Consider the following 181,210-nt stretch of genomic DNA (forward strand, 5'->3'; position numbering starts at 1 on the left):
AGACAAATTAAACTCCCCGGTGACAGGCCTGGACAAGGCTTGATCGGTCTCGCCGCCCACCCGTAGAGACCGGAACGGGAGCGAACCGAAGCGCAGGAAAAATTTATTCTATAGATTAAATAAACAAAGCAAGGCTTGTCCTTTTAATTGAATGCCAGTGGCTTACGAGTACCGCTGACAATCGGTGACCCCTTGCCCATGACCTTGCTGGATGCCCAAAATCTTTCTCTTGCCTTCGGCTCGACACAGGCTCTGGCTGGAGCGTCTCTGACCGTCGATCGCGGCGAGGTCGTCGCGCTGATGGGAGCGAACGGCGCGGGCAAGTCGACGCTGGTTAAAATCCTGTCGGGCATTCATCGCGCCGATTCAGGCCGTATTCTATGGAGTGGCGCGGATTATCGCCCCGAAAGCCCCGCCGAGGCAACGGCGCGGGGCATCGTTACCGTGCATCAATCGACCGACGTCGTCGGGATCGCCGGCCTTTCGGTCGCGGATGCCCTGCTGCTCAACCAGTATGTTGACGGACGCCAGTCCTTCTTTCTGTCGAAACGTTCAGTGCGGCGGAAGGCGGAAGCGATCCTATCGGAAGCCGGCTTCGACTTGCCACTCGACCGCGATTTTGGCGATCTGGGCACCGCCGACCGGCAGATGGTCGCCATAGCCCGCGCCCTTTCCAATCAAGCGCAGCTGCTGATCCTGGATGAGCCGACCGCAAGCCTCTCTACGCGCGAAACGGCCCGGCTTTACGATATCGTCCGCCGACTGAAGGCCCGCGGCCTGGGCATTCTCTATATCTCGCACCGTACGGCCGATCTCGATGCGCTCGCCGATCGCGTTGATGTCCTGCGGGGCGGCCGCAATGTCGGTGCCTTCTCGCAGCCGATCGACTTCGACGCCGCCATCGAAACCATGATTGGCCGCTCTATGAAGGCGGCTCGCCCACATCGCCGTGAACAATTCGACCGGGCCATACTGGAACTTCAGGGTGTCCGGCTGCTTGCCGACAGCCCGCCGATCGATCTGAGGCTCCATGCCGGCGAGGTCGTTGCCATTACCGGCGTTCTCGGCGCCGGCAAGAGCCGGCTTCTGTCGACACTTTTCGGCCTTGAGCGCTTTGCCTCCGGCACGGCACTCCTGGACGGCATTGCATTTCAGCCCGGCTCACCCGCGGATGCAATCGCCCGCGGCGTCGTCATGGCCGCCGCTGACCGCCATCGCTCTTCTCTCATGCCATCGGACTGGCCGGGAGAGAGTATTGCGGCAACGATCAGCCTGCCGCATCTGAAACATTGGTATCCGTCGGGCTTCCTGTTTTCCGGGCGGGAAAGTCGCGAGGGAGAAAAGGCCATCCGGCGCCTCGGCATCAAGGCCCTCGGTCCTGAGGCATCCGTCTGGTCGCTTTCCGGCGGCAATCAGCAAAAGGTCGTGCTCGCCCGCTGGGAGGCGGAGCCAAGCCGGCTCATGCTTCTCGACGAGCCCTTCCAGGGGGTCGACGTCGGCGCACGCCAGGACATTATCGCGGCCATACGCGCCCACACCGACCGCGCCACCCTGATCGCAACATCCGATCCGGAAGAGGCGCTCGAAGTCGCCGATCGGGTGCTGTTGATGGAACATCATGGTCTCACAGACGTCGCTGACGCGGCCGCAGGCGACCGACAGAACAAGGAATATGCCTGATGAGTGAAGGTACCGCAGAAATCCCCGAACAGGTCAGGCCAGTAAGTAATACGGTTTCACCGCGGGAATTCGTGCGGCGAGGAGCAGTATTTATTCTCCTCCTTGCCCTTGTCATCATCTTCAGCTTCGCTCAGCCGGCCTTCATCAACATCAACAATCTGATGAGCATCCTCCAGGCGGTTTCGGTGGTCGCCATTATCGGTGCCGGCGTCACGGTGACGCTCGCCATCGGCGGCTTCGATCTTTCCGTTGGCGCGGTGGCTGCCTCCAGTGTCATGGCCGCGAGCTATGCGATGATCGTATGGGGTCTCAACGCCTATGAAACCGTGCCGCTGGTGCTTGCCTTCGGCGCGATCGTCGGGCTCGCCAATGCTCTACTGATCGTCAGGCTCAAGGTACCGGATCTTCTGGCGACGTTGGCCACCATGTTTCTCCTGACGGGGCTGCAGCTGATCCCGACGGCGGGGCGCTCGATCTCGGTCGGCTTGATCCTTCCCGACGGGACGACGGCGTCAGGCAGGGTCGACCCCGCCTTTTTAACAATCGGACGTTCTAGCCTGTTCGGCATCATTCCCTTTCCCGTCATCCTCATGCTGATCGTCGCACTCGCGCTCTATGTGCTGACCGAGCGTACGCGTCTTGGTCGCCTTCTCTACGCCACCGGCGGCAATGAAGCGGCGACACGGTTGGCCGGCGCCAATGTCGCCCACCTGAAGACCTTTGCCTATGTGCTCTCTGGTGTTCTCGCCTCTCTGGGCGGCATCATCGTCGCTGCCCGCGTCGGTCGAGGAGACGTTTCCTCAGGCGCCTCGCTGCTGATGGATTCCGTCGCAGCCTCGCTCATCGGCTTTGCCGTCCTCGGATTGCGCCGTCCGAACGTTCTCGGCACGACAATCGGCGCCGTCTTCGTCGGCGTGCTTTTGAACGGCCTGACGATGCTGAACGCACCCTATTACACGCAGGACTTTATCAAGGGCGCCGTTCTCGTCGGTGCGCTCGCACTTACCTATGGGATCAGCCGCGGCAAAGCGTGATCCCGCCATCCGTCCCAATCAACACTCAATGGATTTTCAATGATCAAATTATTCAAAATCATCGCTTCGGCCGTTGTCGCCGGCTCGCTTTTCATGACTACGGCATCGGCGGCGGGACTTAGCGGCGCGCCCGCTCCTTTCGATAAAAGAACCGTCAATATCGCCGTCATCAGCTTCCTTGGCAGCGGCGACTGGCTGCAGGCCTTCGAGGCCGGCGTCAAGCGGCAGGCGGATGCGCTTGGTGTCAACCTCACCGTATCGCAGGCCCGCAATGACAATGATACCCAGCGAAACCTCGTCGAGCAGGCGATCAATCTTGGTGTCGACGGCATCGTCATCAACAATGGCCGTCCCGAGGTCCTGAAGGATGTCGCGCAGAAGGCGCTCGACAAAGGCATCAAGGTGGTCGCCTACGACGTCAACCTCGACAATCCGCAAATTCCGCAGATCGAACAGAGCGACAAGGATATGGCCAAGCTCGTGCTCGACCAGGCCGTGAAGGATAAGGGTGATGGCTTTACCGGCGGTGCCGTCTACGTTGCCGGTTTCGCGCCGCTCGACCGCCGCTATGCGGTGTGGAAGGATTTCATTGCCAAGCACAATCTCAAGGAAAAGGCCGTATGGGGCGTGGTCAATGATACCGTTCCCGCCTCCGTCGCCGATCAGACGAAGGCGGTGCTGCGCGCCAATCCGGATATTTCGGTGATCTTCACGCCATGGGATGAATTCGCCAAAGGCGTGAAGCTCGCCATCGACGAGCTCGGCCTTTCCGGTCAGGTAAAGATCTATGGCGTCGATACCTCGACCGCCGATATCCAGCTGATGGTCGAGCCGGACAGCGCCTGGGTCGCGACCGCCGCGACGAACGCTGCCGTCGTCGGGGAAGTTTCCGTTCGCGCCGTTTCGCTCGCCATTGCCGGCCAGTCTCCGGGCCGCTCCGTTCTCCTGCAGCCGACGCTGATTACGCGTGACGATCTCATCAACAACAAGATCGGCACGATCGAAGAGTTGCAGCAGAAATTCCCGGCCTTCCTGAAAAGCGATGCCGCGACGGCTGCCTGGATCCCGGCGGCCAAGAACTAAGGCTTACCAGCCGCTTTCACAGGGGCCGCCGTCAAAGGCGGCCCTCTTTACTCTGTTTATGCATGAGAAGACCCATGGTGTCGACCGAACTGCCCAAACCCGACTTTGCCCGCAACATGACACTGATCGGCCATAGCGATATCGGCGGCCGTGGCGATGGGCTGCAATTGATGGTTCATCGCGGCTACGCCTATGTCGCCCATCCCTGGTCTCAGGGCTTCTCGATCGTTGACGTTCGCGACCCGAAAAGCCCGAAGACGGTCAACTACGTGCCGGCGCCGGCCAATAGCTGGAACATCCATCTGCAGACACATGACGACCTGTTGCTGGTCATCAATGCGCTCGATCTCTTTGCCGACGTGGAAACCTTCACGGACGAGAAGGCCTACTACACGCAGTCCGTCGGTGAGACCGTCGCCTCCAGAAAGCGTGAGCGCGCCTGGACCGCCGGCATGAGCGTGTTCGATATTTCCGTTCCCGACAGGCCGCGCAAGATCGGCCAACTGGATGTCGAAGGCGTCGGCTTTCACAGGCTATGGTATGTCGGCGGCCGCTATGCCTATGCCTCGGCGCTGCTCGACGGCTTTACCGACTATATCTTCGTCACCATCGACATGGCCGATCCAACCAGGCCCGAACTTGTCGGCCAATGGTGGCTCCCCGGCATGAACAGGGCGGCGGGAGAAACGCCTGATTGGGGCGACGGCAAGCGTTATGCCCTGCACCATGCACTCGTTCATGGCGACACCGCCTATGCCTGCTGGCGAGATGGCGGACTGACACTCCTCGATATCAAAGATCATTCCGCCCCTCGGCTCATCAAGCACCATAACTGGTGCCCGCCCTATGGCGGCGGCACGCATTCGCCGCTGCCGCTTCCCGGCCGCGATCTTCTTGTTGTGGCGGATGAAGCCGTGCTGGACAATGAGGAAGACGGCCGGAAACATACCTGGATCTTCGACATCCGCGTGCCCAAAAATCCGATCAGCATCTCGACCTTTCCGATCCCGGCCGAAATCGACTACGCGAAGAAGGGCGGTCATTTCGGCCCGCACAATCTGCATGAAAACCGGCCCGGCTCGTTCGTCTCCGAGACCTTGATCTTTGCGACATGGCAGAATGCCGGTATCCGTGCCTTCGATATTTCCGCCCCCTATCGTCCGGTCGAAACGGGCGCTCTCGTGCCCGCAGGACCGACTGTCATGACCGACCGCCGTCCCAGCCGGCCGAAAGTCATCCAGTCCGCCGACGTCTTTGTGGACGCCAGGGGTCTGATCTATGCGACGGATTACAATGCTGGACTTGAGATCATCGAATATGGCGGCTGACGCGAGAGCTTAGCTCCCGCAAAAGAGATCTGCCCGTTGGTTCGGGCAGATCCTTCAATCGTATCAGACGGCCTCGTCATGCGAGGGCTTTTCCCAAAGATTGATACCGCCTTCGACGGCATAACGATCGATCTCCGCGAGTTCCTCGGGGCTGAATGTGAGGTCGTTCAGGGCGGCCACGTTTTCCTCGACCTGACGCGCCGAGCTTGCACCGATCAAGGCCGACGTCACGCGCGGATCTCTAAGAACCCAGGCGATGGCAAGCTGGGCGAGCGACTGCCCGCGACGTTTGGCGATCTCGTTGAGCGCCCGGGCGCGATCGATGTTTTCCTCTTTCAAATGCTCCGGACGCAGGAAGTCCCCGCCCGGCCGGTTGACACGGGCATCCTGCGGAACGCCGTTGAGATACTTGTTGGTGAGCAAGCCCTGGGCGAGCGGCGTGAAGGCAATGATACCGGCTCCGACTTCATCCGTCGCGGCAAGCAAATCCTTCTCGACCCAGCGATTGAAGAGATTATAGGCCGGCTGATTGATCAGAAGCGGCACCTGTCGCTCCCTCAGAAGTGCTGCGATTTCGCGCGTCTTGTTGCCGGAATAGGACGATACGCCGACATAGAGCGCCTTGCCCTGCCGGACCGCCTGGGCAAGCGCATCGGCCGTTTCTTCCAGCGGCGTCTCCGCATCGAAGCGATGGGAATAGAAGATATCGACATAATCGACGCCGAGCCGGGTGAGGCTCTGGTCAAGGCTGGAAAGCAGCGCCTTCTTCGATCCGCCGCCTCGGCCATAGGGACCCGGCCACATCTCCCAGCCGGCCTTGGACGAGATGATGAGCTCGTCGCGATAAGCTGCCAGATCCTGTTTCAGGATATGACCGAAATTGATCTCCGCGCTTCCCGCCGGCGGGCCGTAATTGTTGGCGAGATCGAAATGCGTGATGCCGAGATCGAAAGCCTTGAAAAGGATCGACCTTTGGACATCGAGGGGCGTCGTATCGCCGAAATTGTGCCAGAGGCCGAAAGAGATGGCGGGCAATTTGAGGCCGCTTCGACCGACACGGCGAAAATGCGCCGAGTCATAGCGTTCCGGATCGGGGCGGTAGGTCATGATTTTTGTCTTTCTGTCGATCAAATTGGTGCGGGTAGCGATACGGGCACAGAATGGCAGAGAGGCATTCGATGAGAAGCCAATCCATATTTTTTATCGACGAAAGAAGAGAAGTTTTTTCCAGCACAATGAGTTTGCTAACCGAGCGCTTCGAGAACCGCGCCGATCTCGTTTCGGCATTCTCGCGAACCGCACAAAAATCTGCGATCGCCCATTCCTTTCCACCGGAACTGGGGGAGCCTCGAAGCATTCGAGCCGCATGCTTTACGCAATGCGGCTCGAACCTGCCTGCCCTTAGAGCAGCTTTTCCAATGTGATCGGCAAGTCGCGAACGCGCTTGCCCGTGGCATGGAATACGGCGTTGGCAATCGCCGGCGCCACGCCGACGATACCGACCTCGCCGACCCCCTTGCCGCCAAGTGCCGAGGCATTGAAATCCGGCACACCGACGGAGATCACCTGGATATCCGGAATGTCGGAATTCGTCGGCACGAGGTAGTCGCCGACATTGTTGTTGACGGTTCGCCCGTTGCGCTGATCGATCAGGCCCTCTTCGAGAAGCGCCTGGCCGATGCCCATGATGATGCCGCCGCGCCACTGGCTTTCGACCAGCTTCGGATTGTAGAGGCGGCCGCAATCGAAGGCGGAGACCATGCGGGAGACACGCACCGTACCGAAATCCTCGTCGACCCGCACTTCGGCGAAATGGGCGCACCAGCTGTGCATGGAATAATCGCCCATGGTCGGCCCTTGAACTTTAGCCATCGTGGTCCAGGCCTGAAGCTGCTCCTGTGCGTTCGCACCGTCAGGCAGGGTGTTGCGCCGGACTTCGATCTCCTCACGTTTCAGCGCGGACATCAGCTCGGCCAGAGTCAGCGATGGCGTCTCGCCGCGCGGTGCCACGATGCGCCCCTCGGTGAAATTCAGCGTGTTCGCGCCCGTCTCGCGGAAAGGCGAGTTGGCATCGCTGAGGGCAAGGCCGGTGAGTTCGTCGCGGGCCGCGACCGCCGCCTTGTGGACGGCACCCATGATCGATCCAGCCAGCATCGAGCCGCCAGCGATCGCCGATCCCGGCAGGCGTGAATCACCGAGATGGACGTCCACCTGATCGACCGGAATGCCGAAGACTTCCGCGGCGCTCTGGGCGAGGATGGTATAGGTCCCCTGCCCCATGTCGATGGCGCCGCTGACGACTTCGACCCGGCCGTTCCCGAGAATGCGGATCATCGCCTCGCTCGGCGCCCGGATGACCGGGAAGGTGCCGCAGCCGATGCCCCAGCCGATCAACGTCTTGCCGTCGCGCATCGAGCGCGGCGCGTGGCTGCGCCGCGACCAGCCGAAGGCTTCCGCACCTTCCGTTAGCGCCTCTCGCAGCCGGCGTGTCGACCACGGTTTGCCGGACTGATAGTCGTGATCGGCATAGTTCTTCAACCGAAGCTCAAGCGGGTCCATGCCGAGCTTGTAGGCCAGTTCCTCGACGGCGCATTCGATGCCATAGGCGCTCGGATTCTTGCCGGGACCACGCAGGGCACCGGGCGTCACGCTGTTGACCGGCACGACCCGATGCTGCGAGGAGAAGTTCTCCACCTTGTAGAGGATCGACGTTGCCGCCCCCGTCTGCTCCGGCCAGTCGGCATCGAGCGAGGTTTCGCTGGCGCCGCGATGGACGATCGCCTGTAGGATGCCATCCTCCGTCGCGCCAAGCGCGATCTTCTGTCTGGTCCCTGCGCGTCCGCCGTAACTCGTGAAATTCTGCGGGCGGGTGACCGCAAGTTTCACCGGCCGACCGAGCTTTCTGGCGGCCGCGACAGCCACTGCGCCATAGGCAAGCGGCTGCCCCTTGGAGCCGAAACCACCGCCGATAAAGGGCGAGATGATCCGGACATTCTCATAGGGCATGTCGAACCATTCCGAATACATGCGCGCCATGCCATGCGACCATTGGCTCGGCTCCCAGATGGTCAGCTGGTCGCCATCCCATTTCGCCGTCAGCCCGTGTGGCTCCATCGCGACGTGATATTCGCGCGGAGTGGAATATTCCGCTTCGATCCGTACCGGGGAAGCGGCGAGTGCAGCCTCGGCATTACCCCAGGCAACCGAGAGCGGCTCCATGAGCTTGCCCTCGCCGGCATTCGGATCGTTGAGATCGGCGACGTGCTTGCTCTCTTCATAGCTGATGCGCACCAGCCTGGCGGCTTCCGTCGCCAATTCCCTGCTTTCGGCAATGACGGCGGCAATCGACTGGCCGTTAAACTGCACCTCCCGCGGCAGCGGATAATACGGGCCGTCGGCAGGCTTGTTGCCGCCCCAATCAGCCGAAAGCTTGAGACCGAGATCGTCCTCCGGCGTCAGCACCAGCAGCACGCCCTGGATCGCGAGTGCTGCCGAAGCATCAACCTTGATAACGCGGCCAGCCGGAATCGTGCTCTGGATGAGGACGGCGTAGGCGAGGTTTTCGACCGGATATTCCAGGGCATAGGTCGCCGTACCCGTCACCTTCATCTTGCCTTCGAAGCGCGACTGACGACCGCCGACCGTGCCGTCGGAAGCATCGCCATGTTTACGGGGTTCCATCATGGTCATGCGAGACCTCCCACTTTGAAAATGGCGCGGGCAATGACGCGCGGCGCAAGTTCGATCTTGTAACGGTTGCCGCCATGATCGACGGCCCCCTCCATGGCCAACCGGCTGGCTTTTTCGACGACTTCCGAGGTGAGCGTCTTACCGATCAGCGCTTGCTCCACATTGCGTGCCCGCCAGGGCTTGGTGGCGACCCCGCCGATGGCAACGCGAATATCGCGGACCGTCCTGCCGTCGGCTTCAAGCTCGAGGCCGACTGCGGCACTTGCGGCAGCAAATTCATAGGACTGCCGATCGCGGATTTTGAGGTAGGTGGAGTTCCGGGCAGCGGCGGAGGCTGGAATAGTGACAGCGGTGATGATCTCGCCGCGCTGCAGGACGGTTTCCTTGTCCGGCGCATCGCCCGGAAGGAGGAAGAAATCATCGACGACAACTTTGCGGCTATCCGTCTCCACCACGGCATCGAATGCGACCAGAGCAACCGCCAGGTCGCCGGGATAGGAGGCGATGCAGGCCTCGCTCGTTCCAAGCACGGCGTGATTGCGGGTTACGCCGCCGATCGCCGAACAGCCGGAACCGGGATTGCGCTTGTTGCAGGCGGGAAAGGCGCCGGGATCGCGGAAATAGGAACAGCGCGTGCGCTGCAGGAGATTGCCCCCGATCGTCGCCATGTTGCGGAGCTGCGCCGACGCCGCCAGAGACAAGGATTCGGAAACGGCCGGGAAAGCTGCGCGGATATCCTTGTGATCGGCGACTTCGCTCATCCTGGCAAGCGTGCCGATCGTTGCACCATCGGCGGTAACGGTGATGCCGCTCATGCCGGAGAGATGAGTAATGTCTATGACGGTATCGGGCTCGCCGACACCGCATTTGGCAAGATCGAGCAGCGTCGTTCCGCCTGCAAGCAGCAGGGCGCCGGCCTGTTGCGCCGCCTGGGCAGCCTCCGCCGTCGATGTGGCACGCAGATAGGAGAAGTTTCGCATCATGCCACCTCCGCGGCCTGGCGCACCGCCGCAACAATGCTGTTATAGGCCCCGCACCGACAGAGATTGCCGGACATATATTCGCGGATTTCCGAATCCGAGCCGGCATGCCCTTCGCGAATGCAGGCAACCGCCGACATGATCTGGCCCGGCGTGCAATAACCGCACTGGAAGGCGTCCTGCTCGATGAAAGCCGCCTGGACCGGATGCAGATCGCCGGCTTCGCCAGTGAGCCCCTCGATCGTCGTGATCTCGCGACCTTCGGCCTGTGCAGCCAGCGTCAGACAGGATAGCACGCGCTTACCGTCAACATGGCAGGTGCAGGCGCCGCATTGCCCCTGGTCGCAGCCCTTCTTGGTACCGGTGAGGGAAAGATGCTCACGCAGCGCATCGAGCAGCGTCACACGTGGCTCGATATCGAGTTCGTGGCGCTGCCCGTTAATGTCGAGCGCGATATGGATGGTTCGTGTCATGATAAGCTCCTGCCATCGTCACGAAGATGAGACCTACGAAATCTAGTAGAAACTCTTCGTCGGTCTACCGGTTGCTGAGGGTTTCTTTCAGGAAGACGGGGCCGATGGGATTGTGCTGCCACGGTCGGCTCTCATCTGAATTGGGAAGCAGAGGACACCACGAATAAACGGAGGCGCCTCCGTTTAAATTAATGCCTGGCTTGTTTTCGTCAAGCCCCGACAGAGGGGCAAATCTTGAACCGATCGGAGGATGAGAAGAGCCTCTGCTGCTTGTCCTACGTCGCCCACCACTGCATGCCGGCGGAATCAGGGGATCGATCAGCGCCCATTCCCGGCCCATAAAATCACTTGAAACATGAAGCCCGTTTCAGTTATGCTCAAATCGAGCAATAGTAGAGCACATCATCGAAAACGCCGTTTTGTTTCAGCACCACAAGGAATCACAACCCGCTGTTATCGCTCAACTAGTTTTAAGTCGGGCTCGCAGGGACATGCTCGGCCTGTTCTGAATTCACCCAAGGAGGATTTTTCATGATCCATGAAATGCGCATCTATACTTGCTTGCCCGGCAAGCTGCCAGCGCTCCAGGAGCGCTTCGAAACGGCGACACTGGCGATCTGGAGCCGGCTCGGCATCCGCCCCCTCGGTTTCTGGACGACGATGGTCGGGCCCTCCAGTAACGACCTCATCTATTTCCTCGAATGGCAATCGCTGGAGGAGCGCCAGCGGAAATGGGCGGAATTCGTGGCTGATCCGGCTTGGAAGGAGGCTCTGGCAAGGAGCGAGACGTCAGGGCCGATCATCGCCAATATCGCCAGTTCGATCCTGCAGCCGACTAGATTCTTTCGCCCCTTTGTCTCCGTCGAGGCCGATGGCTGAAGACGAGTAGAAAATTGATCGATGAGATCTACGTCAAGATCCGCGGTGCGATCGCCAGCTGTGGAGAGGATGCGGTAGCTATCGAGAGAATCAGAAAGCCGGGACATGCCCGGCTTTCAAAATCTTTTCGGCAGGCGTGCTTGCCGCTTCCTGTTAGCCGTTCTGGTCGCTGCTATTGTCGGCAGCCGGTTCCTGTTCTTTTTCCTTCAGCACGTCCGTCAGCTTGTTGACGCCTTCAAAGCCGGCGACGGCGGCGGCGGCCTTCGTCAGGAAACCGGCATTCGGGTCGACAGCCTCAACGGCCTCGTCGGCAGCCACGGCACCTGCAACTTCTTCAATCAGCTTTCCGATACCCATTTCAAGCTCCTGATCGTTTTGTGTCAGCCGCAAATTGCGGCGATCGAGCGTTGCGAACACCTCGCAGCGGATGTTCAAAGGCCATTGCGAACGACCTCATCCCCTCCGGGTGCGAGACTGGATTTCCCCGGCTTCCGCCATTTAGGCAACCAAACTGAAAGCGGCCTTAGCCCGAGATGAAGCGAAGCTGATATCACGCAATCTCTACGGCACGCGCCTGCCCGCATTTGACACTTGCCGCCGTCAAGCCGTCACATCAGCCTAATAGGCCTGTGCTAAATCCTCCGGAATTTCGGACAATGCCAAACCGTTTGAACCTGGGAAATTTCCTGCCATGACATTCTCGCGCCGCGTCACGGCTCTTGCCGCATCCTTCCTCCCCTTCCTTTTCGCGCCGGCCTTCGCCGACTCCGACGTGCTCTGGAAGATCGTTCATGACAAGTGCGTGGTACAGACTGCACCCTGCCTTTCGGTGAATACGGCCGAGCACTACGCGATGCTGAAGGATCTGCGGGGCGTTGCGCAAGTTCTGCTGATTCCGACCGATAAGATCACTGGCATGGAGAGCGCGGCACTCCTCGATCCTGCAACGCATAACTTCTTTGCCGATGCCTGGGCCGAGCGAGCCGATGTCGATGTCCGATTGCCGCATGCGCTCCCGCGCGACGGCCTCAGCCTGGCCATCAACGCGCAGCAGGCTCGCTCGCAGAACCAGCTGCATATCCACGTCGATTGCCTGAGCGCCGATGCACGGGCAGCCCTCAAGGCCGATGCCGACCAGATCGGCACCGACTGGGCACCCCTTCCCGATACCATCGCCGGCCACAAGTTCTTGGCGGTCCGGGTTAAGGGCGAGACACTGGGCGACTTCAATCCGTTCCTGGCGCTCGCCAAGACATTGAAGGACCCGGCGAAGGAAATGGGCGATCACAATCTCGTGGTTGTCGGCGCCAATTTCGCAGACGGCCCCGGTTTCATTGTCCTCACCGATGTCGCAGTGCCCGGCATGGGCGGCGAGGACGTGCAGGATCACAGTTGCGCGATTACGCATTAAAATCAACATATTATGGCTTAGTACCGGGGCCGCATCGATCACCTCTTCGATCCGGCGGCCTCCCTTCGCGCGAGCGAAATGAGCCTGGAAACCGGATTTATGAATCCGGTTTCTAACGTCTATCGCCTTTCACATACTAATCTTTTTGATGCGGTCGGTTCAGTGTTATAGTCCGGGTTGTGAGCCTGAGCTATGCGTCATCCGTTCGTTGAGCATCCAGATCATCGAGCAGCACCGGCAATGAAGGTTCGCGATCGAAAGCCTCAGGAGGCGCCCCATGAATCTTCAAATCAATAACCAATCCTACCAAGTCGATTCGGAGGGAGATACGCCGCTCCTCTGGATCATCCGCGACGAGCTGGGCATGACCGGCACGAAATATGGCTGCGGGCTGGCACAATGCGGTGCCTGTTCCGTTCTTGTCGATGGCGAAGTGGTGCGCTCCTGCGTGACGCCGCTCGACAGCGTCGCCGGCCGCCAGATTACGACGATCGAGGCGATCGAGGCGGACCCGGTTGGAAAGCGTGTTGTCGCTGCCTGGGTCAAGCATCAGGTTCCGCAATGCGGCTACTGCCAATCGGGACAGGTCGTGGCAGCGACCGCACTTCTCAAGCAGATACCCAATCCTTCCGATGATGAGATCGCTGCGGCGATGATCAATCTCTGTCGATGCGGCACCTACAACGCGATCAAGACGGCGGTCAAAGATCTCTCTTCCAAGGAAGGAGAAACGCTATGACCGAGACCAGCCGCAATCTCGTTCTCGAAGATGAGTTTCCCACAGGATCCCCGGTCAACATCTCACGCCGGCACTTTCTCCTGACATCAGCCGGTGCCGCCGCAGGTGCATTCGTGCTTGGTTTTGGCGTTCCGGTTGGCCGCGCGCGAGCCCAGCAGGCGGCAAGCCCAATGCCTCCAGGCACTCGCGTTCCCGCCTTTCTCGAAATTCGCCCGGACAGCACCATCCGCTTCATGAGCCCCTTCGTCGAAGGCGGGCAAGGCGTCTTCACTGCGATGGCCCAGATCGTCGGCGAGGAACTCGATGCAGATCCGAAAACCTTCGTCGTCGAAAACGCGCCCACGGGCAGCGACTATCTGGTCGTGCATGGCCAGATGCGCATCACCGGCGGCAGCATGTCGGTGCGCACCAGCTATGAGACCATGCGCCGGCTCGGCGCGCTCGCCCGCAACATGATCCTGCAAGCCGCCGCCAAGCGCCTGGATACGCCCATTACCGAACTGACCACAGAGCCGGGCCGCGTGATCCATGCCGCATCGGGGCGCAGCCTTGCCTATGGCGACATAGCGAGCGAAGCATTGGATCTGCCAGTTCCTGCCCCTGAGAGCGTGGCGCTTCGGGACCCAAGCAAATTCCGCTGGATCGGCAAACCGGTCGAACGGCTGGATATGCATGACAAATCAACTGGTAAGGCAGTCTACGCCATAGATTGCAAGGTTGACGGCATGTTGCATGCCGCCGTCCAGCACGCTCCTCGCCTCGGCCTAACCATCGGCAAGATCCGCAACGAAGAGCAGCTCAAGGCAATGCCGGGTGTTCATTCCGTCCACAGCCTGCCCGGCGCTGTTGCAGTCGTCTCCGAGCGCTGGTGGAATGCCAAGCGGGCAGCCGAGGCCGCTCAGGTCGATTGGCGGGAGCCCGGCTCGGACGCCAATCCTGAGCTCCGCTATATGCCCGCCGATTTCTCAACCGCAGCTTTCAACGACAAGCTCGCCAACGAACCGGGCAATGGCAAGGAAGCGGAGAATGTCGGCGATATCGCCAAGGCTTTCGACGGCGCCAAGACAGTCGTTTCCGCCACCTACAGGAGCCAGTATCTGCATCATGCGCAGCTGGAGCCTCCATCGACCCTGGCCCGCTTCAACCCGGACGGCAGTCTCGAACTCTGGATGCCCAACCAGGCGCCCGAGCAATTCCAGGCCGACATCGCCAAGCTGACCGGCCTCGATCCATCGAAGGTGATAATCCACAGCCCCATCCTGGGCGGCTTCTTCGGACGGCATTTCCTGTATCCGTCGGCCAATCCCTATCCGCAGGCCATCCAGCTTGCAAAGGAAGTCGGGCGGCCGGTCAAGCTCATCTGGAGCCGCGAGGAAGAGTTTCTGCGCGATCCGATGCGTCCGATGGCGGCAGTGCGCTTCCGTGGCGCACTCGACGCCAGCGGCATGCCGGTGGCACTCGAGGCCATCAGCGCTTGCGAGGGTCCGACGGAAGGCGTCTACGGTCATAAGGAGGATTCACTCGATCCGACGGCCCTGGAGGGCCTCGCCGGCAAATCCTATGCAATCCCAAACTACCGCATCGCGCAGATCTACGTCAAAAACCCGACGACGCTCGCCTATTGGCGCTCTGTCGGCAATTCCATGAACGACTTCTTCTACGAGACGTTCCTGGACGAGCTGGCGGACAAGGGTGGACAGGACCCCTATGAGCTGCGCCTCAAGCTGCTGCAAAAGAACGAGCGGCTGAGCAATCTCCTCAAAGCGGCCGGCGATCTCTCCGGCGGCTGGAAGCGGGGGCCCTTCACGGCAGACGACGGTGCGCGGCGCGCGCGCGGCGTGGCGATGGCCTCTCCGTTCGGTAGCCATACGGCTGCGATCGCCGAAGTGTCGATCCGCAACGGCCAGGTCGTCGTCCATGACGTCTGGGAAGCGATCGACCCCGGCAGCATCGTCAATCCGGCAATCATCGAAGCTCAGGTCAATTCGGCGACCGCACTCGGCATGTCGCAGGTGCTGATGGAGGAGGCCGTCTACAAGAACGGCGAGCCGGTGGCGCGCAATTACGACCTCTATCCGATCCTGCCGCCGGATCGCATGGCGCGCGTTCACGTCCGCATCGTCGAAAGCGGGGCGGAAATGGGCGGAATCGGCGAGCCGGGCCTGCCAGCCATCCCGCCTGCGGTCGCCAATGCGGTGTCCACCCTGACGGGCAAGCGGATACGCAGCATGCCTCTCTCCAACTACGCCTTTGAAAGCTGAGGCGCGGCACTCGCTGCGCCAAGCACATATCCGGCTCTCGGCTCATTTCTGGTCCGAGAGCCGGCTTGGTCGGCTTCCGCCTGACAGAATACGAAATCCCGAAGCAAAGACATGAGGGCACCCTCTTGAAGAAACTTCTTCTGGTTCTTCTCCTGATTATCGTGCTTGTGGCCGGCGGCGTCGCATGGTTCGTAACCCGCACGCCGGCATCTCCCTTCGACAATGTCGCCGCGATACAGGCGCCCTCGGAGGACCTGCTGCAGCATGGCGAATATGTCGCGCGCCTCGGCGACTGCGTCGCCTGCCATAGCACGCCGAAAAGCGCTCCCTTCGCCGGCGGGCTGGAAATGGGGACGCCGCTCGGCTCCATCTTCACGACCAACATCACTCCAGACAAAGAAACCGGGATCGGCAACTATACGCTTGCCGATTTCGACCGTGCCGTGCGGCAGGGTGTTGCACGCGACGGGCATCGCCTCTATCCGGCCATGCCCTATCCTTCCTATGTGAAGATGAGCGACGACGACATTCGTGCGCTCTACGCCTATTTCATGAATAGGGTCGAGCCTGTGAAGCAGGCGGACAAACCCTCCGACATCAAATGGCCGATGAACATGCGCTGGCCTCTGGCGCTCTGGAACGCGGTCTTCACCGAAGGCGGCACCTATCAGCCGAAAACGGCCGGCGATGACCAGTGGAACCGTGGCGCCTATCTCGTGCAGGGGCCTGGTCATTGCGGCAGCTGTCATACGCCGCGCGCCATCACCATGGCGGAAAAAGCGCTGGATGAGAGCAGTCCGCTCTATCTTTCCGGCGCCCTTCTCGACGGCTGGTATGCACCGAGCCTGCGTGGCGACCCCAATACCGGACTTGGGCGCTGGAGCGAGGACGATATCTATGCCTTCCTGAAGACCGGCAGGAACGGTCATGCCGTCGTCTTCGGCTCGATGGCGGATGCCTTCAACAATTCGACACAGTTCATGAGTGATGACGATCTGAAGGCGATAAGCCATTACCTGAAATCCCTGCCTGGCGATCCCGCCCGCGACGGCACCCCCTGGCAATATGACGAAGGTACCGCCCAGAACGTATCGCTTTCCAACCGCGAGAATATCCCGGGTGCCCAGACATTCGTCGCCAAATGCAGCTTCTGCCATGGTGTCGACGGCCGCGGAAAGCAGCAATGGATTCCGCCGCTCGCCGGCTCTGCCGCTTCGCTTGCGAAGGAAAACGCTTCCCAGATCAATGTAACGCTGAACGGTTCCAGCCGCGTCGTGGCGAACGGCATTCCGGACGCCTATCGCATGCCGCCGTTCCGTCAGCAGCTTTCGGACCAGCAGATTGCCGATGTCCTGACATTCGTGCGCTCATCCTGGGGAAATCATGGCGGAGCGGTTTCGGCGAACGATGTGAAGGCATTGCGCGAGCATACGGATCCGGTAAGCAGCAGCCCGATCATATTGCAGATGCGATAGTTTCCCACCGGGAGCTGGCCGTTACCGGCAACAAAGGACCACATCGCGCAACGTCACGAAGCGTTTATACGGTCCCTGCCGGCAGCAGGGACCGTATAACATTCAGTTGAATGCGACGGTGCGTATTCTGCGGAGCGAGAGCGCGATCAACAGGCCAGCGATCGCAGCGGCAGTGCCCGCCAGGAAGACGCTGCCATAGCCGGCCCGGTCGGCCAAAAGGCCGGCAAATGGCCCGGTCAGCCCGTAGGCGAGGTCCTGAAAGGCCGAGAAGCCGCCAAGCGCCGTGCCGCGCAGATGCGGCTCCACCCGCCGGACGACCTCGCGGCCCATGGAAGGATAGATCAGCGAGCATCCGAGACCGGTCAAAAAGGCACCCGCCAGGGCGAGCATGGGATCGGTGGCACTCCAGATCAACAATTGGCCTACCGCTTCGACGGCCAGTGACCCGAGCGCGACCGGTAAGCCACCGATACGATCAGGCAGATGGCCGAAGAACACGCGCACCAGAACGAAGCCGACGCCGAAGGCGGTCAAGCCCAGCCCAGCGTAGTTCCATCCCTGGTCGAGGAAATAGAGCGTGAAGAAGGCGCCGATGGCGCCAAAGCCTATCCCCTGAAGGCACACGATCGCCCCATACAGCCAGACCCTGCTGACGATATTCCAAAATGGCGGGCGCTGCTCACCGGGATGCGGCGCAACGCTGGGAACCCTCCAGATCGCCACCAGCCCGAGGAACGGCAGGACGGCGCTGATCGCCATCGTCCCGGCAAAGCCGAACCGGCTGAACAACATCAACCCGATTGGCCCGCCCACGGCAAGCGCTCCATAGATGGCAGCGCCGACCAGCGCTAGGACCCGGCCCGAACGCGCCGGGCCGACGAAACCAATGCCCCAGGCAATGACGCCAACGGCAACCAGACTTTCTCCCAGCCCCAGAGCCAAGCGTCCCAGGAGAAGGAGCAGGAAGGATGGCCATGGCATGTGCGCCAGCAGGCCGGCGGCCAGAGCCGTCAAAGCGCCGGCGACATAGAATGCAAGCCCCTGTGCCACCGCGATCTTGGCGCCACGATGGTCCGAGAGCCCACCGGCATAGCCGCGCGTGAGGATCGTCGCCAGAAAGGCGATGCCGACGCCAAGCCCCGCCCAGACATTGCCAAGCTGCAGTTGTCCGCTCACGTAAAGCGGTACGATCGGAAACGAGATGCCGATGCAAAGATAGGAAATGAAGAGAATGGCGCTGAGCAGCATCAGCCGGCCGCGCGCCGGATCAGGTGTCGATTGAAAAGCCATGATAATCTCCAGGCTTTTCCTCGATCGGCGAAGGCATAAAAAAACGCACTCCGACCGACGAGGATCGTTGAGTGCGTTGCTTGACGTCAAACGCTTACGGCCAGCACGGCTGGCTGCATCTGCAATATGCGCTTGCTGAATCAGAGTCAATCCGAGCTCGCGAAGCCGAGCGGTCGGCCAACGAAGCTTCAGGCTTGCGAGATCGGTTCAGAGTTATTCGGCGACCGGACCGCACCACCCGGGCAGGTAATCGGCATCCTTGTGCTTGGCAAGATCGTGCGCCTTTTCCAGCGCGGCCTTGAAATTCTTCTCTAGATCTTTGCGCTTGATGCGGCGGCGCAAGAAATCAGCCCAGAGAAATTCGCTGAACGGCGTCGTGTCCTTGGCATAGCCGCCGACATGCCGCAGTTCGCCAGCCAAAGAGCGATAGGGATCGTCGATCAGATCCTTGATGCTCTTCGGGATGTCTTCATAGCCACGACGCTTCCCCTCTTCGTCGAATGGATGCATCCAGTCATGACAGTCCATGACGAACCAGAAGGATTCCCGGTCAAGTCGCGAAAGATCGGCAACCGTCGTGACGAGAACATTCTTCACCCCTTCCTCATAAAGCGCGAGCGAAAGATGGTGATGATCGATGACATAGTATTGGCCGCGCGGTCCGCGAATGGTCGGCACCATGTGATTTCCGAGGAACTCACCGGCCTTGTCGCCCGCGGCTTCTGCCTTGAGGCGCCAAGCCTTGCGCTTGGCCTTGACCTCGCGCATGCCGACGGTGATCTGGGTGGGTCTCAATTCTTCGATGGGAACTGGATGCAGGATCGGTTCGCGCAGCGTAACCATTTGAAAGCTCTCCGCAAAGGCAGGACCATCCGAGCCTAGCATAACCGGCCGATCCGGCAAGGTCGGCGCTATATGCTCATCGGCAAACTGTATCGGCTGAAGGCGAACCTGCCGTGAGACGCACAGCTCATGTTCGGAGATTCATTGCCTGTCATGCGGCTTTCTTGATCACCGTAAACTGCGAACGCCTGTAGAAGGCCAGCATTTCCCGCTCGAAACTCTCGACGGCAAGTAGGACCCACGGCTCATAATGGTCTTTGCGGGACCGCATCCTGCGTCGGCCATCCATCTCGAGCATTCCCCGCAACGCCCAATCTACCAACCCCATCCCATCACTCTCACCCTGACCAGGTCCATTCGCCGTCCGCCTTACCGGCCTCGATAGCGTTCGGCGGCATGGCGAACGCTAAATAGGTAAACGCTGATCGAAGGAAAGGTGAAGAAACGTTGTGTTAAGGTTTGTAACATCCGTTTGCTTGGAACTGTCGCATTGCGGAGACACCCTGGCGATAGGGGTCACCTGAACATAAGACGCGTGACGTAGCGATCGATCGCCCGCGAATTCGCGCCGATCCAGCGCCAGATCATGGCCATGGCGAATATAGTCAAAAGCCACCCGAGCATGACATCCGACGGGAAATGGGCACCGAAGATCACGCGGTTGAATGCCACGAACAGCGAGCATGGCACCATGATCGCCGCGGCAATCCATCTGCGCCGTGCAGGCACGAGAATCAACAGGGACAACGCCGCCGCAGCCGCGGCGGCTTCACCGGAAGGAAAGGAACAATTCCGGCTGCATGCCCCAGAAAACTGCCATACCGGCGTAAAGTCGGCCTTGCCCCCGAATTCGATCAGGTCACGGGGGCGTACACGTCCGATTGCGACCTTCAGTGTCTGCACGATCAATAGCGGCCCGGCGGCAAAACTCAGAAGCACGAACAATGGCTTGTGGGGAGGGCAGAACCGCAGTCGCCGCGGCAGGAAGACATGCAGAACCACGGTGACAGCCATGGCGCCGACAATATAGGGCTGGCTTTGGCGAGCGATGTCCCTCACCGCTTTCAGCCAGGGATTCTCCGCCAGCCAGAAAGCATGCCCATGGGCAAACAAGCGCGCGACCGCCAGATCGAGCTTCGGAAAAACCACAAAGACGAAGCTGGTCCAGACGATCAGCATGCCGATAACTGCCAATTCGCTATCCGCAGTTGCCTGCAGCTGACGCGGCCGCATTTGACCGGAGCCGGCGCTCCATGAATTCGATGCAAATTTCCACATGCCATGTCTCCAGAGGCGGAACGGCGCCAAGCTGAAGCCCGATTGTCAAGAAATGGCGAAGATCGCATGAAGGCTCTGTTCAGAATCGGCCATCGGACGATCGGAAAACTGTTTGGAAATTGCGGAAGCGGGCTTAGTCCGCAATAGTAAGGTTCGGGCGACAAAGTCGAACGGAAAAACGGAAGAAGCACAGGGCGCTAGGGGTGGATAACAGTCTCGTTCTTATTGTCGAGGATGAACCAGCGATCGCGCAGATACTCGAGGGCTATCTGACGCGGGACGGCTTTCGCACGGTTCGCGCAGGCGACGGCGAAACCGCGTTGCAGCACCATGCGCTTTTGAAGCCGGATCTGGTGCTGCTGGACGTTCGTTTGCCAAAACTGGACGGCTTCGGCGTGCTCGGCCGCCTGCGCCAGGCCGGCTCGACGCCAGTCATCATGGTCACGGCCGTTGCTGACGACATAGACCGCCTGAGCGGGTTGCGCCTCGGTGCCGACGACTACATCGTCAAGCCGTTCAACCCGCAGGAAGTCGTCGCCCGCGTCAGAGCGGTCTTGCGCCGGACGCAGGGCGAGCGAGCAGAAGCCATCAAGCGCTTCGGCGCGCTGGAGGTCGACTTCGGCAGCTATACGGTCTTCATCAATAAGGATGAGCGCCGTATTGCATTGCCGCTGACGCTCAGCGAATTCCGCATCCTCGCCTATATGATCCGCCATCCGACCCAGGCTTTCGCGCGTGCCGATATTCTCGATGCCTGCCTGCCGGAAAGCGATGCTCTGGTGCGGACCGTCGACACGCACATTTCCAATCTCAGGCGCAAACTGGAGGAAATGGGGCAGATCGGCTTCTTTCCTGCCGTGCGCGGCATCGGCTATCGCTTTTCGGACCCGAGATGAAGAAACCGAGATTTCCCAGCGCGCCGCTTGCCACGCTTACGGCCGTCGTCATCACGATCATGCTGCTGCTCAGCGTCGGCCTGACCTATCTGGGGGTCAACTGGTACGCGACCTATCTGGAGCAGGGTATCAGCGATGCCCTGCCGCCGCGAGCCGCAACAGCCTACAAGATGCTGAGCGAAAACAAGATCCCCGATGGGGATTCGCTCAAGCTGCTTGTCGAACATCTTAATTCGCTGACGGAGCCGACGGATCTCAAGGTGCAGCTTTCCGTGCTCGTCTTCGGCCTCATGTCAGCGCTCCTCTGCGCCGTGATCGGCGTCTTCCTGGCGCGTCGGCTCACACATCCGCTCGAAGAGCTCACCTCTGCCGCCGAGGGCCTTAAATCAGGCGACTTCTCCGTCCGCGTCCCCGCCTCCTATCGAAGCGCCCGCGAAGTCGCGAGCCTTGTCGAAACCTTCAACGCTCTTGCGACCAGCCTGGAGACGATGGAGGAACGATTGCGTTTCAACAACATGGCGGTTGCACACGAGCTGCGCACGCCGTTGACCATCCTGCAAGGATCATTGCAAAGCATGCTCGACGGCGTATTTCCAATGGACCGGAAAATCATTTCCGATCTCCTCCTGCAGGTCGAAGGCCTGGGGCGGGTTGTCGAAGACCTGCGCACCCTGTCGCTCGCCATCGGCCAGAAGCTGGTGATCGAGCGCCAGCGCATCGACACATCGCGATTGGTCGAGACTGTCATCGCCGCGGCAAAGCCCATGCTGGAAGCCAGCAGGATGCAGGTGGAAACGGAGCTGAAACCCGCCTGGATTTCAGCCGACTCTCCCCGTATCCGCCAGGCTGTATTGGCGCTTTTCGAAAATGCATGCCGCTACGCTGCAGAGGGCGGCTCGCTGCGATGCGAAACCGAACAGGTCGCGGACGATAGCGTCATCATCCGCGTTCTCGATCGCGGCCCGGGATTTCCGCTGGATATGGATGCCGTCGCGGTTAACCCGTTCTGGCGTGGCGACCCCTCGCGTTCGCGCGTGACAGGCGGCACCGGACTGGGGCTATCCGTGGTGCAGGCAATCGCGCTTGCGCATGGGGGGCACCTGGAATTCGCAAACCGGCCGGAAGGCGGCGCGATGGTGTCAATCCATTTGACGGACAGCATGCCAGGAGAAACACATGGTTTCGATGAGCAGGAAACAGCCTCCCACCAAAGCGGGCTTTGTTGAGCAAAACCATCGCGGCAGAGCGAACCCTGAAAATCTCCCCGGATCGGCGCAATCGTCTGCGGTAGCGATCTAGCGCAACAGACCTCAGGCCGGATCTTCCCGGTGCAGATCGTGGATAGCGACGGCGTCGTCGGTAAACGGCGGCAACAGCCAGTCGGTGTGACGCAGCGTCCGCTTCGTATCCTCGAGGCCCATATCCCAGTGCTCTCGCATCGAGGTGCCAGAGAACTCGTAATCCTTGGCGTGACCTTCGTAGTTCTTGTGCTGATAGATCAGGTGCACAATGTTGACGACACCGGCATCGGAATAATCGGCGATCAGTTCTTCCTCTTCCGCGGTCAGCTGATCCCTGGGGACACGCTTCAGCGCACCCAGAAGCTTCATCTTCAGTCCATGGATGCGCTTGAAATTATCGGTGTTCTGCCGCGTGCGGCTCGAATACATGATGTCTTTATGGCGTGAAAGGACATCTGGCATGCTGCGCGGCAGGACGCCGCGCGCGCTGAACAGATCGACCTGGAAGACGAGCGAACTGCGGTCTTCTTCCTGATCGAGCAGATATTGCAATGGCGTGTTGGAGACGATGCCGCCGTCCCAGTAATATTCGCCCTCGATGCGGATGGACGGGAGTGCCGGCGGCAGCGCGCCACTTGCCATGATGTGCTCGGGGCCGATGCGCATATTGTCGGTGTCGAAATAGACAAAGTTGCCGGTGCGGACATTCACCGCACCGACGCTGAAGCGCTTCTTGCCATCGTTCAGCACGTCGAAATCGATCAGCATTTCCAGCGTCTTCTTGAGCTCTGCCGAGTCATAGAAGCTGGTGGCACCTTCCGCACCCGGCAGCTCCAGCCAGGGATTGGGAAAGCGCGGCTTGAAGAAGCCGGGCTGGCCCATGGTCATCGTCATCCACGAGCTGGTGCGGTTGCGGATATCGCGAAAGAAATCACCTTCGGGCGTATAGGCCCAGATCTTGCGGCCGGAGATGATCTGCCAGAATTGCTCCAGACGCTGCAGCCGCCGACCAGGCTCGTTGCCGGCGATGATCGCGGCATTGACCGCGCCGATCGAGACGCCGGAAAGCCAGGTCGGCTCGCATCCCGCTTCGGCAAGCGCTTCGTAAACGCCAGCCTGATAGGCGCCGAGCGCGCCGCCCCCCTGGAAAACCAGGGCGACGCGATCATATTGAGCGGCAATTTCCGGGATAGTCGGGGCTGCGGCCTTGGTGTTTCGTTCAAGCACGATCCGTCTCCAGCATGAAATAGCAATGAGGTTTGGTTATCTGCGCTCTGCGAGATAGTCGTGAACGACTTCGCCGAGGCCGAGCGTCAGATCGGCGGTGAAATGAACTGCGGAAACCACTTCCAGCACAGGCAGCCGTGCGACGTCGGCCATGACATGCGGCCGAAGATCGAGGGCAGCCGGCGAAGTCCAGGCTTCCTTGATGGCGATATCGGTCAAGTAGTAGCGCACAAGCTCGCAGATGCGCGGGGTGGCATCGACATGCGGCACGATCTTGATCAGGAAGTTAGGTTCCGAGAGAGCGGACAGAAGCGGTCCCTGGTCGATCGGCTTGTGCTTGTAACCCATCGTTCCCGTGGCGCAAAGGACGCTGCCATAATGCAGCGTGCCGACGATGACCTCGCCCTCGTTGACGATCTTCGGGCTGGCAAGCTTCTTCGGAAAACCCCAGATCTCGCGGCCGCCGGTGATCGGCGCATCGTCATCCAGATACATGGAGTGGACATAGCCGCCCTTTTGTCCACGATAGGTCACCGGGATCACCTGTCCGGTCTCGGTATAATCGCCGAAGCCGGTGGAATCGGGCATGCGGATGAATTCGTATTTCACCAGCGGCTCGTCGATTTCGAGCGGCGCGGGCACGACGGCCTCAAGCGCCTCGCGCGAGGTGCGGTAGGTGATGATGATATATTCGCGATCGAAGAACCGATAGGGCCCCGGAGGATAGGAGGGATTGGTCAGCGGCATCGCATAGGCATGCTTGAGAATGTCTTCGACCTTCATCGTATCTTCCGTCGTTGGAGGAAATCGCCGGCACCGGAGCGAAAACTTGCACGGTTGCATGACAGTGAAGTGTCAGGGGACGAAAGCCCGCGGCTCACTGCAAATTGCACTGTTATCAAAGCGACATATCGGGCTGGCAGTGTGCGTTCACGTTGAGCATTTCCCTTACCCAACCATGTCACAAAGATTGCAGGAGTAGCATCATGGGTTCGTTGACTTCGAAGAATGCGCTGGTCACCGGTTCGACGAGCGGTATCGGGCTTGCGATCGCCCGTGCCTTTGCCGCTGAAGGTGCGAATGTGACGATCAACGGCCTTGGCGATGCCGATGCAATCGAAAAGGAACGTGCCGCAATCGAAGCCGATTTCGGTGTGAAGTGCCGCTATTCAGGCGCCAATATGATGAATGGCGAAGAAGTGACATCCATGGTGCGCGAAGCCGAGGAAGCCTTCGGCAGCCTCGATATTCTCGTCAACAATGCCGGCATCCAGTTCGTTGCCCCGATCGAGGAATTTCCCGACGACAAGTGGGAAGCGATCATCCGCATCAACCTGCTTGCAGCCTTCTATGCCATCAAGGCTGCCATCCCCGGCATGAAGGCACGCAAATGGGGCCGCATCATCAACACGTCCTCGGCGCATGCCCTTGTCGCCTCGCCTTTCAAGTCTGCCTATGTTTCGGCCAAGCACGGCATTACCGGTCTCACCAAGACGATCGCACTGGAAGCCGCCCAGAACGGCGTGACCGTCAACTCCATCGCGCCCGGCTATGTCTGGACGCCGCTCGTCGAGAAGCAGATCCCCGAGACGATGAAGGCGCGCAACATGACGGAAGAGCAGGTCAAGCATGATGTGCTGCTCGCCGCCCAGCCGACGAAGGAATTCGTGACCGTCGATGAAGTCGCAGCCATCGCCGTCTTCCTCTGCGGCGATGCCGCCAAGCAGATTACCGGCACGACGCTTTCCGTCGACGGCGGCTGGACCGCTGAGTGATGCGAACCATAGCCGGTACGTGCTTGAGCAGCGTGCCGGCTTTCTGCGGCCCCTAGAGCCGGATGTCGTCCGAAAACTGTCAACACTTTTCGGCATCACGCTCTAAGCTGCAGCATCAACATGAAAACAGAGCAGGAGGCGCACAATGACCGATGAAACCCAGGACCCACTCAGCCGCATCAAGGATGAGATCGTCGACAGCTTTGACGAAGAGCTGGAGATGCAGCTCGAAGAGGACCGGCTGGACGAGTTGGTCGCAGAGGGCCTTATCGGCGAAGGCGAAGCGGCGCTCGATCGCCGCGTCTATTTCCGCGAACTCTTTCGCCTTCAGCACGAGTTGGTGCGCCTGCAGGATTGGGTGCAGTACAAGAAGCTGAAGGTCGTCGTACTGTTCGAGGGCCGAGATTCCGCCGGCAAGGGCGGCGCCATCAAGCGTGTCACCCAGCGCCTCAATCCGCGCGTCTGCCGCGTGGTCGCACTGCCGGCTCCGACCGAGCGCGAGCGGCATCAATGGTATTTCCAGCGCTACGCCGCCCACCTGCCGACAGCAGGCGAAATGGTGCTGTTCGATCGCAGCTGGTATAACCGCGCCGGTGTCGAACGCGTCATGGGCTTCTGCTCGCCTGAGGAGCTGGAAGAGTTCTTCCGCTCCGTGCCGGATTTCGAGCGCATGCTGGTTCGCTCTGGCATCATTCTCCTGAAATACTGGTTCTCGATCACCGACGAGGAGCAGGAATTCCGCTTCAACATGCGCATTCAGGACCCACTGAAGCAGTGGAAGCTTTCGCCGATGGACCTCCAGAGCCGCGTGCATTGGGAAGAATATACCAAGGCCAAGGAAGAGATGTTGGAGCGCACCCATATTCCGGAAGCGCCGTGGTGGGTCGTCCATGCCGTCGACAAGAAGAAAGCTCGCCTCAACTGCATCGCCCATCTTCTGGGCCAGATCCCCTACGAAAGCGTACCGAAGCCGGAAATCGTGCTGCCGGAGCGCATGCGCAATGCAGACTATCACCGTACGCCGGTGCCGCCGGAAATGTACGTGCCGGAAATCTACTGATCAAGACCGATGAGGGGTCCGCCTCTGGCGGCCCCTCTGAAGAATTACTTGAAAACGAAATCGCTCTCATTCCACCGCCGGCAAGCCTGACCGGCTCAAGGTCAGGCTGGGCGATAGGCCCATTCGGATATGGCGCCCAAGCCCAGCCGCCGCAAGAGCTCATAAGCAACCCTCCGGTTGATGGGATCGTGCAGCCTGAGGACTTTCGAGCCAAGAAAATCCATCTCCGCATGCTCAAACGGCAGGAGATGTCGTGCCCTGCCAAGCGCGGCCCGATAGAACTCATGAAAATCCCGCCGGCAGACGTAGGTCTTATACTTCGTCATGCAGAAGGCGGCAAAGGTATCGCTGTTCCTGCGCAGAAAATCGGAGACGCCGACCGTCACCTCCGGCCAGGCCGGATTGAAGGTGTCGTCGAAGGCGATGATGCCGTGATCGGCCAGTACGCTCTTCGCCAACCGGCTGTCGGCAACGATATGGCGAAGCAAATGTCCACCATCGATGCTGAAAAAACGAACCTGCCCAACCCTATCGATGATAGCCTGCGGATCGAGCCCGGTACTATCGCCTGTTATAACGAGGTCCTCATCAACGGGAATGCCCAGTGATCTTCCGTTGTCGAGAAAGCGTTGATATTGCGCCCCATCCGCTTCTATGTCGAAAAGATCGATCGCAAGCACATTGTCGTCGGGTGCACTGATCTTGCGAAGCAAAAAATAGGACCGCCCGTAATAAACCCCGATTTCGGCAAGGCCGCCGTAAAGTTTCTCCTGTCTTTGCTTTTCGATCAACGACAGGAAGACAAGCGCATCCGGTGGGTCGATGTAGCCATCGATTTTCTGAAGATCGCGAAATACAAATTTTCGAACGCCCGATTTCAAATGTAAACCTCATTGGTTTTCTTCATGCATTTCGCCTCCGAGCTGCTCATCGGTTAGGACCGGTCGATCAAGAAACGCCCCATTTCTGCGGGACCGCGACAGCGAAGCCGGAAGCTCTCGAAAATTGGGGTGGTACGGCGTCAAGGCGAGCGCCACTCACGGATATAGCGACCTTTCTGTCGTATTCCGGATAGTCATGCGCTGGTTGGATAGTTCCGACCCATATCAGGTTCAGAGCCAAAGCAGCATCGTAGATGATGACGAATAGCGAGCTGGCGCTCTAAGTGATGTATAATGTGAGTCTAAAATTCACATCATCGGCCGAGGAGACCGTCATGACTGCGCCGCATCCGTCCAAAACGCATATCGGCAACCACCCCCTCCATCCCGAAACACAGATGCTGAATTACGGCTATGACCCTGAGCTCTCCGAGGGCGCGGTCAAGCCACCGGTTTTCCTGACCTCCACCTTCGTCTTCAAATCGGCCGAGGACGGGCGTGATTTCTTCAACTATATCTCCGGCCGCACCGAGCCGCCGGCCGGCACGGGGGTCGGCCTCGTCTATTCCCGCTTCAATCACCCGAACAGCGAAATCGTCGAGGATCGTCTTGCCGTCTATGAAAAGGCGGAAAGCGGAGCACTGTTTTCCTCCGGCATGTCGGCTATCGCGACCGCCCTTCTCACCTTTACGCGCCCGGGCGATGCGATCCTGCATTCGCAGCCGCTCTATGGCGGCACGGAAACGCTGGTCGCCAAGACATTCCTCAATCTCGGTGTCGCGGCCGTCGGCTTCGCCGACGGTGTCAACGAAGGCTCGGTGACGGCAGCTGCCGAGGAGGCCATGGCCAAAGGCCGTGTCTCGGTCATTCTCGTGGAAACGCCTGCTAACCCCACGAACAGCCTCGTCGATATCGCGATGATCCGCCGCATTGCCGATGCGATCGGCAGAAAGCAGGGACACACGCCGATCATCGCCTGCGACAATACCCTGCTCGGCCCGGTCTTCCAGCGGCCGATCGAGCATGGCGCGGATATTTCCCTCTACTCGCTGACCAAATATGTCGGCGGCCATTCCGATCTGATTGCCGGCGCCGCACTCGGCTCCAGAGCAATCATCAAACAGGTGAAGGCATTGCGTGGAGCGATCGGCACCCAGCTCGATCCGCATTCCTGCTGGATGCTCGGCCGATCGCTGGAAACGCTGCAGATCCGCATGGAGCGGGCAAACGGCAACGCACGGGCGGTTGCCGATTTCCTGCGGGACCATCCGAAGGTCGAGCAGATCCACTACCTGCCCTACATCGACCCCTCTTCAGCGACCGGCCGCACATTCGCCGCCCAGTGCACCGGCGCGGGCTCCACCTTCTCCTTCGATATCAAGGGCGGCCAGCCGGCATCATTCAAATTCTTGAATGCGCTGCAGATCTTCAAGCTCGCCGTCAGCCTCGGCGGCACGGAATCGCTGGCCTCCCATCCTGCCACAACGACGCATTCGGGCGTACCTGTGGATGTACGCCACCGCATCGGCGTGCTGGAATCGACGATTCGCCTGTCGATCGGCATAGAGCATCCAGACGACCTGATCGCCGATCTGGCATCCGCGCTCGAAGCCGCGTGACGGAGATCTTACGGATTTACGACACGGATGAACGCTGCAACGATCAGCTATGCACGGTCAGAAGGTTCGCATCCCGCGCAAGGCGCCACCGACCATCGGCCTCCTTGCGCAGAAGAGTGAGTGTGTAACCCGATTGTTTGATGGCATCGGCGTCGGGCGATGTCATCGTGATGTCGATATGGTTGCGAATGAAGGCCCAGTCGCCCAGCACCCGCAATTCGACGATCTCGCTGGAGCCCTCCATCTTTATGCCGTCCTTGCCCTTGGAGGCTGCGGCGAAGGCTTGCTTGCCAAACGGCTCTCGGCCCGGCACCATGAAGACGACATCATCGGTCATCAGCCCCAAAACAGTTGCCGTATCGCCCGCTTTGCTTGCGGCGATCCAGGTTTCCACGACTTTGCGGATTGCCTTTTCATCCTCCGTCATTCCTAAATCTCCTCCATAGGCAGCGCCGCATTGCAACAGCGGCTGCGTTTCAACTCATGAGGCGAGGACTATTGGACGGAGAAAGTCTGCACCATCTATGCCCAATCATCCGCCCTGCTTTCAATATCCGGATTAATAATGTAGCGCGCTCCGTCATGCCGGACATAGCAGACAGCGGGCCTTCCTTGCCGCAGACGAACCGGCCTAATCCGACCCATCCTTGGGCTCGGCGGCGCGCAGGGCATCGCTAAGCTCGCGCTGCCGGCGCCGGCCCGCTCCAACAAGGCAAGCGCGGAATATCCTATCGCGACCTGAGCTGGGCAATCGAGAGCATGAGGTCCGCGCTCATGCCAACTCCGGAGCCACGTGTGAGAATGGCTGACGCGGGTGAGGCGGTGCTCCCGCCATTTGCCGCATCAAAAACGGCCGAGAAGCGCTTGAGCAGCTTGTCCACCTTCCCAGCATCGTGCAGATCCTTGACGGGGAATAGTTTTTCCAACATCGCTGCCTGGCGGGTCACATCCATGTTCGACATGGATGCGGGCAGCGAATACGTCGTCTTGATCACATTGTAGAGCGCAGGATCCGACATGATATCGTAGACGGAATTGACCTGCGGCGCCTTGCGCTGGAAATAGAGGGCGAGGCGGACGCCTTCGTTGGAGTCGCCCTGTTGCGATTCCAGGGTCTGATGAAGATAGAGATCGTTGGTTGCCAGACGCGCGCCCTTGTTCTGTCCCGCCTCGATCTTGGCCGTCGTCAGATTTCCCTTGGCATCGAAGTTGAAGACGTTCACCATCGCCTTGAAGCGCTGGCCTGCCTGCGTATTCAAAAAGCCTTTGGCATCCTCGGGATCCGCGGTGAAGGCCTTCTTCAAGGTAGCCTTGTCGACTGACTTGGGATCGATATTGTTCGCAACAAGGATAAACTCCGTCAGCTTCTTGTCGGCCAGGAGATCATCGACGGTCTTGATCTTGACGATCGATTCGCTGAATTCGGTCGCCGCGTCCTTGGCATCCTTGACCGCCTTGTCCCGCATCTCGCCGGTCAGCCCGAAGGTCTTCGACTTGGAATAGGCTGAGATCAAGCTGTTGATCGAAGCCTGCGACAGCGCCGTGACAGGCGCCCGCAGATTGCCTTTGCTGTCAAAATTATATGCCTTGGCAAGCTCGACGAACCTGCTGTCTTTCAGCGAGTTGACATAGCTCTTGCTGTCATAGGGATCGCTTTCCAGGATCTTGCGCAGCTGATCTCTGGAGACCTCATTCTTGCCGATGCCAAAGGCGCGAAGCGCCATATCTTCCACAGTGGGAAGATCCTTGCTCTTTATGTCGTTGGCGGCAAAGAAGTCCGCGATCGTCTTTATCTCGCCAACCGCGGTCTTGTAGTGTTTCTCGGCATCGGTGAACAGAGCCTGTTTCGCGCCCTTGGCCTGCTTCAAATATTTGATCGAGATATCGTCGATGGCCTGCGGCGTCTGTGCCGGCTGGCCGGCCGGCAGCGTTCCGTCGGATGCAAACTGGAAATGCGCGACCATATCCGCCATTCCGGTCAATGCGGCATAGTCGGAATTCGTGAAGGCTAGGTTGAACTGGACCGGGGCGAGCTTGGGATCGAGGTTGAATGCCGTCTTGATATAGGAAAACAGCCTGTTGTCGCCAGTGATCTCGCTGAGCGACTGAACTTTCGTGATTGCCTGGCGATAATAGTCGTCATTGCTGGTGGCCGCAGCCGGTGTCAGCAGATTCGGGACCATGCTGTCATAGCGCGAGATCATGGCTTCCTTTTGCTGCGTTGTCTGGGCAGTCGCGCCGGAAAGCGTTCCATCCGCATTGAAGCCGAACTGCGACGCAATCAGCTTATATGTCGCCTGGACCGATACGGAAGAGAAGTTGCTCGCCGTGTTAACGAAGCTGTTGGGGTCGTTGACATCGCTGGTCAGAACCGACTTCAGGAAGGTTTTCGATATATTGTCGGGGCTCAAGCCATGCGCTCGCAGAATATAGTCCGTCATCCTGCTGCTGTTGACGATATCGTCGACATTCGACACCTTGTCGATCCAGGTATCGTAGAACTTACTTTCCTTCTTGGCCAAGGTGGTTTCATTGGCGAAGGATTGCTCATAGAGCCCGATCGTATCGGTCTTCTGGGAATCGCTTTGGGCGGATTGATTTTTCGACGCGCCGCCAAAATTGAAAGCGGCGGCAAATTGCCGATAGCGGCTGTCCGTCAGCTTGTTTGCAAAGCTGCTCGTGTTGCTGAGATCACTCGTCAGAACCTTTTTCATGAAGGCTTTGGCGTAGGTCATATCCTCCAGGCCGTAGGCTTTCATCGCATAGCTATATAGCTTGTAGTCGTTCAGAAATTCGTCGACATTCTTAACTTTGCCGATATGCGTATCGTAATATTGCTGATCGCTTTTGACCGTCGCCTGTTTGGCGATGCCGGCCAGCGTCGATGCCATGTCCTTTGTCGCGGACACGTAGCCGAGATACGTCGAAATCATAGATCGCCCCCACAGCGCAGTTCACTAGTATTCGCCCCGCACGAACTATCGCAACCAGACCTTGCGCGAGGCTATATCGGCAATCAAAACGTCACATAAGCCTACGGGAAAAGAGCGGCCAACCGACGCGCTTTTGACCGCTGCCGTCAGGCGCGGAGCGCCGCAGCGGGACTGGAGCGCAAGGCACTGACCGCCGGGACGACAGAGATGATCGCCGCAACGGCCGCGAAACCTCCGACAAGCCATAGATCTTCGAAGACGAAGCCAACCGGCAAATGCACCGCCGTCGAAGCCGCAAGTCTCGCAGAGATCGTCAGTGCCGCGAGATAGCCAAACGCAATGCCGAGCGCGATGCCGGCGGCAAACAGAATGAAGAGCTCACCCCAGACAAGCGTGACGATCGAGCGGACCGGCGTTCCGAGCGCCCGCAAGGCACCGATCTGCCGCCGCCTGGATCCGACATGCATGATGGTGACAAGCACGATGGCGGCAATGACGATCGCTTGCGTCCCGAGCGCGATCGCCAGAAGCAGACTGCGGGCATCGCCGAGCGTCGCGTAGAGTCTGGTCAACACCTCCGCGGGAAAGACGCCAAGGGTCGTGCCGGTGCGGTATTCCTGCCTGAGGCGATAGGCATCGGCAATCGTCTTCGGCTTGACGAGAACGGCGGGCACGCCAGGCGTCTGCGCGTCGAAATGCTCATCCAACGGCGCATCAGCGTCGATATGCCCGTGTTCGTGGCCTTCAACACGATCTTGTTCCGGATTGGCCGCGCCGTGCGCATCTGCTTCATCGCCATCATGGTCGTGATGTTCCCCGCCATGCATGCCGTGCAACTGCCAGACAGCCCGGATCGGCACCAGGATCGCGCGGTCCCAAGCGGTTCCCGTCGGCGCCATGCGGCCGGTGATCTTGTAGGCGATGGCCGTATGGGTTTCGCCGCCTGCCTCAGCCGTGCCGTGCATCGGCTTGACTTCCGCACCGGTCGACAAGGCGACATCGGAGCCGACAACCGCTTCGCCGAGGTGTGCAAACATCGCACCTTGCGAGAGGGATGGCGAAAGGGACGTGATCAGGCCTGTGGTTGTGCCGACGATCGGATGCCCGTAGGCAGAATCGCCAAAGCCGACGGGTGCGGCCAATTCGACACGTGGATCGTTGGCAAGGCGGGAAAGAACGGCGCCGTCCATCAGCGGCAGCGGCGCGGGCTGCAGAAAGACGGCGGAAAGCGCCAGCTGCGTCTCGCTGCCTGCGGCTCCGACAAGCAGATCGAATTTCTCAGCGGCGCGGGCGCTACCGAGACGGACGGCCCGCTCCTGCAGCGTCACGGTCACGCTCAGCGCGACCGACAGGGCAATCAGCACGACGACAGCCAGCGCCCCACTCCAGAAACGCCTGAGATCGGCAAGGATGAAGGTGATCATTGCGCGGCCACCTCTTGGCTGTCTTCCTCGATGCGCCCGCTTGCCAGATTGATGCGACGACCAAGACTCTCGGCGAGCGCTGTGTCATGCGTGACCACGATGAGCGTCGTCCCTTCTTCTGCCGACAATTGCAGCAGCAGCTCTGCAACCTCGTTACCTGCCTGGCGATCCAGGCTGGCGGTCGGCTCGTCGGCGACGATGACGCCCGGACGCGACAGCAGCGCGCGGGCAACGGCAACGCGCTGCATCTCGCCGCGCGACAAAGTTTCGATCTTTTGCTGCGGCCGGGAGATACCGGTCACCGCCAGCAGATAAAGCGCTCGTTCCCGTTCGCTGGCCGCAAGGCGCCGGGTCAGCTTGATCGGCAACACGACGTTCTCCAAGGCGGACAGTCCGGGAAACAGATGAAAATCCTGCATGACAAGGCCGATATTGCGGGCGCGAAAGGCGTCGCGCCGGCCGGCGGAGAGGCGCGTGATTTCCGTTCCGCTCCAGGATACGCTGCCATCCCTGATGTCTTCCAGCCCGGTAATCGCATTGACGAAGGTGCTCTTGCCCGAGCCGGACGCACCCGTGATCGCAAGCCGACCGCCCGCTGGCAGATGGAAGCGGTCGATGGAGAGAACCGGCGCGGCAAGACCGGGGAACTGCATCCTCAGGCCGGAAACATCGAGAGCGAGCATGAGGATCAAACGGTCTTGAACGAGGCGTCCCTGAGACGCAGCTGGCTGATGAAGCCGGTTTCGGGGTCGGTCCACGAACCGAACTCCAGCACGCCGCGCGCCATGATCGGCGCGTTGTACTGCACGAATGTCTGCTTGGACGAGAGATAGACGACCACGATATTATCTGGCCAGTCGGCATCGGAAGAGCAGAAGGGGCAAAGCGACATCGGGATTTCCGTGAGCACGAAGAAAGCCGCCTCCGCCTTCAAGGGCGGTGCCATGAAGCCATTGATGGCGACGTCCTTGCCGCTCGACTGCTTGACCTTGTCGGAAAATTCGAGCCCCAGCGGACCGAAACTCTTGTAGAGCTCGCCGAAGCCTAGTTTCTCCGAGGCATTGGCACGTACCGCAATGCCCATGACAGGCAAGGCTGCGGCGGCGGCCAGAAAGTCTCGACGATTGATGGTGGCGATCTGATGCTTCGACATCGCGTACCCTCATAAAAATGGAGAAAACAGGCGGTTTCGACACCGCCTGCCCTATTCACATGGCCTGTCAGGACTTACATCTTTTCGGTGCCGAGCGCGAAAGTATCGGCCAGCACGCGGTAGACATCGCTCTGTTCCATGTAACCACGGAAGCCTTCGGCACCGGGGCCTGCCGCCTGCAGCACGACGTCGTCGACGGCGTGGACACCGCTGTCCTCGTCCTTCGGAAGATTGCCCTGCACGAAGACGGCACCGGGCACATCCTTGTAGGCTTCGTTGGCGACATATTCCTTCTTCTCGTTCTGGATCGCCGGAACGAAAGGACCATCGAGCTTCGGACGGAAGGTCTCGTAGTGATCAGGGCCGTTATTGGCGGCCATGAACAGGCGACGCGAAACGTCGACGCGGTCCGGATAGCCGTCGCCATCCTTGTCCTCATAGTTCGGGAAGCCGGCCGCCGCATAGGTGCCGACCTTCTCGCGCATTTCCGTGCCCGGCTTGTTATCGTCGACCGTGCCGATGATCGAGACGCCATGCGTGTGGTCGCCGGTGACGACAACAAGCGTATCCGGGTTCTTGGCCTGGAACTCGCGGGCGACGGCAACGGCCTTGTCGAACTCGATCGTATCGACCAGAGCGCGATCCCAATCCAGCGGATGGCTCATCTTGTCGATGGAGGCACCCTCGACCATCAGGAAGAAGCCGTCCGGGTTCTTGGAAAGCTTGTCGAGCGCGACCTTGGTCATATCGACAAGGCCAGGCTGGTTCGGGAACTTGTCGACAGTGCCCTTCTTCAGAAATTCGCGGTCGAGCGTGACGTCGAGATTGCCGGTGTGGAACAGGCCGAGCAGCCTGTCCTGGTTCGAGCCGGCAGCAGCCGCCAATTCGTTCTTGTCGGTCGCAACGGCATAGCCGGCATCCTTGAAGAGCGCGATATAATCCTTGTCGTCCTTGCGCTTGGAACCGGGCACGCTTTTCGCCAGGAAATAGGCCGAGCCACCGCCGAGCAGGACATCCGGCTTGACGTCATACATCATGCCGACGATATCGGCCTTGTCGCCACGCTTGCGGGTGTGGGAAACGAGCGCTGCCGGCGTCGCATCCTCGACTTCGGCCGTGGTCACAATGCCGAGCGACTTCTTGCCGGTGCGGCGCAGGGCCTCGCCGATGGTCTCGACCTTGGGATCGTCGAGGCTCGCCGGCGTGCGGTCGGCGTAGACGCCGAGGGCGTTCACGGCCGACTTGTGGCCGGTCATATAGGCCGACATGGTGTTGGCACTGTCGGTGGCAATCGCCGAGGTCGAAGAGGTGCCGATGAAGGCAACCGGCGGGATGTCGTCCATGGCGAGGCGGCCATTGGCCTTGCCTTCGGTCATGCCCTTGGACATGAGGCGGGCGCCGGTGCGATGCGCAACCGAGAGACCATCGCCGAGCAGGAAGATGATGTTCTTGGCTTTCGGCGTCGCCGAAGTGCCATAGACATCCCAATTGACGGATTTCTTCTCGTCGCCAGCAGCAACCTCGACCTTGTACTGGCCAGGCTTTGCGAGCTTGACGCCACGCAGGATCAGGGCAGATCCGAGAACCTTGTCCTCAGCACCCTTCTCCTCGGCGACAAAATCGGCCGCCTTGCCGAAAACCGCATCGTAGCTTTCGCCGTTGACCGTGACCTTCACGTCTTCCGGCTTCACGACCTTGCTGAATTCCACCTTGAAATCGAACGGAGAGCCGGCGAGTACCGTTGCCCGGTCCAACGGATAGACTGTCGCTGCATGGGCTGCGCCGGACATTACGGTCGCAGACATCATGGCGAGAAGAAGTTTACGCATTTATACCCCCTGCGTTTGGTTGCTTCCCGCTCCCCACATATAAAAGCCAGATGACAATCATGTAAAAGAAGGTCAACTTTCTCAACCGCTAATTCCACAACAGAAACCGATAAGCAATCCTGATTGTATGCGCCGCACCTAAAATGCTGCGCATACATGCAAACGGTCCTGTCAATTCGTCGTCATCCGCAATCCAGTGCCATGCAAGCTACGCCGATCGTAGTGAGTGAAAACTTGCCATCTTTACCGAAAGAGCAAATATTACGCACGTTTCGTGAGGATTTTGAGGATTTTTCGCAATGGAAGAACAGCTCGATAAACTGGATCTACGCCTGCTGGAGGAGCTTCAGAAAGACGGCAGACTGACGAACAACGAACTGGGTGAACGCATCGCACTATCCCCTTCGCAATGCTCGCGCCGCCGCACACGGCTGGAGGCGGAGGGCTATATTCGCAGCTACCAGGCCAACCTCGACCGACAGAAGCTGGGGCTGGACATGCTCGTGGTCATTTCGGTGACGCTCGCCACTCATAATCGCGATAATGCCCGCCGGTTTTCGCAGCTCATCAACGGTCTGCCCGAGGTGCTGGAAGCCTATGCGTTAACGGGCGAAATGGACTATCACCTGAAGGTCGCCACCCGCGGGCTCACCGATCTCTCCCGTTTCGTCAACGACGTGCTGCTTCCGCATGAATCGGTCCAGCATGTGAAGACGGCGATCGTGCTCGATACCCTCAAGACCTTCGAGGGATTTCCGGTTCATTTGCCACACGGCTGATATGGCGAAGGCGCTTGGCGGTCACCGCTACGCGGCTGTGCCCTGTGGAGCGTCAAGGGCTAGTTTTGAGGGGTTGCTTTCTGCGCATACAGCCCTTCCAATCATACCAGAGACAATCTCCTTGGCGAGGATCGGCTTGCATGACCACGGATGTACAGACGCGGCATTTCGAAGAATTTGCCGAAGTCCTGCTCAGATGCAATCATCTGTATCATCCAAGCAACGATTCCATCGCCTTGCGCAATGCCGTCGAAAGCAGGCGTCAGATAGAGATATTCGACTATAGCCGCGCCGCCGATGCCTTTATGCGTGCATTCGGGATGCGGAATTCCCTGAAATGCCTGCGGGCGCTCACCAGCCTTGAGGCAACTGTTCACAAATATAGGAGAGTATGTGACCTCGGCTGCGGCTCCGGTGCTTTCAGCCTTGCCTTTGCTTATCTCGCCGGCAATCCCGAGCTTCAGCTTCACGGTCTGGACATATCCGAACATCAGCTTTCTCTCGCCCGGGAACTGATATCGGCTGCAGGACTGCCTGGGCGTTTCCAGTTCGAGCAACGAAACCTGCCGGCACCGATCGGCTATATTCCCGACCTGACGATCTCCTCCTACTGGTTCTGCGAAAATGAGCACGTTATCGCCGACGCGGAGCTTTTCAGCCTCATGGCGGGACGGGAGATGCTTGTTGTCGATTATGAAAAGATAATCGACCGCATCGCAACCTGTCTTCCAAAAGGATTCCACATCCTCGGGCGGCACAGCGGTCACGTCGAAATTCCCCCCGCCCTGGCGGATTTCGTCGCACAGGAGAGGGCAAGCATTTACGGCATTCACATCGGTCGGGCCACGGATGAGACGGGCAAATGATGTTGCCGCTCTGCCGCAAAATGCGCGCAAGCCCCTTGAAAGGCAAACAGTCGTTTCCCAGCTATTGGCCAACCCGCTGGTCCGGGCCCCTCTGGTGAGAGCCGTCGGCGCTCTTGCGATGTCGGACCGTTTCCGACACCGCGCCGACAGGGGTTTTCTCTCATGGAAACGTCTTTGCTCTTCGTCGAGTGGCTGGGAAAGCCACTCTGGATGTGGATGAGCTTCCTGGCGCTCGTCATCGCCATTCTCTCTTTCGATCTTGGCGTCCTGCATAAGGAAAACAAGGAGATCGGCGTCGGCGAGAGCATCAAGCTCTCCGTGTTCTATATCACCCTTGGCCTCGCCTTCGGCGGCTGGGTATGGTGGTATCTCGGCGCCGATTCCGGCCTTGCCTATATGACGGGCTTCGTCGTCGAAAAAACGCTGGCTCTCGACAACGTCTTCGTTATTGCCCTTATCTTCGCCTTCTTCGCCGTGCCCCGCCTCTATCAGCACCGCGTGCTCTTCTGGGGCATTCTCGGCGTCATCGTGCTGCGCGCGATCATGATCGGCGTCGGCGCGACACTGGTGGCCGAATTCTCGTGGCTGCTCTATGTTTTCGCGGCCTTCCTTATCATCACCGGCATCAAGATGCTGGTCGTGAAGGATGCCGAGCCGGATGTGTCGAAGAACCCGCTGGTGCGATTCATGCGCAGCCGCTTCAACGTCACCGAAAATCATCACGACGAACGCTTCTTCATCAAGCAGCCGCATCCGCAGACCGGTAAGATGGTCTGGTTCATCACGCCGCTTTTCATGACGCTCGTGCTGATCGAAGTGGCAGACGTGATCTTTGCCGTGGATTCGGTTCCTGCGATCTTCGCGATCACCACCGACCCCTTCATCGTCTACACGTCGAATATCTTCGCGATCCTCGGCCTGCGCGCCCTCTATTTTGCGCTCGCCGCCATGATCCACCGCTTCCAATATCTGAAGCCGGCGCTCGCCATCGTGCTCGTCTTCATCGGTTCGAAGATCTTCGTCGCCGACATGCTGGGTCTCGAAAAATTCCCCGCCGCCCTCTCGCTCGGCATCACCTTCGCCATCATTGCAAGCGGCGTCGGCTGGAGCCTGCTGAAGACGCGCGACAAGGCCGAAAGCGCCTGATGCATGGGGTGCCCCTACTCCGGGGCACGTCCCTCCCCGCTTCGAACAGATCTCCGACAAGGTACAGACATGATCTCCAATCTCCTCGCAGCCCTTTTTGCAACTTTCGCCCTCGGTCCTCTGCAAGCCGAGATCGAGCGGCACGCCGTTGCCGCCGGTCAGCCGGCCGAGACCCTCAGGCAATCGCAAGCATGTCTTTCGTCCGAAGTCCCTGCCCTGGCGCGGCGCGCCTCCGAAGACACCTTCTGGACAGTTTCCACCGTCATCGGCCTCTCGACCGGCTGGAGCAGCCCTGCCGATCTGCTCGACAAAAGCAATCCGGACTGTGCGCCCGTCATCAAGCTCATCCAAGGAAAGGGGGAAGCTGCCGATGAAGCCTGAGGCTACACCTACATCAGCCACATCCGGTGACGTCGGATGACGCAACAGACGGCTGGCACCACGCGGCATGACGATACCGCATCGGCTCGGCTGCGCGACCTGGCCAGGCTCGCCCATGAGCAAGGCGGTATTTCGGTGGGTGAAGTGCTCTGCTGCCTCCGGCACACGAGCACGGCCTTCACCATTCTCTTTCTCGCCCTGCCCGCCCTGATCCCGATACCGGGACCGTTCGGCGTCGTATTCGGCAGTGCGCTTGCCCTGGTGGCGGCGCAGATTGCAATCGGTCGCCGGACCATATGGCTGCCGGCCTTCCTCGGCCGGCGCAGGCTTTCGCCATCAATCGTGGAACTCACCGTGCGTTACAGCGCGCCGATCCTCGCCAGGATCGAGACGGCCGTTCGTCCTGGACGGCTGGCCCTTTTTACGGGCGCAACCATGCAATGGCTGCTCTCGTTCCCGATCTTCCTGCTGGCGATCGCCATTGCCTTGCCGATCCCGCTCGGCAACTATCTGCCGGTCGTTGCCCTCGTGGCGATCGCGGTCGCCCTGATGGCACGGGATGGCCTGATGATCCTGGCAGCGCTGTTCGTCTCCGCTCTGGCTTTTGTCGCCACGGCCGGCCTTATTCGGATGGCCGTCACAGGTCTGAACGCAATCGGATCGTAGACGCGCCTTCCCAATATTTCGGGTCTTGCCAATGGCGGCGGGCCTGCCATTTATGCCAGCGACATATTAATCAGCCATAAGGCCTCGGCCGTAAAATCAAATCCGCCGGAGGATTTCAGCGCATGCCATCAAAGCCCCCGTCATTCGTCCGTATGATCGCTCTCGGCAGTTCCCTCGCCATTGCCCTTGGCGCGCAGACTGCGATCGCGCAGGAGATGGCAGTTGTTTCTCGGTGGCCCGACACGCCGACCTCGCGTCTGGAAGCGCTGGCAATCCTGCAGACACTGAATGCCGATCTCCTCAGCAATGCCAGCGCCACGCTGACGCTCGATCGCTGGTGCGCTGCGCATAAGCTTGCCCCGGAAGGCTCGAAAATCGTTGCACAGCGCGTGCGCGGCCAGGATAAGCCTGCCGGTGCTGAAATCCGGAAACTGTTGGCGGTCGGAGCTGACGAGCCTGTCGCCTATCGCCGCGTGCGCCTCGCATGCGGCGATCGCGTGCTGTCGGAGGCGGATAACTGGTATGTGCCGGCAAAGCTTACGGCAGATATGAACAAGGCCCTTGAAACGAGCGACGTCGCCTTCGGTCGGGCCGTTCAGGCCCTTAATTTCTCCCGCACGAATCTGTCGGCAAAGTTGCTTTGGCCGCCTCTCCCGCAAGGTTGGGACACCGGTGTCGATCTCCCGCCATCCGCCGGCGCGCCTCTCGCCCTACCTCCGTTTCTTCTCGAACATCACGCCGTATTGAAGCTGCCGGACGGCACGCCGTTCAGTGCGCTGATCGAAAGCTATACCAGCCGCGTGCTGGACTTTCCTGCCCCGCATTTGCCCGCGCAATAGGCACGGTCCGCGACTTAACAGCCTCACCGGAATTCAAAGCTCCGCCGCACGTCGATTATCGAAGCGGAAAACTTTTCTCGACTTTGCAACACAGGAAAAAGCCAGTTTCACACAAGTCACCCTCGCTATCGTGGCGGCATCAGCAACGTGCGAGGAACCAATGAGCATCTTTGGTAGCATGAAAACGTCCGTTTCAGGCATGAACGCGCAAGCAAATAAGCTTAGCACCGTGTCGGACAACATCGCGAACGTCAACACAACGGCCTACAAGTCGGCAACGGCCAGCTTTTCGTCGTTGATCCTGCCCTCGGGCGGCGGCAATTACAATTCCGGTAGCGTCGAGACGAATGTCAGCTATTCGGTGATGCAGCAGGGCGATGCCATATCCACCAATTCCGGCACCGATCTGTCGATCAGAGGCGCTGGCTTCTTCGTCGTGCAGGGCGCCGACGGCAAGACGGTTCTGACACGCGCGGGTGACTTCACCCCCGATGCCAATGGCAACCTCGTCAATTCCGCCGGCTACACCCTGATGGGTTATTCCTACGCCTCCGGCGCGCCCGCTGTTGTCGTCAACGGTTTCGATGGCCTCGTGCCGATCAACGTCAACCAGAGCGGCCTTGCCAACTCTCCTTCGACCTCCGGCAGCTTTACCGGTAACCTGAATTCGGGTGCTAAGGTTGTGGTGCCTAGCGCAACCGAGACGCTACCGAGCGCAAACTTGGCGACAACTACGTCGAACACTCAGAAAAGCTCGGTGGTTGCCTACGACAAACTCGGCAACACCGTCATGTATGACATCTATTATACGAAGACGCAGGCTGCCGACATCACCACAACGCCGCCGAAGACGGATCAATGGCAGGTCGCCGTTTACCGCAATGCCGACGCGGCGACGGGTACCGGCTCATCCTTCCCCTATTCATCTGGTCCTGTAGCAACGAGCACGCTGACCTTCGATACAAACGGAAACATGACGAGCGGCGGAAGCTTTACGATCACCGATCCGAAGACTGCTGGGTCGATCGCAATGGATCTGACCAAAATGACCCAGAAAGCCTCGGCTTTCGCTTCCACCGGGTCCACCAATGGGCAAGCAGCTGCACCCGTCACTGGTGTAACGATCGACAAGAACGGCGTCGTCTACGCCAACTATGCGAAAGGCGATCCGAAGGCGATCTACCAGATTCCGCTGGCAACCGTTGCAAGCCCGGACAAACTGACGCTCATGAGCGGCAACGTCTATCAGGCCAATGCCGATTCCGGCGTTACCGTCACGAGCTTCGCCAACAGCAACGGCCTCGGCTACATCCAGTCCAACTCGCTGGAAGCATCGAATGTCGACCTGGCCGGCCAGCTCACCGACATGATCCAGGCGCAGAAGAGCTACACGGCCAATTCCAAGGTGTTCCAGACGGGCGCCGACCTGCTGGACGTGCTGGTCAACCTCCAGCGCTAAGCTTCGCGCCGATCGATCACAAGGGCCCTTCGGGGCCCTTTTCTATTTCGCCTTGATGCGGCCGCGACCTGACGATGTTACCCTGGCTATGTGCAATGTTTTCTTCGCATCAGAGGGACCTGAGCTCCGCCATATTTGCGCCGCGATCGCTGAAGAATGCTGACGCAAACCGGCAGAGAAAATGAATCGCAGGCACAGAATTTTCCTAGTCAGCAGAGATTCCCGCGCCTGTTAGGGTCTCGTTCAGCAAAGCAGCGCACAAATATGATTTCTGGATTCGAGCGCATGACAGCCGGGCTTGTGGGGCAGGCTCGCTGTCAAACCCGCTTTAGCCGGCAGCGCCGGGTGTAGATCCAGGATATTTGATAGGAGAACCATTTCCGTGCGGTTGAGATATGCCCTTCGAAGCGTCGCCCAGATGCTCAGCCTTTGCTCCCTCGCCCTCGTCATCCCTGCCACATCGCAATCACTGGCAGCGACCCGGCAGCCGGATATTCCGGCATGGCTGGGCGCCTATGTCGGCGCGGGTGACGGGCAGATTGCCCTGCCGGTCTTGCAGAGAGCCCGTGCGCTCTATATGCGGAAAGTAAGCGAAGGCGCGGTCAAAAATCCCTGCTACTTCGCCATGGACGCCACTCGTCCGAACACGCCGAATGACGGCAAGTCGGCAGGCCGCTTCTATATCGTCTGCGAAGCGACTCAGACCTTTCGTGTCGTCTCATCGGGCCATGGCAGCGGTCGCGATCTCAAAGGTGTTGCCGATTTCGGTAATGGCCGCATGTGTGCGAAGAACTTCGGCAACGCGATGGATTCCAACCTGACGATGGGCGGCTCCTATGTGACGGAAGAGACGAAGACGACCTTCAAGGGTTACTACAAGCTCTCGCAAGCGAAGGAGGTCGCCTACCTTCGCACCTTCCTCCAGTTTGACGGTGAGGGCGAAACCGCCAATGCGCGGCAGCGGGCCATCGGCGGACATGCGGCCGCCAAGGTCGCCGGCATTTGCATGAAGAAAGACCCACAGAGCCCCTATGCCAACCGGGACGGATATGTTCCGCTCGGCAAGCTGGTCGAATATGCCGGTGGCCGCAGCGACGGCTGCACAAGCTGGTCAGCCTCGGATGCCAATCAGATCATCTCCATGGTGAAGGACAATCCGACGACGCTTTACATCTATCCCGAATCCTCGGACATCAAGGCGGTTGCCAAGGCCGTTGCGGCCGGACATTCCCCTGCCCAATCCGGATTGTACTGGAACGAATCCTGCCTGAAGGAAATCGGCACGCCCAAGTTCTGGCCCAAGGAGACCCTCGAGCCGATCATCGTCCAGTATAAGAAGGACCATCCCGCACCGCCTGCCCGGCCGATCCCGATCTGCGATCAGCAGTGAGTCTCGTGAAGGCAAAGTCCGGAAATTCGACAAGCGACGGTCGGTCGTCGCCGCAGTCTTCAAACGAGGCGAGAGCTCCTCGCCACACTGCAGGGAGTGACCACGAGAGATGCTAAGTGTTTTCCCGGTGCCGCAAGCGGATAAAAAGGGCAAGCCGCAAGCGCTAGCAGACGCTACATGGATCGACCTCCTGAGCCCCACCAGCGCCGAGCTGAGGGAGGTGGAAGAAGCCGTTGGTGCTCCCCTCCCTTCCCTGGGCGCTCTCAGTGAAATCGAAACGTCGAGCCGGCTGAGAAATCAGCATGGCGTGCTCTATATGAGCACGCCATCGGCCGCCCGACATCCGGAGGGAGCCGACACAACCCCTCCTATCGGCTTCGTTTTATCTGCGCATCGCCTCGTCACAGTCCGGTTTATGACATTGCCGGCGGTGGACGCGGTTGCGGCCAGCTTTGCCGCACAGGATGCGCCGACATCGAGCCTTGAAGTGTTCACCCTGCTCTGCGAGGACATCGTCGACCGCGTCGCCGATGCCCTTGAGCATCTGGCAGGAGAGCTCAACGGCCTTTCAACAAGCGCCTTTCGCGCGGAGGATCCTCGCGGCCACCATGCAGCCCGTGCCAACAAGCTGCTGCGAGCACAATTACGCCAGGTGGGGCGTCTGGGAGACCGCCTCTCCGAGATTCGAGACGGTCTGCAGGGTCTCGGACGTGTTGTGACCTATACGGAACAGCAAGCCAAGAGCTGGTCGGAAGATCTCGAGCCGCGTCTGCTAGGGCTATGCCGAGATATCCACTCGCTCGTGGATTATGAAGAGCAACTTTCCAACAAAGTCCAGTTCGTGCTGGACGCTCTGGTCGGATTGATCGGCATCGCTCAGAACGACATATTCAAGGTTCTGACCATCGTGTCGATCGCGGGCATTCCCCCAACCCTTATTGCCGGCATCTACGGCATGAACTTCAAGAACATACCCGAATATGATTGGGCTTGGGGATATCAATATGGTTGGGCGGTCATCATATTGAGCACCGTCATCCCACTGGTTTGGTTCAAGGTGAAGGGCTGGTTTTGACGCAGCGTTTGACGGCGAAGGCTGAATTACCTCGCGACCCAGGCCCATAATAGAAGCATGCCACCCACAAGACCCAGAGCCGCGGATCCCCACCACGCCGGGCGCCGGCGGGTCAGGGCTGCCACCGCACCCAATGCGATTGCCACCTGCAGCATGGCGACCGCGTAGGCGTAGTAGTGATGACGGTGAATAAGGAGATTGGCTTCCTCATCCTTCTCATCCCGCATTTTTTCAAGTTCATTGGCTGCAGCGCTGATTGATTTTTCTTCATCCGCATATCGCCGGCTCGTTTCATCGAGATCCGGCGCCACCGGCTTGCCTTGCGCGGCGAGCAGCTCCATCTGCGATTTCAGGATCGCGGCCTTGATGCCTTTCGCCTGATAATAAGCCCACTGATCGGAGGCTTGGGCCTGCTTTTGAGCCGCCTCGGTCTTCAAAGCCAGCGCCTCGTTGATCGAGCCTCCCGCCAGAAGGGAGCCGATTGCCGCGAGCGCGGCAAAGAACGCCGTCGTCAGCGCGATGAAACGCAGAAGCGAGGCGGATTTCCGCTCGATCTCCTCGTCGATAGCTTCGCGCAACTTATCGGTATCAACCTCGATCTCTTCAGGCATTGTGCAGCTCAAAAAGTAGAATAATCGGATGCGTATTCTTGCATGAATCTTTGCAACTGAAACGGGCTGAAAAGAGATTTCCCCTACATGGCCCAATTCTAGAGATAGAGAGCCTGACCGGAGTTCGATGGATGACCACTACTCTCGATCTGCTTTAGATTGCCTTATTAGATTACTTACCAGCCATAGCTGAAGGTAGCGCCAATACCGTTATCGCCATCCTGCACCACGTTGGTTTCCGTATTTCGCCCGTATTGGAAAATGCCATAGGCATTGTTATTGCCATTCTGCTGCAAGGTCGCGGAATGTCCATTGCCCCGTTGCTGGATGAAGCCGACGTTACCGCGGCCAGCCTGAGCGATGCCGGCCGCATTTCCCCGTCCCAGCTGCCGGATATCGGCGCCCTTCAGATCGCGGTAGAGCGAATAGACCCGCAATCCGGTGGAGAAAATATTGGCATCCTCGGCATTATCCGGCGCGAGGTTGAACGAGATCCGGCCGCCAGCATAGGCTGGGGCGTCCAATGCCACCTGCCCCAGGGTCCCGGCAAGAAGGGTGACGGTAAGGATCTTAAACACGTTGCGGGTCATCCTGATCTCCATGTGTCGGCTGCCTTGGCCGATGATCAACTCTCGCATTTCGCGGCTGAACCAATTTGGAATTACCCGTTCAGTTCTCGTTCAGTCATTTCAGGCTGATGGAAAACAAAAGGGCGCCGAAAGTCGGCGCCCTTTTGGGGAATTTGCGGGGTCTTGTAGGCCGATCAGTCGTCGCCGCTCTGCTTTGTGCAGCTGAAACTCTTATTTCCGATCACGACATCCAGCGTCGCCTTGTATTCCGTTCCTTTGGAGTCGAGCGAAACGGAACTGAGAATTGCTGCCTGTCCCGCCTTGGCGTCGAAATCGCCACTTTGGTTGATGGCGGAACTTCCACCGTTTCCGGCTTTTTCGACATGGAAAGTGTAGGTCCCGCCGACATGCTTGTCGGCGTGGACGAGCGCATCCAGTCTCACCATACCTGCTCCAGGCGTTGCCTTGATTTCGCAAAGCTGCGCCCCGTCGGATTGATTGGCCGCAGTCATGGCCGCTACGGCGCCGACGGGAAGCAGGACCAATGCTAGAATCGCCATCAGGTGGCGCGGATATTTGATGTTATTTGCCATGGGTCATCCTCCTAACGGCCTGCAGTTGGTATCCTGGTATCTTTGTCGTTGCGCAGTCGCGTCCGCGCCTTAAGGGCATGCCTGGACGAAGGCCGCGACATTGCCGTTACCGCCCTGGCTGACATTGGCGCTGCAACCATGACCGACCTGTACGCCGGCCGCGATATTGCCATTGCCGTCCTGGGTAAGGATGGTCGTATGGTTGGAGCCGAACTGACCGATGCCGGCTACGTTGCGGTTGCCGTTCTGATAAGTAGCGCCATAGTTGTCGTTGCCTTCCTGACCGACCGCCGAAAGATTGTGACGACCATATTGATGGCCGATGATCCGGTTGTAGCCACCGTTCTGATAGGTTCTGATCCGGTTTCCGTATCCTTCCTGAGCGCCGCCTGCGGAGTTCGACCAGCCATATTGTTCGATACGCACATCATTGGCCATGGCGGGGGCTGCGGCGGTGATGCCGACGAGTGCGACGAGTGCGGTTGCAATGATAGACGTGCGGATCATGACTATATCTCCTGAGGCGGATAGGACCGCGGTTGAACGTCTCTCTTCTAGAACCTGTCCCTGGAATGGAAGCTGAAGGCACCATTCAGACAGCATTCATTCGCAGAAATCCGCGCCCGGATCGTCGAGGAGCGAGCGCGCCATGCCATAGCGACACCGCTCCAACGATCGGACTCAGGCCTGTAAAACGTCTTCAACGGGCGGAGACTAATCAAGCATCGTTGCGATGCCTGACGTGGTCGTTCTCCTTGCGATCATGCCTTAGATCTGGGCTTGACCGCCGTCGATAAAGAGTTCGATACCGTTTATGAAGGAGGCCTCTTCGGATGCTAGGAAGAGGACTGCGTTGGCGATCTCCTCGGGCTGCCCGATGCGGCCGGCGGGAATGAGGCTCGCGAGGTAGTTCTTCGTGTTCTCGGCGCTCTCACCATTGCCGAAGAGTTCGTCGAGACCGGCTGTTTCGGTGACGCCGGGACTGACGGCATTGACGCGAATGTGGCGATCCTTGAGATCGAGGATCCAGTTGCGGGCGAAATTGCGCACGGCAGCCTTGGTTGCCGAGTAGACGCTGAAGGCAGGTGTGCCGGAGATGCTCGTGATCGACGAGGTGAGGACGATCGAGCCGCCATCGCGCAGGAGCGGCAGCGCCTTCTGAACGGTGAAGAGCGTGCCCTTCACGTTGGTGTCGAATGTCTTCTGATAGTGTTCTTCGGTAATCGCGCCGAGAGGCACCATCTCGCCGCCGCCGGCATTCGCAAAAACCACGTCGATGTGCGAATGCTCCTGCTGAACAGCATCATACAGGCGGTCGATATCGACAAGCTTGCTCATATCGGCCTGCACACCTTTGACACGGCCGCCGATCTGCCGAATGGCAGCATCGAGCGCTTCCCTGCGCCGGCCCGTGATGAAGACCGCAGCGCCTTCCTGGGAGAAAGCTTTTGCGGTGGCAAGGCCAATGCCGCTCGTGCCGCCGGTTACAATCACGACCTTGTTTTCGAATTTCCTGCTCACTGTCATGCTCCTTTGTTACGGCTCGTTGCCGTTGAAAAGAACATGCCAGCAGAACGATGCTGCAAATAGCAGGCAAATTTGATACTCATCGTTCCAAATGGAGAACGTCGATGCGATCTGACCTCAACGATCTATTCTACTTTGCCGAGGTCGTCGCCCACGGCGGGTTCGCTGCCGCGGGGCGAGCTCTGCGCGAGCCGAAGTCGAAGCTGAGCCGGCGGGTTGCGGGGCTGGAGGAACGGCTCGGGGTGCGGCTGATTGAAAGATCGAGCCGCCGCTTTCGGGTGACCGACATCGGCCAATCCTTCTATGAGCGCTGCAAGGCGATGCTGGCGGAAGCAGAGCGCGCCGAAGCCCTGGTGGCCGAAGCTCAATCGGAGCCACATGGCCTGATCCGTATGAGCTGCCCGACGGGACTGGTCGAGCCGATCTCCGCGCTTGTGATGCAATTCCTGGCTCGGCATCCGAAGGTGCGCCTGCAACTCGTCGCGATCGATCGGCCGGTCAACCTCATCGAGGAACGGATCGATGTCGCGCTCCGGGTCCGAACATCGCTCGATGGCGATGCGTCGCTGACCATGAGGTCGCTCGGAAATTCGGTCCGGATTCTCGTCGCAAACCCACAGGTCGCCGCCCGCATCCACAGCCTCAATGACCTGTCGACCCAACCGACGCTTTCGACGACGGATGACCAGGGTGAGGTCAATTGGTTTCTCGAGACGGAGGAGGGCCAGACGCACGTGTTTCGCCATGAGCCGAGAATGGGCTGCGCCGACTTTACTGCCGTGAGGGCAGCCGCGCTCGCAGGGCTGGGCGTCGCATTGTTGCCCGATCACACTTGCCGGCAAGCGCTCGAGCAGGGCGAACTCGTGCGCGTATTGCCGAGCTGGCGCGGGGTGAAGGGATTGGTCCATATTGTGTTCACGACGCGCCGCGGTCTTCCGCCAGCGGTCCGCAGTTTCATCGATAGCCTCGCTGCCGGTTTTCCCAAGGATGCACTGGTACGTTGAGGCAATTCTCAGCCTTGTGCCAAGTCGGACATATGCGGGATTCGGTAACGGAGAGAGCGATACCCCGAGCCCAACATTTTCGAAATGAGCTGGATTTCGATCTCATCCAGCGGGCGCAACGCACCCTTAAATATGCACACCGTTCATGCAAATTTTTCTGTTGCTTAATTTTTCACCAGAACCGTGACATCCTCCCAGCAACGAAATCAATAGGTTACGATCTGGCACGCCGCTTGCTTCGGGTTTTGCTGAGTTGGTGGCTAGGGTTCCGGCGCTTCACATGGAGCGTGGCTGGTCCGAGAGCCACCACCGGTTGGGGGAGAAATCCCACCGGATGCACGGCGGGATAAAAGCCCGGGAGACCTCGTAAGCCAAGGGATTGGCGGCGCGATGGTCTTTGCCGATCCCTTTTTGACAAAAGCAAAAGGGGAATTTCAATGCAGACTTTTTCGAAAATCCTTTCCGTTACAGCCCTGTCCGTTTCGCTGGCCCTCGGGCTCGGTTCCGTCGCCAGTGCTGCGCCGAAGACCAGCTTCAAGGTCGCCTGGTCGATCTATGTCGGCTGGATGCCTTGGGGCTATGCGAGCGACCACGGCATCGTCAAGAAATGGGCCGATAAATACGGTATCAATATCGAGGTCACCCAGTTCAACGACTATGTCGAGTCGATGAACCAGTATACGGCCGGTGCCTTCGACGCGGTGACGCTGACCAACATGGACGGCCTGTCGATTCCCGCTGCCGGCGGTGTCGATACGACGGCCGTCATAGTCGGCGACTTCTCGAACGGCAATGATGCCGTCATCCTCAAGGACAAGACGAGCCTTGCCGACATCAAGGGCCAGAACGTCAACCTCGTCGAATATTCCGTTTCGCACTATCTGCTCGCCCGTGCCCTCGACAGCATCAAGCTCAGCGAACGCGACGTGAAGGTGGTCAACACCTCGGATGCCGATATGGTCGCAGCGTACAAGACGCCTGACGTCTCGGCTGTTGTCACCTGGAACCCGCTGGTTTCGACCATCCTCGAGGACCCGACAGCCAAGAAAGTCTTCGACAGTTCGCAGGTCCCCGGCGAGATCATCGATCTGATGGTCGCCAACAGCAATGTGCTCAAGGACAACCCGAATTTCGGCAAGGCACTCGCCGGCATCTGGTATGAAACGGCCGCGCTGACGAAGGCCGACACGCCGGAGGGCAAGGCTGCCCGCGAGGCCATGGGCAAGGCATCGGGCACCGACCTCAAGGGCTTCGAGGCGCAGCTCGCCGCAACCCGGCTTTTCGACAAGCCTGCCGACGCGCTTTCCTTCACCGCCTCGCCAAACCTGCCGAAGACCATGGATCTGGTGCGCAACTTCCTCTTCCAGAAGGGGCTTCTCGGCAATGGCGCGCCTTCCGCCGATGTCATCGGCATCGAAATGCCCGACGGCAAGGTCCTAGGCGACGGCAACAACGTCAAGCTTCGCTTCACCGAAGCCTACATGAAGTCGGCCACCGACGGGTCGCTCTGAGCTTCCTTGAACGGCGGCGCGCCAGCGCCGCCAGCCTTTCCGCGGAGCCTTTCATGCGCTGGATCAATACCAAGCCAAGTCCCGGTGCGCAGCTTGCCTTGACGCTTTTGCCGTTTGCGCTGCTCATCATTGCCTATGCGATCGGCTCTGCCTCAAGGCTTGCCGAAAACGCCAATGACAAGCTGCTTCCGAATTTCGCCGGCTTTGCCGACGCCATCAACCGCATGGCCTTCATCGCCGATCCGCGCACGGGAGATTACCTTCTGTGGTCCGATACCGGGGCAAGCCTCGTCCGGCTGCTTTCCGGCCTTGGCATCTCCACTGCGATCGCGCTTTGCCTGGGCATGCTGATCGGCATGCTGCCCTATTTAAGAGCGCTTCTTTCGCCTTTCGTCGCCGTCATTTCCATGGTCCCGCCGCTGGCATTGCTGCCCATCCTCTTCATCGTCATGGGCCTTGGGGAAACCTCCAAAATCGCCCTGATCGTCATCGGAGTCGCACCGACGATGGTCCGGGATCTGGCCCTGAAGGCGCTGGAACTGCCGCGCGAACAGATCGTCAAGGCCGAGACGCTTGGCGGCTCATCCTGGCAGATCGCCCTTCGTGTCGTGCTGCCGCAGATCCTCCCGCGGCTGATAACCTGCCTCAGACTTCAGCTCGGCCCGGCCTGGCTGTTCCTCATCGCCGCCGAAGCGATCTCATCCGATTCTGGCCTCGGCTACCGCATCTTCCTCGTTCGCCGCTACCTCTCAATGGACGTGATCTTTCCTTATGTCGTCTGGATCACGCTGCTTGCCGTGCTCATGAACTACCTGCTCGATCGCATCCGCATCGCCGTCTTCCCCTGGTCCGAACTGGAGAAGCAGGCATGAGCGAACTCAAAATCGAAAAAGTCTGGAAGGAATATGGCGACCAGATCGTGCTCGAGGATGTCTCGCTGACGGTCGACTCGCGTGCCTTCGTCGCGCTCGTCGGGCCCTCCGGCTGCGGCAAGTCCACCTTCCTGCGCATGCTTTTGGGGCAAGAGCAGCCGACACGCGGGACGATCTTGCTTGATGGCGCGGTCCTGCCTGCGGAACCCGGCGCCGATCGCGGCGTGGTCTTCCAGCGCTATTCGGTCTTTCCGCATCTGACAGCACTCGGCAACGTGCTGCTCGGCAAGGAGCTCGCCGCTTCGCGCTACAAGGCGAGGTTGTTCGGCTCGGCACGCCGGAACGCCATTGAGGAGGCGCGCGGGCTTCTTGCGGAAGTCGGTCTTGCCGGCGCCGAGAACAAATATCCGGCCCAGCTTTCCGGCGGCATGCAGCAGCGCCTGGCGCTTGCCCAGGCGCTCATCATGCGGCCGAAAGTGCTGCTGCTCGACGAACCCTTCGGTGCGCTCGATCCGGGCATCCGTGCCGAAATCCATACGCTGATGAAGCGCCTCTGGCACGAGACGCAGATGACCGTGGTCATGGTGACCCATGACATGCGCGAGGCCTTCACGCTTGCGACCCGCGTCGTCGCCTTCGAGCGCCGCCGCGACCGGCCGGAGGAGAAGGAGCGCTATGGCGCGACCATTACCAAGGACATTTCCATTTGGCCGCCGCGCATTGCCGGCGCAGCCTCGATCTTTGGCCCCGACCGGGACGGCCCGGTCTCTTCCCTGGGGCACCGCCCGGACGACCTGGCACCATCGGGAGATATTTAGCCATGCAGCACCTCAGACGTTCGCCGGAAGAAATCGCCACCAATCGAGCGCGGTATGAAAACCATCAAAGGAAGGGGCTGGAATTCGCGCCAAAGGCATTGCCGGCGCCAAGCCCGCTTCCCGCCCCGCCCATCGACCCGGCCCTTGTCCTCCACCGCGAGACGTTGCCCGGGGGCTGGTACTGGTCGACGCGTGTCAAGACGGGCGAGACGCTGCGCATTGCGCAGGAGCAGGGCTTTTCCGCCATATCGCTGATTGCCTGGAACGCGGCGGATCCGAGCGAGCGGCTGAACCTTGTCGATACGGTCAAGGTGCAATGGACGACGGCGCTGTCGAAGGGCCGCGTGATCTTTTCCGACATGGGCCGCGTCATGTTCTCGGTGACGGAAGATTCGTCCGGCGCCCATGATTGCCTGATGGGAGGCTCCACCGCCGCCTCCAACGAGGCAAAATATGGCCAAGGTCTGCGCAACAGCCGCGATAACTTCATCCTGCTCGCAACGAAAGCAGGCCTGGATCGGCGCGATATTCCCGCCGCCTTCACGCTTTTCGCGCCCGTCCGGGTCGATGCGGACGGCAAGTTCGCGTGGAAGCCGGAACTACTGCACGATGGCGACTATATCCATCTTCGCGCCGAAATGGACATGATCGTCGGCTTTTCCAACTGCCCTCATCCGCTCGATCCAAACCCGCATTACGCGCCGAAACCAGTGACGGTGACCCGCATTGCCGCCCAGCCGATCGCTGAAGACGATCTGTGCCGGACAGCTACCGCCGAAGCCGTGCGCGGCTTTGAAAACAACGCCTTCGCCAATCTTTGAGCCGGGAGAAACGATCATGAGCGATTTCATCCAGACCGCGCCTTCCCGCACGCTCGACAAGGCGGTGCAGGATCATTTCATCGCCGCCGAGGCTCCCTTCTCGACCATCGTGCGCAAGGGCCAGACGCTGCGCATCGAGGACAGCTACGGCCAGCAGGCGATCGACACGCTGTTCTACAATGCCGGGGATTATTCCGAGCGCTACTCCAACCAGGACACGATGCGCGAACAGGGCGCCGCCTATATCACCACGGGCACCCGGATCATCTCCAACGAGGGGCGCGTCATGCTGACGATGACTGCCGACAGCTGCGGCCGTCATGACACATCGGCGGGCGCCTGCTCCTGCGAGAGCAATACCGTTCGCTTCGGCCATGGCACGAAATATCTTCACGCCTGCCGAGACAATTTCGTGCTGGAAGTCTCAAAGCACGGCATGGGCAAGCGCGACGTCGTGCCCAACATCAATTTCTTCATGAACGTGCCGATCGAACCATCAGGTGAGATGACGATCGTCGACGGCATCTCCGCTCCTGGCGACTATGTCGAGCTCAAGGCCGAGATGGATGTGCTCCTCGTCATCTCGAATTGCCCGCAGATCAACAATCCCTGCAACGGCTTCGACCCGACGCCGATCCGGGTCCTCGTATGGGACGGTGAGGCCTGAGATGTTCAAGAAAATATTGATTGCCAATCGCGGCGAGATCGCCGTCCGGATCATCGGGACGCTGCGGCGCATGGGCATTGCCTCCGTCGCCGTCTATTCCGATGCAGACCGTTTCTCAAAGGCATCCCTGATGGCCGACGAAGCCGTCAGGCTCGGCCCGGCGCCGGCCTTGGAAAGCTATCTCAATATCGACGCCGTCATTGCCGCCTGCAAGGCAACCGGCGCCGAGGCGGTGCATCCCGGCTATGGATTTCTGTCGGAAAACATCGGTTTTGCCGAACGGCTGGCAAAGGAAGGCATCGTCTTCATCGGGCCGACGCCGGACAATATCGCCGCCTTCGGGCTCAAGCACACGGCGCGCGAATTGGCGCGCACAAGCGGGGTGCCGCTGCTTCCGGGTAGCGACCTCGTCGAAACCAGCGAAGCGGCGCTCGCTGCCGCGGCGGAGATTGGCTATCCGATTATGCTGAAGTCTACGGCCGGCGGCGGCGGCATCGGCATGCAGCTCTGCGACGATGCCATGAGCCTGAAGACCGCCTTCGACAGCGTGCAACGCACGGCAAAAGCAAGCTTTGATGATGCCCGTGTCTATCTGGAGCGCTTCGTTTCCAAGGCTCGGCATGTCGAGGTACAGATCTTCGGCGACGGCAAAGGCGGTGTGATCGCGCTTGGCGAGCGCGATTGCTCGTTGCAGCGCCGGAATCAGAAGGTGATCGAAGAGACGCCCGCGCCCGATCTTTCGCCTTCGGTGCGCAAAAATCTCCATGCAGCGGCGGTGGCACTCGGCACCTCCGCCCACTATCAGTCCGCCGGCACGGTCGAATTCATTTATGACCCCGCACGCGAGGAATTCTACTTTCTCGAGGTCAATACGAGGCTTCAGGTCGAACATCCGGTCACCGAGGCCGTCTACGGCATCGATCTCGTCGAGTGGATGATCCGCCAGGCGGCCGGCGAAGAGGTGATCACAGGCAACGATCGACTTGCTCCGAGGGGCGCGGCGATCGAGGCGCGCATCTATGCCGAGATGCCGCATGCGGGCTTCAGGCCAAGCGCCGGCCTTTTGACCGAAGTTACTTTTCCGGAGGGCACGCGCGTCGACGGCTGGATCGAGACGGGTACGGAGGTCACTCCCTATTACGACCCGATGCTTGCCAAGGTGATCGTTGCGGCCGAAGATCGACCGGCCGCGATCGAGAAACTCAAAACCGCACTTTCGCAAAGCTCCATCTCCGGCATCGAAACCAATCTCGATTATCTGAAGGCGATCGCAGGATCGGAACTGCTCGCCAGCGGCAAGGTGGCAACGACGGCGCTGAAGGATTTTCCCTTCGTGCCCGACGTCATCGAGGTGGTGGCGCCCGGCGCGCAATCGAGCATTCAGGAGCTTCCCGGCAGGCTGGGGCTCTGGCATGTCGGCGTGCCACCGAGCGGGCCGATGGACGAGCGCTCGTTCCGCCAGGCAAACAGGCTGGTCGGCAATGCCGATGAGACCGCGGCTCTGGAGCTGACCGTCTCGGGCCCGGTGCTCAAGATCTTCTCCGACGTGACGATCGCGCTTGCGGGCGCTCATATGCCGATGAGCCTCGATGGCGTTCCATTACCTCATGATGAGGCCGTCATCGCAAAAGCAGGGCAGACGCTTGCCATCGGCGCCATAGAAGGCCCGGGCCAGCGCTCCTATCTCGCCGTTGCGGGCGGCTTTGCCGCGCCGCTCATGCTCGGCTCCAGGGCAACCTTCGGCCTCGGCCAGTTCGGAGGCCATGCGACCGGTACTCTCCAGACCGGCCATGTGCTGCGACTGGCACGGACACGGCAGCCTCAGGCCAAGCCGGCGGACATGCCGGCAGCCCTCACGCGCGCCTGGGAGGTCGGCGTTGTCTACGGGCCGCATGGCGCGCCGGACTTCTTTCTGGACGACGATATCGAGACCCTGTTTTCGACGGATTATGAGGTGCACTTCAACAGCGCCCGCACCGGCGTGCGCCTGATCGGCCCTACCCCCAAATGGGCACGCAGCGACGGCGGCGAGGCTGGTCTTCACCCCTCCAATCTTCACGACAATGCGTATGCGATCGGCGCGATCGACTTCACCGGCGACATGCCAATCATTCTTGGTCCCGATGGACCGAGCCTTGGCGGCTTCGTCTGCCCGGCCGTCATTGCGCGCGACGAGCAATGGAAGATGGGCCAGTTCAAGCCGGGCGACAAAATCCGTTTTCACCCGGTGGCGCGCAGTCAGGACGCTATCGCCGGTCCGACAGTTCGCCGTGCACCCGAGGAAACCGGATCGGCGATCGTCGGCCGAAGCCAGGATGGGCCCGTGCCTGTCGTCTATCGCCGGCAGGGTGATGACAACCTGCTTATCGAATACGGGCCGATGACACTTGATATCGCCCTGCGTTTGCGCGTGCATCTGCTGATGCAGGCAGTCGTCGAGGCACGACTGCCTGGGATCATCGACCTGACGCCCGGCATCCGTTCGCTGCAGATCCATTATGACGGTACGACGCTGACGCGGAAACGCCTCGTTGGCCTTTTGACCGAGATCGAGGCAAAACTGCCGCCGGCGCAGGAGGTAAAAGTCCCAAGTCGGATCGTGCATCTGCCGCTTTCCTGGAACGATCCGCAGGCCGAGCTTGCTATGCGTAAGTATCAGGAGCTCGTGCGCCCGAATGCGCCATGGTGCCCTTCCAACATCGAGTTCATCCGCCGCATCAACGGCCTGCCCGATGAGCAGGCGGTGCGCGACATCGTCTTTGATGCCAGCTATCTCGTGCTCGGTCTTGGCGATGTCTATCTCGGTGCACCGGTTGCCACGCCGGTCGATCCACGCCATCGGCTGGTGACGACGAAATACAATCCGGCGCGGACATGGACACCGGAAAACGCCGTCGGCATCGGCGGTGCCTATATGTGCATCTATGGCATGGAGGGACCGGGCGGCTACCAGCTCTTCGGCCGCACGATCCAGGTCTGGAACAGCTGGCGGCAAACGCCGGTCTTTGCCAAGGACAAGCCATGGCTTCTCAACTTCTTCGACCAGATCCGCTTCTTCCCCGTCACGCATGAGGAACTGAATGAGGCGCGTGCGGCCTTCCCGCACGGTGGCTATCCGATCAGGATCGAGGAGACGGAATTCTCCTACGCTGCTTATGAGGCGGACCTCGCACGCGAGGCTGCGGCGATCGGTGCTTTCAAGTCCAGGCAGCAGGCAGCCTTCGAGGCCGAACGGCAACGCTGGAAGGAGCTAGGACTCGACAGCTTCTCGGTCGACGAAGGTGCCGGCCCTGGCCTTGCCGGAGATATACCGGAAGGTTGCTTCGGCATCGAAAGCGCGGTGCCCGGCAATGTTTGGAAGATACTTGTCGAGGAAGGCCAGCCGGTCGCAGCCGGCGATACTTTGGCCATCATCGAGTCGATGAAAATGGAAATCAACGTCACCGCCCACGCTGCGGGACGCGTCCGCGATCTGCGCGCAGCACCTGGGCGCAACGTCAAGGCCGGCGACGTGCTTGTCATTCTGGAGGAAATCTGATGCTGCCTACTATTCTCGACCTAACCTCGTTGAAAGAGGCTTATGGAGCAGGTCTATCGCCGCTCGACCTCGTGGAGGAGATTATCGCCCGATGCGGGGCGTCAGATGATCCCGCAATCTTCATCACGCCGACACCTCCAGAGGCGTTGCGAGCTGCAGCGACGGAATTGCTGGCGACGGCACCTGAGCCAAACAGCCTGCCGCTCTGGGGCATACCTTTTGCGGTCAAGGACAATATCGATGTCGCAGGCCTGCCAACGACGGCCGCCTGCCCAGCCTTTGCCTATCATCCTGAGGAGGACGCGGCGGTGATAGCGCGTCTGAGGGCCGCCGGCGCAATCGTCATCGGCAAGACCAACCTCGACCAGTTCGCAACCGGCCTCAACGGCACACGCTCGCCCCATGGCGCACCCCGCTCCGTTTTCGATCGCGCCTATGTCTCCGGCGGCTCCAGCTCCGGCTCCGCTGTAGCGGTCGCTGCTGGTCTCGCGAGCTTCTCGCTCGGAACCGATACTGCAGGCTCCGGCCGGGTGCCGGCTGCTTTCAATAATCTCGTGGGCATAAAGCCGACGCCGGGCCTCGTTCCCAATGTCGGCGTGGTGCCGGCTTGCCGCAGCGTCGATGTCGTCACAGTGTTCGCCGCAACCGTCGGTGATGGCATCGCCGTTCGCCGGATCATGGAAGGCTATGACGCACGAGATCCGTTCTCGCGGGAGGCAACACCAACGACCCTGCCATCAGCACGCCCTCGCGTCGGCGTGCTCGCGGGAGCCGAGCGCGAATTCTACGGCAACACGGATGTCGAAGCCCTCTACGATGCCGCAATCGACAGGGCGAGATCGCTCGGCGCGGAGATCGTGCCTTTCGACTACACCCCTTTCCGGCAGGCCGCCGAACTGCTCTACAGCGGCCCCTGGGTTGCCGAGCGCCTGGCGGCGGTCAAGGATTTCCTCGCAAGCAATGCCGACGATTTCGATCCGACGGTCAGAACCATCATCGAGGGCGCGAAAGGCTACGACGCGGTCGCCGCCTTCGAGGGCAAGTACAAGCTGGAAGCATTGCGGCAAAAGACGAAGGCGGAATGGGAGAAGGTCGATTTCCTGATGCTGCCGACATCGCCCACGACCTATACCGTCGAGGAAATGCAGGCCGATCCGATCGTCAGGAACAGCCATTTCGGCCGTTATACCAATTTCGCCAATCTGCTTGATTGCGCAGCGATCGCCATACCCGCGGGCTTCGACGGCGACGGCCATCTCCCAGCCGGTGTGATGCTCGTCGGGCCGGCCTTTACCGACGATGCTTTGGCGCCTTTTGCCGATGCCATGCATCGAGCGGTAAATAGCGGAATGGGTAGGGATCGCATGGCGGCACTGCCGGACAGAAGCCGCGTGACACCCGAAGCCGCTGACGTCGTTCCGATCGTCGTTGTCGGCGCGCATCTGACCGGTATGCCGCTCAACCACGAGCTTACCGGAAAAGGCGGATACAGAATGAAGACGGGTCGAACGGACGGCAGTTACCGACTTTTCGCCCTGCCGGGGACGATACCACCTAAGCCGGGTTTGGTGCGCGATCCGAACTTTGCCGGCAAGGGTATCGAAGTCGAGGTATGGGCGTTACCGCCGGCCGCATTTGCCCACTTCGTCCAGAATATTCCCGCCCCGCTGGGGATCGGCAAGATCCAGCTTGAGGACGGCAGCCATGTTTCCGGATTCCTCTGTGAAGCCCATGCCACAGCCGGTGCCAGGGATATCACCGGGTTTGGCGGCTGGCGAAATTTCATTCGCGACGCGAATGCCACGGCTTAAAGGAGATAGGAGATGAGAAAGATTCTCCTGCAGGCATTGCAGATCGTCCTTCATGGCCTGATCGCGAGAACCCAGGCAATTGGCAGCCATGAGCTGCCTCGCTCGCAGCAAAGCAGTCCCGGAGACCGATAAAATACTTTGTACTGGGCGGGTTCACCGATCCCGAAGGGAAAACGCCGACGAGTGAGTGCCGTCATACGGGATGATTGCACTCACTCCGGTCACCACATCAGCATCAGAGCAACATCGATGCACCACGGTCGAGATAGGTGTCGAGGAATTGCTCGAGACGAGGATTTCTCGGCTTCTTGAACACTTCTTGGGGCGGCCCGCTAAACAGCACCTTGCCGTGATCGAGAAAGATGATCTGCTGGCCGACGGTCGCAGCGAAACCGATTTCGTGCGAAACGACAACCATCGTCATGCCTTCGGCTGCCAGGTCGCGCATGACGTTCAAGACCTCGCCGGTCAGTTCCGGATCGAGCGATGATGTCGGCTCATCAAACAGCATGATCTTCGGCTTCAAAGCCAAAGCGCGGGCGATCGCAACGCGCTGCTGCTGCCCGCCGGAAAGCTGCGAGGGATAATGCCCCGCCCTCGCCTCGAGCCCGACCTTGACGAGTTGCACCATGGCCGCATCCTCAGCCTGCTTTCGGCTCATCTTGTGAACCGTCTTCAATGCCTCGCTGACATTGCCGAGCGCCGTCATATGCGGCCAAAGATTGAACTGCTGGAAAACCATGCCGATCTGGGCGCGGATCGAGCGATTGGTGGCTGCCGAGATACGCTCACGGCGCCCTTGAGAATCCTCGGCAAAGCCAAGGACCTCGCCATTGATGGAGATCGTCCCGCGCGTTGCCTCTTCAAGAAAAGCCATGCATCGCAAGAGCGTGCTCTTGCCGGAACCGGATGGACCGATGAGGCAGGAGACCTGCCCCGGCTCGATGGCAAGATCGATGCCGTGAAGGACGGTGGTCTCTCCGAACGTCTTGACGAGATTCCTGACTTCTATAGCGGGGACGCTCATGCGTTGAAAAACCTGAATCTGGAAAGTTTCGTTTCGGCAAGGTTGCCAAGCCAGCCGGTGACTTCGACCAGCACCCAGTAAAAGAGCGCCAGGGCCGAAAGCGCCTCGACGAAGGCATATTGCTGCGACCCGATCGCGCTCAGCGTCGCCGTCAATTCCGGCACGGTGATGATAGAGAGGACTGCCGTCTCCTTCATCAGGATGACGGTCATGTTCACGCAAGGCGGCAGCACCAACATCGTCATCTCCGGCAGGAGAATGCGCCTGATGATCTGCCCGCGCGTCAAGCCGACGCATTCGCCAGCTTCGATATGGCCTTTCGGCACGGCCCGAAATCCGGAACGAAAGATTTCGCTGAAATACGCTGCGCCATAGATCGAAATGCCGATCAGTCCGGCAGGCACTGGATCGAGCTCGAGGCCGACGAAAGGGCCGCCATAATAGACGAGGAAGATCTGGATAAGAAACGGCGTGCCGCGCAGCACCGCCACGATGGCACCCAGCACCTTGTCGACCACCAGGCCGCCATATTGCCGGGCAACCGCCATCAGGAAACCGATAACGGCCGCGGCAATGGTGCCTATAATCCAGATCATAATCGTTACGCCGGCGCCGCTGAGGATGGCGGGCCACTGCCCGATCAGGACGTTGATGTCGAAGGTCATCGCGGCACTCCGGGCAATCTGCTTTCGATCAAGCCGCCGGCAAGCGCCACCACCCAGTTGATCACGAGATAGATGAGGCCTGCCGAGGCGAAGATCTGCAGTGGCAGGAAGGTGCTACCGGCAAGATCCTGGGCCATACGGGTCAGTTCGACGATACCGACAACAGAGACCAGCGACGATGCCTTCAGAATGAGAATCGCCTCGTTGACAAGAGCCGGAAATGTCAGGCGCAGTGCAATGGGAACTTTGATGCGGCGGAAGATCTGGCGCGGCGTCAGGCCAACCATCTCCGCCGACTCCACAAGGCCGACAGGCACGCTGGCAAAGCCACCGCGCAGGTTCTCTGCCTGGTAGGCAGCCGTGCAGAGCGACAGGCCGATGACGGCGGCAACGATGCTCGGCACGTTGAGGCCGACAGCCGGGAGCAGATTGTAGATCAGCAGCAACTGCACCAGCAGCGGCACGCCGCGAAAAAAGCTGATGAAAAACTGGGCAGGTCGCACGAAAAGGCTACGCCCCGTCAGCAACATGCCCGAAATCAGGATCGCAATTGCAAAACCGATAAAGATCGACACAAAGCTGATCGTCACCGTGTAGATGGATGCCTGCACAAGCAATCCAAAGAGCTCGATGGACATTGTTGAGTGTTCGCCCGTGTGGTGACCAGGAAGCTGGGATCTCGGTCGTCAGCCGTGCCCGACAACAAAGTGGGCACGGCCGGTTTCCGAGGGCTGATCAGAATGCCGGGTCCTTGACGGCATCAGGCGTATCGAAGCTTGCGCCGAACCACTTCTTCTGCAGCGTCGCCATGCGGCCGTCAGCCTTGATCTTCAGCATGGCTGCGTCGATAGCGTCCATCAACGGTGCATGATCGGCGTCCTTCAACCCGATGAAGCCGAAATAGGACTTCTTGCCGAAGGGCGGCAGCACGACTTCGAACGTGCCTTCGCGCTGTTTGGCGACGAACGCAATATTCGGCAACGAGTTGGCAACGCCGGCGATACGGCCGGCTGCGAGGTCGGCGTAAGATTCCGTAAAGGCCGGATATTCGCGGATATCGGCCTTGGTCGGCAGGGTGTCAGAAAACTCCTTGAGCTGATCGAGCTGCGCCGTCGCCTTGCCGACGCCGATCTTCTTGCCGGCGATGTCTTCCGGCTTGCTGATCGTCTTGTCACCGGCCTTTTTCAGGATCGCGATGGTTGCTTCGGCCAAAGGCGGGGTAAAGCGATAGCGCTCCATGCGCTTCTTGGTGATCGTCGCCGGGCCGGCAACGACATCGAATTTTCCAGCTTCAAGCGCCGGGAACACGCCGTCCCATGGGAGCGTGACCCATTCGATCTTCACGCCCAACTCCTTGCCGATCTCATCGAAGAGGTCGACGTTCAAGCCGACATGCTTGCCTGCATCGATGAAATCGAACGGGGCGAAGGCCGTCTCAGTGCCGACCTTCAGGGTGCCGGCGGCCTTGACCGCGGCAAGCGTATCAGCCGCATGGGCCGAAATCGTCGCGCCAAACAAAAGTGCGGCGCCAACCAACCCCTTCAGAAGCGAATTCTTCGTCATGTCTTTCTCTCCAGTTTTGTACCCTTCCTTCGGAAGGTTCAGGTTCCCCAAGCATTGTCCCGTCAGGCCGATTTCTATGACCTTTTTTGTCTATACAAATAGATACAGCCTCGCCTACACTGTCAAATACAAAACATAACGAACGCAAGAATTATGCCGTATGATGCCCGATGGATCTGGCAAAAGCGGTTTTCACGGACATTGAATTCATTGCCGGAGCAAGGCGAGCGTTGGTCCCAATTCATCAGAAAATTCTGAAGGATATCGAAAGCAGGATCGTGAGCGGCATCTGGCCGCCGGGGTACCGAATACCTGTCGAACATGAGCTGCTGAAAGAGTATCGATGCTCCCGGATGACCGTGAACAAGGCGCTTTCGACCCTGGCTGAGCGTGGCATGATCATACGTCGTCGCAAGCTCGGCTCCTTTGTCGCTTCGCGGCAAATCGACCGCACGGTCATGGACATCCAGGACATTTCCACAGAAGCGGAGTTGGCGGGACATGAACATAGCCACACGATGCTGATGCGGAAAGTCGAAAGGCTCGATTCTGCCACGGCGATGCGGCTCGGCGAAACCATGGGGGCGGAAATCCTGCGGCTCCATTGCCTGCATGCAGTCGACGGCAAGGCGAATGCGCTGGAGCGGCGTATCATCATGCTGGACCTGGTGCCATCAGCAAGAGCCGAGAGTTTCGCGTCGGTACCACCAGGCAAATGGTTGCTGGACAGGGTGCCCTGGTCGAAGGCCCGGCATGTCATTCGAGCCGTCTCGGCCGATGCCGCGACGGCACGCCTGCTTGAGACCGAACGCGGCGAAGCCTGCCTGACGCTCATCCGTCAGACATGGCAGAGCAGCCGCACGGTCACCTATGTCGAATTCATCCATCCCGGCGATCGTTTCCAGTTCGCCGGCGACTTTCATCCCAATGAAAGAGGCGTCATCGATCAACCACCGCAAGGAAGCACTTCTTGAACGAAAAACGGATTAACAGGGCAGTTCCGCTCAAGGGCTTGCAAGCCTTTGAGGCCGTCGGCCGTTGCGGCAGCGTGAGCGCCGCAGCCTTGGAGCTGAAGGTTTCGCCCGGAGCGATCAGTCAGCAGATCCGCAAGATCGAAAGCTTTCTCGGCGTCACCTTGCTCGAACGCAATGGTCGAACGGTGGAGCTCACCCAATGGGGGCGGCTCTATCATCTTGAAATATCGAAAGGTTTCGAACAATTCGCAGCCGCGGAACAGATCCTGGAACGGGCTCGCAACGAGAATGCCCTGGTTCTCAGCGCGCTATCTTCCGTCGTCAACAAATGGATCGGGCGCCGGATCTTCGACTGGCAGGCCCTGCATCCAAACGCGCATGTCAGGATCGTCGGTCGCGACAAGGAACCGCGCATGGGCTTCGACGACATCGATTTCCGTATCAGCTACGGCTCGGACGTACTGCAGCATGAACATTATACCGAGCTGTTCCGCGATTGGGTGGTTCCCGTCTGCTCGCCGGCCCTGATCAAGGGCAAGGCGCCTTCCGCAGCACAACTTCTTCAATATCCGCTCTTGCATGTCGAATGGGAGCGGCATTTCACGCCCTATCCAAGCTGGCTTGAATTCGCCGCGAAGACGGGGGCGACGCTCGAGGAAACCGCCGCCGGCCTTTCCTTCACTCTGTCGAGTAGCGCAATTGATGCCGCCGTCAACAAGCGCGGCGTCGTTCTCGCGCAGATGTCGATGATCGCAGATGAGCTCGAGGCGCAAACGCTTGTCATTCCCGTCGACATACGTATTCCCCTGCGCGAAAGCTACTTTCTCGCCTGGGACAGGGCCGCCCTGGAAAAACCGCACGGGCGCCAATTCCGCGATTGGCTCGTCGCCATTTCCCGCCAGCAGGGTCTGGTATCGGCGCCCGCACCAATATTTTAGAAAAACTAAAACGGAACTCAGCTGCACGATATTGATGAAATTTTGCGCCTGGCGATAATTTGCGCATTCGCCTTCAAAGGAATGCGAGACCGACATAAAGGGAGAATTCGATGGCACGGACCGACAAGATGAAACTGGGAACTTTCGTCTACACGTTCGGCTTCCATCCGGCCTCCTGGCTGCATCCGGCAAGCAATGTCAACGGTGCCAACGACTTCGCGCATCTGCTCGATGTCGCCAAACGATCCGAGGCGGCGAAATTCGATTTCATGTTCATGGCCGATTCTCCGGCAGCGGCCGTGGGCGATCCGAACGCGCTCGCCCGCATTCCCACAAAGATGAATCGCTTCGAGCCCCTGTCGCTGCTCTCGGCACTCGCGGTGACGACCAACGATCTCGGTCTCGTGGCAACGGTCTCGACGAGCTACTATGAGCCTTACAATGTAGCCCGTCTGTTTGCCTCGATCGACCATCTGAGCAAGGGCCGCGCCTGCTGGAATGTCGTCACATCAGACCATGACGAAACCGGCTACAACTTCAATCGCGAGGGGCTGGATCCGCACGCGCTGCGCTACGAGCGCGGCAACGAGTTCGTCGATGTCGTCTTCGGCCTTTGGGACAGCTTCGAGGAAGGCGCACTTCTTCTCGATCGCGAATCCGGCGTCTACTATGACAAGGACAAGCACCACACGCTCAACCACAAGGGCAAGCACTTTCAGGTTCGCGGCCCCCTCAATATCGCGCGCACGCCGCAAGGCCGTCCTGTCATCGCCCAGGCGGGTGGTTCCGAGCCCGGAATGGATATGGCGGCACGCACCGCCGAGATCGTCTTCAGCCTCGCATCGAACATCGAGCGAAACCGGTCCTTCTACGACAATGTCAAAAGCCGGATGGCGGCCTATGGCCGCGATAGAGACGATCTGAAAATCATGCCGGGCATCGTCATCAATGTCGGTGAAACCGAGGCCGAGGCAAAGGCGAAGGTGGACTATCTGATCGACAAGATGCATCCCGATGTCGGGCGGTTGATGCTCTCCGAATTCCTGGAAGCGGACCTGCGTGGCGTGGCTCTCGATGCGCCTTTCCCGATGGAGCGGCTGCCGGCGGCGCCGAAAGGGTCGCGTGCCCTGTTCGACGAACTGGTCGATTTCGTCAAGAGCGGTCACACGGTCGGCGAACTGATCCGGCACTATGCAGAGAAGCACACCGGCAATGGCATAACGGGTACGCCGGCCCAGATCGCCGACTACATGGAAGAGTGGTTCGAGACACGTGCCGCCGACGGCTTTATCCTGATGTTTCCGACCTTGCCGTCCAGCCTCGACGATTTCGTGCGGCTCGTCCTGCCGGAGTTGCGCCGCCGCGGACTGTTCCGCGAGGAATATGAAGGCAAGACCCTGCGCGAAAACCTCGGCATTTCCATGCCGGCAAACCGCTTTGCCAAGAGCTGAGGGCCTGTCCGATGGGTGACGAAGCTCTGATCAGCGATGCGGAATTCAGATTATCGATGCGTCATCTGGCCGGTGCGGTCAGCGTGATAACGGTCGGTGATAGCCAAGACCGCACCGGCTTCACCGCAACATCGGTTTCCTCATTTTCGGCCGATCGGCCTTCCGTCATCGTCAGCATCAACAGGACCTCTTCCTCCTGGCCGACGCTGCAGCGGTATGGCTGTTTCTGCGTCAACGTGCTTGCGGCCGACCAACAGCACGTCGCGCAATCCTTTTCCGGCATTGGCGGACGCAAGGGCGCCGACCGCTACGAGGGTGCCGGGTGGTATCGCCTCGAGACAGGTGCCGCCGCACTTGAAAATGCCCTGACAGTCCTCGACTGCAAGCTCGAAACCGCATTCCATCACCATTCCCATGCCATTCTGATCGGGCATATCTGCGCGATGGAAATCCGGCAGGACATCGGACCGCTGCTCTACTGGCGAGGCGGCTATCATGACCTTCCGGCGGCGGTTGATGAGCGCTGTCTAGCGTAGACGATCCGGCAATAACCTGATCGAGGCAACATCGACATTGGCAAAGGCAAATCTAAGGTAGCGCTCCTGCCCCTCGCCGAAATATGCCCCTGGTATGCAGACCACGCCGCGTTCCCTCGCAAGTTCTTCGGCCACCTCGGACGACGATCGGCCCTCGAAAGGATGGCGAACAAAGGCGAAATAGGCGCCGATCGCTGCAATCTCCCAGCCAGCCAGCTCGGAAAACGCTCCCCTCAAGGCATCGGCACGACGGCTGATTTCCAGCCGGTTGCCGGCCCGCCAGTCGGCAAGGACAGGCAGAGCCGAGGCAACGGCGATCTGAGCCGAACGCGGGGCGCAGATCTGCATATTGTCCATGACCTTCGCGATCTCTGAAATGAGCCCAGGACCTGCCGTGACGGCACCGAGGCGATGACCGGGGATGCAGAAGGATTTCGAAAAGCTGTAGAGAAGAACGAGCGTATCCTCCCAACCCGGCTCCGACAGCAAGGCATGCGGCCGGCCGTAATCTTCGGCCAGGAAATCGCGGTAGGTTTCGTCAACGACCAGCCAGGCGCCATATTTTCGGCAGAGCCTGAAAAGCGCGTGAAGCAGCTCGGGCGGATAGACTGCTCCGGTAGGATTGTTGGGCGTAACCACGGCAAGCGTCTTCGCGCCGGCGGAAAGCGCGGCCTCTGCTGAACCGAGATCCGGAAGAAAGCCGGCTGCGGCATCGCAGTCGACCAGCATCCGCTCGATTCCCAGCATCGATAGCGTCGTATCATGATTGAAATAGAAAGGATTGGTGAGCGCGACCGTATCGCCGGCGCCGGCAAGAGCAATCGCCGTGCACATGAACGCCTGATTGCAGCCGGCCGTGATATGGATGTTGCCGGCAGATATGTCCGCGCCGTAGATTTCTGCGACATGGGCGGCGTAGGCCTGCCGCAGCAAAGGCTCGCCCTCGATCGGGCCGTATCCCGTCATCGCCTGTTGTGCAGCCGTCTCGCCGAGAAGACGCAGCATTTCAGGATGCGCTGGATAGCCGGGAACTGCCTGCGACAGATCAATGAGTGGACCCTTCAATCCCTTGTATTCGCGACCCCAGGCAACGACGGAAGGGATGGGTGGAGGGGAGAGGCGGGCAACGAGCGAATTGGATTTTGCAGCGGTCATATCGATTTCTCTTTGATACCGATTGCTACAACGATACCAATTGCTTTCTCAACCTCTTTGTTGAGTGATACGGATCTCAAGTGGAGACGCATGCGCATGGTGTGGGACAAGATGCGGCTCGAACAGCTGCGCGCGGAATTTGCAGATAGCAATGGCGGCGAGATATTCGACGAGAAGTTTCGCAAAGTCGCGGAGAAGATCATCTCCAAGAGCGGCACGAGACTGGCACCATACGCCGGTGTGCCGACTTTCCTCAGCGCGCCCTACATGCAGGTCGCAGCCGACGAGCCGGATTTCGGCAATCTCCAGGTCGCGATCACGGGAATTCCGATGGATCTCGGCGTCACCAACCGCCCCGGCTCCCGCTTCGGACCACGCGCCCTTCGCGCCATCGAGAGGATCGGTCCTTACAACCATGTTCTGGGAACGGCGCCGGTCTTCGATCTTCGCGTTGCCGATATTGGCGACGTGCCGTTCCAGAGCCGCTACCGGCTGGAACTCAGTCACGACGATATCGAAAAGCGTATCGGCCAGATCGTCGACGCCGGCGTCGTGCCGCTCTCGGTCGGAGGTGACCACTCTATTACCCATCCCATTTTGAAGGCGGTCGGACGGAAGGAGCCGGTAGGCCTCATTCATATCGATGCGCACTGCGACACCAGCGGCGCCTTCGATCAGACGAAGTTTCATCATGGCGGACCGTTTCGCAACGCCGTGCTGGACGGCGTGCTCGATCCGACAAGGACCATCCAGATCGGCATCCGTGGTTCGGCGGAATATCTATGGGAATTCTCCTATAAGTCGGGAATGACCGTGATCCACGCGGAAGACCTCAGCGGAATGGGGATGGAAGCCGTCATTGCCAAGGCCAAATCCATCGTCGGTGACGGCCCGACCTATCTCTCCTTCGACATCGATAGCCTCGATCCAAGTTTTGCGCCCGGTACGGGCACGCCCGAAGTCGGCGGGTTGACGACGCGCGAGGTTCTTGAACTGATACGCGGGCTGAAGGGTATAAATCTCGTCGGTGGCGACGTCGTCGAAGTCGCTCCCCAATATGACGCGACGACCAACACCGCACATGCCGGAGCTCAAGTGCTCTTCGAGATACTGAGCCTCATGGTGTTCAGTCCGTCGATCGGCAACCGCTGAGCATTGCGTTCAGCGAAAGACAATTTCGCTGCATAGGCTGGGTTTTCATGGCGATACGGAACAAACAACAGAGTGTCGCCATCGATCCTCTTGGAGCGCGTGTCGAATTCTGTTGTCGCGACGTCTTTGAGCCAGTGGACATTGGGGTGACGCGATGAGTGATACGTTGGTCTGCATCTCATGCGGACTAGACAAGACCGAATCGATCGTCCACGGAGGCTCATACATACTTCGATGCGCCGCTTGCGGCGAAGCAATCGTTGCCACGTCGTTCATGGCGATGCTCGATTCCGAACACGCCTGGGCCGCCTTTATCGATGCTGGTCCTGGAAAAGTCCCCCAACCTGAGGCGCTCGTCGCGCGTGGACCGCTTCGTGAGATATCGACGGCGATCAAGGTCTCGGCACGTGACGGAAATCAGATACGCCTGATCCCCGAAAGAAGGGGTTGACCACTATCGGCGTGATGCTGCCATGACAGAGATCCGCTCGAACTCGACATTATTGTGGCTGTCCACCAGGCACGGATTGACGCCTATTTCATTTCGTCGGCTGAGATCGCGCGGACAATTTATTGCCGTCAGGATCGCGAAGATATGCGACGAATGCTCCGTTCGGACGCTCGGAGGGCGGGCTTTCGATTGCCATGCCACCACGCGCGACACCGGCGGCATGCCACGCCAGAACGTGGCCGGGGCTCGCGGCGGCTATACCGATAGTCCCGCCGTTGGCCGCGGTCGCCGGCTTGCCATCGATCGGTTTCGTAATCATCAGCCGACCACCCTCGTGGATATAGACCAGCCTGCCTCGCTCATCCATCTCGCCGGGATTGCCCCCCAATGCAGCGAATGTGGCGTCGTAGAAACTTCTGGCTCGCTCCAAATCGTTGCTGCCGATCATGACGTGAGTGAACATGCTTCATCTCCGTAAATACCCAATAGGTCTCACCCAATGCCACCCCAACCTCGCTACGGGCCAGCCGCAAAGCTCCCGATTGAGGGCCATATCCTGCTCATTTTGCTTATCTCGACGATGAAGTCGAGGCCATTATGGCTGAGTTATTTCGGCTGCCGATTATGATGACGGGATAATCTGCAGTTGATGGAAATAGAACTCGCGCGCCCAGGTGGCGCCTCTAGGCGTAAAGTGCCTTATCCGCAAATCGGGGATGCGTTTGGATGTAGTGCCAGAGTTGGTTGGCGACGGGTCCGTGCGGGCGGTCGCGGCGGCGTGCCGCCACAAGGTCGATATCCATGCCCGGGAAATGCTGTCCCGTGATGGAGAGCAGACGTCCGTCACGCAACTCCTCCTCGATCATGAAGCGGGGCAGATGCCCCCATGCCATGCCGCGAAGGACGATCTCCTTCTTCATCGCGTGATCAGCAACCGTGCATTGCGGCGCACCCTCGACCACGTAGAAACTGGGTTTTGCAATATCGCGCGCCGTGTCTCGGATGATACATTGGGTCAGCCCACGCATTTGTTCGGGAGTGATCGATCGCGAGGGTGCGAATGGCAGGAAGCCGGGAGCTACCACCGGCACGAAGGAGATCGCGCCGAGATCGATCCATTCGAGCCGCGGATCGGATTTATCGATCCAATGGAGGATCAGGTCGGCTTCGTCTTCGAAAAGCCGCTCGGATGGTCCACCGATCGTCTCGAAATGCAGATCGAGCCGCGTATTCGCACAGCCGGCGAAGAAGCCGCCCAGCAATTGCAGGCCATCATGCAACGGGCAGGTGTCGCCAAGGATCACGCGCAGATGCGTCTCCTCTCCCATCGTGAGCTGACGGGCATGCACCCTTAGCGCTTCCATTTCGCCGAGCAGGGCCTGCGCCTTGCGATGAAAGGAGCGACCAGCTTCGGTGAGATCGACGCGATAGCCGGTACGATCGAGGAGGACTACGCCGAGATTGGCCTCGAGCTTGGCGATCGCTGCAAACACGGCCGTATGCGACCGGTTCAACACGAAGGCTGCCGCTTGAAAACCGCCTTCGCGGACCACCGCATCGAAACATTGGATTTCCTGGAGCGTGAATGGCTGCATTGTAGATTCTATTTACAATGACTTTCCAATCTTTTCAATTTTTTTGGAAGGAAGAGAGAATTAGCGTCGGACTGTTCTCGACCCCGCCCCGCTTTCCGGAACCAGGTTCTGCGGCGATGCGGCAGGTGCCCACAACAAGAGAAGGACCATATCGATGACGAATAATTCCGCGGAACTCGCCACGCTCAATCCCGAAGACCCGGCCGCCCTGTCGTTCTTCACCACCGGCGATGGCGTCCGGATCGCCTACAGGATCGATGGGCGGGACGACCGCCCGACATTAATCCTTGCCAATTCCATTGCGACCACTCTGCAGATGTGGGATCTCCAGATTCCCAAATTCGCCGAGCACTTTCAGGTCATCCGCTATGATTACCGCGGTCATGGCGGCTCGGACGTGCCGGCTGGCGCCTATTCCGACGGAAGGCTCGGCCGCGACGTGCTGGAGCTGATGGACTGGCTCGGGATTGAGAGAGCGCATTTTCTTGGCCTGTCCCTCGGCGGCTGGGTCGGCCAATGGCTTGCTATCCACGCACCGGAACGGATCGACCGCCTGATCCTCAGCAATACCTCTTCCTACCTCGGCCCCGCCGAAACCTTCGACAGGTCAATAGCCGCAACGCTTGCTGCGCCGGACATGAGGGAAGCCGCGGAGACCTTCCTCGGCAACTGGTTTCCGAAAGCGATGATCGCGGGGAACGGGCCGGTTGTTCGCCAGTTTCGAGAGATGTTGCTGAACATATCGCGCCAAGGCCTTGCCGGCCTGTTTGCCGCCGTACGCGATGCCGACATGCGCCGTACCAGCGCCCTCATCCAGAGCCCGACGCTTGTAATCGCCGGCGAATTCGACACCGTGACATCGCATGCCATGGGTGAAGCAGTCGCCAACACGATCCCCGGAGCAAAGCTGAAAACCTTTCCGTCCGTGCACTTCTCCAATATCGAGTTTGCGCAAGCCTTCAGCGAAGAGGTGGTGGCGTTTCTCAACCAAAAATCCGACTGAGGTCCTGGCAGAGCCGAGACAAGCATCGTCTGCGGAATCCGTGCAGGCGGCGCTTGTCCAGGCCAGCATCTCGCTGACTTCGTTGTCGCCTACAACTTCGGTCGCCGACCCAGGACAACCCAGCGCCTCACATTACCTCCAACCCATAGACCAGCCTCTGTCGGACTAAGAAATGTCGGTTCGCAAACATAGTTCGGGATTCACAGGCGATCGTTAGCCGGCCGCCTAATCATATTGTTCGCCATGACCGATCTGCTCGCGTACAACATCGCTGATGGCCGGATCTTCGGCAGGATCCGGATCGGCGGCGCTGGCTTTCTCGAGGAACCGTCCTGCCTCGAGGATCGCGACAACAATTTCGCGCGTGCTCCAGCCCGCTTCATTCGCCGATGCGACCAGACTGTCCAAAGCATCGCGCACGGCAGTCTGTGCTTCCTTGGCGCGGTCAGCCTCTATGTTATTGGTTGGTGAAGGAAATACACGATTTGCAGCGTCGTGACCGACCACGGGTTTTAACGTTTCACGGCCGCCGGTACCTGCGCCGCCATCCGAGGGGGAGACCACGACATCAAGATCATCCGAAAGTTTGGTCGCCTGGCTGGCGTTCATGATGCCCATCGGCACCGCTTCGCCCTTGTCAGTCCTCACCTTCACTTCAACGATCTTCTTTTTCTCGGTCATGGCAGTCTCCTTCAAGGGGAAACTTCCCGCGCTGTCGTCGGTTCCATTGGGCGGCACCCGATCATGTGCACAGAGCGATGACTATGGCGGTCCCAGCAGGGCTTCAAAGCGGTCGAACGACCTCCACAAGACGTTTCATATCGGTGGGTTTCCCGAGATTGGGCACCTTGGCGAAAACATCATGCCGGGCAAGTTCGGCCGGATCGCTCGCACTGGCGAGGACGAGCGGGACGCCCCATGATTTAAAAGGAGAGCGACAGGCGTGATCTTCTCGCCACTGACCATTGCCAACCGGCTCCGCCGCCGGATGGCGTAGGACGAGTTTTTGGGAATATGTGATACCGACGATCCACCTCTCGGCATATGTATGGACCGATCTACAAGCCGGCCAACGCGTGATCGATCGCCGCCATCACATCTGCACGCAAGGGTCCCCTTGCCAGGGCACCGGCGTTTTCCTCGACTTGGGCAACCGTACGGAAGCCGGGAATTGGCAGCGTGCGGGGCGAACGCGCCCATAACCAGGCAAGCGCACCCTGCGTAAGCGTGCGTCCGTCCTCGGTCAGCAGATTGCGGACCGCCTCTAAGCGAGCAGCAAATTCAGGCGCGATCCTGCCGTCTTTGAAGTAGACCATCCAGTCAAGGCTTGCACCGCGCACATCCTTCTCGCCGATAGCCTTGTCAGGCGTGAACTTGCCGCTAAGAAGCCCCATGGCAAGCGGACCGCGATTGATGGAAATCAAGCCGTTACGCTCGATGACATCGATCATCGCCGGAACCGGCTCGAAGACGTTCATCGTATGTTGAACCGAGACGAACCCTGCGCGATGCACATGACGTGCGGCGCGATCCGGGTGATCAGTGCTCCAGCCGAACGCGTCAATCTTGCCTTCAGCCTTGAGCGTTTCGAGTGTCTCAAATACCTCGTCAGACGCTTCAAGCGGAAAATCGTTGAGATGGAACTGCAGCAGATCCAGACGATCGCGGCGCAGACGGCGCAAGGATGTCTCGGCGGACCGCCGGATAAAGGCGGGATCGGAGAAAGCGCCTGTCGCTTGCTTGGTCTTCTCGTCCGTCGCGAAGCCGAATTTGGTGGCGATGATGACATCGTCGCGATTGCCGAGCGCTCTGCCGACCACCTCTTCAGAATGCCCGGCTCCGTAATTCGAAGCAGTGTCGAAGAAGCGAATGCCGAGAGCCACCGCCCGGTCGATAGCGCGGATCGATTCATCGTCATCGACTTCGCCCCAGCCGAGAGGCACGTCGCCAGCGTAAAATGGTCCACCGATTGCCCAGCATCCCATGCCAAGGCGTGGAATTTGCCGGTCATTCCAGAGCGTTATTGTGGTCGTCCTATCGGCTTTGGTCAGCATGTCATCCTCCACGATCATCCACCGTTGCAGGCAGACATAGGCAGAGATGCCGGAATGATAAACAGCCAAATCTGCAGGGTGTTTTTCATTCATGAAAAGCAATTGGCTCGATCGGTCCGAGGGGCGACACAACCAAAACGGACCGCAGGTGTTTAATGGTTATGTCGAACGAAGCCTTCGCCTTGTCTGGCAACGATATCGGAGCGATGGCCTGAAGCCAGAAGGCCCCGAGGAAGCGGACCGCTGCATCAGCGATCCGCTGCCGCGGCATTCGTCACTCCTTCACGGCACCGGTCATCGACGAAACGTAGTAATCGACGAAGAAAGAGTAGAGGATGACGACGGGCAGTGAACCGAATAATGCACCGGCCATGAGCGACCCCCACTCGAAAACATCGCCGCGAACCAATTCCGTCAGAACACCGACCGGGATCGTTTTGTTTTCCGAAGATTGAATGAAGGTGAGCGCATAGATGAACTCGTTCCAGGACAGCGTAAAGGCGAAGATGCCGGCCGAGATCAGCCCGGGTACCGCCAGCGGCAGAATAATTTTGACAAGGATCTGCCAGCGGCTGGCGCCATCGACCAGCGCGCTTTCTTCCAGCTCGAAGGGTATCGACCTGAAATAGCCCATCAGCAGCCAAGTGCAGAATGGAATGAGGAAGGTTGGATAGGTGAAGATGAGAGCAAGTCTGGAATCGTAAATTCCCAGCTTGAAGACGATGAAAGCCAAGGGGATGAATAGGATCGAAGGCGGAACGAGGTAGGCCAGAAAAATCAGCAGCCCGATCGAGCGGGAGCCGGTAAAGCGCACGCGCTCGATTGCGTAGGCGCCAAAAATTGACGCCAGCAGCGACAGCGCCGTCGATCCCACCGCCACCAATATCGTATTCCAGAGCCAGCCTGGATAGGAGGTCTCAAAGAACAGGTACTTGATGTGATCGAGCGTCGGCTGCACGACCCAGAAGGGGCTGTAGTTATTGTAGTCGGTCAACTGTGCGTTCGGCTTGATGGCCGTTATGGCCATCCAGTAGAAGGGAAACAGAAGAACGAAGACAAAGACCGCCATCGGCAGATAGAGCATGACGATCCGGCGAGGCAGCCGGTTCAGATAGCCCATGCCTTGGATGTCGTCGGTCAGAACGGGATTGGCCGTTTCGATTTTTATGGTCATGACATTCTCCCGATCTCAGTCCTGTCCGCCCTGCTGCCATTTGCGGCGCTGCAGACCGAAGAAGCTGAACATGATGGCGGCAAGCAGGAAGGGGATCATTGCCACAGCGATTGCCGCACCCTCACCGAGCTGACCGCCCGGAATGCCGCGCTGAAAAGAAAGCGTCGCCATCAGATGCGTCGCGTTGACCGGCCCGCCCTTGGTCAGCACATAGATCAACTGGAAATCCGTGAATGTAAACAGCACGGAGAACGTCATCACGACGGCAATGATCGGCGTCAACATCGGCAGCGTTACATACCGGAAGCGCTGCCAACTTGTGGCACCGTCAAGAGACGCCGCCTCCTGAAGCGAAACGGGAATCGTCTGCAGGCCGGCAAGCAGCGAGATCGCGACGAAAGGAATGCCGCGCCAGACATTGGCGATGATCACCGAGATCCGCGCATTGGTCGGATCGCCGAGGAAATTGATCGGACTATGGATCAGGCCAATTTTCATCAGGGACCACGAGATAATGGAAAACTGGGAGTCGTAGATCCACCAGAAAGCCAATCCCGAAAGCACCGTCGGCACGACCCAGGGTAGGAGCACGATTGCCCGGAAGAAGGATTTGAACGGGAGGTGCTGATTGAGAAGCAGTGCCAACCAAAGGCCCAGCACGAATTTCAGGACGGAAGCTACGAAAGTGTAGAGCAACGTATTGAAGACCGACAGCCAGAAGACGGAATCATTGGCCAGGTATTGATAATTCTCCAAGCCGATAAAACTGCCGGCGCGCCCGATCCGCGTGTCCGTGAAGCCAAGCCAGACCCCCAGTCCCAGTGGGTAGGTGAGAAAGCAAACCAGAAAGATGGCTGCCGGCAACATGAAGAGAAAGCCGAGCATGTTGTTGTTCTGCATGAGCGATCTGATGGGGCCGCGCGTCGTATCGCCGGATGTCACGGTCGACATGGCATTATCTCCTGATGAACGGTCGCAGCATGCCGGCACCGGCATGCTGCAGATCTTCTGGGGGATCAAACCTTGTAATAACGGTTTGCGCGCCGCTCAGCCTCTTTCATCGCATCCTCCGGCGTCATCTGGCCGGTTACGGCGGCCGCGAACATGTCGACGAGCACATAATCGGCCATCACACCTGCTGAAGCATAGCCCAGTGGACCGGCATAGCCGTTCGGGCGTAGCGTTTCCGAGGCGCGTGCATAGGGTGCGTGGACGGGATCGACGGTCCAGACAGGATTGTTGGCAAAGGCCTTCAACGGTTGGCAGCAATAGGCGCTCGATCCTTGGATCCAGGCGTTCATCTGGTCGCCTTCCATCATGAACTTGATGTAGGCCTTGGCTGCTTCCGGATATTTGGTATGGCTGAACAGAACCAGCGAGCTCGTCTGGTGCAGTTCGACACTCTTGCCGACCGGGCCGATCGGGAAGTTTGTGGTTCTGATATCGGCCGCGATTTCAGCAAGTTTAGGGTCTTTTTTAGCGGCATAGTAGACCGAAACGCCGTTTGCGATCAACGAGACCTGCCCGGCAAGGAAGGCCCGGTTGTTGTTGATGTCCTGCCAGCTCTCTGTGCCGGGGATGAAGGTTGCATAAAGAGCTTGCGCATAGTGGATAGCCGCCAGGGTTTCAGGGCTGTTGATGGTCACCTTGCCGCTTTCGTCCACCATCTTGCCGCCATGGCTCCAAAGCAGCCAATGGGCGTAATTATTGCCGTCGCCGACCGCCTTGCCATGCGGGAAGCCGGCGGGCGTGCCTTTTGCCTTCATGGCCTTGCAAAGCTCCAGGAATCCCGCGGTATCCTTGGGGAATTCGCTGAAACCGGCGGCCTTTACATGGCTGTCGCGATAAACGACGGCGTTGCCGATCGCCGTGAGCGGCATGGCGATGAACTTGTCGCCGCGGGTTGCATAACCGCGCACGCCGTCATACCAGCCGCCGTATTTATTGCCGAGATAGGTGGCGAGCTCCGTCAGGTCGACGAGTTTGTCAGGGTACTGATGAGCATCGTCGAACCAGCACATCACCATGTCAGGCCCGGAACCGACATTGGCGGCGACGGCGGCCTTTGGTCGGATGTCTTCCCAGCTTTCCTTGTCAACACGAACCTCGACACCCGTCGCCTCGGTGAACTTCTTGGTGTTGGCAAGCCAGGCATCCTCGTCTCCCTTGACGAAGGGTGTCCAGCGAAGCAGCCGGAGACTTGCGCCCTTTTCGGGCGTGTAGCCGGGTTCGGCTTGGGCGAAAGATGGGCGTATTCCGAGTGGCGAGAGGCCGGCGATACCGGCGGCGGCGGCCGATGCGGCTAGAAAGTCACGTCTCTTGAATGGCATGATACTCCTCCTTTGAAAAACGGGAGCAAATTCCCCCGACGCCCACCTTCCCGTTTGGTGAACGACGACTATCGCATTCGAACCGGCCGAATGCTTCCGCATCGATGGGTGAGCAGGAAGACTCCTCTTCTTCCGGCTCCGCACCGAAGCGGCATCAAATCGTCAATCTCTGACCGCTTTCGGCGTCGAAGAGATGGACATGCGGCACATCGATGGAAATGCGCAGCGTATCGCCGGGTTTGGCATTGATCCTCTCCCGGAAGATGCAGTTGACATCGCTGCCGCCGAACCGAACCGTCATCTGCGTTTCATAGCCTGTCGGTTCGATCACGATGATTTCCGCGGGCAGCCCCTCGGCATCGAGCGTGATGTATTCCGGACGCAACCCATAGACGAGGTCGCGCCCCCTGGCGCCAGCGGGCGGATTTGCGATGGGCAGGACAGTTCCGTCCGACGCGATGAACCGGCCATCGCTCTCCGTATCGAGGCGGCCTTTGATCATGTTCATCGCCGGCGAACCAATGAAGCCCGCGACGAAAAGATTGGCAGGCGTGTCGTAGAGATCCAGCGGCTTTCCCACCTGCTCCACGACGCCGTCATGCATGACGACGATCTTGTCGGCCATCGTCATGGCCTCGATCTGATCATGCGTGACGTAGACGGTCGTGGTGCCGAGACGTTGGTGAAGCTCCTTGATTTCGGCGCGCATGGCGACCCGGAGCTTGGCGTCAAGATTGGAAAGTGGTTCGTCGAAGAGGAAGACCTGGGGATCGCGCACGATCGCACGGCCCATGGCGACACGCTGGCGCTGACCGCCGGAAAGCTGGCGGGGATAGCGGTCGAGAAGTTTGGTCAGACCCAGGATTTCAGCCGCCCTCTTGACACGCTGGTCCATGTCCGCTTTCGGCGCGCGTTTGAGCATCAGCGAGAATGCCATGTTCTGGGCCACCGACATATGCGGATAGAGCGCATAATTCTGAAACACCATGGCTATGTCGCGGTCGCCCGGCGCCATTCCATTGACCACGCGATTGCCGATGCGGATCTCGCCGGCAGAAATATTCTCGAGCCCGGCAAGCATTCTGAGAAGCGTGGATTTTCCACACCCGGACGGTCCGACCAGGATCACGAATTCCCCGTCGGCAATATCGATATTCACACCTTTGATAACCGGGAACGCCCCGAATGATTTCCTGACATCGACAAACTCGACACCTGCCATAAAAGTCCCTCCCAGAACCTTTCACCTGCCTGATTTGCGGTCAGCCCTCCTCCGAGGCACGAACCGCCAGAATGCATTAATCCGACTTCGACGTCCTACCCCCGCCGCCGACCGGCATCTTTATCTCTCTCACGTGCATCTCAGCCATATCTCCTCATACTGGCCAGATCAGACCGGATTGCCGCTCGCCAGTTGAACCTTGGTCGTGTCGTAGATACGCGTCAGATGATGCTCGAACGCCGCGACGACGGCATCTTGGTCATGGCGAGTGAGCGCCTCAAAAATCGCCAGATGATCGCTATAGCTCGCCTCGACGGCACCCGGCTTGGCCATGGCGTGGCGGCGGTAATTCATCATGTAAGTGTATAAATCGGTGACGAAGGCAGCGAGGAGCGGGTTTCCGCAGGCCCGATAGATGGCCACATGGAATTCGCGGTCGCAGATCAGGAAACGCATCGCATCGTCGCCCCCAAGACGCTGGGCCTCCAGCAGCGCCTGCAACTTTGCCAGGGTGACGTCATCGATGCGCTCGGCGGCGTCGCGGACAACCTTGAGTTCGATATGAAGACGGGCAGCGTGGACGGATTCCAGATCATAGCCGTCGATCGCGTTGGGAGAGGCGATCGTCACCGTAATGTGGCTGAGATCGACCTCACAGACACGGCTGCGGCTGCCATGCGAAACTTCGATAATGCCCTGAGCGGCGAGCGCCTGAATAGCGCCACGCACGGTTTCGCGGCTGACATGAAGAACGTTGGCCAATTCACGCTCGCCCGGCAGCTCGTCGCCCGGTCGCAACATGTTGGTGGCGATCAGGACCATCAGCTTCTCGGCGATGACATCACGCGCCGTTCGGCGGGCGAGACTCCGCGCGATATTCGGCACCTCGGTCAAGATCGGACTTTCGTCCATAGCGCCCCCCGGTCCACTGGTTGGTCCAGCAGATCAGTTAATTAAAGATCGTTGAGGAAATCCGTCAAGACAATTTCGTTGCCGCAACCAACGGTACGACGGGCTAGGTCTTGATTCCACAATTAACCCGATTAAAAAGCGCTGCCGCCTCGGTCTTGCGTTAAGCCAATCGCAGGCGGTTTTGCGGAACTGCGTCGAGGTCAGCGTCGCATATGCGATTTCGTCCCGCAGCTTTCGCCAGATACAGTGCTCGGTCAGCCTCCCGACAAAGGCTCGCAAGTTCAGTCCCGTGGAAAGCTCTTGCAACCCCGCCACTTATCGTCACCGTAATCTCGGGACCAAGTGTAGGAAAGCGGAGTTCGGCCACGGTCTTGCGGATCCGCTCCGCATAAAATGACGCGTCCCCCGCCTTTGCCGGAAGGAAGACGATAAACTCTTCTCCCCCTTGGCGCGCTAGCAACGCCCCCTTCGGTAAGGTTGACTGCACCGCCTGCGCCATCGTTGAAAGAACCTCGTCGCCCGCTGCATGCCCCCAGCGATCGTTCAATTGCTTGAAATGATCTATGTCCAGAAAAAGAACCGCGTCTCCGGGATGTGGCTGGCTAGGCGCGTTTGCGTTAAAAAAGCGACGATTGTAGAGGCCTGTGAGGTGATCGCGGTCAGCAAGGTTTTTAATCTTGGCATGCTGACGCTCGCTAATGAAGATCACGATTGCAATCGCAAGCACGAACTTGGAAATGATCATCAGGAGGAAGCCGTTAGCCACATCGAGCACAGGAAAGGACCTGGAGGAGAATTCCAGCGCCATAATTAACGAAAGCAGACTGGCGGCGGCAAGCAGTCCTACAATCCACCTGCGGATCGGCAGCGGCTCACGATATGCATCCCGAAACACGACAACAGCAGTGGCAGCCATCGTCAAACAACCGAGAACCGTGAAAGTTGTCGCCCGGTAGGTATTAGTCAGATGGAATGCTGTGATCAATCCAGCCGCCAAAGTTCCGATTGCTGGCAGGAATACAAGCCATGGGTTGATTTTACGATCGGGATCGCTGATCAGGACAAAGGCCAAGGCAAGAAGGCAATACCCCAAAACCGCAAGCACGATATTGACGAGACTTAGAAGGCCATAAAGTGCTGGATAAAGCTCTGCATACCCCGCCAGTGTCGATCCCGCGGCAAGGACTATAAAGCTCGCTGCGAGAAGCCCGACCCCACGGCTTTCCGCCGAGGTGAGCCGCAAATAACCTAAAGTCAAAGCGCCAGCAATATAGGACGTTTTCTGCAAGAAGAGGACAGTCGGAAGATCAAGTTCGTTGGTCATTCAACACCAAGGGGTCATTCGTCAGCACCGCAATATCCAGTATTCTTGAATTTTTTGCGAATATCCCAAGAGGAACGGAATTTTGTTCTAATTCTGAGGGCTTTCTGGAATTACAATTGATGTGACGCGCGATCTCGTATCGCTCCTCGTCGGTTAGGCCGTGAACCCATCAATTTCAGCGCAATGAAGCTGCCGAGTTTGATGTTCGGAGGTCGACCAATCAGTTCAAATATTCCAAGTGGATGAGCGGATATGGCCTGCCCTGCCCGTCGATTGGCGAGCGGCCTGTCTGTCTGAATCCCATTCGTTCATAGAAGCCAACGGCTTGATCATTCTGCTCGTTGACATCGGTTGTCATTTTTGGATGAAGCGTTAGGCCGTGCTGCACAAGGGCAGCACCAATACCGGTTCCGCGTCGAGCGGGATCAACGAATAGAGCCTCCATGTGTCCATCGTCGATCAGCATAAAGGCCAGTGGGTAGTCATTTTCATCAACCGCTAGCCAGAGTGGAGCGTGCGGAAGGAAATTGCACACCATTTCTTCAATGGCGAGACGATCCTCAGGCGTCAGAAAATCATGAGTAGCGTCAACTGCGCCTCGCCAAATCTCGATAATGCGGGCGCCCTCGTTGGGGCGGGAACGTCGGATCATAGTCATGGTCGCCAGATACAATACTTTGATTAATTGAGTAAAGAGAACTGCTGAAAAGGCTTACATTTCGCCACCGGTTGCTAATCGGCGCTTCGACATCGCTGTGGCTGTGATTGGAGCGACCGAGGCAGGCAAGAGAAGGTCGATTTCCCTGATGGCTATCTCACTTACACGCCTTTTGCGGCGAGGAGCTATTATGGAACAGCTATGCGTTTTCTTGCCGCTTGCTTTCACTGCTGGCTAGAGGACGATGCGTCCTCCCATCGCGGCCGACCGCTTGACGGCCTCAATGACTTTCAATGTCTCCAAGCCTTCCCGGCCGCTGACTAAAGGAGCTTCCTCGCCCCGGATGACGCTGCAGAACTGACGGATCTGCATGACAAGCGGGTCCTCGTTTTCGAATGCGGCCCTGTCGCGCTCAAATGCCTCGGTCCAGCTTCGCTTCTCGGCATTGCTCCATATTTCCAGCGACGGCACGGCCAGAGATCCGTATGTTCCGCCGATCATGTAGCAAATCTCCTGAGTTTTCGGATAAGCGGGATTTTCTCCCGTCGTCATCTCCCAACTCCATGGCGCGACAACGGAATCGGACACGGAAGCAGTACCGAGAACACCGCTTTTGAACTCGATGAGGATAACAGCGGTTTCCTCGACGGCATTGCCTCGCACAGCGTTGGATTCACGCGCCTGCACGGCGTTTATGTCGCCGCAAAGGAAACGGAGGTTGTCGATGTCGTGAATTAGGTTGAGGAAGACCGGCCCCGCTCCACGCTCTCGCCGCCAGGGGATGTCAAAGTATTCGTCCGGCTTGAACAGCCAGAACATCGCATTCACGATCAGGATCCGACCGAGCGTCCCGCTATCGATAATCTCCTTCGCTTTCTGCATCATCGGATTATGCCGGCGGTGATGTCCCGTCAGCAGCGCCACGCCTTTGGCCTCAGCCATGTGCACAAGCTTCTCGCCGGCAGCGATATCGTCCGCGATCGGCTTTTCGATCAGCGCCGGGACGCCCGCCTCCACCGCTTCCAACCCATTTTGAACATGCACCTGGTTCGGCGTCGCGATGATGACTCCGTCGGGGCGCTCGGAAATCATCATGTCGGCAAAACTTGGGAACCATCTGACACCAGCCTCACTGGCGATCGCCTGACCGACTGGCGTGGGATCCACAACTGCCATCAGCTCTGCGGCTGGCTCTTCCATCACGTGCTTGATATGACGCTTGCCGATCAGCCCCGCCCCAAGGACTGCCAGCTTGACCCGGGTCGCCATCGCTATCAGTCCCTCTTCGCAGTCTTGAGCATGGTCGCAACTCTGCGGATGCCGAGTTGATAGCCTTCGGTGCCGAGACCGGCGATGACGCCGTCGGCCCGGTGGGACACGAAGGAATGGTGGCGAAAGCTCTCGCGCTTGTGGACGTTGGAGATATGGATCTCGATGACGGGGCCTTCAAAGGTATTCAGTGCGTCGAGGATAGCGAGCGAAGTGTGCGTGAACGCGGCCGGGTTGATGACAATGCCGGCGCCGTCCTCGCGTGCCTGGTGGATCCAGTCGATGATCTCGTATTCGCGGTTGCTTTGATGGAAACGGATCTCGTGCCCCAGTTCCGACGCCAACTTTCGGCAGTCCGCCTCGACGTCAGCCAATGTCTCGTGCCCGTAGATATGTGGTTGGCGCTTGCCGAGGAGGTTTAGGTTTGGGCCGTTGAGAACGTAGATGATGCTCATTGCATTTGTCCTTGTTGGGCGTTGCCTTGATCAAGCGAACGCTATGTCCTGAAATGCGAAATTTGGGTCGGATTCGTAGAGATCTGCGCGAAGCCCGAGCCGGCCGGTTTCCAGTGCGGAAGCCGCGACGTCACGCGCAGCTTCAAGCACCGATTTCAGCAGCTCTCGTTTGACCTCTGCGGGGCGGCCTGGGGCCATGCGTACAATTATCTGTACAAAGTGGTTGTCGGGATGCTCGTCCCCGACGCAGGAGACGGTGGCTTCTCTAGCGAAGGTGCGCACCACGGTTGGCTTAACCAGCCCTCCGTCGCGGACCCGGCGATGAACAGCGCGGGTCAGCTCTTCGATGGCGACGCGTTCCGCTGCGCCTCGGCTGTAGTCGATGATAATATGCGGCATGGAGTAGTCTCCCGATCAGGCTGTCACCCTGCATAGCTCGTCGAAATGGCGCGACATTCGTTCCGTATCGGGCGACAGGCCTGTGAAAAGCTCGAAGGCTGCGGCCGCCTGAAACACGGTCATTCCTCCGCCTGGGAGCGTTCGGCACCCCTTCTTCTTTGCCAACGCAAGGAGCTCCGTCACCAACGGCATATAGACGATATCCGCCACCCAGTGATGATGCTGTATCCAATCGGGATCGATCGGAAGCCCCGGATGGCTTCGCATACCGGTCGGCGTGGCGTGGATCAGGCCATTCGCGGTGGCGAGCGCAGCACCGACGTCCCGGACCGGCCTCGCAACCTCTCCTGAAAATCTCTCGTTGAGCTGGTCGGCGAGCGTGGAGGAGCGGCGCTCGTCCTGATCAAAGATCGAGAGCTTTTCTATGCCGAGTTTCACGGCAGCGTGCGCGACGGCCACCCCAGCGCCGCCAGCGCCAAGCAGAACAGCATGAGCCTTCGCGACGTCGGGCAAGCCGCGCTCGAAATTCTTGTAGAAGCCATACCAGTCGGTGTTGTGTCCGATCCGCTCGCCGTTGCGAAGCACGACCGTGTTTACGGCCCCAAGCATCTTAGCGTCCTCGGACAGGCGGGTCAGGTGAGGCAGCACGGTCTGTTTGCATGGATGGGTGATGTTGGTTCCGGCAAAGCCGCGACTTTCCAGTTCGCTCAAGAGATCTGGCAGCGCGGAAGCGGGCAATCCGCGCTCCGTCAGGTCCACGAGTTCGTACTCGTAATCAAGCCCCAGGTGGCGCCCTTCCGTTTCATGGAGCGCCGGCGACTTTGACATCTGGATGTCGGCGCCGATGAGGCCGACCAGGAATTTGTTGTTGTTCATGTCTCTGCCCGATCAGTGATGCGCAAGGATTTCGCCGAGAAATGCCTTCGTCCGGTCATGCTTGGGGTTCTTGAAGAAGGTTTCGGGCTCCGCCTCCTCGATGATCTCTCCGGAAGCCATGAAGATGACCCTGTCAGCGACTTGCCGGGCGAAGCCCATTTCATGGGTCACGCAGATCATCGTCATGCCGTCTCTTGCGAGGCCGATCATGGTGTCGAGAACCTCTTTGACCATTTCGGGATCCAAGGCGGATGTGGGTTCGTCGAAAAGCATCGCTTTCGGCTCCATGCACAGGGCACGCGCGATGGCGACGCGCTGCTGCTGTCCGCCGCTGAGTTGTGCCGGATACTTTTCCGCCTGATCGAGGATACGGACGCGCTCGAGATATTTTCGTGCCAACTTCTCCGCGTCGGCACGGCTTGCGCCCCGCACTCTCATGGGTGCAAGCGCGCAGTTTTGCAGGACGGTCATGTGCGGGAATAGATTGAAGTTCTGGAAAACCATTCCGACTTCACGTCGAATGGCGTCGACCGCCTTGGCGGTGCCGTCCAGCAGTTGACCTTCCACCACGATCTTGCCGCCCTGAATCAGTTCAAGAGCGTTGATACAGCGGATCAGGGTGGACTTGCCGGAACCGGACGGTCCGCAAAGGACGATCTTCTCTCCCTTGCGAACCGACAGATTGATGTTCTTCAGGGCATGGAAGGCGCCGTACCATTTCTCCACTTTATCAAGGGATATCAAGGTCGACTGATCGTTGGGGGAATTGAGCACGGCGCCCTCCATTTATGCTTTACTTGACCGTAAACGGGATGTTGGGGATGGATTCAGGGAACTTGGGAAGATCGATTGCCATCCACTTCTTGGTGATGGCTGCGAGTTCGCCATTGCCCTTGATCTTGTCGAGGAAGGCGTTGACGGTCTCGTTCCAGTCCTTCTCGCCGAGCCGCGTTCCCACGCCGTTGTAGGTCGTCAGGAAGTCGATCTTTCGTTCATACGTGCCGGCACTGGCTGCATCGAGCCTCTGCCCGTAAAACTGATTGCCGCCCACTGCCTTTACCTGTCCGGAGATCAGGGCCTGGATAGTGGCCGCGTCATCGTCGAAGCGGCGGATGGTGGCCTTCGATCCGACCGCGTCGGTTACGGCCTTGTCCTGCGAGCTGGACTTCGGCACGCCTATTTCCCAACCAGCCACATCGGCCGGCGATTTCACGGCGTCGGCTTTGGCAGCATAAAGCGAAATCGTGTTGGCCGCATAAGGCTTGCTGTACTGGATTGCCTTGGCGCGCTCTTCCGTCATCGCCATCGTGGCGAAGAGAATATCGACCTTGCCGGTCGTCAGCGCGGGAATACGGTTCGCTACCGCGAGCGGTTGGAACTGGACTTTCACACCGAGCTCCTTGGCGAACAGCGTCGCCACATCGGCGTCGAAGCCATCCTGTTTGCCGCTCGAGTTCACAAAGCCCCAAGGCGCATTGTCGCCTTGAATGCCCACGACGAGTGTTCCCTTCGACTTGATCTCCTCAACAGATGCCGCGGTCGCTGCCGCAGCGCCAATGGCGGCGAAGGTAGCGGTCGCCAGCGCTAGGCCGAGAAATTTCCGACGATTGGTATTCATTGCACTTTCCTCCTCTTGTGCTGTTTACTTCTCCCGAAGCGGGTTTAGCGGGCGGCTTTTGCCATCCGTTTCTCAAGGCCGCTTCCGACGTGGGAAAGAGGCCAGCAAATCATGAAGTAGATTATTCCGACGATCCCGAAGACGAGCAGCGGGCGGTAGGTCTGGTTCGATATGATCTGGCCAGCCCGGGTCAGCTCGATGAAGCCCACGATCGCAGCAAGCGACGTCCCCTTAATGAGCTGCACGAGAAAGCCGATGGTCGCAGGCATCGAAATCTTCAAAGCCTGTGGCAAAACCACGTCCTTCATTCGGGAGACGTAATGCAGGCCAAGAGCGTTCGCGGCTTCGGTCTGCCCTTTGGGAACGGCTTCAATCGAACCACGCCATATCTCGCCGAGGAAGGCGCTTGCGTGGAGAGTGAACGCGATCGCGACAGCGACCCAGGCGTTGACGTCGATGCCGAGCAAGGCAACGCCGTAGTAGACGACAAAGAGTTGCATCAGGAGCGGCGTGCCCTGGAAGAGCGCGATGTAGCCGGATGATGCAAGCCGGGCGAACTGATGCTTCGACGTGCGCGCAAGCGCGATCAAAATGCCGAACACGCCTCCGCCGATAAAACCGATAACCGCCAGCAATACGGTCCATTTCAGACCTTGCAGGATGAAGAACAGCTCATTTTCGCCGATGGGACCCATGAGCGCCTCCTATCGAGTCGGATAGTTGAAGTAGGAACGGGAGATCAGAGCGAAGATTCCCATCATCAGGCTTGAGATGACCAGGTAGATTGCGGTCACGGTGAAGTAGACTTCGAAGCTTCGGAACGTATCTGACTCGATGCGCTGCGCCGCGGAAGTCAGCTCATAGGCGGCGATCGAAGTGCACACCGACGTCGTCAATGTCAGCATCACGAACTGGCTCGTCAAAGAGGGGTAGATCGCTCGCAGTGCCGGCTTCAGAACGATGAGCCGGAAGACGTCGGCCTTGTGCAGCCCGAGCGCAAAACCGGCTTCGATCTGTCCCTTGTTGATGCTCTCAACGCCCCCGCGGATGATCTCGATAGCGTAGGCGCCTCCGTTGATCCCCAGCGCGATGATTGCAGTGACTGTCGGGTTCAGGCGGATGCCCATAAGCGGGAGGGCGAAGTAGATGAAGAAGATTTGCACCAGGAACGGCGTGTTGCGGACGACTTCGACGAACGCGATCACCGGAGCGCGAACCCACGCGGTCTTCGACGTTCTTGCTGCAACGCCCAGGATTCCGATCACGAGAGCGAGCAGCATCCCGGCGACGGCGAGACCCAACGTTCCGAGTGAACCCCAAAACAATTCCGGGGCGCGGTCGAAGACCGCGCCAAAATCAAACCTGTAACCCATCTGTTGGCTTCCTCCCTTCGGCGCGGCTCTCGCCTCGCCGGCGCCGCAATCACTGACCCGGCTTAAATATTCGTAAGGCCCCTTCGAACAGGCGTTTCAAATGCTCCTCCGCGTCTGCCGAGCCTGAAAGAGGTACTTCGACCGAGATCGATGCTGCTCCGTTGGCTATTGCGACCAGTTCGCCCAAGGGCAATTCGCCCTCGCCAGGGGCAAGACGCTTGCCTCGGGCTTCAGCGATCATGGCCTCCGCCGTGCTCGGAGCGGGTCCGATGACGTCGCACAACTGAATGTGCTTGACCCTGTCGATCTCGGCGCGCAGCGACGTCAACGTTCCGCCGTTCCTGAAGAAATGAACTCCATCAACGAGTGCGCCGGCATTGGACGCGCCGCTCGATTTCAGGAGATCGACGCTGTCAGCGAAGGTTCTGACCGTTCGCCAACCCATATTCTCGATATCAACAGCCAATCCGTAGCCGCTTGCAAGATTGCAGAATTCGGTGAAATTCGACTGCAGCCTGCTCCGCTCCGGATCGTCGCCGCACACGCTTAGACGCCTGGCCCCGATGTTGGCAGCTGCAGCCACTACGGACTCCAGAGACGAGGCGTTGAACGATGGGTCGATGACAAAGAATTCGATATCGAAGACCTCGAGCGCTTCGCCGCGTAATACGGCTTTCAATTCTTCCGCTGAGCGGCCGCCTACAGGCAGCTCGTAATATGGCGCTCCAGGAAATGCCGGATTCAGCCTCAGTCCAATTCTGGAAAAACCCGCCCCCGCCGCGGCCTTCGCAAAGTCGCTCGGCGCCAGGGAGATGGCGGAGAAGTGCGCTACGCCAATCCGTTGCTCTGATTTCGATCCAGGCGTCACCATCACACGATCCCTTTCGTCGCGAGATGATTTCGAAGGTTCGTCCCAGTGCGATGGATGTGCTGTCGCAGTTTCTCGGTGGCGTATTCGATATCCCGCGCGACCGCTCCTTGCGCGATCTCGCTGTGCTCCTGCCCGACGTTCCGGTCGCCGGAAGTCCTGATGAGGAAGACCCGGCGGTATCGGTCATTCAAGTTCAGCAAGAGGCCGCAGAAATGCAGCAGAAGCGGTTTGCCGCAACCGGAAATGAGCGTGAGATGGAATTCCCGGTGAAGAGTCTCCCATTGCTCGAGCGTCTCAGGCCGCGAGGCATCTCGCTCCGTGCGGTTCAGGCGATGGAGCGAGCGCATTATATTGCCCTCCCACTCGACATCGCCGATACGCATGGATTCCCGCAGCGCGAAGACTTCGAGCTCTTCGCGCAGCGTCGTGATTTCTTCCAGATTCGCCAGCGAGATCGGCGCTACGCGATAGCCGCGATTGTCCTGAAACTCCACCAGGCCGTCGGAGATCAAGCGGGCAAGCCCCTCCCTCAGAGGACTTAAGCTGACGTTGAACGTGCGGCGCGCCTTGTCGAGATTGATCTTGCTGCCGGCCTCCAGTTCGCCAGAGATGATCGCCTCGCGCAGACGCGACGCCAACTGGCTTCCGATCGTGTTCTTGCCATCATCGGAAAAACCCGCGGACGCCGTCTCCTCGTCTGTCATTGGCGCAGAGGCGCTGTCGTCGGTCGAGCTCATCCCTACTCCCTGACAATTCTGATCAACTGTCGATGATCGATATGATAAACGATTATTTATGTCAACGAGAAAGCGAAGAAGGGCCCGTTTTGTAGCTAAAACTCGATCGCCTCTAGGATTTAATATAATAGATTCAGCGCTTTAATACAGTATTGAGCAAATTTTCTTCCCGCCAACAGAAAAAGTCGTCGCAACATTCATTGACAGATAATCGATTATTTTTAATAGTCAGCGCCAGTGGGAGGTACCCTTATGGCCATAAAAACTGAAAGCGAGTTGACGCCTGCCGTCCTCGCGGTGATGAACAAAACCGAGGATCCACGTCTGCGAGAAATCCTCATGGCAATGGTGAAGCATCTCCATGCATTCGTGCGCGAGGTGAGATTGTCCGAACTCGAGTTCCGCGAAGCCACGGCGATACTCAACGAGATCGGACAACTGCAGACGGACAGCCACAACGAGTTTGTTCTCATGGCCGGATCTCTCGGCGTGTCCTCGCTGGTTTGCCTTTTGAACAACGGCGACGGCGGTCAGACGGAGACGTCGCAGTCTCTTCTTGGCCCATTCTGGCGGCTGAACTCTCCCCGTGTCGAAAACGGCGGCACGATCATCCGCTCCGACACGCCAGGCACGCCGCTCTATGTCCGCGCCAGGGTCGTAGACCGGGACGGCAGGCCGATCGCGGGTGCCGAGGTCGATGTTTGGCATGCTTCTCCTGTTGGGCTCTATGAAAATCAGGACCCCGATCAGGCTGAGATGAACCTTCGGGGCAAGTTCACCACGGACGCCGACGGCCGCTTCTGGTTCAGTACCGTGAAGATGGTCGGATACCCGATCCCGGTCGATGGCGTCGTCGGCCGACTGCTAAAGGCGCAGGGACGTCACCCGTACCGACCAGCGCATCTTCACGCCCTGATCTTCAAGCAGGGATACAAGACGCTGATTTCCCAGGTCTTCGATCCAAGCGATCCCAACATCGATTCCGACGTTCAGTTTGGAGTGACGGCAGCCCTGACCGGCGACTTCGTCCGCCATGACGAGCCGCATCCGTCCGAACCCGGCATCGAGGGGCCTTGGTTCTCGCTCGACTACACCTACGTCATGGAGCCCGGCAAAGCCGTGCTGCCGCGCCCGCCAATCAAATAACCAACGACAGAGCCGAACCGATGATCACAGAACAGGAACGCCGAGAGGCGGCCAACGCCCTTCTGAAGGCAGAAATCGACCGCAAGCCAATCGTTCAACCGAGCAAGACCTATCCCGGTCTGGAGCTTGAAGACGCCTACAAAATTCAAGCGCTCTGGGCGGAGGCTCGGACTGCTAGGGGTGCTCGGGTCGTAGGCCACAAGATCGGCCTTACGTCGCGCGCGATGCAGATGGCATCCAAGATGACCGAGCCCGACTATGGTGTCATCCTCGACGACGCTCTCTACAACGACGGAGCGCAGATCAAGGCGGAGCTCTTTATCAAGCCCCGCCTCGAAGTCGAACTCGCCTTCGTGATGGGCGAGGATCTCGAGGGGCCTGGTACGCGGATCTACGACGTGATGAGGGCGACCGAATTCGTAGTCCCGGCTCTCGAGATCATCGACTATCGCACCGAGGTTCCAAGGGCGATCACCGACACAATCGCCGACAATGCCGCTTTCGGGGCGATCGTTGTTGGCGGGCGCATCATTCGCCCAATGGACATCGACATCCGCTGGGTGGGCGCCACCCTCTCGAAGAACGGCATTATCGAGGAATCCGGTGTTTCTGCAGCGATCATGGGCCATCCGGCAGCCGGGATCGCCTGGTTGGTAAACAAGCTCCATGCCGTGGGCGGCGGCTTGAAAAAGGGGCAGATCGTGCTGGCCGGCTCTTTCACCCGCCCTGTGGACATAGCCCAGGGCGACGTGATCCAGGCCGACTACGGTCCCGTCGGCTCAATTGGCGTCTCATTCGTGTGAGGATCTAATGGAACTCCCCATCAACAGCTTCAAGCGAAAACTCCAGGCCGGTCAAAGTCAGATCGGATTGTGGTGCGGTCTTCCGGGCAGCTATACAGCGGAAATCGTCGCACCGTCCGGTTTCGACTGGCTGCTTTTCGATACCGAGCATTCTCCCAGCGACGTTCTTACTGTGCTCCCACAGTTGCAGGCGGTCGCGCCGTACGACGTCGCCGCCGTGGTGCGCCCAGCCTTCAACGACCCCGTATTGATCAAGCGTTTTCTCGATATCGGCGTCCAGACGCTTCTCATTCCCTATGTGCAGAATGAACAGGAGGCGGAGGCGGCCGTAGCGGCGGCGCGTTACGCACCGCGAGGTATCCGCGGCGTATCCGCCCTCACCCGCGCCACCCGTTTCGGGCGCGTGCCGAACTACGCGCAGACCGCCGAACAGGAAATCTGCCTCTTGCTGCAGATCGAGACACGAGAGGCGCTCGATCGGCTTGAAGCCATTGCGGGGGTCGACGGAGTCGACGGGATCTTCATCGGTCCGGCAGATCTTGCAGCCAGCCTCGGTTATCCCGGCCAACCGGGACATCCCGAGGTAATCTCGGCAATCGAGAATGCGATCGAGCGCTTGAAAGCCGTCGGTAAGCCTTCGGGCATCTTGACGCCTGACGAGAAGTTTGCGGCTCGCTGCATTGCGCAGGGAACGCTGTTTACGGCGGTTGGCGTCGATGTTGCTCTCCTTGCCAGAGGATCGGAAGCACTTGCGTCCAGGTTTTCGCACTAGAGCCGGATGATTTTGGGTCCGTTAGACCTAAAATCTGAATCCGCTCCAGACTCAAAGAAGCAGAGCCGGATGTCGTCCGAAAACCGTCTACACACTTCGGCGTCACGCTCTACGGAGACGTAGCATGTTCACTTTGGAGCAGGTCCGGTCGGAAATAGCGCCGGCTGGAACCATTAGGGCCGCCGTCAACATGTCGAACGCAGCATTGATTCGCTGGGACGAAAACGCGGGCGCCTTAGTGGGACCGAGCGCGGAAATTGCGGATGGGATCGCCCGCGAACTTGATCGGGGGCTTTCCCTCATACGATACGGATCCGCCGCGGATATTCTTTCCGCTGCGGACGGCGACGAGTGGGACATCGCCTTCATCGCGTCAGACCCATCAAGAACCGATCGCTTCAGCTTCTCGCCTCCCTACATCTCCGTCGAGGCCACCTACCTGGTTCCGGCAGCTTCACCCTACCGGACGGTGGATGAGCTGGATTCCACCGGAACTCGCATCGCTTCCGCGCGTAGCGCCGCCTATACGAAGCAGCTCGAACGAATACTCCAACGGGCGACGGTGCTGCATGTCGACAACCCCAAGGCGGCCCTCGACCTTCTCGCCAGCCGAGAATGCGACGCGGCGGCTGGACTGACCGAATTCCTCTTCAACGCCTCGGAGCGGATGGAAGGCTTCCGGGTGGTAGATGGAGTGTTTTCGCAAATTCCTCAGACGATCGCGGTGCATAAACGGGCCACTTATGCCTCGCTCTTCTTCGCGGACTTCGTGCGGCGGCTCGGTGGTGCGGATGCTGGGGAAGAAGAAAACGGAGTTCGGTGAAACCTGCCTCTATGCATAAACCCTGCGCGGGCAGAGTTTACCTCTAGATCAGCCGAACGCGCCGTGCCGCCACAACCCCATAAAGCGGATCGCCCCAGACCAGTTGTTCCTGTAATGCCGAAAAGACCAGGCTAATGTCGTGTTCATCGTTGGAGGCTACGGCCGCGGCCCTTATCTCTGGCCAGTCCGGTACCCGCATTTCTCGCATTGCCTGAAGCGTTTCGGCGGTCGGAAGCGCCGGGAAGCCGATTTTCGGAACGAGTGTGGCAATCACCTGCCAGAAGGCACGGTAGAGCGGCAGCGGATCATCCAGATGCGCCGCGACCAACCGGGCCCAATGCAAGCCGGTAACGGCGTGGAGCGCCGAAAAATCCATGGTCGAGGCGAATAGGGCGAGCGCCGTCTCCGCCATGCGCTTCGGCGTCGCTTCATCGATGCGCAAACGATCGATCACCGGCGGAAAGTCCGGCAAGGCGGCGACTTCGCGTATATTGTGCCAGAGAAGATCGGTCTCAGGCACATAGTCATGTGCGCCGGCAACATCATTCATGGCAGCAAGAATCGCTGCCGGATCGTCAGTGTCGGGCTTTATTCCAGTCGGATCCGGCAAGGGCAGATAACAGGTCGCCCAGTATCCGAGCGCCGTTCCCACTTCCTTCGTGTCGGCGTTGAGCACCGCATAAGCCAGCCGCATCAGCGGGTGCAGCGCACTGCCGGCCACACCCTGGATCAACTGAGGCAAATAATGGCGGATCGCGGCATCGGTTCCGAGCCGTTCGACTTCGGCGATGAAATAGGCGCGATAATCGGATTCCCGCGTCCGGTCACCCAGCGCCGCGTCCCAACGCGCACGCTCGATCGGAGCCACGGGCGGCGGCGCGTGAACAAGCTGGTTTGCCACGCGGTAAATCTCATACCATTCGTCGAGACGCTCAGGGGTCGCGCCCATGCGGTCGAGTGCCACGAGGACCATCGGAGCGTGATTGGCCAGCAGATAGGGAAATTCCACACTCTCACACCGGGCCTTTTCCAAAACCCGGTCGAGCTGAAACCTTGGTATGATTGTCATGATGACAGTTCCTTCATGCCTTCAAAGTCTCCGCCGTGGCCGCGCGGATCGAAATGATGCTCCTGATAGGCCGCAAGGTCACGGAGAAAATCGTCGGCCGCCTCGTGAAAGAGACCGCCCACCACCGCGTCGACGATACGCGGCAGACCGTATTTCATGCCAGTCACACCGTTACTGATCGGGCCGAGGCTGGCAAGGGCCGAGCAGTTGAACAAATGGATATGCGACAGCCATCCATGGGTCGCGGCATTCTTCGGCGTCAACTCGAAGCCGCGCCCGAGATAGGGATGGGCCGCGATCTCGGCGGATGCCTCGCCATCCGGCGGCATGAAGCGATCGGACCAGAAAGCCATATGCGGTGCGATGCTCTTCAATTCCGTGCGTCGGGTGAAATCGATCGTATAACCGGTGCCAAGCAGAAGATGATCGGCGCTGAATATGCCGCTGTCGCTTTCGATCACAACCCGCCCGGCATCCAATGTCACGGACCGCACCTTATGGCCCAGCGCCATGGTGAAGCGCGGATCGGACACTGCACGATCGAATTGATCCTGTGTCGGCGGGATCTTGAAGCCATTGTAGAGCCGGATATAGCGCCATTTCTGTAGGTCCGACAGGTCACCGAAATGACCAAGGAAGCCCGGAAAATTGGTCCAGGCCAAGACTTCCGTCCGGCCGAAATTGCGCGAGCGGCCGATCATAACAACGCTTTTTGCGCCCTTTTCCAAAGCCGTTGCCGCCCAGTCGAAGCTGGAAGTCGCCGAACCCAGAATAGCGACATCTCGATCCTTGAGATGGCCATCGTCTGCGATCTCGGCACTATGGGTCCAGTATTGCTTGGGCAAAGTGCGAACGAAATCGGGAATCATCGGCGCGCCGCCGCCATCAATACCGGTGGCCAGCACAAGCCGACGGCATTCGATCAGTTGCGTTTCACCATCCGCTTCAAGCACAAGCCGCAACCAGCCATCGACTTGCGAGATCCCGACAAGGCTCGTGCCGTTGGAGACATCCGGCTCCGTCACCGCGCGATACCAGCCGAGATAGGCCATCCAGTCTTGCCGCGACATCTTGTCGAGGCTTTCATAGGCGTCCGTGCCATAGACGGCTTCGTACCAGGCGCGCGGCGTCAGCGACGGCAGGCCAAAATCCGGCCCGGCGAGATGTTTCGGCGAGCGCAGCGTCTTCATGCGCGCACAGCCGATCCAAGGCCCTTCCCGCCCCTCCCCGGCCCTGTCGATCACCTGAACGCCCACAACCCCGCGTCGTTTCAGGCCAAAGGCGATAGCAAGCCCCGACATGCCGGCCCCGCAGATCACGACATTATAGCGCGCCATACAAGCAGGCCCCGGCTCCGGTGCCGGAGCCCATACCCGTCCGAGCGCTTCCGTTGCCTCCATTTCGCCGACGAGCCGCTTTTCAAGCGCTTCAAGTCGCGATGTGCTGAGGCCGCCATTCATGTTCGATCCTGACACTTCTCTCTTCAACGCCGCCTCAGGCTAAGCCCCGCACGAGTGCAAGCCTTTTAAGCACCCCTATGAATGCGCAAAAACGAGGCATACTGCACAGCGATCAAGCAAAATATGCGCGATATTGTTCAATTTTGTTATATTCAGGCCATTGTTGCATTTTTGTCAAGTGCACTTGAGTGCGTTTTTGTTTGATGTATAGTGACGATCAATCATGAAAAGGAGAACACTAATGACATTCATGAAGGGGAATTTTCAGAAGTTTGCTACCGTTTGCATTATTGCCCTGACAGGGGGCATGGCGCAGGCCGCCGACAAGCCACTGGCCGGCGTCACTCTCAATCTGGCATCCATGAACGACCAATATTCGGCCGTGCTGGCGCAGATCGCGCCCGAGTTCAAGGAAGCGACCGGCGCAGAGATCAAGGTCGACATCATGGACTACGGCTCTCTGCTGACGAAGACGACCGCCGATTTCGTGGGGCACACCGCCGGTTATGATCTGATCACCATGGACATCGTCTGGGCAGGGCAGTTCGCCGCCAATGGCTATACGATCGATCTCAACGACCTGATGAAGCGCGACGCCAAGGAGCTGGATACCGCCGATATCTATCCCAAGCTCACGGAAGCGCTCGGCAATTACAAAGGCAAGCAGGTCGCCTATCCCTTTGCCGGCTATGCCAACGTCCTCGCCTATCGCAAGGATCTCTTCGACGCCGCCGGCTTGAAGGCGCCGGAAACGATGGAAGACCTAGTCGCGGCCGCCTATAAGCTGACCGACCCGGCCAAGAAGCAGTATGGCTTTGTCGCCAACGGCCAGAAAGGCCCGGCGGTCGCCCAGGACTGGATGCAGTATAACGCCGAAATGGGCGGCGCAATCCTCGACAAGGACGGCAAGCCAGCGCTCAATTCCGAAGCCAATATCAAGAGCCTGACTGTTTATCGCGACCTCTTCAAGAAGGCGGCCCCTCCCGGTGCCGCCGACTATGACTGGGGCGGCCGCGAGGAAAGCTTCCGGCAGGGCATCGCCGCCACGATGCAGACTTGGTCTGTCGGCGCGCCTGGCTATTACGATCCGAAGACATCCAAGATAGTCGGCAAGGTCGATGTCGCACTCGCCCCGCGCGGCAAGGGTTTACCGAAGATCTACGGAATCGGCGGCTGGGGCCTGGCCATCAATGCCGATGCGAAGGACAAGCAGAAAGAAGCCGCCTGGACCTTCATCAAGTGGGTCACCAGTCCGAAGATCCAGAAGGAAATGAACCTGCTCGGCGCTGGCAGTTATATCCGCAAGAGCACGGTCACGGACAAGGAACTGAACGCCAAGTACCCGTTCCTGCCTGTTCTCAACGAAGTCTTCGAGAACGGCGACGGCGACTACCGCCCACGCATTCCGGAATATCCGGAAATCCAGGACATGCTGGGCACAGCCGTTAACTCTGTCCTTGTCGGTACGGCTGAGCCCAAGGCCGCGCTTGATGCGGCACAGGAAGCAGCCGCCAAGCTGTTCTAAGAATAGGCCCGCTTCACGAAAGACCGTGAAGCGGGCCTTTCATTTCGAGGGCGATGGTCGGGCCGGCTTTAGCGGCACGCTGAAGGCAAGATTCCGTTTGCGCACCGGCCCGTTTTCCTCTCAGATCGAAACGCGAAGCAATTGGCCATTCGGTGATGACGAATTACGCGATGAACCTGACCAGTTCCGTTGACAGCAAGGCGGCCACGCGCCTCCCCTCCGTCTCTTTCGCCACGCGACGAAAATTCTTCCTGTTTGCCATGGCGCTCCCCGCCGTCGCCTACGTGATTGCGCTCGGCGTCTTCCCGCTCGCAAAGGGCATCTGGTACAGCCTCTACGAATACAATCTCCTGAAGCCGGCGCGGACGCATTTCGTCGGCATCGACAATTACCTCAACCTGCTAGCAGACGCCGATTTTCGCGGCGCTATTGCCAATACGGTCATCTTCACCGTTTTTTCTGTCGCCGTCGAACTCGTCTTCGGCTTTGTTGTCGCGCTGGCGCTCTGGCGCGACGACCGGTTCAATCGCGTCTGCCTGACGTTGATCCTTGTTCCCGTCACCATTACGCCGCTGGTCGTCGGCCTAATCTTCAAGGGCTTGCTGCTCGCCGACTACGGCATGGTCGGCTATTATCTTGCCCAATGGGGCATCACCGATCCGCGCGGCCTCTTCGCCACACCATCGACTGCGCTGGCCACGCTCATCTTCATAGACGTCTGGGAATGGACGCCGCTCGTCGCGCTCATTCTACTGGCCGGCCTAAAGGCGCTGCCCGGCGATCTCCTGGAGGCGGCCGCCGTCGACGGAGCAACCGCCTGGCGCACTTTCCGCTCTATCACCTTGCCACTCATGCTCCCCGCCGTCATGCTGGCGCTGACGCTACGCACCATCGACGCCTTCCGCGTCTTTGACAGCGTGTTCGTGACGACCGGTGGCGGACCGGGCAATTCCACCAACACGCTCATGGTCTATGCGGTGAAGGAGGGCCTGAGCTTCTTCAATATCGGCAAGGCATCGGCGATTTCCAACATCGCGCTTCTCTGCGTAGCGATCATCGCCGCCTGCTTCATCCTCATGATCCGCCATTTCGACAAGAAGGCCAACGGCCGATGATGACACGCTCCATAGCCTTCGATATGGCACGCCGCGGCTTCCTGCTGCTTACGCTCGCCTTCTTCCTGCTGCCCTTCCTGTGGCTCGCAATGACCGCCTACAAGCCGTCGAACGCGATCTTCTCCATTCCACCGCATCTCTTCTTCACGCCGACGCTGGACCAGTTCCGCAACGCGCTGCGTATCTTCGATGTCGGCAGCCTCGTCACTTCCAGTCTCCTGATTGCTGGCGGCTCTATGCTGCTTTCGCTGATACTCGGCGTTCCGGCCGGCTATGCGCTCGCCCGCTCGACACATCCTGCCGCCATGGGCGTTGCCTATTTCTTCATGACGATCCGCATGGTTCCCGCTGTTGCGGCGCTCATTCCGTTCTACCTGCTCATGCGCGATATCGGCCTCATCGGCAGCTGGTTCAGCGTCGTCCTGATCAATTGCGTGCTCAATACCGCCTTCGTGAGCTGGATGATGTTTTCCTACTTCCGTGGCCTGCCGAAGGAACTGGAAGAAGCGGCGCTGACGGATGGCTGCCGGCAGTTCGGTGCGTTCTGGAAAGTATCGCTGCCGGCGGTTCGCTCCGGCATCATCGCCTCCGCGCTTTTCTGCGTGCTCTTCTCGTGGAACGACTTCCTCTTCGCCATGTTCCTGACGCGGCTCGATTCCAAGCCGATCTCGGTGGCGTTGCTGTCGGCCTACGGCACAAAGGACATCACCTGGGGGACGCTCGGGGCGTTGGCGCATTTCTCGACCGTGCCAATCGTGCTCATCGTGCTCGTCCTCAACCGCTATTTCGTGCAGGGACTGACCAAAGGCATCAACTGAGCGAGCAAACCTTGGCGATTAAAAAGGCGTCACCTCGCGGAGCCGCCTTTCGTCATTTCGAACACGTCAAACAAAACGTAAAGAGCGCTTCAGCCGATTTCGTTTTCACCGGACACGCTCCCCGAGAACCTTTCTCAGGCCGCTTTCGAAGCCAGGTAATTCTTCCAGCCGGCATGAGCCGTAATATCGATCGCGCCGTCCAACGCCACGGTCTCGCAGAGAGAGCCGGATACCTGGCGACCGTTCTCAAGCGCGAGCTTACCGATTCCCAGCGGCTGCGGAATGCGCTCGACGAAATCGGCAAAGCCCGCAAGCGGCAACGACCAGATCTCGACGTCGATGCCCGGCCCCTTGGCGTTTGGATCGCGAACGAGGCCGGGCTTGGCCGGCGTCGTGCCGGCGAGTGCATAAAGCCGATAATCGCCTGTAGTGCGGGTCTTGCCGCGGAATACGCCACCGCGCTCCGTCAGTTCATGATTGAGCGGCATGCCGGACAGATGCGCGCCGACAACGGCAATCTCGCGGTGACCAGCGGGAATTTCCGTCGGTACGCCATAGGCCGGATAGGGATTGAGGTTCATGCCGAGCCCGATGCCGGCGCGGCGTTGGAATTCGGCCGCGATCGCCGCCGCTTTCGCTTCGGCCATGCCGGGGGCGAGGAAGGTGACGCCCGAGGGCAGGCCGTCGGCGCGGAAACCGTTCGGTACGGCGATCCCGCAAAGGCCCATCAGATTGACGAAATTGGTATAGATGCCGAGCCGCGCATTGAGAGCGATCGGATCGGCGAGAATCTCGCTTTTGCGATAGATCGTCGGCGTCGTCGGCACCAGAAGCACTTCGATATCGTCCCAGATCGGACGTGTCGCGCATTTCAACTCGGCAATGCGGTGAATGGCGCGGAAGGTATCAACGGAAGAATATTGTCCGCTGTTTTCGAGGATCTTCTTTGTCACCGGATGGATCGCGTCGCCATGTTGGGCCAGCACCTTGTCGAGGCTTAGTGCGCGCTCCGAAATCCAAGGGCCTTCATAGAGAATGCGCTGAGTTTCCTCGAACGCGGCGAAATCGACCTCGACCGTGACACCGCCCATGGCATTCAGTCGCTTGACGGCTTGCTCGAACAGCCGCTCCGCCTCACTGTCGCCGAAGAAGCGAAGCGAAGCACCTGCCGGAATGCCGAAGCGGAACTTCGGCGGGGCGGGCCGCATGTCGAGCGCGACATGATCAGCCTCGGGCTTGGAAAAGGGATAGGACGGATCATAGCCGGTGATGACGCGCATGACCGCCATGCCATCCTCCACCGTCAGCGCGAAGACCGATACGGTCTCAATCGTCTTCACGCAACCGCCGCCCGATACGCAGGCATTACTGACAATGCCCGGCGTCGGCTTGATTCCTACGATGTTGTTGAAACCCGCCGGTACGCGACCGGAGCCGGCAGCGTCATTGGCGATCGAGAAGCTGGAAAGCCCGGCCGCCACCGAAACGCCCGAGCCGGAACTGGAACCGCCGGAAATATAATCGTCGTTGAACACCGACGAGCATGCGCCATACGGCGTGCGCATGCCGACAAGGCCGATTCCGAACTGGTCCATATTGGTCTTGCCGATCAGGATCGCACCATTATCGAAAAGGCGCGTCACCACCTGTCCGGTACTTTCGGCGATATAGGCTCCCTCTTTCAGCGCATTGGTCGTCGGCAGGCCGATGACATCGTTGCAATCCTTGATCGAAAAGGGAATGCCCCAGAGAGGACGACCGTCATAGCCGGTATTCTCCAGCTTCTCGGCCACCCTCAGCGCATCGGCGCGGGAGATGAGATAGATCCAAACATGGTCGTCACCCCGCGCCTCAATCCGGTCATAGATGGCGTTGACGACCGTGGAGGGCTTAAGCTGGCCAGATGCATAGGCAGTGGTCAGCGTATGAAAGTCGAGGCTGCCGGTCTCGTCCGGCCAGTGGAAATCAGACATGTCGATCCTCTTCAGGTCGGGATGGGCGCCCTCAGCGCCGAGAACAGTTGATCCGAGCGCGCCACGGTGCCGAAAAGCCCGTTGCCGAAGACGGTGATGCGCAATTGCCCGGCATGACGGGCATCCGTCGTTCCCTTACACGCATCGGAAACGGCGATGCATTCGAAGCCCATGTCGTTGGCAGCACGCTGGGTCGCGTGCAGGAGGCCCTCGGTCGGAACACCTGCCAGCACCAGATTGCGGATGCCGCGCCGACGCAGCCAGGCATCGAGCCCGGTCGAATAGAAGGCATTGTCGCCCGGATGGTCGAAGATCGAAGCCTCCGCCGGCAGGCCAAGCGTGTCTGAAAGCTGCCATTCCGCTGTCTCGGGCGCAAAGACCGGATCGCCTAGGGCGGCGCGGCGGGCGGCAACCGGCGAAAGCGCCTCGCTGCGGCTACGCCGGCTCGCAATCACCGGCAGGCCGACTTCCTGAGCGCATGCGATTAACTTTGCCGCGACAGCGGCCTCCGGCTCCGCACCGAGTGCGGCGATCGTACCGTTCTGGAACCCCAGAATAAGAAGCGCGCTGTCAGCAGCGCTCCATTGCCCATCGAAAGGCCAGGAATAAGGAGTGGCGGCAACACCGGGGAAGTTGTCAGCCATGAAGCGCCTCCACGGCGGCGCGGAACCCCGCGAGATTGGACACCGTCCCCCAGCGCCCACCGAAGGCATTTAGGATATCCATCGTCGCTTCGTGATTGGTCGCTTCGACCGCTGCCGTGCAATCTTCGAGAATGACGCATTCATAGCCGCGCTCGAATCCATCGCGGAAGGTCGATTGCACGCAGCAATCGGAGGTGACGCCGATGACGATGAGATGGGTGATGCCTTGAGCCTTCAGCTGCGCATCGAAATCGGTCGCGTGGAAACTCGACTTGCCTGGCTTGTCGATCACCGTTTCGCCAGCAAGCGGTGCAAGTTCGGGAACAATTTCGAAGCCAGGCTCGCCGCGCACGAGGATACGCCCCCAAACACCTTCATCGCCGATGCCCAACCCATGAACGCGGGTACGCCATTGCTTGTTGGCGGGCAGATCCGATAGGTCCGGCTTGTGGCCCTCCCGAGTATGGAAGACGGCGAGGCCCGCGCCCCGTGCGATTGCCAGAGCCTCCGCAACGGCCGGAATGACGGAGCGCGTATTGTTGATATCCTCGCCCAATTGATCGACCCACCCGCCGGGCGCGCAGAAATCAACCTGCATGTCAATCACGACAAGCGCCGCCTTAGCGGCGCGTTCAGGCGGGTTGCATGGCCAGAAATTCATCATGCACGAAGCCTACGCTCTTCAACGAGGTGGAGGATTGCCGAGAAGTCGGTGAAATCCGCGCCATAGCGCAGCACCGGCATGCCCGCCGCTCGCGCCGACGCCGCGCCCACGACGCTATCCTCGACAGCTAGCACGTGGGAAGCATCGAGGCCGAGACGCTCACAGGCAAGCCGATAAGGCTCGGGATCAGGCTTACCATGCACCACATCCTCGCGCCCGATCGCAAAGGCCATCGTGCGGTCGAGCCCCATAGCCTTGAGATTGGCCTCGACAATGCGGCGAGACGAGTTGGAAACCGCGCATTGGACAAGCCCGGCTGCGGCAAGCGCAAGCACCGTCTCCGGCGCACCCGCAATTGGCTGCAATTCGGCGGTCCGCTCAATATAGGCCTCTACAATCTCGGAAAGCCAAGTATGGGGGCCAAGTCCGGGTGGATAGAACGGTGCGAGCACCGTCCAGACATCACTCATCGCCACCCCGATGAAACGCGTATCGTTGGCGGCAATATTGACGCCATAACGCTTCGAGACGGCCATCAGCGCCTTGTGGTGAACCGGTTCGCTGTCGATCAGCGTCCCGTCGACGTCCCAGGCGATTGCCTTGATCATGGCTGGCCTCCACGCGCGAAGAAGGGTTTCAGCGACTGGTAGAGATCGCGGTAGTCGGCATAGATCCGGTCGCCGGCGGCAACGCCTTCGGGCGAAGGCTGAAGCACCGCGCCAAAACGCACGGAAGCCGCGGCATCGTCCCACGCCGCAATGCCGGAGCCCGCCGCCGCCACCCAGGCCGCGCCAATCGACGAGCCGAAGGCGTCGGACAAGACATGAACCGGCTGGCTGCAGATATCGGCGACGATCTGCATCCAGACACGGCTTCGGCTTCCCCCGTCGGAGGCGATCAGCCGTGTTGCTGGGCGCCCCGTTTCCGAAAGCACATCGAGATGATGGCGGAAGCCGCAGGCAATCGCCTCCAGCACCGCGCGCCACATATGACCGCGCGTGTGACCGAGACTGAGGCCGGTGATCGTACCGCGCGCCAACGGGTCATGAATCGGCGTCTTCTCGCCCAGAAAATAGGGCAGCGCGCGCACACCGTCCGCGCCAGCGGGCACGGTCGCCGCTTCCTGATCGAGCTGCTTTAAAACATCGTCGCCTTCCGAGCCGCCGATGATGGCGGCAAGCCATCTGAGAAGCGAGCCTGAGGAAGCCATGCAGCCGTTCGGCGCATAAAGGCCGGGAACGAGATGGTAATCGAGGAAAAGCCGGCGGTCGGGCTCCGGCCTGCCGGCAATGGCGATGATGTCGCCTGCCCCACCAAATTTGAGGAGGACATCCCCGGCCTGCGTCAGGCCGGCCGCTAGTGCAGAGGCGATATGGTCGGCGGCTCCACCGAAGACAGGCAGGCCTTCCGGCAGGCCGGTCAGGCCCGCCGCTTCCGCCGTCACCGCGCCGATGACCTCATGCGAGGCGACCAGCTCCGGGAGGGCGCCTGAGCGAAGTCCCGACAGTGCCACAAGGTCGTCCGCAATCCGGTGATCGTCAAGATCGATGAAGCCCGCTTCAAGCGCCCAGTTGCGTTCGACCGTCAGGCGGCCGGTCAGATGCATATTGATGAAATCATAAGAGCCGAAGACATGGGCGATCCGGCCAAAGACATCCGGCTCATGCGTCCTCAGCCATTGCAGTTTCGGGGCAACCAATTGCTGGGTCAAGCCCTGGCCGGTACGGCTGAGGAAACGCTCCTCGGTCAACGCCGCTTTCATGGCTTCGACTTCCGGCCCGCAACGCGCATCGCTTTGCTGGATGCTCGGGCGAAGCACGCGGCGCTCGCGATCGAGCAGCACCACAGCCGGCAGCATTCCGGTGACGCAGACACCGGCAAGTTCGCATCCTTCAGGCAAGCGCGCGATCATGTCCCGCACCACGACCTGCGTGTTCGCCCACCATTGCCCGGGATCGGCCTCGGCAAAGCCGGGATGCGGCGAGGACAAGCGTGAGGGGCGCGAGGCCGAGGCCAGGGGTTCACCGGCCTCCGACATCGCTACCGCGATCGTCGAGGTCGTGCCGATATCGATGCCGATGAATACGGGCATGGCGGAAGAACCTTTCAGTCGCGGATCGAGTTTTCGGTCTCGGCGTCGAAGAAATGCAGTTCTGCGGGATTGACCGACAGGGATAGCGTCTCGCCGAGGCGAAGCGGATACGTCGCGGGAACAGAGGCGCGCAATCGAGGGCCGGAAAGCGAAACCTCGTCGGCTTCCGCCGTCACCTCCTCCAGCTCGCCGGCTCCGCCGATATCGAGATGGACAAGTTTCGTGGCACCGAAATCCTCAATGAAGGCGATCGTTCCTTCAATGCGTCCGAAACCGGGATCAACGGCGTCTGTGGCACTCAACGCCTCGGCACGCACACCGACAATGATCTCCTTGCCGACATGACGCGCAAGCGCCGGACGCACGGCAACGACAGGCTCGGGTACCGGCAGGCTGAACCCGCCGGCGGCAGCAGCCAGGCCGCCCTCGCTGCGCGCCAGGGTGGCTTTCAGGAAGTTCATCGACGGCGTGCCGATGAAACCGGCAACGAAGAGATTGGCGGGCGTGTCGTAAAGCGCGCGCGGCGTGCCGAGCTGCTGCAAGGCGCCGGCGCGCATCACGGCGACGCGATCACCCATGGTCATGGCCTCGATCTGGTCATGCGTGACATAGACGGTGGTAATACCGCTCAACTTCTGCAGCCGAGCGATTTCGGCCCGCATCTGGCCGCGCAGCCGTGCGTCGAGATTGCTTAAAGGTTCGTCCATCAGAAACGCCTTCGGCGCGCGCACCAGCGCCCGGCCCATCGCCACGCGCTGTCGCTGACCGCCGGAAAGCTGCCCCGGCTTGCGGCCGAGATAGGCATCGAGTTCGAGAAGCTTGGCCGTTTCCCTGACCTTGCGGTCGATCTCGGTCTTGTCGACGCCGCGTACGGACAGGCCGAAGCCGATATTCTCGGCGACCGTCATATGCGGATAAAGCGCGTAGGACTGGAAGACCATCGCAATGTCGCGATCGCGGGGGGCAAGGCCGTTGGCAACGGTATCGCCAACCAACAATCGGCCGCCGGTGATATCCTCAAGACCGGCAATCATTCGGAGTGCGGTGGACTTACCGCAGCCGCTCGGGCCGACTAGAACCAGAAACTCACCATCCTCGATGGTGAGATCGAGGTGCTGGATTGCCGCATATCCGTCCGGATAACGTTTTTCCACTCCCTCAAAGACGATGGATGCCATGATCTCTCCGATATGATGCGGCTTGGGCGGCCGGCTTGCCCGTCAGGTCATATAGACGCCGCCAGTGACATTGACGCCCTGGCCGGTCATGAAACGGGCGGAATCTGAGCAGAGGAAAACGACGACATCGGCGACGTCCTCGGGCGTCTCCAGCCGTCCGAGCGGCGTCTGGGCGATGTAGTCTTCAACGACACGTTCAGGACTGACGCCGCGCAGTTTGGCTTCCCAGTCGATCTCGCGCTCCTGCATGCCGGTCTTGACGAAACCCGGGCAGACGGCATTGACGCGGATGCCTTTCGAGGCCAATTCGCGGGCAAGCGCCTGTGTCCAGCCGAGAACGGCGAACTTGCTGGCAGAGTAATGGGCCAGAAGCGGCGCGCCGACTTTTGCGGCGAGCGAGGCCGTGTTGACAATCACCCCCTGGCCCTGCGCCACGAAGCGGCGCGCAGCGATCTGGTTCGTCAGGAAGATGCCGCGCGTATTGACGTCGAAGTTAAAGTCCCACTCCTCGTCGGTGATCTCCAGCGCATGCTGCATGGTGGAGACGCCCGCATTGGCAATCAGTATATCGTGGCCGCCCATGATATCGGCGGCTTGCTCGAATGTCTTTTCCACAGAGGAACGTGAACGAACATCGATCTCCAGAGCGTGGCCGGAAATCGATTGTGCGACTGTGTTCGCCGCGTCCAGATTGATGTCGCAAATGGTGATCTTGACGCCTTGTTTCGCCAATGCCTGCGCGATTGCGCGGCCTATTCCACTGCCCCCGCCGGTGACGATCGCCTTTAATCCCTCGAGCTCCGCGAATTTAGGATGTCCCACGAACCACATCTCCGACCTAAACAACATCGCGATCATATAGCAACAAAAACTTACAAATCAATCGAAATTTATGTTTGAATTTGTTCACTTTCTGAGTTAATCACTGATTATGTAATAGGAGGCCGGGCTTCAGAGGTATGCGTATGCAAACACCAACCGACCTTATCTAAATGAAAGACAGACCAATGATCACAGGCCATGACGCCGAAACGCTGACAATCGAAAAGACGAAAGTTCTCGCGCGCACGCGCCGAGCCTTCATCTTGGATGCGCTGGCCGAAACGGGCGCTGTATCCGTCTCGGAAATCGCTGCGCAACTCGGCGTGTCCGAAATGACTGTGCGGCGCGACCTGACGGAACTGGAAAAGGAAGGTCGGCTTGCCCGCACCCATGGCGGAGCAGTGAGCACCGATCTTACCGCAATTGCCGAACCCAGCCTTTCTGCAACCATCTCGCGCCTCAACGAGCCGACCTTTCAGGCTCGTCTTGCCAAGAACGCATTGCCGAAGCGGTTGATTGCGGAAGCGGCGGCACAGGTTGCCGCTGGGCTTCGCACCATTGCGCTCGATGTCGGCACGACAACATTCCTGCTTGCCCGGTTGCTCGCCGGCCAGCAGCATGTGAAATTCTTCACCAACAGCGTGCGCAACGCCACCCAGCTTGGGGAAGGCCTGGCGGAGGTTTACCTGCCGGGTGGACGTATGAGAAACGATGAGTTGTCGATCTCCAATGCGACGGCGATTTCCCAGTTCGAAGCACTTTGGTTTGATATCGCCTTTGTCGGTGTTTCCGGGCTGACGTCGGATGGCATTTATGACTATTCCTTCGATGATACGGAGATGAAGCGCGTCTATCTCCGCCGCTCGACAAAGAAGGTCGTTCTCTGCGACGCATCGAAATTCGATTGCATGTCGCTCGTGCACATCGCGCCGCTTTCACAATTCGACATGCTGATCACCAATGCATCGCCACCGCCCGAACTGGCCGAAGCGCTGGAGGCTGCCAAGGTCGAAGTGATGGTCGCGGGCTCGCCCTCCTGAAACATCCGGTTTGTGAAAACCCGCTTTCTCTAACGCCCAATTTCGGAGCTTTCGATGGTTTTTGAATTTTTTGGTGACAAGAAGAAGGTCATCATTGCCATGGCGCATATCGGCGCCCTCCCGGGTTCGCCGAATTATGATCCGAAAGGCGGCGTCTCGAAGCTCATCGACGACGTGATGGAAGATATTCGCGCGCTGCAGGAAGGCGGCGTCGATGCCATCATGTTCGGCAACGAGAATGACCGGCCTTACGAGTTGAAAGCGCCGCCGGAAGGTATTGCCGCGATGACGGCGATCGTCCAGGCTGCAAAGGCGGAACTCAAGATTCCCTTCGGCGTCAACTATCTCTGGGATCCGACAGCAAGCGTCGCCATCGGTGCCGCCACCGGCGCAAGCTTCGTGCGTGAGATCTTCACCGGCGTCTTCGCCTCCGACATGGGTATTTGGGCGCCGGATTGCGCGACGCCGGCACGGCTGCGCGCCAAGCTCGGCCGTACCGACATGAAGATGCTGTTCAACATCAATGCGGAATTCGCCCATTCGCTCGACCAGCGCCCGATCGAACTCCGCGCAAAGAGCGCCGTCTTCTCCTCGCTGGCCGATGCCATCCTTGTATCCGGCCCGCTGACCGGTCAGCCAGTCGACCAGTCCGGCCTGCGCAAGGTCTGCGAAGCCGTGACGGATGTTCCCGTTTTCGCCAATACAGGCGTTAACAAGGATAATGTCACCGACATCCTCTCCTGCGCCAGCGGCGTCGTCATCGGCACGCATTTCAAATACGAGGGCAATACCTGGAACAAGGTCGAGCCCGCCCGCGTCAAGCGCTTCATGGATGTCGTCAGCACTATCCGCTGACGACGCTCTGGCTCAAAAGTCTCCATCTCATAAAGTCATGAGTGGAGTGATGATGTGGACGCCTCCACACCAGCGACGGAGTCCACATAGGGGAGTACCCGAGGAGGAAGCTTGGAAATGATCATAGTTCCCATCTCTTCGCGGGCTAGGCGGTTTCTGAGAGGGGCGTCCGCGCGGATACACGGCCGACCCTATTTATCATCATGACGCAATCCTGATTTCCATCAGAGCCTGCCTCTTATTCGCCATGACCTGCTCGATCGCCGCTTCAGCGAACAGGCCGACAATCTCTATCAGCAGCCGTCCGGTCGCTGGCCGCGGCGGGTATCGAACGTCATTTCTCCTGCCGAAATACAAGCTCGCATGATACGGGGTATCATCTTTGAAACTCAGGAAAATCGGCGCTGCGGGTCACGTCGCTCCACTCGTCGAAATTCTTCCGAAGTGTTTCAAGGCGCTTGTAGGCCAGATCCAGAGCAGAGCCTCCCAAGAGGAGCCGCAGAGGAGGCTCTTTCGATTCAACCGCCATCTGGATAGCCGCTGCGGCGCGGGCGGGATCGCCCGGCTGATTGCCGGAAACCGCCTTCGTCGATATCCGACGCTTTCCTGCCGTCTCGGCATAATCATCAATAACGATGGGGGATTCCGCCATCGAGCTTCCAGCCCAGTTGGTGCGAAATGCGCCGGGTTCGACAATGGTTACCTTTATGCCGAGCGGAGCGACCTCCTGGGCGAGAGACTCTGAAACGGCCTCGACTGCAAATTTTGTGGCATGATAGTAACCGGTCGCCGCGAATGCCATGAGCCCGCCAAGCGAAGAGACGTTTACAATATGACCGCTTCTGCGCGCCCGCATGGCAGGCAGGGCTTCTTTCGTAACATCGATGAGCCCGAAGAGGTTGGTGTCGAACTGGCTGCGAACGCCTTCCTCGTCCCCCTCTTCGATCGCTGCGAGATAGCCGTAGCCGGCATTGTTGACGAGAACGTCGATCTGACCGAACGTCGAGAGCGTTTCGGCAACAGCGCTCCTGATCGTCGAGCGATCGGTGACATCGACTTTCAGCGCGAGCGCTTGCTCCTTGAACTGGTTGGCGAGCCCGGCCAGTTGCGCGGGATTCCTTGCCGTCAGGACCACCCGGTAACCGAGACCGAGCACGTGTTTTGCGATCTCGAAGCCGAGGCCATTCGAGGCGCCGGTAATGAACCATACGGGTTTATTCGTCATTTTTCGATCGTCCTTCTGATTTGCTAACGCTCATGGCTGCAGAGCCAGTGTCGGGACCTGCCGCCTTTAACGAAAGATACGAACTGGAAAACGGGCGCGTTATGGCGAAACACCCAATCTTTCGTACGATTCTACCAAATCTCCTGGCACTGCCTATATTGGAGGCTCTGCCGGGAAATCGTGGAGAAACGGGTTGAGTATCAAGGAAGAGCTTGTCGCGGTCATTGATCGACACGCTGCCGTGCCGAAACAAAAAACGCCAATTGCTGGTCTTTCGATCTTCAAGGTCGAAGCGCCGACCCTTCCTGTTGAGAGCATTTACACTCCCCGCCTCTGCGTTGTGATCCAGGGCCGAAAGGAAATTTTGCTGGGCGGTCGCGCGTTCGAAGTTGATGACACGCAATACTTCATCGCTTCAGTGAATTTGCCGGTTTCGGCCCGCATAACCGCCGCTTCCAGCGACCACCCGCATTATGCACTCTCATTTGAACTTAACCGGCAGGACCTGGCCGAACTGCTTCCGAATGTCTCGGTCCGCCCTGCTGCAGCGCACAGAGAGGGCCTGTCGCTAGGGCGGCAGACAGAAGACATCTTGGGCGCACTTCATCGCCTCATACTGCTTCTCAACCACCCGGAGGATCTGCCCGCGCTTCTCAAGCCAGCAACGACTGAACTCTATTACCGGCTTCTCCGGAGTGAGCATGGTGCAACATTAAGAGACTACGCCACAATGGACACGAAGATCGCCCAGATTGGGAGGGTCACCTCGTGGATAAAGGAGCATTACAATAAGCCTATGAAGATCGGCCTGCTTGCCGACCTCGCAGGCATGAGTGCGACATCACTTCATCGCCATTTCAAGGCGACAACACTGATGACCCCGCTTGAATATAGGACGCATGTCAGGCTTCAAGAGGCGCGCAAACGCTTGCTGACTGGCGGATCGAGTGCCCGAACGGTCGGCTTCGAGGTCGGCTATGACAGCCAGACGCAGTTCACGCGCGAGTACAGACGCTTGTTCGGCCGGCCACCCGTCCGGGACGCCGCCTATCTGAAGGGCACCGGACCGTCTAACCCTGCTCGACAAGTTGGCGTGACGGAAGCGCCAGTGGAGCGCCCGTTAAAGATCTGAGCGAGTGGAGTCTTTTAACGATGAGATCTAAGCTTCAATTGACGCGTTCTGCAGCTGGACTGACGCTTGACCGATGCTCCTCCGTTGGAATGGGCGGCGCGGCCCTGGCAAGCCATGAATGGGCGATGCCCCGCTCGCCTCTGAATTCGCGCACTCTGATCACGCCTCGTCAGACAACCCACTTCATCGAATGCGGACCTACGGAGGGTCCGCTGATGATCTTCCTCCACGGCTGGCCGAGCATCGGTTTGATGTGGCGCGCCCAGATGGATGCTTTCGCCGCCGAGGGATGGCACTGCGTTGCTCCTGACCTGCGCGGCTACGGCGGTTCTTTCGCACCTGCAGCCAACGACGCTTACACAATCAAGCAAGTCGCTTTGGACATGGCGGAACTCCATGATCATCTGGGCGGCAGGGCGGCGATCTGGGTTGGCCACGACTGGGGCAGCGTCGTGGCCGGCGCGTTGGTCGCCCATGAGCCCAATCGCAGTCGTGGCGTCGTGCTGACCTCGCTTGCCTATCAACCAAGCGGCCACGCCCTGCACACGATCGTTCCGTTGGTCGACAGGACAATTTATCCCGCCGACCAATATCCGGATGGCCAATGGGATTACCACCGCTACTACACAACTCATTTCGACGCCGCGGTGGCCGACCTCGATGCCGACAAACGGGCCTCGCTGGCATCGATCTTTCGCTCAGGCAGCCCGGAAGGCATGCGCAAGGTTTCGCCGAACGCTGTAATCACCCGAAACGGTGGCCGTTTCGGTGCTGCTCACAAGGCTCCGCCGATCCAACCCGACCCCGCTTTGTGGCCCGCCCCGGATTTCGAGGTCTTGGTGAGTGCGTTTAAGACTCACGGCTTCCGCCCCGCCTGCGCCTGGTACATGAACGACGACGCCAACATCGCCTATGCTCGCGAGGCCTCCAATGGCGGCCGCCTGTCGCAGCCGGTCCTGTTCATCAACGGTGACTTCGATCAGATCTGCACCATCAACGGAAATCACCAGGGCGATCCGATGCGCGGCGCTTGCCCTGACCTCACCGTGACGAGTGTGGCCGGCGGCCATTGGCTGCCACTGGAGCGCAAGACTGAACTCGTCGAGATCATCCGCACATGGCTGCAGAACGAAAAACTTTGATGGCGAGGGGACAAGCATGAGAACGGATTTGAAAGGCATGAGCAGCAAAGTGCGTAACACGCTCGTCGATGCGCCAAAGCAGTCCGTTACCAAAGGCCCTGCCTTTCAAACCGGCAGGGCGCAAGAGCATTTACCGAGGCAAGGCGCGAAAATGTGACCTGATATCCGCGACCAGCTCGCCGGGCTTTTCCATCGCCGCGAAATGGCCGCCCGCCGCATGCTCGCTCCAGCGGACAACGTTGTAGACCCGTTCAACCCAAGACCGAGGCGGCTGCGGCAGTTCCTTGGCAAAGTGCGAGATGGCGACAGGGGGAAGAATCCGCTGCCCTTTTTCGAATGACAGCGGATGCGCACGGCTCTCCTTGTAGAGCCTGAATGAGGCGTCGAGAGAGCCGCTGAACCAATAGAGGCTGATTTCGGTCAGCAGAGTATCCATGCTGAAGACGTCAAGGACATTGCCATCGCAATCGCTCCACGACCGGAATTTCTCAACGATCCAGGCAGCCAATCCGACGGGTGAATCGGACAACCCATAGGCCAGCGTCTGCGGCTTGGTGCCTTGGACATGTGCATAGGCGCCCTCTTTGTCCACCCATTCCGCTGCAACTTTCTTAAACTCCGCTTCCTGAGGGGTGAGAGGCGGCAGACCATCGCCGATGGGTGGGCGGAAGCTGCCGGGAATGTAGTTCAGGTGAATGCCGACTACGTCCTTGGGAAACCGGAAGGCAAGCCAGCTGGAAACCGCCGCGCCGATATCGCCGCCCTGAGCACCGAAATTTGTGTATCCTAATCCAAGCATGAGCTTGCGCCAGAGGCCTGCGATCTCAAATGGGCTGATGCCCGCTTTGGGTGGCGCCGACGAAAAGGCGTAGCCGGGAAGCGCAGGAACAATGAGGTCGAATGCATCCTCGGGATCGCCGCCATGTGCGCCAGGATCCGTCAAGAGCGGGATGACGCGCTCCATCTCCAGGAAAGACCCCGGCCAGCCATGTGTCATGATCAATGGGGTTGGTGACGGTCCCCGGCCTTTGACATGGATGTAATGGATTTTGAAACCATCGATCTCGGCAACGAAGTGCGGCAACAGGTTCAGGCGGCCTTCTTGAGCCCGCCAATCGAATTCGCCCTGCCAATAGTCAACGAGCTCACGCATGAAGCGCAGGCTGCTTCCGTCATCCCAACCCTCTGGGTCAATGGAGGCCGGCCATTTGGTTTGAGTGACGCGACGGCGCAAATCGTCAAGGGCATCATCGCCGATATCGATTTGAAACTCTATGGTTTGCATTCGGGCCTCCAAAATGCCGTCAGGCAATTGGGATTTGCAGTTGAAGGGATACGAACCAACGGCATGTTGACCAGTCTGGATAAGCCTCTGATTAGCATGCAATTTTTCGCGCGATCTTTATGGTCGACTTCGGACTCTGTAGGCGATCACACCGCACGCAAGAATGCCAGCTGAGGCCTGATCGCATAAGATCTTTCGGAGGATGGTCTAGCCTGAGGACTCGCGTAGCAGCAGGCGGGAGCCAACTTCCACGATGGACCTGATCGCGGGGAGGAGTTCCTTTCCCAATTCGGTCAATTCATAGTCCACTGTCGGCGGCGATGTCGGCATCACGTTGCGGGTGAGCACGCCGCGCTGTTCGAGATCACGTAGCCGGCTCGTCATCACCTTCGCCGAGATGAAGGGATTGTCACGCCGCAGTTCGGAGAACCGGCGCGGACCTTCGCTTAAGGACCAGAGCACCTCGGGTGTCCAGCAGCCGCCGAGCAGATCCATGCACTTCGACATGGGGCAGCCGGGGAGTGCCATCACCTTCTTTCGCACCTTGAGAACCATTGTACATCCTTGGGCCCATCCTTGGCGGGCAGTTTCCAGTTGGTTACCGGAAAATGGCGGTAACCGCAAGATACCTGGTTTCCGAAGGTAACGACGGCCGCTATGTAGAGGCTCTCGAAATCATCCCCAACCACGAAATGGACTGAACGATGTACGCAGTAACCGGAGCAACAGGACAACTCGGCCGCCTTGTGATCGAGGCGCTGCTGAAGACCATTCCCGCCAACAGGATCGTTGCGGCAGTTCGCAATCCCGCCAAGGCCGGCGATCTTGCCGAGCGCGGCGTGATCGTGCGCGAGGCTGACTATCGCCGCCCCGAGACGCTTGGCCCGGCGCTGGCCGACGTGGAGAAACTGCTGCTGATTTCCTCGACCGAAGTCAGCGGCCGCCTGCCGCGGCACAGGGCCGTGATCGACGCGGCCAAGCAAGCCGGGGTTTCGCTGATCGCCTATACGAGCATGCTGCATGCCGGCACCTCGCCCGCGACGCTCGCAGTCGAGCATCGCCAGACGGAGGAGGTCATCGCGGCTTCGGGCCTACCCGCCGTGATCCTGCGCAATGGCTGGTACGCCGAGAACCATCTCATGGCGCTACCGGCAGCGCTTGAGCACGGCGCCTTCGTCGGCGCTGCGAAAGACGGACGCTTTTCGTCCGCGGCGCGGCAGGACTATGCCGAGGCCGCAGCTGTGGTGCTGGCGACTGATGGGCATGCCGGGAAGACCTATGAGCTTGCAGCCGACCAGGCCTTTACCCTTGCCGAGCTTGCCGCGGAGGTCTCGCGGCAGTCGGGCAAGACGATCGTCTACAACGATCTTTCCGAGGCCGCCTATCGCGATGTGCTGACGGGCGCCGGCCTGCCGGCCGATCTCGCTGCCCTTCTGGCCGATGCCGACGCCGCAGCCTCGCATGGAGCGTTGTTCGACGACGGAGGCGCCCTTGGTCGGCTGATCGGTCGTCCAACCACATCGATGCAGAGCCTCGTCGCGACCGCCTTGCGCGGCTAACGACATCGGGACGTTGCTCGGTCACCTTGACCGGCCTCGGACCGATTGATCCGCAGGTTGTCAAGGTGATCGAGTCGGCCGCCGAGACACCACGAGCTCCAGGTTTCCGATCAAGTTGGTCCGCATTCCCGGCTCGAGAGAACCTTTGAAAGAGACGATGAAGCAGCCTTCGCGGAGAAGACAAGCCGATCCCAGGTCAGTTCCCAGCACAAATCAACGCGCCGGCCGATGGTCGGGAAGTCATGCATCACTTCGCACCCGATGACGGCGGCGGCTCGACAAGCATCGCGGCCTGCCGAAAACCTTCTCTTCCACAGCCTCTGTTGCCAATATTCCAATTCAACCTATATAAGGTCTATCGACCATTGCTTGCGACGTCGTCGAGGAGCCTCTGCGCCCTCGCCGGATTTCCTCTCAAATAATCGATCTAATCCCGCAAGGTATCGCGGGGCAAACAACGATTGCTATGAAAGGAAATCGTTATGAACACTGGTACAGTTAAGTGGTTTAACTCCACCAAGGGCTTCGGCTTCATTCAGCCTGATGATGGCAGCACGGACGTTTTCGTCCATATCTCCGCGGTAGAGCGCGCCGGCATGCGTTCGCTCAACGATGGTCAGAAGATCACTTACGACATCGTGCAGGATCGCAGATCCGGCAAGAGTTCGGCTGACAATCTTCGGGCCGCATAAGTTTGTCACGGCTTCGCGCGACCACGGATGTACTGGCGCGCTGAAACCATGACCGAGGAAGGTCGGGATACGTCCCGGCCTTTTGTTTTTCATTTCGAACGGAGAACGACATGGCAAATGGTCGTTACCGGCCAGGCGACAGCATCGTCCTGAAGTCTGGAATTTTCGGAAACGCCCAGCCGGCCGGCCGCATCGTGTCTGTGCTGCCTGTGTCACAGGGCGTTGTCCATTATCGCGTCCGCTTCCAAAGTGAGAGTTTCGAGCGGAGCGTCCGTCAGGACGATATCGATGCCGGGGCGTCACCATCGTCGCTTTCATCGGCGCAAGCCGAGATATCGCAAACATCGAAATCGAGCTGGATCAACTCGAATTCAATCCGCACCAAGAAATAAACCCAGCGCGAGCTGAGAAGGAGAAGTTTTGCAGGTTCTGGTCAGAGACAACAATGTCGATCAAGCGCTCCGCGTTCTGAAAAAGAAATTGCAGCGCGAAGGCGTATTTCGGGAAATGAAGGCACGCAGCGCCTATGAAAAGCCGTCCGAAAAGCGCGCTCGCGAAAAGGGCGAGGCGGTCCGCCGCGCGCGGAAGCTTGCCCGTAAGCAGGCACAGCGCGAAGGCTTGCTGCCGGCGCCGAAGAAGAAAGTCATTGCGCGAGCTCGCTGACGTCCAGCGTCTTTTGGAACGCACCTGCTGAAATGGAGGAAGCATGACAAAGACGAAAGACAACCTGTTCAAGCCTGAAAAGTTGTCAGCGCAAACCAAGTCCGAGCAGACAACGTCGATTGCCAAGGATATCCTGGCTGATGAGGCCTCTGCTCGGCAGAAAAAGACGGACAGGCTTCGTGCGCTTCGTTTGGCGCAGGAGCCTGCGCCTGCGCCAGCGCCGAAAGCAAAAAAGAAAGACAGGAAGGGATAGCGGATTGTCTGGCGGTTCTTCGCCAGACAATCGCTCGCTTTCCCGCGGCGGAGCACTAAGTGAGGATTGGGGGCAATGTCGCCGTCCGGCGGCACGAGGCCCGACAGTTGGGCCGGCCTCATCAGGTCTAGTCAGTCGTCGCGCTCGTACCAACCGCGCGACAACACGTAAGCAATGTCTCCAGTCCTCCAAGCATCATCACCTTTTGGACGGTGCACTTCGCTCGCACTGAGGCTGCGGTCACGAGCGCCTTGCCGGCCTGCTTCGATGTTGACGCCAGGTCCAGAGCGCTTTTGTCGTCAAAGGCAAGATGCACAGTCATGCCTTTCGACATTAAGATTTGGACCCGCTCTTACAAACGCCTCGACAGCCCGAACCGCCATGTTCGATTCCCGGGAATGGACTCATGCCTAGGCTGAAGTGCCGGATTTCGTGAAGTCTTTGCTAACCTGCGGCATTGCCTCAACTATCGCCGTGCAAAATTCTTCTCTCCATCTCTTCAATATTTTCATCATTGCATCGTGCACGGGAACAAAGCAGCGTATTATTCCCTGGTGCAGCAGACCAATAGATTTTTGTATTTCTTCGAACCGTTACTTATTGCCGGAGATGCAGGGCAAAGGGGCTGACACCATAATGGTGACGCGTGCGCAGCAAATTGGCGTCATTATCGGCCTGGCCTTCGTCACGGCATTGACGACCCTGCGGGCAAGCGATCCTCCGTTGCTAAGGCTCGCCCGCGATTTGACATTCGACCAGTATCAGCGCCTGGTGCCCCGGACGTTCGAGAACCAGCCTGTCCGGGTCGTCGACATAGACGAGGCGTCGCTGCGGGAGTTCGGTCAATGGCCTTGGCCAAGAAGCCGGATTGCCGCGCTCGTCGACAGGCTTTCCGATCTGGGCGCGGCCGTCATCGCTTTCGATATCCTCTTCGCCGAGCCGGACCGCCTGTCGCCACGCAACGTCGTTCGCGATGTCATTGGCATCGATCCGTCACTGCTTGGCAAACTGCCTGACAATGATGAGATTTTTTCCCAATCGCTGTCGGGAAGGCCGGTGGTTCTGGGCTTCGGCCTCTCCAACGAGGGAAACTATCTGCCGCCGGTCAAGGCAGGGTTTGCCTATACCGGCGAAACTCCCTTCGGTGCGCCGCCGGCGATCAAGGCCGCGACGCCGTTGCAGCCGCAATTGCAAGCCAATGCTGCGGGGCTCGGCCATATCAGCCTCAATCCGGGCGCCTCATCGGCGGTGGTGCGTGCGGTTCCGCTTTTTCTCAGCGACGGCAAGCAGCTTTATCCCAATCTCGCGCTTGAGGCGCTTCGCGTCGCACAGGGAGCCTCCACCTATGTGCTTGACGCTGCGCCGCACACACCCAATACGCTCACCCGGGTCAAGATCGGCAATTTCGTCGTGCCGGTAACGGCCGCGGGCGAGCTGTGGCTCTATGTCAGCCGCGATACCGCGGCGCGCTATATTTCGGCAAGCAAAGTACTCGCGACCGAAGACGTTTCCCCCGATATGAGAGCCGCCATCGAAGGCAGTATCGTTTTCGTCGGAACCTCCGCTTCCGGGCTCCAGGATGTTCGCACGACGGCCCTTGACGAGAATGTGCCGGGTGTCTCCATCCACGCGCAGATCGTCGAGCAGATCCTGTCAGGCCGCTTCCTTTCCCGACCGGATTGGGCAGACGGACTGGAAATTCTGTCCATCGCCGTCCTGGGCAGCCTTTTGGTGATCGTCACCACCTTCGTCAATCCGGCCGCGGCCCTCGCCTGCGGCCTGCTGATTACCTTTTTTGCCCTTGTGGCCTCCTGGGCTGCCTTTCTTTATGGGGGGCTTCTCTTCGACCCACTGGCACCGATCGTCTCGGGATCGATCACGCACTTCGCTGCAACGGCATTCCGCTTTCTCGTGACGGATCGGGAGCGGCGCGACGTGCGGCGGGCTTTCGGCCATTACCTCTCGCCATCGCTGCTCCATCGCATCGAGCATACACGCAATGCATTACGCCTCGGGGGAGATGAACGCGAGCTGACGGTCATGTTCGTCGACGTGCGAAACTTTACCCAGATTAGCGAGGAGATGAGCCCGAGCGCTGTCGTCGCGTTTTTGAACACGCTGCTCGATGCGCTCAGCCACCATGTCATCGCCAATGAAGGCACGCTCGACAAGTTCATCGGAGACTCGATCATGGCATTCTGGAATGCCCCCGTCGATGTCTCCGATCATGCCGGCAAGGCCGTGCGGGCGGCTCTCGGCATGCGCGAAACACTCGCCCGCCTCAATGGCGACGATGCCTTCGGTTTCGGAGACGCGCGACGGGTCGGGATAGGCATCGGCATCCATACGGGGCTTGCCTGCGTCGGCAATATGGGGGCCGAGACGCGTTTCAATTACACGGCAGTTGGCGATGCCGTTAACATTGCCGCGCGTATCGAATCCGCCTGCAAGGACATCAATTTCGACATTCTGGTATCCGAGCCGACGGCGGGCTTGCTGCCCGACTGCGCCCTGCTCGAAGCGGGAGCGCTGACGCTGAAGGGTAAGAGTATGCGAACCAAGCTCTTTGCGGTGGTCGGCGACGAACGCGTGGCGAGATCCGCTGGATTCGTCGAATTGCAGGCTACTCACAGGCAGCTTGTTAATGCCCTGCGAACTCGGTCAGCGAGCAGCCGCAAACTCATCAGCGCCGCCAAACTGAAGGCGCAAGCCGCGGCAACAGGACTGTTGCAGGACTTTTACAGCCACATTTCGCGACGAGGCGGACACTTCGCCGACGAGGCTGCGGAGAACAAGGCAGCCGACATCTAGAACAGTTCCAGCAAAAGTGCCGAGCGATTTTACGTCCGGAACTGCTTAAAAACAAGAAGATAGAGCGTTTTCGCGATTCGAAGAAAAGCGGAAATGCTCTATCTGATTTGGAAGCCATCCTGCGCAACTCACGGCGCTATCGCTGGTGATGCCCGCCACCGTGATCGCCACGGTTGCCGCCATCGCCCTGGCTATCCTGGTCGTCTCCTTGATGATCACCCGATGCGTGATCGCCTCTGCCATGATGGTCGTGATGTTCATGGTGATCGTGATGCTCGCCTTCGTCGCCATCACGCTCGTCCGGTTTGCCTGACTTGTCGGGCGCACTTGGCGGGCTTGAGACATCCGGCGTGCTGGGAGTTTCGTGTGGTGCGGCAGGCGCCTCGGCGTGTGGCGATTCCTGGGGGCTGGGTGCGCTCGGCGTATCGTGCGGTGCCGGTGCAGGACTATTCGCCGGAGCGCTGCGCGGAGAGATCCCGTTAGGCTGGTCCCTCATCGCCGTCGACAGACCGCAACCACCGCTCCCGACAAAACCCATTCGCCCTGAAAGTTGCTGGCTCCCGGACAGAAACGGCAGAGCCCGCTGATTGCCCAGCGTTTTGAGAACGTCGCGATTGACCCGGCGAGGTTCGCTGATCTGACCGTTGCGCTTCGCAACGACACAATCACATTGCTGTTTCAGTTGCCTGCAGCCGCCAGCGCCGCAGAATTGCGCAGCGCCGTTCAGCAGCACGACCGCTGTCGTGCCGTTCGCCCCGACATAAAAATCAAACGCGGTTCCGCGCACGCCGATCGTTCCGGCGGGCGTCACGATCTGATAGGCTGAGTGGTTCGAATTTCCGCTCATCCAGCGAAAGCTGCCCTTTGCTGCATTTATGGTCAGCTTTTTCACTGCGCCCGAGTCATCGAACACGAACTTGTCGATGGTAACGGACGATCCGGCTCCGACAGCCAGTCTCGTGCCGTCCCGAAATGTGAACTGTCCGAGGCCCGAAATCGAGGTGCGAATTTGCTCGTCCCGATGAACGGGATCGTCGACCGCGAGCGGACCACCAGCACCCGTAACTTCGGTTTTAATCAGCACCGCCTGGCCGACCTTCTCGGCGGCTTTCGAAGACAATGGTGCGAGCAGCATGCAGCCCAACACAACGGTCACGGCGTGACGCAAATAAAACACCGCACCCTCCCAATATTATTTATATATTATCATAATATTTTTATAAATACAAATTGTAATTCATGATTACAAATGTGTATATTTTTATACTTTCGAATTAAAATTCGCCAAGACGCGCGTATATTCCGCTGAATATGTTTTTAAACATATTATGGAAGAAAATTTATACAGTAATTACAATAATATGCCCAACGGCAGCGCTTGTGGATAGCTCGAAAAAGAGGTGCCTATTCAAGGCTACTGAGCTCGAAGAATTTGAGGCAGGCTCCTTGAACAACGCGTATGAATATCGGCTGGCAGAGGCCCTCGAAAGAGTTGGCTTTGGTCGCGCGCAATGTAGACTGGCGAACTGTTCCGGATGTTGTCATACAAGTATAGGCCGATACGGGGTTCATATCATGGCGATCAGCGATGCTCGGTGGGAGCAAACATACCCAACACTTTCAGCTCTTCAAATCGGTGCGGCGCGACGCTTCGCGAGCGGTGAGCCGCACCGCTTCGGCCCAGGTGATGTGCTCTACGAGATCGGCACTCGCAACGTCCCTGCCTGGCTAGTTCTGGAAGGCTCGGCCGATGCAATTCAGCGTGGCGCGACTGGGAGATCATCCGTGATCGGCACCTACGGTCCCGGCCAGTTCACCGGCGAGACCAATCAATTGTCTGGTCACGCAACCCTCGCATCGGTCGTCGCAGGCGATAAGGGCGTATTGGCTATACCTTTCGATGCGCCGCATCTGCGTGCACTGGTGATCGGGTCGGCGGATGTGGGTGAAGCGATCATGCGCGCCTTTATACTCCGTCGCGTTGCGCTGATCGAAGAAGGGCGGATCGGAGGTGCGGGGTCGATTCTGGTCGGACGCCGGGATGCTCCCGACATCGTGAGGTTATCTGGATTCCTCACCCGGAATGGCTATCCCCACGCCCTTATCGCCGCGTGCGAGGTCGAGGGGCGCGAGCTGGTCGAACGGCTCGGCATCGCACCGGAAGATCTGCCATTGATGATCTGCCCACACGGGACGCTGCTCAGAAATCCGAGCGACGCGGATGCGGCGTCTTGTCTCGGCATTATGCCGGATCTCGATCCGAAGAATGTCTATGACGTGGCAGTTGTCGGTGCAGGACCGGCTGGGCTGGCCACTGCCGTCTATGGGGCTTCCGAGGGGCTTTCTGTTCTCGTTGTCGATTCCCGGGCCTTCGGCGGCCAGGCGGGTGCATCCGCCCGGATCGAAAATTATCTTGGCTTTCCGACCGGTATCTCGGGGCAGGCTCTTGCAGGTCGGGCCTTTAATCAGGCGGCGAAATTCGGCGCCGAGCTTGCGATCCCGCTGACCGTCGGAAAGCTTTGCTGCCATGGAACCGATTCGGCGGCTCCATTCTCCCTTGAACTTAGCAACGGATATACTGCACGGGCGCGTTCCATCGTGATCGCGTCAGGAGCGCGCTACCGTCGGCCCGATATTGCCAATGTCGAAGAACTGGAGGGCGCCGGCGTCTCCTACTGGGCATCCCCGATCGAGGCTCGCCTTTGCGCCGGAGAGGAAATCACTCTGGTGGGCGGCGGAAACTCAGCCGGCCAGGCCGTTGCTTACCTCGCACCGCAGGTAAGCCGCCTGCACCTCGTGGTCCGGCGGCCGCTCGAGCAAACCATGTCCCAATATCTGATCGACCGGATAGCGGCATTGCCCAATGTCGAACTCCATGTGGGTATCGAGATTGTGGACTTGCATGGTGATCGAGAGACAGGTCTGACCGGTGCCACCTTCCGGAATGTTCGAACCGGAGAGACCGAGGAATGTGCTTCGCGCCACCTCTTTCTGTTCATCGGCGCAGATCCCTACACCGGATGGTTGGACGGCTGTGTTGCGACTGATGGAAAGGGCTTCGTTCTCACAGGAGACCGCATCAGTGATGGCGAGCGACTGCCGCTGGAGACGAGTTGCCCTGGCATTTTTGCCGTCGGAGACGTACGCGCCGGGTCCACCAAGCGGGTCGCCGCCGCCGTCGGTGAGGGTGCGGCCGTCATCGCTCAGATCCATTCTTTTCTTGCGCGAAATGTCGGAGGTCAAAATAGCCGCTAGCCGACCACGGGTCATCATCGGTTGGCTATTGTCGGCATCCCTACCTTTTTCACGCTTGGCTGCATGCCTAGAGCATTTCCGCTTTTCTTCGAATCGCGAAAACGTTCTATCTCCTTGTTTTTACGCAGTTCCGGACGCAAAATCGTTCGCACTTTTGCTGGAACTGCTCTCGGATCATTTTCTGGGGAGAACACGGAATGGACTCTACTGCCATCTGCCTTTAGACCCGCATGAGGATGCGGCCTGACGCGCAACGGATGACACATAAGCAGCTTTCCTATGAGACTTGATGCAATTGACCTTCGGATACTGGATGCGATTCAACGGGATGGTCGCATCACCAAGCTCGCGCTTGCCGAGAAAGTTGGTCTGTCGCCGACGCCATGCTGGCTACGCCTTCGCAAGCTTGAAAAGGCCGGGATCATTACGGGCTACCACGCCCGTCTGGCGCTGCGTCGTCTCGCGCCGGTCGCAAGCGTCATGGTGGAGCTGACACTGGCAAATCATCGGCAGAGCGACTTCGAGCGCTTCGAGCGGGCGGTGGCGGCCACTCCCGAAATCGTAGCCTGCTGGGCTGTCGGCGGCGGCGTCGATTATATCTTGAAGATCATGGCGGCCAATATCGATGCCTATCAGCGCCTGATCGACAATCTCCTCAATCGCGATCTCGGCATCGAACGCTATTTCACCTACATCGTGACCAAGACCGTGAAGGAGGAGACGGTGCTTCCCGTCATCGACCTGCTCTCTCCTGGCACACCAGGCGGTGAATAGAGAGTCTCTCTAGCGAGGCTAGTCACTTTAGATCCTTTCTCTCTTCCAACCGCCGGCAATGGACAATCTCTCGCGGCGTTCCGTGACAGCATCGGGTATCTGGAAAGAGAGGCCCGACCATGACCGCGCTCCACGCCCGTGCCACCTATCATGAAGCCCTTTCACGGCTGAACGACCGTCATCTGCTGCGAGACCTCTCCTATGTCGCAGGCCGTTGGGCCGCCGGCAAAGCCAATCAGAGTTTCGCGGTCACCGACCCCGCATCCTCTGCAACGCTTGCCTGGGTTGCCAGCCTCGACCAGCGAGAAGCCTTCGAGGCTATCGACGCTGCATCTGGCGCCTTTACCGCCTGGCGTTCACTGCTGCCGCAGCAGCGGTCATCGATCCTGCGCAGATGGCATGATTTGATGATCGAGGCGCGCGAGGATCTAGCGCTGATCATGACGCTGGAACAAGGTAAGCCCTTGGCCGAATCCCGTGGCGAGATCGATTATGCCGCAGGCTTCATCGAGTGGTATGCCGAGGAATCAAAGCGCATCAATGCGGAGAGTGTGACCAGCCACCTGGCCGATGCTGAAATGATCGTGCGCAGGGAAGCGCTTGGCGTCACCGCCATCGTCACGCCCTGGAACTTTCCTTCCGCCATGATCACGCGCAAGGCCGCTGCCGCACTTGCCGCCGGCTGCACCGTCGTCGCCCACCCGTCGTCCGAAACCCCGCTATCGGCACTGGCGCTCGCCGAACTCGGCGAACGCGCCGGGCTCCCCGCCGGGGTCTTCAACGTGGTGACCGGCGATGCCGCAACCATCGTCGGCGCCTTCTGCGACGATCCGCGGATCAGAGCATTGAGCTTCACCGGCTCGACGGAGATCGGCAAGCTGATCGCCGGCCAGTGTGCGGGGACAATGAAGCGTCTTGTGATGGAACTTGGCGGTCATGCGCCGCTTATCGTCTTCGACGATGCCGACCTCAATCGCGCCGTCGATATCGCCATCAATGCTAAATTCGCGACCTCCGGCCAGGATTGCCTCGCTGCCAACCGCATCTTCGTGCAGCGCCCGATCATGGACGCTTTCGTTGCGGCGTTCGCCAAGCGCATCGCCGCCTTGAAGGTTGGAAACGGACTGGACGGTGCCGTCGATATCGGACCTCTCATGCACGAACGCGCTATTGCCAAAGTCGAGGAGCATGTTGCCGACGCATTGAAACACGGCGCAAAGCTTGTCACCGGCGGCAAGCGCCATACGGCCGGCTCTCTCTTCTTCCAGCCGACCCTGCTCGTCGAGCCCTCGCCGGACGCATTGATCATGCACGAGGAAACCTTCGGACCGGTCGCAGCCGTCAGCGTCTTCGACAGCGAGGACGAGGTTGTCGCCAGGGCCAACGATACTGAGTATGGCCTGGTCGCCTACGTTGTCACGGCCAACGGTGCGCGCCAGATGCGGCTCGGCCGGGCGCTGGAATACGGCATGGTCGCCATCAATCGCGTGAAGATCACCGGCGGCCCGATCCCGTTTGGCGGCTGGAAGCAATCGGGCCTTGGACGCGAAGGCTCCCGTCACGGCATCGAAGCCTTCACCGAGCTCAAATATCTCTGCGTCGACACGACAGCCTGACGCGCCCGATACAAAAGAAGGAAGCATAATATGTTGGACAAGAGCAACGAACTGAACGCCTGGGACCGGGATCACTTTTTCCATCCTTCGACGCATATGGGCATGCACGCCCGCGGCGAGACGCCGACCCGCGTGATCTCGAGCGCCGAGGGCGTCTACATTACCGATACCGCCGGCAAGAAGAGCCTCGATGCCTTTGCCGGCCTTTACTGCGTCAATGTCGGCTATGGCAGGCAGAAGGTCGCCGATGCGATCGCCGAGCAGGCAAAGAACCTCGCCTATTATCACGCCTATGTCGGCCACGGCACGGAAGCCTCGATCACGCTTTCGAAGATGATCATCGATCGCGCGCCGGAAGGCATGAGCCGCGTCTATTTCGGCCTTTCCGGCTCTGACGCCAACGAGACCAACATCAAGCTCATCTGGTACTACAACAATATTCTCGGTCGCCCGGAAAAGAAGAAGATCATTTCGCGCTGGCGCGGCTATCATGGCTCCGGCGTCATGACGGGCAGCCTGACCGGCCTCGAACTGTTCCATAAGGCCTTCGACCTGCCGCGCGCGCCCATCCTCCATACCGAAGCGCCCTATTTCTTCCGCCGCGCCGACCGTTCGATGAACGAGGAACAGTTCGCGCAGCATTGCGCCGACAGATTGGAGGAGATGATTCTGGCGGAAGGTCCGGAAACAGTTGCAGCCTTTATCGGCGAACCCATCCTCGGCACCGGCGGCATCGTTCCGCCGCCGAAGACCTACTGGCAGAAGATCCAGGCCGTTCTCGACAAATACGACGTCCTGCTCGTCGCCGACGAGGTCGTCACCGGCTTCGGCCGTCTCGGCACGATGTTCGGTTCCGATCATTACGGCATGAAGCCGGACCTGATCACCATCGCCAAGGGCCTGACATCTGCCTATGCGCCGCTTTCAGGCAGCATCGTTTCCGACAAGATGTGGCAGGTGCTCGTCCAGGGTTCCGATCAGATGGGCGCGATCGGCCACGGCTGGACCTATGCGGCCCACCCGATCTGCGCGGCCGCCGGCATCGCCAATCTCGAGCTGGTCGATGAACTCGGCATCGTCGAAAATGCGGGTTCCACCGGCGCCTATTTCCGCTCCGAACTTGCGAAAGCCGTCGGCGGCCACAAGCATGTCGGCGAGGTTCGTGGCGATGGGCTGATGGCTGCCATCGAATTCGTCGAGGACAAGGATGACCGCAAATTCTTCGATCCCGCGCAGAAGATCGGTCCACAGGTGGCGGCTGCTCTGCTGGAGCGCGGCGTCATCGGCCGTGCCATGCCGCAGGGAGATATCCTCGGCTTTGCACCGCCGCTGTGCCTGACCCGCGAGGAAGCCGATATCGTCGTCAAGGCAGCGGCCGGCTCGATCGAAAGCGTGCTTTCGAACCGCTGATCTGGCACCTGACGGGAAAAATTCCACTCCACTTTGCGAGATAATCACCCGGCCCGTTGTGAACAATGGGCCGGTCGGCCCCATTCGCTCATCGCCATCCAGCATAAGATAGTGTACATGGATCTCGACAATTGTACCGGATCAATCCATGTATCGTCATGATTCCAAAGACCAGGACAATGGCGCCTGGAAGCCCGTCCTTCAGCATCGCAAGGGTGCGACCAAGCACAAGCTGCTCACCGACAAGATTATATCCGACATCGATGAGGGCATCCTGCCGGTGCACGCGCAGATGCCGACGCATCGCGATCTCGCCCATGCACTCGGCATTTCGGTTCAGACCGTGAGCCTGAGCTACAAGGAAGCGGAGCGTCGCGGCTATCTGCGCGGGGAAGTCGGACGCGGTACCTTCGTGCGCAGCCGCGTCACCGAACGCGCAGACAGCTTCATGCTTGATCGCGATCCGAGCGGCAGCGCCGATCTTTCCATCATCCGTGCTGTTTATACCGAGGCGCATGAGCGATCGGCCCGTGAACTGATGCAGGCGCTTGCCGAAAGTGACAATAGCAGCTTCATGCGGCCCTGCCGTCCGATCGCCGGCCTCGACGCCCATCGCGCGGCGGCGCAGGTCTGGCTCGCCGGCTTATCGGTCACGACCGATCCGGATCGCATCCTCATCACAAATGGCGCCGCTCACGGCCTCTTTCTTGCCGTCGCCTCGGTCGTTCGGCCTGGCGAAGTGGTGCTGACGGAAAGTCTGACCGATCACGGCATCATCGGCCTTGCCAACGTTCTGGGCTTCACGCTGCGTGGCCTTCCGACCGATGGCGAGGGTATCCTGCCTGAGGCATTCGAGGCGGCCTGCGCCATCGGCGACGTGACGGCGCTTGTGATCGTTTCCTCGCTCGGCAATCCCACCAGTCACGTGATGGGGGCCGAGCGTCGGAGCGCAATCGCCGATATCGCCCGCCGGCATGGTATCTTCGTCATCGAGGATGAGGTCTACAAGCCGATGCTGCGGGATCCCCTTCCCTCGATGGCGGATCTCATACCCGAGCTCGGCTTCTTCGTGACCAGCTTCACCAAATCCGTGATGACGGGATTGCGCATCGGCTATCTTGTTGTACCGGCGCACTATTCGATCCGTGCCGCCTCTATCCTGCGTGTGACCGGATGGAGTGCGACCAACGTCGTTGCCGAAATGGCATCGCGCTGGGTGTTGGATGGGACGGCGCAAGCCCTGCTTGCCGTCCAGAGGGGCGAAGCCGAGGCGCGGCAGGCAATCGTTTCCGATGTGCTGGCGCCGTTCGTCGCCGGCAGCCATCCGCTGTCGCTTTGCGCCTGGCTGTCCGTTCCGGAACGTTGGACCGAGGAAGGCCTTGTGCGGGCACTTGCCCGCAAGGGTGTCGCGGTCACGCCATCCGACCCCTTCGTCGCCGGTGGAGAGCGGCCGGTCGGCGGCATCCGCATCTGTCTCGGTGGCCGCCTCTCCCATTCCGCCCTTCGCTCGGCGCTCGAAACGGTTCGCGGCACCTTCGAACAACTGCCGCCCGTTTTCGATGTGGGATCGATCGTTTAATCGCAACGGAAGGCGTCGATTTCAATCGCTGCACCCGATCAAAGAATGGAGCGCAGAAACTCCTTGGTGCGGTCTTCCTTTGGCGCGCTGAAGATCTCTTCCGGCTTGCCTTGCTCGCAGATACGGCCCTTATCGAAGAAGCAGACCCGGTCGGAGACTTCGCGGGCAAAGCGCATTTCGTGCGTAACCAGCAGCATGGTCAGATCGTGTTCATGGGCGAGATCGCGGATGACGCCCAGCACCTCGCCGACGAGCTGCGGATCGAGTGCGGATGTCGGCTCGTCAAACAGCAGCACGCGCGGACGCATGGCAAGCGCGCGGGCGATCGCGACGCGCTGCTGCTGACCGCCGGAAAGCTGACTCGGATAATGATCCTTCTTCTCAGAGAGGCCGACCATGCGCAAGAGCTCGATGGCGCGGCACTCGGCCTCCGCCCGCCCAAGCCCGAGCACGCGTGTCGGCGCTTCGACGACGTTGCGCAGCACGGTCATGTGCGGAAACAGATTGAAGCTCTGGAAGACCATGCCAACGTGGGTACGGATCTGGCGCAGATGCGCCTCGCTGGCGAGGAAGCGCCCCCGGCCGTTGTCCTGATGATAGGACATGCCGGCCAGATGCAGAGTTCCCTCCTGGAAGGGCTCTAGCGTCATCAGGATACGCAGGACCGTTGATTTTCCGGAGCCGGAAGGGCCGATCAGCGTCACCTTCTCGCCGGGCGTAACGTCGAAGCAGAAATTGTCGAGGACGGTCAGGTGGCCGTAGCGCTTGGTCACATCTTGAAAGCGGATCAATGGTTGCATCATTTGAGAGCGATTCCGTTTTTCGGCAACGCCTTTTCGAGCCAGTGAATGGCCGCCGAGCAGACGAGCGTGAGGATGAGAAAGATCAGGCCGACAAGGGAAAGCGGCACCAGATACTCGAATGTCCGATCCCCGATGAGATTGGCGAGATTGAGCATGTCCACCACCGTGACGACCGAAAGCACCGGCGTTTCCTTCAGCATGGAGACGAGATAATTGCCCATGGCCGGAACGATACGAGGAATGGCCTGCGGGATGATGATATCCCAATAGGCGCGGCCACGGCTGAGATTGAGCGCGGTCGCGGCTTCCCATTGCCCGAGCGGCACGGCATCCAAGCCGCCGCGATAGACCTCCGACGTATAGGCCGAATACTGCAGCCCCAGCGCCAGCGCGCCGGTCAGGAAGGCAGGCAGGACGATGCCGTAGATCGGCAGCACGTAATAGAGGAAGAAGAGCTGGACGAGCAGCGGCGTATCGCGCAGGAACTCAATGACGAAGGCCGTCGGCCAGGAGATCGCGACAAAGCGGCTGCGCCTGAGCAAGGCGAAGACCAGGCCGAGAACGAGCGCGATCGCAAAGCCGGCGGCTGCCGCCTCCAGCGTGACGATCAGGCCGATGCCGAGGATCGGCAGGATCGACAGTGCGAAGGACAGCGTCGTCGTCGTATCCCAGGTGAAGCCATACATCATGCCGGCGCCCTCCCCGGGAAAGCGGCACCACGGCGAAGGATCATCTCCAGCCAGCGCATGAAGGCAACCAGAACAAGCGCCATGATAAAATATCCAATCAGCGTCAGCGAGTAGATCGTCACGCTGTCGAGTGTGATGTTGCGCAATTGCTGCGCCTGGAAGGTCAGATCGCTGATCGAGATCAGCGAGACCAGTGCCGTATCCTTCAGGTTCTGGACGGCAAGATTGCCGAAAGTCGGCATCATTTCGACAACGGCCTGCGGCAGGACGATATGAAAGAGCGCCTGGCCCTGCTTGAAATTCAGGGCACGAGCCGCCTCATGTTGCGTGTCGGGAACCGCCTGCAGCGCGCCGCGCACCACCTCTGCGCCATAGGCGCCGATATTAAGTGCCAGACCGGCAATGCCCGTGGTGATGGGATCGAAGGAGATCCCGATCAGCGGCAGCGCGTAATAGAGCCAGAAGAGCTGCACCAGAAGCGACGTGCCGCGAAAGATCTCGATATAGACGATCGCGATTCCGGAGAGCAATCGCCCTCCGGCAAAGCGTGCAAGGCCGGCCGCAAAGGCGAAGATCGCCCCAAGAAACATGGAGGCGATGGCGATGAGCGCCGTCACCTCGGCGCCTTTCAGCAATGCGGGCAGATAATGTGTCCAACTCATTCTTGGGTCACCTCCGTTTCAGGATGGGAGGGGCCGAGCGACCTGGCGATTGTCCGCAGACCGCCGCCAGATCGTTCCCGATTATCACTAGGCTCACTTGCCCGCGCACAGGTCTTCGGTGCTCTTCGTGCGTGCGGCCTCGACGCTTTCGGCGCTCAGACCATAGGACATCAGGATCTTCTTGTAGTCGTCGGTCTTCTTGAAGGCTTCGAGAGCGGTATTGAAGGCCTTGTAGAGATCCTTGTCCTCGGGCCGGAAATCGAAGCCGCCATAGCTTCTCACGGACTTTCCGTTGATCACCGGATCGGTGAAGGGCTCGGCGTGCTCGACATTCGCGCTGCCCTGAACGAGCTTGGCGACTGTCAGCTCGGTTGCCGCATAAGCGTCGGCGCGGCCGGTCTGGATCGTGGACAGCGCATCCGCATTCGCCTGGATCATGACGATCTGGGATTCCGGAATGCCGAGACCATGAAAGAAGTCCAGTTGATCGGCACCGGACACGATCGCAACTTTCAGCGACGGATCCTTCTTGATGTCTTCATAGGAATGCAGCTTCTTCGGATTGCCCTTCGGCACCAATAGTCCCTCGCCATAGCTGGAGTTCGGCGTGGTGAACTGAACCTGCTTGCAGCGTTCGGGCAGGATGTTCTGCTCGGCGGCAACGAAGTCGAAGCGCTTGGCCTTCAGGCCGGGGATCAGCGAGCCGAAAGGCGTCACGGTCCAGTCGACTTCCTTGACACCCATCGACTTCAGAACGGCGGCGGCAACATCTGGGCCAATGCCCTTGGCGGCACCGCTCTCGTCCATATAGCTATAGGGAACCTCATTGGCGCTGGCGCCGCGGATGTAGCCATCCTTCTTGATCTGCTCGAGGCTGGCGGCATGGGCTGAAACGGCGAGACCAATGGTCAGGCCCATGGCGGCGAGGCTGCGGTAAAAATTCGATCTCATGGTTCACTCCTCTGTGGTTGAAATTCGTCATCGGCTGTCCGGTTTTCCGGATCTTTGCCCATAACGGGGTGGTGACCCGCGCCGCTCTGTCGCGGCACGGGAATTCAAGGCGCCTCCGTCAAAGTTGCGACGACGGCCAGGCAATCCCCAGTCTTGATGAGCCCGGGGAAATGACGTGCGGCGAGAACACCGTCCAGCGCCGCCCGATAATCAAAGGGCTCGGATCCGGTGCGGCCGATCGGATGGATGCGGGCGATGATCTCGCCCCGGATAATCGTGTCGCCAAGATCCTTCAGCGGCTCGAAAAGCCCCTCAGCCTCGGCAAAGACGAAGCAATCGGAAGACGGCATATCAAGCCATTGCGTCGCTTCGACCTCCGGCGCGCCTGCAACGATGCCCGCGTGCTTCAGCACATTCAGAACGCCGCGCTTGGCAATGGAAGCCGTACGCGCCGATATGGTTCCACCGCCCGAAAGCTCCGTGGTCACAAAGACCTTCCCCATCTCCTCGGCCGTTGTGTCGTACATGCTGACGGCATCGATCTCGATCATCCGCATGGAATAGGGCGCCGAAAACGCGGCAACGCCCTCGAAACAGGCCTTCTCCTGTCCCTTGTCCGGCAGAGCGTGCGCCGCGGCATAGGGGAGGAAATCGAGGGTGCGGCCGCCCGAATGAAAATCGAGCACGATATCGGCAAGCGGCAGCAGGTAACGGGTAAAATAGTCGGCGATCTTCTCGGTCACGCTGCCATCAGGCCGGCCGGGGAAACTCCGATTGAGGTTACCCTTGTCGATCGGCGAGGTACGAGTAGCCGCCCGGAAAGCGGGGTAATTCATCGCCGGAACGATGATGATCCTCCCCTTGACCTCCTCCAGCTTCAGCGTGCGGGCAAGGTCGAAGAGGGCAACAGGCCCCTCATATTCATCGCCATGGTTGGCCCCGGTCAAAAGCGCCGTCGGTCCCTTGCCGTTCCTGATGACGCAGATTGGGATCATGATCGAACCCCAGGCGGAATCGTCGCGCGACCAGGGAAGGCGCAGATGCCCGTGCTGGATGCCGTCGCGATCGAAATCGACTGTCGGCGTGATCGGCGATGGACGTTTGGATATGCTCATGCTGTTCATCTCACGCGATCACTTCACCACAAGCCGTCGGGGGACATTCGAGAGGCACTCGACGCCGCTCTCGGTGATGACGATGCTTTCGGTGATTTCCATGCCCATGTCCTCCAGCCAGAGGCCGGTCATGAAATGGAAGGTCATGCCCGGTAGCAATTCGGTGCGATCGCCGGGGCGCAGGCTCATGGTCCGCTCACCCCAATCCGGCGGATAGGAAAGGCCGATCGGATAGCCCGTGCGGTTGTCCTTGACGATCCCGTATTTCTTCAGAACCGCAAAAAAGGCGTTGGCGATATCCTCGCAGACGTTACCCGGCTTGGCGGCGGCAAGGCCGGCCTCCATGCCCTCGAGCGTCGCCTTCTCCGCGTCGAGAAAGGCCTGCGTCGGCTTGCCGAGAAAGACGGTACGCGACAGCGGGCAATGATAGCGGCGATAGCAGCCGGCGATCTCGAAGAAGGTACCCTCGCCGCTTTTCATCGGCTTGTCGTCCCAGGTCAGATGCGGGGCGGAGGCATCGGTACCCGACGGCAGCAGAGGAACGATCGCGGCATAGTCTCCACCAAAGCCATCGACGCCACGAATGCCGGCATCGTAGATTTCGGCGACCAGATCGGATTTGCGAATGCCCGGCTCGACTTTCTCGACGATCCGCTGGTGCATGGCTTCGACGATACGACCTGCCTTGCGCATATAGTCGAGCTCGGTCGGGCTTTTGAGCGCGCGCTGCCAATTGACGAGCCCCTGCGCATCCTTGAAGCGCGCATTCGGCAGGTGCTTGACGAGCGAGGCGTAGGCTGCGGCGGTGAACCAATAATTGTCCATCTCGACGGCGATCGAGGCATTGGCCCAGCCGCGCTCCTCGATGATCTTCGAGAGCAGGTCCATCGGATGGCGCTCATTGGACTGCACGTAGTGATCGGGATAGCCGATGATATTGTCATGGGCGAGATAGGCCGTGCGCTTGGCGCCATTGGCATCCTGGCCGCGGCCGTACCAGATCGGCTCGCCGGAGCCTGGCACCAGGACGCATTGATGCACGTAAAAGGACCAGCCGTCATAACCCGTAAGCCAGTGCATATTCGACGGATCCGTCACGATGACGAGATCGACACCGGCTTTTTCCATGGCGCGGCGCGTCTTTTCGAGCCGCGCGGCATATTCGGCGCGGGTGAAATTGAGGGTCGGTTCGCTCACGCTTAGTCTCCTGATGCTTTGGTCGTTTCGATCGCTTGGCCCGCGCCCGCCGAAACGGCGCGACGATGGGCAAGCGTGGCAATGGCGGTATCCTGGACGCCGGTCCCGGTGAGATCGCAAAGCGTGATCGCCTCGCGCGACCGGCGGCCGGTAATCTGACCCGAGACGATGGCCCCGAGTTCGGGAAAATCGTTGGTCTCGCTCACAAACCCAGCGGCGATAGCATGATGAAGTTCGCCCAGCCGCCGCGTTTGCTTCAGGCTGTCGGCTACATAAAGAGAGACCTTCAGAATAGCGGCTGGATCGATTTCGTTCTTGTGTTCGGCGTCGGAACCCATTGCGGTGACGTGCTGACCCGGCTGCAGCCAGGCGGCTTTGAGGATCGGCTTATCGGAGGGCGTCGTCGTCACGATGATGTCTGCGCCGCGACAAGCGGTTTCGGCATCGGCTTCCGCCGTTATGGGAAGGCCGAATTCGGCCGTCAATTCCGAAGCGAGCCTTTCGGCTTTTGCCAGATCGCGCGCCCAAATCCGTGCCGCCTCGATCGGCCGAACCAGCTTGAGCGCAAGCAATTGCAGACGGGCCTGCATGCCGGCTCCTAAAATTGCGGCAATCCGAGCGTCCGGACGGGCAAGATGCCGTGCTGCCACGGCGCCTGCCGCGGCGGTGCGCACATCCGTTAGATAGCCATTATCGAGCAAGAGCGCCTCGACCAGACCGGTGCGCGCCGACAGAAGCATCATCAATCCGTTTGTGCTGGGCAGCCCAAGCGAGGGATTGTCGAAAAAGCCGGGGCTCACCTTGATCGCGAAACTGTCGAGATTGGGAACATAGGCCGTCTTCACATCGACCTCGCCACGATGGGCGGGAATATCGAGCCGCATGATCGGCGGCATTTCCACCGCCTTCGTCGCCAGCGCTGCAAATGCCTGTTCGACGCAATCGACAGCATCCTTATCGAGCTGCACGATCTTGCGAAGATCTGTTTCCGTCAGGATCAGCACACGGGTCATGGCGCCACTCCCCTATCGAGACCGCTGACGATTGCCTGATGTGCCGCCGGATCGATATTGCCCCCGGACACGATGACGACGGTCGGACCATCGGGCTTGATCTTGCCGGCGAGCAGGGCCGCTATCCCGACAGCGCCCGCCCCTTCGACGGTCAATCCCTCAATCAAGGCCGCGTGGCGAATGCCGACGGCGATCTCGTCCTCAGTGAGGAGAATCACATCATCGAGAAGCGAACGGCACATCGGAAAAGTCAGCCGGTTGTTGAGCCCGATACCGCCGCCCAGCGAATCCGCCAGGGTCTCGACCTCTTGCACATCGATCGGCCGCCCTGCCGCAAGGCTCGCCGCCATCGCAGCCCCCTGTTCCATCGACACGCCGACGACCTTGGCGCCCGCCAGGCGCCCCTTGATCGCGGCTGCGACACCTGAGGCGAGCCCACCGCCAGAGAGCGGCACCAGAAGAAGTGCCGTTTCGGGCAAATCGTCAGCAATTTCGAGCCCTACCGTACCTTGGCCGGCAATGACGGCGGCATCATCGAAGGGCGGCACGAAACACATGCCCTCTTCACGGGTCAGACGTTCGACCTCTTGCATGGCATCATCCTGTGAATATCCGACAATGCGCACGTCCGCTCCAAGGCTTCGGATAGCTTCGACTTTGTTGGCGGGAACAAGTGCGGAAAGGCATATGGTCGCGCGGGCACCCATAGATTTAGCGGCATGGGCTACGGCCCGGCCGTGATTGCCGGTGGAGGCCGTCACCAGGCCGCGGGCACGAGCCTCCGCGGTCAGGCCAAGAAGCGCGTTGGTCGCACCGCGCAGCTTGAAACTGCCCGTTTGCTGATGATTTTCGAGCTTCAGATGGACCGGAACGTTCAGTCGTAGAGAGAGAGCTCGCGAGAGCCGCAACGGCGTACGCAACACATATGGCGCAATGCGCCGCCGCGCTGCCTCTACGTCCGGCATGGCCACCATCATTGCCATGACGCGCACCAGTGCCTTGCCGATGCCCCAGCCGGCGCCATCATGATTTCCATCCCCTTCTTGCGCTTGATGTTCATGACATCAGCGTGAAAGAGACAATGGATCATGTCAATCTGTATATTGTTCCATTACAATTATAGATATCCTTACCGCTATCAAGCGCGCACCGAACCCTGAAACTGTCAGGAAGACGCTTGATTATGGAATGTCAGTTCTTCGTGCGGCGGCAGCCAGTACGCTTGTCATTCCATTTCGGCGGCCGGTGGCGCCATTTCCCGCTGTCACAGATTTATCTAAGCAAGGCGCGAGCTTGGGTTGACTGGCATGGCTACGCGGAGGCTAGATGTCACTCGCCGCATCAGGCTTGGCTGGCGCTGGCTCGCGAATTTCATTCGTGAGAGAGACCTCGGAACATCAGGCCTCCTCTTCAGTCCTTATCGCCTTGCCACTGATACCAGAGAGCCCGAAGCCGAGAAGACGTTAGGATCTCCGTCTGGTTCGAGCGGCAGGATCACAACTTCGGCGTCAACATCTCGAACCGGTCCCGGATCGTGCAGCAGGTATCGCCACCGAGCCGGGCGATCGCGTCGATGCCGGCCGGATCCACATGAAGGTTATCATCGACAACGCCATCTTGATAATGCGCAAACAGGATTTCGCCCATGATGATCTGACGCGACTTTCCGAGTTCAAGCGTGATGTGGCGGCGGCATTCGAAAGCCGCCGGAGCTTCCTTGATGTAGGGAGCAGCGATCTTCGTTCCCGGCATGGCCGTCAGCCCGGCTTCCTTCAGCTCGTCGACCCCGCGCGGATATTTCGCAGCACATTGATGTATCGCCTCGGCGATGGCGAAGGACACGATATTGACCGTGAAGACTTCGGTCATGCGGATATTGTGGCTGGTGTCCTTAAACGACATGTCGGGATTGGTCTCGACGCCAAGAGCAAGAAACGGCGGGTCGGCAGACAGGCAGTTGAAGAAGCTGAACGGTGCTGCATTGATGCGGTCACCCTCATCGGGCCAGCCCAATCTCGTTGAGATCGTGATCGGAACATCCTGATAATGCGTAGCCAACCGAGGCATCATTCTACGCCAGCAACTAGCACTAATTTCTCGACGAAAGTTGACGATGAAGCCGACAAGCGCCCGGAAAACTATCTCGCACGTCTCAAACTCCTCGCGGCAAGCATCTGGTGCCAGAGTTTATGAGTCTATGGCCTAGCAGAGCCGATAACGGCATTACGTCCGGGCGGTAATGATAACGAATGATCGTGGCGACCGTGCATGAAAGATACCCAAAACGTTTTGGCTTGACTCCCAAAACGTTTTGGAGAATCCTTTGTGCCATTGGGGAGGACGATCTTGGCAAATCTCAAGCAGCTCGCGCAGTCGCTCGGACTGTCGATCACCACGGTTTCCCGCGCACTCGACGGTTACGACGATGTCTCTGCAGCAACCCGGAAGCGGGTGAGAGAGGCTGCAGACATGGTGGGCTACCGCCCGAACGCATCGGCGCGCAGGCTCAGAAAACAACGTGCGGAACTGGTTGCCATCACGCTGCCGAGCGACCCCGGCCATATCGGTCCGCCGCATTTCCTCGACATGCTCTCCAGCTGTGCTGAGCATCTTGCGAGTGCCGGCCTCAATCTGGTCATCGCGCCTGTGCCACGCGGTGAAAGCGAACTCGACATCTGCCGTCGTTTCGTTGATGGCCGCCGCGTCGATGCCATGCTTCTCGTGCGCACCAGGCGGCAGGACGAACGCGTCGAATTTCTCCAGTCGCGCGGCATTCCCTTCGTCACCAACGGACGCACCGAAAGCCTCGTCCCGCATCCTTATATCGACGGCGACGGTTTTGCCGGGTTCCACGCGGCAACGGTCCGTTTTCAGGCCGCCGGCCACCGCCGCATCGGCCATATTGCAGGGCCGCAGGACTATTACTTCGCGCATGTGCGCCGCACGGGCTGGAAGGCCGCGATGGACGAGGCAGGTCTGGATGCCGATCTCTGCGCCGAAGGCGCGCCCACGGAACAGGGCGGCTATCTCGCCGCACTGGAACTGCTCCGGCAGCGTTCACGTCCCACCGCGCTCGTCTGCTCCACGGACGAAATGGCGATCGGAGCGCTCAGAGCGCTACGCGAGATCGATGGCGGCGACGCGATCAGCATTGTCGGTCACGACGACCTGCCGACGGGCGCTTTTACCAGCCCTTCCCTCTCGACCATGCGCATGACCGGCGAAAATCTCGGCGCGAGCTTTGCCTCGCTACTGTTGCGGGCGATCGCCGGCGAGCCTGCGGAGGAACTGCAGGAGCTTCACGCGATCGAATTCATCGATCGCGACAGCCATCGCCGTCCGATGAAGGCGGCATGATCCGACACAGTGCATCACAGATAAAAACAATGAAGGAGGAGAGAATATGAAACGCATCACGTCATTCGGAATTCTGGCTTCCACCGTGCTGGCCTTTGCTTCGCCGGTGCTTGCCCAGACGGTTTTCGTATCCACCCAGCTTCGCCCGATCGAAGAGGCGACCGTCGTGCGGCAGGACCTGCTGAAGGATGCCGGCAAGGTGGATTATGTAGTCGAAGAACCGCCGCAGTTCGCCGTGCGCATGGAAGCAGAGGCCAAGGCCGGTAAGCACACCGTCAGCCTGATCGGCGCGTTGCACGGTGAGCTTTCGCCACTTGCCGACAAGGATCAGCTCGAACCGCTTGATGATCTCGCTAAGAAGCTCGCTGCCGGCGGCATGCCGCAATCGCTTCTCGACCTCGGCAAGCTCGGCAAATCCACCCAGCAATACATTCCGTGGATGCAGGCAACCTATGTCATGGCCGCCAAGAAGGAAGCCCTGCAATACCTGCCGAAGGGCGCCGATATCAACGCCATCACCTACGATCAGCTGATCGAATGGGGCAAGAACATGCAGCAGGCGACGGGCCAGCCGCAGATCGGCTTCCCGGCCGGCCCGAAGGGCCTGATGGCACGTTACTTCCAAGGTTATTTCTACCCGTCCTTCACCGGTGGCGTAGTGCGCACCTTCAAGAACGCCGATGCCGCGGCAGGCTGGGAGAAACTCAAGGCGCTCTGGGCCTATGTAAACCCCAATTCGACCAATTACGACTTCATGCAGGAGCCGCTGGCCGCGGGTGAAGTCATGGTCGCCTGGGACCATGTCGCCCGACTGAAGAATGCCATTTCCGCCTCGCCGGACGACTATGTCGTATTCCCGTCTCCGGCCGGCCCCAAGGGCCGCGGATACATGCCCGTTCTCGCGGGCCTTTCGATCCCGAAGGGTGCCCCGGATACGGCGGGCGCGATGAAGATCATCGAAACCCTGACGACCCAGAAGATCCAGCTGCTCACCGCGTCCAAGGTCGGCTTCTTCCCGACGCTGAACGTCCAGTTGCCACCGGATCTCGACAAGGGCGTCGCACTTCTCGCCGGTGCCGTCGCCAAGACCCAGGCGGCCAAGGATGCAGTGATCTCGCTTCTCCCAGTCGGCCTCGGCGACAAGGGCGGCGAGTTCAACAAGGTCTATATGGACAGCTTCCAGCTGATCGTGCTGCAAAACCAGCCCGTCAGCGACGTGCTGGCCAAGCAGGGCGCCGTCATGACCAAGCTGATGACCGATACCAAGGCTCCCTGCTGGGCACCGGATGCCAAGAGTGATGGCGCCTGTCCGGTTCAATAATCCCCCCTGGAGTGCCTGGGCGCGAATGTCCGGTCATTCTTTCCGCAACCCTGCTTTTCGAGGCGGGAGTCCATGACCCAAAACCGACCCTGGATCCCCTATCTCCTGATCCTGCCATCCGTCGTTTTCCTCGGCCTGCTTTTCATCGTGCCGCTGGTGCAGACGATCTGGCTGGCGGTCTCGGATGACGGCATGCCGTCGCTTGCAAACATGCAGCGCATGGTGACGGACATCAATTTCATGCAATCGGTGCGCAACACGTTCCTGCTGACGATCGTGGTCGTACCGGTCCAGATCGCCATCGCGCTCACCATGGGCACGATGGTCGCCAAGATCGGTCGCGGGCGGGAGACGATTCTGTGGATTTGGACGATCCCGCTCGGCATCTCGGATCTCGCCGCCGGCCTCGTCTGGCTGTCGATCCTTCAGAATACCGGTTATTTCAACTCGCTGCTCTTCAGCCTCGGCGTGATCAGCCGCCAGGCGAGTTGGCTCTCCTACCAGACGCCGGTTGCGCTTTTCATCGCCATCGCGGTGGCGGAGATCTGGCGCGGCACGGCGATCGTCATGGTCATCATCGTCGCCGGCCTCAACCAGGTGCCGAAGGAGTTCAAGGAAGCCGCCGAAATCTTCGGGGCCGGTCCCTGGACGCGCTTCTGGAAAATAACCCTGCCGTTGATCCGTCCGGCGCTGCAATCGGCCCTTATCCTGCGCACCGTGCTCGCCTTCGAGGTCTTCGCTGTCGTCTATGCACTGGGCGGCCGTAATTTTCCGGTTCTCGTGGGCGAAGCCTACAACTGGCAGAACCAGAACCAGAATTACAGCGTCGCGGCCGCCTATGCGGTTCTGATCATGGTCATCTCGCTCGCCGCAACCCTCGTCTATCTCAAGGCCTTCAAGGTCGATCCGGAGCGCCTGCCATGAACATGCAAGCCATCCGTTCCGAAGCAGCCGCCACCGCCAATCCCGCAAGCTTCGTTTCATCGCGCCGCTGGTTGCTCTGGAGCGGTATCGCCGCGCTCTGCGCCTGGGTTCTGGTGCCGATCTATCTCGTGGCGCTAGGCGCATTCGGCGGGCGACAGGGCGTCTACATCTGGCCGAAGACCGGCCTGCCGACCGGCATCTCGCTCGAACCCTTCATCCTCTTCCTGCAGACGGAAGGGGTCGTCCGCTCCTTCCTCAATTCGCTGGGCGCCGCAGGCATCACGGTAGCCCTCTCCATCCTGCTCGGGGCGCCCGCGGGCTATGCACTCGCCCGCTATAATTTTCCGGGCAAGGACAGCTACCGGCTGCTGGTCCTGCTGACGCGCGCCTTCCCGTTGGCGATCCTGGCGCTGCCGCTCACCGTCTCCTTCATCCGGCTCGGCCTTTACGATACGATCGTTGGCGTCGGCCTGATCCATACGGTCCTGGCGCTCCCCTTCGCGGCTCTAGTGACCCAGGGCATTTTCCTCGGCGTCCCGAAAGAGCTGGAAGAAGCCGCATGGGTTTTCGGCTGCACCCGCATCCAGGCCTTTTTCAAGGTCGTTGCGCCGCTCGCCTTGCCAGGCATCGTCGCAACGGCCGTTTTTGCGTTCGTCATCTCGTGGAACGAAGTCTTCGCCGCCTCGGTGCTGACGGTGCGCAACCGCACACTGACGGCCTATCTGCTGACGGTGCTTTCCGAAAGCCCGATGCATTATCGCTTCGCCGGCGGCCTGATGCTCATCCTTCCCTCGGTTGTCTTCATCTTCGCGGTCAGGCGCTACCTTTTCGCGATCTGGGGCATCTCCTCCAAATAACGGGACCAATTCCATGGCCAATATTGTCATCGACCGTGTCCGCAAGAGTTTCGGGGCATTCCAGGCCCTGAAAGAGGTCTCGCTGACGATCAACGACGGTGAATTCGTCTCGCTTCTCGGCCCGTCCGGCTGCGGCAAGACCACGCTCCTGCGTATCATCGCCGGTCTCGAAACCGCATCCGGCGGCGATGTCCGCATCGGCGACAAGTCGGTCCTCGGGCTCGCTCCCAAGGATCGCGGGCTCGCGATGGTCTTCCAAAACTATGCGATCTTCCCGCATATGACGGTCTACGAAAACGTCGCCTTCGGGCTGCGCATGCAGAAGGCAGACGAGGCGCGCATCAAGGCGCAGGTCGAAAAGGCCGCCGGCCTGCTGCATATCGAACAGTATCTCGACCGTTATCCGAACAAGCTTTCGGGTGGCCAGCGCCAGCGCGTCGCCGTTGCCCGCGCGCTTGCCGTCGAGCCCAAGGTCCTCCTCATGGACGAACCGCTCTCCAACCTCGATGCGCTGCTTCGCCTCGAAATGCGCACCGAACTCAAGACGGTGCTGCAATCGGCCGGCACGACGACGATCTACGTCACGCATGACCAGACGGAGGCGATGGGCCTTTCCGACCGCATCGCCGTCATGCACGGAGGGATCGTCGAGCAGGTCGGCTCGCCGGTCGATGTCTACAATCATCCCGCAACGCGCTTCGTCGGCGGGTTCATCGGCAATCCGCCGATGAACTTCATCAAAGTACCCGTCCTGAACGGCCAGGTCTCCGCCGGTATCGAGCAACTGAACGCACCGCAGGAAGCCGGCAAGGAGATCATCCTCGGCCTGCGCGGCGAGGCGGTCGAGCTTGCGGGCCTGCCCGAAGGCCTCGAAATGAAAGTGCGGGTCGCCGAACCGATGGGCTCGCATCTACTCCTGACCGGCTCGATCCACGATCAGCCCGTGCGCGTCATCCTGCCTGCCTCCGAAACCGTTGGGAGCGGCGATACGATCGGCCTGAAGCTCGATCGCAAGCGCATCACCTGGCTTTCGCCCGAAAGCGGCAAATCCTTTCCGGCCGTAACGGCCTAGGGGCGTCCCTTCCCGATACCGGAGTACCGACATGAACCTGCATATTGATCAAGCCAAGCGTATTCTCGTCGCCAACGACCGCGGCGGCTATACGGTGCCGACGGACCGGCTCTATCCCTTCCAGTGGAACTGGGATTCCGCCTTCGTCGCCATGGGTTTCGCGCTCTACGATACGGACCGCGCCTATCGCGAACTGGAGCGGCTGGTCGAGGGCCAGTGGGCGGACGGAATGATCCCGCATATCGTCTTCCACCAGCCGAGTGATACCTATTTTCCGGGCCCGAACGTCTGGCGCATCCGCCATACGATCCCGACCTCCGGCATCACCCAGCCGCCCGTTTTCGCCATCGCGCTCCGCAAGCTGCACGAAGCCACCGGCGACAAGACCCGCACCCTGCCGCTCTATGAAGCGGCCCTGAAATGGCATCGCTGGTGGTATGCGGCTCGCGACCCTGAAGGGACCGGCCTCGTTGCCCTGCTTCATCCCTGGGAAAGCGGCAGCGACAATTCTCCCGCATGGGACGTCGCGCTCGCCCGCGTTCCCACCACCACCGACACGCCGGTCGTGCGCAAGGATACCGGCCACGTGAACGCTTTGATGCGTCCCCGCAATGAGGACTATCAGCGCTTCATCCACCTGGTTGATACCTATGCCGCCTGCAACTGGGAGCCGGCCAGACAATGGGCGAAGGCCCCCTTCAAGGTCGCCGAGATCCAGACCACCGCGATCCTGCTCAAGGCCGGCGAAGACCTCGAAGCGCTCGCCCACGAATTCGGCCGCATGAAAGACGCATCCGAGATCGCCGCGCTCAATGAAAAAACTCGTAACGCGATCCTCGCCCAGTGGCGACCCGATCTATCGCGTTTCGTATCCCGCGATCTCGTTTCGGGCTGGGATATCGAGGCACCGACACAAGCGGGCTTCATCCCGCTTCTGTCGCTCGATCTCGACCAGGAGGTCGTCGGCGCTCTCGTCGATGAAATGAAGGCATGGTCCAAGGGGATGAAAGTCGCCTTCCCGACAGTAAAGCCCGGCGCCGCCAGCTGGGAGCCGAAACGCTACTGGCGCGGCCCCGCCTGGGCGATCATCAACTGGCTGCTGATCGACGGCCTGACGCGCAATGGCCGCGTGGACGATGCCGAGAAGCTGCGCAAGTCTACGATCGAGGCGATCGAGGCGGAGGGTTTTGCCGAATATTTCGACCCGGTCACCGGGGAAGGCTGCGGCGGCCTTGGCTTCTCCTGGACGGCTGCAGCTTATATGTGGCTCGTCGCATCATAAATTTAGGTGCCGGTCACGCGACGCATAAATCTTAGATTGTGCAAGCAAATCAAGGTAGTAGAAGCAGAGACGCTCGCCGGTAAGCGGAACTCAAGCCACCACCGGCAGACTTGGCGAAGCCCGCAAGCGGGCTATGTCGCGCGCCGGCGGTTCTCCAAAGTGGCGGCGATATTCGCGAGTGAACTGCGACGGGCTTTCGTAACCCACGCGGAAGGCGGCGGTCGTAGCGTCGATGTCCTGGACCAGCATCAGGCTGCGCGCGTCCTGGAGCCTTAGCTGCTTCTGGAATTGCAACGGCGTCATCGCCGTCACGGCACGAAAATGCTCGTGCAGGCTCGACGGGCTCATGCCAACTTCCGCGGCAAGCCGCTCGATGCTGAACGGTTCCCGGAAGTTCTGCCCGATCCACGCAATGGCGCGGCCGACTTGGGCCACCCGTCCCTGGCTGGAGGTGATCTGGCGCATCCTCGCGCCGTCCGGGCCGGCGAGCAGGCGATAGAGAATTTCCTGCTCAGTAAGCGGTCCGAGTATCGGCAACGCTGCCGGATCGTCGAGCAGCAGCAACAGGCGCAGCACCGGATCGAGCAGACTGGCGCCGGCGTCAGACACTGTCTTGCCTATGGGCCGAGAAGGCACCCCCGGCGACGGCGGCACGTGCAACGCCAACTGTCCCAACATGACCGGATCGAAATCGAGGTACAGGCATAGATAGGGCTTGTCAGGCGTCGCCTCGACCACCTGGCCCGTGACCGGCAGGTCGTAGGTCACGACCCCGTAACGGCCCGGTGCATATCTGAACACGCGGTCGCCCAGCGTAACCTCCTTTTGCCCTTGTGCGACAAGGCATAGTTGCGGCCGGTATACGTTCGGCATCGGCATCGTCACTGTGGAGGATCGAGCAAGCGTCACACGTTCGAGTGAGGTGGCGTGGAAGCCATCCTTCGAGACGTGCCGAGCAATTATCGCAGAGATTTCGGTCAGTATTTCCATGAAGCGGACCATCGCACGCGTGCGGGAGGGCAGCAAGGCGGATCGGCGCGGCTTCTGGAGGATTGGGCAGTAAATGCGGCGCATCGGGCTAACGGTTCGGCTTCGCCACCCATCATAGTGTCTGCAGCGCCTGAGTCACAGCGAACCTGGCCGCAGAACAAGTATGGAGCAAACATGACAATCGATAATCTGAAGACCCCCGCGGTCGCACTAGGCACCTGGGCCTGGGGCGACAGCGGCGAGGCTGGCGACGGCTACTTCGGCAGCCGCCCCACTCAGGCTGACCTGGAAGAGGTCGCGGAAAAGGCGCATGCGGCCGGCTTTACCCTGTGGGATACTGCCATGGTATACGGCATGGGCCGTTCAGAGACCACGCTCGGAAAGATACTGGAGCGCTACGCTCGCAGCGACTACCAGCTCTCCACGAAGTTCACCCCGCAAGCGGCAGGGACCAGTGATGATCCGGTGGCGGACATGCTGGAACAGAGCCTGGCGCGCCTCGGCACCGACTACATCGACCTCTACTGGATTCACAATCCAGCCGATGTGGCGCGGTGGACTCCGCGCCTGATACCGTTGCTGAAGAGTGGAAAGGTCAAACATGTCGGTGTTTCGAATCACAACCTGAGCGAAATCGAGCTCGCCAACCGGATCCTCGGGGAAGCCGGGTTCCAGGTCGATGCCATTCAGAATCACTACAGTCTCCTCTACCGCAGCTCCGAGCAAGCCGGCATTCTGGATTACTGCCGCAACCGAGGTATCCCGTTCTTCGCCTACATGGTGCTTGAGCAGGGCGCCCTGACAGGCAAGTACAGTCCGGAGAACCAGCTGCCTAAAGGAAGCCGACGGGCGGAGGCTTACAATGGCATGCTGCCTCAGTTAAAGGCGCTGACGGACAAGCTCGCATCGATCGGAGAGAAGCAGGGTGCGGCAGCGCCCGATGTCGCGACGGCATGGGCCATCTCCAAGGGCACGACGCCGATCATCGGCGTCACCAAACCCCATCATGTCGATGGTCTGGTCCGAGCCGGCAGCATCACTCTTACCGACGCCGACATCGCAGAGCTGGAGGCTCTCGCAGGCGCCACTGACGTGGACACCCGCGGCTGGTGGGAAAAAGAGATGTAAGCTCGTAGCTCCGCTATCCTAAGATCTCGGAGCCGTTCCGAAGGCGCACTTCGCTCGCGCTGAGGAAGCCTTGGTGCGAGCGGCTACATAGGCCGCTGCAATCGGTGGCAGCAAGATCTATTCAGCCGCCACCACATGCCTGCTCTTGAGCACCGCGATCGAAAGGAGAAGCACGATGGCCGAACAGATAGCGATGACGACCACCATCGGTCTCGCCGTCCCGTCCATAAACATACCGCCGATGCCAACCACCAGCGCCGATGTCATGAACTGGACCGTCCCCATCATCGCCGAGGCCGTGCCAGCGATGCGGCCATGGTGTTCAAGCGCCAGCACCGCCGCATTCGGCACGATCATTCCAAGGAAAGCGTATCCCGCAAACAGGAAGGCCGCCATAATGTCGAGGCGATCGACTCCACCTACCATCACGACAGCCAGCGCCAACATCGTCAGCGCATAACCCGAAACCGCACCGCGAATGACCTTGCGCAAACCGATCCGGCGGGCAAGCCAGCCGTTCATCTGCGACATGCCGATGAAGCCAACGGCATTCACCGAAAACACGACGCTGTAAAAGCTCGGAGAGAGCCCGTAATGGCCGATGAGCACGAAGGAGGAGTTGGCGACATAGATCATGTAGCTCGACATACCGAAGGAGGCCATCAGCACCAGACCGAGATAGTACGGGTCCTTAAGGAGTGTTCCGTAGGCCTTCAATGCCCCGCCGAGGCTGCTTTCACTGCGCGCCGCAACCGGCCGGGTTTCCTCAAGGAAAAAGCGGCCCGCGACGAAGCCGACAACGCCGGCGAAGACCATGACCCAAAAGATCAGTCGCCAGTTTCCGAACATTGTCACGATGCTGCCCGCGAGCGGCGCCAGAATGGGTGAGATACTGAAGACCAACATAAGCCGCGACATCAGTTGCGCGGCGGCCGCCCCGGTATGCAGGTCGCGCACGATGGCGCGGGCAATCACGACGCCGGCACAGGCGCCTGTGCCCTGAATGAAACGGAAGGCGACCAGCCAGCCAATATCGGTCGAAAGCGCGCAACCGATCGCGCCGATGACATAGAGCACCAGACCGACATAGAGAGGCCGCTTGCGGCCAAACATGTCCGACAGTGGACCATAGACAATCTGCGATACGGCCATGGCGGCGAAGAAGGAGATCAGGCTTGCCTGAACTGCATGGGTGTCAGCGCGAAGATCCAGGCTGATCGTCGGCAACGCGGGTAGATACATGTCGAGGGCAAAGAGACCCACGGCTGAAAGAATGCCAAGGACGATGGCATGGTGGGAGCCGCCGGCCCCGAGGGATGAAACGGAATCCTTGCTCTGCACGGAAGAAACCTTTCCCGCACACCATTCCCCGGACGAAACAAAGTCTCATACAAAAAGCATGTGACGGGGATTGAGTGGGCGATTATAGATGGGACAGCGAAAAGACGGAGATGGTTCCAACGCATGACCCGTCATTCCTGTAAAATATTTTGGACAGTATTGTCCAATTGGTCAAGTCCTATATGGTGGTGTCATGAAAACTTCGCCCGCAGCGGCTTCTTCTGAGACAGAGAGTCCGCCCGCCACTAGCAAACGTCAGGCAATCCTCAACGCGGCCGCAGACGTTTTTGCCGAGGACGGGTTTGCAGCGGCGAGCATCGATGCCATCGCAGCACGAGCCGGCGTGTCCCGTCAGACGGTGTACAATCAACTGGGCGACAAGGATAATCTGTTCAAGGTTGTGGTTGCGGAGATCACCGAGAAGTCGAGTGCCGGCTTCTTTCGGGTGTTGGACACATTTCCCGTTGCGCCTATCGATCTCGAAAAGGAACTGACCGAATTTTCAGCGCTGCTCCTGCGCAAGGCGGTCTGCGATCCGAATGGCCTCTGGCTACGCAAGCTCATCGAGACCGAGGGCGGCAGATTTCCCGAACTGTTCGAGACCTGGAAGGAATACGGACCGGGCAAGAAATACCCCGCCATCGCGGCTCGCCTGGCGCAGCTCGCGCTCGCTGGTCATCTCGACATAGAGGATCCAGCACTTGCCGCGCGCCAGTATATGGCGCTGCTCGCAACAGATCTGCGGATCAACCAACAGATCGGCCGTCAAACTCCAGAGGAAGAAGTCGACCGTATGGCAAGAGAGGCAACGAAGACCTTTTTGCGCGCATTCGCCAAGCGCTAAGCACCGGGTGTTGGCTCCGTCACTGTGACTAACGCCGAGTAGTTTTCGAAGGCTCTTGAAGGGAATAGACCGGCGACGCTTTTGTTGCAAAAGCCGTCCGCTCGCGTTTCCTCAATATCGGCGCATTGATACTGCCGACGGGTAACATGGTAGCGTCGGCTTTTGGGAAAGAGTCGCTGCAGGCTTTTCGGCCGAATGGGGACGCATTGCTGCCCTCGGATACCGATCTAATTTAAGTCATTCCCTTCTTGCCATCATCGCCAGGCCGACTTGTCAGGATGGCGCTTGTAATAAGGTTGACAAGATGGTCCGCTCGTGGCGCGAATGAAGGTTGGTCGGCCGCCCAGCCGAGAGCCGTTATCAGAGCGAACAGGTCGTCCCCATTCATATCGGCGCGCGCTGTTCCCTCGCCCTGAGCACGGAGCAATAGTCGCGCGCCTGCCGAGTGCACCGCTGCGCACGAAGCATAAAGAGCGGAGTCGGGGTTCGTGTGGGCGGCCGCCATCATGGCGACAACGCCCCTAGAGCTTTGGGTGAATTCCACCAATTCTCGAAACCAGGAGAGAAGCGCTTCGTCGGCCGAAGTCGACCGTTCGAGTTCGGCTGCCCTCCGCGTCAGTGCATCCAGATGGGTACACAGCAGCGCTTCGAACAACGCCTCTCGCGTCGGGAAATGACGGAGCAGCGTGGCCAACCCGACGCCGGCCCGGCGGGCAATGTCACGCATCGACGCGTCCACACCATGCTCGGCGACGACGTCGCGTGCGACGGTGAGAATTTGGCTGCGATTTTTTTCTGCGTCGGCTCGCATGGACTACCTTGTTAAATGGATCAGTGATCCATATATGTGGATCGGCGATCCGGTTATGAAGCGGATCAATGATCCACTGAGGTAGCGTCCGTCTGCGCAGATGGCAACAGGCGCTCTCCGACGCGACAAAGGAAAAGTCATGGGAAAGCTTGAGGGTAAGACCGCCGTGATCACAGGCGGGGCTACCGGCATCGGCCTTGCCGCCGCAAAGCGGTTCATCGAGGAAGGCGCCTTCGTGTTCATTTTCGGTCGCCGGCGGGAAGCGCTCGATGCCGCTGTGGCCGATCTCGGGCCGAATGCCCGCGCGGTGAAGGGCTCGGTTTCCGATGAAGCCGATCTGGATCGGCTCTACGCGGCGGTGAAAGCCGAGCGCGGAAGCCTCGACATCGTCTTCGCCAATGCCGGGGCGGGCAGCCCGCTTCCGCTCGGCAAGATCACTGCCGAACACATTGATGAAACTTTCGACACCAATGTGAAAGGCACGATCTTCACCGTCCAGAAGGCGCTACCGCTGATGAGTCAGGGCGGTTCGATCATCCTGACCGGATCGAGCGCCGGCACCACGGGCGCCCCGGCATTCAGCGCCTACAGCGCGAGCAAGGCAGCGGTGCGCAATCTCGCGCGGACCTGGGCCGAGGACCTAAAGGGCACCGGCATCCGGGTCAACGTGCTGTCGCCCGGGGCGACGGCGACCGAGCTTGCGAAAGAGGCGCTCGGAGAGGAGGGCCAGAAGGCCTTCGCCGCAATGACACCGCTCCAGCGCATGGCCGATCCGGCTGAAATCGGAGCGGTGGCTGCCTTTCTCGCTTCCTCGGACAGCAGCTTCATGACCGCCAGCGAGGTCGCCGTCGACGGCGGCCTCGCTCAACTCTGACCCCGGCGCAGTTCCGTGCCTAACTCATACAACGAAGGACAAAAGATTATGAAAGCACTCGAAGGTAAAATCGCAGTCATCACAGGCGGAAGCAGCGGGATCGGCCTGGCCACAGCCAAGCGTTTCGTGGAGGAAGGTGCACAGGTCGTGATTATTGGGCGGCGCGAGAAAGCCTTACAAGAGGCCGCCGCCCTTATCGGGAAAAACGTGACAACGGTCGTGGGCGACGTCTCGCGCTTGGAAGATCTGGACCGGCTCTACGCCACCGTGAAGGAGAAACATGGTCACATCGACATTCTCTTCGCAAACGCGGGCGCAGGTACGGTCGCGCCGCTCGCGGCAGCGACTGAGGCCCATTTTGACCAGACCTTCGATGTGAACGTGAAGGGGTTGTTCTTTACCGTACAAAAGGCCCTTCCCCTCTTCAAGGACGGCGGATCGATCATTCTGAACTCCTCCGTCTCGAACGTGATGGGACTGCCAGCGTTCAGCGCCTACGCAGCAAGCAAGGCGGCTGTTCGCAGCTTCTCACGGTCCTGGACCTTGGAGCTGAAGGATCGCAATATCCGCGTCAATACGATGAGCCCCGGCGCTATCGAGACTCCCGCCTTGGCGACAACGACCGGCCTCACCGCTGAGCAAGCCGAGGAGGCGGTCGCCCAGTTTGCGTCGCAGATCCCAATGGGTCGCAGGGGCAAGCCAGAGGAAATCGCGGCTGCGCTCACCTTCCTCGCCTCCGATGAAAGCTCCTACATCACCGGTATAGATCTCGCCGTCGATGGCGGTTGGGCCCAGGTCTGAGCCAACGTCAACACAGGATCGGAGAAGCATTATGAGCTACTCAATCATTGGCTTCGGCAATATCGGCCGAGCTCTGGCCAAAGCCTTTTCCCGCAAGGGCATCGAAGTATCTGTTGCAACTACGCGCGACCCGGAGAGCTTTGCAGCTGATGCGGCCGCGATCGGGCCTAAGGTCATGGCCAAAACACTGGCGGAAGCCGTCAAGGCGGACATCATCTTCTTGGCAGTCCGTTTCGAACAGCATCCAGATGTCGCGAAAGCGCTTCCCACCTGGCAGGGGAAGACGATCGTCGATGTGACCAATGCCTACGGCGTGCCCCCTGAGCAACTGGGTGGACAGCCGTCATCCAAATTCGTCGCGCAAGCCTTTCCTGATGGAAGACTGGTCAAGGGATTCAATCATCTGGCTGCCGCCGTCCTTGACCAAGATCCAGCTGTGCACGACGGCAGGAGAGTCGTATTCCTGGCGAGCGACGATGACGGCGCCGCAGACGAGATTGGCGCGCTTGCGGAAAGGCTCGGTTTCGCGCCGATCAAGCTTGGCGGCCTGTCGGAAGGCGGACTGCTTGTGCACGCGCGCGGAAATAGCTGGGGGCACTTGATCTTCAAGGACCTGGTCAAGTTCGAGTGATGCGGCCGCGAGACGCCGAATTGGCTTAACGAAAATGGCCCGCACAAAATGTACGGGCCAATCTTCGCTTCATGAGCCGCGGTAGAATTGCGGCATCCGTCTTCACATCAAACCAATCAGAACTCCGACCACTCTTGCTGGAGATGTTTAAGTGCAGCATTGCCCTGCGTAGCGGGAGCGGGGCGCGCAGCAAGCCGGCCTGTTGTCGGGGCGGAGGCAGGCCGGGCCACGGGCCTCGCCTGCGGCTCCATGCGCTCGGCTTCGCCTGTGCGGAATGCGCTCAGGAGCTCGCCAAGACGCTTGCTCTCTTCGGCCAAACCTGCGCCGGCCGCATTCATCTCCTCGACCATGGCGGCATTCTGCTGTGTCGCCTGGTCCATATGATTGACGGCGCTGTTGATCTCAGAAAGACCCATGGACTGCTCCTGAGCGGCGGTGGCGATCGCATCCATGTGCTGATTGATCTGCAGGACCAGGTCGGCGATAGCTGAGAGGCCCTCGCCGGTGTCGTTGACGAGCTTCACACCTTCGCTGACTGCGACTTCGGAGTTGCTGATCAGGGCCTTGATCTCTTTGGCGGCATTGGCCGAACGCTGGGCCAACTCCCGGACTTCCTGGGCGACAACGGCAAAGCCTTTGCCGGCTTCGCCCGCACGCGCCGCCTCGACGCCGGCGTTAAGCGCAAGCAGGTTGGTCTGGAAGGCGATCTCGTCGATCACGCTGATGATCTGGCTGATCTGCTTGGACGAATGCTCAATTCTTCCCATGGCGCTGACGGCATTACCGACGACCTGGCTGGAGTTTTCTGCCCGCGATCGGGCGCCACGCACCAGGTCACGTGCATCGCCAGCTCGTTTGGAGGTCGACTGAACATTGGCCGTTACCTCTTCGAGCGCTGCAGCGGTCTCTTCCAGCGAGGCGGCCTGCTGCTCCGTTCGCTTGGAAAGATTGTCGGAAGCCTGCGAGATCTCGTAACTGCCGCTGTTTACCAGCGACGCGGCCTGACCGACCTGGGACATGGCAGCGCGCAGCTGGCTGACCGATGAATTGAAGTCGTGACGCAGAGCTTCGAACTGCGCAGCCAGCGGCGTTTCGATCTCACAGCGCAGGTTGCCGGATGCCAAATGACGAAGTCCCGTCGCAAGCGAACCCGTTGCCTGCAGCAGCCTCTCTTCTGCCTCTGCCTCGGCACGGCGCTGGACTTCGACGCGTTCATTCTCCGATGTAATACGTGCCTCGGCGGCTTCGGCTTCCAGCGCCTTGTTGCGCAAGGCTGCCTGTTGGAAAATCTGTACGGAACGGGCCATGGCGCCGATCTCATCGCGCCGTTCGACACCACCGATTGAGACCGAGAGGTTGCCTTCGGCGAGTTCGGTCATGGAATGAGTTAGCACCCCGACGGGCTTGGTGACGCGATAGATGATGACGCAGATGCCCGTAATGCTCAGAGCGACGGCAACAAGGAAAGTCAACCCGTAGGCGATGAAACTGACGAATGCATCACTCTGGCTGACGGCTGAATTGGCGACCATGCCATCTGCTGCTGCCGCGGCCGTGTTCGTGATCGTCAGAAGGGCGGCATTGCCGACCGGGCGCCAGTCGTCGAGAGACATGGCTTTCTTCTCACCGGCTGCGAACTTCGCAAGCAATGCATTGTGTTTTGCTGCAAAGTCACCGCTGAAAAAGGTCGTGCTGCTGATTTTATAGGCGTCTTTGACCACCTGTGGTGTCGACGGATGATTGACCAGAGTGCCGATCTGCCCCCAGATGAAGTTCGCGGCGTAATCGAACTGTTGGATCTTGCTGACGTCCTCAGGCTTCATCGCCTCTCCAGAGGCGAGTGTGTTGACGTACAACAAGTTTGCAGCACCGGCCGTTGCGCGCGTGTACCATGTCAGCGCACGGATCTGAATGAGGGCCGTCATTGAAGGATCGCTCGCGCGAATCCGGTTTTCAACGGCGGTCGAACCTGTCTCCAAGGCGGTCAAGAACTGCTGACCGAGGTCCAGCGTCGTGGCCTGCAGTGTCGGGTCACGATCAGCAAGCTTCTTTGCGACTTCGTTGTCGAGCGTTGAGCGGAATGCGACCACGCGGTCATAGGCATTCATGACATCGGCAATCGGAGCTTTGAGCGTCGGGTCGTCGATGTTTGCAAAGACCGATTTTGCATCAGCCATATATTTGTCGACGATGCCCCTGTCCGTTTTCAACAAGGTAAGCGTTGCATCTTGCGCGCCAAGCTCAAGTTTGGCGAGCGACGACCCGTCACCTCGCTCGTTGCGAAAATTCGCAAGTGTTTGGAAGAGCGCGCGGTCTAGCATGGTGAACTTCGAGACGTCGGCATACTTGCCTGCATCGCGATAGGCATCAAGCGTTGAAGATCCCGTTAGCACGCATAGGGCGATGCTGAGAAAAAGGAAAATCCCGAGAAGTATATTGCGAAGAGAAAAAATCATAATTGCTCACCTACGTTCGGGGTGCCGTAACGCTAACCCGCTTCGCCAAAACACGTACTTCTGGAGCTCTTGAGGTGAAATTTTCTAAAAGAAAAGCAGTCCGTGAGCCATCGAGGCGTCGCCCGATCACAGGCGCATCATGCCCTGCCCAATCAAAGGAATAATTAGCCCAGCTTTGTTGAAACAGGATTAATGCCCCTAAAAATATATGGGCTGTTTCGCACCAACCAATCCGGCGGCGAGAATGAATCGTGAAATGCTTCAAGCCGAAGCGACATTTGCAACGCTTCGGCTCCATGCAGGACAGTGCCCCGACGTCACCTCAAGCCGGTATCGCGAACTGCGGCCTTGAGCCTGCGGACGCAAATCGCTGAGGCGCAAACCGCCTAGTCTATCGGCAAGAGCTTTGGGCTGAACTTACTTAGCGAATAGACATATGTCCGTCGTCCGGATCCGGGGACGGTCTGCGCTTCCTCCGGACCGAAGAAATTTCCGCATCGCACATGAGCACGAACGCGCCGTCTTCGCTTAAGACGTTCCCCCGATCTACAACCGCAGCCGCGCTGCAAGCCACGAGCCAGAAATCAGAGCCAGTTCAACGATAGGCAGATGGTGCAGGCAATCGTAAGCCACGCAACAATAATCGCTGCAAACAGAACAAATTCGACCCTCATATTTCCATGAGGGTCCTTAAATTCCAGGACAATGTCCCCCGTATCAGCGGAGCTTACTTTTTTCGCGGACCGGTTCACCCTGGCTGGTATTCTTCGAAGCAAACTAGACCTCTTGAAGTTTCCAAGTGCCCCAAGCCGGCATCGGTTAAATGTGTTGATCAGTAATTTCTGCAGGACGCGAGCCTGCTAGCAGTGACCATGCGTGTCACTGACAAGCCCGCTCAGATGCGCATTTGAGAGCGCCGCTCTTTCGGTCTTCAAGACGGAAAGAAGAGCATCTTGTGCCTCCTTTATCAGGAACACGGCCTGCGGTGTATCGAGCCCGCTGGCGATCTGACTGGCATACTGCATCATTTTGACAAGCGCCAAGATCTCGCAATGACGCTCATGACCCTCAAAATCAATCACTCTTAAAGCCCCCAACAAAATTTCCTGAGGCGAGATTGGCATATTTCAAGTGGTGAGGTGCGTTGCAAAAGCGTTGCACACGCAAAATCTGTATTTTTGAATCAATTACATACGGTAAAATTGTGGGAAAAGTTTACGCCACAACGGAGTCGCATTGAAAGACCAGTCCATCATGTGTGCCGGCAACGGGGCATCGGCAATGGCGCGTATAAGTTCTATGGCATCGTTGCGCTTTTGATCGGTCCATGCCTTTACGACGAGCGCCCTCACCTGTCCTATGTCCATCTCGGCAGCTTCGGCAAGACGTCTCCAGGTCCGATCCTTGAAGAATAGACGCCGTGCCGCACGGGAGAGCCGCAGAGCTTCTTCCTTGCCGAGAATGGCCTGATCAATCGCAGTCTCTATTGTCGCATCGACATTGACCAATGGCACCGACAAAGGAGGATAGCCCAATTCCGCTGGGCCATGAAGGAGAGCGACATCCGCATCTTCCTCCCGGAGCCCGGAGGCATAGTCATCGAATATCCTGCCGATGCCGACCATGCCGTAGGCCCGGCATTCCACCGCGCGGAGCGCTCCCATGCTGGCTGCTCCAAATACGGGAACGCCCTGGGATAGGGCAAAGAGCAACTCCTTGTGCCAGACCGGCGCGACGAACTCGAACTGACCGTCGATGAGGCCGATGGCAACGGCACCATCCTCAAGAGCTCTGACGACGTCACCTTGGCATGCCGGCGGTCGTATGACCATCGTATCGTCAATATGCGCTTTGGCATCGGGCAGGCTCGGCCCTACAAATATGACTTTCACAGGAAACTCTTTGACAATGCGCGGCTGCCGAAACGAATGCGGCGATCGCCGTCCGGATGTTCGAGTTGCGGCGCGAAAACCTTTGCGACCGATGCCGGCAGCCATTCGGGTGCCAGCTCGATAGCATAAAGCTGGTCAATACCGCCTTCCAGCAAAGCCTCGACAAGCTGGTCGAGCGCATCTTGCGCAGACCCGGCCGACATCGTCGGCAGTTCGTCCAGGTTCGTCATGCATCGAGCTTGGAACGACTGCAGATGAGTAGGATCAGCGCGGCGTGAGAACAGTTCCGGGACAAGATCATCTCTGGCACCGGCGATAAAGGTCATCCGCGACTGCACGGCCTCGGAAATTGCCCGGGCTGCGGCTACATAGGGGGACAAGGATGCGCCTGCCCCCATGGTCAAGTCGACATATCTGAGCGAACCGTCATCGCCTTTCGGCCGCAGCAACGCGACGACGGAGGCAACGGCCAGATCGCTCGTCACATCGAAAAGGGCGAGATCGAAATCGGCAGAGAAAATCTTCTCCAACATCTCGCGAACACCCTCATCGTCGATGCTTTGCGGATCTATCCGGCGTGCATACCGATACTCCGGCGCATCGACGTTCCAAAGGACGCAAGCATCCCGCTCTACCCGCTCCAGCAGCCCGTGCAGGACTGCCTCATGCCAGGTATTCCCCGACGCCAATCCGTCCGATGATACCCAAAAACGTGGGCCGACATGCGTCCTGTCAAGATGAACGGCCTCGAAAGGTACGAATATCGAGGCGTTCTTTGCCAGATCGTGGGCTTGAGACCATCTGATCTGTTCCGTCGTTTCTACCGGTTGCGCGCCGATCACCAGCAAATCCTCCAGGCAATCCGTGGCATGGCCGCTTGCGGCAAGATCATCCTGGCTTGCCATCAACGCTGAACAGAAAGGTTGGGTCGCGACAGATCGCTCGATTGCTTCCATCACCGCGGATGTCTTCGCGGAGACGTCGTCCAGACCTTTGCCCTGAGCGATGACGATCGCCCTGGAATTCGGGGCGTAGGCACACCAAACGGGAATGCCTATGCGATCGAGCTCGGTCTGGCGGCCGACACGGGTTATGCCAAGCCGCTCCAGATAGGGCGAAACCCGCGACAGAGTTTCTCCGGGTAGGCAGGCTCTAAAGTTGTTGGACACCAATCAACGAGAGCCTAACCCTCATAAAGGCCTGAGGCCACGGAGTCTGCCGACTTTAACGCCACAGCGAAATCGACATCTTTCTCCACTCTGACCCCTTTGGCCCGCCAGGAGGCCGCCTTCGCCAGATCACCCGACAGCCGCCGCGTGTATCGGACGACAGTCCCCTTTTCGAGGTCAACCAGCCAAAGCCCCTCTTGGCCCTTGATTCCAAGTAACACTGCGCCTGCCATAATATCTTCCTTTCAAAACCCGGCCTTCAGCAGGCCTTCCCTGTAATGCTCTGTTTGCCACTTTTCCTTGTTTGGAATCATGGACAGCCATGCCTCCAGATCGAAATTCGGGTTATCGCGCAATGCGCGCAGCCGATATGTTTTAGCCTTGGCCGCATCGCCAAGCATTGCCCAGCTTGCCGCCGCAAGCCTGCTTGCCGGTCCTGGCTCTCTCATCCTGTCAAGATAAGCCAATGCTTCGGTATACTCCCCAAGGAAATAGCTGGCTCCCGCTGCGGTCCAGTAATAATAGTCCGGAGCAAGCGGATTGAGATCGAGAGCCATTGCGACCTTTGCTAATGCCGCTTTCGGATTGGCGCCATGGGTAAGACTGTCGGCATGACTACAAATAACATCCGCGTAGTGCGGACTTAGATCCTCGGCATTTGACAAGGCCTCCAGGCTACCGTCGATATTTCCGCGATAAAGCCGAGCAACCCCAATTTCCTTGAAACCTCCGGCAAACCGACTGTCATCGCGGATCGCATCCGCCGCCATTTTTTCCGCCTGGTTCAAGAGGTCGCTATCGCCGCGGGCCGTCAAAACCCATTCCATGGTCAAGGTTCTGGCGATGCCCGCAAGTGCCGCCGCGAAACCGCGCTCGTGCTCAAGAGCCTCCCTGAAGTGCTTGCGCGCGCGGCGGACATTCTGAAGGCCTAGACGGGACAGGCATTGCACGCCCTCAAGATAAGCAAAATAGGCCTGAGGCTTGCAGCTGAAATCAGAAACTATGTGGTGGAAGGCGCCCACACGCTCGATGATGGAGTGCTGGATCGCAGTGGCGATCTCGTTGCGATGCTCCGTTATGGCCGCGCTATCCAAGTGAACGCGCGTTGCCCAGACAATCTCGTCGCGCGGCATGAAAATCAGCTGCGCAAAAAGACTGTCGCCAGTCCGCTTCGTATCGAGCGCGTAGACCACATTATGTTGCCTGAGAAGCCCCGCCTTGTCGTTGGAAGACCGGATCTGCTCGGCCGTGTAGGGAGCGACCACGGAGACGCTTCGATCGACGCAAAGGCTGATGGTGAGGTCTTCGATGACCGCATTGGCAACCGAGCCGGCTCGCTCTGCTGCCTCTAGCGTCTCGGGAGGAAGCAGAGCGATACGGGGCACTCTGCCGTCGGCGGAGAGCGGAACCGTGTCTTCAGCCGGGTGGCTTGAAGTCGGATCTTTCGTTTCGCCGATCACCTGAATGTAAGAGGTGATTTTCTCGCCAAGCGCTATCCTGACCTCGTCATCGGAGTGATCCCTGTCCAGCAGAAGCGTGGCTGCGCGCTTCAATTCACCGCGATATTGAGGCGACGAGGGTTCATTCAGCGTCTTGAAGAATTCGGTTCGCAGCTCTCCTGCAAGCCGTGCGCGAACGTCGCGTACCCAGACGGCCACAGCTGTAGAGCCGCTGCCGTAAACGGGTAGAAAATTCTTGGCAACCGCATCGCTGAGGGCGCCAAGCTTGGCAACGCCGGACGTATTTTCGATGGTATCCAGATCGCAGCGCAGCGCCTCGAAATTCAAAGCGATGTTCGCAGCGACGCCGCTGATCAGCGGCTTGGGGGATTTGGACGTCGCAGTCGCCAAACGCAGCAGGGTCGATCTCAAGTTGACGCCGGCCGCTTGAAGATTGCCGGACCAGAGAAATGCTGCCAACTCCTTGCGTGGTATCGATTGCCGGCAATCATAGAGATAGGCAAGCATGAGCAGCGCCTGTTTCGGCACATTCACACGATCGCCCTTCTCATCGTAAAGGGCGCAGCTACCGAGGGTCGTTAAATGAAATGTCATTTTATCAGATCAGCGCTCACTGCCAGCTTCGCTTGATTGCACAAAGGCGAGAATCTTCGCCCGCAACCGCTTGTCCACGATCCCCGATAAGGCTGTTCGCAGAACGGCTTTATGATGCTTCGCAAATCGAAAACCAGCTAGCGCCTCCTTGGAGGGAAGCGCCTCCTCCGATCCGCTTTCGAAGAAAAACATGATTGGGACATCGAGAATTTCGGAAATATGCAGAAGGCGACTGGCGCTGATTTTCTCGAAGCCGCATTCGTATTTCTCGAGCTCTTGGAGCCTTATGCGAAGCTTCTTGGCCAATAAATCCTGCGTAATTGACAATTCCTCGCGGCGCAGCCGGATGCGCAATCCAAGTTCAACGTCGATTACATCGGGCTTTTTGTCCATAAAGAAACCATCAGAAGAAAAACTGCCTTCATGTTCGCAGGTTTCCCTCGAATTCACAATCTTCCAGCAAGGCACCCAAGATCAATTTTACACAACGCCAGGAGTTTCCAATCCGCTATATTATGCGGCTGCAAATTCGGAGACCCGCCGCGACATCGCGCAGACGACATTCTTCTCGACGAGAACGAAATATCTCTCCGGAGACGCCTGTTTCCCAATGTCGTTTTTGCATTTAACCGGGCGCATCCCCACTCTGCGCGATTCAGCGGCAGCATTCTCGTGCGTGATGTCAGGTTAATTCCGCGGAGAGTATTTTGGACAGATGCGCTTGGATCAGGTGGCCACGCCTGCAGCGGCCTTCCAATGCGATATGGCGCTTAGGCGACCGTTGCAATTAGCCGAAAGACTGCGAGGCAAGTGCAAATACGATCGGAGAACCTGTGTTCGGGGCTCCATAGGAGGCCCTCTCAGAGGAAACCATGGTGGTCACGGTGTCAAAGACGGACATTCCGCTTTGCTGGATAAAACTGGCGAACAGTCCGGCACCAAAATGGGTGTCGAGGCGCAAAAAACTGCCGACATGCGCTACGACATGCGGATGAACGACGGCAGTTGCGTCTTCCTCGCAATACGCGACGACAGGACCGACGACGTGACCGCGGCCAAACCGGCGCCGCATGGAATAAGCCATTAGCTTGCCACCGTCATAAAGACCGTAGCAGATGGAGCTTTCAAACAATCGCTTGAGATGTTGGTAGCGCAGCGTACCGAAAGCCGGCTCGTCCAGGGCCGCAACCGCATCCAGATCGCTGCGTTCGAGCCGCCTGAGATCAAGCCCCGGCCTGATATCGCCCACGTGAGGTACGGATAGAATTTCCCCCTGACACTGAAAGACCGTCTGTTTCGGCATAAATCCAAAAGTTGCACACATCCGGCGTGCCGCTCTTGTCGCATTCAGCCGTATCCGTTCATGGTGGCATTCCTCCAGCATCCGCTTAACCAGCCACTCCGCCGTACCATTCGTCTGCAGGCGCGGTGCGGTGATCAGCATTCCGAATGTTGCGAAGCTCTGCTCGTGCGGGAACCACATCGTGGAACCGGAAACCCTGCCGATTTCGTCAAGCGCCACGAAGCCGCGGCCGACATCCCGCAGGTGCTGCCAGTCCTGCGATCGATGCGGCCAGCCGACCGACATCGAGAGCGCCTGAAGCTGCGACAAAGAGACCTCTGAGATGTCGGCAAAGCGCAGTTCGAATGCATCGACATGCAGTTTTTCGGGTATTTTTGTGTCCATTGGTGATCCAGACGCCATCCGATCCTCCCGGCTGCATATTCGCTCACGCCGGCATCATGCTTTGGCGAGCTTAGCCGAGACTCAACGAAACATTTCACTGCCTACGCAAACGGCGGCGCAAGAATTCACCGTATGATCCATACTTTCGGCAGGTATTCTACTGATTGAGGCTTAACCTTCCTTTGATCAAGACGTCGCTTGCACACACAAGGACGGCAATCGGAGATTGGCAACACCAATGCAGGCATCGGACATTCTGGCAAAACTAGTCGGCTTCGATTCCGTCGTTGGAACGCCCAATGCCGAGATTGTCGAGTGGATCGGCGCCTACCTGAAGTCCTTCGGCGCCACTGTTGATATTCTTGCTGGCCCCGAGGGCGACCGGTCGAACCTTTTTGCCACGATCGGTCCCCGCGATACACGCGGTTATGTCCTCTCCGGTCACATGGATGTCGTGCCGGCCAACGAGATGGGGTGGACGAGCAACCCCTTCGTGCTGCGGGCCGATGGAGATAGACTCTATGGCCGCGGCACCAGCGATATGAAGGGCTTTCTGGCTGCGTCTCTGGCGGCCTTACCAATGCTCGCCGCAAGCCCTCTGATGCGGCCGATCCACCTAGCCTTTTCCTATGACGAGGAAGCAGGTTGCCGTGGCGTGCCGCATCTCATTGCGCGCCTGCCGGAGCTTTGCGAGACGCCGCTCGGCGTCATCGTCGGAGAACCCAGCAACATGCGGGCCATCCTCGCACATAAGGGGAAGTCAGCCGCCCGCATCATCCTGAAAGGACGCTCCGGTCATTCGTCGCGGCCCGACCTCGGCCTCAACGCAATCCATGCCGCCGCCGAGGTTTTGCAGGCCGCCGTTTCGACCGCGCATTCTCTGGCCCAGGGGCCATTCGAAGCGGAGTTCGAGCCACCTTATTCATCGATCTCTGTCGGCACCATTTACGGGGGGCAGGCCCTCAATATCATTCCGGATCTCTGCACGCTCGAAGTCGAAGCGCGGGCAATTTCCGGCGCTGATCCGGCAGCACTGCTTCTACCGGTGCACGAGGCCGCTGCCGCACTTGAGCGTCGGGGCTTTCAGGTGCAATGGGAGGAGCTGAGTTCCTACCCCGCCCTCTCCCTTCCGCTGACAGCGCATCTTGCCGGTCTGCTGGCCGAGCTGACTGGCATCGAACCGCTGGCAGCGGTTAGCTATGGCACTGAAGCCGGGCTCTACCAGCGTGCCGGCCTTGAGGCGATCATTTGCGGTCCGGGCGATATCGCTCGCGCACACAAGCCGAACGAATTCATCCTCACGAACGAACTCGACGCCTGCCAGGCCATGATCGAGGCTCTCGGCCGTCGTTGCCTGGCGTGATGCCGGAAGACCGAAGGATAGAAGCCCATGACGTTCCTCTTCAATTCGGATGCCCGCCGCGGCCATATCTTTCAGCAAGCCTTCGCCCGCGAGCTGCCGGATCTTCCCTTCTCCATGGATCCGACGTCCGTCGACCCGAATGCCGTGCGCTATCTGATCACCTGGACGGTTCCGGACGACTTGCCGCGCTACCGCAATCTCGAAGTTCTGTTTTCAATCGGCGCCGGTATCGACCAGTTCGATACGGCACATGTCCCCGATCACGTAAAAGTCGTGCGTATGGTCGAAGACGGCATTACCCGCATGATGCAGGAATATGTGACGCTTGGCGTCCTCGCACTCCACCGCAATCTGCCCTCCTATCTCAGCCAGCAGCACCGTCAGGTCTGGAACGCCTTGCCACAGGTTCAGGCCGCCGAACGCCGCATCGGCGTACTGGGACTCGGGAACCTTGGTCAGGCCGTGCTCGAAAGACTGAAGCCGTTCGGCTTTGTGCTTTCCGGCTGGAGCCGCAATCAACGCGAACTCGAGGGCGTTACCTGTTTTGCCGGCGAAGCTGGACTCCACGCTATGCTTTCCACGACCGATATCGTGATCTGCCTCCTGCCGCTGACCGACGAAACTCGCGGTTTTCTCAACGCCGATCTCTTCGAAAAACTGCCGCAGGGTGCGAGCCTTGTGCATGTCGGCCGCGGACCGCAGCTCGTTTCGGAAGACCTCCTGGCCGCGCTCGATAGTGGTCGACTTGCCGGCGCCGTGATCGATGTCACCGATCCCGAACCCCTGCCGACCGGACATCCGTTCTGGAGCCACGACCGCATCCTGCTGACGCCGCATATTGCGAGCGTCACCCAGCCCCATAGCGCTGCACGCACCGTCATCGACAACATCAAGCGGATTCGGGCGGGCTTGGACCCGTTCGGCCTCGTCGACCGCCGCCGCGGCTACTGATCGCCAACCCGAAAGGAACTCCATGTCCCTCCTCAAGACGATTGACCCCAACCCTTCCTTCGCACCGCGCGAAAACGTCGTCGCTCCGGAGCGACTGATCTCGGGCGATCCGAAGCTTAAGACCTGGGCACAGGACGTTGCGCGCAACGAGACTGTGCACACCGGCGTATGGGAAGCCACCCCCGGCGTCAGCCGTTCGATCAAGGGCGAAACCTTCGAATTCTGCCATATCCTCTCCGGCGTCGTCGAATTGACACCGGAAGGCGGCGAGTCCGTCGTCTATAAGGCGGGCGACAGCTTCGTCATGAAACCGGGCTTCGTCGGAATCTGGAAGACGATCGAAACGGTCCGGAAGATCTACGTGACCGTCACCCCTTAAGCATTGCTACCTCGGCGCGGCCTCTGAGCCCGCGCCGCATCGGGCCTGACCAAAGAATACACTGCGGGACCTTCTCAAAACGGCTTTTTCCGCCGCGACAGCCGACGCGATCGGATCAAGCTACTTCGCCGATCCTATAGCATCTCGGTAAATTGACCGGAGGTATCATTATGGACCTGAGCTTCGATCCCGATAGTCTTTCGCTCCCCATCGGGCATTTCATCGGCGAGCATTTCAGCGCCGCGGACGGTGTCATTCCGATGCACCGCCCTTCCGATGGCAAGGCCTATGCCGGATGCCCGGTCGCGGACGCCTCCATTGTCGACCAGGCCGTTCAGACGGCCAAGGCCGCGCTGAAGCAAAGCAATTGGGGCGGCGTCCGCCCGCGCGAGCGCCTGAATGTTCTGCACCGTTGGGCCGACCTCATCGAGGAGGAAGCCGAAACGCTGGCAAGGCTAGAGGCCGTGGCTTCGACGCGCCCCGTCGGCCAGCTTGTCGAGGGCGATATCGCGATTTCGACAGAGCAGATCCGCTTCTTCGCCGAATTCGCCGACAAGGAAGGCAGCGACCTCGTGCCGACCGACGACGGCAATATCGGCATGATCATGACGGAGCCCTATGGGGTGGTGGGTGCCATCACGCCCTGGAACTTTCCGATCAACATGGCCGCCTGGAAACTTGGCCCGGCGTTGGCTGCCGGAAATGCTGTCATCCTGAAGCCATCCGAAATGACGCCGTTTTCATCCATCTATCTGGCAGAGCTCGCCGTGCGTGCCGGCCTTCCCGCCGGCCTGATCAACGTGGTACTGGGTGACGGCGCGACGACCGGCCAGGCGATCACCGGCCATCCCGACATCGCCAAGATCAGCTTTACCGGCTCGACCCGAGCTGGATCGGCGATCATGGAGAACATCGCCCGCACGGGAATAAAGCCGATGACGCTGGAGCTCGGCGGGAAGAGCCCCCAGATCGTCTTTGCCGATGCGGACCTCGACAAGGCGGCCGCGGCCGTTACGGCCAGTATCGTCGGCAATGCCGGCCAGGCCTGCGTCGCCGGATCACGGCTCATCGTCGAGAAAAAGATAGCGGCCAAACTGATCGACGCCATCCGAAATCGGATGAAGGGCGTTACTCCCGGCCCCACCTGGGATGCCGCAAGCCGCTACTCCCCCATCATATCGGAAAAGCAGAGACAGCGTATCGATGCGATCGTCTCCGCCACCGTCGCGGCCGGCGGAGAATGTCTTACCGGCGGCGCGATCATGGACGCACCGGGCTATTTCTACGCCCCGACACTGATGGCCGGAGTCGATCAGACTTCTCCAGCCATCATCGAAGAGATCTTCGGTCCGGTGCTGACGCTCCAGACATTCGAGGAGGAAGAGGAAGCCCTGCAGCTTGCCGACCATCCGAGCTACGGGCTCGCCGCAGGCCTCTTTACCCGCGACCTCTCCCGCGCCATCCGGCTGACCCGCCGTCTGCAGGCCGGTACCATCTGGGTCAACCGCTATAGCCGTTCGCGTGACCACATCCTGCCGACCGGCGGCTATAAGCAGTCCGGTATCGGCAAGGATCTCGGCCGCGAGGCATTCCAGGCCAATCGCAAGAGCAAGAGCGTTTTGATCAGTCTTTGAGGACAGTGAACATGAAAATCTACAAGATCGCATTGATCCCGGGTGATGGCATCGGTCGCGACATGACCGCCGCCGCCTGGTCGGTTCTGCAAAAGGCGGCGGGCACCCGCGGCTTTACGCTCGATGGCACCGAATTTCCCTGGTCCTGCGCCTTCTATAAGGAAACCGGCGCCATGATGCCCGCCGATGGCATCGCAACGCTGCGCGGTTTCAATCCCATCCTGCTCGGAGCCGTCGGCTGGCCGGCCGAAGTGCCGGATGCCGTATCCCTGCACGGGCTGCTGCTGCCGATCCGCAAGAACTTCGTGCAATATGCCAATATTCGCCCGCACCGGCTGCTGCCGGGTGTCCAGGGACCGCTCAAGGCATCGGCCTTCGACATTCTCTGCATTCGTGAAAATACCGAGGGCGAATATTCCGGCGCAGGCGGCCGCATCCATCAGGGCACATACGATGAAGTCGCGGTCGAGACGTCGATCTTCACCCGCAAAGGCGTCGAGCGCATCCTGCGTTTCGCCTTCGAGCAGGCAAAGGCCCGGCGCGGCAAGCTCGCCTCGGTGACGAAATCCAATGCGCAGAAGCATTCGATGGTCTTCTGGGACGAAATCACCCGGCAGCTCGCGCAGGATTACCCGGACGTCGAGGTCACGAGCTATCACATCGATGCCATGGCGGCCCGCATGGTGATGGCACCGGAAACCCTCGACGTCGTCGTCGCATCCAACCTCTTCGGCGACATCCTCACGGATCTCGGCGCAGCAATCCAGGGCGGCCTCGGTTTTGCGGCATCGGCCAATATCAACCCTGAACGGAACGCTCCCTCGATGTTCGAGCCTGTGCATGGGTCCGCGCCCGATATTGCCCATCTCGGCATCGCCAACCCGATCGCAACTGTGTGGTCCGGCGCCATGATGCTCGAACATCTGGGCGAGCAGGATGCGGCAAATGCCGTCATGGCGGCGATCGAGGCGACAACCGCAAGCGGCATCGGCACGGTTCCGGGCAAAGACCGGACCGACGCAATCACCACAGCGCTGCTCGCCGCAATCTGAAGTCTTATCGAGGTTTGAACATGCAAAATCTGAAAATGCCATCCCTGTTCCGCCAGCAGGCGCTGATCGGTGGCGACTGGCTTTCCGCCCGCTCGGGCAAGACCGTTGCCGTGATCGATCCGGCAACGCAGGCTGTCATCGGAACGGTGCCGGATATGGGCGGTGATGAAACCCGGGCAGCGATCGAGGCCGCCGAGGCGGCTTATGGCTCCTGGAAGAAGCAGACCCATGCCGAGCGTGCAGCGCGGCTGGAAGCCTGGCATGATCTGATGCTCGAGCATATCGATGATCTCGCGCTGACCCTGACGATCGAACAGGGCAAGCCGCTTGACGAGGCCCGTGGCGAAATCCGTTACGGCGCATCCTTCGTCAAATGGTTCGCCGAGGAAGCCCGCCGCATCGGCGGCCAGACCATTCCATCGCCGACGCCAGACCGCCGCATCCTTGTGCTGAAAGAGCCGGTCGGGGTTTGCGGCATCATCACGCCCTGGAATTTTCCGAATGCGATGATCACGCGCAAACTTGCGCCGGCACTTGCGGCCGGCTGTACGGTCGTGGTGAAGCCTTCCGAATTCACCCCCTACTCGGCGCTGGCGCTCGGCGTGCTTGCAGAAATGGCCGGCATTCCTGCCGGTGTCATCAATATCGTTACCGGCATGCCCTCCGAGATCGGCGCCGAGATCCTTGCCAACGCGACCGTGCGCAAGATTTCCTTCACCGGCTCCACCCCGGTCGGCTCGCTACTGATGCGCGGGGCAGCCAACAGCATCAAGCGGCTTTCGCTCGAGCTCGGCGGCAACGCACCCTTCATCGTCTTCGACGACGCCGATCTTGACCTTGCCGTGGAAGGTGCGATCATCTCCAAATTCCGTAACGGCGGACAGACCTGTGTCTGCGCCAACCGCATCCTGGTCCAGGCCGGCGTCTATGATGCTTTCGCCAAGAAGCTCGCTGCCCGCGTCGATGCCATGAAGGTCGGCCCGGGCACTGAAGCCGGCGTTGCGATCGGTCCGATGATCAATGAAGCGGCGATCGCCAAGATCAATCGTCATGTCGAAGACGCGCTCTCGAAGGGCGCGACAATCGTGACAGCCAAGCGGGACTTGCCGGCCAGCTCGCAATATACCGCGCCGATCGTCCTGACCGGGGCCACCACCGCCATGCAGCTCGCCGCCGAGGAGACCTTCGGACCGGTTGCGCCGCTCTTCCGCTTCGAGACGGAAGAAGAGGCCATCACGATTGCCAATGGTACGCCCTACGGGCTTGCGGCCTATTTCTATACCGAGAGCCTGAAGCGCGCATGGCGGGTGGGCGAAGCCCTCGAATTCGGCATGGTCGGCCTCAATACCGGCTTGATCTCCACGGAGGTCGCGCCGTTCGGCGGCGTCAAGCAATCGGGCCTCGGGCGCGAAGGTTCGCAGCTCGGAATCGAAGAATATCTGGAAACAAAGGCCTTCCATATCGGTGGCCTTAACTGAGTTGTCGCGTCTCAGGCTGGAAAAGGGGCCGCAAGCGCGGCCCCTCTTTTTATGCTGCTGAATTCGTTGAGGCCTGCCGCCGGCTTATATCACTGAAATCTATCGAGCGTTTTGTAATACAAGCCGACCAAGGGCAGGAACCACGGCTTGCCGAAATGGCCGGGAACGGCCGGCCAATCGAGCCCCTTGAGCGGGTTGCGGTCAGGCCTTCCCAGAATCGCATCGGCGATGGTCATGCCGAGATGCGTGGAAAGCTGCGCGCCATGGCCCGAATAGCCCATAGCGTACCAGATGCCGTCATGATAGCCGGCACGCGGATAGCGATCCTTGGTCATATCGACGAGACCGCCCCAGCAATAGTCGATCTCGACCTTGGCGAGCTGGGGAAATATGCGGGCGAGGCTTTCGCGAAGGATCGCGCCGCTCCTGGCGTCGGAGCGCTGGTCCGATGTTGCGGAGAAGCGGGCCCGCCCTCCGAAGATCAGCCGGTTATCCGGTGACAGCCGCCAGTAGTTGCCGATGTTCATCGTGTTCACGCAGGTGCGATTGCCGGGCATGGCCGAGGCAACTTCCGCATCCGTCAAGGGCCGGGTCGCGAGGATGAAACTGCCGACCGCCATGATACGGCGACGGAAGTAGCTGAAATTGGCTGTCGTATAGGCGCCGGTCGCGATCATGACCTGGTCTGCCGTAACTGTGCCCTTGGTGGTCGTGAGGACGTGCCTACCGCCAGCTTGGCTGCGCTCCGTCACGGCAGTGCCTTCCACGATGACCGCTCCGCGTCGCTTGGCCGCCTCGGCCAATCTGGCGACATAGCGGCCCATATGCATCATGGCGCTCTTCTTCGACAGCATCGCGCCATGAAACGGCGAGCCGATCTCATCCTTGAGATCGGCGGCGGACAGCAGCGCGGTATCGGGATCGACCTCGGCATGCACTGCCTCGAAATTCCTGGCCAAACCTTCGAAATGCTGCGGCTTGGAGGCAAGCTTCAGCTTGCCCGCGCGGCGGAAATTGCAGTCGATCCCCTCTTCCGCGATAATCGCTTCGAGTGTGTCGATCGAAGCGTCCAGCGCATGGTAGAGGGCGATTGCCCGCTCCTTGCCCAATTCCGCCTTGGCCGCGATGTAACTATGCGCCAGGCCATTGTTCAGATGACCGCCATTGCGACCGGACGCGCCGAAGCCGACGGTCTCAGCCTCCAGAACAAGGACCTTCGCCCCCGCCATGGCAAGCTGCCGGGCGGCGCCAAGCCCGGTGAAGCCGCCGCCCACGACGACGACGTCATAATGCCCTTCGACGGGGCCGGCGGCGGCACCCGCAAAGCGCGGCGCCGTATCGTGCCAATAAGAGGAATATTTCATCTGGCTGCCCTTTCTCAGAGCCCCACCACACCCGGTAGACCGGAAATATCGGCGATTTCGACATAGCCATAATAAGGATTGGCCGGCTCGTGACCACGGTTGACCCAGACCTTGTTCTTGATGCCGAGATCATGAGCCGACATAAGGTCGTAGCGGAAGGAGGACGAGCAGTGCAGGATGTCTTCCGGGCCGCAACCGAGCATGTCGAACATGTATTCAAAGGCCTGGAAGCGCGGCTTATAGGCATTGGCCTGCTCGGCCGTATAGACGGCATGGAAGGGTGCGCCGAGCTTTGCGACATTCGACATGATCTGGCTATTCATCGCATTCGAGAGGATGACGAGCGGAATTTCCTTCGCCACCTTGGCAAGGCCTGCCGGAACGTCGGCATGCGGCCCCCAGCTGGGGACGCGCTCATAAACCATCCTGGCATCTTCCTCTTTGAAGGCAACGCCGTTGCGCTTGCAGGTCCGCTCGAGCGAATTGTGCACCACCTCCGCATAGGGCTTCCAGTCCCCCATGATCTCGTCGAGCCGGTAGGCAGCGAAATTCTTGATGAACTCCTGCATGGCCGGCTCATCGAGACGATCGCCATAAAGATCACGGGCAGCTTCCGCCATCTGGAAATTGGTCAGCGTGCCGTAACAATCGAAGGTGATATATTTCGGGCGGAAGGTGGTCATGCGCTTCATCCTTACATTCTGCCCCTCGAGGCGATTGGTGGAGAACACGATAATAGGATTGCTTTCGGCGCGTGAGCCCACTGATTTTGCGAGGTTCGGAGCAGAAAGTTTCGTATAGCGGCGTTCGTTTGGCATTTGCTTGCAAGAACGGCCGATGAAGACGCCTTTCGCTTACACCTTCGCGACCGCTGTCTGCGGCGCGACGGCATAAGATGCGGCGAGGGCGAGCAGCTACGGCGAAAGATACCGTCAACGACATCGCCTTCAGATAATCTTCCGGCCCCGACGCTCCGACACTTGAACAAAGAAATGCGAGGAGTGCCATGCAGGAGCGACAGATAGAAATCAGGCCTTTCGGTCCCGACCATTTGGACGCCGCGGTCCGCCTGTCGCAGGAGGCCGCCTGGCCTCATCGCCTGGAGGACTGGAAAGTCGCTCTCGACCTCAGCAAAGGTGTCGTTGCGATCACCGCTGACGACGAGGTCGTCGGTACCACGCTCCTGACACCTTATAAGACCGACTGCGCGACGATCAACATGGTGATCGTGGCTGAAAGCATGCGCGGACGCGGACTGGGCCGCCGTCTCATGGAGGCCGCCTTGGCTCTCGCGGATGATCGACCCCTGCGCCTCACCGCGACCTCTGATGGCCTGCCCCTCTATGAAAAGCTGGGGTTTCGCCAGACCGGCACCGTCGTTCAGCACCAAGGCCTTGTGGCGGCGGTTGCGAAACCGGCAAACACCGAAGCGGCGACCAAGGCCGATATCTCGGCAATTGCAGCTCTCGACCGCGAGGCTTTCGGCGCCGACCGTTCCGCCCTGATTGAACGATTTGCGGATCTGGGTGAATTCGCGATCATCCGCCGTAACGGCAAGGTCGCCGCCTTCGCCTGCCTTCGGCCCTTCGGCCGAGGCGAGGTCGTGGGGCCGGTCGTCGCTCCAGACATAGAAGACGCGAAATCGCTTCTATCCCACTTCATGAGCCGGAAAACCGGCGCGTTCCTGCGCGTCGACACCGGTGCGGAAACCGGTCTCGGATCGTGGCTCGCCAGCCATTCGCTTATCCATGTCGGTGGCGGCATCACCATGGCAAACCCCGTTATCAAGCGCAGCAATTCCTCGACAGTCACTACCTTCGCCCTCGCCAACCAGGCGCTCGGCTGATCCGGAGAAGACCATGTACAGCAATTCCCTCATCGAGCTCGATCGCGCCCATCTGGTGCATCCGGTCGCCTCCTATCGCGGCCATGAGCAGCAAGGCGTGCGGGTGCTTACATCCGCCAAGGGAGCAACGATCACCGATGCTCAAGGCCGCCAGCTGATCGATGGCTTCGCGGGTCTTTGGTGCGTCAACGCCGGCTACGGTCACGAAACGATCGTGGAGGCAGCGGCTCGCCAGATGCGCGAGCTTCCCTATGCGACAGCCTATTTCGGCCTCGGCAGTGAATCGGCCATCCGCCTTGCCGCCGAGCTCGCCGAACGCGCGCCTGGCGACCTCAACCACATCTATTTCACGCTGGGCGGCTCGGACGCTATCGACAGTACCGTCCGCTTCATCCGGTACTACTGGTTTGCCCGCGGCCAACCGCAGCGCGATCAGTTCATCTCGATCGAGCAGGGCTATCATGGCTCTTCGACGGTCGGCGCCGGGCTGACCGCCCTCCCCAACTTCCATGCCGGCTTCGGCGTTCCCCTCGACTGGCAGCACAAAATTCCGTCGCCCTATCCTTATCGCAATCCCGTCGGGCAGGATGCGAATGCCATCATCCAAGCGTCTCTCGCGGCATTCAGGGCGAAGGTCGACGCGATTGGAGCCAACCGGGTCGCCGCCTTCTATGCCGAACCGATCCAAGGCTCAGGCGGGGTGATCGTCCCGCCGAAGGGATGGATGAAGGCCATGCGGGACCTCTGCAAGGAACTCGACATTCTCTTCGTCGCAGACGAAGTGATCACCGGCTTCGGCCGGACAGGCCCGCTTTTTGCCTGTTCCGAAGACGAGATCGTTCCCGATTTCATGACAACGGCGAAGGGGCTCACCTCCGGCTACGTTCCGATGGGTGCGGTCTTCATGGCGGATCACGTCTATCAGGTCATTGCCGATGGAGCGGGAGCCTCCGCGGTGGGTCACGGCTACACCTATTCCGCCCATCCCGTCAGCGCGGCCGTCGGGCTGGAAGTCTTGAAACTCTATGAAGGCGGACTGCTCGAAAACGGCAGAAAAGCCGGCGCGAGGCTGATGGCCGGCCTCGAGAGCCTGAGAGATCATCCCCTGGTGGGCGATGTCCGCGGCTGCGGCATGCTGGCTGCGATCGAGCTGGTCGTGGACAAGGCCGCAAAAACGCCGCTGCCGGCGGAGGCCCAACCATCACGCCGGATCTTCGACCGGGCTTGGGAAAACGGCCTCGTGGTCCGCGCCTTCGCCAATGGCGTGCTGGGGTATGCTCCGCCGCTTTGCTGCACGGAAGCCGATATCGACGCGATCATCGAACGAACGGAAAAGACGCTTGATCAGACGCTCGAAGATCCCGACGTCCGCCGGGCGCTCAAGGACTGAACCGGCCGAGGGCTAGGATCGATATACCGCGCGCAGGCGTTTTTCAGAATTTTGTGCCGCATCGCTAGTCCGATTCGGCGCAAACGGCGCGGTCGAAGTGCCAAACTTATCCTTAATGAAGGTCCATCCCGGCAAATTCGGGAGTGTCAGAAAACAAGTGGACCTGGGAACAGCATAATCTTCCGCAAGGCGGCCGCCCGGCGCCGCCAGTAAGCAGACTGGGGTAAGATATGACTAAGTCGTTGGCAGAATTCAAATATATGAGCTTCGACGTTGTCGGAACGCTGATCGACTTCGAAGGCGGCCTGAAAACCTGCCTCAACGAAATTGCAGCTGAAGCGAAGGTGACGATCGACGGCGAGGAGGCGCTGGCGCTCTATCGAACCGCGCGCTACGCCGACGATGCGGATCTGTTTCCCGACGATCTCGTACGTGTCTATCTCGCCATCGCCCCAAAACTCGGTTTGCCGGCCGAAGAGGCCTATGGCCGGCGCCTGCGCGATTCCGCCAGACAATGGAAAGCCTTTCCCGACAGTGCCGAAGCCCTGGCGCAGCTTACCTGCAAATATCGGTTGATCGCCATGACGAACGCCCGTCGCTGGGCCTTCGAACATTTCTCGGCGGAATTGGGGCATCCGTTCCATGCTGCCTTCACCGCCGACGATACCGGCACCGAAAAGCCCGATCCGGCCTTCTTTCATAAGGTCTTCGACTTCGTGGCCGGCGAGAATGCCAGCAAGGACGATATTCTCCACGTAGCGCAGAGCCAGTACCACGATATCGGCGTATCCCGGCAATTGGGGATGACGAATTGCTGGATCCAGCGCCGTCACGCGCAGGCCGGTTACGGCGGCACGATCGAACCGGCCGAATTCACCACGCCGGATTACCACTTCAAATCCATGGCCGAACTTGCCGAAGCCGTGAGGGCGCTGGAGGCGGCCTGACCAGTCGTCATCATAATCGCATGCAATAAAAAGCAGACTGCCAACCAGAAAAAAGGGGAATGACATGAACGACAAGATCATGAACTGGACTGCCTCGGATGACGCGATGGTCGAGAACGCCATTCGTCGAGGCGCCACCCGCCGCGAACTTCTCACCATGCTTCTGGCAGGCGGTGTCGCCATGTCGGCGGGCGGCCTGGTACTTGGCCGGGCATCGAATGCCGTCGCGGCCACGCCCAAATCCGGCGGCAATCTGAAAGCAGCCGGGTGGTCGTCCTCGACCGCCGATACGCTCGATCCTGCCAAGGCATCGCTGTCGACGGACTATGTGCGCTGTTGCTCGCTCTACAATCGCCTGACCTTCATCGACAAGGCCGGCGTGACGCAGATGGAGCTCGCCGAAAACATCGAAAGCAAGGACGCCAAGACCTGGACGGTCAAGCTGCGCAAGGGCGTGACATTCCATGACGGCAAGGAGCTGACGGCCGATGATGTCGTCTTTTCGCTCAAACGCCATCTCGATCCCGGTGTGGGCTCGAAAGTCGCCAAGATCGCTGCGCAGATGACCAGCTTCAAGGCTGTCGACAAGTCGACGGTCGAAATCACCCTGGCCGACCCCAATGCCGACCTGCCGACCATTCTCGCCCTGCATCACTTCATGATCGTCGCCAACGGCACGACGGACTTCTCGAAGGGCAATGGCACCGGAGCCTTCGTTCTGGAAACCTTCGACCCGGGCAATCGCTCGGTGGTGGTGAAGAACAAGAACTACTGGAAGTCCGGCCAGCCCTACCTCGACTCGTTTGAGTTCTTTGCGATCGGCGATGACAATGCCCGGGTCAATGCGCTGCTTTCGGGCGACATTCACTACGCCGCTTCGATCAATCCTCGCGCCATGAAGCTGATCGACGGGCAGTCGGGCTTTACGCTGTCGAAAACGACGAGCGGCAATTACACCAATCTGAACATGCGCCTCGACATGACGCCGGGCAACAAGAAGGACTTCATCGATGGCATGAAGTCGCTGGTCAATCGCGAGCAGATCGTCAAGTCGGCCCTGCGCGGCCTTGGCGAAGTTGCCAATGATCAGCCCGTTTCCCCCGCCAATATCTATCACAACAACGATCTGAAGCCGAAGGCCTTCGATCCGGACAAGGCAAAGTTCCACTTCCAGAAGGCCGGCGTGCTCGGCCAATCCATTCCGGTGATAGCCTCGGATGCTGCAACCTCGTCGATCGACATGGCGATGATCATCCAGGCGGCCGGCGCAAACATCGGCATGAAGCTCGATGTCCAACGCGTTCCTTCCGATGGTTATTGGGATAATTACTGGCTCAAGGCACCGATCCATTTCGGCAACATCAATCCGCGCCCGACGCCGGACATCCTGTTTTCGCTTCTCTACGCTTCGAATGCACCGTGGAACGAAAGCCAGTACAAGTCGGAAAAGTTCGACAAGATGCTGATCGAAGCCCGCGGCTCGCTCGATCAGGCCAAACGCAAGCAGATCTACGCTGAAATGCAGGTGATGGTCGCTGAAGAAGCCGGCACCATCATCCCGGCTTACATCTCGAATGTGGATGCACTTTCGAGCAAGGTGCACGGATTGGAAGCCAACCCGCTCGGTGGCATGATGGGTTATGCAATGGCGGAGTATCTGTGGCTCGATGCCTAACGGCAGCTGAGCCCCCCGGACGGCGCAAACCCGTCCGGGAACCTCCGTCTCGCGAACGCCGTTCGTGTCGTAGATCGCCGCAGGAGCATCGCCATTGAGATCCGAGGTCTCCATTCTTGTCCTAAACCGGCTCTTTATCACGATCATCACCTTGCTGATCGTGTCATTTGCCGTCTTTTTCGCAACCAGCATGCTGCCGGGAGATACGGCCTCCATCCTGCTCGGCCAGGCGGCGACGCCGGAAGCGGTTGCCGGCTTACGCAAGGCAATGCACCTCGACGAACCTGCGATCCTGCGGTTCCTGCAATGGCTTCTGGGCCTGATGAAGGGCGATCTCGGAACATCCTACGCAAACAACATGCCCGTTGCGGAACTGATCGGCCGCCGCCTGGTTGCGACGCTGGAGCTTGCCGCCATCACGACGCTCGTCTCGGTCCCGTTTGCGCTCCTGCTTGGCATTACTTCGGCCATGCTTCGCGGCTCCTACTACGATCGGATTGTCACAATCATTTCCATCGGCGTCATATCGGTGCCCGAATTCATGGTCGCAACGCTTGCGGTGCTGCTGTTCGCCGTCTATCTGCGCTGGCTGCCGGCGCTGTCCTCCATCAGCCAGGTGCATACGGTCTTCGACCTTCTGAAGATCTACGCCATGCCCGTCATCACGCTCACCTTTGTCATCTCAGCCCAGATGATCCGCATGACGCGGGCGGCCCTGATCGAGACGCTGAAGACGCCTTATGTGGAAATGGCCCTGCTCAAGGGCGCCTCGCGCGGCCGCATGGTGTTCAGGCACGCATTGCCCAATGCGCTGGGGCCGATCGTCAACGCGGTCGCGCTGTCGCTCTCCTATCTCGTCGGCGGCGTGATCATCGTCGAGACCATCTTCAACTATCCGGGTATCGCCAAATTGATGGTGGACGCTGTAGCGACCCGCGATCTCCCCCTCATCCAGAGCTGCGCGATGATCTTCTGCGTTGGTTATCTCCTGCTAATCACCACGGCCGATATCGTCGCAATCCTGTCAAATCCGAGGTTGCGATGACCACGAACGGCTTGGCTTCCCGCACCCCTTCCCTTCTCGGCTATAATGTCAGCTTTGTGGGCGTCGTGGCCTTTGCCATAATCCTTGGCTGGACGATCGTCGCATTGTTCGCACCCTACATGCTCCCCTATTCCGTCGGCGATATCGTCGATACCGATTATTTCGGCCCTATAAGCCGGCAATTGTGGCTCGGGTCGGACTATCTCGGCCGCGATATGTTCTCGCGCGTTTTGATGGGCGCGCGCTATACGGTCGGCATTTCATTGGCTGCGGTCGCGCTGTGCTGCTTCTGCGGCGTGACGCTCGGCATGACCGCCGCGGTTGTCGGTGGATGGTTCGACACGATCCTCAGCCGGTTTCTCGATGCTTTGAACTCCATTCCAAGCAAGCTTTTCGGCCTGGTCGTCGTTGCCGCCGTCGGCTCGTCCATTCCGGTGCTGATCATCACGCTCGCCGTCATCTACACGCCCGGCGCCTATCGCTTTGCCCGCGCGCTCGCGGTCAATATCAACACGATGGACTTCATCACGGTTGCACGCACCCGCGGCGAGCGGGTCGGCTACATTATCGGTTCGGAAATTCTGCCGAACATTATTCGCCCTGTTCTGGCGGATTTCGGCCTGCGCTTCGTCTTCGTCGTGCTCCTCTTGTCCGGTCTTTCCTTTCTCGGCCTCGGCCTCCAGCCGCCCTATGCCGACTGGGGAGCCCTGGTCCGCGAAAATATCGGCGGGCTGCCCTTTGCGGCCCCGGCCGTACTCGTGCCCTCTTTTGCCATTGCCAGCCTCACCATCAGCGTCAACCTGCTGATCGACAACCTGCCGCGCAGGATCAGAGACAGGAGCGCATGACGATGACCAGCCTCGTTGAAATCAAGAATCTGAAAGTCGAGGCGACGACCGATTCTGGGCGTATCGTCGAGATCATCAAGGGCGTCAGTTTCAATATCGCCAAGGGCGAGATTGTCGCGCTCATCGGCGAAAGCGGCTCGGGCAAGACGACGATCGCGCTGACGCTCATGGGGCATGCGCGCGAGGGCTGTCGCATCTCCGGCGGGGAGATCCAAGTCGATGGGCACGACATGGCCGCCCTTTCCGAAAGCGAGCGTTCGAAGGTCCGCGGTACCACGGTTGCGTATATTCCGCAAAGTGCGGCAGCCGCCTTCAACCCCGCTACGAAGATCATGGAGCAGGTGATCGAGGTCACTCGCATTCACCGGTTGATGCCGCCCGAACAAGCGCGCCGGCGCGCGATCGAGCTCTTCCGTGCGCTGTCGCTGCCGAACCCCGAAACAATCGGCGAACGATATCCGCATCAGGTCTCGGGAGGTCAGCTGCAGCGGTTAGCCGCCGCCATGGCTCTGATCGGCGAGCCCAAGCTCGTCATTTTTGACGAACCGACGACCGCACTCGATGTGACGACGCAGATCGATGTGCTGAAGGCGTTCAAGTCCGTCATCCGTGCCGGCGACATTGCCGGCGTCTATGTTTCACACGATCTGGCCGTCGTCGCCCAGATCGCCGATCGCATCGCCGTGCTCAAGGGCGGCGAAATCCAGGAAATCGCGGAGACGGAGACGATTCTAAGACGGCCGAGCCATCCCTATACGCGCGAGCTGCTGGCGGCGTTCGAGCCGAAACAGGCCATCCGCGACGGCAAAACAGGTGGGACGATTGCATCCGTGCTGAGGATCGACAATCTGGTGGCGGGCTATGGCGATATCCAGACTAATGGCCTACCCGCGGTCTGTGCGGTTCAATCCGTAAGCCTGGAGGTGGAAAAGGGGAGGAATCTCGGCATTATCGGTGAATCCGGATGCGGAAAATCTACGCTGGCGCGCGCAATTGCCGGCATATTGCCGGCCGTATCAGGCACTATCGGCTTCAATGGCAGCGACATGAATCGTGCTGCCAAATTGCGCTCGCGCGATCAATTGCGGGAGATGCAGATCGTCTTTCAATATGCCGACACCGCACTCAATCCGGCAAAGTCTATCGCCGATATTCTCGAGCGGCCCCTGGCCTTCTATCACGGGATGGACCGTAGGGCTCGAGCGGCCAGAGTCGACGAATTGCTTGACATGGTGCGATTGCCGCGCGCGCTTCGCTATCGCTATCCGTCGGAATTGTCAGGCGGACAGAAGCAGCGCGTGAATTTTGCGCGCGCGCTTGCGGCAGAGCCACGGCTGATCATTTGCGATGAGATCACATCCGCGCTCGACACGGTGGTTGCGGCGGCGATTATCGACCTGCTTAAGGAACTGCAGCGGGAGCTGCATCTGTCCTACATCTTCATCAGCCACGATCTGTCGGTGGTCGAAGCGATCTGCGACGAGATCGTTGTGATGTATGGCGGCAAGAAAGTTGAACAGATCACGCGCGAGGCCGCAGATGCACCGCGCCACCCCTATTCCCAGCTGCTGTTCGGGTCCGTTCCCAAGCTCGATCCGACTTGGCTCGACAATCTCGTCCAGGACCCGGAACTCAAGCGCGAGTATGGCCACGGCTAGCCGGACACAGCTCGGAAATACCATTGGACGCTACATGGGAAACAGGCTCGTCAAGGGCATGTGCGCCTTGACGATCGGCGACTTGAGCACCACGAAGCTGAAATATTTGTCGATGCCGATATCCAGGTCGGTCAGGCGTTCCATGATCGTCTGATATTCTCCGATGCCGGCCGTCACGAACTTCAGCATATAGTCGTAACCACCGGAGACGAGGTGGCACTCGATGACCTGATCGACCTTCTCCACCGCCGACAGGAAACGGGCGAAGTCGATCTGCCGATGGTTCTTGAGCGTGACTTCCGTAAAGACTGTCAGCGTCTGGCCGAGTTTCCCGATATTGATCTGGGCCGAATATCCCTCGATATAGCCTTCCTGCTGCAGTTTCTTGACCCGCATCAGACAGGGGCTCGGCGACAGGTTGACCAATTCCGCCAATTCGACATTGGTGATGCGGCCGTTCTTCTGAAGTTCGTACAGGATCTTGACGTCGATACGGTCGAGCTTCATCGGCAGATCTTTCCCATTTAAGGCGGCATTTTATGCTGCGAATTCTCGAAGATCGAGCATAACACCATGGTGCATCTTGTCTATTTCATTCTGCAGGAATCGAACCGGCACAATCAGCCGCTTGGTTCCCCATGAGCAGAATCTTATGCCGCATGGCGCGCTTGTGCGGCAGCTTCATGTCCGATCACTTCGCTATGCTGTCGGCGCGATAGGAGACCCGCATCCATGCCCGCGAAGCTCACCCTTGTTGATAACTCCCCCGAATTGCCGTCCTCTGCCGATGTCGTTGTTATCGGAGCCGGTATAGTCGGCGTCTTTGCGGCCTACTATCTGGCAAAGCGGGGCCTCTCGGTCGTCCTTCTCGAGAAGGGCCGCGTCGGCGCCGAGCAGTCCAGCCGCAACTGGGGCTGGTGCAGGCAGCAGAACCGCGACGCACGCGAGCTGCCGGTGGCGACGAAAAGCCTCGAGCTCTGGGACCAATTCACGGCGGAGACAGGAGAGGAAACCGGCTTTCGCCGCTGCGGCCTCTTCTATTTGAGCAATAGTGAGGAAGAGCTTGCAGGATGGGCCCGCTGGCGCGACTTTGCCCGCGGCGTGGGCGTGACCACGCATATGCTGGATAGCGCTCAGGCCAGCGAACGCGGCAAGGCGACCGGCCGCACCTGGAAGGGTGGGGTCTTTTCCCCAACCGATGGCATTGCCGATCCCGCCAACGCCGCCCCGGCGGTCGCTCGCGCCCTTATGAGATTGGGGGGCTGCCTGCGCCAGAATTGTGCGGCGCGCGGCATAGAAACCGAGGGCGGCAAGCTCTCCGCAGTCGTGACCGAGGAAGGCACGATCAAGACTAAGGTTGCCGTCCTGTCGGGCGGCGCCTGGGCTTCGTCCTTCTGCCGTCAGCTTGGCGTTCGCTTTCCGCAGGCGTCGATCCGCTCATCGATCCTTTCCGTCAGCCCCGGCGACGGCGAGCTCCCGGACGCTCTTCATACCGCATATGTTTCCATCACCCGCAGAGGCGACGGCGGCCATGCGCTCGCAATCAGCGGGCGGGGTCGCGTCGATCCTACGCCGCAGAACATACGGTTCGGAGCACAGTTTCTGCCGATGTTCGTTCGCCGTTGGCGCGCTCTCTCTCTCGGCGGCTTCGAGGGCTTTCGCAGCGGCCACGAAAGCCTGGCGCGCTGGCGTCTGGACCAGCCGACGCCGATGGAGCGGATGCGCATCCTCGATCCGGCCGTCGATAGAGGCACGATTCAGCTTACCTATGACCGTGCACGCGAATTGCTGCCTGCCATCGCAAACCGCCGCATCACCGCAAGTTGGGCCGGCTACATCGATTCGACCCCTGACGGCGTGCCCGGCATAGGCGAGATCGCATCCATACCGGGCTTCGTACTGGCGGCCGGTTTCAGCGGCCATGGCTTCGGAATCGGCCCGGGAGCCGGCCACCTGATCGCCGACATCGTCACCGGCGCCGCGCCGATAGTCGACCCCAAACCCTATCATCCAGACCGCTTCCTGCAATCCGCATGGGGCAAGGTAGCCGACTTCTGAAGTGGGTCACCCATGCTAGACTTCGCCGGCAACCGAACTAGACCAAATGGATTTTCCTGATGCAGGCCCGTCAGCTCGAAGTCTTCTGCATGCTCATGCGAGCCGGGACTGTGACCGGCGCTGCCGCCATGCTCAACATCACGCAGCCGGCACTGAGCCAGATATTGCTGCATGCCGAAGACCAGCTGGGGTTCAAACTCTTCAATCGCGTGCGGGGCAAGCTGGTCCCGACGAGAGAGGCTGAAGAGCTGTATCCGGAGGCCGAGCGCATCTTTTCCGAGCTCGGAGCGCTTCGGCGCCGAACGACCGATATGCGCTTCGGGCGGACCGGCTTGATCAGGATCGCGGCCACGACACCGCCGGCCATGTCGATCGTACCCAAGGCGCTTCTCGCCTTCAGAACGAGCTATCCGGATATCGTCGTCCGCTCGCTGATCGCGCCGCTGATCAATGTCGTGGATATGATCCGCAATGGTGATGCCCCGCTCGGCATCGTCATGAACAACATCGCGCGGCCTGGCATCGACGTCGAAACGCTCGGATATGCCGAACTCATCTGCATCGTGCCGGAAGGGCACCATCTTGCCGCGCGCGACTGCATCACCTTCGCCGATCTTCAGAACGAGACGCTGATCTCCTACCGCGCCGATACCTTCCCCGGCCAGCTGCTTGCCAATGCCGCAGCTTCGGAAAACCAGGCGTTTAATCCCGCGATCGAGATCGATATCTCCATTACCGCCTTGCCTTTTGTCCGCAATGGCTTTGGTGTCGCGATCGTGGATGGTCTGCTGCCGTGGGAGCAGTTTCCCGGCCTTGTGCGCCGGCCGCTGCTGCCGCGAAAGACAGTCCCGATCGCGCTGCTGACCAGCCGGGATCGCCCCTTGACGGGTAGCCACCTTATGATGCGCGACTATTTGCGCCAGGCCTGTGCCGGCGTACTGAAGGATGGCGAAGTCGCGCCGGAGTAAATCGCGTCGGCATAGCCAAAACGAACTTGGTCAGGTCTCGTTTATCCAGGCTCCGATCGGCAGCGGACGAACAGGCGCCTGCTCACGCAGGCGACCGACCTCGCAAACCGGGATTCCCGCACGCTCCGCAATCAGTTCGGCGCCGGCGAGCTGACAAAACCGTCCCTGGCATCGTCCCATACCCACGCGCACCATTGACTTCACCCGGTTTGCCTCACCTCCGGCATAATCGACGCTTCCACGCAGATCGCCAGCGCTGATGCCTTCGCAGCGGCAAACCATCGTTTCATCGGGAACGGATCGGACCATCCCGGTAGGCCAGGGAAAGGCGCGGGCGATTGCGCGAGCAAAGCGTTCGTAGCGGGCGAGCCGCCGAAGGTCCCGTGCTGGATTGGGATAAGGCAACCCCATATCGGCAAGGCAGGCGCTCGCGGCAAGCCGTCCGGCAACTTCCGCGCCATCGGCGCCAAGGATCCGCAAGCCATCGCCGGCAAGATAGACGCCATCTGTAGCTCGGCCCATTCGATCCGCCCGTGGCAGCCATTGAGCCCAACCCGGATCGTAATCGAACCTACATTGGGCCAGGCCCGCAAGCTGCGTTTCGGCTCTCAGGTGCCAGCCAATGCCGACCATATCGCATTCGGTATTATGGTCGCGCCCGCCGGCATCCCGCCAGCGAACGGCCGTCGGTCCGGTCTCGTCGCTGACGATATCCGTCAGCGTCACGCCTGCGCGATATATCAGGCCGAGTTTCAGTCGCATTGCCAGGCCCCGTAGGACCATAGCCGGCCTTGCCATCATGTCCGGAAGCGCGAGGATCTGGTTTCGAACGGAAGAGGTATCGAGAACGGCCGCAACATTCGCTCCGGCCTTCAGAAGCTGGGCCGCAACGAGGGTCAGCAGGGGGCCGGAACCCGCGAGAACGATCCTTCGCCCCAAGGCGACGCCCTGCGCCTTCAGGGCGATCTGCGCAGCTCCGAGGCTATAGACGCCGGGTGCCTGCCAGCCAGGCAGCGGCGCCAGCCGGTCGGTCGCGCCGGTCGCCAGTATCAGCCTGTTATAGGCGAATTCCCTGCGGCCGGCGGGCGTCAGCACCTGCAGCATATTGTCCGCGAGCGCCATCGCTGAACTTTGAGGATGGTATTCGACCTCCCCACGAGCCACCATGCGATCGAAGAGGGAATGAAGGGCAAGGGCTTTGCCAGCCTCCGAACCATAGAGCTGCTGGGCT

The 181,210-nt window shown here is 59.7% G+C and carries 170 protein-coding genes and 1 riboswitch; of the genes, 86 read left to right on the forward strand and 84 right to left on the reverse strand.

What is annotated here, in order from left to right; translation table 11 throughout:
* The first annotated feature begins 198 nt into the window (after positions 1–198).
* From AC13RE_RS22535 to AC13RE_RS22550, 4 genes are all read left to right on the forward strand, one after another.
* Positions 199–1,680, forward strand: a complete 1,482-nt coding sequence (locus AC13RE_RS22535) for a sugar ABC transporter ATP-binding protein (RefSeq protein ID WP_488564585.1) — start codon at positions 199–201, stop codon at positions 1,678–1,680.
* The gene (locus AC13RE_RS22540) at positions 1,680–2,714 is read left to right on the forward strand and encodes an ABC transporter permease (RefSeq protein WP_488564586.1); all 1,035 of its coding nucleotides are present in this window, start codon (positions 1,680–1,682) and stop codon (positions 2,712–2,714) included. Before AC13RE_RS22535 ends, AC13RE_RS22540 begins: the two co-directional genes overlap by 1 nt.
* A gap of 39 nt (positions 2,715–2,753) precedes the next feature.
* Complete coding sequence (locus AC13RE_RS22545; protein ID WP_488564587.1) at positions 2,754–3,797, forward strand: substrate-binding domain-containing protein; 1,044 nt, start codon at positions 2,754–2,756, stop codon at positions 3,795–3,797.
* A gap of 74 nt (positions 3,798–3,871) precedes the next feature.
* Positions 3,872–5,125, forward strand: a complete 1,254-nt coding sequence (locus tag AC13RE_RS22550; protein ID WP_488564588.1) for an LVIVD repeat-containing protein — start codon at positions 3,872–3,874, stop codon at positions 5,123–5,125.
* A 63-nt stretch (positions 5,126–5,188) separates the two neighbouring features.
* Here AC13RE_RS22550 and mgrA read toward each other — a convergent pair whose 3' ends face one another.
* The 4 genes from mgrA to AC13RE_RS22570 all read right to left on the reverse strand — a co-directional run bounded on the left by mgrA (position 5,189) and on the right by AC13RE_RS22570 (position 10,268).
* On the reverse strand, positions 5,189–6,232 hold the full coding sequence (gene mgrA / locus AC13RE_RS22555) for an L-glyceraldehyde 3-phosphate reductase (RefSeq protein ID WP_488564589.1): 1,044 nt from the start codon (positions 6,230–6,232) through the stop codon (positions 5,189–5,191).
* 294 nt (positions 6,233–6,526) lie between these two features.
* Entirely contained in the window at positions 6,527–8,815 is a 2,289-nt protein-coding gene (locus tag AC13RE_RS22560) for a xanthine dehydrogenase family protein molybdopterin-binding subunit (protein WP_488564590.1), read from the reverse strand.
* A complete protein-coding gene (locus AC13RE_RS22565; RefSeq protein WP_488564702.1) occupies positions 8,812–9,795 on the reverse strand; it encodes an FAD binding domain-containing protein in 984 nt (327 codons plus the stop codon). Before AC13RE_RS22565 ends, AC13RE_RS22560 begins: the two co-directional genes overlap by 4 nt.
* Positions 9,795–10,268: a (2Fe-2S)-binding protein gene (locus AC13RE_RS22570; RefSeq protein ID WP_132719191.1), complete on the reverse strand. Its 474-nt coding sequence runs from the start codon at positions 10,266–10,268 to the stop codon at positions 9,795–9,797. Before AC13RE_RS22570 ends, AC13RE_RS22565 begins: the two co-directional genes overlap by 1 nt.
* 531 nt (positions 10,269–10,799) lie before the next feature.
* Between AC13RE_RS22570 and AC13RE_RS22575 the strand changes: the two genes are divergently transcribed.
* The gene (locus tag AC13RE_RS22575; protein ID WP_488564591.1) at positions 10,800–11,147 is read left to right on the forward strand and encodes an NIPSNAP family protein; all 348 of its coding nucleotides are present in this window, start codon (positions 10,800–10,802) and stop codon (positions 11,145–11,147) included.
* 153 nt (positions 11,148–11,300) lie between these two features.
* Here the strand turns inward: AC13RE_RS22575 and AC13RE_RS22580 are convergent, their stop codons facing one another.
* Positions 11,301–11,504 carry a hypothetical protein gene (locus AC13RE_RS22580; protein ID WP_112336114.1) on the reverse strand — a complete coding sequence of 68 codons (204 nt, stop codon included), beginning with the start codon at positions 11,502–11,504 and terminating at the stop codon, positions 11,301–11,303.
* A gap of 334 nt (positions 11,505–11,838) precedes the next feature.
* Between AC13RE_RS22580 and AC13RE_RS22585 the strand changes: the two genes are divergently transcribed.
* The 4 genes from AC13RE_RS22585 (at position 11,839) to AC13RE_RS22600 (ending at position 17,033) form a co-directional block, all read left to right on the forward strand.
* Positions 11,839–12,558, forward strand: coding sequence for a CDP-diacylglycerol diphosphatase (locus AC13RE_RS22585; RefSeq protein ID WP_132719187.1), 720 nt, complete (start codon positions 11,839–11,841; stop codon positions 12,556–12,558).
* Between the two features lie 277 nt (positions 12,559–12,835).
* The gene (locus AC13RE_RS22590) at positions 12,836–13,297 is read left to right on the forward strand and encodes a (2Fe-2S)-binding protein (RefSeq protein ID WP_112335900.1); all 462 of its coding nucleotides are present in this window, start codon (positions 12,836–12,838) and stop codon (positions 13,295–13,297) included.
* Entirely contained in the window at positions 13,294–15,558 is a 2,265-nt protein-coding gene (locus AC13RE_RS22595) for a xanthine dehydrogenase family protein molybdopterin-binding subunit (protein WP_488564592.1), read from the forward strand. The genes AC13RE_RS22590 and AC13RE_RS22595 overlap by 4 nt, the downstream gene beginning before the upstream one ends.
* Before the next feature lie 125 nt (positions 15,559–15,683).
* Entirely contained in the window at positions 15,684–17,033 is a 1,350-nt protein-coding gene (locus AC13RE_RS22600; RefSeq protein WP_488564593.1) for a c-type cytochrome, read from the forward strand.
* A 102-nt stretch (positions 17,034–17,135) separates the two neighbouring features.
* Here AC13RE_RS22600 and AC13RE_RS22605 read toward each other — a convergent pair whose 3' ends face one another.
* From AC13RE_RS22605 to AC13RE_RS22615, 3 genes are all read right to left on the reverse strand, one after another.
* A complete protein-coding gene (locus AC13RE_RS22605; protein ID WP_488564594.1) occupies positions 17,136–18,323 on the reverse strand; it encodes an arabinose transporter in 1,188 nt (395 codons plus the stop codon).
* 213 nt (positions 18,324–18,536) lie between these two features.
* The gene (locus AC13RE_RS22610) at positions 18,537–19,166 is read right to left on the reverse strand and encodes a ParB-like protein (protein ID WP_112336116.1); all 630 of its coding nucleotides are present in this window, start codon (positions 19,164–19,166) and stop codon (positions 18,537–18,539) included.
* A gap of 516 nt (positions 19,167–19,682) precedes the next feature.
* Positions 19,683–20,345, reverse strand: a complete 663-nt coding sequence (locus AC13RE_RS22615) for a phosphatase PAP2 family protein (protein WP_488564595.1) — start codon at positions 20,343–20,345, stop codon at positions 19,683–19,685.
* Positions 20,346–20,647: 302 nt separating this feature from the next.
* Here AC13RE_RS22615 and AC13RE_RS22620 point away from each other — a divergent pair, with 302 nt between their 5' ends.
* The gene (locus AC13RE_RS22620) at positions 20,648–21,340 is read left to right on the forward strand and encodes a response regulator (RefSeq protein WP_015343517.1); all 693 of its coding nucleotides are present in this window, start codon (positions 20,648–20,650) and stop codon (positions 21,338–21,340) included.
* The gene (locus AC13RE_RS22625; RefSeq protein WP_488564596.1) at positions 21,337–22,566 is read left to right on the forward strand and encodes an ATP-binding protein; all 1,230 of its coding nucleotides are present in this window, start codon (positions 21,337–21,339) and stop codon (positions 22,564–22,566) included. The genes AC13RE_RS22620 and AC13RE_RS22625 overlap by 4 nt, the downstream gene beginning before the upstream one ends.
* An 84-nt stretch (positions 22,567–22,650) precedes the next feature.
* Here the strand turns inward: AC13RE_RS22625 and AC13RE_RS22630 are convergent, their stop codons facing one another.
* Together AC13RE_RS22630 and AC13RE_RS22635 are read right to left on the reverse strand one after the other, a co-directional pair.
* Positions 22,651–23,808 (reverse strand): patatin-like phospholipase family protein, encoded by a 1,158-nt coding sequence (locus tag AC13RE_RS22630; RefSeq protein WP_488564597.1) that lies wholly within the window; start codon positions 23,806–23,808, stop codon positions 22,651–22,653.
* A gap of 36 nt (positions 23,809–23,844) precedes the next feature.
* Positions 23,845–24,591 carry an acetoacetate decarboxylase gene (locus tag AC13RE_RS22635; protein ID WP_488483996.1) on the reverse strand — a complete coding sequence of 249 codons (747 nt, stop codon included), beginning with the start codon at positions 24,589–24,591 and terminating at the stop codon, positions 23,845–23,847.
* A gap of 203 nt (positions 24,592–24,794) precedes the next feature.
* Between AC13RE_RS22635 and AC13RE_RS22640 the strand changes: the two genes are divergently transcribed.
* Positions 24,795–25,583 (forward strand): 3-hydroxybutyrate dehydrogenase, encoded by a 789-nt coding sequence (locus AC13RE_RS22640; RefSeq protein WP_015343521.1) that lies wholly within the window; start codon positions 24,795–24,797, stop codon positions 25,581–25,583.
* A gap of 145 nt (positions 25,584–25,728) precedes the next feature.
* Positions 25,729–26,643, forward strand: coding sequence for a polyphosphate kinase 2 (ppk2, locus tag AC13RE_RS22645; RefSeq protein WP_132719174.1), 915 nt, complete (start codon positions 25,729–25,731; stop codon positions 26,641–26,643).
* A 101-nt stretch (positions 26,644–26,744) separates the two neighbouring features.
* Here the strand turns inward: ppk2 and AC13RE_RS22650 are convergent, their stop codons facing one another.
* Positions 26,745–27,524: a class I SAM-dependent methyltransferase gene (locus tag AC13RE_RS22650; RefSeq protein ID WP_112414218.1), complete on the reverse strand. Its 780-nt coding sequence runs from the start codon at positions 27,522–27,524 to the stop codon at positions 26,745–26,747.
* Positions 27,525–27,859: 335 nt separating this feature from the next.
* Here AC13RE_RS22650 and AC13RE_RS22655 point away from each other — a divergent pair, with 335 nt between their 5' ends.
* Positions 27,860–29,143 carry a cystathionine gamma-synthase family protein gene (locus AC13RE_RS22655; RefSeq protein WP_488564598.1) on the forward strand — a complete coding sequence of 428 codons (1,284 nt, stop codon included), beginning with the start codon at positions 27,860–27,862 and terminating at the stop codon, positions 29,141–29,143.
* 43 nt (positions 29,144–29,186) lie between these two features.
* On the opposite strand, the gene AC13RE_RS22660 is transcribed toward AC13RE_RS22655, so the two are convergent.
* The 6 genes from AC13RE_RS22660 to AC13RE_RS22685 all read right to left on the reverse strand — a co-directional run bounded on the left by AC13RE_RS22660 (position 29,187) and on the right by AC13RE_RS22685 (position 36,482).
* Complete coding sequence (locus tag AC13RE_RS22660; protein WP_488483999.1) at positions 29,187–29,570, reverse strand: YybH family protein; 384 nt, start codon at positions 29,568–29,570, stop codon at positions 29,187–29,189.
* Positions 29,571–29,871: 301 nt separating this feature from the next.
* Positions 29,872–32,076: a DUF1217 domain-containing protein gene (locus AC13RE_RS22665; protein WP_488564599.1), complete on the reverse strand. Its 2,205-nt coding sequence runs from the start codon at positions 32,074–32,076 to the stop codon at positions 29,872–29,874.
* Positions 32,077–32,222: 146 nt separating this feature from the next.
* The gene (locus tag AC13RE_RS22670) at positions 32,223–33,500 is read right to left on the reverse strand and encodes an ABC transporter permease (RefSeq protein WP_488564600.1); all 1,278 of its coding nucleotides are present in this window, start codon (positions 33,498–33,500) and stop codon (positions 32,223–32,225) included.
* Entirely contained in the window at positions 33,497–34,183 is a 687-nt protein-coding gene (locus AC13RE_RS22675) for an ABC transporter ATP-binding protein (RefSeq protein WP_488564601.1), read from the reverse strand. The genes AC13RE_RS22670 and AC13RE_RS22675 overlap by 4 nt, the downstream gene beginning before the upstream one ends.
* A 5-nt stretch (positions 34,184–34,188) precedes the next feature.
* Positions 34,189–34,653: a hypothetical protein gene (locus tag AC13RE_RS22680; RefSeq protein WP_488564602.1), complete on the reverse strand. Its 465-nt coding sequence runs from the start codon at positions 34,651–34,653 to the stop codon at positions 34,189–34,191.
* A gap of 74 nt (positions 34,654–34,727) precedes the next feature.
* Positions 34,728–36,482, reverse strand: coding sequence for an alkaline phosphatase (locus AC13RE_RS22685; protein WP_488564603.1), 1,755 nt, complete (start codon positions 36,480–36,482; stop codon positions 34,728–34,730).
* Positions 36,483–36,781: 299 nt separating this feature from the next.
* Here AC13RE_RS22685 and AC13RE_RS22690 point away from each other — a divergent pair, with 299 nt between their 5' ends.
* The 9 genes from AC13RE_RS22690 to AC13RE_RS22730 all read left to right on the forward strand — a co-directional run bounded on the left by AC13RE_RS22690 (position 36,782) and on the right by AC13RE_RS22730 (position 45,083).
* On the forward strand, positions 36,782–37,261 hold the full coding sequence (locus tag AC13RE_RS22690) for an Lrp/AsnC family transcriptional regulator (protein ID WP_488484005.1): 480 nt from the start codon (positions 36,782–36,784) through the stop codon (positions 37,259–37,261).
* Positions 37,262–37,497: 236 nt separating this feature from the next.
* Positions 37,498–38,127, forward strand: coding sequence for an SAM-dependent methyltransferase (locus AC13RE_RS22695; RefSeq protein ID WP_488564604.1), 630 nt, complete (start codon positions 37,498–37,500; stop codon positions 38,125–38,127).
* A gap of 162 nt (positions 38,128–38,289) precedes the next feature.
* Positions 38,290–39,273 carry a TerC family protein gene (locus AC13RE_RS22700; protein WP_488564605.1) on the forward strand — a complete coding sequence of 328 codons (984 nt, stop codon included), beginning with the start codon at positions 38,290–38,292 and terminating at the stop codon, positions 39,271–39,273.
* A gap of 69 nt (positions 39,274–39,342) precedes the next feature.
* Positions 39,343–39,654, forward strand: coding sequence for a hypothetical protein (locus AC13RE_RS22705; protein WP_488564606.1), 312 nt, complete (start codon positions 39,343–39,345; stop codon positions 39,652–39,654).
* 36 nt (positions 39,655–39,690) lie between these two features.
* Positions 39,691–40,320 carry an exopolysaccharide biosynthesis protein gene (locus tag AC13RE_RS22710; RefSeq protein ID WP_488564607.1) on the forward strand — a complete coding sequence of 210 codons (630 nt, stop codon included), beginning with the start codon at positions 39,691–39,693 and terminating at the stop codon, positions 40,318–40,320.
* 122 nt (positions 40,321–40,442) lie between these two features.
* Positions 40,443–41,159 carry a hypothetical protein gene (locus AC13RE_RS22715; RefSeq protein ID WP_488564608.1) on the forward strand — a complete coding sequence of 239 codons (717 nt, stop codon included), beginning with the start codon at positions 40,443–40,445 and terminating at the stop codon, positions 41,157–41,159.
* 160 nt (positions 41,160–41,319) lie between these two features.
* Complete coding sequence (locus tag AC13RE_RS22720; protein ID WP_132719148.1) at positions 41,320–42,618, forward strand: flagellar hook protein FlgE; 1,299 nt, start codon at positions 41,320–41,322, stop codon at positions 42,616–42,618.
* A 382-nt stretch (positions 42,619–43,000) separates the two neighbouring features.
* Positions 43,001–44,008, forward strand: a complete 1,008-nt coding sequence (locus AC13RE_RS22725; RefSeq protein ID WP_488564609.1) for a hypothetical protein — start codon at positions 43,001–43,003, stop codon at positions 44,006–44,008.
* Positions 44,009–44,117: 109 nt separating this feature from the next.
* Positions 44,118–45,083, forward strand: a complete 966-nt coding sequence (locus AC13RE_RS22730) for a magnesium transporter CorA family protein (protein WP_132719142.1) — start codon at positions 44,118–44,120, stop codon at positions 45,081–45,083.
* A gap of 26 nt (positions 45,084–45,109) precedes the next feature.
* On the opposite strand, the gene AC13RE_RS22735 is transcribed toward AC13RE_RS22730, so the two are convergent.
* The 5 genes from AC13RE_RS22735 to AC13RE_RS22755 all read right to left on the reverse strand — a co-directional run bounded on the left by AC13RE_RS22735 (position 45,110) and on the right by AC13RE_RS22755 (position 48,377).
* Positions 45,110–45,694 carry a DUF4337 family protein gene (locus AC13RE_RS22735; protein WP_132719140.1) on the reverse strand — a complete coding sequence of 195 codons (585 nt, stop codon included), beginning with the start codon at positions 45,692–45,694 and terminating at the stop codon, positions 45,110–45,112.
* Between the two features lie 176 nt (positions 45,695–45,870).
* Positions 45,871–46,284 (reverse strand): curlin, encoded by a 414-nt coding sequence (locus AC13RE_RS22740; protein ID WP_488484015.1) that lies wholly within the window; start codon positions 46,282–46,284, stop codon positions 45,871–45,873.
* A gap of 173 nt (positions 46,285–46,457) precedes the next feature.
* The gene (gene csgH, locus AC13RE_RS22745; protein ID WP_488564610.1) at positions 46,458–46,856 is read right to left on the reverse strand and encodes a curli-like amyloid fiber formation chaperone CsgH; all 399 of its coding nucleotides are present in this window, start codon (positions 46,854–46,856) and stop codon (positions 46,458–46,460) included.
* 69 nt (positions 46,857–46,925) lie between these two features.
* The gene (locus AC13RE_RS22750) at positions 46,926–47,363 is read right to left on the reverse strand and encodes a curlin (protein WP_488484017.1); all 438 of its coding nucleotides are present in this window, start codon (positions 47,361–47,363) and stop codon (positions 46,926–46,928) included.
* A 261-nt stretch (positions 47,364–47,624) separates the two neighbouring features.
* Positions 47,625–48,377 carry an SDR family NAD(P)-dependent oxidoreductase gene (locus tag AC13RE_RS22755; protein WP_488484018.1) on the reverse strand — a complete coding sequence of 251 codons (753 nt, stop codon included), beginning with the start codon at positions 48,375–48,377 and terminating at the stop codon, positions 47,625–47,627.
* A 110-nt stretch (positions 48,378–48,487) separates the two neighbouring features.
* Between AC13RE_RS22755 and AC13RE_RS22760 the strand changes: the two genes are divergently transcribed.
* The 8 genes from AC13RE_RS22760 to atzF (AC13RE_RS22795) all read left to right on the forward strand — a co-directional run bounded on the left by AC13RE_RS22760 (position 48,488) and on the right by atzF (AC13RE_RS22795) (position 59,425).
* Complete coding sequence (locus tag AC13RE_RS22760) at positions 48,488–49,387, forward strand: LysR substrate-binding domain-containing protein (protein ID WP_488564611.1); 900 nt, start codon at positions 48,488–48,490, stop codon at positions 49,385–49,387.
* A gap of 249 nt (positions 49,388–49,636) precedes the next feature.
* Positions 49,637–49,750, forward strand: a riboswitch (guanidine-I (ykkC/yxkD leader).
* 74 nt (positions 49,751–49,824) lie between these two features.
* On the forward strand, positions 49,825–50,898 hold the full coding sequence (locus AC13RE_RS22765) for a putative urea ABC transporter substrate-binding protein (protein ID WP_488564612.1): 1,074 nt from the start codon (positions 49,825–49,827) through the stop codon (positions 50,896–50,898).
* Positions 50,899–50,951: 53 nt separating this feature from the next.
* The gene (locus AC13RE_RS22770; protein ID WP_112608577.1) at positions 50,952–51,770 is read left to right on the forward strand and encodes an ABC transporter permease; all 819 of its coding nucleotides are present in this window, start codon (positions 50,952–50,954) and stop codon (positions 51,768–51,770) included.
* Positions 51,767–52,588 (forward strand): ABC transporter ATP-binding protein, encoded by an 822-nt coding sequence (locus AC13RE_RS22775; RefSeq protein WP_488564613.1) that lies wholly within the window; start codon positions 51,767–51,769, stop codon positions 52,586–52,588. Before AC13RE_RS22770 ends, AC13RE_RS22775 begins: the two co-directional genes overlap by 4 nt.
* 2 nt (positions 52,589–52,590) lie before the next feature.
* Positions 52,591–53,409 carry an urea amidolyase associated protein UAAP1 gene (locus tag AC13RE_RS22780; RefSeq protein ID WP_488564614.1) on the forward strand — a complete coding sequence of 273 codons (819 nt, stop codon included), beginning with the start codon at positions 52,591–52,593 and terminating at the stop codon, positions 53,407–53,409.
* A 16-nt stretch (positions 53,410–53,425) separates the two neighbouring features.
* The gene (locus tag AC13RE_RS22785; protein ID WP_112335934.1) at positions 53,426–54,076 is read left to right on the forward strand and encodes an urea amidolyase associated protein UAAP2; all 651 of its coding nucleotides are present in this window, start codon (positions 53,426–53,428) and stop codon (positions 54,074–54,076) included.
* A gap of 1 nt (position 54,077) precedes the next feature.
* Positions 54,078–57,614 carry an urea carboxylase gene (uca, locus tag AC13RE_RS22790; RefSeq protein WP_488564615.1) on the forward strand — a complete coding sequence of 1,179 codons (3,537 nt, stop codon included), beginning with the start codon at positions 54,078–54,080 and terminating at the stop codon, positions 57,612–57,614.
* Entirely contained in the window at positions 57,614–59,425 is a 1,812-nt protein-coding gene (gene atzF / locus AC13RE_RS22795; RefSeq protein ID WP_488564616.1) for an allophanate hydrolase, read from the forward strand. Before uca ends, atzF (AC13RE_RS22795) begins: the two co-directional genes overlap by 1 nt.
* Before the next feature lie 235 nt (positions 59,426–59,660).
* On the opposite strand, the gene AC13RE_RS22800 is transcribed toward atzF (AC13RE_RS22795), so the two are convergent.
* The 4 genes from AC13RE_RS22800 to AC13RE_RS22815 all read right to left on the reverse strand — a co-directional run bounded on the left by AC13RE_RS22800 (position 59,661) and on the right by AC13RE_RS22815 (position 62,680).
* Positions 59,661–60,452: an amino acid ABC transporter ATP-binding protein gene (locus tag AC13RE_RS22800; RefSeq protein WP_112335937.1), complete on the reverse strand. Its 792-nt coding sequence runs from the start codon at positions 60,450–60,452 to the stop codon at positions 59,661–59,663.
* Positions 60,449–61,117 carry an amino acid ABC transporter permease gene (locus tag AC13RE_RS22805; RefSeq protein WP_132719122.1) on the reverse strand — a complete coding sequence of 223 codons (669 nt, stop codon included), beginning with the start codon at positions 61,115–61,117 and terminating at the stop codon, positions 60,449–60,451. Before AC13RE_RS22805 ends, AC13RE_RS22800 begins: the two co-directional genes overlap by 4 nt.
* Positions 61,114–61,755: an amino acid ABC transporter permease gene (locus AC13RE_RS22810; RefSeq protein WP_488484027.1), complete on the reverse strand. Its 642-nt coding sequence runs from the start codon at positions 61,753–61,755 to the stop codon at positions 61,114–61,116. The genes AC13RE_RS22805 and AC13RE_RS22810 overlap by 4 nt, the downstream gene beginning before the upstream one ends.
* Positions 61,756–61,852: 97 nt before the next feature.
* On the reverse strand, positions 61,853–62,680 hold the full coding sequence (locus AC13RE_RS22815; protein ID WP_112335940.1) for a transporter substrate-binding domain-containing protein: 828 nt from the start codon (positions 62,678–62,680) through the stop codon (positions 61,853–61,855).
* Between the two features lie 230 nt (positions 62,681–62,910).
* Here AC13RE_RS22815 and hutC point away from each other — a divergent pair, with 230 nt between their 5' ends.
* The 4 genes from hutC to AC13RE_RS22835 all read left to right on the forward strand — a co-directional run bounded on the left by hutC (position 62,911) and on the right by AC13RE_RS22835 (position 66,579).
* The gene (gene hutC / locus AC13RE_RS22820; protein WP_488564617.1) at positions 62,911–63,654 is read left to right on the forward strand and encodes a histidine utilization transcriptional repressor HutC; all 744 of its coding nucleotides are present in this window, start codon (positions 62,911–62,913) and stop codon (positions 63,652–63,654) included.
* Positions 63,651–64,592: a LysR family transcriptional regulator gene (locus tag AC13RE_RS22825; RefSeq protein ID WP_488564618.1), complete on the forward strand. Its 942-nt coding sequence runs from the start codon at positions 63,651–63,653 to the stop codon at positions 64,590–64,592. The genes hutC and AC13RE_RS22825 overlap by 4 nt, the downstream gene beginning before the upstream one ends.
* Before the next feature lie 110 nt (positions 64,593–64,702).
* A complete protein-coding gene (locus AC13RE_RS22830) occupies positions 64,703–66,043 on the forward strand; it encodes an LLM class flavin-dependent oxidoreductase (RefSeq protein WP_488564619.1) in 1,341 nt (446 codons plus the stop codon).
* Between the two features lie 11 nt (positions 66,044–66,054).
* On the forward strand, positions 66,055–66,579 hold the full coding sequence (locus AC13RE_RS22835; protein ID WP_488564620.1) for a flavin reductase family protein: 525 nt from the start codon (positions 66,055–66,057) through the stop codon (positions 66,577–66,579).
* On the opposite strand, the gene AC13RE_RS22840 is transcribed toward AC13RE_RS22835, so the two are convergent.
* Positions 66,571–67,734 (reverse strand): aminotransferase, encoded by a 1,164-nt coding sequence (locus AC13RE_RS22840; RefSeq protein WP_488564621.1) that lies wholly within the window; start codon positions 67,732–67,734, stop codon positions 66,571–66,573. The two genes, AC13RE_RS22835 and AC13RE_RS22840, sit on opposite strands and share 9 nt — an antisense overlap.
* Positions 67,735–67,830: 96 nt before the next feature.
* Between AC13RE_RS22840 and speB the strand changes: the two genes are divergently transcribed.
* The gene (gene speB / locus AC13RE_RS22845) at positions 67,831–68,886 is read left to right on the forward strand and encodes an agmatinase (protein WP_488484033.1); all 1,056 of its coding nucleotides are present in this window, start codon (positions 67,831–67,833) and stop codon (positions 68,884–68,886) included.
* 154 nt (positions 68,887–69,040) lie between these two features.
* On the forward strand, positions 69,041–69,337 hold the full coding sequence (locus AC13RE_RS22850) for a hypothetical protein (protein WP_488564622.1): 297 nt from the start codon (positions 69,041–69,043) through the stop codon (positions 69,335–69,337).
* Positions 69,338–69,425: 88 nt separating this feature from the next.
* On the opposite strand, the gene AC13RE_RS22855 is transcribed toward AC13RE_RS22850, so the two are convergent.
* Positions 69,426–69,800, reverse strand: coding sequence for a VOC family protein (locus tag AC13RE_RS22855; RefSeq protein ID WP_488564623.1), 375 nt, complete (start codon positions 69,798–69,800; stop codon positions 69,426–69,428).
* A gap of 220 nt (positions 69,801–70,020) precedes the next feature.
* Positions 70,021–70,932, reverse strand: coding sequence for a LysR family transcriptional regulator (locus AC13RE_RS22860; RefSeq protein WP_488564624.1), 912 nt, complete (start codon positions 70,930–70,932; stop codon positions 70,021–70,023).
* A gap of 154 nt (positions 70,933–71,086) precedes the next feature.
* Between AC13RE_RS22860 and AC13RE_RS22865 the strand changes: the two genes are divergently transcribed.
* Positions 71,087–71,935 carry an alpha/beta fold hydrolase gene (locus AC13RE_RS22865; RefSeq protein ID WP_488564625.1) on the forward strand — a complete coding sequence of 283 codons (849 nt, stop codon included), beginning with the start codon at positions 71,087–71,089 and terminating at the stop codon, positions 71,933–71,935.
* Between the two features lie 225 nt (positions 71,936–72,160).
* Here the strand turns inward: AC13RE_RS22865 and AC13RE_RS22870 are convergent, their stop codons facing one another.
* The 19 genes from AC13RE_RS22870 to AC13RE_RS22960 form a co-directional block, all read right to left on the reverse strand.
* Positions 72,161–72,616 (reverse strand): hypothetical protein, encoded by a 456-nt coding sequence (locus AC13RE_RS22870; RefSeq protein ID WP_488564626.1) that lies wholly within the window; start codon positions 72,614–72,616, stop codon positions 72,161–72,163.
* A 377-nt stretch (positions 72,617–72,993) separates the two neighbouring features.
* Entirely contained in the window at positions 72,994–73,989 is a 996-nt protein-coding gene (locus AC13RE_RS22875) for an aldo/keto reductase (protein ID WP_488564627.1), read from the reverse strand.
* Between the two features lie 274 nt (positions 73,990–74,263).
* Entirely contained in the window at positions 74,264–75,163 is a 900-nt protein-coding gene (locus AC13RE_RS22880; RefSeq protein ID WP_488564628.1) for a carbohydrate ABC transporter permease, read from the reverse strand.
* A 15-nt stretch (positions 75,164–75,178) separates the two neighbouring features.
* Entirely contained in the window at positions 75,179–76,114 is a 936-nt protein-coding gene (locus tag AC13RE_RS22885; RefSeq protein ID WP_488564629.1) for a carbohydrate ABC transporter permease, read from the reverse strand.
* 65 nt (positions 76,115–76,179) lie between these two features.
* Entirely contained in the window at positions 76,180–77,493 is a 1,314-nt protein-coding gene (locus AC13RE_RS22890; protein WP_488564630.1) for an ABC transporter substrate-binding protein, read from the reverse strand.
* Positions 77,494–77,647: 154 nt separating this feature from the next.
* A complete protein-coding gene (locus AC13RE_RS22895) occupies positions 77,648–78,715 on the reverse strand; it encodes an ABC transporter ATP-binding protein (RefSeq protein ID WP_488564631.1) in 1,068 nt (355 codons plus the stop codon).
* Between the two features lie 168 nt (positions 78,716–78,883).
* Positions 78,884–79,627, reverse strand: a complete 744-nt coding sequence (locus AC13RE_RS22900; RefSeq protein ID WP_488564632.1) for a FadR/GntR family transcriptional regulator — start codon at positions 79,625–79,627, stop codon at positions 78,884–78,886.
* A 160-nt stretch (positions 79,628–79,787) separates the two neighbouring features.
* Positions 79,788–80,951 (reverse strand): GGDEF domain-containing protein, encoded by a 1,164-nt coding sequence (locus tag AC13RE_RS22905; RefSeq protein WP_488564633.1) that lies wholly within the window; start codon positions 80,949–80,951, stop codon positions 79,788–79,790.
* Positions 80,952–81,171: 220 nt separating this feature from the next.
* The gene (locus AC13RE_RS22910; RefSeq protein WP_488564634.1) at positions 81,172–81,609 is read right to left on the reverse strand and encodes an acetyltransferase; all 438 of its coding nucleotides are present in this window, start codon (positions 81,607–81,609) and stop codon (positions 81,172–81,174) included.
* A 234-nt stretch (positions 81,610–81,843) separates the two neighbouring features.
* Positions 81,844–82,878 carry a Gfo/Idh/MocA family protein gene (locus AC13RE_RS22915; RefSeq protein ID WP_488564635.1) on the reverse strand — a complete coding sequence of 345 codons (1,035 nt, stop codon included), beginning with the start codon at positions 82,876–82,878 and terminating at the stop codon, positions 81,844–81,846.
* A 5-nt stretch (positions 82,879–82,883) separates the two neighbouring features.
* Positions 82,884–83,333: a type II 3-dehydroquinate dehydratase gene (gene aroQ, locus AC13RE_RS22920; RefSeq protein WP_132719091.1), complete on the reverse strand. Its 450-nt coding sequence runs from the start codon at positions 83,331–83,333 to the stop codon at positions 82,884–82,886.
* A gap of 30 nt (positions 83,334–83,363) precedes the next feature.
* Complete coding sequence (locus AC13RE_RS22925) at positions 83,364–83,732, reverse strand: 5-carboxymethyl-2-hydroxymuconate Delta-isomerase (RefSeq protein ID WP_112398875.1); 369 nt, start codon at positions 83,730–83,732, stop codon at positions 83,364–83,366.
* Between the two features lie 15 nt (positions 83,733–83,747).
* Positions 83,748–84,608: a shikimate dehydrogenase gene (locus tag AC13RE_RS22930; protein ID WP_488564636.1), complete on the reverse strand. Its 861-nt coding sequence runs from the start codon at positions 84,606–84,608 to the stop codon at positions 83,748–83,750.
* A 12-nt stretch (positions 84,609–84,620) separates the two neighbouring features.
* A complete protein-coding gene (locus AC13RE_RS22935; protein ID WP_488564637.1) occupies positions 84,621–85,382 on the reverse strand; it encodes an amino acid ABC transporter ATP-binding protein in 762 nt (253 codons plus the stop codon).
* 19 nt (positions 85,383–85,401) lie between these two features.
* Positions 85,402–86,226 carry a transporter substrate-binding domain-containing protein gene (locus tag AC13RE_RS22940; RefSeq protein WP_488484046.1) on the reverse strand — a complete coding sequence of 275 codons (825 nt, stop codon included), beginning with the start codon at positions 86,224–86,226 and terminating at the stop codon, positions 85,402–85,404.
* 44 nt (positions 86,227–86,270) lie between these two features.
* A complete protein-coding gene (locus tag AC13RE_RS22945) occupies positions 86,271–86,921 on the reverse strand; it encodes an amino acid ABC transporter permease (RefSeq protein WP_015343583.1) in 651 nt (216 codons plus the stop codon).
* 9 nt (positions 86,922–86,930) lie between these two features.
* Positions 86,931–87,599 (reverse strand): amino acid ABC transporter permease, encoded by a 669-nt coding sequence (locus AC13RE_RS22950; protein ID WP_488564638.1) that lies wholly within the window; start codon positions 87,597–87,599, stop codon positions 86,931–86,933.
* 49 nt (positions 87,600–87,648) lie between these two features.
* Positions 87,649–88,470 (reverse strand): sugar phosphate isomerase/epimerase family protein, encoded by an 822-nt coding sequence (locus AC13RE_RS22955; RefSeq protein ID WP_488564639.1) that lies wholly within the window; start codon positions 88,468–88,470, stop codon positions 87,649–87,651.
* A complete protein-coding gene (locus AC13RE_RS22960) occupies positions 88,470–89,207 on the reverse strand; it encodes a GntR family transcriptional regulator (protein WP_112335964.1) in 738 nt (245 codons plus the stop codon). Before AC13RE_RS22960 ends, AC13RE_RS22955 begins: the two co-directional genes overlap by 1 nt.
* A 252-nt stretch (positions 89,208–89,459) precedes the next feature.
* Between AC13RE_RS22960 and AC13RE_RS22965 the strand changes: the two genes are divergently transcribed.
* The 4 genes from AC13RE_RS22965 to AC13RE_RS22980 all read left to right on the forward strand — a co-directional run bounded on the left by AC13RE_RS22965 (position 89,460) and on the right by AC13RE_RS22980 (position 92,751).
* Positions 89,460–90,353 carry a dioxygenase family protein gene (locus AC13RE_RS22965; protein WP_488564640.1) on the forward strand — a complete coding sequence of 298 codons (894 nt, stop codon included), beginning with the start codon at positions 89,460–89,462 and terminating at the stop codon, positions 90,351–90,353.
* A gap of 20 nt (positions 90,354–90,373) precedes the next feature.
* Positions 90,374–91,156, forward strand: coding sequence for a 2-oxo-hept-4-ene-1,7-dioate hydratase (hpaH, locus tag AC13RE_RS22970; protein ID WP_488564641.1), 783 nt, complete (start codon positions 90,374–90,376; stop codon positions 91,154–91,156).
* Positions 91,157–91,163: 7 nt separating this feature from the next.
* Positions 91,164–91,928: a 4-hydroxy-2-oxoheptanedioate aldolase gene (hpaI, locus tag AC13RE_RS22975; RefSeq protein ID WP_488564642.1), complete on the forward strand. Its 765-nt coding sequence runs from the start codon at positions 91,164–91,166 to the stop codon at positions 91,926–91,928.
* A gap of 124 nt (positions 91,929–92,052) precedes the next feature.
* Complete coding sequence (locus tag AC13RE_RS22980; protein ID WP_488564643.1) at positions 92,053–92,751, forward strand: transporter substrate-binding domain-containing protein; 699 nt, start codon at positions 92,053–92,055, stop codon at positions 92,749–92,751.
* A 43-nt stretch (positions 92,752–92,794) separates the two neighbouring features.
* On the opposite strand, the gene AC13RE_RS22985 is transcribed toward AC13RE_RS22980, so the two are convergent.
* The gene (locus tag AC13RE_RS22985; RefSeq protein WP_488564644.1) at positions 92,795–93,820 is read right to left on the reverse strand and encodes a questin oxidase family protein; all 1,026 of its coding nucleotides are present in this window, start codon (positions 93,818–93,820) and stop codon (positions 92,795–92,797) included.
* Positions 93,817–95,295, reverse strand: coding sequence for a SidA/IucD/PvdA family monooxygenase (locus tag AC13RE_RS22990; RefSeq protein WP_488564645.1), 1,479 nt, complete (start codon positions 95,293–95,295; stop codon positions 93,817–93,819). Before AC13RE_RS22990 ends, AC13RE_RS22985 begins: the two co-directional genes overlap by 4 nt.
* Before the next feature lie 235 nt (positions 95,296–95,530).
* Here AC13RE_RS22990 and AC13RE_RS22995 point away from each other — a divergent pair, with 235 nt between their 5' ends.
* From AC13RE_RS22995 to AC13RE_RS23005, 3 genes are all read left to right on the forward strand, one after another.
* Positions 95,531–96,805, forward strand: coding sequence for an ABC transporter substrate-binding protein (locus tag AC13RE_RS22995; protein ID WP_488564703.1), 1,275 nt, complete (start codon positions 95,531–95,533; stop codon positions 96,803–96,805).
* A gap of 170 nt (positions 96,806–96,975) precedes the next feature.
* The gene (locus AC13RE_RS23000) at positions 96,976–97,920 is read left to right on the forward strand and encodes a carbohydrate ABC transporter permease (protein WP_488564646.1); all 945 of its coding nucleotides are present in this window, start codon (positions 96,976–96,978) and stop codon (positions 97,918–97,920) included.
* Positions 97,920–98,738, forward strand: a complete 819-nt coding sequence (locus AC13RE_RS23005) for a carbohydrate ABC transporter permease (RefSeq protein ID WP_488564704.1) — start codon at positions 97,920–97,922, stop codon at positions 98,736–98,738. The genes AC13RE_RS23000 and AC13RE_RS23005 overlap by 1 nt, the downstream gene beginning before the upstream one ends.
* 134 nt (positions 98,739–98,872) lie before the next feature.
* On the opposite strand, the gene atzF (AC13RE_RS23010) is transcribed toward AC13RE_RS23005, so the two are convergent.
* Genes atzF (AC13RE_RS23010) through AC13RE_RS23040 form a run of 7 tightly spaced genes read right to left on the reverse strand, consistent with a single transcriptional unit; the run spans position 98,873 to position 106,111 of the window.
* Complete coding sequence (gene atzF, locus AC13RE_RS23010) at positions 98,873–100,711, reverse strand: allophanate hydrolase (RefSeq protein WP_488564647.1); 1,839 nt, start codon at positions 100,709–100,711, stop codon at positions 98,873–98,875.
* Between the two features lie 11 nt (positions 100,712–100,722).
* On the reverse strand, positions 100,723–101,355 hold the full coding sequence (locus AC13RE_RS23015; protein ID WP_488564648.1) for a cysteine hydrolase family protein: 633 nt from the start codon (positions 101,353–101,355) through the stop codon (positions 100,723–100,725).
* Positions 101,348–102,019, reverse strand: coding sequence for a cysteine hydrolase family protein (locus tag AC13RE_RS23020; protein ID WP_488564649.1), 672 nt, complete (start codon positions 102,017–102,019; stop codon positions 101,348–101,350). The genes AC13RE_RS23015 and AC13RE_RS23020 overlap by 8 nt, the downstream gene beginning before the upstream one ends.
* Positions 102,016–102,627 carry an HAD family hydrolase gene (locus tag AC13RE_RS23025; protein WP_132719067.1) on the reverse strand — a complete coding sequence of 204 codons (612 nt, stop codon included), beginning with the start codon at positions 102,625–102,627 and terminating at the stop codon, positions 102,016–102,018. The genes AC13RE_RS23020 and AC13RE_RS23025 overlap by 4 nt, the downstream gene beginning before the upstream one ends.
* Entirely contained in the window at positions 102,624–104,111 is a 1,488-nt protein-coding gene (locus AC13RE_RS23030) for an FGGY-family carbohydrate kinase (RefSeq protein WP_488564650.1), read from the reverse strand. Before AC13RE_RS23030 ends, AC13RE_RS23025 begins: the two co-directional genes overlap by 4 nt.
* Positions 104,112–104,125: 14 nt before the next feature.
* Positions 104,126–105,289, reverse strand: coding sequence for an ABC transporter ATP-binding protein (locus AC13RE_RS23035; RefSeq protein ID WP_488564651.1), 1,164 nt, complete (start codon positions 105,287–105,289; stop codon positions 104,126–104,128).
* 42 nt (positions 105,290–105,331) lie between these two features.
* On the reverse strand, positions 105,332–106,111 hold the full coding sequence (locus AC13RE_RS23040; protein ID WP_488484060.1) for an SDR family NAD(P)-dependent oxidoreductase: 780 nt from the start codon (positions 106,109–106,111) through the stop codon (positions 105,332–105,334).
* A 185-nt stretch (positions 106,112–106,296) separates the two neighbouring features.
* On the opposite strand from AC13RE_RS23040, the gene AC13RE_RS23045 reads away from it, so the two are divergent.
* Entirely contained in the window at positions 106,297–107,151 is an 855-nt protein-coding gene (locus tag AC13RE_RS23045; protein ID WP_488484061.1) for a DeoR/GlpR family DNA-binding transcription regulator, read from the forward strand.
* 54 nt (positions 107,152–107,205) lie between these two features.
* The gene (locus AC13RE_RS23050) at positions 107,206–108,006 is read left to right on the forward strand and encodes a BtpA/SgcQ family protein (RefSeq protein WP_132719059.1); all 801 of its coding nucleotides are present in this window, start codon (positions 107,206–107,208) and stop codon (positions 108,004–108,006) included.
* Between the two features lie 376 nt (positions 108,007–108,382).
* On the opposite strand, the gene AC13RE_RS23055 is transcribed toward AC13RE_RS23050, so the two are convergent.
* A complete protein-coding gene (locus tag AC13RE_RS23055; protein ID WP_488564652.1) occupies positions 108,383–109,231 on the reverse strand; it encodes an oxidoreductase in 849 nt (282 codons plus the stop codon).
* A 193-nt stretch (positions 109,232–109,424) separates the two neighbouring features.
* On the opposite strand from AC13RE_RS23055, the gene AC13RE_RS23060 reads away from it, so the two are divergent.
* Both AC13RE_RS23060 and AC13RE_RS23065 read left to right on the forward strand, forming a co-directional pair.
* Positions 109,425–110,363 (forward strand): AraC family transcriptional regulator, encoded by a 939-nt coding sequence (locus AC13RE_RS23060; RefSeq protein WP_488564653.1) that lies wholly within the window; start codon positions 109,425–109,427, stop codon positions 110,361–110,363.
* Between the two features lie 215 nt (positions 110,364–110,578).
* Positions 110,579–111,505 carry an alpha/beta fold hydrolase gene (locus AC13RE_RS23065; RefSeq protein ID WP_488564654.1) on the forward strand — a complete coding sequence of 309 codons (927 nt, stop codon included), beginning with the start codon at positions 110,579–110,581 and terminating at the stop codon, positions 111,503–111,505.
* A 130-nt stretch (positions 111,506–111,635) separates the two neighbouring features.
* Here AC13RE_RS23065 and AC13RE_RS23070 read toward each other — a convergent pair whose 3' ends face one another.
* On the reverse strand, positions 111,636–112,790 hold the full coding sequence (locus AC13RE_RS23070; protein ID WP_488564655.1) for an epoxide hydrolase family protein: 1,155 nt from the start codon (positions 112,788–112,790) through the stop codon (positions 111,636–111,638).
* 207 nt (positions 112,791–112,997) lie between these two features.
* The gene (locus AC13RE_RS23075) at positions 112,998–113,345 is read right to left on the reverse strand and encodes a winged helix-turn-helix transcriptional regulator (protein WP_132719053.1); all 348 of its coding nucleotides are present in this window, start codon (positions 113,343–113,345) and stop codon (positions 112,998–113,000) included.
* A 149-nt stretch (positions 113,346–113,494) separates the two neighbouring features.
* Here AC13RE_RS23075 and AC13RE_RS23080 point away from each other — a divergent pair, with 149 nt between their 5' ends.
* From AC13RE_RS23080 to AC13RE_RS23105, 6 genes are all read left to right on the forward strand, one after another.
* Positions 113,495–114,349, forward strand: coding sequence for an SDR family oxidoreductase (locus AC13RE_RS23080; protein WP_488564656.1), 855 nt, complete (start codon positions 113,495–113,497; stop codon positions 114,347–114,349).
* A 482-nt stretch (positions 114,350–114,831) separates the two neighbouring features.
* Positions 114,832–115,041, forward strand: coding sequence for a cold-shock protein (locus AC13RE_RS23085; protein WP_075852595.1), 210 nt, complete (start codon positions 114,832–114,834; stop codon positions 115,039–115,041).
* A gap of 110 nt (positions 115,042–115,151) precedes the next feature.
* On the forward strand, positions 115,152–115,433 hold the full coding sequence (locus AC13RE_RS23090) for a cold-shock protein (RefSeq protein WP_488564657.1): 282 nt from the start codon (positions 115,152–115,154) through the stop codon (positions 115,431–115,433).
* A gap of 28 nt (positions 115,434–115,461) precedes the next feature.
* A complete protein-coding gene (gene rpsU, locus AC13RE_RS23095) occupies positions 115,462–115,704 on the forward strand; it encodes a 30S ribosomal protein S21 (protein WP_488484067.1) in 243 nt (80 codons plus the stop codon).
* A gap of 43 nt (positions 115,705–115,747) precedes the next feature.
* Positions 115,748–115,957: a hypothetical protein gene (locus AC13RE_RS23100; protein ID WP_488484068.1), complete on the forward strand. Its 210-nt coding sequence runs from the start codon at positions 115,748–115,750 to the stop codon at positions 115,955–115,957.
* A 636-nt stretch (positions 115,958–116,593) separates the two neighbouring features.
* The gene (locus tag AC13RE_RS23105) at positions 116,594–118,768 is read left to right on the forward strand and encodes a CHASE2 domain-containing protein (RefSeq protein WP_488564658.1); all 2,175 of its coding nucleotides are present in this window, start codon (positions 116,594–116,596) and stop codon (positions 118,766–118,768) included.
* Positions 118,769–118,904: 136 nt separating this feature from the next.
* On the opposite strand, the gene AC13RE_RS23110 is transcribed toward AC13RE_RS23105, so the two are convergent.
* Positions 118,905–119,945 carry a FecR family protein gene (locus AC13RE_RS23110; RefSeq protein WP_488564659.1) on the reverse strand — a complete coding sequence of 347 codons (1,041 nt, stop codon included), beginning with the start codon at positions 119,943–119,945 and terminating at the stop codon, positions 118,905–118,907.
* A 398-nt stretch (positions 119,946–120,343) separates the two neighbouring features.
* On the opposite strand from AC13RE_RS23110, the gene AC13RE_RS23115 reads away from it, so the two are divergent.
* The 5 genes from AC13RE_RS23115 to ehuR all read left to right on the forward strand — a co-directional run bounded on the left by AC13RE_RS23115 (position 120,344) and on the right by ehuR (position 127,402).
* The gene (locus tag AC13RE_RS23115) at positions 120,344–122,023 is read left to right on the forward strand and encodes an FAD-dependent oxidoreductase (RefSeq protein WP_488564705.1); all 1,680 of its coding nucleotides are present in this window, start codon (positions 120,344–120,346) and stop codon (positions 122,021–122,023) included.
* A gap of 279 nt (positions 122,024–122,302) precedes the next feature.
* Entirely contained in the window at positions 122,303–122,797 is a 495-nt protein-coding gene (locus tag AC13RE_RS23120; protein ID WP_132719044.1) for an Lrp/AsnC family transcriptional regulator, read from the forward strand.
* 119 nt (positions 122,798–122,916) lie between these two features.
* Entirely contained in the window at positions 122,917–124,413 is a 1,497-nt protein-coding gene (locus AC13RE_RS23125; RefSeq protein ID WP_488564660.1) for an NAD-dependent succinate-semialdehyde dehydrogenase, read from the forward strand.
* Positions 124,414–124,443: 30 nt separating this feature from the next.
* Positions 124,444–125,823, forward strand: coding sequence for an aminotransferase (locus AC13RE_RS23130; protein ID WP_488564661.1), 1,380 nt, complete (start codon positions 124,444–124,446; stop codon positions 125,821–125,823).
* A 148-nt stretch (positions 125,824–125,971) separates the two neighbouring features.
* Positions 125,972–127,402, forward strand: coding sequence for a MocR-like ectoine utilization transcription factor EhuR (gene ehuR / locus AC13RE_RS23135; protein ID WP_488564662.1), 1,431 nt, complete (start codon positions 125,972–125,974; stop codon positions 127,400–127,402).
* Positions 127,403–127,440: 38 nt separating this feature from the next.
* Here ehuR and ehuA read toward each other — a convergent pair whose 3' ends face one another.
* The 9 genes from ehuA to AC13RE_RS23180 form a co-directional block, all read right to left on the reverse strand.
* A complete protein-coding gene (gene ehuA, locus AC13RE_RS23140; protein ID WP_488564663.1) occupies positions 127,441–128,205 on the reverse strand; it encodes an ectoine/hydroxyectoine ABC transporter ATP-binding protein EhuA in 765 nt (254 codons plus the stop codon).
* Positions 128,202–128,894 (reverse strand): ectoine/hydroxyectoine ABC transporter permease subunit EhuD, encoded by a 693-nt coding sequence (ehuD, locus tag AC13RE_RS23145; RefSeq protein WP_488484076.1) that lies wholly within the window; start codon positions 128,892–128,894, stop codon positions 128,202–128,204. The genes ehuA and ehuD overlap by 4 nt, the downstream gene beginning before the upstream one ends.
* Positions 128,891–129,556, reverse strand: a complete 666-nt coding sequence (gene ehuC, locus AC13RE_RS23150; protein ID WP_488564664.1) for an ectoine/hydroxyectoine ABC transporter permease subunit EhuC — start codon at positions 129,554–129,556, stop codon at positions 128,891–128,893. The genes ehuD and ehuC overlap by 4 nt, the downstream gene beginning before the upstream one ends.
* Before the next feature lie 93 nt (positions 129,557–129,649).
* Complete coding sequence (ehuB, locus tag AC13RE_RS23155; RefSeq protein ID WP_488564665.1) at positions 129,650–130,507, reverse strand: ectoine/hydroxyectoine ABC transporter substrate-binding protein EhuB; 858 nt, start codon at positions 130,505–130,507, stop codon at positions 129,650–129,652.
* Positions 130,508–130,611: 104 nt separating this feature from the next.
* The gene (gene doeB, locus AC13RE_RS23160; RefSeq protein ID WP_488564666.1) at positions 130,612–131,631 is read right to left on the reverse strand and encodes a N(2)-acetyl-L-2,4-diaminobutanoate deacetylase DoeB; all 1,020 of its coding nucleotides are present in this window, start codon (positions 131,629–131,631) and stop codon (positions 130,612–130,614) included.
* A 9-nt stretch (positions 131,632–131,640) separates the two neighbouring features.
* Entirely contained in the window at positions 131,641–132,819 is a 1,179-nt protein-coding gene (doeA, locus tag AC13RE_RS23165) for an ectoine hydrolase DoeA (protein WP_488564667.1), read from the reverse strand.
* Positions 132,820–132,821: 2 nt separating this feature from the next.
* Positions 132,822–133,832, reverse strand: coding sequence for an ectoine utilization protein EutC (gene eutC, locus AC13RE_RS23170; RefSeq protein WP_488564668.1), 1,011 nt, complete (start codon positions 133,830–133,832; stop codon positions 132,822–132,824).
* Entirely contained in the window at positions 133,829–134,815 is a 987-nt protein-coding gene (gene eutB, locus AC13RE_RS23175; RefSeq protein WP_488564669.1) for a hydroxyectoine utilization dehydratase EutB, read from the reverse strand. Before eutB ends, eutC begins: the two co-directional genes overlap by 4 nt.
* A 511-nt stretch (positions 134,816–135,326) precedes the next feature.
* Complete coding sequence (locus AC13RE_RS23180) at positions 135,327–135,890, reverse strand: flavin reductase family protein (RefSeq protein ID WP_488564670.1); 564 nt, start codon at positions 135,888–135,890, stop codon at positions 135,327–135,329.
* Positions 135,891–136,178: 288 nt separating this feature from the next.
* On the opposite strand from AC13RE_RS23180, the gene AC13RE_RS23185 reads away from it, so the two are divergent.
* The 6 genes from AC13RE_RS23185 to AC13RE_RS23210 all read left to right on the forward strand — a co-directional run bounded on the left by AC13RE_RS23185 (position 136,179) and on the right by AC13RE_RS23210 (position 142,645).
* Positions 136,179–137,189 (forward strand): LacI family DNA-binding transcriptional regulator, encoded by a 1,011-nt coding sequence (locus AC13RE_RS23185; protein ID WP_488564671.1) that lies wholly within the window; start codon positions 136,179–136,181, stop codon positions 137,187–137,189.
* A 46-nt stretch (positions 137,190–137,235) separates the two neighbouring features.
* Entirely contained in the window at positions 137,236–138,510 is a 1,275-nt protein-coding gene (locus AC13RE_RS23190; protein ID WP_488564672.1) for an ABC transporter substrate-binding protein, read from the forward strand.
* Positions 138,511–138,582: 72 nt separating this feature from the next.
* A complete protein-coding gene (locus AC13RE_RS23195) occupies positions 138,583–139,434 on the forward strand; it encodes a carbohydrate ABC transporter permease (RefSeq protein ID WP_488564673.1) in 852 nt (283 codons plus the stop codon).
* Positions 139,431–140,291, forward strand: a complete 861-nt coding sequence (locus AC13RE_RS23200; RefSeq protein WP_488484087.1) for a carbohydrate ABC transporter permease — start codon at positions 139,431–139,433, stop codon at positions 140,289–140,291. The genes AC13RE_RS23195 and AC13RE_RS23200 overlap by 4 nt, the downstream gene beginning before the upstream one ends.
* 13 nt (positions 140,292–140,304) lie before the next feature.
* Positions 140,305–141,363 carry an ABC transporter ATP-binding protein gene (locus AC13RE_RS23205; protein ID WP_488564674.1) on the forward strand — a complete coding sequence of 353 codons (1,059 nt, stop codon included), beginning with the start codon at positions 140,305–140,307 and terminating at the stop codon, positions 141,361–141,363.
* A 31-nt stretch (positions 141,364–141,394) separates the two neighbouring features.
* Positions 141,395–142,645: an MGH1-like glycoside hydrolase domain-containing protein gene (locus tag AC13RE_RS23210; protein WP_488564675.1), complete on the forward strand. Its 1,251-nt coding sequence runs from the start codon at positions 141,395–141,397 to the stop codon at positions 142,643–142,645.
* A 90-nt stretch (positions 142,646–142,735) separates the two neighbouring features.
* On the opposite strand, the gene AC13RE_RS23215 is transcribed toward AC13RE_RS23210, so the two are convergent.
* Positions 142,736–143,635 (reverse strand): AraC family transcriptional regulator, encoded by a 900-nt coding sequence (locus AC13RE_RS23215; RefSeq protein WP_132719014.1) that lies wholly within the window; start codon positions 143,633–143,635, stop codon positions 142,736–142,738.
* Between the two features lie 174 nt (positions 143,636–143,809).
* Between AC13RE_RS23215 and AC13RE_RS23220 the strand changes: the two genes are divergently transcribed.
* The gene (locus AC13RE_RS23220) at positions 143,810–144,763 is read left to right on the forward strand and encodes an aldo/keto reductase (RefSeq protein WP_488564676.1); all 954 of its coding nucleotides are present in this window, start codon (positions 143,810–143,812) and stop codon (positions 144,761–144,763) included.
* Between the two features lie 117 nt (positions 144,764–144,880).
* On the opposite strand, the gene AC13RE_RS23225 is transcribed toward AC13RE_RS23220, so the two are convergent.
* On the reverse strand, positions 144,881–146,104 hold the full coding sequence (locus AC13RE_RS23225; RefSeq protein WP_132719009.1) for a multidrug effflux MFS transporter: 1,224 nt from the start codon (positions 146,102–146,104) through the stop codon (positions 144,881–144,883).
* A gap of 193 nt (positions 146,105–146,297) precedes the next feature.
* Between AC13RE_RS23225 and AC13RE_RS23230 the strand changes: the two genes are divergently transcribed.
* Positions 146,298–146,948, forward strand: coding sequence for a TetR/AcrR family transcriptional regulator (locus AC13RE_RS23230; RefSeq protein WP_488564677.1), 651 nt, complete (start codon positions 146,298–146,300; stop codon positions 146,946–146,948).
* A 232-nt stretch (positions 146,949–147,180) separates the two neighbouring features.
* On the opposite strand, the gene AC13RE_RS23235 is transcribed toward AC13RE_RS23230, so the two are convergent.
* Positions 147,181–147,759 (reverse strand): TetR/AcrR family transcriptional regulator, encoded by a 579-nt coding sequence (locus AC13RE_RS23235; RefSeq protein WP_488564678.1) that lies wholly within the window; start codon positions 147,757–147,759, stop codon positions 147,181–147,183.
* A gap of 139 nt (positions 147,760–147,898) precedes the next feature.
* Here AC13RE_RS23235 and AC13RE_RS23240 point away from each other — a divergent pair, with 139 nt between their 5' ends.
* The 3 genes from AC13RE_RS23240 to AC13RE_RS23250 are packed head-to-tail and all read left to right on the forward strand — an operon-like array spanning position 147,899 to position 150,065.
* Complete coding sequence (locus tag AC13RE_RS23240; protein WP_132719000.1) at positions 147,899–148,633, forward strand: SDR family oxidoreductase; 735 nt, start codon at positions 147,899–147,901, stop codon at positions 148,631–148,633.
* Positions 148,634–148,681: 48 nt separating this feature from the next.
* Positions 148,682–149,434 carry an SDR family NAD(P)-dependent oxidoreductase gene (locus AC13RE_RS23245; protein WP_112608451.1) on the forward strand — a complete coding sequence of 251 codons (753 nt, stop codon included), beginning with the start codon at positions 148,682–148,684 and terminating at the stop codon, positions 149,432–149,434.
* Positions 149,435–149,465: 31 nt separating this feature from the next.
* On the forward strand, positions 149,466–150,065 hold the full coding sequence (locus tag AC13RE_RS23250; RefSeq protein ID WP_488564679.1) for an NADPH-dependent F420 reductase: 600 nt from the start codon (positions 149,466–149,468) through the stop codon (positions 150,063–150,065).
* A 116-nt stretch (positions 150,066–150,181) separates the two neighbouring features.
* Here AC13RE_RS23250 and AC13RE_RS23255 read toward each other — a convergent pair whose 3' ends face one another.
* The 7 genes from AC13RE_RS23255 to AC13RE_RS23285 all read right to left on the reverse strand — a co-directional run bounded on the left by AC13RE_RS23255 (position 150,182) and on the right by AC13RE_RS23285 (position 159,323).
* Complete coding sequence (locus AC13RE_RS23255) at positions 150,182–152,521, reverse strand: methyl-accepting chemotaxis protein (RefSeq protein WP_488564680.1); 2,340 nt, start codon at positions 152,519–152,521, stop codon at positions 150,182–150,184.
* An 860-nt stretch (positions 152,522–153,381) separates the two neighbouring features.
* Positions 153,382–153,603, reverse strand: a complete 222-nt coding sequence (locus AC13RE_RS23260; protein WP_488564681.1) for a hypothetical protein — start codon at positions 153,601–153,603, stop codon at positions 153,382–153,384.
* Between the two features lie 105 nt (positions 153,604–153,708).
* Positions 153,709–154,413 (reverse strand): TfuA-like protein, encoded by a 705-nt coding sequence (locus AC13RE_RS23265; RefSeq protein ID WP_488564682.1) that lies wholly within the window; start codon positions 154,411–154,413, stop codon positions 153,709–153,711.
* A complete protein-coding gene (locus AC13RE_RS23270) occupies positions 154,410–155,582 on the reverse strand; it encodes a YcaO-like family protein (protein ID WP_488564683.1) in 1,173 nt (390 codons plus the stop codon). The genes AC13RE_RS23265 and AC13RE_RS23270 overlap by 4 nt, the downstream gene beginning before the upstream one ends.
* Positions 155,583–155,827: 245 nt before the next feature.
* The gene (locus tag AC13RE_RS23275) at positions 155,828–157,636 is read right to left on the reverse strand and encodes a hypothetical protein (protein ID WP_488564684.1); all 1,809 of its coding nucleotides are present in this window, start codon (positions 157,634–157,636) and stop codon (positions 155,828–155,830) included.
* Positions 157,637–157,645: 9 nt separating this feature from the next.
* Positions 157,646–158,086 carry a helix-turn-helix domain-containing protein gene (locus tag AC13RE_RS23280; protein WP_488564685.1) on the reverse strand — a complete coding sequence of 147 codons (441 nt, stop codon included), beginning with the start codon at positions 158,084–158,086 and terminating at the stop codon, positions 157,646–157,648.
* Positions 158,087–158,423: 337 nt separating this feature from the next.
* Positions 158,424–159,323: a GNAT family N-acetyltransferase gene (locus AC13RE_RS23285; protein ID WP_488564686.1), complete on the reverse strand. Its 900-nt coding sequence runs from the start codon at positions 159,321–159,323 to the stop codon at positions 158,424–158,426.
* A 238-nt stretch (positions 159,324–159,561) separates the two neighbouring features.
* On the opposite strand from AC13RE_RS23285, the gene argE reads away from it, so the two are divergent.
* The 6 genes from argE (at position 159,562) to AC13RE_RS23315 (ending at position 166,180) form a co-directional block, all read left to right on the forward strand.
* A complete protein-coding gene (gene argE / locus AC13RE_RS23290) occupies positions 159,562–160,686 on the forward strand; it encodes an acetylornithine deacetylase (protein ID WP_488564687.1) in 1,125 nt (374 codons plus the stop codon).
* Between the two features lie 27 nt (positions 160,687–160,713).
* Positions 160,714–161,637 carry a 2-hydroxyacid dehydrogenase gene (locus AC13RE_RS23295; protein ID WP_488564688.1) on the forward strand — a complete coding sequence of 308 codons (924 nt, stop codon included), beginning with the start codon at positions 160,714–160,716 and terminating at the stop codon, positions 161,635–161,637.
* Positions 161,638–161,659: 22 nt separating this feature from the next.
* Positions 161,660–162,016, forward strand: a complete 357-nt coding sequence (locus AC13RE_RS23300) for a cupin domain-containing protein (protein WP_112336026.1) — start codon at positions 161,660–161,662, stop codon at positions 162,014–162,016.
* A gap of 170 nt (positions 162,017–162,186) precedes the next feature.
* Positions 162,187–163,650 carry an aldehyde dehydrogenase family protein gene (locus tag AC13RE_RS23305; RefSeq protein ID WP_488564689.1) on the forward strand — a complete coding sequence of 488 codons (1,464 nt, stop codon included), beginning with the start codon at positions 162,187–162,189 and terminating at the stop codon, positions 163,648–163,650.
* 11 nt (positions 163,651–163,661) lie between these two features.
* Complete coding sequence (locus tag AC13RE_RS23310) at positions 163,662–164,702, forward strand: tartrate dehydrogenase (protein WP_488564690.1); 1,041 nt, start codon at positions 163,662–163,664, stop codon at positions 164,700–164,702.
* Positions 164,703–164,722: 20 nt separating this feature from the next.
* On the forward strand, positions 164,723–166,180 hold the full coding sequence (locus AC13RE_RS23315) for an NAD-dependent succinate-semialdehyde dehydrogenase (RefSeq protein ID WP_488564691.1): 1,458 nt from the start codon (positions 164,723–164,725) through the stop codon (positions 166,178–166,180).
* Between the two features lie 89 nt (positions 166,181–166,269).
* Here AC13RE_RS23315 and AC13RE_RS23320 read toward each other — a convergent pair whose 3' ends face one another.
* Complete coding sequence (locus tag AC13RE_RS23320) at positions 166,270–167,544, reverse strand: NAD(P)/FAD-dependent oxidoreductase (RefSeq protein WP_488564692.1); 1,275 nt, start codon at positions 167,542–167,544, stop codon at positions 166,270–166,272.
* A 14-nt stretch (positions 167,545–167,558) separates the two neighbouring features.
* Positions 167,559–168,227, reverse strand: a complete 669-nt coding sequence (locus AC13RE_RS23325; RefSeq protein ID WP_132718958.1) for a haloacid dehalogenase type II — start codon at positions 168,225–168,227, stop codon at positions 167,559–167,561.
* 323 nt (positions 168,228–168,550) lie between these two features.
* Here AC13RE_RS23325 and AC13RE_RS23330 point away from each other — a divergent pair, with 323 nt between their 5' ends.
* From AC13RE_RS23330 to AC13RE_RS23360, 7 genes are all read left to right on the forward strand, one after another.
* Entirely contained in the window at positions 168,551–169,390 is an 840-nt protein-coding gene (locus AC13RE_RS23330) for a GNAT family N-acetyltransferase (RefSeq protein ID WP_488564693.1), read from the forward strand.
* Positions 169,391–169,403: 13 nt separating this feature from the next.
* A complete protein-coding gene (locus tag AC13RE_RS23335) occupies positions 169,404–170,780 on the forward strand; it encodes an aminotransferase class III-fold pyridoxal phosphate-dependent enzyme (RefSeq protein ID WP_488564694.1) in 1,377 nt (458 codons plus the stop codon).
* Between the two features lie 230 nt (positions 170,781–171,010).
* The gene (locus tag AC13RE_RS23340; protein WP_488486636.1) at positions 171,011–171,727 is read left to right on the forward strand and encodes an HAD-IA family hydrolase; all 717 of its coding nucleotides are present in this window, start codon (positions 171,011–171,013) and stop codon (positions 171,725–171,727) included.
* Positions 171,728–171,791: 64 nt separating this feature from the next.
* A complete protein-coding gene (locus AC13RE_RS23345) occupies positions 171,792–173,402 on the forward strand; it encodes an ABC transporter substrate-binding protein (protein WP_488564695.1) in 1,611 nt (536 codons plus the stop codon).
* Between the two features lie 94 nt (positions 173,403–173,496).
* The gene (locus AC13RE_RS23350; protein ID WP_488564696.1) at positions 173,497–174,447 is read left to right on the forward strand and encodes an ABC transporter permease; all 951 of its coding nucleotides are present in this window, start codon (positions 173,497–173,499) and stop codon (positions 174,445–174,447) included.
* A complete protein-coding gene (locus AC13RE_RS23355) occupies positions 174,444–175,295 on the forward strand; it encodes an ABC transporter permease (RefSeq protein WP_488564697.1) in 852 nt (283 codons plus the stop codon). Before AC13RE_RS23350 ends, AC13RE_RS23355 begins: the two co-directional genes overlap by 4 nt.
* Positions 175,296–175,297: 2 nt before the next feature.
* Positions 175,298–176,953: an ABC transporter ATP-binding protein gene (locus AC13RE_RS23360; protein WP_488564698.1), complete on the forward strand. Its 1,656-nt coding sequence runs from the start codon at positions 175,298–175,300 to the stop codon at positions 176,951–176,953.
* Positions 176,954–176,983: 30 nt separating this feature from the next.
* Here the strand turns inward: AC13RE_RS23360 and AC13RE_RS23365 are convergent, their stop codons facing one another.
* Positions 176,984–177,460 (reverse strand): Lrp/AsnC family transcriptional regulator, encoded by a 477-nt coding sequence (locus AC13RE_RS23365; protein WP_112398821.1) that lies wholly within the window; start codon positions 177,458–177,460, stop codon positions 176,984–176,986.
* A gap of 225 nt (positions 177,461–177,685) precedes the next feature.
* On the opposite strand from AC13RE_RS23365, the gene AC13RE_RS23370 reads away from it, so the two are divergent.
* Entirely contained in the window at positions 177,686–179,011 is a 1,326-nt protein-coding gene (locus tag AC13RE_RS23370; RefSeq protein ID WP_488564699.1) for an NAD(P)/FAD-dependent oxidoreductase, read from the forward strand.
* A 59-nt stretch (positions 179,012–179,070) separates the two neighbouring features.
* Entirely contained in the window at positions 179,071–179,979 is a 909-nt protein-coding gene (locus tag AC13RE_RS23375; RefSeq protein WP_488564700.1) for a LysR family transcriptional regulator, read from the forward strand.
* Positions 179,980–180,009: 30 nt separating this feature from the next.
* On the opposite strand, the gene AC13RE_RS23380 is transcribed toward AC13RE_RS23375, so the two are convergent.
* A partial coding sequence (locus AC13RE_RS23380) for an FAD/NAD(P)-dependent oxidoreductase (protein WP_488564701.1) occupies positions 180,010–181,210 on the reverse strand: 1,201 nt, incomplete at its 5' end.

It is taken from the genome of Martinezella sp. CNPSo 3959 (genome assembly GCF_057784355.1).

Bases quoted from the DNA above. Each gene is read 5' to 3' on its own strand.
- AC13RE_RS22535 (WP_488564585.1), top strand. From the start codon at position 199: ATGACCTTGCTGGATGCCCAAAATCTTTCTCTTGCCTTCGGCTCGACA.
- AC13RE_RS22540 (WP_488564586.1), top strand. From the start codon at position 1,680: ATGAGTGAAGGTACCGCAGAAATCCCCGAACAGGTCAGGCCAGTAAGT.
- AC13RE_RS22545 (WP_488564587.1), top strand. From the start codon at position 2,754: ATGATCAAATTATTCAAAATCATCGCTTCGGCCGTTGTCGCCGGCTCG.
- AC13RE_RS22550 (WP_488564588.1), top strand. From the start codon at position 3,872: ATGGTGTCGACCGAACTGCCCAAACCCGACTTTGCCCGCAACATGACA.
- mgrA (WP_488564589.1), bottom strand. From the start codon at position 6,232: ATGACCTACCGCCCCGATCCGGAACGCTATGACTCGGCGCATTTTCGC.
- AC13RE_RS22560 (WP_488564590.1), bottom strand. From the start codon at position 8,815: ATGACCATGATGGAACCCCGTAAACATGGCGATGCTTCCGACGGCACG.
- AC13RE_RS22565 (WP_488564702.1), bottom strand. From the start codon at position 9,795: ATGCGAAACTTCTCCTATCTGCGTGCCACATCGACGGCGGAGGCTGCC.
- AC13RE_RS22570 (WP_132719191.1), bottom strand. From the start codon at position 10,268: ATGACACGAACCATCCATATCGCGCTCGACATTAACGGGCAGCGCCAC.
- AC13RE_RS22575 (WP_488564591.1), top strand. From the start codon at position 10,800: ATGATCCATGAAATGCGCATCTATACTTGCTTGCCCGGCAAGCTGCCA.
- AC13RE_RS22580 (WP_112336114.1), bottom strand. From the start codon at position 11,504: ATGGGTATCGGAAAGCTGATTGAAGAAGTTGCAGGTGCCGTGGCTGCC.
- AC13RE_RS22585 (WP_132719187.1), top strand. From the start codon at position 11,839: ATGACATTCTCGCGCCGCGTCACGGCTCTTGCCGCATCCTTCCTCCCC.
- AC13RE_RS22590 (WP_112335900.1), top strand. From the start codon at position 12,836: ATGAATCTTCAAATCAATAACCAATCCTACCAAGTCGATTCGGAGGGA.
- AC13RE_RS22595 (WP_488564592.1), top strand. From the start codon at position 13,294: ATGACCGAGACCAGCCGCAATCTCGTTCTCGAAGATGAGTTTCCCACA.
- AC13RE_RS22605 (WP_488564594.1), bottom strand. From the start codon at position 18,323: ATGGCTTTTCAATCGACACCTGATCCGGCGCGCGGCCGGCTGATGCTG.
- AC13RE_RS22610 (WP_112336116.1), bottom strand. From the start codon at position 19,166: ATGGTTACGCTGCGCGAACCGATCCTGCATCCAGTTCCCATCGAAGAA.
- AC13RE_RS22615 (WP_488564595.1), bottom strand. From the start codon at position 20,345: ATGCTGATCGTCTGGACCAGCTTCGTCTTTGTGGTTTTTCCGAAGCTC.
- AC13RE_RS22625 (WP_488564596.1), top strand. From the start codon at position 21,337: ATGAAGAAACCGAGATTTCCCAGCGCGCCGCTTGCCACGCTTACGGCC.
- AC13RE_RS22635 (WP_488483996.1), bottom strand. From the start codon at position 24,591: ATGAAGGTCGAAGACATTCTCAAGCATGCCTATGCGATGCCGCTGACC.
- AC13RE_RS22640 (WP_015343521.1), top strand. From the start codon at position 24,795: ATGGGTTCGTTGACTTCGAAGAATGCGCTGGTCACCGGTTCGACGAGC.
- ppk2 (WP_132719174.1), top strand. From the start codon at position 25,729: ATGACCGATGAAACCCAGGACCCACTCAGCCGCATCAAGGATGAGATC.
- AC13RE_RS22655 (WP_488564598.1), top strand. From the start codon at position 27,860: ATGACTGCGCCGCATCCGTCCAAAACGCATATCGGCAACCACCCCCTC.
- AC13RE_RS22660 (WP_488483999.1), bottom strand. From the start codon at position 29,570: ATGACGGAGGATGAAAAGGCAATCCGCAAAGTCGTGGAAACCTGGATC.
- AC13RE_RS22665 (WP_488564599.1), bottom strand. From the start codon at position 32,076: ATGATTTCGACGTATCTCGGCTACGTGTCCGCGACAAAGGACATGGCA.
- AC13RE_RS22670 (WP_488564600.1), bottom strand. From the start codon at position 33,500: ATGATCACCTTCATCCTTGCCGATCTCAGGCGTTTCTGGAGTGGGGCG.
- AC13RE_RS22675 (WP_488564601.1), bottom strand. From the start codon at position 34,183: ATGCTCGCTCTCGATGTTTCCGGCCTGAGGATGCAGTTCCCCGGTCTT.
- AC13RE_RS22680 (WP_488564602.1), bottom strand. From the start codon at position 34,653: ATGTCGAAGCATCAGATCGCCACCATCAATCGTCGAGACTTTCTGGCC.
- AC13RE_RS22685 (WP_488564603.1), bottom strand. From the start codon at position 36,482: ATGCGTAAACTTCTTCTCGCCATGATGTCTGCGACCGTAATGTCCGGC.
- AC13RE_RS22690 (WP_488484005.1), top strand. From the start codon at position 36,782: ATGGAAGAACAGCTCGATAAACTGGATCTACGCCTGCTGGAGGAGCTT.
- AC13RE_RS22700 (WP_488564605.1), top strand. From the start codon at position 38,290: ATGGAAACGTCTTTGCTCTTCGTCGAGTGGCTGGGAAAGCCACTCTGG.
- AC13RE_RS22705 (WP_488564606.1), top strand. From the start codon at position 39,343: ATGATCTCCAATCTCCTCGCAGCCCTTTTTGCAACTTTCGCCCTCGGT.
- AC13RE_RS22710 (WP_488564607.1), top strand. From the start codon at position 39,691: ATGACGCAACAGACGGCTGGCACCACGCGGCATGACGATACCGCATCG.
- AC13RE_RS22715 (WP_488564608.1), top strand. From the start codon at position 40,443: ATGCCATCAAAGCCCCCGTCATTCGTCCGTATGATCGCTCTCGGCAGT.
- AC13RE_RS22720 (WP_132719148.1), top strand. From the start codon at position 41,320: ATGAGCATCTTTGGTAGCATGAAAACGTCCGTTTCAGGCATGAACGCG.
- AC13RE_RS22730 (WP_132719142.1), top strand. From the start codon at position 44,118: ATGCTAAGTGTTTTCCCGGTGCCGCAAGCGGATAAAAAGGGCAAGCCG.
- AC13RE_RS22735 (WP_132719140.1), bottom strand. From the start codon at position 45,694: ATGCCTGAAGAGATCGAGGTTGATACCGATAAGTTGCGCGAAGCTATC.
- AC13RE_RS22740 (WP_488484015.1), bottom strand. From the start codon at position 46,284: ATGACCCGCAACGTGTTTAAGATCCTTACCGTCACCCTTCTTGCCGGG.
- csgH (WP_488564610.1), bottom strand. From the start codon at position 46,856: ATGGCAAATAACATCAAATATCCGCGCCACCTGATGGCGATTCTAGCA.
- AC13RE_RS22750 (WP_488484017.1), bottom strand. From the start codon at position 47,363: ATGATCCGCACGTCTATCATTGCAACCGCACTCGTCGCACTCGTCGGC.
- AC13RE_RS22760 (WP_488564611.1), top strand. From the start codon at position 48,488: ATGCGATCTGACCTCAACGATCTATTCTACTTTGCCGAGGTCGTCGCC.
- AC13RE_RS22765 (WP_488564612.1), top strand. From the start codon at position 49,825: ATGCAGACTTTTTCGAAAATCCTTTCCGTTACAGCCCTGTCCGTTTCG.
- AC13RE_RS22770 (WP_112608577.1), top strand. From the start codon at position 50,952: ATGCGCTGGATCAATACCAAGCCAAGTCCCGGTGCGCAGCTTGCCTTG.
- AC13RE_RS22775 (WP_488564613.1), top strand. From the start codon at position 51,767: ATGAGCGAACTCAAAATCGAAAAAGTCTGGAAGGAATATGGCGACCAG.
- AC13RE_RS22780 (WP_488564614.1), top strand. From the start codon at position 52,591: ATGCAGCACCTCAGACGTTCGCCGGAAGAAATCGCCACCAATCGAGCG.
- AC13RE_RS22785 (WP_112335934.1), top strand. From the start codon at position 53,426: ATGAGCGATTTCATCCAGACCGCGCCTTCCCGCACGCTCGACAAGGCG.
- uca (WP_488564615.1), top strand. From the start codon at position 54,078: ATGTTCAAGAAAATATTGATTGCCAATCGCGGCGAGATCGCCGTCCGG.
- atzF (WP_488564616.1), top strand. From the start codon at position 57,614: ATGCTGCCTACTATTCTCGACCTAACCTCGTTGAAAGAGGCTTATGGA.
- AC13RE_RS22800 (WP_112335937.1), bottom strand. From the start codon at position 60,452: ATGAGCGTCCCCGCTATAGAAGTCAGGAATCTCGTCAAGACGTTCGGA.
- AC13RE_RS22805 (WP_132719122.1), bottom strand. From the start codon at position 61,117: ATGACCTTCGACATCAACGTCCTGATCGGGCAGTGGCCCGCCATCCTC.
- AC13RE_RS22810 (WP_488484027.1), bottom strand. From the start codon at position 61,755: ATGTCCATCGAGCTCTTTGGATTGCTTGTGCAGGCATCCATCTACACG.
- AC13RE_RS22815 (WP_112335940.1), bottom strand. From the start codon at position 62,680: ATGACGAAGAATTCGCTTCTGAAGGGGTTGGTTGGCGCCGCACTTTTG.
- AC13RE_RS22830 (WP_488564619.1), top strand. From the start codon at position 64,703: ATGGCACGGACCGACAAGATGAAACTGGGAACTTTCGTCTACACGTTC.
- AC13RE_RS22835 (WP_488564620.1), top strand. From the start codon at position 66,055: ATGGGTGACGAAGCTCTGATCAGCGATGCGGAATTCAGATTATCGATG.
- AC13RE_RS22840 (WP_488564621.1), bottom strand. From the start codon at position 67,734: ATGACCGCTGCAAAATCCAATTCGCTCGTTGCCCGCCTCTCCCCTCCA.
- speB (WP_488484033.1), top strand. From the start codon at position 67,831: ATGGTGTGGGACAAGATGCGGCTCGAACAGCTGCGCGCGGAATTTGCA.
- AC13RE_RS22850 (WP_488564622.1), top strand. From the start codon at position 69,041: ATGAGTGATACGTTGGTCTGCATCTCATGCGGACTAGACAAGACCGAA.
- AC13RE_RS22855 (WP_488564623.1), bottom strand. From the start codon at position 69,800: ATGTTCACTCACGTCATGATCGGCAGCAACGATTTGGAGCGAGCCAGA.
- AC13RE_RS22860 (WP_488564624.1), bottom strand. From the start codon at position 70,932: ATGCAGCCATTCACGCTCCAGGAAATCCAATGTTTCGATGCGGTGGTC.
- AC13RE_RS22865 (WP_488564625.1), top strand. From the start codon at position 71,087: ATGACGAATAATTCCGCGGAACTCGCCACGCTCAATCCCGAAGACCCG.
- AC13RE_RS22870 (WP_488564626.1), bottom strand. From the start codon at position 72,616: ATGACCGAGAAAAAGAAGATCGTTGAAGTGAAGGTGAGGACTGACAAG.
- AC13RE_RS22875 (WP_488564627.1), bottom strand. From the start codon at position 73,989: ATGCTGACCAAAGCCGATAGGACGACCACAATAACGCTCTGGAATGAC.
- AC13RE_RS22880 (WP_488564628.1), bottom strand. From the start codon at position 75,163: ATGACCATAAAAATCGAAACGGCCAATCCCGTTCTGACCGACGACATC.
- AC13RE_RS22885 (WP_488564629.1), bottom strand. From the start codon at position 76,114: ATGTCGACCGTGACATCCGGCGATACGACGCGCGGCCCCATCAGATCG.
- AC13RE_RS22890 (WP_488564630.1), bottom strand. From the start codon at position 77,493: ATGCCATTCAAGAGACGTGACTTTCTAGCCGCATCGGCCGCCGCCGCC.
- AC13RE_RS22895 (WP_488564631.1), bottom strand. From the start codon at position 78,715: ATGGCAGGTGTCGAGTTTGTCGATGTCAGGAAATCATTCGGGGCGTTC.
- AC13RE_RS22900 (WP_488564632.1), bottom strand. From the start codon at position 79,627: ATGGACGAAAGTCCGATCTTGACCGAGGTGCCGAATATCGCGCGGAGT.
- AC13RE_RS22905 (WP_488564633.1), bottom strand. From the start codon at position 80,951: ATGACCAACGAACTTGATCTTCCGACTGTCCTCTTCTTGCAGAAAACG.
- AC13RE_RS22910 (WP_488564634.1), bottom strand. From the start codon at position 81,609: ATGACTATGATCCGACGTTCCCGCCCCAACGAGGGCGCCCGCATTATC.
- AC13RE_RS22915 (WP_488564635.1), bottom strand. From the start codon at position 82,878: ATGGCGACCCGGGTCAAGCTGGCAGTCCTTGGGGCGGGGCTGATCGGC.
- aroQ (WP_132719091.1), bottom strand. From the start codon at position 83,333: ATGAGCATCATCTACGTTCTCAACGGCCCAAACCTAAACCTCCTCGGC.
- AC13RE_RS22925 (WP_112398875.1), bottom strand. From the start codon at position 83,732: ATGCCGCATATTATCATCGACTACAGCCGAGGCGCAGCGGAACGCGTC.
- AC13RE_RS22930 (WP_488564636.1), bottom strand. From the start codon at position 84,608: ATGAACAACAACAAATTCCTGGTCGGCCTCATCGGCGCCGACATCCAG.
- AC13RE_RS22940 (WP_488484046.1), bottom strand. From the start codon at position 86,226: ATGAATACCAATCGTCGGAAATTTCTCGGCCTAGCGCTGGCGACCGCT.
- AC13RE_RS22945 (WP_015343583.1), bottom strand. From the start codon at position 86,921: ATGGGTCCCATCGGCGAAAATGAGCTGTTCTTCATCCTGCAAGGTCTG.
- AC13RE_RS22950 (WP_488564638.1), bottom strand. From the start codon at position 87,599: ATGGGTTACAGGTTTGATTTTGGCGCGGTCTTCGACCGCGCCCCGGAA.
- AC13RE_RS22955 (WP_488564639.1), bottom strand. From the start codon at position 88,470: ATGGTGACGCCTGGATCGAAATCAGAGCAACGGATTGGCGTAGCGCAC.
- AC13RE_RS22960 (WP_112335964.1), bottom strand. From the start codon at position 89,207: ATGAGCTCGACCGACGACAGCGCCTCTGCGCCAATGACAGACGAGGAG.
- AC13RE_RS22965 (WP_488564640.1), top strand. From the start codon at position 89,460: ATGGCCATAAAAACTGAAAGCGAGTTGACGCCTGCCGTCCTCGCGGTG.
- hpaH (WP_488564641.1), top strand. From the start codon at position 90,374: ATGATCACAGAACAGGAACGCCGAGAGGCGGCCAACGCCCTTCTGAAG.
- hpaI (WP_488564642.1), top strand. From the start codon at position 91,164: ATGGAACTCCCCATCAACAGCTTCAAGCGAAAACTCCAGGCCGGTCAA.
- AC13RE_RS22980 (WP_488564643.1), top strand. From the start codon at position 92,053: ATGTTCACTTTGGAGCAGGTCCGGTCGGAAATAGCGCCGGCTGGAACC.
- AC13RE_RS22985 (WP_488564644.1), bottom strand. From the start codon at position 93,820: ATGACAATCATACCAAGGTTTCAGCTCGACCGGGTTTTGGAAAAGGCC.
- AC13RE_RS22995 (WP_488564703.1), top strand. From the start codon at position 95,531: ATGAAGGGGAATTTTCAGAAGTTTGCTACCGTTTGCATTATTGCCCTG.
- AC13RE_RS23000 (WP_488564646.1), top strand. From the start codon at position 96,976: ATGAACCTGACCAGTTCCGTTGACAGCAAGGCGGCCACGCGCCTCCCC.
- AC13RE_RS23005 (WP_488564704.1), top strand. From the start codon at position 97,920: ATGACACGCTCCATAGCCTTCGATATGGCACGCCGCGGCTTCCTGCTG.
- atzF (WP_488564647.1), bottom strand. From the start codon at position 100,711: ATGTCTGATTTCCACTGGCCGGACGAGACCGGCAGCCTCGACTTTCAT.
- AC13RE_RS23015 (WP_488564648.1), bottom strand. From the start codon at position 101,355: ATGGCTGACAACTTCCCCGGTGTTGCCGCCACTCCTTATTCCTGGCCT.
- AC13RE_RS23020 (WP_488564649.1), bottom strand. From the start codon at position 102,019: ATGATGAATTTCTGGCCATGCAACCCGCCTGAACGCGCCGCTAAGGCG.
- AC13RE_RS23025 (WP_132719067.1), bottom strand. From the start codon at position 102,627: ATGATCAAGGCAATCGCCTGGGACGTCGACGGGACGCTGATCGACAGC.
- AC13RE_RS23030 (WP_488564650.1), bottom strand. From the start codon at position 104,111: ATGCCCGTATTCATCGGCATCGATATCGGCACGACCTCGACGATCGCG.
- AC13RE_RS23035 (WP_488564651.1), bottom strand. From the start codon at position 105,289: ATGGCATCCATCGTCTTTGAGGGAGTGGAAAAACGTTATCCGGACGGA.
- AC13RE_RS23045 (WP_488484061.1), top strand. From the start codon at position 106,297: ATGATCACAGGCCATGACGCCGAAACGCTGACAATCGAAAAGACGAAA.
- AC13RE_RS23050 (WP_132719059.1), top strand. From the start codon at position 107,206: ATGGTTTTTGAATTTTTTGGTGACAAGAAGAAGGTCATCATTGCCATG.
- AC13RE_RS23055 (WP_488564652.1), bottom strand. From the start codon at position 109,231: ATGACGAATAAACCCGTATGGTTCATTACCGGCGCCTCGAATGGCCTC.
- AC13RE_RS23065 (WP_488564654.1), top strand. From the start codon at position 110,579: ATGATCTTCCTCCACGGCTGGCCGAGCATCGGTTTGATGTGGCGCGCC.
- AC13RE_RS23070 (WP_488564655.1), bottom strand. From the start codon at position 112,790: ATGCAAACCATAGAGTTTCAAATCGATATCGGCGATGATGCCCTTGAC.
- AC13RE_RS23075 (WP_132719053.1), bottom strand. From the start codon at position 113,345: ATGGTTCTCAAGGTGCGAAAGAAGGTGATGGCACTCCCCGGCTGCCCC.
- AC13RE_RS23080 (WP_488564656.1), top strand. From the start codon at position 113,495: ATGTACGCAGTAACCGGAGCAACAGGACAACTCGGCCGCCTTGTGATC.
- AC13RE_RS23085 (WP_075852595.1), top strand. From the start codon at position 114,832: ATGAACACTGGTACAGTTAAGTGGTTTAACTCCACCAAGGGCTTCGGC.
- AC13RE_RS23090 (WP_488564657.1), top strand. From the start codon at position 115,152: ATGGCAAATGGTCGTTACCGGCCAGGCGACAGCATCGTCCTGAAGTCT.
- AC13RE_RS23100 (WP_488484068.1), top strand. From the start codon at position 115,748: ATGACAAAGACGAAAGACAACCTGTTCAAGCCTGAAAAGTTGTCAGCG.
- AC13RE_RS23105 (WP_488564658.1), top strand. From the start codon at position 116,594: ATGGTGACGCGTGCGCAGCAAATTGGCGTCATTATCGGCCTGGCCTTC.
- AC13RE_RS23115 (WP_488564705.1), top strand. From the start codon at position 120,344: ATGGCGATCAGCGATGCTCGGTGGGAGCAAACATACCCAACACTTTCA.
- AC13RE_RS23120 (WP_132719044.1), top strand. From the start codon at position 122,303: ATGAGACTTGATGCAATTGACCTTCGGATACTGGATGCGATTCAACGG.
- AC13RE_RS23125 (WP_488564660.1), top strand. From the start codon at position 122,917: ATGACCGCGCTCCACGCCCGTGCCACCTATCATGAAGCCCTTTCACGG.
- AC13RE_RS23130 (WP_488564661.1), top strand. From the start codon at position 124,444: ATGTTGGACAAGAGCAACGAACTGAACGCCTGGGACCGGGATCACTTT.
- ehuR (WP_488564662.1), top strand. From the start codon at position 125,972: ATGTATCGTCATGATTCCAAAGACCAGGACAATGGCGCCTGGAAGCCC.
- ehuA (WP_488564663.1), bottom strand. From the start codon at position 128,205: ATGATGCAACCATTGATCCGCTTTCAAGATGTGACCAAGCGCTACGGC.
- ehuD (WP_488484076.1), bottom strand. From the start codon at position 128,894: ATGATGTATGGCTTCACCTGGGATACGACGACGACGCTGTCCTTCGCA.
- ehuC (WP_488564664.1), bottom strand. From the start codon at position 129,556: ATGAGTTGGACACATTATCTGCCCGCATTGCTGAAAGGCGCCGAGGTG.
- ehuB (WP_488564665.1), bottom strand. From the start codon at position 130,507: ATGAGATCGAATTTTTACCGCAGCCTCGCCGCCATGGGCCTGACCATT.
- doeB (WP_488564666.1), bottom strand. From the start codon at position 131,631: ATGAACAGCATGAGCATATCCAAACGTCCATCGCCGATCACGCCGACA.
- eutC (WP_488564668.1), bottom strand. From the start codon at position 133,832: ATGACCCGTGTGCTGATCCTGACGGAAACAGATCTTCGCAAGATCGTG.
- eutB (WP_488564669.1), bottom strand. From the start codon at position 134,815: ATGGCAATGATGGTGGCCATGCCGGACGTAGAGGCAGCGCGGCGGCGC.
- AC13RE_RS23190 (WP_488564672.1), top strand. From the start codon at position 137,236: ATGAAACGCATCACGTCATTCGGAATTCTGGCTTCCACCGTGCTGGCC.
- AC13RE_RS23195 (WP_488564673.1), top strand. From the start codon at position 138,583: ATGACCCAAAACCGACCCTGGATCCCCTATCTCCTGATCCTGCCATCC.
- AC13RE_RS23200 (WP_488484087.1), top strand. From the start codon at position 139,431: ATGAACATGCAAGCCATCCGTTCCGAAGCAGCCGCCACCGCCAATCCC.
- AC13RE_RS23205 (WP_488564674.1), top strand. From the start codon at position 140,305: ATGGCCAATATTGTCATCGACCGTGTCCGCAAGAGTTTCGGGGCATTC.
- AC13RE_RS23210 (WP_488564675.1), top strand. From the start codon at position 141,395: ATGAACCTGCATATTGATCAAGCCAAGCGTATTCTCGTCGCCAACGAC.
- AC13RE_RS23215 (WP_132719014.1), bottom strand. From the start codon at position 143,635: ATGGAAATACTGACCGAAATCTCTGCGATAATTGCTCGGCACGTCTCG.
- AC13RE_RS23220 (WP_488564676.1), top strand. From the start codon at position 143,810: ATGACAATCGATAATCTGAAGACCCCCGCGGTCGCACTAGGCACCTGG.
- AC13RE_RS23230 (WP_488564677.1), top strand. From the start codon at position 146,298: ATGAAAACTTCGCCCGCAGCGGCTTCTTCTGAGACAGAGAGTCCGCCC.
- AC13RE_RS23235 (WP_488564678.1), bottom strand. From the start codon at position 147,759: ATGCGAGCCGACGCAGAAAAAAATCGCAGCCAAATTCTCACCGTCGCA.
- AC13RE_RS23240 (WP_132719000.1), top strand. From the start codon at position 147,899: ATGGGAAAGCTTGAGGGTAAGACCGCCGTGATCACAGGCGGGGCTACC.
- AC13RE_RS23245 (WP_112608451.1), top strand. From the start codon at position 148,682: ATGAAAGCACTCGAAGGTAAAATCGCAGTCATCACAGGCGGAAGCAGC.
- AC13RE_RS23250 (WP_488564679.1), top strand. From the start codon at position 149,466: ATGAGCTACTCAATCATTGGCTTCGGCAATATCGGCCGAGCTCTGGCC.
- AC13RE_RS23255 (WP_488564680.1), bottom strand. From the start codon at position 152,521: ATGATTTTTTCTCTTCGCAATATACTTCTCGGGATTTTCCTTTTTCTC.
- AC13RE_RS23275 (WP_488564684.1), bottom strand. From the start codon at position 157,636: ATGACATTTCATTTAACGACCCTCGGTAGCTGCGCCCTTTACGATGAG.
- AC13RE_RS23285 (WP_488564686.1), bottom strand. From the start codon at position 159,323: ATGGACACAAAAATACCCGAAAAACTGCATGTCGATGCATTCGAACTG.
- argE (WP_488564687.1), top strand. From the start codon at position 159,562: ATGCAGGCATCGGACATTCTGGCAAAACTAGTCGGCTTCGATTCCGTC.
- AC13RE_RS23295 (WP_488564688.1), top strand. From the start codon at position 160,714: ATGACGTTCCTCTTCAATTCGGATGCCCGCCGCGGCCATATCTTTCAG.
- AC13RE_RS23300 (WP_112336026.1), top strand. From the start codon at position 161,660: ATGTCCCTCCTCAAGACGATTGACCCCAACCCTTCCTTCGCACCGCGC.
- AC13RE_RS23305 (WP_488564689.1), top strand. From the start codon at position 162,187: ATGGACCTGAGCTTCGATCCCGATAGTCTTTCGCTCCCCATCGGGCAT.
- AC13RE_RS23310 (WP_488564690.1), top strand. From the start codon at position 163,662: ATGAAAATCTACAAGATCGCATTGATCCCGGGTGATGGCATCGGTCGC.
- AC13RE_RS23315 (WP_488564691.1), top strand. From the start codon at position 164,723: ATGCAAAATCTGAAAATGCCATCCCTGTTCCGCCAGCAGGCGCTGATC.
- AC13RE_RS23320 (WP_488564692.1), bottom strand. From the start codon at position 167,544: ATGAAATATTCCTCTTATTGGCACGATACGGCGCCGCGCTTTGCGGGT.
- AC13RE_RS23325 (WP_132718958.1), bottom strand. From the start codon at position 168,227: ATGACCACCTTCCGCCCGAAATATATCACCTTCGATTGTTACGGCACG.
- AC13RE_RS23330 (WP_488564693.1), top strand. From the start codon at position 168,551: ATGCAGGAGCGACAGATAGAAATCAGGCCTTTCGGTCCCGACCATTTG.
- AC13RE_RS23335 (WP_488564694.1), top strand. From the start codon at position 169,404: ATGTACAGCAATTCCCTCATCGAGCTCGATCGCGCCCATCTGGTGCAT.
- AC13RE_RS23340 (WP_488486636.1), top strand. From the start codon at position 171,011: ATGACTAAGTCGTTGGCAGAATTCAAATATATGAGCTTCGACGTTGTC.
- AC13RE_RS23345 (WP_488564695.1), top strand. From the start codon at position 171,792: ATGAACGACAAGATCATGAACTGGACTGCCTCGGATGACGCGATGGTC.
- AC13RE_RS23355 (WP_488564697.1), top strand. From the start codon at position 174,444: ATGACCACGAACGGCTTGGCTTCCCGCACCCCTTCCCTTCTCGGCTAT.
- AC13RE_RS23360 (WP_488564698.1), top strand. From the start codon at position 175,298: ATGACCAGCCTCGTTGAAATCAAGAATCTGAAAGTCGAGGCGACGACC.
- AC13RE_RS23365 (WP_112398821.1), bottom strand. From the start codon at position 177,460: ATGAAGCTCGACCGTATCGACGTCAAGATCCTGTACGAACTTCAGAAG.
- AC13RE_RS23370 (WP_488564699.1), top strand. From the start codon at position 177,686: ATGCCCGCGAAGCTCACCCTTGTTGATAACTCCCCCGAATTGCCGTCC.
- AC13RE_RS23375 (WP_488564700.1), top strand. From the start codon at position 179,071: ATGCAGGCCCGTCAGCTCGAAGTCTTCTGCATGCTCATGCGAGCCGGG.